This is a genomic window from Pedobacter antarcticus (assembly GCF_900112985.1).
In the GTDB taxonomy this organism is placed as follows: Bacteria; Bacteroidota; Bacteroidia; order Sphingobacteriales; family Sphingobacteriaceae; genus Pedobacter; species Pedobacter antarcticus.
In genome coordinates, this window is sequence record NZ_FONS01000004.1 from 1 (window position 1) to 230,686 (window position 230,686).

At 40.2% G+C, this 230,686-nt stretch carries 196 protein-coding genes, 1 tRNA gene and 1 pseudogene (1 of these 198 cut by a window edge); 131 read left to right on the top strand and 67 right to left on the bottom strand.

Annotated features, from left to right (window positions below):
- The 3 genes and pseudogenes from BM192_RS09780 to BM192_RS09790 form a co-directional block, all read right to left on the bottom strand.
- Positions 1-258 (bottom strand): annotated as a pseudogene (locus BM192_RS09780) (hypothetical protein); the annotation flags it as partial.
- 188 nt (positions 259-446) lie between these two features.
- Positions 447-1,223 (bottom strand): 3-keto-disaccharide hydrolase, encoded by a 777-nt coding sequence (locus BM192_RS09785; RefSeq protein ID WP_037442548.1) that lies wholly within the window; start codon positions 1,221-1,223, stop codon positions 447-449.
- A gap of 128 nt (positions 1,224-1,351) precedes the next feature.
- Entirely contained in the window at positions 1,352-1,921 is a 570-nt protein-coding gene (locus BM192_RS09790) for a helix-turn-helix domain-containing protein (protein WP_037442546.1), read from the bottom strand.
- Between the two features lie 475 nt (positions 1,922-2,396).
- On the opposite strand from BM192_RS09790, the gene BM192_RS09795 reads away from it, so the two are divergent.
- From BM192_RS09795 to BM192_RS09810, 4 genes are all read left to right on the top strand, one after another.
- Complete coding sequence (locus BM192_RS09795) at positions 2,397-5,426, top strand: SusC/RagA family TonB-linked outer membrane protein (protein ID WP_234797537.1); 3,030 nt, start codon at positions 2,397-2,399, stop codon at positions 5,424-5,426.
- A 15-nt stretch (positions 5,427-5,441) separates the two neighbouring features.
- Entirely contained in the window at positions 5,442-6,950 is a 1,509-nt protein-coding gene (locus BM192_RS09800) for a RagB/SusD family nutrient uptake outer membrane protein (RefSeq protein WP_037442544.1), read from the top strand.
- Positions 6,951-7,059: 109 nt separating this feature from the next.
- On the top strand, positions 7,060-7,860 hold the full coding sequence (locus tag BM192_RS09805; RefSeq protein ID WP_037442556.1) for a HipA family kinase: 801 nt from the start codon (positions 7,060-7,062) through the stop codon (positions 7,858-7,860).
- Positions 7,838-8,224: a DUF3037 domain-containing protein gene (locus BM192_RS09810; protein WP_037442542.1), complete on the top strand. Its 387-nt coding sequence runs from the start codon at positions 7,838-7,840 to the stop codon at positions 8,222-8,224. Before BM192_RS09805 ends, BM192_RS09810 begins: the two co-directional genes overlap by 23 nt.
- A gap of 48 nt (positions 8,225-8,272) precedes the next feature.
- Here the strand turns inward: BM192_RS09810 and BM192_RS09815 are convergent, their stop codons facing one another.
- Positions 8,273-10,783, bottom strand: a complete 2,511-nt coding sequence (locus BM192_RS09815; RefSeq protein WP_074963972.1) for a M1 family metallopeptidase — start codon at positions 10,781-10,783, stop codon at positions 8,273-8,275.
- Between the two features lie 240 nt (positions 10,784-11,023).
- On the opposite strand from BM192_RS09815, the gene sufB reads away from it, so the two are divergent.
- The 8 genes from sufB (at position 11,024) to BM192_RS09855 (ending at position 18,002) form a co-directional block, all read left to right on the top strand.
- Complete coding sequence (sufB, locus tag BM192_RS09820) at positions 11,024-12,469, top strand: Fe-S cluster assembly protein SufB (RefSeq protein ID WP_037442554.1); 1,446 nt, start codon at positions 11,024-11,026, stop codon at positions 12,467-12,469.
- Between the two features lie 20 nt (positions 12,470-12,489).
- Entirely contained in the window at positions 12,490-13,266 is a 777-nt protein-coding gene (gene sufC / locus BM192_RS09825) for a Fe-S cluster assembly ATPase SufC (RefSeq protein ID WP_425312216.1), read from the top strand.
- Between the two features lies 1 nt (position 13,267).
- Complete coding sequence (sufD, locus tag BM192_RS09830; RefSeq protein ID WP_051760052.1) at positions 13,268-14,602, top strand: Fe-S cluster assembly protein SufD; 1,335 nt, start codon at positions 13,268-13,270, stop codon at positions 14,600-14,602.
- Positions 14,595-15,821, top strand: a complete 1,227-nt coding sequence (locus BM192_RS09835; protein WP_037442538.1) for an aminotransferase class V-fold PLP-dependent enzyme — start codon at positions 14,595-14,597, stop codon at positions 15,819-15,821. The genes sufD and BM192_RS09835 overlap by 8 nt, the downstream gene beginning before the upstream one ends.
- Positions 15,822-15,859: 38 nt before the next feature.
- Positions 15,860-16,294, top strand: a complete 435-nt coding sequence (locus BM192_RS09840) for a SufE family protein (protein ID WP_037442536.1) — start codon at positions 15,860-15,862, stop codon at positions 16,292-16,294.
- Positions 16,291-16,602 carry a DUF59 domain-containing protein gene (locus BM192_RS09845; protein WP_037442533.1) on the top strand — a complete coding sequence of 104 codons (312 nt, stop codon included), beginning with the start codon at positions 16,291-16,293 and terminating at the stop codon, positions 16,600-16,602. The genes BM192_RS09840 and BM192_RS09845 overlap by 4 nt, the downstream gene beginning before the upstream one ends.
- A complete protein-coding gene (locus BM192_RS09850) occupies positions 16,602-17,228 on the top strand; it encodes a helix-turn-helix transcriptional regulator (RefSeq protein ID WP_037442531.1) in 627 nt (208 codons plus the stop codon). The genes BM192_RS09845 and BM192_RS09850 overlap by 1 nt, the downstream gene beginning before the upstream one ends.
- A gap of 90 nt (positions 17,229-17,318) precedes the next feature.
- Positions 17,319-18,002: a lipid-binding SYLF domain-containing protein gene (locus BM192_RS09855; RefSeq protein ID WP_037442529.1), complete on the top strand. Its 684-nt coding sequence runs from the start codon at positions 17,319-17,321 to the stop codon at positions 18,000-18,002.
- Positions 18,003-18,077: 75 nt separating this feature from the next.
- Here BM192_RS09855 and BM192_RS09860 read toward each other — a convergent pair whose 3' ends face one another.
- Together BM192_RS09860 and BM192_RS09865 are read right to left on the bottom strand one after the other, a co-directional pair.
- Positions 18,078-20,453, bottom strand: coding sequence for an ABC transporter permease (locus tag BM192_RS09860; protein ID WP_037442550.1), 2,376 nt, complete (start codon positions 20,451-20,453; stop codon positions 18,078-18,080).
- Positions 20,454-20,631: 178 nt separating this feature from the next.
- The gene (locus BM192_RS09865; RefSeq protein WP_037442527.1) at positions 20,632-21,531 is read right to left on the bottom strand and encodes an AraC family transcriptional regulator; all 900 of its coding nucleotides are present in this window, start codon (positions 21,529-21,531) and stop codon (positions 20,632-20,634) included.
- A 129-nt stretch (positions 21,532-21,660) separates the two neighbouring features.
- Between BM192_RS09865 and BM192_RS09870 the strand changes: the two genes are divergently transcribed.
- Genes BM192_RS09870 through BM192_RS09890 form a run of 5 tightly spaced genes read left to right on the top strand, consistent with a single transcriptional unit; the run spans position 21,661 to position 26,096 of the window.
- Complete coding sequence (locus BM192_RS09870; RefSeq protein WP_037442525.1) at positions 21,661-21,999, top strand: L-rhamnose mutarotase; 339 nt, start codon at positions 21,661-21,663, stop codon at positions 21,997-21,999.
- The gene (locus BM192_RS09875) at positions 21,996-23,645 is read left to right on the top strand and encodes a UxaA family hydrolase (RefSeq protein ID WP_037442523.1); all 1,650 of its coding nucleotides are present in this window, start codon (positions 21,996-21,998) and stop codon (positions 23,643-23,645) included. The genes BM192_RS09870 and BM192_RS09875 overlap by 4 nt, the downstream gene beginning before the upstream one ends.
- 9 nt (positions 23,646-23,654) lie before the next feature.
- Complete coding sequence (locus BM192_RS09880) at positions 23,655-24,419, top strand: SDR family NAD(P)-dependent oxidoreductase (RefSeq protein WP_037442521.1); 765 nt, start codon at positions 23,655-23,657, stop codon at positions 24,417-24,419.
- An 8-nt stretch (positions 24,420-24,427) separates the two neighbouring features.
- On the top strand, positions 24,428-25,297 hold the full coding sequence (locus BM192_RS09885; protein WP_037442519.1) for a fumarylacetoacetate hydrolase family protein: 870 nt from the start codon (positions 24,428-24,430) through the stop codon (positions 25,295-25,297).
- Between the two features lie 10 nt (positions 25,298-25,307).
- A complete protein-coding gene (locus BM192_RS09890; protein WP_037442517.1) occupies positions 25,308-26,096 on the top strand; it encodes an SDR family oxidoreductase in 789 nt (262 codons plus the stop codon).
- 7 nt (positions 26,097-26,103) lie between these two features.
- Here BM192_RS09890 and BM192_RS09895 read toward each other — a convergent pair whose 3' ends face one another.
- Positions 26,104-26,475: a VOC family protein gene (locus tag BM192_RS09895; protein ID WP_037442515.1), complete on the bottom strand. Its 372-nt coding sequence runs from the start codon at positions 26,473-26,475 to the stop codon at positions 26,104-26,106.
- A 288-nt stretch (positions 26,476-26,763) separates the two neighbouring features.
- Here BM192_RS09895 and BM192_RS09900 point away from each other — a divergent pair, with 288 nt between their 5' ends.
- Positions 26,764-27,957 (top strand): inositol-3-phosphate synthase, encoded by a 1,194-nt coding sequence (locus BM192_RS09900; RefSeq protein ID WP_074587940.1) that lies wholly within the window; start codon positions 26,764-26,766, stop codon positions 27,955-27,957.
- Between the two features lie 71 nt (positions 27,958-28,028).
- Here BM192_RS09900 and BM192_RS09905 read toward each other — a convergent pair whose 3' ends face one another.
- Entirely contained in the window at positions 28,029-29,258 is a 1,230-nt protein-coding gene (locus BM192_RS09905) for a peroxiredoxin family protein (RefSeq protein WP_074963973.1), read from the bottom strand.
- Positions 29,259-29,393: 135 nt separating this feature from the next.
- On the opposite strand from BM192_RS09905, the gene BM192_RS09910 reads away from it, so the two are divergent.
- From BM192_RS09910 to BM192_RS09935, 6 genes are all read left to right on the top strand, one after another.
- Entirely contained in the window at positions 29,394-30,590 is a 1,197-nt protein-coding gene (locus BM192_RS09910; RefSeq protein ID WP_051760354.1) for a hypothetical protein, read from the top strand.
- Between the two features lie 92 nt (positions 30,591-30,682).
- Positions 30,683-31,522, top strand: coding sequence for a cobalamin biosynthesis protein CobD/CbiB (locus BM192_RS09915; protein ID WP_037445218.1), 840 nt, complete (start codon positions 30,683-30,685; stop codon positions 31,520-31,522).
- A 70-nt stretch (positions 31,523-31,592) separates the two neighbouring features.
- A complete protein-coding gene (locus BM192_RS09920; RefSeq protein ID WP_051760353.1) occupies positions 31,593-32,765 on the top strand; it encodes an ABC transporter substrate-binding protein in 1,173 nt (390 codons plus the stop codon).
- A 6-nt stretch (positions 32,766-32,771) separates the two neighbouring features.
- Entirely contained in the window at positions 32,772-33,797 is a 1,026-nt protein-coding gene (locus BM192_RS09925) for an iron ABC transporter permease (protein ID WP_037445216.1), read from the top strand.
- Positions 33,797-34,810 carry an ABC transporter ATP-binding protein gene (locus BM192_RS09930; protein ID WP_037445214.1) on the top strand — a complete coding sequence of 338 codons (1,014 nt, stop codon included), beginning with the start codon at positions 33,797-33,799 and terminating at the stop codon, positions 34,808-34,810. Before BM192_RS09925 ends, BM192_RS09930 begins: the two co-directional genes overlap by 1 nt.
- A gap of 134 nt (positions 34,811-34,944) precedes the next feature.
- The gene (locus BM192_RS09935) at positions 34,945-35,730 is read left to right on the top strand and encodes a hypothetical protein (protein WP_074963974.1); all 786 of its coding nucleotides are present in this window, start codon (positions 34,945-34,947) and stop codon (positions 35,728-35,730) included.
- Here BM192_RS09935 and BM192_RS09940 read toward each other — a convergent pair.
- The gene (locus tag BM192_RS09940; protein ID WP_074587954.1) at positions 35,717-36,937 is read right to left on the bottom strand and encodes a dicarboxylate/amino acid:cation symporter; all 1,221 of its coding nucleotides are present in this window, start codon (positions 36,935-36,937) and stop codon (positions 35,717-35,719) included. The genes BM192_RS09935 and BM192_RS09940 overlap by 14 nt on opposite strands.
- A 104-nt stretch (positions 36,938-37,041) precedes the next feature.
- Between BM192_RS09940 and BM192_RS09945 the strand changes: the two genes are divergently transcribed.
- Together BM192_RS09945 and BM192_RS09950 are read left to right on the top strand one after the other, a co-directional pair.
- Positions 37,042-38,457, top strand: coding sequence for a glycoside hydrolase family 125 protein (locus tag BM192_RS09945; protein ID WP_037441600.1), 1,416 nt, complete (start codon positions 37,042-37,044; stop codon positions 38,455-38,457).
- An 86-nt stretch (positions 38,458-38,543) separates the two neighbouring features.
- Complete coding sequence (locus tag BM192_RS09950) at positions 38,544-38,753, top strand: hypothetical protein (RefSeq protein WP_037441598.1); 210 nt, start codon at positions 38,544-38,546, stop codon at positions 38,751-38,753.
- 50 nt (positions 38,754-38,803) lie between these two features.
- Here BM192_RS09950 and BM192_RS09955 read toward each other — a convergent pair whose 3' ends face one another.
- Positions 38,804-39,511 carry a DUF4397 domain-containing protein gene (locus BM192_RS09955; protein ID WP_037441596.1) on the bottom strand — a complete coding sequence of 236 codons (708 nt, stop codon included), beginning with the start codon at positions 39,509-39,511 and terminating at the stop codon, positions 38,804-38,806.
- Positions 39,512-39,739: 228 nt separating this feature from the next.
- Between BM192_RS09955 and BM192_RS09960 the strand changes: the two genes are divergently transcribed.
- The 11 genes from BM192_RS09960 to BM192_RS10015 all read left to right on the top strand — a co-directional run bounded on the left by BM192_RS09960 (position 39,740) and on the right by BM192_RS10015 (position 51,758).
- On the top strand, positions 39,740-40,303 hold the full coding sequence (locus BM192_RS09960) for an RNA polymerase sigma factor (RefSeq protein WP_037441591.1): 564 nt from the start codon (positions 39,740-39,742) through the stop codon (positions 40,301-40,303).
- 46 nt (positions 40,304-40,349) lie between these two features.
- Positions 40,350-41,627, top strand: a complete 1,278-nt coding sequence (locus tag BM192_RS09965; protein ID WP_139218426.1) for a hypothetical protein — start codon at positions 40,350-40,352, stop codon at positions 41,625-41,627.
- 133 nt (positions 41,628-41,760) lie between these two features.
- On the top strand, positions 41,761-42,366 hold the full coding sequence (locus BM192_RS09970) for a TetR/AcrR family transcriptional regulator (RefSeq protein WP_037441586.1): 606 nt from the start codon (positions 41,761-41,763) through the stop codon (positions 42,364-42,366).
- A 283-nt stretch (positions 42,367-42,649) separates the two neighbouring features.
- Positions 42,650-43,855, top strand: a complete 1,206-nt coding sequence (gene spt, locus BM192_RS09975; RefSeq protein WP_037441584.1) for a serine palmitoyltransferase — start codon at positions 42,650-42,652, stop codon at positions 43,853-43,855.
- Positions 43,856-43,923: 68 nt separating this feature from the next.
- On the top strand, positions 43,924-44,913 hold the full coding sequence (locus tag BM192_RS09980; protein ID WP_037441582.1) for an NAD-dependent epimerase/dehydratase family protein: 990 nt from the start codon (positions 43,924-43,926) through the stop codon (positions 44,911-44,913).
- A gap of 352 nt (positions 44,914-45,265) precedes the next feature.
- Positions 45,266-47,842: a DUF5686 and carboxypeptidase-like regulatory domain-containing protein gene (locus BM192_RS09990; protein ID WP_037441577.1), complete on the top strand. Its 2,577-nt coding sequence runs from the start codon at positions 45,266-45,268 to the stop codon at positions 47,840-47,842.
- Positions 47,843-47,860: 18 nt separating this feature from the next.
- Positions 47,861-48,436: a DUF4833 domain-containing protein gene (locus BM192_RS09995; RefSeq protein WP_088775986.1), complete on the top strand. Its 576-nt coding sequence runs from the start codon at positions 47,861-47,863 to the stop codon at positions 48,434-48,436.
- Between the two features lie 110 nt (positions 48,437-48,546).
- Entirely contained in the window at positions 48,547-49,167 is a 621-nt protein-coding gene (locus tag BM192_RS10000) for a sterol desaturase family protein (protein WP_037441575.1), read from the top strand.
- 86 nt (positions 49,168-49,253) lie between these two features.
- Complete coding sequence (gene xseA / locus BM192_RS10005; protein ID WP_037441573.1) at positions 49,254-50,627, top strand: exodeoxyribonuclease VII large subunit; 1,374 nt, start codon at positions 49,254-49,256, stop codon at positions 50,625-50,627.
- Complete coding sequence (gene xseB, locus BM192_RS10010; protein ID WP_037441570.1) at positions 50,605-50,811, top strand: exodeoxyribonuclease VII small subunit; 207 nt, start codon at positions 50,605-50,607, stop codon at positions 50,809-50,811. Before xseA ends, xseB begins: the two co-directional genes overlap by 23 nt.
- Positions 50,812-50,846: 35 nt before the next feature.
- A complete protein-coding gene (locus BM192_RS10015) occupies positions 50,847-51,758 on the top strand; it encodes a tetratricopeptide repeat protein (protein ID WP_037441568.1) in 912 nt (303 codons plus the stop codon).
- A 20-nt stretch (positions 51,759-51,778) separates the two neighbouring features.
- Here the strand turns inward: BM192_RS10015 and BM192_RS10020 are convergent, their stop codons facing one another.
- A complete protein-coding gene (locus tag BM192_RS10020; protein ID WP_037441603.1) occupies positions 51,779-52,138 on the bottom strand; it encodes a response regulator transcription factor in 360 nt (119 codons plus the stop codon).
- A 176-nt stretch (positions 52,139-52,314) separates the two neighbouring features.
- Between BM192_RS10020 and BM192_RS10025 the strand changes: the two genes are divergently transcribed.
- The 3 genes from BM192_RS10025 (at position 52,315) to BM192_RS10035 (ending at position 54,091) form a co-directional block, all read left to right on the top strand.
- Positions 52,315-52,494, top strand: a complete 180-nt coding sequence (locus BM192_RS10025; RefSeq protein WP_037441566.1) for a histone H1 — start codon at positions 52,315-52,317, stop codon at positions 52,492-52,494.
- Between the two features lie 94 nt (positions 52,495-52,588).
- Positions 52,589-53,581, top strand: coding sequence for an L-glyceraldehyde 3-phosphate reductase (gene mgrA, locus BM192_RS10030; protein WP_037441563.1), 993 nt, complete (start codon positions 52,589-52,591; stop codon positions 53,579-53,581).
- Positions 53,582-53,704: 123 nt separating this feature from the next.
- Positions 53,705-54,091, top strand: a complete 387-nt coding sequence (locus BM192_RS10035) for an acyl-CoA thioesterase (protein WP_037441561.1) — start codon at positions 53,705-53,707, stop codon at positions 54,089-54,091.
- Between the two features lie 56 nt (positions 54,092-54,147).
- Here BM192_RS10035 and BM192_RS10040 read toward each other — a convergent pair whose 3' ends face one another.
- Complete coding sequence (locus BM192_RS10040) at positions 54,148-55,344, bottom strand: C1 family peptidase (protein ID WP_037438970.1); 1,197 nt, start codon at positions 55,342-55,344, stop codon at positions 54,148-54,150.
- A 167-nt stretch (positions 55,345-55,511) separates the two neighbouring features.
- Here BM192_RS10040 and BM192_RS10045 point away from each other — a divergent pair, with 167 nt between their 5' ends.
- The 9 genes from BM192_RS10045 (at position 55,512) to BM192_RS10085 (ending at position 70,265) form a co-directional block, all read left to right on the top strand.
- Positions 55,512-56,555 (top strand): CobW family GTP-binding protein, encoded by a 1,044-nt coding sequence (locus tag BM192_RS10045; RefSeq protein ID WP_051759684.1) that lies wholly within the window; start codon positions 55,512-55,514, stop codon positions 56,553-56,555.
- A 35-nt stretch (positions 56,556-56,590) separates the two neighbouring features.
- Positions 56,591-59,158, top strand: a complete 2,568-nt coding sequence (locus BM192_RS10050) for a M1 family metallopeptidase (protein WP_037438968.1) — start codon at positions 56,591-56,593, stop codon at positions 59,156-59,158.
- Positions 59,159-59,170: 12 nt separating this feature from the next.
- Complete coding sequence (locus BM192_RS10055) at positions 59,171-60,082, top strand: UbiA prenyltransferase family protein (protein ID WP_037438966.1); 912 nt, start codon at positions 59,171-59,173, stop codon at positions 60,080-60,082.
- 8 nt (positions 60,083-60,090) lie between these two features.
- Positions 60,091-60,729 carry a class I SAM-dependent methyltransferase gene (locus BM192_RS10060; protein WP_051759682.1) on the top strand — a complete coding sequence of 213 codons (639 nt, stop codon included), beginning with the start codon at positions 60,091-60,093 and terminating at the stop codon, positions 60,727-60,729.
- A 117-nt stretch (positions 60,730-60,846) separates the two neighbouring features.
- Positions 60,847-62,253 carry a TolC family protein gene (locus tag BM192_RS10065; RefSeq protein ID WP_051759680.1) on the top strand — a complete coding sequence of 469 codons (1,407 nt, stop codon included), beginning with the start codon at positions 60,847-60,849 and terminating at the stop codon, positions 62,251-62,253.
- A 12-nt stretch (positions 62,254-62,265) separates the two neighbouring features.
- Complete coding sequence (locus BM192_RS10070; protein ID WP_037438964.1) at positions 62,266-65,442, top strand: efflux RND transporter permease subunit; 3,177 nt, start codon at positions 62,266-62,268, stop codon at positions 65,440-65,442.
- Between the two features lie 34 nt (positions 65,443-65,476).
- On the top strand, positions 65,477-66,538 hold the full coding sequence (locus BM192_RS10075; protein ID WP_234797538.1) for an efflux RND transporter periplasmic adaptor subunit: 1,062 nt from the start codon (positions 65,477-65,479) through the stop codon (positions 66,536-66,538).
- A gap of 50 nt (positions 66,539-66,588) precedes the next feature.
- A complete protein-coding gene (locus BM192_RS10080) occupies positions 66,589-67,542 on the top strand; it encodes a helix-turn-helix domain-containing protein (RefSeq protein ID WP_088775962.1) in 954 nt (317 codons plus the stop codon).
- A gap of 158 nt (positions 67,543-67,700) precedes the next feature.
- The gene (locus BM192_RS10085; protein ID WP_037438960.1) at positions 67,701-70,265 is read left to right on the top strand and encodes a DUF5686 and carboxypeptidase-like regulatory domain-containing protein; all 2,565 of its coding nucleotides are present in this window, start codon (positions 67,701-67,703) and stop codon (positions 70,263-70,265) included.
- Here the strand turns inward: BM192_RS10085 and BM192_RS10090 are convergent, their stop codons facing one another.
- Complete coding sequence (locus BM192_RS10090) at positions 70,266-71,492, bottom strand: BamA/TamA family outer membrane protein (protein ID WP_157282792.1); 1,227 nt, start codon at positions 71,490-71,492, stop codon at positions 70,266-70,268.
- A gap of 416 nt (positions 71,493-71,908) precedes the next feature.
- Between BM192_RS10090 and BM192_RS10095 the strand changes: the two genes are divergently transcribed.
- The 4 genes from BM192_RS10095 (at position 71,909) to BM192_RS10110 (ending at position 75,190) form a co-directional block, all read left to right on the top strand.
- Positions 71,909-72,592 (top strand): substrate-binding periplasmic protein, encoded by a 684-nt coding sequence (locus BM192_RS10095; protein WP_088775963.1) that lies wholly within the window; start codon positions 71,909-71,911, stop codon positions 72,590-72,592.
- Between the two features lie 208 nt (positions 72,593-72,800).
- Entirely contained in the window at positions 72,801-73,583 is a 783-nt protein-coding gene (locus BM192_RS10100; protein ID WP_037438959.1) for a DUF1269 domain-containing protein, read from the top strand.
- 94 nt (positions 73,584-73,677) lie between these two features.
- On the top strand, positions 73,678-74,934 hold the full coding sequence (locus BM192_RS10105) for a YeiH family protein (RefSeq protein WP_037438956.1): 1,257 nt from the start codon (positions 73,678-73,680) through the stop codon (positions 74,932-74,934).
- Positions 74,935-74,971: 37 nt separating this feature from the next.
- Entirely contained in the window at positions 74,972-75,190 is a 219-nt protein-coding gene (locus tag BM192_RS10110; RefSeq protein WP_037438954.1) for a DUF6965 family protein, read from the top strand.
- Positions 75,191-75,208: 18 nt separating this feature from the next.
- Here the strand turns inward: BM192_RS10110 and BM192_RS10115 are convergent, their stop codons facing one another.
- Positions 75,209-75,814: a Crp/Fnr family transcriptional regulator gene (locus BM192_RS10115; protein ID WP_037438952.1), complete on the bottom strand. Its 606-nt coding sequence runs from the start codon at positions 75,812-75,814 to the stop codon at positions 75,209-75,211.
- Between the two features lie 436 nt (positions 75,815-76,250).
- On the opposite strand from BM192_RS10115, the gene BM192_RS10120 reads away from it, so the two are divergent.
- From BM192_RS10120 to BM192_RS10145, 6 genes are all read left to right on the top strand, one after another.
- Positions 76,251-76,817, top strand: coding sequence for an RNA polymerase sigma factor (locus BM192_RS10120; protein WP_157282790.1), 567 nt, complete (start codon positions 76,251-76,253; stop codon positions 76,815-76,817).
- A gap of 136 nt (positions 76,818-76,953) precedes the next feature.
- On the top strand, positions 76,954-78,117 hold the full coding sequence (locus tag BM192_RS10125; protein ID WP_051759675.1) for a FecR family protein: 1,164 nt from the start codon (positions 76,954-76,956) through the stop codon (positions 78,115-78,117).
- Positions 78,118-78,194: 77 nt separating this feature from the next.
- Positions 78,195-78,386 (top strand): cold-shock protein, encoded by a 192-nt coding sequence (locus BM192_RS10130; RefSeq protein ID WP_037438973.1) that lies wholly within the window; start codon positions 78,195-78,197, stop codon positions 78,384-78,386.
- Between the two features lie 110 nt (positions 78,387-78,496).
- On the top strand, positions 78,497-78,892 hold the full coding sequence (locus BM192_RS10135) for a BlaI/MecI/CopY family transcriptional regulator (protein WP_074588013.1): 396 nt from the start codon (positions 78,497-78,499) through the stop codon (positions 78,890-78,892).
- A 20-nt stretch (positions 78,893-78,912) separates the two neighbouring features.
- The gene (locus tag BM192_RS10140; protein WP_037438948.1) at positions 78,913-80,469 is read left to right on the top strand and encodes a M56 family metallopeptidase; all 1,557 of its coding nucleotides are present in this window, start codon (positions 78,913-78,915) and stop codon (positions 80,467-80,469) included.
- A gap of 109 nt (positions 80,470-80,578) precedes the next feature.
- Complete coding sequence (locus BM192_RS10145) at positions 80,579-83,020, top strand: TonB-dependent receptor (protein WP_037438946.1); 2,442 nt, start codon at positions 80,579-80,581, stop codon at positions 83,018-83,020.
- A 249-nt stretch (positions 83,021-83,269) separates the two neighbouring features.
- Here BM192_RS10145 and bioA read toward each other — a convergent pair whose 3' ends face one another.
- Genes bioA through BM192_RS10170 form a run of 5 tightly spaced genes read right to left on the bottom strand, consistent with a single transcriptional unit; the run spans position 83,270 to position 87,973 of the window.
- Positions 83,270-84,541, bottom strand: a complete 1,272-nt coding sequence (bioA, locus tag BM192_RS10150; RefSeq protein WP_037438944.1) for an adenosylmethionine--8-amino-7-oxononanoate transaminase — start codon at positions 84,539-84,541, stop codon at positions 83,270-83,272.
- Positions 84,525-85,535, bottom strand: coding sequence for a biotin synthase BioB (bioB, locus tag BM192_RS10155; protein ID WP_037438942.1), 1,011 nt, complete (start codon positions 85,533-85,535; stop codon positions 84,525-84,527). Before bioB ends, bioA begins: the two co-directional genes overlap by 17 nt.
- Before the next feature lie 26 nt (positions 85,536-85,561).
- Positions 85,562-86,176 carry a dethiobiotin synthase gene (bioD, locus tag BM192_RS10160; RefSeq protein WP_037438940.1) on the bottom strand — a complete coding sequence of 205 codons (615 nt, stop codon included), beginning with the start codon at positions 86,174-86,176 and terminating at the stop codon, positions 85,562-85,564.
- A gap of 16 nt (positions 86,177-86,192) precedes the next feature.
- Positions 86,193-87,356, bottom strand: coding sequence for an aminotransferase class I/II-fold pyridoxal phosphate-dependent enzyme (locus BM192_RS10165; RefSeq protein WP_037438937.1), 1,164 nt, complete (start codon positions 87,354-87,356; stop codon positions 86,193-86,195).
- A gap of 5 nt (positions 87,357-87,361) precedes the next feature.
- Positions 87,362-87,973, bottom strand: a complete 612-nt coding sequence (locus BM192_RS10170) for a hypothetical protein (protein ID WP_037438935.1) — start codon at positions 87,971-87,973, stop codon at positions 87,362-87,364.
- A 65-nt stretch (positions 87,974-88,038) separates the two neighbouring features.
- Between BM192_RS10170 and BM192_RS10175 the strand changes: the two genes are divergently transcribed.
- The gene (locus tag BM192_RS10175; RefSeq protein WP_037438933.1) at positions 88,039-89,523 is read left to right on the top strand and encodes an aminotransferase-like domain-containing protein; all 1,485 of its coding nucleotides are present in this window, start codon (positions 88,039-88,041) and stop codon (positions 89,521-89,523) included.
- 79 nt (positions 89,524-89,602) lie between these two features.
- Here BM192_RS10175 and BM192_RS10180 read toward each other — a convergent pair whose 3' ends face one another.
- From BM192_RS10180 to BM192_RS10190, 3 genes are all read right to left on the bottom strand, one after another.
- Positions 89,603-91,975 (bottom strand): mechanosensitive ion channel domain-containing protein, encoded by a 2,373-nt coding sequence (locus BM192_RS10180; RefSeq protein ID WP_081857474.1) that lies wholly within the window; start codon positions 91,973-91,975, stop codon positions 89,603-89,605.
- Between the two features lie 37 nt (positions 91,976-92,012).
- Complete coding sequence (locus tag BM192_RS10185; protein ID WP_037438931.1) at positions 92,013-93,155, bottom strand: GNAT family N-acetyltransferase; 1,143 nt, start codon at positions 93,153-93,155, stop codon at positions 92,013-92,015.
- 134 nt (positions 93,156-93,289) lie between these two features.
- Positions 93,290-93,712, bottom strand: a complete 423-nt coding sequence (locus BM192_RS10190; protein ID WP_037438929.1) for a secondary thiamine-phosphate synthase enzyme YjbQ — start codon at positions 93,710-93,712, stop codon at positions 93,290-93,292.
- An 83-nt stretch (positions 93,713-93,795) separates the two neighbouring features.
- On the opposite strand from BM192_RS10190, the gene BM192_RS10195 reads away from it, so the two are divergent.
- The 3 genes from BM192_RS10195 to topB all read left to right on the top strand — a co-directional run bounded on the left by BM192_RS10195 (position 93,796) and on the right by topB (position 97,547).
- A complete protein-coding gene (locus BM192_RS10195) occupies positions 93,796-94,656 on the top strand; it encodes a bestrophin family protein (RefSeq protein ID WP_074588027.1) in 861 nt (286 codons plus the stop codon).
- Positions 94,656-95,561, top strand: a complete 906-nt coding sequence (locus BM192_RS10200; RefSeq protein WP_037443259.1) for a histone deacetylase family protein — start codon at positions 94,656-94,658, stop codon at positions 95,559-95,561. Before BM192_RS10195 ends, BM192_RS10200 begins: the two co-directional genes overlap by 1 nt.
- A gap of 126 nt (positions 95,562-95,687) precedes the next feature.
- Positions 95,688-97,547 carry a DNA topoisomerase III gene (gene topB / locus BM192_RS10205; RefSeq protein WP_037443261.1) on the top strand — a complete coding sequence of 620 codons (1,860 nt, stop codon included), beginning with the start codon at positions 95,688-95,690 and terminating at the stop codon, positions 97,545-97,547.
- Positions 97,548-97,568: 21 nt separating this feature from the next.
- Here the strand turns inward: topB and BM192_RS10210 are convergent, their stop codons facing one another.
- Complete coding sequence (locus tag BM192_RS10210; protein ID WP_037443271.1) at positions 97,569-98,408, bottom strand: aminotransferase class IV; 840 nt, start codon at positions 98,406-98,408, stop codon at positions 97,569-97,571.
- A gap of 17 nt (positions 98,409-98,425) precedes the next feature.
- Between BM192_RS10210 and BM192_RS10215 the strand changes: the two genes are divergently transcribed.
- The 7 genes from BM192_RS10215 (at position 98,426) to BM192_RS10245 (ending at position 104,767) form a co-directional block, all read left to right on the top strand.
- A complete protein-coding gene (locus BM192_RS10215; RefSeq protein ID WP_234797539.1) occupies positions 98,426-99,622 on the top strand; it encodes an MBL fold metallo-hydrolase in 1,197 nt (398 codons plus the stop codon).
- Between the two features lie 36 nt (positions 99,623-99,658).
- Positions 99,659-99,991: a hypothetical protein gene (locus BM192_RS10220; RefSeq protein ID WP_037443263.1), complete on the top strand. Its 333-nt coding sequence runs from the start codon at positions 99,659-99,661 to the stop codon at positions 99,989-99,991.
- Positions 99,982-100,818 carry a hypothetical protein gene (locus tag BM192_RS10225; protein WP_037443265.1) on the top strand — a complete coding sequence of 279 codons (837 nt, stop codon included), beginning with the start codon at positions 99,982-99,984 and terminating at the stop codon, positions 100,816-100,818. The genes BM192_RS10220 and BM192_RS10225 overlap by 10 nt, the downstream gene beginning before the upstream one ends.
- Positions 100,808-101,740 (top strand): tRNA (adenosine(37)-N6)-dimethylallyltransferase MiaA, encoded by a 933-nt coding sequence (gene miaA / locus BM192_RS10230; RefSeq protein ID WP_037443267.1) that lies wholly within the window; start codon positions 100,808-100,810, stop codon positions 101,738-101,740. Before BM192_RS10225 ends, miaA begins: the two co-directional genes overlap by 11 nt.
- Positions 101,741-101,955: 215 nt before the next feature.
- A complete protein-coding gene (locus BM192_RS10235) occupies positions 101,956-102,486 on the top strand; it encodes a hypothetical protein (protein ID WP_037443269.1) in 531 nt (176 codons plus the stop codon).
- Positions 102,487-102,818: 332 nt separating this feature from the next.
- A complete protein-coding gene (locus BM192_RS10240) occupies positions 102,819-103,361 on the top strand; it encodes a DUF3347 domain-containing protein (protein ID WP_051759787.1) in 543 nt (180 codons plus the stop codon).
- 119 nt (positions 103,362-103,480) lie between these two features.
- The gene (locus BM192_RS10245; protein WP_037439877.1) at positions 103,481-104,767 is read left to right on the top strand and encodes a citrate synthase; all 1,287 of its coding nucleotides are present in this window, start codon (positions 103,481-103,483) and stop codon (positions 104,765-104,767) included.
- 59 nt (positions 104,768-104,826) lie between these two features.
- Here BM192_RS10245 and BM192_RS10250 read toward each other — a convergent pair whose 3' ends face one another.
- The 6 genes from BM192_RS10250 to BM192_RS10275 all read right to left on the bottom strand — a co-directional run bounded on the left by BM192_RS10250 (position 104,827) and on the right by BM192_RS10275 (position 110,416).
- Positions 104,827-105,426, bottom strand: coding sequence for a 2OG-Fe(II) oxygenase (locus BM192_RS10250; protein ID WP_037439879.1), 600 nt, complete (start codon positions 105,424-105,426; stop codon positions 104,827-104,829).
- 69 nt (positions 105,427-105,495) lie between these two features.
- Positions 105,496-106,617 (bottom strand): DUF3667 domain-containing protein, encoded by a 1,122-nt coding sequence (locus BM192_RS10255; RefSeq protein ID WP_037439881.1) that lies wholly within the window; start codon positions 106,615-106,617, stop codon positions 105,496-105,498.
- 7 nt (positions 106,618-106,624) lie between these two features.
- On the bottom strand, positions 106,625-107,890 hold the full coding sequence (locus BM192_RS10260) for a NupC/NupG family nucleoside CNT transporter (protein WP_037439883.1): 1,266 nt from the start codon (positions 107,888-107,890) through the stop codon (positions 106,625-106,627).
- A gap of 61 nt (positions 107,891-107,951) precedes the next feature.
- Positions 107,952-108,569, bottom strand: a complete 618-nt coding sequence (locus tag BM192_RS10265) for a bifunctional nuclease family protein (RefSeq protein WP_037439885.1) — start codon at positions 108,567-108,569, stop codon at positions 107,952-107,954.
- A 46-nt stretch (positions 108,570-108,615) separates the two neighbouring features.
- Entirely contained in the window at positions 108,616-109,587 is a 972-nt protein-coding gene (locus BM192_RS10270) for an electron transfer flavoprotein subunit alpha/FixB family protein (RefSeq protein WP_037439887.1), read from the bottom strand.
- Positions 109,588-109,678: 91 nt separating this feature from the next.
- On the bottom strand, positions 109,679-110,416 hold the full coding sequence (locus BM192_RS10275) for an electron transfer flavoprotein subunit beta/FixA family protein (RefSeq protein WP_037439889.1): 738 nt from the start codon (positions 110,414-110,416) through the stop codon (positions 109,679-109,681).
- A gap of 122 nt (positions 110,417-110,538) precedes the next feature.
- On the opposite strand from BM192_RS10275, the gene BM192_RS10280 reads away from it, so the two are divergent.
- Together BM192_RS10280 and chrA are read left to right on the top strand one after the other, a co-directional pair.
- The gene (locus tag BM192_RS10280) at positions 110,539-110,874 is read left to right on the top strand and encodes a tetratricopeptide repeat protein (RefSeq protein ID WP_037439891.1); all 336 of its coding nucleotides are present in this window, start codon (positions 110,539-110,541) and stop codon (positions 110,872-110,874) included.
- Positions 110,875-110,879: 5 nt separating this feature from the next.
- Complete coding sequence (chrA, locus tag BM192_RS10285; RefSeq protein WP_037439893.1) at positions 110,880-112,082, top strand: chromate efflux transporter; 1,203 nt, start codon at positions 110,880-110,882, stop codon at positions 112,080-112,082.
- A 64-nt stretch (positions 112,083-112,146) separates the two neighbouring features.
- Here chrA and dnaB read toward each other — a convergent pair whose 3' ends face one another.
- A complete protein-coding gene (dnaB, locus tag BM192_RS10290; RefSeq protein WP_037439895.1) occupies positions 112,147-113,721 on the bottom strand; it encodes a replicative DNA helicase in 1,575 nt (524 codons plus the stop codon).
- Between the two features lie 235 nt (positions 113,722-113,956).
- On the opposite strand from dnaB, the gene rlmB reads away from it, so the two are divergent.
- Positions 113,957-114,727 carry a 23S rRNA (guanosine(2251)-2'-O)-methyltransferase RlmB gene (rlmB, locus tag BM192_RS10295; protein ID WP_037439933.1) on the top strand — a complete coding sequence of 257 codons (771 nt, stop codon included), beginning with the start codon at positions 113,957-113,959 and terminating at the stop codon, positions 114,725-114,727.
- On the opposite strand, the gene BM192_RS10300 is transcribed toward rlmB, so the two are convergent.
- Positions 114,724-115,815, bottom strand: coding sequence for a mannose-1-phosphate guanylyltransferase (locus BM192_RS10300; RefSeq protein ID WP_037439935.1), 1,092 nt, complete (start codon positions 115,813-115,815; stop codon positions 114,724-114,726). The two genes, rlmB and BM192_RS10300, sit on opposite strands and share 4 nt — an antisense overlap.
- Positions 115,816-115,833: 18 nt before the next feature.
- Positions 115,834-116,799, bottom strand: a complete 966-nt coding sequence (locus tag BM192_RS10305; protein ID WP_037439897.1) for a KpsF/GutQ family sugar-phosphate isomerase — start codon at positions 116,797-116,799, stop codon at positions 115,834-115,836.
- An 88-nt stretch (positions 116,800-116,887) separates the two neighbouring features.
- Here BM192_RS10305 and recQ point away from each other — a divergent pair, with 88 nt between their 5' ends.
- Complete coding sequence (gene recQ / locus BM192_RS10310; protein WP_074588040.1) at positions 116,888-119,077, top strand: DNA helicase RecQ; 2,190 nt, start codon at positions 116,888-116,890, stop codon at positions 119,075-119,077.
- Positions 119,078-119,082: 5 nt separating this feature from the next.
- Positions 119,083-119,901: a 3-deoxy-8-phosphooctulonate synthase gene (gene kdsA / locus BM192_RS10315; protein WP_037439899.1), complete on the top strand. Its 819-nt coding sequence runs from the start codon at positions 119,083-119,085 to the stop codon at positions 119,899-119,901.
- A 69-nt stretch (positions 119,902-119,970) separates the two neighbouring features.
- On the opposite strand, the gene BM192_RS10320 is transcribed toward kdsA, so the two are convergent.
- Positions 119,971-120,594, bottom strand: a complete 624-nt coding sequence (locus BM192_RS10320) for a 7-carboxy-7-deazaguanine synthase QueE (protein ID WP_037439901.1) — start codon at positions 120,592-120,594, stop codon at positions 119,971-119,973.
- 94 nt (positions 120,595-120,688) lie between these two features.
- Here BM192_RS10320 and BM192_RS10325 point away from each other — a divergent pair, with 94 nt between their 5' ends.
- Positions 120,689-121,033: a Rieske (2Fe-2S) protein gene (locus tag BM192_RS10325; RefSeq protein ID WP_037439903.1), complete on the top strand. Its 345-nt coding sequence runs from the start codon at positions 120,689-120,691 to the stop codon at positions 121,031-121,033.
- Between the two features lie 35 nt (positions 121,034-121,068).
- On the opposite strand, the gene BM192_RS10330 is transcribed toward BM192_RS10325, so the two are convergent.
- A complete protein-coding gene (locus BM192_RS10330) occupies positions 121,069-121,470 on the bottom strand; it encodes a (deoxy)nucleoside triphosphate pyrophosphohydrolase (protein ID WP_037439905.1) in 402 nt (133 codons plus the stop codon).
- Positions 121,471-121,694: 224 nt separating this feature from the next.
- Between BM192_RS10330 and BM192_RS10335 the strand changes: the two genes are divergently transcribed.
- From BM192_RS10335 to BM192_RS10350, 4 genes are all read left to right on the top strand, one after another.
- Positions 121,695-122,327 (top strand): hypothetical protein, encoded by a 633-nt coding sequence (locus BM192_RS10335; protein WP_051759789.1) that lies wholly within the window; start codon positions 121,695-121,697, stop codon positions 122,325-122,327.
- Positions 122,328-122,464: 137 nt separating this feature from the next.
- The gene (locus BM192_RS10340) at positions 122,465-125,623 is read left to right on the top strand and encodes a TonB-dependent receptor (RefSeq protein ID WP_037439907.1); all 3,159 of its coding nucleotides are present in this window, start codon (positions 122,465-122,467) and stop codon (positions 125,621-125,623) included.
- Positions 125,624-125,660: 37 nt separating this feature from the next.
- Complete coding sequence (locus BM192_RS10345; protein ID WP_037439909.1) at positions 125,661-127,004, top strand: alkaline phosphatase family protein; 1,344 nt, start codon at positions 125,661-125,663, stop codon at positions 127,002-127,004.
- A gap of 458 nt (positions 127,005-127,462) precedes the next feature.
- A complete protein-coding gene (locus BM192_RS10350; protein ID WP_081857491.1) occupies positions 127,463-128,611 on the top strand; it encodes an aldo/keto reductase in 1,149 nt (382 codons plus the stop codon).
- 75 nt (positions 128,612-128,686) lie between these two features.
- Here BM192_RS10350 and BM192_RS10355 read toward each other — a convergent pair whose 3' ends face one another.
- From BM192_RS10355 to BM192_RS10380, 6 genes are all read right to left on the bottom strand, one after another.
- Positions 128,687-129,568 (bottom strand): bifunctional 5,10-methylenetetrahydrofolate dehydrogenase/5,10-methenyltetrahydrofolate cyclohydrolase, encoded by an 882-nt coding sequence (locus BM192_RS10355; protein WP_037439912.1) that lies wholly within the window; start codon positions 129,566-129,568, stop codon positions 128,687-128,689.
- Positions 129,569-129,596: 28 nt separating this feature from the next.
- A complete protein-coding gene (gene lepA / locus BM192_RS10360) occupies positions 129,597-131,384 on the bottom strand; it encodes a translation elongation factor 4 (RefSeq protein ID WP_037439913.1) in 1,788 nt (595 codons plus the stop codon).
- A 30-nt stretch (positions 131,385-131,414) separates the two neighbouring features.
- On the bottom strand, positions 131,415-132,167 hold the full coding sequence (locus BM192_RS10365; RefSeq protein ID WP_037439916.1) for a copper homeostasis protein CutC: 753 nt from the start codon (positions 132,165-132,167) through the stop codon (positions 131,415-131,417).
- Between the two features lie 10 nt (positions 132,168-132,177).
- Entirely contained in the window at positions 132,178-133,212 is a 1,035-nt protein-coding gene (locus BM192_RS10370; RefSeq protein WP_074963976.1) for a glycosylasparaginase, read from the bottom strand.
- Between the two features lie 110 nt (positions 133,213-133,322).
- Positions 133,323-134,129, bottom strand: coding sequence for a nitrilase family protein (locus BM192_RS10375; RefSeq protein ID WP_037439918.1), 807 nt, complete (start codon positions 134,127-134,129; stop codon positions 133,323-133,325).
- A 37-nt stretch (positions 134,130-134,166) separates the two neighbouring features.
- A complete protein-coding gene (locus BM192_RS10380; RefSeq protein WP_037439920.1) occupies positions 134,167-135,312 on the bottom strand; it encodes a methionine aminotransferase in 1,146 nt (381 codons plus the stop codon).
- A gap of 71 nt (positions 135,313-135,383) precedes the next feature.
- On the opposite strand from BM192_RS10380, the gene BM192_RS10385 reads away from it, so the two are divergent.
- From BM192_RS10385 to BM192_RS10400, 4 genes are all read left to right on the top strand, one after another.
- Positions 135,384-136,154 (top strand): queuosine precursor transporter, encoded by a 771-nt coding sequence (locus tag BM192_RS10385; RefSeq protein WP_074963992.1) that lies wholly within the window; start codon positions 135,384-135,386, stop codon positions 136,152-136,154.
- 70 nt (positions 136,155-136,224) lie between these two features.
- Positions 136,225-136,467, top strand: coding sequence for a hypothetical protein (locus BM192_RS10390; protein WP_037439922.1), 243 nt, complete (start codon positions 136,225-136,227; stop codon positions 136,465-136,467).
- Positions 136,468-136,539: 72 nt separating this feature from the next.
- Positions 136,540-136,848 (top strand): RNA recognition motif domain-containing protein, encoded by a 309-nt coding sequence (locus BM192_RS10395; protein WP_037439924.1) that lies wholly within the window; start codon positions 136,540-136,542, stop codon positions 136,846-136,848.
- A 112-nt stretch (positions 136,849-136,960) separates the two neighbouring features.
- On the top strand, positions 136,961-137,656 hold the full coding sequence (locus tag BM192_RS10400) for a lysoplasmalogenase family protein (RefSeq protein ID WP_037439926.1): 696 nt from the start codon (positions 136,961-136,963) through the stop codon (positions 137,654-137,656).
- A 3-nt stretch (positions 137,657-137,659) separates the two neighbouring features.
- Here the strand turns inward: BM192_RS10400 and pbpC are convergent, their stop codons facing one another.
- The 4 genes from pbpC to topA form a co-directional block, all read right to left on the bottom strand.
- Positions 137,660-140,053 carry a penicillin-binding protein 1C gene (gene pbpC, locus BM192_RS10405; RefSeq protein ID WP_074963977.1) on the bottom strand — a complete coding sequence of 798 codons (2,394 nt, stop codon included), beginning with the start codon at positions 140,051-140,053 and terminating at the stop codon, positions 137,660-137,662.
- A gap of 1 nt (position 140,054) precedes the next feature.
- A complete protein-coding gene (locus BM192_RS10410) occupies positions 140,055-145,625 on the bottom strand; it encodes an alpha-2-macroglobulin family protein (protein WP_037441132.1) in 5,571 nt (1,856 codons plus the stop codon).
- 57 nt (positions 145,626-145,682) lie between these two features.
- Entirely contained in the window at positions 145,683-146,087 is a 405-nt protein-coding gene (locus tag BM192_RS10415) for a hypothetical protein (RefSeq protein ID WP_037441135.1), read from the bottom strand.
- Positions 146,088-146,166: 79 nt separating this feature from the next.
- Positions 146,167-148,755: a type I DNA topoisomerase gene (gene topA, locus BM192_RS10420; protein ID WP_037441137.1), complete on the bottom strand. Its 2,589-nt coding sequence runs from the start codon at positions 148,753-148,755 to the stop codon at positions 146,167-146,169.
- A gap of 228 nt (positions 148,756-148,983) precedes the next feature.
- Between topA and BM192_RS10425 the strand changes: the two genes are divergently transcribed.
- Complete coding sequence (locus BM192_RS10425; RefSeq protein ID WP_037441138.1) at positions 148,984-149,493, top strand: glutathione peroxidase; 510 nt, start codon at positions 148,984-148,986, stop codon at positions 149,491-149,493.
- Between the two features lie 84 nt (positions 149,494-149,577).
- On the opposite strand, the gene mnmA is transcribed toward BM192_RS10425, so the two are convergent.
- Positions 149,578-150,669, bottom strand: a complete 1,092-nt coding sequence (mnmA, locus tag BM192_RS10430) for a tRNA 2-thiouridine(34) synthase MnmA (RefSeq protein ID WP_037444468.1) — start codon at positions 150,667-150,669, stop codon at positions 149,578-149,580.
- Between the two features lie 249 nt (positions 150,670-150,918).
- Between mnmA and BM192_RS10435 the strand changes: the two genes are divergently transcribed.
- The 4 genes from BM192_RS10435 (at position 150,919) to BM192_RS10450 (ending at position 156,695) form a co-directional block, all read left to right on the top strand.
- On the top strand, positions 150,919-153,201 hold the full coding sequence (locus BM192_RS10435; RefSeq protein WP_037444466.1) for a GH92 family glycosyl hydrolase: 2,283 nt from the start codon (positions 150,919-150,921) through the stop codon (positions 153,199-153,201).
- Positions 153,202-153,389: 188 nt separating this feature from the next.
- Positions 153,390-153,462: transfer RNA gene (locus BM192_RS10440), tRNA-Lys, on the top strand.
- Positions 153,463-153,844: 382 nt separating this feature from the next.
- Positions 153,845-154,015 (top strand): dihydrofolate reductase family protein, encoded by a 171-nt coding sequence (locus BM192_RS10445; protein WP_081857570.1) that lies wholly within the window; start codon positions 153,845-153,847, stop codon positions 154,013-154,015.
- Between the two features lie 295 nt (positions 154,016-154,310).
- Positions 154,311-156,695, top strand: a complete 2,385-nt coding sequence (locus BM192_RS10450; RefSeq protein ID WP_081857569.1) for an ABC transporter permease — start codon at positions 154,311-154,313, stop codon at positions 156,693-156,695.
- A gap of 30 nt (positions 156,696-156,725) precedes the next feature.
- Here BM192_RS10450 and BM192_RS10455 read toward each other — a convergent pair whose 3' ends face one another.
- Together BM192_RS10455 and BM192_RS10460 are read right to left on the bottom strand one after the other, a co-directional pair.
- Positions 156,726-157,274, bottom strand: a complete 549-nt coding sequence (locus BM192_RS10455; RefSeq protein WP_051760245.1) for a hypothetical protein — start codon at positions 157,272-157,274, stop codon at positions 156,726-156,728.
- 64 nt (positions 157,275-157,338) lie between these two features.
- Positions 157,339-157,713 (bottom strand): winged helix-turn-helix transcriptional regulator, encoded by a 375-nt coding sequence (locus BM192_RS10460; RefSeq protein ID WP_037444461.1) that lies wholly within the window; start codon positions 157,711-157,713, stop codon positions 157,339-157,341.
- Positions 157,714-157,801: 88 nt separating this feature from the next.
- Here BM192_RS10460 and BM192_RS10465 point away from each other — a divergent pair, with 88 nt between their 5' ends.
- Both BM192_RS10465 and BM192_RS10470 read left to right on the top strand, forming a co-directional pair.
- Positions 157,802-159,211, top strand: a complete 1,410-nt coding sequence (locus BM192_RS10465; RefSeq protein ID WP_037444458.1) for an MFS transporter — start codon at positions 157,802-157,804, stop codon at positions 159,209-159,211.
- Between the two features lie 181 nt (positions 159,212-159,392).
- Positions 159,393-159,842 (top strand): low affinity iron permease family protein, encoded by a 450-nt coding sequence (locus BM192_RS10470; RefSeq protein ID WP_037444455.1) that lies wholly within the window; start codon positions 159,393-159,395, stop codon positions 159,840-159,842.
- Here the strand turns inward: BM192_RS10470 and BM192_RS10475 are convergent.
- Positions 159,839-162,925, bottom strand: a complete 3,087-nt coding sequence (locus tag BM192_RS10475; RefSeq protein WP_139218427.1) for an AsmA family protein — start codon at positions 162,923-162,925, stop codon at positions 159,839-159,841. The genes BM192_RS10470 and BM192_RS10475 overlap by 4 nt on opposite strands.
- A 360-nt stretch (positions 162,926-163,285) precedes the next feature.
- On the opposite strand from BM192_RS10475, the gene BM192_RS10480 reads away from it, so the two are divergent.
- From BM192_RS10480 to BM192_RS10510, 7 genes are all read left to right on the top strand, one after another.
- Positions 163,286-164,488, top strand: a complete 1,203-nt coding sequence (locus tag BM192_RS10480) for a GAF domain-containing sensor histidine kinase (protein ID WP_051760240.1) — start codon at positions 163,286-163,288, stop codon at positions 164,486-164,488.
- 75 nt (positions 164,489-164,563) lie between these two features.
- Complete coding sequence (locus BM192_RS10485) at positions 164,564-165,034, top strand: redoxin domain-containing protein (protein ID WP_037444452.1); 471 nt, start codon at positions 164,564-164,566, stop codon at positions 165,032-165,034.
- Positions 165,035-165,051: 17 nt separating this feature from the next.
- Positions 165,052-165,579, top strand: a complete 528-nt coding sequence (locus tag BM192_RS10490; RefSeq protein WP_037444449.1) for a DsbA family protein — start codon at positions 165,052-165,054, stop codon at positions 165,577-165,579.
- A gap of 83 nt (positions 165,580-165,662) precedes the next feature.
- Positions 165,663-166,412, top strand: a complete 750-nt coding sequence (locus BM192_RS10495; RefSeq protein ID WP_051760238.1) for a LytR/AlgR family response regulator transcription factor — start codon at positions 165,663-165,665, stop codon at positions 166,410-166,412.
- On the top strand, positions 166,412-168,367 hold the full coding sequence (locus BM192_RS10500) for a histidine kinase (RefSeq protein ID WP_037444447.1): 1,956 nt from the start codon (positions 166,412-166,414) through the stop codon (positions 168,365-168,367). Before BM192_RS10495 ends, BM192_RS10500 begins: the two co-directional genes overlap by 1 nt.
- A gap of 529 nt (positions 168,368-168,896) precedes the next feature.
- Positions 168,897-171,266 (top strand): ABC transporter permease, encoded by a 2,370-nt coding sequence (locus BM192_RS10505; RefSeq protein WP_037444444.1) that lies wholly within the window; start codon positions 168,897-168,899, stop codon positions 171,264-171,266.
- Between the two features lie 122 nt (positions 171,267-171,388).
- A complete protein-coding gene (locus tag BM192_RS10510; protein WP_037444441.1) occupies positions 171,389-174,553 on the top strand; it encodes a lantibiotic dehydratase in 3,165 nt (1,054 codons plus the stop codon).
- On the opposite strand, the gene BM192_RS10515 is transcribed toward BM192_RS10510, so the two are convergent.
- The 6 genes from BM192_RS10515 to BM192_RS10540 all read right to left on the bottom strand — a co-directional run bounded on the left by BM192_RS10515 (position 174,550) and on the right by BM192_RS10540 (position 179,223).
- A complete protein-coding gene (locus BM192_RS10515; RefSeq protein WP_037444438.1) occupies positions 174,550-175,272 on the bottom strand; it encodes a LytR/AlgR family response regulator transcription factor in 723 nt (240 codons plus the stop codon). The genes BM192_RS10510 and BM192_RS10515 overlap by 4 nt on opposite strands.
- Positions 175,269-176,321, bottom strand: coding sequence for a sensor histidine kinase (locus BM192_RS10520; RefSeq protein ID WP_037444435.1), 1,053 nt, complete (start codon positions 176,319-176,321; stop codon positions 175,269-175,271). The genes BM192_RS10515 and BM192_RS10520 overlap by 4 nt, the downstream gene beginning before the upstream one ends.
- Before the next feature lie 38 nt (positions 176,322-176,359).
- Positions 176,360-176,554, bottom strand: a complete 195-nt coding sequence (locus BM192_RS10525; protein ID WP_037444432.1) for a hypothetical protein — start codon at positions 176,552-176,554, stop codon at positions 176,360-176,362.
- A gap of 150 nt (positions 176,555-176,704) precedes the next feature.
- Complete coding sequence (locus tag BM192_RS10530; RefSeq protein WP_051760236.1) at positions 176,705-177,934, bottom strand: DUF4374 domain-containing protein; 1,230 nt, start codon at positions 177,932-177,934, stop codon at positions 176,705-176,707.
- A 24-nt stretch (positions 177,935-177,958) separates the two neighbouring features.
- Positions 177,959-178,612, bottom strand: coding sequence for a hypothetical protein (locus BM192_RS10535; RefSeq protein ID WP_037444429.1), 654 nt, complete (start codon positions 178,610-178,612; stop codon positions 177,959-177,961).
- A gap of 65 nt (positions 178,613-178,677) precedes the next feature.
- On the bottom strand, positions 178,678-179,223 hold the full coding sequence (locus tag BM192_RS10540; RefSeq protein ID WP_201771421.1) for a sigma-70 family RNA polymerase sigma factor: 546 nt from the start codon (positions 179,221-179,223) through the stop codon (positions 178,678-178,680).
- 204 nt (positions 179,224-179,427) lie between these two features.
- Here BM192_RS10540 and BM192_RS10545 point away from each other — a divergent pair, with 204 nt between their 5' ends.
- On the top strand, positions 179,428-181,068 hold the full coding sequence (locus BM192_RS10545) for a TldD/PmbA family protein (protein WP_037444542.1): 1,641 nt from the start codon (positions 179,428-179,430) through the stop codon (positions 181,066-181,068).
- Positions 181,069-181,071: 3 nt separating this feature from the next.
- On the top strand, positions 181,072-182,409 hold the full coding sequence (locus BM192_RS10550; protein ID WP_037444427.1) for a TldD/PmbA family protein: 1,338 nt from the start codon (positions 181,072-181,074) through the stop codon (positions 182,407-182,409).
- A gap of 133 nt (positions 182,410-182,542) precedes the next feature.
- Here the strand turns inward: BM192_RS10550 and BM192_RS10555 are convergent, their stop codons facing one another.
- Entirely contained in the window at positions 182,543-183,772 is a 1,230-nt protein-coding gene (locus tag BM192_RS10555) for an MFS transporter (RefSeq protein ID WP_037444424.1), read from the bottom strand.
- 36 nt (positions 183,773-183,808) lie between these two features.
- Entirely contained in the window at positions 183,809-184,465 is a 657-nt protein-coding gene (locus tag BM192_RS10560) for a FadR/GntR family transcriptional regulator (RefSeq protein WP_037444421.1), read from the bottom strand.
- A 144-nt stretch (positions 184,466-184,609) separates the two neighbouring features.
- On the opposite strand from BM192_RS10560, the gene BM192_RS10565 reads away from it, so the two are divergent.
- The gene (locus BM192_RS10565; protein ID WP_037444419.1) at positions 184,610-184,978 is read left to right on the top strand and encodes a DUF1304 domain-containing protein; all 369 of its coding nucleotides are present in this window, start codon (positions 184,610-184,612) and stop codon (positions 184,976-184,978) included.
- Positions 184,979-185,080: 102 nt separating this feature from the next.
- Here BM192_RS10565 and BM192_RS10570 read toward each other — a convergent pair whose 3' ends face one another.
- Genes BM192_RS10570 through BM192_RS10595 form a run of 6 tightly spaced genes read right to left on the bottom strand, consistent with a single transcriptional unit; the run spans position 185,081 to position 189,790 of the window.
- Positions 185,081-185,554, bottom strand: a complete 474-nt coding sequence (locus BM192_RS10570; RefSeq protein WP_037444416.1) for a sterol desaturase family protein — start codon at positions 185,552-185,554, stop codon at positions 185,081-185,083.
- Positions 185,547-186,077: an isopentenyl-diphosphate Delta-isomerase gene (gene idi / locus BM192_RS10575; protein WP_037444413.1), complete on the bottom strand. Its 531-nt coding sequence runs from the start codon at positions 186,075-186,077 to the stop codon at positions 185,547-185,549. Before idi ends, BM192_RS10570 begins: the two co-directional genes overlap by 8 nt.
- On the bottom strand, positions 186,070-186,576 hold the full coding sequence (locus BM192_RS10580) for a hypothetical protein (RefSeq protein WP_037444411.1): 507 nt from the start codon (positions 186,574-186,576) through the stop codon (positions 186,070-186,072). Before BM192_RS10580 ends, idi begins: the two co-directional genes overlap by 8 nt.
- Positions 186,573-187,409: a phytoene/squalene synthase family protein gene (locus tag BM192_RS10585; protein ID WP_037444409.1), complete on the bottom strand. Its 837-nt coding sequence runs from the start codon at positions 187,407-187,409 to the stop codon at positions 186,573-186,575. The genes BM192_RS10580 and BM192_RS10585 overlap by 4 nt, the downstream gene beginning before the upstream one ends.
- Entirely contained in the window at positions 187,393-188,901 is a 1,509-nt protein-coding gene (locus tag BM192_RS10590) for a phytoene desaturase family protein (RefSeq protein WP_037444407.1), read from the bottom strand. Before BM192_RS10590 ends, BM192_RS10585 begins: the two co-directional genes overlap by 17 nt.
- Positions 188,891-189,790, bottom strand: a complete 900-nt coding sequence (locus BM192_RS10595) for a MerR family transcriptional regulator (protein ID WP_037444405.1) — start codon at positions 189,788-189,790, stop codon at positions 188,891-188,893. The genes BM192_RS10590 and BM192_RS10595 overlap by 11 nt, the downstream gene beginning before the upstream one ends.
- A 284-nt stretch (positions 189,791-190,074) precedes the next feature.
- On the opposite strand from BM192_RS10595, the gene prpB reads away from it, so the two are divergent.
- From prpB to BM192_RS10645, 10 genes are all read left to right on the top strand, one after another.
- Positions 190,075-190,980, top strand: a complete 906-nt coding sequence (gene prpB / locus BM192_RS10600; protein ID WP_037444403.1) for a methylisocitrate lyase — start codon at positions 190,075-190,077, stop codon at positions 190,978-190,980.
- Positions 190,970-192,124 (top strand): bifunctional 2-methylcitrate synthase/citrate synthase, encoded by a 1,155-nt coding sequence (prpC, locus tag BM192_RS10605; RefSeq protein ID WP_037444399.1) that lies wholly within the window; start codon positions 190,970-190,972, stop codon positions 192,122-192,124. The genes prpB and prpC overlap by 11 nt, the downstream gene beginning before the upstream one ends.
- Before the next feature lie 4 nt (positions 192,125-192,128).
- Positions 192,129-193,580, top strand: coding sequence for a bifunctional 2-methylcitrate dehydratase/aconitate hydratase (locus tag BM192_RS10610; protein ID WP_037444541.1), 1,452 nt, complete (start codon positions 192,129-192,131; stop codon positions 193,578-193,580).
- Between the two features lie 242 nt (positions 193,581-193,822).
- Complete coding sequence (locus BM192_RS10615) at positions 193,823-195,343, top strand: succinate CoA transferase (RefSeq protein ID WP_037444397.1); 1,521 nt, start codon at positions 193,823-193,825, stop codon at positions 195,341-195,343.
- Between the two features lie 50 nt (positions 195,344-195,393).
- A complete protein-coding gene (locus tag BM192_RS10620) occupies positions 195,394-196,326 on the top strand; it encodes a hypothetical protein (protein ID WP_051760234.1) in 933 nt (310 codons plus the stop codon).
- A gap of 108 nt (positions 196,327-196,434) precedes the next feature.
- Positions 196,435-196,758: a hypothetical protein gene (locus BM192_RS10625; protein ID WP_139218428.1), complete on the top strand. Its 324-nt coding sequence runs from the start codon at positions 196,435-196,437 to the stop codon at positions 196,756-196,758.
- Between the two features lie 148 nt (positions 196,759-196,906).
- On the top strand, positions 196,907-199,294 hold the full coding sequence (locus BM192_RS10630; RefSeq protein ID WP_037444394.1) for a TonB-dependent receptor: 2,388 nt from the start codon (positions 196,907-196,909) through the stop codon (positions 199,292-199,294).
- 54 nt (positions 199,295-199,348) lie between these two features.
- Positions 199,349-200,107, top strand: coding sequence for a DUF4625 domain-containing protein (locus tag BM192_RS10635; protein WP_037444392.1), 759 nt, complete (start codon positions 199,349-199,351; stop codon positions 200,105-200,107).
- Positions 200,108-200,131: 24 nt separating this feature from the next.
- Complete coding sequence (locus BM192_RS10640; protein WP_037444390.1) at positions 200,132-201,055, top strand: DUF4625 domain-containing protein; 924 nt, start codon at positions 200,132-200,134, stop codon at positions 201,053-201,055.
- A gap of 44 nt (positions 201,056-201,099) precedes the next feature.
- Positions 201,100-201,576 (top strand): DUF4625 domain-containing protein, encoded by a 477-nt coding sequence (locus BM192_RS10645; protein ID WP_037444537.1) that lies wholly within the window; start codon positions 201,100-201,102, stop codon positions 201,574-201,576.
- Between the two features lie 60 nt (positions 201,577-201,636).
- On the opposite strand, the gene BM192_RS10650 is transcribed toward BM192_RS10645, so the two are convergent.
- Positions 201,637-202,329, bottom strand: a complete 693-nt coding sequence (locus BM192_RS10650) for a GNAT family N-acetyltransferase (protein ID WP_051760232.1) — start codon at positions 202,327-202,329, stop codon at positions 201,637-201,639.
- A 198-nt stretch (positions 202,330-202,527) separates the two neighbouring features.
- Between BM192_RS10650 and BM192_RS20640 the strand changes: the two genes are divergently transcribed.
- Together BM192_RS20640 and BM192_RS10665 are read left to right on the top strand one after the other, a co-directional pair.
- The gene (locus BM192_RS20640; protein WP_051760230.1) at positions 202,528-204,318 is read left to right on the top strand and encodes a sensor histidine kinase; all 1,791 of its coding nucleotides are present in this window, start codon (positions 202,528-202,530) and stop codon (positions 204,316-204,318) included.
- Between the two features lie 82 nt (positions 204,319-204,400).
- Positions 204,401-204,736, top strand: coding sequence for a hypothetical protein (locus tag BM192_RS10665; RefSeq protein ID WP_037444388.1), 336 nt, complete (start codon positions 204,401-204,403; stop codon positions 204,734-204,736).
- Positions 204,737-204,790: 54 nt separating this feature from the next.
- Here BM192_RS10665 and BM192_RS10670 read toward each other — a convergent pair whose 3' ends face one another.
- Positions 204,791-205,876, bottom strand: a complete 1,086-nt coding sequence (locus tag BM192_RS10670; protein ID WP_037444386.1) for a serine hydrolase domain-containing protein — start codon at positions 205,874-205,876, stop codon at positions 204,791-204,793.
- A 111-nt stretch (positions 205,877-205,987) separates the two neighbouring features.
- On the opposite strand from BM192_RS10670, the gene BM192_RS10675 reads away from it, so the two are divergent.
- The 16 genes from BM192_RS10675 (at position 205,988) to BM192_RS10750 (ending at position 225,050) form a co-directional block, all read left to right on the top strand.
- Positions 205,988-207,172, top strand: a complete 1,185-nt coding sequence (locus BM192_RS10675; protein ID WP_037444384.1) for an ankyrin repeat domain-containing protein — start codon at positions 205,988-205,990, stop codon at positions 207,170-207,172.
- 11 nt (positions 207,173-207,183) lie between these two features.
- Positions 207,184-208,488 (top strand): ankyrin repeat domain-containing protein, encoded by a 1,305-nt coding sequence (locus BM192_RS10680; RefSeq protein WP_234797540.1) that lies wholly within the window; start codon positions 207,184-207,186, stop codon positions 208,486-208,488.
- Between the two features lie 27 nt (positions 208,489-208,515).
- Positions 208,516-209,037 (top strand): STM3941 family protein, encoded by a 522-nt coding sequence (locus BM192_RS10685; protein ID WP_037444380.1) that lies wholly within the window; start codon positions 208,516-208,518, stop codon positions 209,035-209,037.
- A gap of 97 nt (positions 209,038-209,134) precedes the next feature.
- A complete protein-coding gene (locus BM192_RS10690; protein ID WP_139218429.1) occupies positions 209,135-209,716 on the top strand; it encodes an RNA polymerase sigma factor in 582 nt (193 codons plus the stop codon).
- A 100-nt stretch (positions 209,717-209,816) separates the two neighbouring features.
- Positions 209,817-210,815, top strand: coding sequence for a FecR family protein (locus tag BM192_RS10695; protein ID WP_074963980.1), 999 nt, complete (start codon positions 209,817-209,819; stop codon positions 210,813-210,815).
- Between the two features lie 140 nt (positions 210,816-210,955).
- A complete protein-coding gene (locus BM192_RS10700; RefSeq protein WP_081857568.1) occupies positions 210,956-214,405 on the top strand; it encodes a SusC/RagA family TonB-linked outer membrane protein in 3,450 nt (1,149 codons plus the stop codon).
- Positions 214,406-214,421: 16 nt separating this feature from the next.
- On the top strand, positions 214,422-215,879 hold the full coding sequence (locus tag BM192_RS10705; protein ID WP_051760229.1) for a SusD/RagB family nutrient-binding outer membrane lipoprotein: 1,458 nt from the start codon (positions 214,422-214,424) through the stop codon (positions 215,877-215,879).
- A gap of 45 nt (positions 215,880-215,924) precedes the next feature.
- Entirely contained in the window at positions 215,925-217,154 is a 1,230-nt protein-coding gene (locus BM192_RS10710) for an alkaline phosphatase family protein (RefSeq protein WP_037444375.1), read from the top strand.
- Positions 217,155-217,261: 107 nt separating this feature from the next.
- Positions 217,262-218,200, top strand: coding sequence for an NADP-dependent oxidoreductase (locus tag BM192_RS10715; RefSeq protein ID WP_201771420.1), 939 nt, complete (start codon positions 217,262-217,264; stop codon positions 218,198-218,200).
- A gap of 160 nt (positions 218,201-218,360) precedes the next feature.
- Positions 218,361-218,924 carry a Crp/Fnr family transcriptional regulator gene (locus BM192_RS10720; protein WP_037444374.1) on the top strand — a complete coding sequence of 188 codons (564 nt, stop codon included), beginning with the start codon at positions 218,361-218,363 and terminating at the stop codon, positions 218,922-218,924.
- Positions 218,925-219,050: 126 nt separating this feature from the next.
- Positions 219,051-219,440 carry a RidA family protein gene (locus BM192_RS10725; RefSeq protein WP_037444524.1) on the top strand — a complete coding sequence of 130 codons (390 nt, stop codon included), beginning with the start codon at positions 219,051-219,053 and terminating at the stop codon, positions 219,438-219,440.
- A 330-nt stretch (positions 219,441-219,770) separates the two neighbouring features.
- Complete coding sequence (locus BM192_RS10730) at positions 219,771-220,190, top strand: DUF417 family protein (protein ID WP_037444373.1); 420 nt, start codon at positions 219,771-219,773, stop codon at positions 220,188-220,190.
- An 88-nt stretch (positions 220,191-220,278) separates the two neighbouring features.
- Positions 220,279-220,641 carry a BlaI/MecI/CopY family transcriptional regulator gene (locus BM192_RS10735; protein ID WP_037444372.1) on the top strand — a complete coding sequence of 121 codons (363 nt, stop codon included), beginning with the start codon at positions 220,279-220,281 and terminating at the stop codon, positions 220,639-220,641.
- 2 nt (positions 220,642-220,643) lie between these two features.
- On the top strand, positions 220,644-222,107 hold the full coding sequence (locus tag BM192_RS10740) for an N-acetylmuramoyl-L-alanine amidase (RefSeq protein WP_037444371.1): 1,464 nt from the start codon (positions 220,644-220,646) through the stop codon (positions 222,105-222,107).
- 9 nt (positions 222,108-222,116) lie between these two features.
- Positions 222,117-224,501 (top strand): TonB-dependent receptor, encoded by a 2,385-nt coding sequence (locus BM192_RS10745; RefSeq protein ID WP_074963981.1) that lies wholly within the window; start codon positions 222,117-222,119, stop codon positions 224,499-224,501.
- Positions 224,502-224,603: 102 nt separating this feature from the next.
- Positions 224,604-225,050: a hypothetical protein gene (locus tag BM192_RS10750; RefSeq protein ID WP_143007835.1), complete on the top strand. Its 447-nt coding sequence runs from the start codon at positions 224,604-224,606 to the stop codon at positions 225,048-225,050.
- A 173-nt stretch (positions 225,051-225,223) separates the two neighbouring features.
- Here the strand turns inward: BM192_RS10750 and BM192_RS20745 are convergent, their stop codons facing one another.
- Positions 225,224-225,436: a hypothetical protein gene (locus BM192_RS20745; protein WP_037444367.1), complete on the bottom strand. Its 213-nt coding sequence runs from the start codon at positions 225,434-225,436 to the stop codon at positions 225,224-225,226.
- Positions 225,437-225,616: 180 nt separating this feature from the next.
- Positions 225,617-227,986, bottom strand: coding sequence for an outer membrane beta-barrel family protein (locus tag BM192_RS10755; RefSeq protein WP_037444365.1), 2,370 nt, complete (start codon positions 227,984-227,986; stop codon positions 225,617-225,619).
- A gap of 125 nt (positions 227,987-228,111) precedes the next feature.
- On the opposite strand from BM192_RS10755, the gene BM192_RS10760 reads away from it, so the two are divergent.
- Both BM192_RS10760 and BM192_RS10765 read left to right on the top strand, forming a co-directional pair.
- Complete coding sequence (locus BM192_RS10760) at positions 228,112-229,428, top strand: sensor histidine kinase (protein WP_051760228.1); 1,317 nt, start codon at positions 228,112-228,114, stop codon at positions 229,426-229,428.
- Positions 229,425-230,102, top strand: coding sequence for a response regulator transcription factor (locus BM192_RS10765; RefSeq protein ID WP_037444363.1), 678 nt, complete (start codon positions 229,425-229,427; stop codon positions 230,100-230,102). Before BM192_RS10760 ends, BM192_RS10765 begins: the two co-directional genes overlap by 4 nt.
- Before the next feature lie 59 nt (positions 230,103-230,161).
- Here BM192_RS10765 and BM192_RS10770 read toward each other — a convergent pair whose 3' ends face one another.
- On the bottom strand, positions 230,162-230,686 hold the 3' portion of the coding sequence (locus tag BM192_RS10770) for a LytR/AlgR family response regulator transcription factor (RefSeq protein ID WP_037444361.1). Its footprint extends 183 nt past the window's final position; the window shows 525 of its 708 coding nt (coding positions 184-708); its start codon lies beyond the right edge, outside the window — the gene reads right to left on this strand; it ends in the stop codon at positions 230,162-230,164.

The window sequence follows — 230,686 nt, forward strand, 5'->3', positions numbered from 1 at the left end:
TAACAGCTGCTTAGTTAAACTGTTCATATCTTGACCCTGATCCTGAAATTCTCGCTCAGCGCCGGAATCTGGATGGACCTCAAATTTCTTGTACCAACGTACAAAGTGATAGGCAGTTACTTTGCCTATTCGGTGCTTTTTCGCTACCTGGCTAATGCTCAAAATACCGCCCTGGTAATCCCGAGCTACTGCGATTTTTAAACTTTCATCATAGATGGCTACCCGACCACCTTTTGATCCTTTTCTTGGTGCTTCCATTCTTAATTTAATTTAAGAATTATCCTAAACTTTATCAACTACTTTTAGGAATGGACATATTTATTTAGGAACGAACAAGCCCGTATGTAAATGGGCTCCAACAAAAAATCCCTATCTGAATGAACAGATAGGGATTTTTTGTTGAGTTGAAGCTGTATCAGCCGGTTTAGAATAAGCTATCGAAGCTTTTAAAGCTCTCTTACCCAGATGTTACGGAAGCTTAATGGTTCGCTTTTATCTCCGTGAGATTGTAATTTGATTGGGGAGTTTCCATGAGCCTTACGGTAAGCAGCTTCTCCAATGTATTGTGTAGGACCTTTCAGAATGAAGTTATTCTGTACAAGCACACCATTCAGGAATACAGTAACAGCCGCCGGACTTTTTAAAGTGCTGTCAGTGTTGAATACCGGGGCAGTCCAGACGATATCATATACCTGCCATTCTCCCGGCTTACGCGACGGATTAACTAATGGGGTAGTTTGCTTATAAATACTGCCTGCCATACCATTGGTATAAGTAGGATTGTTATTATTATCCAGAACCTGAAGCTCGTAACCCAGGTCTCCCTTGCCTATAGAAGCTAGAAATATACCGCTGTTTCCTCTGCCTTGTCCTTCACCGGTAATGTTCGCCGGTACTTTCCACTCGAGGTGCAGCTGGTAATTTCCGAATGCTTTTTTTGTTTCAATATTTCCTGCTTTCTTATCTACAGTTAAAAGTCCGTTCGCTACCGTCCATTGTGCTGGTTTATTTCTATCTTCGGTAGTTACCCATTCACTCAGGTTCTTACCATCGAATAAAATGATCGCGTCAGATGGTGCTTCTGAAACCGTTTTACCTGGTTTAACTTCTTTAGGTACCGGTGTGTAAAATTCAGTGTCCTCATGTTTTGCCTGTGCAAAAACTGATGCAGTACTGATTCCTGCAAGAAGAACAGTTGTTAAAATGGTGCTGTTTAATTTCATTTGATGTTTATTTTTGGTCAAAGTTTATTTGCTGTTTATTTTACCGGATGTTCATGGTTAAAAAGCCGCGTACAAGGTAAAGAACATTTTCAGGTGATGCAATTTGTTTTAGATGATCTTTTCTTATTTCAGGCAAGGTCGACCGTCTTTTTTCTGAATTCGGAGGGTGTAGATGAGTACCTGGCTTTAAATACAGTGGAAAAGTAAGCAGGAGAGGAGAATCCGACCTGGTAGGTTATCTCTGTTATACTTGCCTGTGAATCTGTAAGTAATGCCGAAGCCCTTTTTAAGCGCTCTCTTAAAATATAGTCATTCACTGTACAGTCAATAAGTCCCTTGGTTTTTCTGTAAAGTTGTATCCTTGAAATACTCATCTGCTGCGCTATAAAATCTATATTCAACTGATCGTTGCCAAGATGTGTATTAATGACCAGGTTGAAGTTTGACAAAAATTGTTCAGATAGCGGATTAGAGGCTGGTTTTCTTTGCTGATCTGCCCGTTTATTATTGGTTAAAGATGCAAGTGCTGGTTTCGACTCTCTGTTTACACGTCTGGTAACCGTATATGCGGGGAGATTATGGATGTTGTATAATTCTGACTGAAGTTTTATTCTCCGCCGGTTTAATAAGATACAAATGTAAATCAGGATCATAATAATTACACCCATTACGATTTCATGCCAATGTATATCTTTCATAGTTTATGCTCTGATCTTTTGTTGTAAATCTGCTTTATGCAAGTTAAGAGAAAAATTGATTACCTGTTCGTGTCGGGATCGTTGCCGGGATCGTTTCCGGAGTTTTCCTGATTATAAAATTAAAAATTGGATAGAAAGATCTCTCCCCACATCTTACAGTCTGTGTTTTAGTATTAATTATGATATAATTCTGTAAGTCAAAATAGGTAAAATAATGCTTTATATAGTGGCTATAGCTTGTATTTGTTTAATAAACAGCATTTTGAATTAGATTCTTATCATAGTTAATATATTATGGAAATGATACAATTTCGATAGGTACTAATTGGAATTTGCTATATATTGGCAGAGCTAACCAATATAAAATGTATGAGATGTTCCCCCCCAAATCCAGATCCCCGGATCTGTGTCCAATTTTGTCATACGACAATTCTAAGAGTTACCGCATATTAAATTCACCTAACCAAATTAAATTATGAATGAGTTTTTACTTCTAAGAAGGAAGTCTGTCTTTTCGGGGCTGGCTGAATTCAAATTCAATAAAAAGTTCCTTCTCGGACTTTTTGCAATGATTCTGCTTCATTTTTCCGCTTATGCACAAACAGCGGTAAAAGGAACTGTGTCTGATACTGAAAATAACACGTTGATTGGTGTTACTGTATCGGTAGGTGGTACGAGTATCCGGGTAATGACCGACGCAGATGGAAAATATACAATTAATGTTCCTGCAACAGGAAAACAATTGGTTTTTACCTATGTAGGTTTGCAGTCACAAACTGTTGAAATTAATGGCAGATCGACGGTAAATGTGATCCTGACAAGTGGTACTGAACTTGAAGTTGTGAATGTTGTGGGTTATGGCTCTGTAAAAAAGAGTGATTTAACCGGAGCTGCTACCACAATCTCTGCCAAAGATTTCAACAAAGGGCCGCTTATAGCTCCCGATCAATTGATTCAGGGTAAAGTTGCCGGTGTTCAAATGATTAACAATAGTGGACAGCCAGGTGGTGCGTCAACTGTTAGAATCAGGGGAAATACAGCAATGACGGGTTCAGGACAGCCGCTTTACATCGTGGATGGTGTGGCTTTGGATGGCAGATCTGCCAGACCCAGCAACAGCGGTGGTGTGGGTGTTGCTCCAAGTGGCAATCCTTTAAACTTTATTAATCCGGCAGACATTGCTAGTATGGAAATCCTGAAAGATGCATCTGCGACCGCTATTTATGGTTCCAGAGCAGCTTATGGTGTGGTATTGATCACAACAAAAAGAGGATTAGCGGGAACTACAAAAATAGATGCAAGCGCTTCTGCAGGTGTAAGTACAATTGCAAACAGTATTGATGTGCTTAATGGCGATGAATATCGTGCTGCATTAAAAAAATATGACTTGACCAGCGGTGATCATGGTGGTAATGTAGACGCCATGGACGAAATTACCCGTACCGGTTATAATCAGAATTATTCAGTTGGAGTTAGCGGTGGTAGTGACGGGAATACTTTCCGGGCATCCTTTGGTTACCAGAACCAACAAGGTATTATCAAAAAAACAGACTTTAAGAAATATAGTGGTGCATTTAATGGAAACTTCAAGTTTCTGGAAAGCAAAAAACTTGGTTTAGATGTCAATTTGATTGCGAATCAATACACAGAAAATATTGCGCCTATTACCACAGATGCAGGCTTTACCGGTTCACTGGTGAGCCAGGCTCTGTCATGGAATCCAACGCTTTCTATGAGAAATGCAGATGGTTCTGTTTTTGTAGATCAGGGCTCAACAATTATTAATCCATTAGCGATGCTGGAAGCTTCGAGTGATAAATCGAAAGTTTCGACTATCCTGGGAAGTGTTTCACCTTATTATAAGATTACACCTTGGTTAGAGTACAGAATGTTAGCCAGTATTAATTATAGTACTGGTATCCGCAGAGCATCTACAAGAAGCTTTATTAATTTACAGGGTATTCAGGCAACTGATGATTTCCTTGGCGGATATGCAAGTTATTCGAACTCTGAGCTCATTACTCAGCAGTTTACCAATACTTTGAATTTCAATAAAGAAATTGCAAACAAACTGAATCTGAATGCAATAGTAGGTTACGAATACACCAATTATATCAATAAAGGTCAAAATATGACGGCTAAAGGTTTTGGAGACATTGACGTAGATTATACGGATGCTTTTCAGGCTACTGCCCCGGCGAACAGAACGATGAATTCTTTCAATGATCCGACAACACAGTTACAGTCTTATTTTGCAAGAGCGATTTTTAACTATGATAACAAATATCTGTTAACTGCGACCATCCGCGCAGATGGATCAACTAAATTTGGATCAGATAACCGTTATGGATATTTCCCTTCCTTTGCGGCTGCTTGGAACATTAAAAACGAAAGTTTTATGGCTGACGTTGCCTGGTTAAATCAATTGAAAATCAGAGCTGGTTACGGAAAAACAGGTAATCAGGAATTCCCTTCAGGTTCATCGCTTCAACGTTATAATATTAACTATTCCAATGGCCAGCAATCACTCGTAAGCGTAAATAATGAGAATCCAAAATTAAAGTGGCAGTCTGATGAACAAACTAATATTGGTATTGACTTTGGTTTATTTAATAATAAATTGACTGGATCCGTAGATTACTTCAATAAAACTACTACAGACCTATTATTTCCTCAGATTCCATTTGATCCTGCTAATGTTGGCGTTACTGTTACCTGGGTGAATTTACCTGGTCAAATTACGAACAAAGGCTTTGAATTTACTTTAAATGCAAACCTGATTGATCAGCCGGATTTTGGATTGACTCTAGGTGGTAATGCAACCTTCCTGAAAAACAAGGTAAATAACATTAAGGGAATTATTAAAACAGGTGCATTAAGTGGTGCAGGATTATCTGATGTTACGCTTGAAGTAATTCAGGCCGGATATCCTTTGTTTGCCATGGTAACACGTGAGTATAATGGTCTTGATGCGGATGGTTTTTCTAAATACACAGATGACGGTTATACTTTTTACTATTTAGGTAATCCAAATCCGTCTGCAATCGTTGGTTTTAATGCAAATGTGAGGTATAAAAAATTCAATTTTGCAGCTAATTTTAACGGATCATTTGGTGGGAAAATTTACAACAATACAGCCAACAGCGTATTACCGATCTCTAACCTTGGAACAGGTAAAAACGTAGCGTCGGACTTACTGAATTCTCCAATTAAAGAATCTCTGGCTAATCCTATTGCTGCTTCCTCACGTTATATCGAGAGCGGCAATTACCTGAAACTAGCTAACGCAACTATTGGCTATACTATAGGTGATCTGGGTAAATCTGTTAAAGCACTGAATATTTTTGTCAACGGTCAGAATCTGCTGGTCTTTACAAAATACAAAGGATTTGATCCAGAAGTCAATGTAGAGAAAGGCGTAAACGGAGTGCCTTCCGCTGGAATTGAATATGTTCCTTATCCAACTGCCAGAACATTCAACTTCGGCGTAAACTTTTCACTTTAATTTAATCCGGAAAACATGAAAAATAAATCAATTATAGCATTAATGGTATTGGCAATTTCTTTATCTGCCTGTACGAAACTCGACGAAAACCTGAATGGACAATTAGGCAATGAGGGAATAACATCCGGCAATGTGGCGGCTTTACTTAACGCAAGTTATTCTGCGATGCGTAGTCCCTATCAGGGTACATATGGCTGGTGGGCTTTACAGGAATTCCCTACAGACGAAGCTATCGCGCCTACAAGAGGTGGTGACTGGGATGATAATGGCGCATGGCGCGCTTTGCATTTGCATCGCTGGGCGGGTGATCACTCCAGAATAGCTAGTGTATTCAAAGACTTGAACGGTGTGAGTTATGTGGCAACCAATGTGCTTAATTTTAATCCAACGGCAAACCAGGGTGCTCAGGCAAGATTTCTTAGGGCTTTCGCTCAGTTTTCTATTTTAGATGGCTGGGGACAGGTGCCTTATCGTGAACCGGGAGAGGACGTGAGTCTGCCTTCGAAAGTTCGTAAAGCACCGGAGCAAATTGATTACCTGATCGCTGAATTAACTGCAATTTTACCCGATCTTCCCGATGGACCGATTTATAATGCAAATAAAGATGCAGCGAAGGTCTTGCTGATGAAATGTTATCTGAATAAAGGCGCATTTTTAAACCGTACCGCACCGACATTCGACAACGGCGATATGGCTAAAGTAATATCGCTTGCAGACGAGATTATTGCTGGCGGTAAATATGCACTTAGTAAGTATTACGATAATTTTGCACCCAAAAATGATCAGCTTTCTAAGGAGAATATTTTTACAGCCCAGAATCTGGGAGGTGTAGATGCCGGTGGTGTCAGGAATATGTGGATTCCAGGTTTGCACTATAATCAAAACCCTAAAGGAAATAATGGTTTTGCAACCCTATCGGACTTCTATGATAAATTTGAGGCTAAAGATTCACGTATAGGCGGAGATTACCCTGGAGTAACGAATGTTACAGGGTTAAAGGTGGGCTTTCTTATCGGACAGCAGTATAACCAGAATGGGGTAGCATTAAAGGACCGTAAAGGAAATAACCTGAGCTTTACCAGAGAAGTAAGTATTATTGAGAGAGATCAGAATCACCTGGAAGTTGCCGGGATCAGAGTGGTTAAATATCCTGTTGACTATGCGAATGAGTCTACCGGGCTGGCAGAAAATGACTGGGTATATTTCCGTTATTCAGATGTGCTCCTGATGAAAGCTGAGGCTTTACTGAGGACGCAGCAGGCTGCAGCCGGGCTTACACTGGTAAATACACTGAGAACCTATCGTGGTGCTACTCCGTTTACTTCACTTACACTTGATAATTTACTGGACGAACGCGGACGTGAATTTTATTGGGAGAGTATCAGAAGACAAGATTTAATCCGTTTCGCCAAATATCTTACCCCTTGGCAGGAGAAACCAGCGGACGATCCTAAGTATCTGGTATTCCCGATCCCTGACAATCAATTGTCTAATCCGAATTTCACGCAAAATCCGGGTTATTAAGTCATCTATATTAATTGGTTAGTAAAATAACCGGTTATACTAAAAAGGTTAATCCGATTCCGATCGTGGTTAACCTTTTTTTTTGCTCATCTTTGTTATTTTTATGGATATGACGAAAAGAATAACCAGTCAGCCCAGAACTGTTAAGGTGACCAGGTACGTGAGCCCTCTGCGGGAGGGTGGTTCTATGCCTGCAATTGCAGAGGCTGACGATGATTTTTTATATGTACTCAAGTTCAGAGGTGCAGGGCAAGGTGTGAAAGCATTAATTGCAGAATTAATTGGTGGCGAGATAGCCCGCTTGCTCGGATTTAAGATTCCTGAAATAGTCTTTGCTGAACTGGATGAAGCCTTCGGTAGAACAGAACCGGATGAGGAGATTCAGGATTTGTTAAAAGCTAGTACCGGCTTAAATCTCGGACTTCACTATCTTTCCGGTTCCATCACTTACGATCCGGTCGTGAATACTGTCGACAGTTTGCTGGCGTCACAGATTGTCTGGCTTGATCTGTTATTGGTGAATATGGACAGAACTGCCAGAAATACTAATATGTTGTACTGGCATAAAGAACTTTGGTTAATAGATCACGGGGCCGCCTTGTATTTTCACCATTCCTGGAACAACTGGGAAGAAATGGCTAAGAAACCATTTAAGCTAATCAGTGATCATGTGCTGTTGCCATTGGCTGCTGAACTGGATCAGGTAGACGAGGATTTTCAGGCTGTTCTGACGCCGGAAGCGATAGAAAATATAGTCGCATTAATTCCTGAAGAATGGCTTTGTTACGACACACCCTTTGAACATCCGGAAACACACCGGGATGCTTATGTGAGTTTCCTGAAAACGAGGTTGCTGAATTTTGAAAATATTATAAAAGATGCACAGCATGCAAGAGAAATACTTATTTGAGTATGCAGTGATCCGTGTTGTACCCAGGGTAGAGCGCGAAGAGTTTGTGAATGTCGGCGTCATTTTGTATTGTCCAAAGTTGAAATTTCTCGAAGCAGCTTTACTGCCCGACTTCAAACGTCTGGAGAAATTTGCGCCTGAAGCCGATCTGGACGAAATTATAGCACATCTTCATGCTTTAGAGCTGATTGCAAAAGGTGGTACTGCAGGTGGGCCGATCGGCGTTTTGGATGCTCCTTCACGTTTTAGATGGCTCACAGCCTTACGCAGCACACAGGTTCAGACCTCCCGTGTGCATCCCGGATTCTGTGCTGATCCGTCTGTTAAGATCTCAGCATTGCTTCAGGAGCAGGCCGGAGAATAAAAAAGGCCCTGCTAGCGCAGGGCCTTTTGTTTGAATTAAAATCTGGAATTAAGGCTTAGCCTCAAGCTCCTTTACCGACTTATCGATCAGATCGGCACTGGCCTGGTCATTCATTCCTGTTCTAACCGGCTTAAGTTGTTGCAGGATCTGAATAATCTTTGGTGCAACGCCATGCGCTTTGTATTTAATGCCGAAATCTTTAATTGCCCGTATTCCTTCACTTGCATACCCGGGAGATTTTACTGCTGCAATAATATTAATGAAATCGCTGAACATGTCAAATTTTGACTGTGGATCTGCACTCATAAAATTCTGATAAACAAATGGCCATTCCGAATCTCCTCCAGATACCCCGTAAATGGAAACGATCGCTTTGGTCAGCATGCCTTTGCTATCTTTCTCAAAACTTTTGGCCAGTTGAAGTGCCTGAGTTTTGTCCAGAATTGCAGTGCCTTCCAGACCGGCACCTATAATGGCGTAAGAAGTGCTTTTCAGTGCTTCCTGATAGATTTCTTTATATTTCTCTGGTTGTTCAGAAGTATAAAGTGAGCGGATGGCGGCCGCTCTAACCAGATTGTTGTCGTCTTTTTGAGCAGACTTCACCAGTTCGGGTAAGGCTAGTGCGTATAGTTTCGTCTGGCCTGGAGTAATAGCTTCAATAGCCTGGATACGTAGTTCGTAATATTTATCCTGCAAAGCAGCCATCAGAATTTTTTCTGCTGTAGGATCCTGTTGTTTCAAAGCAGCTTTCGCTGCTTCAATGGCCTCCAGACGATCTACATATAATCCGGCGTTCTGGTATTGGAACCAGAATTCCTGTAAGGTTTTATGATCTGTCTTTTTGGTCAGCAGAATTTTATCGCCATCTACGTTGACCAGGTCTGGTTTACGGTCAAGTTTCCAGCTTAGCGTATCGGTTTTATCATTCATCCAGATTTGTTTCCGGATCTTTTTCCCGCCGCTGTAAATGTCTACAGCCATAGGTATCCTGAATGTATCTCCATCCTGCGTTTGGCTAAGAATAACCTGCTGCGTTTGAGTCTGCTCGTCCCAATTGTATTTGATATCCAGCAGCGGGTGTCCTGCGCCGAAGTACCATTGATTGAAGAACCAATTCAGGTCTTTGCCGCTTACTTCTTCCAGTGCAAGACGAAGTTGATGAGCTTCACCATTTTTAAAGGCATTCGTTTTCAGGTAAAGGCCCAATCCTTTATAAAAGGCTTCTTTACCAAGGTAGTTCCTTAACATATTAAGTACTCTTCCACCTTTTTGGTACGATACCCCATCGAACATGTCCATGGAATTATGATAGTGAAAGCGGACAAGGTCCTTTTTCTCATTGCCCGGGTCGCTGAGGTAACCTTGCATAGCCTCGTAATTATGTGCATCTCCTGCGTCCTGTCCATATTTATGTTCTGCCCATAATGTTTCACTCAGGTCTGCAAATGATTCATTTACAGTTAAGTTGCTCCAGCTTTCTGCGGTAACGTAGTCACCAAACCACTGGTGGAAAAGTTCGTGAACGATAGTACTTCTGCCTTTATCGTAATAACGGTCTGCAAGCTCTCTTGCTGTGCCCTGCACATAATCTCCATGTAAGGTGGCTGTGGTGTTTTCCATAGCGCCACTTACATAATCTCTTACAACGATCTGTGCATATTTATTCCAGGGATAATCTACCCCCAGAATCTGAGAATAGAAGTCCATTACTTCCGGTGTAAACCCAAAGATATCTTTTGCATAAGGTGCGTACGCAGGTTCCAGATAGTAGTTTACTTCTTTATCTTTCCACTTATCCTTGTAGATTTTGAAATCTCCAACCGCCATCATGAATAAATAGGGCGAATGTGGCAATTCCATTTTCCAGGTATCGGTACGGGTTCCATCGGCGTTTTTTTTCTGTGAATCCAGTCTGCCGTTGGAAAGTGTAACGTATTTCGCAGGCACAGTCATACTGATTTCCTGAGTGGTTTTTTGATTAGTGTGATCTATAGTCGGGAACCAGGCCGACGAGCTTTCCAGCTCACCCTGAGTCCATATCTGTACCGGCTTTCCTTTTTCTGTGCTGTCCGGATTAATGAAATACAAACCCTTTGCATCTGTAATGGCTGCACCTGCTTCCAGCTCAAGCTCGTCTGGTTTTGCCGTATAAGCAATATACAGGGTGTACTTTTCTGATCTCTGGTAAGTTTTGTTCAGCCTTATATTCAGCGAAAGATTATCGTAAGTATATTTTAACGGGGTTTTCTTTCCATTGGTAAACAAGGAAACCTCTTTAATATCCATCCCTTTTGCGTCCAGTCTCAAACTGTCGGTGGCATAAAAATGTGGCTGCAGTGTAACCCATTCTTCCCCATACAGGTAACGTTTTTTATAGTCAAACTTAACATTGAGCTTAGTATGGACAAGATTGTTAATTTTATCCGGGGTTGCCCGGTATATTTTCAGCTGTGGATCAGCTAATTTTTCCTGGCCGAAAACAGGTAGTGTAATGGCCGTACTAATGAGCATCAGTGTACCTAATGCCGCATATTTATAATGATTCGGTTTTGATTTCATTTCGCAAATTTTGTATTGTAAAACTAAATGCACTGACGCGAAAGTACAAATTTGGTGTGAAATCGTATTTTTCAAGACATTTTTACACTATTGCGGTGAATCAGGGGGCGAAAAAGCCTGTTTTGTAAACTGACCGTAATAAACAAAGTATAAACTTAGTTTATTAGGGCTATACCGTATCTTTGTGATAGTTCTTTAGCGGTATGTCTATACCCTGATGAAATGTTTAAACAGAGAAAGATGGAAAAAGATGATATAATGCTGGATCAGTTAGCCAACAAAGAATATGAGTTTGGCTTTGTTACAGCTATTGATATGGATATTTCTGAAACCGGACTGAATGAAGATACTGTCAGGTTTATATCCGCGAAGAAAAATGAGCCGCAATGGATGCTGGATTGGAGAATGAAGGGGTATCAGGCATTTCTGCAACAGGAAATGCCCGAATGGCAGAATTTTAAAATGCCTGAAATGGATTTTCAGGCAATATCCTATTATGCTGCGCCAAAGCAACAGGCAAAATACGCTTCGCTGGATGAGGTCGATCCTGAATTGCTGCGTACGTTCGAAAAACTGGGTATACCCATGTCCGAACAGAAACAACTTGCAGGGGTAGCAGTTGATGTCGTATTTGACAGTGTTTCTGTAACTACAACTTATAAAAAACACCTGAATGAACTTGGAATTATATTCTGTTCTATCAGCGAGGCGGTAAGAGAACATCCGGAACTGGTACAGAAATACCTGGGTTCGGTAGTTCCGCATACTGATAATGTGTTCGCTTCACTGAATACAGCTGTGTTTTCTGACGGGTCTTTTGTATATATTCCCAAAGGCGTGCGTTGTCCTATGGAGCTTTCCACGTATTTCAGAATAAATGCTGAAAATACCGGGCAGTTCGAAAGAACCCTGATTATTGCAGACGAAGATAGTTATGTGAGTTATCTGGAAGGTTGTACTGCGCCGATGCGTGATGAGAATCAACTGCATGCGGCTGTCGTCGAACTAATTGCAATGAAAGGTGCGGAGATAAAATACTCCACCGTCCAAAACTGGTATCCGGGTGATAAAGAAGGTAAAGGCGGTATTTTTAACTTTGTGACCAAACGCGGTGCATGCCGTGGTGCACACAGTAAGATATCCTGGACTCAGGTCGAAACTGGATCTGCAATTACCTGGAAGTATCCGAGTATTCTTTTACAAGGAGATTATTCTGCCGGTGAATTCTACAGCGTTGCTGTAACTAATCATATGCAGATTGCCGATACAGGTACTAAAATGCATCATATCGGTGCACATACGAAGAGTAGAATTATTTCAAAAGGAATTTCTGCCGGAAAGGGTCAGAATAGTTATAGAGGTTTAGTTCAGATGGGTCCAAGGGCTGCTTATTCAAGGAACTTTACACAATGTGACTCCCTGTTGATCGGTGACCTTTGCGGAGCACATACTTTTCCTTATATCGAATCAAAAAACAATACTGCTACTATTGAGCACGAAGCGACCACCTCTAAAATTGGTGAAGATCAGGTGTTTTATTTGAATCAGCGTGGTATTGACTCTGAGCAGGCAATTGCTTTAATCGTGAACGGTTACGCCAAAGATGTATTGAATCAATTACCAATGGAATTTGCTGTGGAAGCACAAAAATTACTTTCTCTTACACTGGAAGGCAGCGTAGGATAAATCTAAAAAATTAAATATAAATGATGTTATCAATAAAAAACCTTCATGCAAATATTGAAGGAAAAGAAATATTAAAAGGAATTAACCTGGAAGTTAATGCTGGTGAAGTGCATGCGATCATGGGGCCGAACGGTTCCGGTAAAAGCTCGCTTGCCTCTGTATTGGCCGGACGTGAAAACTATGAGGTTACTGAAGGTGAAGTTTGGTTGGATGGTAAAAATCTGCTGGACATGAAACCTGAAGAACGTGCACGTGAAGGTGTTTTTCTTGCATTTCAGTACCCTGTGGAAATACCTGGCGTTTCTAATATCAATTTCTTGAAGACTGCATTGAGTGAAATTCGTACTCACCGTAATCTTCCTCAGCTTTCTGCAAAGGAATTCCTGAAGATGACCAGGGAGAAACAGGAATTGGTAGAATTTGAAGCTAAGTTAGCGAACCGTTCGCTGAACCAGGGCTTCTCTGGTGGAGAGAAAAAAAGAAATGAGGTTTTTCAACTTGCAATGCTGGAACCAAAATTGTCAATTCTGGACGAAACTGATTCAGGCCTGGACATTGATGCCCTTCGTATCGTTTCCAGTGGAATCAACAAATTGCGTTCGACAGAAAATGCCTTTGTTCTGATTACGCATTACCAACGTTTATTGGAATATATCGTGCCGGATTTTGTCCATGTATTATATAATGGCCAGATTGTAAAATCCGGTAATAAAGATCTTGCACTGGAACTGGAAGAAAAAGGATATGACTGGCTGAAAGAAGAGTTTCACGGTAACGCAGCTTTAAATGGACAATAAAATGAAAAAGTTATCTAAAAGTCCTTTGTACCAACAATTGGTGGATGCCTATAACCAGCGTAATTCCGATGGGAATGCTACGCAGGAGAGGGAACAGGCTTTTACTGCTTTTGTAGAAAAAGGTTTCCCTTCCAACAGGGACGAAGATTGGAAATTTACAAATTTAGCTCCTTTCCTTGCTGATGAATATAGTTTTGATTTACAGCAACCTGCGGCGGCGGTTTTAGAAAATGCAGTTCAACATGCCCGGATTCCAGGATTAGAGAGCTATGTACTTGTATTAGTTAACGGCAAAATAAACGGATCACTTTCTATATTGCCGGATGCTTCTTGTTTTAAACTTAAGCAGTTATCTGAAGTTTCAGATCTAAATTATTTTAATACTTATAAATCTGAACATGTTGGTGCGGGGAACCGTATGCTGGCATTAAATACAGCTCTTTTTAACGAAGGATACCTTTTAGAGGTTCCGGACAGCGTAATCTGGGATAAACCATTGCACATTATTCAGTTTTTTGCCGGAGAGCAGAATTTGTTTATCCAGAATCGCAATGTTCTGGTGATGGGCAGATTTGCAGGCCTTGAGGTGATTGAGTCTGTTATTTCGCTTCAGAACGGTCATAAGCTTTTTGTAAACAATGTAACACAGGTCAGGGTTGCCGAGCAAGCCAGTTTAATCCAGTACCAGATACAGCATAATCAGGCTGAGGACAGGTTAGTCAATTTTCTGGAAGTTGTGCAGGAAAAGATCAGCCGTTATGACCATTTTAGTTTTAATCTTCCGGGAGCAGAACTGATCAGAAATAACCTGGAAATTGTATTGAACGGATCAGCTACAGAAACTCATCTGATGGGGCTTTATCTGGTCGGCGATCACCAGTTAACGGATAACCATACTGCAATTCATCATTTATTCCCTAATTGCGACAGCAATGAGATTTATAAAGGTGTATTGCTGGGCAAGGGAAAAGCAGTATTTAACGGTAAAGTGTTTGTCGAAAGACCTGCGCAGAAAACTAATGCGTTTCAACAAAACAATAATCTGCTATTAAGCGATAAAGCACAGGTTTTTGCCAAACCTCAGCTGGAAATTTTCGCAGATGATGTGAAATGTAGTCACGGCTGTACAGTTGGGCAATTTGATCCTGAATCTTTATTCTATTTGCGTTCAAGGGGAATTGGTGAGGATTCTGCCCGTAAGTTACTGGTAGAAGCATTTATGTTTGATGTTACTCAAAGAATCACAAACGAGCCTGTAAAGGAATATGTACAAAGTTTAATCTACGAAAAGATGGAAAATTCTTTCGCAGATACCAATACTTCAGTTTATGGCTAGATTAGATACAGACCGGATTAGAAAGGACTTCCCTATATTAAGTACTACTATTTATGGTAAACCGCTGGTTTATCTGGATAATGCGGCAACTACACAAAAGCCGGTTCAGGTGCTGGATATGCTGGAACAATATTACCGGGAGTACAATAGTAATGTGCACCGTGGTGTACATCTGCTTAGTCAGCAGGCGACTGCTGCTTATGAGCAGGCGCGTAAAAAAGTAGCTGCTTTTATTGGTGCCGCGGAAAGTGATGAGGTGATCTTTACCAAGGGCACAACCGACGGTATTAATTTGGTCGCTTCTTCTTACGGCCGTAAATATCTGCAACCTGGTGATTCGGTGTTAATATCAGCTATGGAACACCATTCTAACATTGTGCCCTGGCAGATGATCTGCGAAGAACGCGGTGCAGTGCTTAAGGTAATTCCAATGGATAAGAATGGCGTTCTGAAATTAGATGAGCTGCCAGGTCTATTAGATGAGAAAGTAAAAATAGTTTCGCTGACTTACGTTTCTAATTCTTTAGGGACAGTAAATCCTGTGCACGAAGTGATTAGCCAGGCACATGCTAAGAATATACCTGTACTGCTTGATGCAGCTCAGGCTGTACAACATTTTCCGATAGATGTGCAGGAACTCGATGTCGATTTTCTGGTTTTCTCAGGACACAAGTTGTACGGGCCTACAGGGATTGGCGTATTATACGGGAAATCGGTATGGCTGAACGATTTGCCACCTTATCAGGGTGGGGGAGATATGATCAAAACCGTAACTTTTGCAAAAACAGTTTACAATGTGCTCCCTTATAAATTTGAAGCTGGTACACCAGATATATCCGGTGCAGTAGGTCTAGGAAAAGCAATTGATTATATCACTGAACTGGGACTGGATACGATCAGGGAACAGGAAGATATGTTAGTTCAATATGCGCTTACCGAGATGGCAGCTATACCGGGTATCCGTTTTATCGGTCAGGCGGAAAAGCGATCAAGTGTAGTTTCTTTTCTCATTAACGATATTCATCCGTATGATTTGGGAGAATTACTGGATAAACAGGGTATTGCTATTCGAACCGGACATCATTGTACAGAGCCGGTAATGGATTATTTCGGGATTCCGGGAACCTGCCGCGCATCTTTTGCGTTTTATAATACAACTGAAGAGATTGATTTGCTGGTTGCAGGAATCAAAAGAGCGGCTGCAATACTGCAGGGGTAAGCAGAGATATCTTTACTTTTTGCCTTAAACCAATATATATGACAATTAATGAAAAACAGGATGAGCTAATCGAAGATTTCGAACTTTTCTCAGACTGGATGGACAAATATGAAAATATCATCGAGATGGGTAAGGATCTTCCCTTGATTGATGAAAAATATAAAGTACCGGAGAATCTGATCAAAGGCTGTCAATCTAATGTGTGGTTACAGCCTGAATTCAGGGATGGCAGCGTATGGTTTACTGCAGACAGTGATGCTATTATTACCAAAGGACTGATTAGTATGATGGTGGGCGTCCTTTCCGGACACACGCCTGAAGAAATTGTTGCTGCTGACCTTTATTTCATTCCTGCGATTGGGTTGCAGAATCATCTCTCTCCAAACCGTTCAAATGGGCTACTGGCTATGCTCAAACAAATTAAATTATACGCACTGGCTTACCAGTCTGCCGCAAAACAAGGACACAAATGAGCGAATTATCATTAAGAGACCGTATTGAAGAAGCTTTAAGTACGGTATATGACCCGGAAATCCCGGTAAATATATTTGAACTTGGTCTGATTTATAAAATCCAGATGATGGACAATCAGGGAGTTCATATTTATATGACGCTTACTGCACCGGCTTGTCCGGCTGCCGGAGAAATTATGACTGAAGTGGAAACTAAAGTAAAAGCGATACCTGGAATAGGCGAGGTGGAAGTTAGACTAACATTTGATCCGCCCTGGGATAGAGATATGATGAGTGAAGAAGCAAAACTGGAATTAGGCTGGTTATAATGGAAAATCGTCTCCATTTCAGGGAACGGTGTCTCGGACTATTAAAGAATAATGGCCCGCAAACCTTGCTCGACCTGGCAGCGGCGTTAAAACTCACAGTTGAAGGCGCACGCTTTCAGATCCGCCGGCTTGAGGCAGAAGGTCTGGTCAGGTCAGAAGCACAGCCCTCGGGCAGGGGCAGGCCTCAGCAATTCTGGTCATTAACCCAGCTGGGAGAATCAAGATTTCCGGACACGCATGCTTCATTAACTGTCAGACTGATGGAGGTGATGAAAGAAACACTGGGAGAGCAGGCCGTAAGCCAGGTTATCAGTGTAGATGGCGATCACAGTACCCGTCGTTACCTGCAGGCGCTCGAGGGAATTACGGATCCGGTTACCCGGATCACAAGATTTGCCGCGATCAGGAGCACGGAAGGTTATATGGCGCAGTTTATTCAGGATGACCTGAGCTATATCTTTGTGGAGAATCATTGCCCCATAAACGTAGCAGCACATGCTAATCCGGCAATCTGCTGTGCTGAATTTAAAACATTAAAAGCAGTTGTGGGAGAAGAAATTCCTGTCAACCGCATCGAATATATTGTAGCTGGTAACAGACGCTGTGCCTACCGTGTGCATTTATAAAACCCATCAAATTATTGATCACTAATAATTTTCTGGCCTTTATATTGTTTATAATATAAATGGCCTGATGCCATCTAATTAAATTTTATCATGACACACAACAAACTGAAGAAATTCTCTGCTTACGTATTAGCAGGACTTTTATTAACAAGCGGGATAACTGCCGGTGCACAGGAAAAAGAACAAAAGAAAATGACAGACGCAGCGACTGTACTTTCTGATTTTGCCGGAATGAAAGAGTCTATTCCGTCTGAACTTATCGCGGTAACTGAAGGGATCATTGTAATTCCCAAAATGATCAATGCAGGATTTGTGGTTGGCGCAAAAAGAGGTAAAGGGGTGGCCATGGTTAAAAATGCCGATGGTACCTGGAGTAACCCTGTTTTTGTGACCATGACGGGCGGTAGTATAGGCGCGCAGATAGGAGTACAGTCTGTAGACCTTGTACTTGTATTTAAGCATAGAAAAAGTCTCACTGAAATTAAAAAGAGCAGCTTCACACTTGGTGGAGATTTATCTGTTGCAGCCGGACCGGTGGGAAGAAGCTCTTCAGCTAACACAGACTATAAACTGGAAGCAGAAGTTTATTCTTACTCAAGAAGTAAAGGTTTATTTGCTGGAATTACTTTAAATGGTGCTTCCCTGGATATTGATAGTCAGGCTAACCAGAAATATTATGGAAAAACCGAAAATGTAAAGGGTATTTTCGAAGCTAAACCAAGTAAAAAAGAGGAAGTTGTCCTGCTGAAAGAGAAACTGATAGCAATGCAGTAATTTCTTAAATGCAAGATCTGACAAAAGGACCGCAAGTTAATTGATTTGCGGTCCTTTTGTTTTAGGGGCTGAATTTTATTCGTCTCGAAGGCATTGTACCGGATTCTTAAAGCCTGCTTTGATAGCTTGTGTACATACTGTAATCCAGGAAATAAAGAGCGCGATAAAACCCGCTCCTGCAAAGTACCAAACTTGCAGATCTATTCTATAAGCAAAAGTATCCAGCCATTGCTTAGTGAGTACGTAACTTAATGGCAGCCCAATCAAAATGGCGATAAATACGGGCTTAATAAAGTCTTTTGATAAAGTGTATACAATTCTCCACTCACTTGCGCCTAATACTTTCCTGATTCCAATTTCTTTAAGTTTTCGCTGCGCCGTAAACGAAGCCAGGCCAAATAGACCAAGACAAGATATAATGATCGCCAGTGAAGCAAAATACCTCGACAATGAGGAAACTCTTTGCTCTGCAACATATTGTTCCTGAAAATCCTGATCTAAAAACTTGTAGTCAAAATTACTTCCGGCATTAAAATCCTTATAGACTTTTTGAAGGGCAGCTATTGTTTCTTTTTCTGTGCCGGCTTTTATTCTGACCATAATTCTGTTTGTATGTTTAGCATCAAACAAAAAGAACATGGGTTTCACTATTTCATGCATAGATTCAAAATGCACATTTCTGACTATACCTATAATTTGCAGGTCTTTCCCCCATAAATTAAAGACCTTACCTATCGGGTTTTTTAAGCCCATAATTTTTATACCAGCCTCATTAAAAATCACTTTAGTACTATCAGACCCAAAATTATCCGAGAAAGTACGGCCATCTATCATCTCCATCCCCATGGTTTCGATCAGGCCGCTATTTATGCCGGCATGTTGAAAGGCAAGTGCTTGCTTCGGATCGCGTCCTTCCCAGCTGAAGTCACCTTGCGTAGATTTTAAATCGCCGATAAATCTCTTATTCATACTGGAGGCATTAATTACGCCGGGAATCTTCTTTACTGCATTGATAAAAGTGCCGGCATTATTTTTTAATTTACCTTCGGGTTCGAGATATAAAACGTTGTCTCTTTTATAACCCGGATATCCGTGCTGAACAAATTCAATTTGTTTGTAGACAACTAAAACAGCAACGATGAGGATTACTGAAAGTGTAAACTGAAATATAACCAGTCCTTTACGGGTCCATAGTTCTCCGGCAGAATGCGTGATTTTTCCTTTTAAAGCTGCAGCGGGATTAAAACCTGATAGATATAATGCTGGATAACTTCCCGAAATTAATCCAGTTAAAGTGGTAATTCCAATCAATATCAGGGCTAGCTTCCATCCAAACTCTAATAATAAATGTTTACCTGTGATTTCATTAAACACCGGGAGTAAAAGTTCAACGCAAAGGAGGGAGAAGAATAAGGATAAATAGACCAAAAGTAGAGATTCTGCCATAAATTGCATAATTAAGGAGCCACGGCTTGCACCCATAACCTTTTTTATCCCGACTTCTTTCATCCTTATTGATGCCCTTGCTGTTGCTAAGTTCATGAAGTTTACACACGCAATTACCAGGATGAAAATAGCAATGAGAGAAAATAGCTTAACGTATTCTATTCTCCCTCCTGTCTGTTTACCATTTTCATATTTATCATATAAATAGCCGTCTGCATAGGGTCTGATAAATAGCTCACTACGGTTTTGTCCTTTCAACTTCATGAAGCCTTTGATTTTCGCATTAAAAACATCAACCGGCACATTGTTTTTCAGTAGGATAAAGGTATTAGGGCCACGGTTACTCCATTCCGAAAAAGGAGAAGATGGTCCCATAAGCAAACCAATCGAGACAATAAAATCGACCTGTTTTGAAGAGGTCGAAGGCATGACCTTAAATACACCTGAAACAAGCGCATGATTTTCTGTTTCCATATCAGCATTTTCCCAGACAATTTCTTTACCGAGAACATCTGTAGTGTTGAATAATTTCATTGCCATTTGCTCTGAAATAACAATTGAGTTTTTCTCTTTGAGAACTTCTCTGGCATTACCTGAAACTAGCGGATAGGAGAATATTTGAAAAAAGTTCTTCCCGGCAAATAGGCCATCTCCTTTAATACTGTTATTGGTTTCAGTTAGGAGTTTACTCTGTGCAATCCAATACTGGGGTGAGACAGCTACAGCGTCCTGTACTTCGGGCATCTCAGCTAGCAATGTTTCACCTAATATCCCTGCAGTTTGGTCAGTAGTGTTTACTCCTGATGTTATCTGCTCGTTTTCCATCACTTGGTAAAGCTGAGTACCATTAACGTGAAATTTGTCCATGTTAACTTCATCGGTTACCCATAAACTAATTAGCAAAGTACAGGTAAGCCCTGCTGTAAGGCCAATCAAGTTGATAAAGAATGAATTTTTATGTTTTTTGAAGTTCCTGTAAATCAGCAATAGGTAATGTTGAAGCATAATTTGGATTTTATTCTCGTTTTTCTTTAGCGATGTTAATGCCATAAACGAAACCGGGTCTTATGTGCCTGAAAAATACACTTTAACAAACCATTTGTACGGAAACGAACAAATGGTGTTCACATGCGTACGATTTTTGAAGGAACTTAAATCTGGTCCGGTAAAAAGTAACTAGCTATTATTCCGATACAATCTGTGCTAAAATAGCCGGATCGTTCAGATAAGCCCGCTGATAATGCAGTGGGCTTTTTCCTGTGATAGCTTTAAAATACTGGTGAAAACTCGCGAAATTGTAGAATCCGCTTTCAGAGCAGATCTGTTTAATGCTTATTTTGTTCTCGATAAGAAGCTTGCAGGCATAGCCCACCCGAATCTCATTAATAAATCTTGAATAGGTCTTGCTCGTCCTTGATTTAAAATATCTGCAGAAATAATTTACACTTACATGGGCAACTTCTGCTACCTCCTGCATCAGAATTTTTCTCTTAAAATTGGCAAGTGAAAATTCATAAATTGCATGAATACGATCATTTTCTGTCTGTTCATAAGCAGGATTAAACCCAATAGAAGACAAGGTGATGAGCTCGTTACTTCCACTCATATAATGAAGCGACTCCAGTAAACTGAGCAACCTGGTACTCCCTATTGAGTTGGGTAGCCTCGCGACAATATCTGCTATGGTTTTCTCAATTTTACCGGTGATTAGTAAACCTCTTTTGGCTCTCTCCAGTAAATTTTTGATGGATTTGTTTTCAGGTAAGTTCAGGAATGTATCGCCCCAGAAGTTTTCCCGGAAATGAATAACATATATCTGGGCTTTTGCCCCGCTGTTCTCGTCAAAATATATATCGTCAAATTTGCAGTAATGGGGAAGGTTTGAACCGATCATAACCAAGTCACCTGATCTGAATCGCCGGATGTGGTCTCCTATAAACTGTGTTCCGCTTCCCTGTTTGATAAAAAGCAGCTCAATCTCCGGGTGATAGTGCCACCTGTTGTTTATATAAGGGACATGATCTTCTCTCGCACTGAAAGAATGGATTGAATTCGTAGACAGTTTAAGTAGCTGAGGTTTCATCTTTTTGTTACAGAATGAGTGGTTCTAACCGTAAATATGCCAAAATCATTTATTCTTTTGTCTAAATAGACAATATTATCGTTGGTGTTTTTACTTTCTTTGAGTTAATCATTTTTAATAATCAAAGTAATGAATAGATTTTGTCTGGCATTGGATCTTATCGACGATCCTGATCTGATCAGCGCGTATGAACAAATGCACCGCCAGGTCTGGCCGGAAATAAAAGCTAGTATTCTTTCGTCGGGAATTCTGAGTATGGAGATATACCGGGTTACTAACCGGCTTGTGATGATTATAGAAGCTCATGCTGATTTTAGTTTTGAAAAAAAAGCAAAAATGGATGAGGGGAATTCCAAAGTACAGGAATGGGAAGAGCTAATGTGGAAGTACCAGCAGGCACTACCAATTGCACGACCCGGGGAAAAATGGATATTGATGGATAGAATCTTTGAACTGCATACTTTATGAAAAATCTGTATTTGCAAATCCATCCACTGGACAATGTATTGGTCGCCCTGCAGGATTTGCCGTCCGGAACCAAAGTTAATTTTGATGGAAATGACTTCGAATTGATTACTTCGGTTGCAGCAAAACACAAATTCAGCTTACAGGATCTTGCCACAGGGGAAGATATTCTAATGTACGGTGTGCTGGTTGCGAAGGCAACCCGGGAAATTGCTCTTGGAGAAGCACTCACATTAGAAAATGTGGTACATGCAGCGAGAGATTTTAGTCTGTCAAAAAGAAATACAGAATGGGATCGTCCGGACGTGAGTGCTTTTCAGGAGAGAACTTTTATGGGCTATCACAGGGAAGATGGTAGCGTCGGCACAGCAAATTACTGGTTGGTTATTCCGATGGTATTTTGTGAAAACCGGAATGTCAATGTACTGAAAGATGCTTTACAGGCTAAACTTGGTTTTCAGCAGCCTAAGGGTTATGAAAACGAAGTTGAAAATCTGATTGCGCTTTACAAAGCCGGCAAATCGGTGGAAGATATTATGAATGCAGATCTTGAGCAGTCTGCTTCAAAACCTGCAGTCCCTCTTTTTCCTCATATTGACGGGGTTAAGTTTTTAACCCATGATATGGGATGTGGAGGTACCAGGGAAGATGCAATTACTTTATGCGGTTTGCTGGCCGGCTATATTACGCATCCGAACGTTGCCGGAGCAACAGTATTAAGTCTGGGTTGCCAGCATGCCCAGACCTCTATGTTACAACAGGAGATAACTTTACGTGATCCAAATTTTAATAAACCAGTATTTATACTGGAACAGCAGGAATTAGGTACGGAAAAGCGGCTTTTGGAAGAAGCACTTAAACAGACATTTACGGGGTTGATGCAAACAAGTTCTCAAAAAAGAGAACCCGCACCGCTCAGTAAGCTGTGTATAGGATTAGAGTGCGGAGGGTCGGATGGATTCTCAGGCATTTCTGCAAATCCTGTATTAGGTAATCTTTCGGATAAACTAGTCACGATGGGAGGATCGGTAATCCTGGCTGAATTTCCTGAATTATGTGGTGTGGAGCAGGAACTGAGTGACCGTTGTGTAAACGAAGAGACAGCCAGCCATTTTATGAATCTGATGCAGACTTATAATGCCAGGGCTGTCGCTTCGGGTTCTGGGTTTTATGCAAACCCATCTCCCGGAAATATCAAAGATGGATTAATCACTGATGCCATTAAATCTGCAGGGGCTGCAAAAAAAGGAGGGACCTCCCCAGTTACCGCCGTACTTGATTATCCGGAAAAGGTGACAGAACCGGGCCTCAATTTACTTTGTACGCCTGGAAGTGATGTGGAAAGCACAACTGCAGAAGTGGCAGCAGGAGCAAACATCGTAATTTTTACCACTGGCCTGGGTACGCCTACAGGGAATCCGGTCTGTCCGGTTATTAAGGTGTCTACTAATACGGTTTTATACAAAAAAATGCCCGATATTATAGATCTGAATTGCGGGACAATTATTGAGGGAGATGAGAGTATTGCAGCGGCAGCTGACCGGATGCTTGAATACGTAATCAGAGTTGCCAGCGGAGAAATCCGGCCAAAAGCTGTGATACTGGGACAGGACGATTTTATTCCCTGGAAAAGAGGTGTTTCATTATAAAATTAAATTATGTTCAGCTTAAAAGATAAAAGAGCCGTAATTACTGGTGGCGGCAGTGGTATTGGAAAAGCGATCGCTCTGTTATTCGCAACACAGGGTGCAGTATTGCACATTATAGAACTGAACCAGATAGCCGCGGAAGAAACGGTAGATATGATCAGGGAAAATGGCGGGAAAGCTTATGCCTATGGCTGCGATGTAAGTAAACAACAGGAAGTGCTCAGGACGTTTCACCAAATCGGAGCTGTTGACATTCTGGTGAACAATGCGGGGATAGCGCATATCGGGAAAGCGGGTGATACTTCAGAAGCAGATTTTACCCGTATTTTTGAAGTGAATGTAAAAGGTGCCTATAATGCCATTTTTGCGGCGCTGCCTTATTTGAAAGTGAGTAAAAGTCCGGTGATTTTGAATTTGGCTTCTATAGCTGCCCTGGTGGGAATTGCTGATCGTTTTGCTTACTCGATGAGTAAAGGAGCAATACACGCAATGACTATGTCGGTTGCTAAAGATTACCTCGCAGAAGGGATCCGCTGTAACAGCATTTCACCAGCGAGAGTTCATACTCCATTTGTGGATGGGTTCATCGCTAAAAATTATGCGGGTCAGGAAAATGAAATTTTCCATAAACTATCCCAAAGTCAGCCAATTGGTCGTATGGGCAGCCCGGAAGAGGTGGCTTCGCTTGCATTATTTTTATGTGCGGAAGAGTCCGGCTTTATAACAGGAAATGATTACCCGGTCGACGGGGGATTTGTAAAACTCAATAACTAAATATAATAATGAAATTAATTAGATGGGGAAATGCCGGGAAAGAAAAAACCGGAGTAGTGATCGACGGAAAACACTATGATACTTCTGGATTAGGAACGGATTATAATGAAGCGTTTTTTGCTTCGGAAGGATTAAAAAGACTAGCTGCATATCTTGCAGAGCAGAAAGATAACCTGGTAGAGATACCTGTTGGTTCACGTTTGGGCCCCCCGTTAGCCAGACCTTCTAAAATTATCTGTATCGGACTAAATTACGCAGATCATGCTGCTGAGACTAACGCGCCACTTCCTTCTGAGCCTGTCATTTTCATGAAGTCAACCACAGCACTATCGGGGCCATATGATCCGGTTATTATTCCAAAAGGTTCGGTGAAAACAGATTGGGAAGTAGAACTAGCTATTGTAATTGGTAAAACAGCTTCTTATGTAACTGAAGGGGAAGCTCTTGAGTATGTTGCGGGCTACGCACTGCATAATGATGTCTCAGAAAGGGCATTCCAGCTGGAAAGAAATGGAACATGGGATAAAGGGAAAGGTTGTGATACTTTTGCGCCGGTAGGCCCTTATCTGTCTACGCCGGACGAACTTAATGATATCAATCAGCTTCGCCTGTGGTTATCTGTAAATGGAAAAATGATGCAGGACGGCAATACAGCTAACTTTATTTTTGACATTCCGCACGTGATTTCTTACGTAAGTCAGTTTATGACACTTTTACCGGGTGATATCATTTCTACTGGTACGCCGGCAGGAGTCGGGCTTGGATTTAACCCTCCTGTATACCTGAAACCGGGAGATGTTGTGGAACTGGGTATTGAAGGACTAGGTTCTTCCCGTCAGGAAGTGAAAGAGTGGGAAAGAACTCAATTTTATTACTAATAATTGATTCATGGATCTGGAACTCAGAGATAAAATAGTATTAGTTACCGGTGGCGCAAAAGGAATCGGAGAGGGTATAGTACGGCAACTTGCTGCGGAAGGTGCTGTGCCTGTAATAATAGGCAGAAATGAAAATGATAATCTGAAACTGATCAATGAACTGCATGCTAAAAAACTGCATGCTTTTCAATTTAAGGCTGAGCTAAGCAAACCTGAAGAAGTGGAACAGGTTGTGCAGGCGGTTGCCGCGAAATTTGGCAGAATAGATGGGCTTGTCAACAATGCAGGGGTAAATGACAGCGTAGGTCTTGAAAGTGGAAATTATACAGCTTTTATTGATAGCTTACATAAAAATCTTATCCATTATTACCTGATGGCTCATCACTGCCTTCCGTATTTGAAAAATTCGAAAGGGTCTATCGTAAATATTGGGTCTAAGGTCGCTGATACGGGTCAGGGCGGCACATCTGCTTATGCAGCTTCAAATGGAGGAAGGAACGCGCTGACAAGGGAATGGGCTGTCGAATTGTTACCTGCGGGTATACGGGTTAATGCGGTGATTGTCGCAGAGTGTTATACGCCTTTATATCAGCAATGGATAACTTCATTGCCCGATGCAGATACAAAGCTTGCTGCTACCTTGCGTAAAATACCGCTGGGTAACAGAATGACGGAATCTGCTGAAATAGCTAATGCGGTAGTTTTTCTGCTTTCAGAGCGTTCAAGTCATACCACTGGTCAGCTTATCTATGTCGACGGGGGATATGTACATCTGGACAGGGCGGTGACAGGTGTTTAAAATTCAATCAGGCGGTAGTGAGCCACCAGGTATTCCCAAAGGGATCTTCCAAGCCTCCGCTTCTTCCAAAATCCATTAGCTTAATATCCTGAATAATAACGGAGCCATGAAAAATGGCCCTGTTAAATGTATCTTCTACTTCGCCGACATAAATTAGAAAATTTCCCTTTGAAACGCCGCATGGATCTACTGCCTCGGCCAGCAGGATAATATTCAAACCAATTTTGATTTCAGCGAGTAGAATGGTTCTGTTATCCTCGGCCAGCTCCATCATTATAATTTCTGCATCGAATACCATCTTGGCAAATGACACAAATGCTGCGGCATTTTCAAGCATCAGATAGGGGATAATCGTTTGCTTATCCTTATAACTTTTCATGGATAGAAAACAGCAGGACAGGGTATTTGTTTGTTTTTGACGATTTTGGTCGAAAATCTAATTAATGCTTTACTGGTTTGCTATTAAATCAGTTTAGCGTAATAAAACTGACTAAAACCTTAAAGTTGTCAGAATGTAAAATTCTGACAACTTGATTTAATTCTCCCGAATATCTTGGGAACTATAGTGGATTTAATAAACTGATTTCTATTTTTGCGAAGGATTCGAATGGGGGTATTCTGCCCAAAGACCCCTGTTTGATAAATATCGAATAAACAAGTTCAAATAATGCAAAACCAAGGAAAGAAAATCAGAGTTGCAATCTTAGGCGTAGGTAACTGCGCAAGCTCGCTCGTACAGGGCGTGGAATATTATACAAATAATACAGATAAGACATCAGGTTTAATGGCTGATGATATTGGTGGATATAAAGCAGCTCATATCGAATTTGTATGCGGCTTTGATATTGACGAAAGAAAAATTGGTCTTCCTTTAAAGGAAGCAGTTTTTGCTAAGCCAAACTGTACAATAGTATTAAATGGAGATTTACAATCAGATGCTCCCATCTACAAATCTCCTGTGATTGACGGTGTATCTCCGCAAATGGCTGCTTATCCGGAAGCCAACAGATTTGTTATTAAAGATGAATTGAAAAACACAGACGTTCTTCTTGAAGGTATTACTTACGATGCAGCACAGGTTCAAAGCCTGAGAGCAGAAATTATTGCTCAGCTTCGTCAGCATGAAGTAGAAGTGTTAATTAATTACCTGCCGGTTGGATCGCAATTAGCGACTGAGTTTTATGCTGAAATCTGCATTGAGCTTGGAATTTCCCTGGTTAACTGTATTCCTGTATTTATTGCATCTGATCCGGTTTGGGAACAGAAATTTATCGATGCTGGTATACCAATTATTGGTGACGATATGCGTAGCCAGTTTGGTGCAAGTATTGTATCTCAAATGCTTCAGGAACTTGCTTTTGAAAGAGGACACCATGTTAAAGCACACATTCAGCGTAATGTGGGTGGAAATACAGACTTCCTGAATATGGAAGATAAGAATCGTCTTAAATCTAAAAAGATCTCTAAAGAGAATGTAATCCGTGCACAGAACGATATTAGAGGTATTTCTACTGAAGACAGCTTCCTGCATGCCGGTCCTTCTGAATATATTTCTTTTTACGGTGATAATAAGGTAGCCAACTTCCGTCTTGAGCTGGAAGGTTTTATGGGCGCTCCAGTAATCTTTGATGCACAACTTTCTGTTCAGGATTCTCCGAATTCTGCAGGTGTCGTTATTGATGCGATCAGGTATGTATATGTTGCCAGAGAATTAGGCTTAGTTGGTGCTTTAAGAGGCCCTTCTGCTTCGACTCAAAAAACTCCGCCGGAACAAATGATGTTCAGTGATGCCATTTTTGAGTGTCATGCTTTAGCAAAACGTGAGCTTACTGCTTCTACAACTAAACAGTTGAAAAAATAATTAAGCTTTACCCTATAAAAAAAATGCTGCTGTGAATATTCACAGCAGCATTTTTTTTATAGGAGTCTTTTTTACTCTTTTAGAAGTCTGGTAATCGTATGCTCAAATTCGTCTTTGTATCTGGTATAATACTCCCCGGTTCCCGGACCATAAAAGTCTGTATGAATTTCTACAACTTTGCCGGTTTTATCCAGAATCAGGCTGGTAGGAAATACTTTAATCCCGGTTAGTTGCGGTAGAGTTTTTTCCGTACGCAATGAGTCAGTTACAGTCGTAGGTGTAATTAAAATTGGATATTGCACATCAAATCTGTCCCTGAATTTTTGCAAACTAGCTTTTGACCTCTTTAAATCACCAGTATACTCATACGCCAGGCCGATTACTTCGATACCTCTGTTTTTATTTTGTTTATAATAATCACTCAGGAAAGCGGTCTCATCCATGCAGTTCGGACACCATGAGCCCAATAACTGAACAATGACAACTTTATTTTTAAACCTGCTGTCATTGATAGAGACCTGTTTCCCATCCAGATCTTTAAAGCTAAAGTTCAGATGTCCGCTTTCTCCATCTTTAAGACTGGTCTGGGCCGCTTCTAATTTTGCATTTTCATCTTTTACTGCAGTCCATTCCTCATAACCGGCCATACCACTATATAAGTGTCCGTTTGAAAGTTGGTCCTTATTCAGATCGGCATCCAGAACCATTGCGTGTACACCGTCAAAAGTCGATAGCTTTAATTTATTCCCCGTTACGATACCAGCAAGATAACGGTAGTCTCCTGAGGGCGTCAGAATAGAGCCCGATACTTTGTTACCCTGCTGGATAAATTGTCCGATAGCGGGCCTGGCCTTTCCACCCCTGATAAAAGAGACTTTCCATTTTCCCTGCACAGAAGAATTTGCAGCACCGTGTTCGGCTTTAAACCTTTCTGGATTTTTAGCAGTGGCAGTGAAAGGGAGGACAATATCTTTCTGTATACCTTTACGGACCCAGCTTCCGGAAAGACTATCTGTTCCGATTAGACGAACGCGAAACTCAGACTCAAAAAAAGGGAGATCAAGAAACAGGCTATCCTGTTTTCTGGTTATATTACTAATCAGCATTTTTTCTGGCTCATTAACAATGTAAAACACGTTTTTGCCTTTAACCTCGGCTGCCTCCAGATTGAAGACTATTGATTTTCCGTCCTCACGCTGTATGGACGCCCGCCAGTTTCCCTTTTTTGGTTGATTCTGTGCTGTTGCATAGAACGCTATTCCCATTAAAGAGCTGAGTAATATAATTTTCGGATACTTCATTTGTTTAGAATTATATGTCCAAGATAGGAGATATCTTAATATCTATCAATTTTATAGAGTAATTTGATGGTCATGAATTTTAATAAAAGAATATTTAACATCATACTGTATATTTATACTACCAAATAGCCGGCTATGAAAAAATTTATGCTGATAATAGCTGGGTTTATCCTGCTGAATTTTTCGGGTATAAGAGCACAGGGTATACAATTGAATGTTGCATTTTATGGGCTGCAATTTAAAGGAGGAGATTTTCCTTCCGGTAAAGTCAGGCTTAAAGATACACTCAGTGCTGCAACTCTTTTACCGGCATATCTAGCCGTCCGGCAACAGCATAGTCAAATCTTATTGGATTCTTTAAAAGCTTTCCGGCAGCGTTTCGAACTGAATGACTGGCTTTACTATCAGTTGGTCAGAAAAGTAGCGCAGGAGTTGTGTCCTAAAAATGAAGACTATAATATTTATACACTTTACAAATGGTATTTTCTAACGGCAGCCGGATTCGATGCCAGGCTTGCAATTACAGGTGAGAAGCTGATATTTTACATCTATAATGAGGAAAATATAGAGGATATTCCATTCTTTATGTTTGACAAGAAGAAATATATGTGTTTGAATATACATGATTTTGAGCCGTTTGATATCCATCTTCAGCCGCCTGTCCCCCTTGTATTGAAAGTTCCGGGTGCGGTTAACTCTTTTTCTTACCGGGTTACCCGTTTACCTGATTTTGAGCCGGAAGCTTATCAAGCTAAAAGCATTGATTTTATTTATAATCACAGGCCATATCATTTTAACATCGTTTTTAATCAGGAACTGAAGGCCGTTTTTAATAATTATCCGATTGTTGATTTTGCTTCTTATTTTAATATTCCGCTTAGCAAGGCAACTTATGAGTCCTTAATTCCATTATTAAAAAACAACATGAGCGGAATGGGAGCCGAGCAGGGAATCGATTATCTGATGCGTTTTACACGATACGCCTTTTTGTACGAAAATGATCAGGAGAATTTTGGACGGGAGCGCAGGCTTTCTCCGGAGGAAACGTTGTTCTCACCTTACAGCGACTGTGATGATCGTGCGGGATTGTTCTTTTACCTGGTAAAAGAAATATATAACCTGCCTATGATAGCATTGCTCTATCCGGGGCATATTAATATTGCCGTTGCACTGCCGGATCCAAAAGGAACGTTCATTAATTATAAAGGTAAGTCTTACACTGTATGTGAACCGACACCCCAATCTGTAGATCTTCCTCTGGGCGCATTTTCTCCAGCCTTGTCTGGCGCTTCTTATGAAGTAGTTTATGTTTATGACCCTGCCAAAAATTAAATAATTGTATTTGTTTATTATAAATAGGTTGTAAAATTGTTAATTTCTTATTTGTAAGTTTAAATTTAAACGGATCATTAAATTATAAAACAATGGAGGGCTTTATACGTGTTTTTTTACCGCTTCTTGCAGGTTACCTGCTCGATTTTGCAATCGGTGATTTACCGTCCGCCTATAGACCGGAATTGTTTTTTAAACGGGCCATAAATTCAGTTTTAAACTGGATGAACTGCGGGACAATGCGTTTGCTTAAAGGGGCAATGCTTGTGGTTATAAGCACAGGTGTTGTTTTTATAGTGACTACATTGATCTGGTCTTATTTGTTAGAATTTGCTGTCCCTGCATATTTGTTGCTAAGCACCCTGATGATCTACTGGTCGTTGGGGAGTAATAAATTAATTCAGAATGGTGATGCCGCTTTTAATAAAAATAAGGAGGGAAATGATTCTTCTGCTTATACCAGGTATGAGACGGTGATCAGCATGTCATCGGGATTAAGTAAAAGAGTGGTCTCGCCGGTTTTTTATTATTGCCTTGGAGGGATTCCCTTAATGTTGTCGTCCCAATTAATCCATTATCTTGATGACCGGATCGGTTATAAAACTACGGAATTTGAAGATTTTGGTAAAGCTGCAGCCTGGAGTGATGATGTCATTAATTTTATTCCATCCAGGATCACCGCTGTTCTCATACTTTTAATATCCAGAAATAGTGCCGCATGGAAATATATGATGAACAGAGGGCATTTGCACGCCAGCCCCAATACTGGTTATCCTTTGATGGCAATATCGGGTGTCATCGGAATTGATCTGTTATTACCAGTATCGGAGGTGAAACTGAGCAGAGTCCATTATGCGTATATAAGAAGCCTGCACTATGCAGTTATTTTGGTATTGGTGGTTGCTATAGGGATATATTATTTTAACTGGTAACAGGGGTTTAAGAATTTTCGCTTAGGTTTGTGGCCTAAGCTATGCTGTAGCAATAGCATTTTATAATTATATGATAAGATATAAATCTACCTTCCTTTTTTCGTGGTTTAGTTATTTATTAGTTGTTGTAGTTGTGCTGCATTCCTGCAGTTCGGATAAAAACAAGTCCTCGGAAACGCAAAAGCATGCTAGTATTGGCCAAGCCGAAATTAAATATGCAAAGGGATTTAGCATTACTTATTATGAAAATTTCAAGGTTCTGCGTATAAATTCCGGAGGAAATAAGGTTAAAGATACGGCTGTCTACGTACTGCTGGCGAAGGATAAAACAGTTCCGCAAGGTTACGAAACCGCGCAGATTATCCGTACACCGCTTAATAGCCTGGTCGGGTTGTCCTCTTCTCATATCGCATTGGCAGATTTTGCAGATGCTGTGCCAGCTATAACTGGTCTGGGAAGTTTGCAGTATGTTAGTAACCCGCAGGTTTTGAAGCGAATTTCGGAAGGTAAAATAAAAGAAACAGGAGACGAAACTACACTGAATACAGAATTGGTAATTAATATGAAGCCAGGGTTGGTAATGGTTACCGGTAACCCGGATGATCGTTTCAGCCGGTATAGTACTTTAACTTCAGCGGGAGTACCCGTCATGTTAAATTCAGACTGGCTCGAAACAACACCCCTTGGTAAAGCAGAATGGGTCAAGGTAATGGGTGCGTTGATGGACAGGGAGCAGGCTGTCAATGCAAAGTTTAATGCACTGGAGAAGAAATACAATATATTGGCTGAACTGGGTAGAAATGCAGTGCAAAAGCCGAAAATTATAACTGGATTACCGTATAAAGATACTTGGTATGTGCCTGCCGGCGAAAGTTTTATGGCAAGGTTTTTTGAAGACGCCGGCACGACCTATAGCTGGTCTTCCAGTAAAGGGACCGGCAGTCTGGCACTTAGTTTTGAAATGGTGGCACCTGTGGCACTTCAAGCTGACTTCTGGCTTAGTCCGGGTGCACTCAGCAGTAAGGATGAAATTAAAGCAGTAGACTCACGCTATCAGCAATTTAAATCATTCAGGCAAAATAAGATATATAATAATAACAAACGCTCAACGGTTTCAGGTACGAATGATTACTGGGAGTCGGGGACAGTTAACCCTCAGCTTGTGCTGGCAGACATGATCGCCATATTTCATCCGGAATTGCTGCCTCAACATGAATTGTATTATTTTAAACCGGTCAAATAAAATCAATTGTTTAACTACAGGCTATATATCCTTTTCTTACTCATTCTGATTGCTTTTCTGGTAGATATAGCTTTTGGTTCGATTCATATTCCTTTGCTACAGATTCTGGATGTAGTTTCCGGTAAGCAAATAGAGAATGATTCCTGGAGTTTTATAATTCAGCAAATCAGATTACCAAAGGCATTTACGGCTATAATAGCTGGTAGCGGTCTGGCAGTAAGCGGTCTTCAAATGCAGACTTTATTCCGGAACCCATTGGCTGGCCCTTCGGTATTAGGGATAACAGCGGGAGCGAGCCTTGGTGTAGCCATTGTTATGTTTTCTGCAGGCACAATCACAAGTTTATATACGATTAAGGAATTAGGTATCTCGGGCAGCTGGCTCATTATATTAGCATCGTCTGCGGGCGCTGCTCTGGTTATGTTTCTTGTTTTGCTCATATCAGGTGCAGTAAAGGATCATATTGTCATGCTTATTATCGGGGTGATGCTGGGTAATATTACACTTTCGCTGGTAAGTATCTGGCAGTACTATAGTGCTCCCGAATTGATAAAAGATTATCTGATGTGGACATTTGGTTCATTGGGTGGGGTAAACGGAGTCCAGCTGATGATCTTGACTGCTGTAGTGTTTTTCGGTCTAATCCTTACCTTCATAGCTTCAAAAAGTCTGGATGCACTGCTTCTTGGCGATCGCTACGCCATGTCGCTGGGCCTTTCAGTGAAGAGTGCAAGAATCCTCATTATTAGCAGCACCAGCTTACTTGCAGGAGGAATTACCGCATTCTGTGGCCCGATTGGGTTTGTCGGAATTGCCGTGCCCCATCTGGCACGGGCTATATTTCAGACTTCCAGTCATCGTGTGCTTATTCCTGCCTGTTGTCTTATCGGTGCCCTGCTAATGTTGATTTGTGATATCTTTTCGCAATTACCTGGAAGTCAGTCTGTGTTGCCTATAAATATAATTACAGCGCTTATCGGATCACCTGTGGTAATCTGGGTAATTGCCAGGCGCCAAAAAAGAAGAGATTGATGAAGGAATTAAAAACTGCTTTAATTGAAACTGAAGGTCTCATGATCGGATATCCTGCTTCGAAAGCCAGCAGGGTAGTAGCCGGACCTCTTGATTTAACTGTCTGCGGGGGACAGCTGATTTGTTTACTCGGGCCAAATGGAAGCGGCAAGTCTACTTTACTGCGTACTTTGACGGGGCTTCAGCCAGTTTCATCTGGGAAAATTTCGCTTGATGGCATACCATTAAAAACACTTAAAGCTCCGGCAATCGCAAGAAAACTAAGCCTGGTGCTAAGTGAAAAGGTGACAGGGAGTAATCTTGATGTGTATAATTTAATTGCTTTAGGCAGATACCCCTATAGTGGCTGGTTTGGTAAACTAAATGCAGAAGACCGGGCAATGATAATCAGGGCGGCTGAGCTTACCGATACTACCGGATTTTTAGACAGGCAGGTGGATAGTCTGAGCGATGGCGAATGTCAAAAGGTGATGCTGGCCCGGGCAATAGCGCAGGATACTCCGGTCGTTGTTCTGGACGAGCCGACTGCTCATCTGGATCTTCCCAGCAGGTTAAAACTAATGCAATTACTTTATAAGCTGACCCGTGAGACCGGGAAAGCAATAATAATATCAACGCATGAACTTGATCTCGCCTTACAGACATCGGACCTGATCTGGCTAATGGACGGGCGCGGAGGGCTTCATTCCGGCATACCAGAGCAACTTGTTCTTGATGGTGTATTTGAAAAGGCTTTCAATAGAGAAGAAATTCATTTTGACCCGTATACCGGCCACTTTACAATTCCTCGTGTATTAAAACAGCAGATTTCGCTAATTGGAGATGGGCTGCCTTTCATCTGGACAAGAAAAGCACTTGAACGGTGTGGTTATGGAGTAACTGATGGCCTCAATCCTGAATTTCATATTTTGATTGAGTCAGGAAATAATGGTATACGCTGGACTGTTACTGCATACGGGCATCCCGATCAGTGTTTTAATGATCTGCAGCAACTGGTGGATGCGTTGGTATAAAAGAAAGATTCAGAATGTCAGGTGATTGAATGGGAGGGGTGTTTAATTCATCTTAAAAATTTGTGCCTGTACATTTTTTGTTAAATTTGAATACGCAGCGAGGGATAGACCGGCAGGGCGATAATTTTAAGTTTATGGGATTATTTGATATTTTCAAACATACAGAGGGAGAACAGGATTCGGGTTTGTCTAAAGAAATTAATGATAACGCAGCAGCTGAAGCACAACAATATGAGTTCAGTTTGCAGAAAACGGAGTCTGTCTCTGCCTTGCTTCAAATTGCGCCCGAGGCGAGAGACCAGCAGTGGTTGACCCAGTTACTAACTGATCTTCCTCATGCGAGCTTTCGGAGCGGTAATCCACAGATCATTGCGGGTCCGGACGGCTTCCCCTATTTTCAGCTTTTCCTGCCTCAACCGGGAGAAACTTTTCAAAATTTTATTATAGATCTGATGGTTCCTGATTTTCTGCTGGAACGGGGTTATGGGATTGTTATTAATCCAGATGGCGGACATCCGGATTGGATTCTTTCTTATGGTGATCTGCTTAATTACAAGCTTAACGGAAGCTTTTTAAAGCAAGACAATTCTTTTAACCAAGAGAATGACGAAGAGCTTAGTGCTGGAGAAGAGGTACTGATCGGGCAGCCATCTGAAAATATTTTGCCAGCATTTACCCGGAAGCTTCTCAAGGATTTTTTTGAATTAAATGGAGTGGAAAATCCTAAGGTCTTGTTGATGATGCGCAAAAAAGGAGAGGAGATGCAGCAGGATCTCGCATTTAATATAACTCCGGACAAGTTTGATTCAGAAACAACTTTCAGAAATATGATGCAGACTGTTACCTGGTATCTTCCAAGGCATTATTCTGTGATCGGTTTACATGACGACGCATTGAACAGCGGATTTATGCCGCTTTAGACATCCAGTTTTTTCCTTCTGTAAATCTGCTGACCAACATAGCTGCAACTGTATCGCCAGTTGAATTCAGCAGCGTTGCCATTGGGTCTACCAGGGTACCGATAATCATTGCGGGAGGTAATGCCTCTGGTGGGAAACCATAGGCAGATATCAGCAAAAGTTCGCCGACATAACCTCCATTTGGTATGCCTCCCTCTACAATACTGATTAAAACCGTCATCCCCAGCGCGATTGCAATTGTTTCTGCATTGTCGAAACTTTTTCCGAACAAAGCGAATACAACAGCCATTTTAATAATGGAAGATATACTTGATCCGTCTTTGTGTAAAGTGGCGCCTAAAGGAATTGTCACCTTCGCTATATAATCCGGAATACCTATTTTGGAGGATGCTTCCAGGTTTGCAGGTATATTGGCTATGCTGCTGCAGGTGCCTATGGCAGTTGCTGAAGGAACAATGTTGTATTTCCAATATTTCCTGAATCCCTTTACTCCTCCTGCCACAAATGCATAAAGACTAAAAAACACGATAAAATAAACGGCACCAGTGCCGTAATACAGTCCCAGGGAATGGGCATAAGTCCCAAAGAGCTGCGGACCAAAAACACCTACCTGATAAGCAAAGTAGGCGCCAAGGCCAACTGGTGCGAGTTTCATAATCAAAATAAATATCTGTTTAAAAACCTCATTTCCGGAATTAAGAAAACCGCTGAATGCACTGCCGGATTCACCGGAACGCAGGGTGGCAAATCCGGTTAGAACAGAGAAAATAATCATGGCCAGCATACTCTTCCTTGATAATAATTCGAAGAATTCTGATGTGGTAAATAGTTGCGTAAGCTGCTCCCCGAAAGGTTTCTTTACAATGTCCTGTTCAAGTGGAATGGCAGAAATTGTTTCATGCACAGGGAATACTTTTACAGCAAAAATTGTCAAACAAGCGGAGATCAAAATTGTTGAAAGAAATACCAATGCCATTACAGCCATCATTTTACTCAGCTTCCCGGTTTCTTTAAGGTTGCCAATTGCTGATGCTATAGAAAAAAATACCAGTGGAATTACGGCCGTGAACAATAAATTGAGAAATATATCACCTACGGGTTTCAATATCTGTACTTTTTCTCCAAAAAACAGACCTGCCAGGCTTCCGGCAAAGATACCGGTCATAAGCCATATGATTCCTTTATAGTTCTGATAAAAACTGTTCATATAGCTAATATATACTTTAATGTTTAATTGTATATTTTAAATATAAAGAGGCGGGGCAAGGTAAATATTTTTAATTTCGCCTAATTGTATTTATACCTGTTAAGATGAAAAGACGATCCTTTGTGAAAAAAACCGGACTCCTTGCTGCTGCACTTTATTCTAATAAATTATTTGGCTCTACTATGGAGGAGGAATTTCCCGTCGTCAGAAAGATACAGGCACAGAGGCGTTTTGTTTCTAAGGCAGTTGATAATGTTGTCGCCGAATTTTCGTCTAAAGTCAAGAACAAGGAGTATGTATGGCTGTTCAATAACTGTTTCCCCAATACACTGGATACTGCAGTTACCCTGCATCCGGGACCTAAGCCTGAAACTTTTGTGAGTGCAATTGAGCCCGATGCAATGTGGCTCAGAGATAGTACCGGTCAGGTCTGGAACTATCTTTCTCTGCTGAGAAGGGATAAGCCTCTGAAAGATCTTGTGGCAGGAGTAATCAATCGTCAGGTAAAGTATGTGATGAAGGACCCATATGCAAGTTCGTTTTATGATGATCCTGCCAAAATCAGCGAATGGAAAGATGATCTGACAACTATGCTTCCTGGTATACATGAGCGGAAATGGGAATTAGATTCGTTATGTGCACCTATAAGGCTTGCTTACAGATATTGGCAGCAAACCAAAGATACCAGCCTGTTTGATACGGAATGGCAAGATGCTGTCAAGCTCATTCTTAAGACATTTAAGGAGCAGCAGCGCAAAGAGAATGATGGTCCTTATCATTTTCAACGCAACTCTGCCTGGGCAACGGACAGTCTCCCTATGCAGGGATTCGGTTATCCGGTAAAGCCGGTTGGATTGATATGTTCGGCATTCAGGCCAAGCGAGGATGCGACTACTTTCTCTTTTCATATTCCTTCTAATTTCTTCGCTCTGGTGAGTATGAGGCAGGCTGCAGAGCTTTTCCGCATGGTCAAAGCTGACGAGTCAGTAGCAAAGGAGATGGATGACCTGGCCCTGGAGATCAGAACGGCACTTCAGAAATATGCAATCATTGAGCATGAAGTATATGGAAAGGTGTTTGCCTACGAAATCAATGGGATGGGGAGTTTCAATCTGATGGATGATGCCAATTTACCTGGTCTGCTGGGGTTGCCTTACCTTGGTGCAATCTCGGTAACCGATCCCGTATATCAGAATACGCGTAAAATGGTGCTTTCGAAAGATAATCCGTTTTTTTACCAGGGAAAGGAAACGGAAGGACTCGGTGGCCCTCATATCGGTAAAGACATGATCTGGCCCATGAGTATAATTGTGCGGGCACTGACTTCTACCGATGAACAGGAAATTGGTAAATGCTTGCAGATCTTAAAAAAATCAAATGCCGGTACAGGATTTATGCATGAATCTTTTCAAAAAGATAATTTCAGCCAATTTACCAGAAATGCTTTTCCATGGGCGAATTCTTTATTTGGGGAGTTGCTCTGGAAAACTTATCAGGAAAGGCCTCATTTACTAGTTTAAAGCTCTTTTATCATAAATAATGTCATATAAATGAAATTATACCTAGTGTTAACATTAACTTAACATTAGGTTTCCATCTTTGTAATATGTTCTTACCGATACTCGCTGCCACTTTTTATTTATTTGCTATCATAGCTGCATTTAAAATGGATACGCCTTTAAAAGGTTTCTTATTTATTCTCGCCGTTGCCGGAGTAAGCGGGATTTTATATCTCTTTGTTCTATTTCCTGGTATTTCCGGACTTGCAGTTGCGCTAATGCTTGCTGCTTTTATTCTACGTCAAAAAAGAAAATAAAAAAACCACCCGGCTTTTGGCACGGATGGTTTCATTGTGTGGGCAATTTCTTACATGGCTTTGTTTGCCTTGATTTCTATTTTCTTATTGGTCTCCGTTGTGTTTAACAGACCTTTTGCCCAGAAAGTATAAAACCTTCCTGAAGTTAGCTTAACGTTTTCCAGTGTAGCTACATCTGCTCCCGTAGCTTTGTTTTTAAGTGTTAACTTGTGACTGGCTGCGACTCTGATGTTTTTAAATGGTGTTGCCATTTTATATGGGCGGGTGAAGTTAGTTGTATCGCCATCTACTACAAGGGTTAATTCGGGCGCGTCCGGCGAAAGATTAATGAATCGGAGTTTTGCAGAACCTTCAGCAGGTTTCGTATACTCATCTTCAGTAATTACATAACCCAGAGAGTCGAGGTTTTCGATCACATACAAGGAATAATAAAGTCCTGCATCCAATTTAATGTTCTTCTCATACCATACATCTGTTTTCCCGCCAACCTTCACCGTAGCTTTATTTGTTCCGGGGAAGACGCGCTGATAATCTATCTGAGATCCGAAATTAAATTCGGCATTATTTACCCGCTGATTACCCAGGTAAAAATCTATAGCATTTGCTTTTGGCGCTGCATTGATAATCGTAAGTGCTGCAATCTCCACAGGTTCCGGTGTGTCTAACTTACAGGAAGAAAGCGTAATGGTTAATCCCAGTACCGAGAGGGCGGCAAGCTTAAGTGTGTTCTTTGAAAAGGTAAATGGTTTTAAACTCATGTTGTCAAATTTTTTGGTTATTAAAATCTATTTGTTGGGTAAAACGCAGGCTGTCAGGCGAACGCTACAGTTTTTTAGGTATTTTTGTAAAATAAAATTAATACAGATTCTTGTAGCGTTTGAACGACGAGATGCGTTTTTAACTTTAATCCGCTTTGGGAGACCAATTACCAGAGAATTGAACGGAATACAATCAGACCCAATAAGAAATAGATAGGCTAAAACTGCGTGAGTAATAAGAATTCGGTGTTCCAGGAGATTATAGTGGGGCTTAGTACGCGTGACGAACGCATACAAGAACGCGTTTATGCCCAATTCTGGGGGTACCTGATGGGTATTTCTACACGATATTTTAAAGACAGGAACATAGCGCGGGAGGTTGTAAACGATAGCTTTATGAAAGCATTCCGAACGATGTATGACTTTCGTCATGATGCTGGACCTGAAGAATTTCAAAAAATGTTCCGCTCCTGGCTCGCTAAAATTACCGTGCGAACAGCGTTGGATAAATTGCGGGCAAATAAAACTATTCTGAATTATGTTGAAGAATATGAAGAGCAGTCGATTACCTATGTAGGAGTTGACCAGGAGCTTCATGTTCAGGATATTTTGAAACTACTTTATGAACTACCCGAAATACAGCGTGCTGTATTTAATCTTTATGAAATTGAGGGTTACAGTCATGATGAAATAGCAGTTATGCTTACAATTCCTGCAAGTTCCAGCCGGACGTACCTGTCCAGAGCAAAAAACAAGTTGCGTGAATTGTATAAAAACACATTAATAAACTGATAAGTATTTCCTGCGGTAAGCTGTAGGATCCAAAATGATATGGGCTATGAAAGAAGCTGACAAAGAACTGATCAAAGAAATAAGTAATCTTTTCGAAGATTACGAGGAGGAGTATGTACCGGGGGAATGGGAGAAATTTCAGGCAGTTCAAAAGCCTTCGAAATTTATTTTTCCGCTATGGATGAAAATTGCTGCTTTGCTGGCGGTAATAACTACAGCTGCAATTTTGTTCCGCCCTTCTTTCAATGCGGACAAAACTCAAAAATATAGTTCAGATAAAATAGAAAATAAATTAGCTCCAAAATCGGATCAGCCTAATCCGATGGGAAAGGTTAAAGAGAAATCGGAGGAATATGTGTTGCAGCATGCTCCTGAAAAAAAGATACGGGCTGAAAAGGACGAAATCTATAAATTTAAGACTACTGTCGCGGATACACCCGCTTCATCGTGGCGTAATGCAGTTGTTAAAATTGTGGAGAAGGACAGCATTAGAAGTGTTATTAAGCCTAAGCAGGAGCAAATTTATGTTCAGAATAAACCAATTGAAAAAAATCAGGAGGAGGTTCGACCTGCGCAAGTCGCTCCCGACGCCCCTCTGAAACAAAAAACTGACAGGACACTCGATTTCCTGATGTCCGAAAATCAAAAACAGGAACGTGTAGCTAAAAATAACAGGAAAACGTCCAAGTGGGATTTTGGTGTGGAAGTAATGCCGACTGCTACGAATTCCGCTTTGAATGTTGGCGCCGGGTTAACAACTGCTTATGAATTATCTGATCAGTTTTCCCTAAGCTCCGGTATTTCTTTGCTAAACCTGGAGTCCGGTACGGTTGTGAGACCGAACCCAAATGGGGCATTGAATTCTTTTGGTGGCAGCGGTGATTTTTCTGAACAGAAGCGGCTCGATGGTACAAGTGCAATTATAAAAGCTATCGACATTCCGCTGGCAGTGGTTTATAAACTAAATAAAAACTTTTACACTAGTGCCGGATTTTCTTACGTAAACGTAATTAGCGAACGGAGAAGTAATAATTTTGTCCAGAATTCATTAGTGCAGCGTTCCAACAAGGATCCTATGACAGGAGCGGAACATTTGACGGCGGTAATGTCAGTTGAGAAAATCACGGAACCAGAGCCGGTGACGCCATTAAAAGGGAACAGTTATATGGGAGGGTTCTTTAATTTTTCTATCGGAAGGCGGCAGCAGATTTTCCAAAAGTATGATATATTGGTTGAACCTTTTATCAAAGTTCCTGTAGGTCGTCTTTCCCGGGAAGATGTTCAATTGATGAACAGTGGAATCAAGTTACAGTTTGCCTTCTAAAATTAAAAGCTATCTGCTGAAAATTAGGTAAGTATCATTGAATTGTCTGAATTCATATTCTACACCTGTTTTATTTTTATTTATCATACTTTTGGACTGTTATCGATTTTCGGTCTAATCTATCTATTTATTTATGGAAAAAGATGAGCTTGTTATCAGAGAGATTTTGGCGGGAGCAAAGAGGTTATTTGGAAAACATGGATTAAAAAAAACTACCATGGAGGAAATAGCGTCCGCTGCCGGCAAGGGGAAGAGTACGCTCTATTATTATTTTCCGAGTAAGGTTGAGATTTTTGAGGCTGTTGTGGAGGACGAGATGAAAAATGTAGTCAGGCGCATTCGTGAAGCAGTTAATAACGCATTCACGGCGAAAGGCAAGCTAAAGGCATTCTTGCATTCTCAAATTACCTCTATTATTGGCTTTCACAGTTTCAGGGAAGTTCTTTTTGAGGAAATGATGGATAGTATGAGGATGTTGATCTGCATTAAATCCAGATATGAGCAAATACAGCTGGATATGATCAGAGAGATTCTACTTGGTGGTTGCCAGTCCGGGGAATTCAGAGATATAACACCAGAAAGAATGCAAAAAATGTCATTTGTAATGGTTACAGCATTCAGAGGGTTGCATTTTCCGTTGACGATTGAACTATCTGAGAGCCAGACACAGGAATATTTTGAAGAGATGATTGATATGTTGATAGAGGGGATCGGAAGTGAGGAGTTGAGGAAAGTCTGATTAGCTTTTAAGTCTGATTTAACTTTTTGGACTTGAAAAACTAAGCTGTAACAGAAATAACGATACTTTTGTTGTTATGGATATAAGAGCAAATATTATTTGACAATAATATTATAGACTAAAATACGGTTATGGTCCAAGAATAATTTACTTTTGTCTATCTTAAAGTTAACATATTTTTAATATATTAGATCATGTTTCATAACGCAATTTGTATTAACTAGCTGTATATGAATAAAATAAATTATGAATCTATCTGAAGTAAACACTATATAATTCAGGCATGCGTAAAAAATTGGGCGATAGAATTGCTGCATTTCAAGATGCAATCGCAATCAAGGAAAAAGGATTATATCCTTATTTCAGATCAATCGAGTCTGCACAAGACACCGAGGTGATCATTGAGGGTAAAAAAGTATTAATGTTTGGTTCTAATTCTTATCTGGGCCTTACTAATCACCCTAAAATTAAGGAAGCTTCCAAAATCGCCATTGATAAATATGGAACTGGCTGTGCAGGCTCCAGATTCCTTAACGGAACGTTGGATATCCATCTTGAACTGGAAAGAAGACTTGCTGCATTCGTTGGTAAAGAATCTGCTGTTTTATTCAGTACGGGATTTCAGGTTAACCTGGGAGTGATATCCTGTCTGCTGGAAAGAAACGATTATTTAATATTGGATGAATACGATCACGCATCTATTATAGACGGTAGCAGGCTTTCGTTCTCGCGCTCGATCAAATATGCACACAATGACATGGATGATCTGCGAAAGAAACTCAGTAGGTTACCTGAAGATTCGGCAAAGCTGATTGTAGCAGACGGGATTTTTAGTATGGAAGGAGATATCGTTAAACTTCCTGAAATCGTTCAGATCGCTGAAGAATTTGGTGCGAATATTATGATGGATGATGCACACAGTATTGGTGTTATCGGTTTTAATGGTTCGGGGGTGTCTTCACACTTCGGACTGACTGATAAGGTCGACCTGATTATGGGCACATTTAGTAAGTCACTGGCGTCATTAGGTGGGTTTATTGCTGCTAATGAAGAAACTATTGAATATATCAAGCACCGTGCAAGATCATTGATGTTTAGTGCAAGTATGCCTCCGGCTTCTGTAGCCAGCGTAATTGCAGCTCTGGATATCATCGAATCTGAGCCTGAACGTATTGATAAATTATGGGCAAACACAAATTATGCTAAAAAACTCCTATTGGACGCTGGTTTCGATATAGGACATCCTGAGAGCCCAATTATCCCGGTTTACATCCGTGATAATGATAAAACTTTCCAGATTACTAACATCCTTCAGAAAAATGGAATTTTTGTAAACCCTGTGGTATCACCGGCAGTTCCTTCTGATTCTTCTATGATCAGGTTCTCCCTGATGGCGACTCATAGTTTCGAACAGATTGAAGAAGCAGTCGATAAATTGTGTGCAGCATTTAAAGAGGTACAACTAACGCCTGCTAAAGTGAGTATTTAATTTAACGGTTCTTTAGAATTAAATCTCCTGTCCGGATTACGCCGGATGTTAATTTTTTATACAAATAAATGAAAAAGCGTGTTTTGATTACTGGTGGAAGTGGTTTCGTAGGTTACCACTTGATCGAGGCAGCCATTTCCTCCGGACTGGAGGTTTATGTTGCGGTAAGATCCAGTAGTTCTGTTGCACATTTAAGTATATTCGATATCAAATTTGTTTATCCGGATTTTAGCAGTACGGAAAGCCTTATTCCTCTGTTGGAACAAGGTCGTTATAATTATATTGTTCATGCATCTGGTATTACCAAAGCGAAATCTGCCGAAGAGTACAATAAGATAAATGCCGAGTATTCTAATAATCTTGCACTTGCTGCCGTTAAAGCAGATATTCCCCTGGAAAAATTTGTATTTGTCAGTAGCCTGGCTGCAATTGGTCCACTTGAAAATCTGGATGGTATAATACAAGACAATACTCCGGCAAGGCCGGTAACTTTATATGGTTCGAGTAAGATGCTGGCAGAACAGTATCTTGCCCGGATAACCAACCTTCCTTTAGTAATTATAAGGCCTACGGCTGTTTATGGACCTAGAGAGAAAGATATTTTTATATTGCTGAAAAGCATTTATAAGGGGATTGAGCCTCATATAGGCAAGTTCTCCCAAAAATTGAGTTTCATTTACGTGAAAGATCTGGCGAATGTAATTGTTGATTCTTTATCTTCTGCTGTAACAAATGCCGCGTACAATGTGTCTGATGGATATCAGTACGACCGCTACGCGCTCGCTGAAGGTGTTAAAAAAGCTATGCACAAGAAGACTTTTAAATTTCATATTCCGGTATTTTTTGTCTCATTTCTGGCAACTGTAATGGAGAAAATTTACAGTAACAGAGATGCTTCGCCGACATTAAATAAAGAAAAAATGAATGAGCTTACGGCTCTGAATTGGATATGTAGTATCGAACATGCCAGAAAAGACTTGTCCTTCAAACCTGCTTACAATCTAAATCAGGGTCTGGAAGAAACAGTTCGTTGGTATAAACAAAATAACTGGCTTTAAGCCAAAGAAGATGAAAATGTATTATTCCATATTTAAGCTACTATTTCCCGAATTAACCACTATGGTTTTTTTTAATAGGAACAGCTATGCATTTTCTGTAATAAACACTAAAAAAATCTATCCACTTTACGTCTTAAATCAATCCTGATATGCCTGCTGAAGCCCTGTTTAAGCTACCGGTATATCCGGACATAATTTTTGACTTTCATACCGTAATAGTCTGTAAGCATCTTACTATTGATGCCTATCTATCTGTTTTTCATGAGAATGTAAATTTTAGTAAAATAAGCAATTCTCGTTTTATTCCTATCAATAATTACTTACCGGTGTCAGGAGCCCCTTCTTTTTTAAAATGAAAAATTACCTCAAAAAAATCATATTTATTCTAGCATTTATTTTGCCTCTATTTAATCTGGCTGGTTTCGCCCAACAAACCGAGGTTAAACAGACTGTAATTACAGGGGTGATTACAGATGCTACAGATAAGGATCCAATTCCTTATGTTACAGTTTTGTTCAAGGGAACTGGTATCATCACCAAATCTGATGCAGACGGTAAATTTGTAATTTCTACGCGCGAAACACATACTGAACTTCAGTTTAGCTATGTCGGATATAAATCTTCATTTGTATCAGTTAAGCCAGGCGAGAGTCAGGTAATTAATGTGAAGATGCAGTCTGAATCCCAAAGTCTTTCTGAAGTTGTTATCAGCTCGAATAAACGACCCGCCTACAGAAATAAGAATAATCCGGCAGTTGAACTGATCAGGAAAGTAATTGAAAACAAGAGTAAAAATCAGGGAAAAGCATATGAGCATATTTCATATCAGCAGTATGAACAAATGTCTTTTTCTTTAAGTAATCTTTCTGAGAAGTTTAAAGGTAAAAAACTCTTCAGAAATTATCAGTTCCTTTTTGAAGAGCAGGATTCAACAAAAATCGGCGGTAAACTGACCCTCCCCATTTTCATGGAAGAGAAGTTATCACAAAATTATTTACAGAGAAATCCTGATAAAAAGAAGGTTGTTGTCCTGGGTGATAAGCATGTGAATTATGACAGCAAGTTTATTGATACGAAGGGTATGAGCAAATACTTCGAAAGGATGTATGCCGATATCAATATTTATGATAACAATATCTCTTTGGTCAGCAATCAGTTTTTAAGTCCGATAGCTGATGCATCTCCGACATTCTACAAGTTTTTTATTACAGATACGATCAAGACACATAGCCCACAGCTAATTGAGCTTTCTTTTATTCCAAGAAATAATACAGACCTTTTATTTGAGGGTAAGATCTATATTACCATGGATGGTAATTATGCAGTACAGGACGCGTTTCTAACAGTAAACAAAAATATCAACCTGAATTTCGTAAGGGCGCTGGAAGCAAAGCTTGATTTTGATAAGAATCCGGACGGACGTTACCATCTAGCAAAAACAAATCTGATTATTGATTTTGGTATCAGTCAGAATAAAGGGGGTGGTTTTACAGGGCAGAGGACGGTGATTCTTAAGGATTACCAAGTCAATGTTCCGCAACCTGATACGGTATACCAAGGGCCTGCCCATGTTATTGCTCCTAATGCAGAGAAACGTCCAGACCAGTTTTGGAATAACCAAAGAATGGCAGACCCTTCCCTGACTGCAAATATCAATATCTACAAAAACATTGATACGCTGCAGACTATTCCTTCTTTTAAAAGAACTATGGATCTGGTTACGCTATTATTTGCCGGATACAAAGATTTTGGGCCTTTTGAGATGGGACCAGTTAACACTTTTTATAGTTTTAATAACGTAGAGGGTTTCAGACTTCGTTTAGGGGGCAGAACTACTACTGCGCTCAGTAACCGGTATTTCTTTGAAACTTATGGTGCTTACGGTTTTAAGGATGAGAAATGGAAATATTTCTTAAGTGGTACTTACTCGCTGAACAATAAATCTATATATGCTTTTCCACAGAATTATATTCGCGGTAGCTTCCAGCGGGATACCAAAATACCTGGACAAGAGCTGCAGTTTGTACAGGAAGATAATTTCCTGCTTTCCTTTAAAAGAGGGGAGAACAATATGTTGTTGTATAATGACATTTACAAGGTGGATTATGTGCATGAATTTGAAAACCATTTTTCTTATGCTATTTCTGCGCGTAAGTGGACGCAGCGTCCGGGTGGTTCTTTAATATTCAATAATTTTGATGCAAATAACCTTCATTCTGTTGATCATATCAATACTTCGGAGATCACCGTAAACCTTCGTTACGCTCCTTTTGAGAAATTTTATCAAGGTAAATTATACCGCACTCCGATCATAGACAAATACCCTATTTTCAACTTGCGCTATACAGCAGGTCTGAAAGGTGTTTTGGGGGGTGAATACAATTATCATAACTTGATGGGAAGTATTGACAAGAGGTTTTACCTGTCTCAACTAGGGTATACAGATGTAACTGTTGAAGGTGGTTATTTATTTGGTAAAGTGCCCTTCCCATTGCTGACCATTCACCGGGCTAATCAGACTTATGCTTATCAACTTAATTCGTATAACCTGATGAACTTCCTAGAATTTGTGAGTGATAAATATGCAAGTGTTAATCTGGACCACAATTTTAACGGATTCTTCTTTAATAAAATACCTTTGATCAAAAGATTGAAGTTGCGTGAGGTAGCGTCCATAAAAGTTCTTTATGGTTCTTTACGTGATGAAAACAACCCGAATAAGAATCCTGACTTATTTCAGTTCCCGAAAAATAGTGATGGTGTGACAACCACGCAAAGTCTTGACAGAACACCTTATGTTGAGGGAAGTGTAGGTGTTGGAAATATATTTAAGATTCTTCGTGTGGATATGGTGAAAAGGTTTAATTACCTGAACAATCCTGAAGTCTCGGAATGGGGTATCCGAGCAAGAGTTAAATTTGATTTTTAATCGTTTATAATTACATTCATGATGCCTTCAGCATTAAAAAATAGTTTTTTTCAGTTCTTTATCGCGATCTTCTTAATTGGAGGTGGCTTCAATGCATCGGCGCAGGATACCGGCAACCCCTCTCCTCTGAATTTCCCTGTACCAAAGGGAATTGAGAATCAGTTGTTTTACCTGCAGCGTGATCCTAATATTAATACAATCATCTGTGAGCTTAATGTCGGCTCTGATGGAGATGTTATCAAGGATAAACCGGTTTCAGTTTACTGGATCAGGTATGATGAAAAAAAGGAAAAGAAAGATCTCAATATGATTCAACGTAAGTTTGCCTACGGAATCGATTCTAAAGAAATAGGTAAGGATAAATATGAGTTGCGATTTGTTTCACATAAAAAACTTCCAATGTATCTTCAACGCTCCGCTACCGATAAAAAATTTCATGTTTATGTGACAGTAAATCAGAAAAAAATTCAAGTAGAACGCATATTTTTGCGTATCGAAGGTGGTTCATTCTGGCTTCCTAATGTTAAATATGTAGAAATAAAGGGAATCGATACCACAGATAGTTTACCAACAATACAACGAATCAAAATATAATAAGCAGCATGCAAATGCTGGTCTGTTATTAGACCGGCAACATGCCCGGAACATAAATTAAGCACCAGTTTGTTGCTATGTTCTTATTAAACGCTTAAAATTCAATCACTATGAAAAAGAATTTTATATCCAACTCTTCCGAATCCATCAGGATGTTTAAAAGTAGCTTTTTAGAAAGCTTATCTAAAGTACATTATTACGTGCCGCTTATCGTTTATATACCTGTAATCAGCTATTTAATCTATTTATCTTTTATAGATGCAAAGATGGATTTTCTGTCTTTCGGACTTTGGTTACTGATAGGTTTGTTTGTCTGGACGATTTCAGAATATATATTACATCGTTTTGTTTTTCACTTTTATCCTAAGTCGGGTATTGGAAAAAGGATACATTTTATATTCCACGGCGTTCATCATGATTATCCGAATGACTCAAAACGACTAGTTATGCCACCTTCAGCAAGTATACCAATGGCACTGGGTCTATATTTTCTATTTCTTTATTTACTTCCAGCAGGAACTATTTATGCTTTCTTTACCGGTTTTTTAATAGGTTATCTGATTTACGACATGGTACATTATGCTCTGCATCATGCTAATTTTAAAAGCAGCTTCTGGAAAAAATTAAAGCAGCATCACATGTTGCACCATTATTCAGATTCGACGAAAGGATACGGAGTAAGTTCAGCTATTTGGGATAAAGTTCTCGGATCAGATTTTGAGAAAAAATAATTTTAGTATTCAGCGGCGGAAGGAATTAATTTTCATTCCGCCTTTCTTTTGTACGGAATGTCTAAATTCGCAGGAAACGAAGAATTTTGTCAAATCCATCTTCCATACGGCTTTCAGAACTTACAAGCAAGGTTCAACAGGTAATTAGCACGTCTTTTGGTGCAGTGAAATATTGGGTTATAGCCGATGTAACTAATTATACTTACAAAACTGAAAGAAATTTCCACTATTTCGATCTTGTCGAAAAAGATACTCGTTCAGCGGGTATCGTCGCAAGGTTTTCAGCGAGGGCCTGGGGAAATGCAGCCTTAAACATTACTAATTTCGAGCGTGCAACAGGACAGAACTTTAAAAATGATCTCCATGTACTGATTCAGGTAGAAGTTCTATTTAATTCGGTTTATGGTCTTCAGTTAAACGTAGTCGATATAGATACCAATTTTACACTGGGGCATCTTGAGCAACAGCGAAAGGCCACCTTAGAAAGGTTACTCCGGGAAAATCCAGCTTTTATTAGTTTGGCTGAAGGTATTTATCAGACTAGGAATTCAAAATTGACATTCGGTCCGGTAATTCAACGTATTGCGGTAATCAGTTCTGAAACTTCCGCAGGTTACCAGGATTTTAGACATACTTTAGAAAATAATGCATTCGGCTACAAAATAATAATTGACAATTATTTTGCTCTGGTACAGGGGGAGGCAAATGCAAAAGCGTTTCTTGCACGATTAATTACTGTATTTGAATCTGGGATTCCATATGATGCAGTTATATTGATTAGAGGCGGTGGTGCTCAGACCGATTTTCTTCTTTTTGATCAGTACGAGCTAAACCGGGCTATTGCCAAGTTTCCAATACCAGTGATTACAGGTATTGGTCATCAGAAAAATGAGACAATAGCAGATTTAATGGCCCATACTTCTACAAAGACTCCAACTAAGGCTGCTGAATTTATTATTGCACACAACCGGAATTTTGAAGAGACCCTAAAGGCTATACAACAGACTTTGATAATCAAAGCTGCCCAGCTTATGGCAATTCATAAAGACAAATTGAATACGTTGAACCAACAAACTATTCATGCTGCAAAAAAGATGCTTACCCTGGAAGCACATGGTCTGTTAAGTTTGTCGCAACGTTTTCTGTCCCAACCGCAGTTAATTCTTTCGGGTAAAAAGCGGGATCTGGAAAATTTCAGGGTTAATCTTGCAGGTTATAGTAAATTATACCTTCAGCATCAGCAGCGTGAAATTGAACACATTAGATCTTTAATGCGGCTGATGAGCCCAGAGAATATACTCAGTAAGGGATTTGCATTATTAAAAGTAAATGGTGAGATTATAAAAGATATGACCCACATTGAAACGGGAACAATAATTGAAGTTATTCTGGCTGATACAGAAATTGAGACAAAAGTACTGACTAAAAAATACAGGCATGGAAAAGAGTATGAATTATGAGCAAGCTTATGCTGAGTTAAGCCAGATTGCCAAGGAAATTGAAACTGAGGCTGTGTCAGTTGACGTCCTGGCTGAACGAGTTAAACGAGCTTCAGAATTGATTAATTTCTGTCAAAAGAAACTAAGAAACACCGAAACAGAGGTTAATAATATTATTAAACAGTTGGAGAATCAACACTTATAAGTTACATTGACGGGCACGCATTTAAATTTTAAACCATGTTAGTATACACACCAGAAGAAGAAGAAGTTTTTTTCGATCAGATTGACAAGGTTTATAGTCTTGCTGAAGATGGCTCAACAACAGAAGCAGAAGCCATATTGTTACAATTGGCGGCAGATGTGCCACTCCCCAGGGAAGATAACACCTTGGGCGCAATTCTATTGGAAAGTATCTATGCTTTTTATGAACAGAAAGGAGATACCGGAATGGCCTTGCCACATTATCTTGCTGAAACTGATTTCCTGCAAGAAAAAATGAAAACTGAAACCGTGAAGAATCCGGTACATTTTGTAACCACAGGAAGCATCCTGGTAGACTTAAACGAGCTTGATAGAGCAAGGGACTATTTTAAAATAGCTTTAAAGCTGGCGAAGAATAAGATATTCAATGACTTTAATCCTGATTTTCTGCACATGGCGTTAATTTCAGATGAAGAATTTGAAGAGTTTAAACTCACTTATACGTCGCAGGATGATTCAGATGGAGAAGCATTAACTGAAGACATTTTGCAAGAACTGGAAGTTCTGGTTGCGCAGGGTAACGATCTTTTAGAAGAGGGTGACTTTGACGGAGCAATCACCATTTTTCAAAAGGCAATTTCAATATTGCCAGAGCCGGCCGAAACATGGGAAGTATATCCATGGATAGCCGCACCACTGGCAGATGCTTATTTCGGTAAGGGTGAATATACGCTTGCATTGCCATATTTCCAGATAGCAAACGATCTTACTCAAGATGAAGAGCCAAATGCATTTCTGAAAATGCGTCTCGGACAAACATTTTTGGAAACGGGTAATACAGAAGATGCATCAATATATCTTATCAGTGCTTATGAAATGGGCGGTGAAGAAGTCTTTGACGGTGAGGATGAGAAATATTTGAAGCATTTAAAGCTCAAAAACACCTAAACTGTAAATCAAAACTCTGATCAGGATTGAAACTGATCGGCTAATACCGACAATAAGAAAGAGATATCGAATGGCTTGGTAACTACTTCGTCTGCACATATCTCTTTCACCACTGCAATCCGGGGATGAGTTGATAAAACGATTACCGGAATATGTCCGTGCGTGTCTGATTCTTTGATTTGCTTGCAGATAGACGTGCCTTCTTCAGAAGGATTAATAATGTCCAGTAGGATAGCGTCTGGTTTGAATTCGTTCACATATTTAAATACCTCATGATCTGAGCTGATCAGATGTGTGATATAACCTTCGTCTTTTAGTACGATATCTAAAAGTTCAAGGATATCTTTGTTTTTCTCTAATACCAGTATTTTCTTATTCATCAGGTCGATATGAATTTCGCGGGTTCTCCGGGAAATCGACCACAAAGATAAATAACCTTTTATTTAAATTTCATTGTATTTGGTTTATATTATTAGAATCAGCATTAGCGTAAAATATTTTAGCATTTAAAATATTCTCCCTGGAATTTTTATATTTGGTTATAAGAAGATAAAACATGGATAAATTTACTAAACTAAAAGAACTGGCTTCTGCTATTGAGACAGACGTGGAGAAATTTTACAACGCAGGAAACAGCGCCGCTGGCACACGTGTGCGTAAAGCAATGCAGGATCTTAAGGTCCTGGCTCAAGACATTAGAAGTGAAGTGACTGAGAAAAAAAATTCGGTAAAATAATAACGACCAATTCCTGACGAAAGGGGTTTATTGCTATATGAGGGATGCATTTGCATTATTATAAGCATTAAGTCCCTTTTTTAAATTTAGAATAATGAATTATCTGGCAAGCCCCTCAAGGTATACACAAATGCAATATAGACGCTGTGGAAACAGCGGTCTGAAATTACCGGCGATCTCCTTAGGTCTGTGGCACAATTTTGGCCATGTCGACCAACTTTCCAACTCCAGAGACATTCTGCATTTAGCTTTCGACAGCGGAATTACTCACTTTGATCTGGCCAATAATTATGGACCACCTCCCGGTTCTGCTGAAGAGAATTTTGGTAAGATTTTGAATCAGGATTTCAAGTCATACAGAGATGAAATGATTATTTCCAGCAAAGCAGGGTATACGATGTGGGATGGTCCATACGGAGATTGGGGATCAAAAAAGTATTTGGTATCCAGTCTCGATCAGAGCCTGAAGAGAATGAACCTCGATTATGTCGATATATTTTATCACCATAGACCGGACCCTGATACGCCGCTGGAAGAGACAATGGCTGCACTGGATCTGATTGTAAGACAGGGGAAGGCGCTATACGCAGGTATTTCTAATTACCCTGTTGAACAAGCAAAAAAAGCTTTTCAAATTTTAAAGGAAATGGGCACGCCATGTCTGATCCATCAACCTAAATATTCGATGTATGAGAGATGGATTGAAGATGGCCTTATCGATCTTTTAGGAGACGAAGGGGTCGGATGCATACCATTTTCTCCATTGGCTCAGGGATTACTAACTAATAAATATCTTCACGGAATTCCAGAAGACTCAAGAGCTGCAAAATCACATGGTGCTCTTCAGCAGGAACAGATTAGTCCGGAAACCGTTGTCCAACTACACGGATTGAATTCGCTGGCGCAGGAAAGAGGGCAGAGTCTGGCGCAGATGGCGTTATCATGGATATTAAAAGATCAAAGAATTACTTCGGTACTTGTCGGTGCAAGTAAGCCGTCACAATTAGCAGACAGTTTAAAATGCCTGAACAAACTGGACTTCTCAACGTCAGAACTACAGCAAATTGAAGACATCCTTGCCGGATAGAATATATTCCTGATGGTGATTTCTTTAAAACGGTAAAAGAATTAAGGTTATATGTTGAGGAACCTGTAAATTCGCAGCCACAAGCGCTTCCTGCGGGAACCGCTTGTTTTGAAATAGTATAACATGACGATAGAAGAAAAGATCCAGGCCTCGGAGACGAGGATTTTTAAAGCTGTATTCCCGAATACAACTAATCATTACGACACCTTATTTGGCGGGACTGCCATGCATATGATGGATGAAGTTGCGTTTATTACTGCGACTCGTTTCAGCCGTCAGCGGATGGTTACAGTGAGCAGTGACAGAATAGATTTTAAAAGACCGATTCCTGCAGGTACAATTGTTGAACTGATTGGAACTGTAAGCCATTTGGGTAATACTAGTATGAAAGTTAGGGTGGATATTTATGTGGAGCAGATGTATTCTGAAACCAGGGAAAAAGCGGTAAGTGGAGAGTTTTCCTTTGTTGCTATTGATGAACATAAGAAGCCAACCGCTATTATTAAATAACAAAAAGGGGTGATCAATTTAAATTGATCACCCCTTTTTGTTTATTATGCTCCTGATTATAAGCCCAGTTTTTTATTGATAGTAGATGGAATACCTGCTTTATTCAATAGAATAGCAGTGGTTTTGTATTTGACATAGTTTTTAGTTACATATAAATAACCTTTGTAGTCATTTGTAACGCCCCATGAATTTTTAACAATATAGTATTCTTTACCGTTCTGATCTTTAGCAAGTCCGACAATATGCATACCATGGTCATCTGTGGTTTGGTAGTTATCGAAAGCCTGTTGACGCAGTGTTTCAGTAATTTCCATTTCCGGTTTTGGTTCGCTAAACATAGCTTCTTTTTCAGAAGCATTCATTTCTTCGAAAGGTTTTGCCGGTACGTAAGCCACCCCATTTTTATAAGAGAAAGATTTTTCACTGACATCTGTAGCCCAGGCCACTGAATATCCGGTTTTTAACGCGTTATCGATGATGTCTGTAACTTCATTTAGTTTAACGTTATAGACCTGATCAAAAGACCAGTTGTCTGGAACCAACAATGTAAACTTACTATAATATGGATGTTCCATGAAAGAAGACAACTCTACATAATCGTCAGGATTGATACCTACAACTTGTTTAGCAAACGTCTGAGGAGTATAAGTTTTACCCTTGTAGTCGAATTTTTCCGGAACTGCACCGAGGTATGAGTCTAATACTGAAGTATACGCTTTTTCCCAGTTCGGAGTAAGCGTACCATTTGGATTCTTAACAACTGCTTCAAGGATTCCTGTAGTGATAGCACCCATTTCAGCAGTCTTGTTTAATTTGGTACCATAGTTCAATCCTGTATAATTTGTTTGAGGAACGGCACCATATTTTTTGTACATATTAATTACATCATGCAATGCGCCACCATCACCAAGTGTAACCGCACCATGCATACGTACATAGTTTTTACCTTTTTCAACGTAAGCATTTCTGGCGGTAAATAACTGTGATAAAGCTACTGGTTCCTTGCCCATTCTCAACATTTCAGATTCAATGAAAGAATTTGTTGAATAGCTCCAGCAGGTACCTGATGAACCTTGATTTTGTACAGGAGTATTTTCTAAATTAAGTACTTCCGTAAACTTGAAGCCAGAAGTACTGTTGGCGGATTGATTGTTTTTTAATGAATTCACCAGGTTGTCCTGGGCAAATCCAAACGATGTGCTGAATAACATACCAGAGGCTAAAACCCATGGTTTAATCGATAATTTTGTCATTTGTGTGTGTTGTTTTGAATTATCACTTTAGTTTCGCAACTTTATTGCGTTTAACCGAAAGAGGTGGGCAATGTACATTTTTTGTCCATAAATGAAAAAAAAACACGGGGAAAAAATTCTGCCGGATTGGTTTAAATAAACTATAATTCCATAATCACATCAATTATATGAAAGCGAAAGAAGTTACTTTACTTACCGGGTTTTTAGGTGCAGGTAAGACCACATTATTAAATGCGGTAATTGAACATTTTAAAGAAACGCGCTTTGCGATTATTGAAAATGAAATCGGGGAGGAGAGTATAGATGCAGGATTAATTGTTAAAGGCGAAGATGATATCATGGAGCTCAATAATGGCTGCCTTTGCTGTTCCCTGAATGATAACTTGTACGATTTGCTAAATAGTCTTTGGGATAGAAAAGATAGCTGGGATCACCTTATTATTGAAGCCACTGGTATTGCTGATCCGGCTAATATTGCTCATCCTTTTCTGACCATGGATCAGGTTAAAAGAGGCTATGATCTTAAAAGGGTGATTTGTATAGTTGATGCCGAACTTATTGAAGATCAACTTAAAGATCATGAAGAAGCTATTCGTCAAATAGCATTCAGTGATGTGATACTATTGAATAAAACCGGGCAGGTTAGTGATGCTTATTTAAATGAATTACAAGGTATACTGAAAACCATTAATCCATTTGCCGAAACACTGGTTGCTGCAGGCAGAGATTTTCAGATCCGGAAGATGTTTGCGAGAGAGCGATATGCCAATTTCTACAGCAATCCGAAACCGGTGTGGAGTCCGAAAGGGATGTTGAATTTAACCGGAGCCACTCTCCCTGCCGGAAAGACGCTCCTCGCAGTCTCGGGTCAGCATAACAAACATGAGCATAGCGATATTGAAACAATACTTGTTAAATATAAGGAAAGTATGGATGCTGAACAGCTGGAACATCGGATGATGGTTTTTTTGATTCTCCAGTCCGCTAATGTATACCGTATTAAGGGCGTGATTTATAGCAGAGATTTTCAAAGTCGTTTGATTTTACAGACTGTTGGTAAATCACTGTCGATCACGCTTGGTGATCTTTGGATGCCTGAGGAAATAAAAGAAAGTAAGATTGTTGTGATCGGAAAAAATCTAAAGATTTATGGGTTTGATAAGTTATTTAGAACATGCCTTCATACGGGTAGTGAGAATACTGCACATTGATTTCCAAATTCTGCTTAAAAGTGTAAATTGGCTGCATGTTTCGTCAAATTAAACCGCTCTTTCTTGCTGCCTTTATATTGCAGACCTGTATAATTCCCCAGACTGTCAGTGCTCAAGTGCCGGTTGCTGGCGTCAGCAGGTCGCTGGCTGTTTACAGAAAGTCTGTTCTATCTGCCGTAAAATATAAACTTGCTCTGGATATCCCAACAGAAAAGTCTGCTCCTATTCGGGCCAGGCAGGAAATAACATTTAATTCAGGTAAAATAGATCAGACGCTGCAGCTAGATTTCAAAGCTGATGCTAAAGTGATTAGTTTATTGGAAGTTAACGGTAAAAAAGTGCCTGTTAAACTGGTAAATGAACATCTACTCATCGGTCCGGATCTGATAAAGAATGGAGAAAATCATATTAAGGTGAATTTCATCGCCGGCAATGGCGCTCTGAACAGAAACGCAGATTACCTTTACACACTATTCGTTCCTGACCGTGCAAGAACGGCTTTTCCGTGCTTTGATCAGCCTGATATCAAGGCGACTTATTTACTTCAGCTTACAGTTCCATCCAGTTGGCATGCAATTGCTAATGCAACGCAGGAATACGTAAGGGAAGAAGACGGAAGGAAAATATATCAGTTCCGGGAGTCAGATCTATTAAGCACATATCTTTTTGCTTTTGCTGCAGGAAAATTCCATTTATATAAAGGCAACCTACAGGGGAAAAATGCAGATCTCTTGTATCGAGAGACTGACACAGCTAAATTAACACCAAGCCTGCCTGCTATTTATGCAATACATGAGCAGAGTCTCAAATTTTTTGAGGAATGGACTGGTATTCCGTATCCATTCCAAAAATTCGGTATGAGTGCAATTCCAGAATTTCAGTTCGGGGGTATGGAACATCCCGGGTCAATTCATTATAAAGAGTCTAGTTTATTTCTCGATCGTACAGCATCTAGAGATCAATTAAATACCAGAACGAATTTGATCGCACATGAAACTGCACATATGTGGTTTGGTGATCTGGTTACGATGGATTGGTTTTCAGATGTATGGATGAAAGAAGTATTTGCCAACTTTATGGCTGATAAGAGTACTGTAGAGCCTAATAATAAAGCGGAATCCGATCAGAAGTTTTTAATCAGCCATGTGCCGGCCGCTTATGCTGTTGATCGTACACCGGGTGCAAATCCAATCAGACAGGAACTGGATAACCTGAATGAAGCTGGCACGCTCTACGGTAATATAATTTATCATAAGGCCCCGGTTATGATGAAACAGCTGGAAAGTCTGATGGGAGAATCTGCATTTCAGTCAGGAGTGAGGGAGTATCTTAGGAGGTTTTCTAATAGTAATGCCTCTTGGCCGGATCTTATCCGGATTCTTGACAGCCATACTTCAGCTGATCTTATTAAATGGAATAGTGTCTGGGTGAATGATAATGGCAGACCGGTAGTTACATATAAGCTTGAACAGAAAGGAGGCTTGATATCCAGGTTTACCGTCAGTCAGCATGCAGAGCAAGGTAAGGAAAGGAATTGGCCGCAACAACTCAAAATAACCCTGTATTATCAGGACCATATTAAGGAACTTCCTGTAAATCTTATTGGAAAAGACGTAGTTATAACAGCGGCGGAAGGACTTCAAGCACCTTTATATATGATCTTTAATACAGGAGGAGAAGGTTATGGAAGAATGCCTGTTGACCCCGCACTCCCCGTTCATATTTATGATGTTAAAGATCCATTAAGCAGAGCGAGTGCTTATATCGGTCTTTATGAACAAATGCTAAGTGGAGAAAGTATACGTCCTGAAGAATTGCTCGAGCTCTATAAAAAGGGCTTACTTGTTGAAAATGACGAATTAAATCTAAAATTAATCTGTACGTATATAGGTCAGCTTTACTGGCAGTTCAGTAAAGCTGACTTGCGTATTGCAATTGCACCTTCCCTGGAAATGCAGATCTGGACTGCGCTTTCGCAAAACAAATTCACGAATCAGAGAAAACAACTTTTTAAATTATACCAGGATATATTTTTAAGCCGGGAAGCTAAAAGCCGGTTGTATCAGATTTGGAAAGAACAACTCGCACCAGAGGGGGTTATCCTAACGGAAGATGATTATACAAGCCTGGCGCTGGCCTTGGCAATCAGAGATGATGCATCTAAAGATATTTTGAGGCTCCAGAATCTGCGGATTACAAACACTGATAGAAAAGAGCGTTTTGAGATGATTATGCCAGCTGCATCTTCTGATTTGCAGGAGAGAGACCTTTTTTTTAATAGTTTAAAGCAAATTTCGGGCAGGGCTAAAGAATCTACCGTACTCACAGCTTTATACTACCTGCATCACCCTTTAAGACAGGAAAGTAGTGTGCATTATCTAAAGCAGAGCCTTGAGATGCTTGTAGAAATACAAAAAACAGGAGATATTTTCTTCCCTCAATCGTGGCTGCAGGCCAGTTTTGGAATGTATAGCTCAGTTGAGGCGGCGAATATTGTAGAAGAGTTTCTTAAGCTACATCCGGGTTATTCTCCAAAACTCAAAGCAAAGATTCTTCAGGCTACTGATAATTTGTTCAGGGCAAGAAAACTAGATAAACAATAGAGTTTATAAATTATGGGCCAGAAATTACTTCGACTTATATTTTTTGGTAATTATTTTGTTGGCCTGCTGGCTATAGCCCTTACTATAGAATCGACACTTCAGCTAGGTCTTCCATTTAATTCTGCCGCATATTACCTTCTGGTTTTTCTAGCCCCAATAATCTACTACACATACGCTTATATGGGGGTGTCAATTTCTGCTGATACATCAAACCCGAGAACCTTATGGTACGCTTCACATATCAAACAAGTACGTTTTACCCAGCAGATTCTTTTGCTGATCTGCAGTATTGTTGCATTATATCTCGGTATTCATAATATAAAAGGAATACTCGCATTACCGGTAGGATACTGGATCGGCGCCGGGCTGATTGGGTTGGTGGCTATTCTGTATTATGGTATGCTGCCATTGTTCTCTTTCAATCTTAATTTGCGCAATACCGGTTTATTGAAACCATTTGTCATCGGACTGGTCTGGGCGGCTACAGCAAATTTTTTTCCTTTGCTTATGCTTAAAATTGAAACTGGTACAGCTATCGGAGGAAGCTCACTCTGGTACTTTCTGTTTGTTAAGAACTGGATGTTTTGTACTGTGAATGCGATTATGTTTGATATGAAGGATTATGCAATTGATTATAATAACCAACTTAAAACGTTTGTAGTAAGAATTGGGTTGCAGAGAACGGTTAATCAGGTGCTTATTCCTCTGTTGCTGACCGGTGTTGTTTCTTTGGTAATTTTCGCAGGTTACAGGCATTTTCCGGTTGGAAGATTACTTTTTAATCTTTTGCCTTTTCTGCTGACCATAGTCGTTGCTTACTCCATGAATATGCGAAAGCAGATTTTCTATTATTTGATTGTAATTGATGGTTTGATTCTGATTAAAGCGATATGTGGTATTACCTCAATGCTCTTATTTAAATAAATACCGGAATGAATAACAACTACGATTTGATTGCGAAGATTTATGACCCCCTGAGCAGGCTCGTGTTTCGTAAATCACAGCTTAAAGCGCAAACCGATCAGCTTAAATATATCTCATCCGGTAATAATTTATTAATTGCGGGAGGTGGAACGGGTTGGATACTGGAGGAGATCAGTAAAATTTATCCCTCTGGCCTGCAAATTACTTATCTGGAAATATCTGCCGAAATGATCCGGATGGCGCGTGAAAGGGATACAGGTGAGAATCAGGTAACCTATATTCATGCCGGAGCAGCAGATTTTCAAGCAGGTCGTAAGTATGATGTGATACTCACTGGCTTTTTGTTCGATAATTTTCAGTCAGCGGAGGCAATGCAGGTATTTACCCAATTTGATAAAATGATAGTACCGGAAGGATATTGGCTTTATACGGACTTTCAATCTGATATTTCGAAGCAGACGTGGTGGCAGAAAATATTACTTAAAACAATGTATGTTTTTTTTAATTTGGTTTCCGGCGTGAAGGCCAAAAAAGTTCCGGATCTTTCCAGTGATTTTCAGTGTGCTGGTTATCAGATAGTAAACAGCAAGGTTTATTATAATGGCTTTATTCAGGCAGTATCGTTCCGGAAAACACCAAAAAGTTAATCAAACAATCAATTATTTGAATATCATAAGAATTGATTTGAAATTCATATTTTCAAAAGCAGGTTCATACGATACATTTGCCCTGCAACCATTTGTTAATGCGAAAGATCCTAATTTATGCGACCGAAAGCTATATTCTTCTCCATACTTTTCTCTACAACCCTATTATGTAGCCAATTTAATTATGTTCAGGCACAGACGCTGCAGTTAAAAGAAGCCATTGACATGGCTGTCAATAATTATGGAACTCTGAAAGCTAAAAAAAGTTATGCACTTGCTTCCAAAGAAACAGTAAGACAAAATAAGACAGAATATCTCCCTAACCTCAGTCTGGCTGCGCAACAGGACTATGGAACGATTAATGGCCAAAATGGGCCTCTATCTGTTTTAGGTGGGTTAAATGCAGCTTCATCGGGGCCGGCGCTGGATCGCCAGAACTGGAATGCCGCATTCGGAGCTTTATATCTGACTAATGTGAATTGGGACTTTTATACTTTCGGCAGAATACGGGAAAAGGTGAAAGCTGCCAGAGCGGTACAAAGAAGGGATGAAGATGATCTTAATCAGGAAATATTTCAACACGAGGTCAGGGTTTCTTCCGCTTATTTAAACCTGCTTGCTGCACAAAGACTTACACGTTCTCAGCGAAATAACCTCGAAAGAGCAATAATCTTTAAGGATAATGCAGTTTTAAGAGCTAAAAATGGATTAATTGCTGGTGTAGACACTTCGCTGGCGAAGGCTGAAGTATCGAATGCCAGGATTGCTTTGACAAAATCCATTGATCTGGAGCAACAACAGGCTAATCAGTTAGGAGTTTTGATTGGTAAAAATGCGACATCATTTATATTAGATACAGCCTCCGTTAATCATTTACCGAAATCCTTTATTGTGCAGGATACTACTGCCAACCTTACCGGTCATCCTGTACTCAGGTTTTATAAAGACAGGGTAGAAGTGAGCAACCAGCAGGTAAACTATCTGCGCAGATTAAGTTATCCGAGTATCTCGATGATAGGTGTGTTTCAGGGAAGGGGATCTGGGTTTTCCAGTAATTATGCACTTGACCAGTCCGACTTCACCAAAAAATATTCAGATGGCGTTAATCCAACCCGGGCAAACTATCTCATCGGAGTGGGCATAACCTGGAACCTGACCAGTATTCTTCGGAATTCGCCTCAAGTTAAAGCGCAGCGTTTCATCAGCAGGGGACTGCAGGATGAGTACGAACTTGCAGGGCAGCAGTTGCAGGCACAACTTTTATTAGCGGAGACTAAAATAAAAAATGCGATGGACAACTATCAGGAGGCGCCGGTGCAAGTTAAAGCAGCAAGTGATGCCTACTTGCAGAAAAGTACATTATATAAGAATGGATTAACCACACTTGTGGATCTTACCCAGGCTTTATATACACTAAACAGGGCGGAAACAGACCGGGATATTGCCTACACTAACGTCTGGCAGGCTTTGTTGCTCAAATCGGCAGCAAGCGGTGATTTTAATCTGTTTATCAATGAATTTTAAGCCCTTTACCCTATGAATCTTATCCGTTTCGCACTGCGCAAACCAATTTCAATCCTGGTATTTGTAGCAGGACTACTGTTCTTCGGGATCAGTGCAATGACCAGTATTAAGGTAGATATTTTACCTAAAATGAATTTACCGGTTATTTACATTGCCCATCCTTTCGGGGGTTATACGCCGAACCAGATGGAATCCTATTTTGGTAAAGCCTATGTAAATATTCTGCTTTTCGCCAACGGTATTAAAAGTATTGAGACCAAAAACACACAGGGTCTGATGCTCATGAAACTTACCTATTATGAAGGTACGAATATGGCGCAGGCTGCGTCTGAGTTAAGTGCATTATCGAACAGGGCACAGGCAATTTTTCCAGCCGGTTCACAGCCACCTTTTGTAATTCGTTTTGATGCGTCGTCGCTACCTGTTGGACAATTGGTCCTTAGCAGTAAAATAAGATCGAATAATGAGTTGCAGGATCTGGCTAACACCACCGTACGGGCATCCTTTACTCAAATACCCGGATTATTATCTCCCGCTCCGTTCGGAGGTAGTCCAAGAACTGTAGAGATTAATGTAAATCCGGGCTTAATGCAGTCCCATAACCTTACCGTAGAGCAAATAGTTGAAGCTATTAAGCTTAACAATCAAACTGCCCCTTCAGGAAACGTGAGAATTGGTGATAAAAACTATATTACACCAACCAATTATACCATTGAGAAAATCAAAGAATTCGAAGATATTCCATTGTTCAAAGGAGGAGTACAGAATCTTTATCTGAAGGATGTAGCCACCGTAAAAGATGGTGCGGATATTACCTCCGGATATGCTTTAATTAACGGTAAACGATCTGTTTATCTCAGTATTGCGAAGTCAGGAGATGCCTCTACATGGGATGTGGTTAAAAATCTTAAAGCGCACCTTCCACAGATACAAAACACCTTACCGGAGGATGTTCAGCTATCTTATGAATTTGATCAGTCTGTCTATGTAATCAATGCTGTGAAGAGTCTGATCAGCGAAGGGGCGATAGGAGCCATATTAACCGGCTTAATGGTATTACTGTTCCTTGGTGATAAAAGAGCGGCATTAATTGTTATTTTAACCATCCCGACTTCAATTATTGCCGGTGTATTATTCCTGAAATTATTTGGGCAGACGATTAATATCATGTCGCTATCCGGTCTGGCCCTTGCAATTGGTATTCTTGTCGATGAGTCTACTGTAACCATTGAGAATATTCACCAGCATTTCGATATGGGAAAACCGAAGGCGCAGGCAATCTGGGATGCCTGTAAGGAAATCGCTTTCCCTAAATTATTGATTCTGCTTTGTATTCTTGCTGTATTTGCTCCTGCATTTACTATGTCAGGTATACCAGGTGCACTGTTTTTACCTTTAGCATTAGCCATTGGTTTCTCTATGGTAATTTCTTTTTTGCTTTCCCAGACTTTTGTTCCGGTTATGGCGAACTGGTTGATGATAGCCAAACCACATGCACATGAGAATGCCAAGAAAACCAGGTTTGACCGCTTTAGGGATGCGTTTATGAGAATGCTGGAAACCCTATTCAAATATGCTAAACCAGCAGTTTTAATTTATCTGGTTGTCGCTATCGGCTCTGCAGCACTTCTGTTATCTTTTATTGGAAGAGACGTATTGCCAAAGGTAAATTCAAGCCAGTTTCAGCTTCGGATGCGTTTAGCTGACGGAACCAGGCTCGAGAGAACTGAAGAAAAAGCTAATTTGTTACTTAAAGAGTTAAAGAATATGGTCGGAGAAGAACATGTGGCAATTTCTTCGGTCTATATAGGTCAGCATCCTGCCCAGTTCTCAGTAAATCCGATTTATCTGTTTATGGGCGGACCGCATGAGGCAGTATTCCAGATTACATTGAAAGATATGCACGTTGACATGGACGAATTGAAAGACAAACTCCGTGTACAGATTCAGAAAGTGATTCCGGGCGTTAAATTATCATTTGAGCCGATCGAATTAACAGATAAAGTACTAAGTCAGGGTTCACCTACACCTGTCGAGGTGAGGATTACCGGCAAAAATAAGGCACTTAACAGGACGTATGCAGAAAAAATAAGCAACGCATTAAATCAAGTAAATTATATGCGCGATGTGCAGATTGCACAGCCGATTGACTATCCTTCACTGAACATTAAAATCGACCGTACACGTGCAGCACAGCTTGGTGTCGATTTAAATGATATTTCTAAATCATTAATTGCCACAACTTCGTCTTCCAGATATACAGATAAAAATACTTGGGTAGATGAAAAAATAGGGCTTTCATACAGTGTGCAGGTACAGGTACCCTTTAATCAGCTAAAGTCTAAATCGGATCTCGAAGCTATACCACTATTAAAAAATTCGAGTAGACCAGTGTTAGGGGATGTAGCTTCTATTGAGTCCGGGTTAACCTATGGCGAAAACGACAATCTTGGTTCGACACCGTTTTTGTCTGTTACTGCTAATCTGAATGACAAAGATCTTGGATCAGCTAATAAAGACGTCGCGAAAGCTATTTCAAGCCTTGGAGAGCTTCCACGGGGATTGCTTGTTGAACAGGTTGGTCTTGGAAAGGTTTTGGACGAAACCTTAAGCAGCCTCCAATCCGGTTTGTTGGTCGCGATCGCTGTGATCTTCCTGATGCTTTCGGCCAACTATCAGTCTTTCCGTGTACCTTTAGTAATCCTGGCAACTGTTCCTGCCGTTATACTGGGGGCGCTGCTTTTACTAACAGTTACCGGTTCTACATTGAATCTGCAGTCCTATATGGGAATTATCATGTCAGTAGGTGTGTCTATCGCTAATGCAGTGTTGCTTATTACCAATGCAGAAGAATTGCGCAGGCAACATGGAAATGCATTGGATGCTGCCAGAACTGCAGCAGGAGTGAGGTTAAGACCAATTATTATGACGAGCATTGCAATGATTGCTGGTATGTTACCAATGGCAATTGGCCATGGCGAAGGTGGTGACCAGGTTTCACCTTTGGGACGTGCAGTTATCGGAGGATTGATTGCTTCCACTTTTGCTGTTTTAATTATCCTTCCCCTGGTATTTGCGTGGGTTCAGGGAAAACAATCCACTACTTCATTGTCTCTGGATCCGGAGGATGAAGAGAGTTTACATTATAATCCAATTGCTATATCTAAGCGTGAATCAGAACATGAATAAATCAGCCTATAAAAACTTAAAATTATACAGCGGTATGCTGACACTGTTAATCTTCATTAGCAGTTGCGGTGAAACTAATTCCGAAAAGAAGACCCCAGCAGCCAAGGCTCCTGAAATTAAAACACTGGTATTAGAATCCCAACGTTTAGCGAGTGAGTTGAAGATGCCTGGAGAACTGATCGCCAATCAACAGGTGGACCTGTATGCCAAGGTGAGCAGTTTTGTGAAAAGCCTTAAAGCTGATGTAGGAACACAAGTAACCGCAGGGCAGCTGTTGGTGACGCTGGAAGCACCTGAGATGAGTTCACAGCTTGCGGCTGCGGAATCCAGATTGAAAGCCCAAGAAGCAGTTTATACGGCAAGTAATGCGAATTACAATCGCTTATTGGCGACTAGTCAGACCCCGGGTACTATTTCTACCAACGATCTCGAGCAGGCGCTGGCTAAGAAAAATGCAGACCTTGCACAACTCCATGCTGCGAAAGCTTCATTTAAAGAGATAGGCACAATTCAGAATTACCTCGAAATCAGGGCGCCATTTGCAGGAATTATATCTTCAAGAAATGTAAATGCCGGTGCCTATGTAGGGCCGTCCGGAAAAGGTTCTGAGTTTCCACTTTTCACCGTTCAGGAACAGAAGCATTTACGTTTGGTAGTTTCTATACCAGAGCAATACACCGGGTACCTGAAAACAGGGGATACCGTCACTTTTAAAGTCAAATCACAACCGGCCGCTTTATTTACTGCTACGGTAAAAAGAATGTCTGGTGCATTGGATCAGCGATTACGTTCAGAGCGCGTAGAAATGGATGTAGCCAATCTGGATAAAAAATTACTTCCTGGGATGGTTGCCGATGTGTCTATTCCGTTACCAGCAAATGCAAGTACATTTGTTGTTCCAAAATCTGCTATAGTTGATGGATCAGAAGGAATTTATGTGATTCGTTCAAAAAATAACCGTGCAGAGAAGGTAAACATTAAAAAAGGAAGAGAAACCGACGATAAAACTGAGATTTTTGGAGATCTTACCGCGGGTGACAAACTTGTTGCAGTGGCAGGGGAGGAAATCCACGACGGAGATCCAATCAAACCATAATTTTACAATCCAGGGAAGGGACATGCTTAAAATTTGCGCAAATTTATGGCGTGAAAAAAAGTATGTCTCTTTTGGAGTTTTATGAAATGCTTGCGCATAACAGACCAGATGTTGTTATCCCAAATGCGATCGATGACGTACACACCGGGCATTTTAATGTATTTAAGAGATTTGGCTTTTGCTCACTAAATCCATCTCCTTACAACCGGCGTGAATTTTATAAGATCTCTCTGGTAATTGGCAAGGGCGTACTATATTATCCGAATCAAAAAATAGAAGTTAACGGATCTGCACTTCTATTTACCAATACGACCATCCCGTACTCATGGGAAACCACATCGGAATTTCAATCTGGTTACTTTTGTCTCTTTACAGAAAGTTTCATGCGACAGCGCAATGAACCACTTAGAGAAGGTCTTTTATCTCGCATTCAGGAAAACCCCGTTTATCCGCTTAATTCAATTCAGGTAGCCGACATCAGTAGGGTATTTGAAAAAATGATAGCTGAAATGGATTCAGATTATGCTTACAAGTATGATCTGATGCGCAATTATGTTAATCTTCTCGTTCATGAAGCCATGAAGATGACGCGTTTAGATACACAAAGTAAGATAACGAATGCGTCTACAAGGATTGCTACTTTATTTTTTGAACTTCTTGAAAGGCAGTTTCCCATTCATTCCACAGATCATGTGCTGCAACTCAGGACAGCTAATGATTTTGCAGCTAAACTATCGATTCATGTGAATCACCTGAACCATGCAGTTAAAGAGGTAACTGGTAAAACTACGTCTGAACACATATCCGGGCGCATAGCCACAGAGGCAATTGCTTTGTTACAGCATACGGAATGGAATATTTCTGAAATCGGGTATTGCCTGGGATTTGAATACCCTGCTAATTTTAATCAGTTTTTTAAGCGGCAGACGATGGCTGTTCCACGTTCATTCAGAGATAAAAATGCACAACCACCGAGGCATTTAGATTTATGGAGCGGTAATTGATTAGATTTTACCGTGGCGGAATATATATCAGGTTAATCTTTTAACAGAATTTAACATGAAAATGGCCACTTAATTTGTATTATTGGTGCAATTAGCTTTCTGATTTATGCTTTTAAAGCTTATTTGAACAGGTTAAAAGACTTTAGGTGTGTGTTTCTATGATTACTAAAATTCAGAAAAGGTCTTTTTATCTGCTTTTTTTACTATTTACTTTTACTATATCCTCCGTAGCTGCGCAGTCAACTGTTGTAACCGGAGTAATTACAGACGCTGCAGATAAACGACCTGTACCTTCCGTTACTGTAATTTTCAAAGGGACAAAAATAGCGACCAAAACAGATGCGCAGGGTAAGTACCGGTTGAGTGCACAAATGGCTTCGACCCATATAGAAATAAATTATGTTGGTTATAAAACTCAGTCTGTTCCGGTAAAAGCAGGGCAGGAACAGCAAATCAATATCATACTTCAAGAAGATTCTCAGTCTTTAAATGAAGTAACCGTTAATTCCGCAAAAAAAGCTAAATACAGAAACAAAGACAACCCTGCTGTCGAACTTATTCGTCAGGTAATAGCGCATAAATCTCTGAACAGGTTGGAAAGTGATTCTACTGTCGAGTACCAGCAATATGACTGGATGCAGTTTTCTTTAAGTAATCTTTCTGAAAAGTTCAAAAACAAGAAAATCTTCAAAAACTATCAGTTCCTTTTCGACGAACAGGATTCCACAGCAGTAGGTGGTAAAAATATATTGCCTGTTTACCTGCGGGAGCGGCTTTCTCAATATTATTATCGCAAGAGTCCACAGAAAACTAAGATTATTACGCTCGCAGACAAGCATGTGAATTTTGACGATGGGCTGGTAGATAACAATGCTATCGGCAATTATTTTGAGCGGATGTATGCTGATGTAAATATTTATGACAATAACATAGTTTTTACCAACAGCCAGTTTTTAAGTCCGATCGCGGACGGAGCACCTGCGTACTATAAGTTTTTTATTACCGATACGCTAAAAAATCAACAACCACAGCTCATTGAGCTATCTTTTATCCCCAGACTGCCAAATGCGTTGCTGTTTGAAGGGAAGATTTATATCACCATGGATGGTAAATATGCGGTCCAGCAGGCTTTTTTGAAAACGGGTAAAGATGTGAACATAAATTTTGTTCGTGCCCTGGAAGTCAAGCTGAATTTTGAACCGGATTTCCGGGGAAAATTCCATTTGGTTAAAAGCCATTTACTAATGGACTTCGGGTTAGGCAATGAAAAAGGAAGAGGTTTTAAAGGAGAAAGATCAGTAACAATTAAAAATTACAAGACAAATATACCAAGGCCGGACAGCGTGTATTCCGGGGAGAGTCTGGTGATGGCAGCTGGTGCAGAAAACAGGGATGCTGCGTATTGGGCAGATAACAGACTCGATACTATCGGGAAAGATAAGCTGAAAATTTACGGCAATATTGATACTCTGGGGCAGATGAAATCATTTAAGCGGATGATGGATTTGGTGACTTTCTTTTTTATTGGATATAAAAATCTTGGACCTGTTGAAATAGGTCCCTTGTATTCATTCTATACCTTCAATAACCTTGAAGGTTTTCGGCTACGATTCGGGGGAAGAACCACTACGGACTTCAGTACCCGTTTTTACATGGATACCTATGCAGCTTATGGATTTAAGGACGAAAAGTGGAAATATTTCTTCAGTGGTGCTTATTCTTTCAATAACAAATCTATTTATAAATTTCCACAGAGTTTTGTTCGTGCGAGTTTTCGAAGGGATATGAGTATTCCGGGTGAGGAGGCTGTTAATGGTGTTCAGGAAGACAACCTCGCATCTTCGTTCAGGAGAGGTGTAAATGATAAGTTTTTATATAATGACTTTTACAAAGTAGAATATCAGCAGGAGTATCTGAACCATTTTTCATTTAACATTGGTTTCAGAAAATGGACACAGAGTCCGGCAGGAAATCTAGTTTTTGCAAGACAGACAGATCTCGGGCCACAGCAGCTGTCGCGGTTGACAAGTACAGAGTTTAACCTGAGGCTGCGTTATGCGCCATTCGAGAAATTTTACCAGGGAAAATTGTTCAGAGAGCGCATTATCGAAAAATATCCTGTTTTTGAACTGGACTATGCTGCGGGTGTAAAAGGATTATTTGGCGGTGAAAATGCTTATCACAATCTTACAGCGAGCATTGATAAACGTTTCTATCTGGGGCAGTTTGGCCGTTCCGATGTTAGGCTCGAAGGAAATTATCTATTTGGTCAGGTACCTTTTCCACTGCTTCGGATTCATAAAGCCAATCAATCGTATTCCTATCAGGTTTACGCCTATAATCTCATGAATTTCCTGGAATTTGTAAGTGATCATTATGTAAGTTTAAATGTCGATCATAATTTTAATGGGTTAATTTTAAACCGAATCCCATTGTTACGGAGATTGAAATTAAGAGAGTATGTTACATTTAAAGGATTGTATGGCGGTTTACGGAACGAAAATAATCCGCTCATGAATTCATCTTTATTACAATTTCCTGTAAATGAAGATGGTGTTGCAACCACATATCACCTGGGGAACCGTCCGTATATGGAAGCAAGTGCCGGATTGGGTAATATTTTTAAAGTTCTACGTTTTGATGTCGTTAGAAGATTTAACTATCTGGATCATCCTGATGTTGCCAAATGGGGCTTGAGAGCAAAAGTCCAGTTCGAATTCTAATTAAAAGACCTCATTCAGGCCAACAAAAACCCCTTTTGAGCCATTCTTCCCAATGCCATAATCAATGCAGAGATTGGAACGGCTTTGCTTATTGAAGAGGATGCGCAAACCAGCGCCTGCTCCGGGTTCCCAGTATTGAAATAGCTTCGTTTTTTGCTGATTGCTGGCAGTTTGTAAATTAAAAAATGCTACACCGCTAAATAGTTTATTAGCAGAGATTGGGAAGCGGTATTCCAATTCGTTATAAAAGAAAGACGGGCCTTTAAATCTGGCGATAGTATAACCTCGTCCAGTTCGCTGTTCTGTATCACTGCCAGTACCGGGTAATTCCATATAAGGCAACTGACCCCGGAGCAGATAAGAGCCCCAGATCCAGTATGCAAGTACGTGTTCAGGGTTTCGTTTTGACAGGCTCCAGTATTTTCTCAGCTCTGTTTTCAGTTGCATTGCAGACTTCTGACTTCCCATCCAGTGTGTATTCGTTCTAAGGATTACATCGATATATAAACCTTTATATGGCCTGTAAGGCTGATCTCTAGAATTATATTGCATGTTCAGGAGAAAACCACCTGCGATATTCTCGTCGGTATCAAAACCATTCTGTTGGCTATATAATTCATTGTAAACACCAGGCTGACCGGCGGCCGGACTTTCCTGCGTAATCTTTTTATAGTAGTTAAACGTAAGACCGGCACCCGCATAAAAGTTATCAAGGATACTTTTATAAACCATTTCACTAAGTTTTAAAAAGGTGTACCTGAGCGGAAGGGTTAATGGGTTTTTCTGGCCGGTTCCGATTCCATCGTCTTGTATAACCGTTTTGCCGAGGTTCCAGTTTCCTACAAGATTATACTGATTCCTTGCTGTATAAATATTATGACTTAATTGAATAAGGGCCAGCTCATTTGTTGAAAGCACACCGTAGGCATCAAATATGGAAAGTGATGTACTTTCGGGATTCCCCAGGTATTCACTGCCCGAAATGTCTGCACCAAATTCAAAACCGGTACTGGGTGTATAGCCGACGGAGGGTAGAATAGCGAAACTACCCTTATTGTTAACTATAGGTGCAGGTGTGTTTTTCTTTAAAATCAACTTTCTGAACACATCAACTACGTCTACTGCCACACTATCTTGAGCAACAGCATGCAGACTAAGTAGTAGCATAACACTCAGGAATATTGCCCTTCGTGATAGGATTATTTTAGGTAGAGTTTTGATCTTCATGCAAGTATTCGAAAATAAAAATACACTTATTACTCTTATCTCTACAAACCGGTACAAATAAAATTTGTTATGGTCATTATCTACCTGGATTAGATGCCGGTACATGAATTTTTTATAATTTCAATCTGTGCCAATTGTAAAATTAATGGGAGGTTCAGTTAGATGAAAATGGCGTATTTATATTATAAGTGGTTTGTTTGCAGTGGTATTGAACGGAATTTAACGCGTTTATGTATGATTAATATGTTTTGAGGCATTACAATGAAATATATAAATGCTTATTTACTTCAAAAGGACACGGAAATTGACTAAAATTGCGTCTATACCGGGACAAACCCTTAAATCTGTTAAAATTGTCCCGTCCAGGTATAGTTTTTTATAAGGTTCAGGCCTGTCCGGAAGAACAAATAGTGATTATGAAACAAATATTGAAGATTGGCGTAGATTCAGCAGCGCCTTTTCCATTGCACAGCGATTATAACTCTACGACATTTGAAGGGTTTGAAGTAGACATGCTGCAGGCAATAGGTAAAGTACTTAATCTGGAATTTCAATATGAAGTATCATTATGGTCTAATATTTTGGAGAAGCTTTATAAAGGCGAACTTGATATAATTTGTTCGGCGGTCACTATGACCAGTTCCAGGCAGATGATTCTGGAGTTTAGTACACCATATCTCGAATTTAAACTTTGTGCAGTTGTCAATAAAGGCGATACGCATGGCGATGACCAAACTTTTAAAGATAAAAGAATTGGTATCCGTATTGCTACAGAAGCAGAGAAATATGTGATGTCTAAATTTCCTTCCAATACAACAGTTCATGCGGAAACAAATAAGGAGTTGTACGAAAAGTTGCTGGATAGAAAAATAGATGTTTTAATTGATGATTCTCCAATTGCAGGAGGTTTTCTGGATAAATATGATAGTCTTGAAATTGGACATTTCATACCGAATTCAGATTCCAGATATGCCATAGCGATGAAAAAAGGGGATATTGAACTTAAAGAAAGAATCAACGAAACATTAGAGCTGCTGCATGAGAACGGGACTTACGATGCCATTTATGAAAAATGGTTCAGCCATATCCGGTTGTCCTGATAAACAATAAATATTAAGCTTTGCACAAGAAAAAGAAAGATAAAGACAAAAAGAGCGACAAATCTGACGCTAAGTCTAAGAAGAAAAAGAAAGAGTGCTGCGAAAAATATAAACTTGGAAAACGGTGTAAAAACTGTCCTCTGGGTTAGGTTGTGTCAAACAAAAACCCATTCCAATTGCTTTTCATGTAGTATTATAATTAAATAACATGGAAAAAATAATTCAAGTACTCTTCGATACAGAAGCATCCGCATTCAGTGGACTCAAAGCGATACAGAATTTATCTGCTAATCAGGATATTTCTCTGGGAGAATCGTATGTCCTGAGTAAAAATGAGGCCGGTCAGGTAAATATTCGTTCAGCAAAAGATGAGTCTGCGGGCTACAGCACAATTGGTGGTGGGATAGTAGGCGGTTTAATAGGTTTGCTTGCGGGCCCTCTGGGTTTGCTTGTAGGAATTGGTGCGGGTATGGTTGCAGGTTCCGCGGGTGACACTTTGCGTGCAGAGCAGGTTTCCGATTACCTGGACGACGTTTCAATTAACATCCCACCAGGAAAAGCACTATTGGTTGCTCATGTTTGGGAAGATTGGGAAATACCCGTTAATACTGTTTTAGAGCCATTTAAGGGTCATATACATCGGTTGGATATACAGGAAGATGTATTTGTACCGGCAGAAAAACAGCTTAATCAGCTAAGCGATCAAATTTCTAAAACCGAAGCTGCATATCTTGCTGCAGATGAATCGGGTAAGTCGGCCTTGAACCAGGAACTCCTTGATTTAAAGATCAAACGCGAAAAATACAAAGAACAGTTTCAAGGTACGTCAGGCCACCAGGAAGCTCAATATAATGAGTGGTTAAAGGCTGAAAGGAAGTCGGACGACGAAACAACCTATACTTCTGAAAGCTGGGAGGAGAAGCAGGGACGCTTAACTGCAAGAATCAATGCACAGCAGAATAAATTAAATGAGCTTCTGAAAAAAAGATAAAAAGCTGTAATCAATTATGATTTAACACAGTTCAGGGCATCTTCAAAAGGTTAAAAACGATATATTAGCTGACCAAATAATATTAAAGCCAAATATGTCAGTTAAATCCAAGCCATTTACTCTTCATGAGGACTGGGCAGTTGTAATTCTCGGTGCCCTGGTTATTGTTCTTTCTTTATTTTTTTATATAGTCCCTGTACCGGTGTTTAAATGGAGAAATACAACTGAATTGATGTCGGTTGTATTAACTGCAGGAAATCTTAAAATTGTTCTCATTCAATTTGTCTTTGTGTGCTTTATCGGCATCGCGGGGGCACGAATTACGGGGAAATCAGTACGAAATTTTGTTGCTGGTTTCCCTTTTGTGTATCTGCTCACTATAATCGCGCTGCTCATTGCAGGTAATTCGACAATGCGGTCGCTTAATCTTGAAGCAGTAATTTTTAGTTTGGTTATCGGGCTTGTCATCGGTAACTTTTTTAAGCTGCCGCAATGGTTCAGGGATATGTTGTCGACGGAGCTTTTTGTTAAGATAGGCTTGGTCCTGTTGGGGACAACGATTATATTTTCCGACATTCTTAAGGCAGGTTCTTTGGGGCTTATTCAGGCACTGATTGTCGTACTTTCAGTATGGTATTTTGCTTTCTGGTTATGCAGGAAGTTTAAAATAGATGATGATTTGACTATGATGATCTCTTCAGCAGTATCTATTTGCGGTGTTTCGGCAGCCATAGCCACATCAGGAGCAATAAAAGGTGATCCTAAAAAATTATCCTATGTAATATCTATGGTGCTCATTACGGCAATTCCGATGATGATCTTTATGCCATACATTGCGAATTATTTTAACTTTCCGCAGGAAGTTACCGGCGCATGGCTTGGCGGTAGTATTGATACTACCGGTGCTGTTGTTGCTTCAGGAAGTCTTGTAGGAGAAGAGGCACTTAAAATCAGCACGATTGTTAAATTTTCTCAAAATGTATTGCTGGGTATCGCTGCGTTTGCTATCAGTATTTACTGGTCTTACCGTAAAACCGACGGTGCTGATACAGTTGAAAAACCAACATTAAAAGTAATCTGGGACAGATTTCCGAAATTTGTACTCGCCTTCGTAGCGGCTTCCTTATTATTTTCTTTTGCAGTGTCGGCTGAAACTGCGGCCGGAGTTAAAGATAGTTTGAAAAATATGCAGAACGCCTGGTTTACGCTTGCCTTTACAAGTATCGGTTTGGAAACAAATTTTAAGGACCTGTTCAAAAATGAAAATAAAAAGCCTTTGTATGCCTTTCTGCTTGCTCAACTTTTTAATGTGATTATTACACTCATCATTGCCTTTATCTTATTTAATTAGCCTGCCGGCCATTGAAAAAATAGATTAAATTTGTGGCATGACTATAGAAGAATTAGAAGCATATTTTGATGGTATCGAATTGCCTGCTCAAATAGACCTTGAAGCAGGAGTTGTTATTGCTGATGTGCCGCTTTTTTTGGAATCGCATCTTAGCTATGTGAAGAATAGTGGGAGTTTAAAATCCGCTGACGTATTCGTGAAAAGGCTGCACCAGTTACATGATCGCTTAGAACAAATGAATCAACAGCGGATCTAATAAGATGCAAACGTCAGTTCAGACGTCGCCTTCCGGAATGTTTTTACTTCGTTGGCTTGTTTTTGCCCTGATCCTGTTTAAAGTTTTTCTTGATATTCCCAGAAATGCTGCAATATTATCTACAGGCACATTTCTGAGTACATGTGGTGAGTTTCTGGCTAATATGACATAATTTTCAAGTGCAGAATTAGCACTGAACTGGTATACCCGTTTTTCCTGGAAAATTTCATAATCAAGTATAATACGCTGAGTATAGTGATGTATTTCTGGGAAATCGGCAGAGAGAAGCTTTAGATCTTCGTATGTAATGTATTTTAGAATCGAAGGGTTAACTGCTTCGATATACTCCATAGTTGGTTTTTGAAGGAAAAAAGATTCCGCGGACAGAATCAATTCCTGTTCATTCCAGAACCTGTACGGTACTTTTCTGTCTTCCTTCCATTTATATCCCATCATATATCCTTTTTCAAGAAACCAGATACGGTCTGCCGGGTCTCCGGCCTGCTGCAGAAAATGGCGCTTTTTGATATGTTCAGTTTTGATTATTTCAATTAACCGTTGCCGTAAATCTGCATTAACAGGGTTCAGAAAGGTGAGGAAATTTATCAGCTCAAGATTATTCATAATAAAAGGATTAGGGATCCGATGGTGATTTATATTGTTAAATATTTAATTATCAGTAATATATGATAAAGTTTTTGTTAAAAATAACCGCATTTGATGCTATTTTTTTGATGAAAATCAAATTCAATCTAATAAGTTTCAAATTTCTTCTGGTAAAGCTCAATTTATATTAGCTGCCGAAAAACTATTTTTCTTTAGCATAGGACATCCGGTCAGAAACATACACTGTATATATAGAGGTGTAATAATTTCAATCATATGTCATCAGATTTTTCACATTTACTGTATTTGTTATCCGGATTTCTCAGGAGCACTCTTTCCCTGGCTTTTTACTTTGAAACAAATATACTTCAGCAATAAGATGCATATTAAACGTATTCTGTTACTATTATCGGGCGATGTTTGGTGTCAAATAGTTCAGGTTTAGTGTATGGTGATGAAAATTAGTTATCAGACCTGCACCGATGATGAACTTCTGCGATGTATCTCTGAAAGTGATAGCGAAGCCTTTAATGAAATTTATCAACGTTACTGGAAAAAGCTTTATAATGAAACCTATAAAAGGCTGCGTAATGCACAGCTTGTAGAAGAGATCGTACAGGATGTCTTTATAGACATGTGGACCAAACGCACTTATTACCAGGTTAAAAGCATCTATGCTTATCTCTTAATTTCTATGCGCTATAAGACATTTAAAGAGTATCGAAAAAGCAAAGGTGTTTCATTTTTCGAGATACCCCTGGATGATATTTATGCCTCCGGAGATCAGGCCGACTCCAGACTTAACGTAAATGAATTGCAAACCTGCATTGAATATTGGCTGTCTATGCAGCCGGAAAAAAGAGCAGTCATTTTTCGCATGCGCTATCTTGATTATTTAAGTACCCGGGAAATCAGCACAATTTTGGGTATTTCCCAGAAAACGGTTCAGAATCAGTTAATTACGGCCTTTACCAGCCTGAGAGAATTTATAACCAAATTGTTGATACTGGCTTTATTCTAAATCTATAAGGCGAATGTTATGCAATGTGCTTGCGGTAAGTAGTTCATGTTAATTTGCTTCAACATATAAAATAGCATAGGAGAGTGGTTTCTTTTCCGACACTGTTATAGTATAAGGTCGTTATCAAACAAATAAGATGGAATCGAATCTTTTGAAAAATGAATTTCAACAATTTGTCGACCTGTATCTGGAAGGAAACGCCGATGGCGATCAGAAAAGGTTAGTAGAAAGCTATTTTGAACTTTTTGCTCAACAGCCGGACGTACTTGATGAATTATCTGATCTGGAGATATCTGCAATAGATAAACGTTTACACGATATGATCAGCAATAATATTCAGCTACGCCGGTCTGTTCTCAACCGTAATCAAAGATATTTCTATGTGATTATGATAGTTTTTCTAATCGCAGGTGGTCTTTTTATCTACCATAATAAGGTAACTGGACTAAATGATGAGCCATTAATTCAGGCAGCAATAAAGCCGGGCAGCAACCGGGCTACTCTTACACTATCCGATGGAACAGGTCTGGTGCTGGACAGCAATTATAACGAACTTCCCGGTGACAAATTCTCAGGAATGGTTTTTAAAACCGAACGGGGGCTTTTAAGCTATAAAAATATAAGGGTTAATGATTTAAGGAAGAGCTCTTTAAATAGACTTGTATTGTCAACCCCCAGGGGCGGGCAGTACCGGGTAATCCTTCCTGACGGGACCAGGGTATGGCTTAATGCTGCTTCGAGTTTAATTTTTCCTGTGGTCTTTGATGAGAAGGAGCGAACAGTACATTTATCCGGGGAAGCTTATTTCGAAGTAGCTAAAAGAGTGTCCTTACCTTTTACAGTTTGCGCAAAAGGACTGCAGATCCGTGTGTTAGGCACTCACTTTAACCTTTCTGCTTATCCAGAGGAGCCTATATCCAGCACTACACTTCTCGAAGGCAGTGTTATTATTGTTCCTAAAGCCGGAACGACCTTAAAACGGCTGCTTCCCGGAGAACAGGCTGTTGTTGACGAAGCATCTGGTTCTGTTATAGTTACCAAAGCAGATACTGAGGGCGCAACTGCATGGAAAGATGGATATTTCTCATTTGATAACGAGTCTTTGGAGACTATTCTCCGGAAGTTAGAACGATGGTATGATGTGACTGTCTGTTATGATAATCAGGACCTGCGTAAGCTTCAGTATACCGGGATCCTATCCAGAAATAAAGATATAGCTCAGGTATTAAGAAAATTTGAGCTGACAAATACTGTTAAATTTAGAATAAAGGGGAGAATAATTACGGCTGCTTTAAACTAATGTGAGTACCAATTAATTAATAACTTCTGTAAATGAATAATAATCTGTATATTCGTGCCATATTTAATAATAATACAATGCAAGAAGGAGTAGTAAAATTTTTTAATGAGACTAAAGGTTTTGGATTTATCGTACCATCTAATGGTGACAGCGAAATCTTTGTTCATTCAACAGGCTTGTTAGCCAGCATCCGTGAAAACGATAAAGTTACTTACGATGTAGAAGAAGGCCGTAAAGGTCTTAATGCAATTAATGTTCAGTTAGTCTAAATTTTTAATTTATATAATTGAGTGAGCCTTCCCGATCATCGGGAAGGCTTTTTTTTGTTTCTTTTTTTCGTAGGTATTGTTTCGTACGAAAAGTTTCCTACCTTTAGAATATGAAACAGCAAAACTATACATCCTCATCCGATATAGAACCCACTAAATCGGAACTTGAAATTCTTCAGGTTCTCTGGAGTGCAGGCCCATCTACTGTTCGTCAGGTAAATGATCAGCTTAATAATTTACGTCAGGTTAATTATACCTCTACATTGAAATTAATGCAGATCATGGCTGAGAAGGGCATCCTTAAAAGAGATGAAAGTCAAATGAAGCATATTTATCATGTTGTTGAAGAAGAGAAAAAAACCAAAGAGAATTTGCTGGGGAAATTCGTCGACAATTTATATGATGGATCTTCAAGCAAATTAGTCATGCAGCTGCTAGGTAATCAGAAAACTTCTAAAGAGGAATTACAGGCTATTAAAGATATGCTGAATCAATTAGATCAATAAACCATTTTGAACCACAAACTATGGAACTTTTAATTAAAGCTATTGGATTTACACTGCTGCATTCTTTGTGGCAGGGACTGCTACTATCCTTGATCACTGCGTTGATCCTGGTTGGCGGTAAAAATTTGAGCTCTGCATCAAGATACCGGTTTTTAACCTGGTCGCTTGTGCTTTTCGCTTCCGCAACCCTATTTACTTTTGCATCCTATATGATTCAGGACCAAAGTATTGTAGGTCCGGTAATGAGCCATCAGGCAAATGTAGGAATTCCGGCTGTTGATACTCTTCAAGGTAAATATAGTCCGGCTGAATCGGGGGTTTATGAACTTTCTGCATTTGCAGCGAATGGTATAAATACTGCCGGTGATTTTTTCTCCAGAAATACAGATCTGATTGTATTGGTTTGGTTTTTAATGTTCTGCGCTAAAAGTCTTCAGCTACTGACAGGTTTGCATGGAATATATCGATTGAAAAATACCAACGTAAAACCTGTTTCCGAATTCTGGCAAAACAAAGCAGAAGAGCTGGCCGAAAAGCTTAATGTTCAAGCTGTTGTCAGATTAATGGAATCCGGACTGGCCCGTGTGCCAATGGTTATTGGTCATTTTAAACCGGTAATTCTAATTCCTATTGGCTTAATCAATGCCATGAGTACAGCAGATGTAGAAGCCATACTTGTACACGAATTAGCGCATATCCGCCGCAGAGATTTTATAGTTAACATATTGCAGAGTTTGCTGGAGATGATTTTTTTCTTTAATCCAGCTGTGATCTGGATTTCAGAACTGATCAGAGCCGAACGTGAAAACTGTTGCGATGACATCGCTGTTACCCAGCTTAGTAATAAAGCGGTCTATATCCGTGCATTGGTGAGCTGTCAGGAATACGAACACGGCGCCCCTGGGTTAAGCATGGCTTTAAAAAATGGACAGGGACAACTAATGCATCGTGTGAAAAGATTGCTTGGGCAATATCAATCACCTGTTACGAAGATGGAGAGAGTAATATTGTCATTATTGATGATCGTCGTAATATTAACTACGGCTGCCTTTAAAGTCCTGCCTGAAAGAGCTGCTGTAAAAACAAAGCTGGCTTCCAAAGAGGTGTCTGCTACCAAGGCTCAACCAGTTGCTAATCAAGACCATTCTGATGCTAACCGCGATCAGCAGGTTAGCAGTACTACAGAACACCAGGTAGTAACTACTACGACAACAGTGCGTCCGGATAACCCTGTTGATGTTGCGGCCGAAATACCGGTAGTAGCAGATGTCCCAGTACAGGAAACAGTTGCAATACCGGTTAAACCTGCTTTGCCAGTTGTTCCTGGGATGTCGCCTGCTGTGCTTGCTTTGCCTGCTCAGAAAAGTGACCGCGTTAATTCCGAGGCTTTAATTGCTGATTTAAAAAAGCATAATATGATTGAAGATGATCGTGATTTTAAAATCCAGCTTAATCAGGACGGCTTGTATATCGACGGTAAAAAGCAAAGTGCGGTCTGGCACAAAAGGGTTATGCGCAACTACGTCAACGAGCCTAATAAAAAGCTCAATTACACTACTACAGTGCGAATTAACTAATTATATCAATTTCTCATAATTTATTCCTGTCTCTCGTTTTTACCGGGAGCAGGGATCGCTTTGCCCTTGATTTGCAGCTGGCATCTGTGCTATCTTAAAATTCTTATAAATGAAAAAATATTTAATGATGCTATTTTTAGCATGGTATGGCACCGCTGTGTCTTTTGGGCAAGTAGCTGGATCGAAAATAAAGGGGACTCTTCTGGATCATCAGGGTGTTGGGATCGATGGTGCGACGATGTCGGTAAAAAAGCAATCAGATTCATCACTCGTGAAAATGGAGTTCAGTGAGGCTAATGGGAGTTTTATTTTTAGTGGGATAGCTCCCGGAATCTATTTACTGGATGTAAATCTGATGGGGCGAAGAGTTTATCAGTCTGTCTCTCTTGCTATTACCACCGGTTTGCCGGTGTTGGATCTGGGTTCAATTCGTATTCAGGAACAGCAACAGTCTTTAAAAGAAGTGTCTATTGTATCTAAAAAGGCACTGATTGAACATCAGATTGACCGGACCGTATTAAATGTCGATGCCTTGATTAGTAATGCCGGAACTACGGCAATGGATGTATTGGAAAAATCTCCGGGAGTAAGGGTCGATCAAAATGGGCAGATTAGTCTGAAGGGGCAGCAAGGGGTAACTATTTTTATTGATGATAAGCCAACATATCTGTCCGGGGCAGACCTGGAAGGTTATTTGAGGAGTCTGCCGGCAACAACTTTAGACAAGATAGAAATCATGAGTAATCCTCCGGCTAAATATGATGCTGCTGGAAAAGGAGGAGTTATTAATATAAAGACGAAAAAGCAAAAGCTCAAAGGATTTAATCTTGGGATTAATGCATCTGCAGGTCAGGGAATATATACAACAACAAATAATAGTATTGACTTTAATTACAAAAACAATAAGATTAATGTATTTGGTAATGCTGGCTACAGTTTTCGCAATGGGGCATCGGACCTTCATATCTATCGGAACTACAGAGATGAAGCTGGTAATCATACCGGATCATTCGATCAGCAGACTTTTCTACGCAGGAAAGGCTGGGGAATAAACGGACTTCTGGGGGCAGATTATAGTCCGTCAGAATTAACGAGCTGGGGCGTGGTATTTACAGGTTTCTTACGTAAACCGAATTCAAATAATCTCAGTGAGAACGTTATTAATGATGCTGCAGGTAAACTGGAATCTTTGGTTAAAGCGCGTAATGTCGAGAATGGAACTTCAGATAATTTCGGTGCGAATCTGAATTACCGCCATTTATTTAAAAAAGACGGACCCGATATTTCAGCTGATCTTGATTATTTGCGTTATGGATCTGGTAACAAACAAGATTATGTTAACGACATATATAACGCTGATAGACAGTTTGATCATGTAGAAGGGTTAAATGGTAACTTGAAAGGGAATATAAATATTTTAAGTGCAAAAGTAGACTATACACATCCGTTTAGCGGGAAATTGAAACTTGCCGGCGGTTTGAAAAATAGTTTTACAGAAACAGATAACGTAGCAGATTATAGTAATACGCTGGGAGGTCTTACTACCCCGGATTATGATAAATCCAATCAGTTTAAATACAAGGAAAGGATTAGTGCAGCTTATGTGAATCTGAATAAAGATTTTGACAGATGGAGCGTTCAGGCTGGTCTGCGTTTGGAAAATACAGATTCACGTGGAAGGCAGTTGGGAAATATAATGAAAAGTGACTCCTCCTTTAAAAGGAATTATACAGGCTTGTTCCCGACTCTTTTTATACGATATCAGTTGGACACTTCGGGCAATCAGCAGTTGAAATTCAATTATGGACGTCGTGTTGAAAGACCGTATTATCAGGATTTGAATCCGTTTATTTCACCGCTCGATAAATTCACCTATTATGTAGGTAATCCATATTTACTACCGTCTTTTTCGCAGAAAGTCGAGCTGACTTATGTTTGGAAGAAGTTTAGTACTTCGGTAAGTTACAGTAGTGCCAAGGATGAGTTTAATGAGACTATTGAGATTAAAGATGGGATTTACTACAGCAGGCCGGGAAATATTGGCAGTAGTAAAGTCTTAAGTTGGAATATTGACGCGGGTGTAGATCCCTTGAGCTGGCTTAATTTACAGTTTTATGGAGAGCTGACCAGAATTCATTCTAAAAGTGATTTTTATTCAGGCCTGCTGGATAATAAAGGGGTTTTCACTTATCTTCAGGGGATTGCGCAGTTTAAGCTACAACACGGTTGGAACGCACAGCTGGATGGGAATTACCAAAGTAAAGTAACCAATGCCCAGTTTGTAGTTGGAGAGCAGTGGAGAATGAATATGGGGCTTTCCAAAACCCTTTCGCCAAAAACTACACTTAAACTGAGTGTTAGTGATATATTCAGAACTCAGATCACCAGAGGTACAATCAATAACCTGAATCTGACAGATGCCGGATGGGTGAACAGAGGAGATAGCAGACGTGCAGTGCTTACTTTAAGCATGAGGTTAGGTCAGATGAAAGCTAACCGGCCTGATAAACGTTCAGGAGCAGATTCGGAAGCTGACCGTGTGAAGCAATAGCAGGTTTGATTCAGTTGCTGTTTACGTTTTATTTTCCATTGATTTTTTTTTGCTATTCTTCGGGGTTGGTATACCGTTGCGATACCCTTGGTATACCTTTCCTTTACCCAAAGGGTATACCAAGGGTATCGCAACGGTATACCAAGGGTAAAGGAAGGGTAAGGCAACCCCGAAGAAAAACAGAAGTAAAATAGGCGCTTACTGCGATAAGACTAAAGAAATGTCCGAACAAAGACTCCGTTAGACCGATTATCTTAATTTCAGGTCAAGTGCTTCCAGAATTGCCGCATAGATTTCTTCCAGATCGGCATTGCTAATACAATAGGGTGGAAGGATATAGATAATATTGCCTAAAGGACGAAGGATTATCCCTTTATCCAGAAAGAAATTATATAACCAGTCCCGCAGACCATTAAAATAAGAGGTCCCTTCTCCCGTTTCCCATTCAATGGCGAGGATAGTCCCTGTCTGCCGGACGGAGCGGACAAGAGGATGTAGTTCGATTGAAGTTGCAAATGTGCTATGCAGCGCAGCTATCCGCTGAATTGCTGCCTGGCAATCTGGTTCGGCTAATAAATCAAGGCTGGCCGCAGCTGCAGCGCAGGCTAGTGGGTTCGCTGTAAAAGAATGACCATGGAAAAGAGTCTTAAGATTATCCTCAGCTAAAAAAGCAGCGTAAATTTCTGAACTACAGGTTGTGATACCCAGAGGCATAGTTCCGCCGGTTAATCCTTTGGAAAAACAAAGGATGTCGGCCTGTTGCTGCAGGTGGTCTGCGGCGAAATTTCTGCCTGTGCGCCCGAATCCCGTAAAAACCTCATCCTGGATCATTAGTATTCCGTTCCTACGGCAAAGAGCCATGAGCTGGTCAAGGTGTTCGGCCTTGTGCATTAGCATTCCCGCAGACCCCTGTACCAGTGGCTCGAAAATAAAACATGCGAGGTCTGCAGCGTGGGTTTCGATGATTTTCTGCAGATCTTCCAGGTTATTGCTGTCTGGTGTATCAATATAGATTACTTCGAACATCTGGTTTTTGAACGGGGCTGTCCATGTACCCCGGGCACTCACTGACATGGCGCCGAAAGTGTCGCCATGATATGCGTTTTTAAAAGCAAGAATCTTACTGCGTGGTTGGTTCTGATTATACCAGAACTGGATACACATCTTAAGTGCTACCTCAATAGCAGTTGACCCGTTGTCGGTGTAAAAAACTTTCTGTTGAGAGGGTGGCAGTATATTCAGTAGCTTTTCGGCGAGTTGAATAGCGGGCTCATGTGTGAACCCTGCAAAAATGACCTGGTCTAGCTTACCGAGCTGTTTGATCACTTTTTCTGCAATATAAGGATGGGAGTGTCCATGTAGTATAACCCACCAGGATGAAATTGCATCTATATATTTTTTGCCATCCTGGTCAAAGAGGTACGATCCGGATGCATGATCTATAACTATATGTTTATTTCCCTTATAATGTTGTGTATAAGGGTGCCATATATATTTAGCGTCTCTATTTGTTAAGGTCATATACTGCCTCCTTTTCCAGATTGTTTATACGCTGCATTGGTTTTAATCCTAGTAAACTGAAGAGTTCTCTGTCCTGGGAAATGCCGGGATTTGGGGTTACCAATAGCTCTTCGCTTTCACTTGTAAAGATGGAATTTGCACCCGCCATGAAACACCAGGATTGTTCCTCTCCGCTCATTTCTGCTCTTCCTGCACTTAAGCGGACGATAGATGCGGGCATTAAAATCCTTGCAGTTGCAATCATGCGGATCATTTCCCAGGCGTCTGTTTTGGGCATGTTTTCAAGAGGTGTGCCTTTTACGCGGGCAAGGGCATTGACTGGTACAGATTCCGGATGAACCGGTAACGTGGAAAGTGTATGTAGCATACGAATCCGGTCTTCGTGTGTTTCACCCAGACCGATAATTCCACCGGAGCATACGCTGATTCCTGCCTTCCTTACATGATTTATGGTGTTTAACCTATCATCGTAAGTCCGCGTGCTGATAATCTCTTCGTATTTTTCTCTTGACGTATCCAGATTGTGATTGTAGGCATACAGGCCTGCTTGCTGAAGTTTTTGTGCCTGACTTTCTGTGAGCATACCAAGCGTGCAACAGACCTCCATGCCAAGCTCATTGACGCCGGTTACCATATCTAGTATGGTGTCGAAATCGCGGTTGTCTCTCACTTCCCGCCAGGCTGCAGCCATACAGAAACGTGAAGATCCGGCTTCTTTAGCGCGCGTGGCAATTTGAATGACCTCGTCTCTGCTCATGAGAGATTTCACTTTAATTCCCGTATGGTAGCGCGCTGCCTGACCACAATAGGAGCAGTCTTCCGGGCAGCCTCCGGTTTTTACAGAAAGTAAAGTGCATACCTGAACCTCCAGGGAATTGTGAAAATTGCGGTGGACGGTTGCGGCCTGATACACCAGTTCAAGCAAAGGTGTGTGGTATATTCCCTGGATTTCTTCGATGCTCCAGTCATGGCGGATGTTTAGAATTGACGACATATTGAGAATTAAATGTTTTGTATAGTCTAAAATTTGAGCAGTTTGGGTAGTCTGCTCAGTGAATTATGGTTTATCTCAGTTAATTCCTGCAGATCAGTCCAGGGACAGTTCGATGGCAGCTGGCTGATAATTACTTTTTTGCTGTATGGATTAAAATCTCCGTTGAAAATCACCTGCTTCAGATTGAGTCCGCGCAGTTTAATGACCTCAAGAGTAAGCAGGCTATGGTTAATACAGCCCAGATAATCCCTGATAACCAAAATCAGATCAGCTTTTAGGTGCCGGATTAATTCTGCCGTGAGTAAATTGTCAGATAAGGGTACCAGCAGGCCGCCGGCACCTTCTATCAGTAAAGGTCTGAGATGCCCGGGCAGGATAAAGTCCTGTAAGGTGATCCGCACATTTTCTGCAGCGGCAGCTTCATGAGGCGATGCAGCAAGCATAAAGCGGTGTCTTTCAGGATGAAATCTGGAATGATGGTGCCCTGTAAGCTCACGCACGATCTCTGTGTCGGTATAGTGCAGGTCGCCTGCCTGCACCGGTTTCCAATAGTCCATTTTGTTTTGATAACATATGACAGCAGAAACTACTGTTTTGCCTATTCCTGTACCTATACCGGTTACAAATAGCGGGTTATTCATGTTTGTTGTCTGATTTTTAAGATTGGTGCAATTGCTTAATCTGTTCACAAAGGCCATTAATTTCTGTTTCGGTGTTGAATGAATGAATGCAGATACGCAGTCTTTCGGTACCCGCTGGTACAGTCGGGCTGCGGATCGGGTAAACTGCATATCCTTTTTCGAAAAGCAATTTGCTCCAGCGAAGGCAATTCTCATTTCCCGGGATCGTAATTATTTGAATAGGGGACACTTTCAGATCAATCCGCTCTGTTGAATTCCCGGCCGGATAAATAGCTTGCAAATTAGCGCGTAGGAGAGTTGATTTTTGCTGAAGCTTATGTTGTTCTTCCGGAAGGGTTAATAATCGTTTATATCGCGTTAAAATGGATAGTATTAGCATAGGAGGCAGTGCTGTGCTGTAGATAAATGGCCTTGCGAAATTTACAAGATAGGTTTTGAGTAATTGGCTACCCAAAATTACTGCCCCATGCAGGCCTAAAGCCTTGCTGAAGGTGATGATTCTGGCGAATACCGGGGTGCCGGTCACTTCGCTGGTGGCCAGGCCAGTTCCGAATACTCCAAACGCGTGAGCTTCATCTACAATGAGTCTCGCCTGATATTTACTACATAGGGCCAGTATCGGGGGTAGGTTGGCGAAATCTCCATCCATAGAATAAAGGCTCTCTATTGCCACATAGCAACGGCCCTGACGGTCTTTGTTTTGGAGGAGTTTGTTTTCCAGATCCCTGCAATCGTTATGTCTGAACTTTAGCCGGTCTGCATAGCTTAGTCGCAGGCCGTCGATTACCGAAGCATGGATGTACTGATCGTAAATCACGAGGTCTCCTTTTTGTGGAAGGCAGGAGAACAGTGAGGTGTTTGCTGTATATCCTGAATTAAAAAGTAGTGCCGCTCCGGTTTTTTCCTGTGTTGCAAACAGGTCTTCCAATTCTTCGGCAGCAGCGGAATTTCCGCTGAGTAATCTTGACCCGCCGGCCCCTGACCAGCCTTGGTTTTTCGGTAGCAGCCTGGCTTCTGATTGAAGGTATTCTTTTGATGATTCTTCATTTTTCAGTCTGGAGTATCCTAAATAATCATTAGAGCTGAAGTCTGTTAAATCATTTGTTAATTGTAGTTTACGAATTCCATTTGTTGACTCTTTGTTGCCAATTTTAAACTGCATAAATTGTTCTGCATTCATAGTTTCTAAGCAATGGAATCTTTAATTAACGCATTTGTCCATCCAGTATGAAGCTGCTCTTCAATTGCGCAGATATACGCTGCATGTGACTCCCAGTCCACAGAAAATTCTTTCAGCTGTATGATCATTTCTTCGAGGTGGCCTTGCTCTTCTACAATTATTGACCTGACGCTAACCTTGCTGCCAGCCTGCTGCAGTGCAGCCTGATAGACCGGGTATAATTGGTCTGCCCGGACTTCTATAGCATAGGTGACGAGTAGGTAAGCTGCAAATTTTAATTCCGCACCATGCAGGTGCAGACGATCGCGCAGATATCTGCTGGTCTTCAGATCCAACAGCTGTAAATAGTGATTGCTTGCTATTGGTGCTATTAAGTAGTCCGGATGATAAGTAGGGTTTTCGCGGATTCCTAATCTGGTGATCTGCTTTTTTAGATAGTAGGCGTGGCGATGTTCTTCTGCCGCATGTTTTAATACCATCAATGTTGTGGTATGGGCATTTTCGCTCGCTGATATCTTTCTGGCACCTATATTCTCCAGAAGTGATAGTGTATTGAGTAGTTTGGCATGTAAAGAATCGTGCTGTATAATATGTTGTAGTAAGGCTGTTAATGTCATCTTATGCGGATTTGTGCCAAAAGTATTACCTTGCCCCAAACTTCATATGTACCAGTTTTATTTTTATGAGTAGTCCGGTTAATATTCCATTTCAAACTGTTATTAAAATTGACAGATCAATTGATCATCCTGTTTATTTGCAGATTGCCCGGCAGCTTATAAATGCCATACAGCGGGGGGTACTGCAGGCAGGTTCGCAGTTACCGGGTAGTCGATCACTTGCGCTGATCCTTCAGGTGCACAGAAAGACGATTATTGCGGCGTTTGATGAGCTGGATGCGCAGGGTTGGACAGAAATCAGACCGAATAAGGGGACTTTTGTCCGGAAAGAATTGCCTCAGGATCCTGACGTTAAGCCGTATAGTGCGGGTTTGTTAACCAGTTATCCAGAGAAAACAGGTTATCAGTTCCGAAAGAGTATGTTGTTAGACGCGCTTACTTTGAGCCCAAACACGGGACTGGAGTTTAATGATGGTCTGCCGGATATCAGATTGCTTCCGCTAGAGCGGTTGTCTAAGGTGTATGGGGGAATACTTCGCAGTAAGACCAATTATAGGCATTTCGGCTATTCACATGCCGAAGGAAACGTCTTTTACCGGGAAATGCTGGCTGACTATCTTAATAATACGAGAGGGCTGCATATTAAAAAAGAGAATATTCTGACCACCAGGGGTATACATATGAGTATTTACATGGCGTCAAGCATGTTAATTGACGCTGGTGATGTGGTCGTTGTAGGTGACCTGAGTTACTACCTGGCGAATATGTGTTTTCAGCAATGCGGCGCGAAATTGCAGGCTGTTCCTGTTGACAAGGACGGAATCTCGACAGAAGCGGTTCGCGAGTTGTGTAAGCGTCAAAAGATAAGGATGTTATATCTCACGCCGCATCATCATTACCCAACAACGGTAACCTTAAGTGCAGAGCGGCGTGTTGAGTTGCTCAATCTTGCTGCTCAATATGGATTTATAATTCTGGAGGATGATTATGATTATGATTTTCATTATAAGGGTAATCCAGTCTTGCCGCTGGCCAGCGCCGATACTAACGGAATGGTCGTTTATATAGGCTCATTCTGTAAATCACTGGCCCCCGGTTTCCGCTCGGGGTACCTGGTTGCTCCCGAAAACCTGATACTGGAAATGGCTAAGTTCAGAAGGTTGGTAGACCGCCAGGGCGACATGTTAATGGAACAGGCCATAGCTGAACTGCTCGAAGAAAAAGAAATTCAGCGTCACCTGAAGAAGGCGGTAAAAGTTTACCAGGATCGTCGTGATCTATTTACTTCTCTGCTAATAAAAGAGCTGGGAGGGGAGCTGACATTTGATGCCCCGCCGGGCGGATTGTCGGTCTGGACCAATTGGAATCCAGACCTTAATCTCATGCGGATTAGTAAAAATTGTACAAAAATGAACCTCCATTTGCCACAGGAACTTCTTTATCAAAATGAACATTCTACAGCTATGCGTCTTGGATTTGGAAACCTGAATGAGCAGGAAATCACATTGGCTGTACGCGTGCTTTCGAAGGCTGTTAATATGGAAGAATAATCTAGTTATCAATTGATAATATTTGTATCATATATATCTATTTGTCAGTGTATATACAACTGTTAATTGTATTTTTAAACTAACTTAATACTTCTATCCCTTTATCATCAAATTCGTCGAAAATCGAAGCCATAATACTGCTCTTTGTAGGCTCGGCCATTGAAATATCCATGCACCAGAAGTAGACACGAACCTGGCTGCTGCTTTTACTTTTGGGGCTAATAATAAGCTTGGGCTCTTTGTTCAGGAAAATGTTGTCACTGTTTTTAATTACCTCTAAAATTAATGTGCTTACCACCTCCCTGTCATATGGTTTACTAATCGTGAATTCCAGCATTGCCCGCATCTGATTATTGGTTAATGTCCAGTTGATAATGTTGTTTGAAAGTATCGATCCGTTAGGAATAATGATTTCGGCACCATCGTCGGTAAGTAATGTACTTGCCCTGATTCCTATTTCTTTTACCCGACCTTTTTTATCACCGAGTTCCACCATATCACCTATGCGTAGTGTCTTGTCGAATATCAGAATGATACCGGATACAAAGTTGCTGACTATGTTTTGTAAACCCAGTCCGATACCTACACCTAATGCGCCCAGAACCACCGTAATCTTATCTATAGGCAATCCTGATGCAGCTACGGCAACCAAGAAACCTCCGATCAATAAGATCAGTCTCATGATAATGAGTTTAGAACGTTCAGATTTGTTCTCTTCCAGGGAATCATCACCCATATCGCCAAAAAAGTAGGTGATATATTTCTGCAGGAAGTTTGCTGCCCAGATAATAACCAGGAACAGGACTATACCACCAAGCGTGAATGTTAAGCTCCCAATTGTTCTCTTTTCGTTGAGCAAGCCCAGAACAAAGTTGTAAAGTTCATTAAAGATATTCAGGTTGGTTAAAAAAAGTGTAGTCCAGATAATGAAGATTACGATTCCCAAAATGCCTCCTACTCTTCTTTCTACGCGCTGCCAGTCGAAGTAATCTGCATAGTTTCTTCTGATCCGGCTGGTTTTTACCTGCAGGATAAAGGCCTCTGTAAGCATACTGGCTAAAAGAATCAGTGAAATGGAATTTAGAACAGCGCTGATGGCTGTATTATAAAAGATTTGTGTGAGTGTAAACCTTCCGAATATATTGCAAAATATAGCCAGAATATTAAAAAGGATGTAGATAATTCCAACAGGTAGGAGTATACTGAATTTGCCTGCGGCTGGTCTTAGATTTTGGAAGGCTTTAATCCCGTAAATCGTAGACAGTATACTGAATATCAGTAGAATCCAGCGTTGGGATCTGGCTTGAAAACCTAAAAGGCGAAGCAGAATAGGTAAGAGCAGCAGAACAACGAATATAGCCCAGGTATAGAAGACCTTTTTTGGAACGCGTTTGTATAGTAAGGAAGCTAAAAGGATAGCCAGTAATACATAAACGCCTTCGATGTATAATGCAGGCGCGAGCAGATCAAATACGGGTGCCAGAGTGAGGATGAGAATGAACGTTATTTGATAGGGTTTGGGTCGTAGAAGATTGAAACCGTAAATGGTGGTTACGTCCATCTTATCTGCTTTCTTCAGAGTTTTGAAGTTGTAATACACCCAGAAGAAGAAGACTGCTCCGGTTAGGAATAATAACAAACGGGTATTTCTGGTATAAACAAAGTAATAGAAAGAAATTTTCTTTTCGCTCTCCAGAAAGTGCTTGAAGCCTATTTTCCGGTTCATTTTCTGATTTATGGTCTCCCACAGATAACGCCTCTCTTTTCCAAAAGCCTTTATACCTACCAGTTTGAGCTGGTTTTCTGTCAGAAATTTCAATTCTTTGATATTAATCAGATTGGTTGAAGTCCTGGCCATCAATGCATTTAAAATGCTGGTGTTGGTCTTAATGAGGCTATCCATTTCTGTTTTCTTGCCTGCGAGTTCTGTAAACTGACTTTTAAACACAACTTTTAAGGAGTCTGTGCTGAATAACCGCGTTAGTACTGTGTCCTTACCTAGTTCAAGGAGATGGGTTTTAACCTCGTTGAGTTCTTCATCGTATTCTTTGAGGTCTTCCAGGCAGGTTTGATTATGAGAATCCAGTTCTGAGAGTAAAGTCTGGTACATCTGTAAATTCTGCAGGTTTTGAGGTCTGTCTTTCTGATTAAGACGATCCCTTAAAAGCGATATTGCAGCTTCATCCTGCTCCAGGTGGGGCTTAATGGAGTTGAGCTTGTAAAAGCTTCCTGTAGTAACCCTAACCTGATTAATGGCTTCGTAAACTTTACCCAGGCTGGCCAGATAATCGCTTCGGTTAAGAACACTAGAATCAGCGAGATAAGAAACGTCATTTTTATCGGGTTTATCTTTGTGTTTCTGGGCCCGGGTGAGTTCTGGTATAAAAAAAAGGCAGGCCAATAGCGTTAAATATTGACTTGCCTTTTTTAAGTTGGTGCTTATAGCTTTCATTTACAAGATGTTTGTCCTTGCAAATATAGGCTATCGGTTATATCTTTTCAGTACTCCCTGCAGGAGCAATAGTTTTTTCGAAAATGCGGTATTTTTTGTAGGGATCTCCTTTGATTGCTTTAATAGCGTTATTCACTAAGTCGTTGTTTTCCAGTGTCCAGGATGCTTCTGCATACTTTAATCCTTTAGCTTTGTATGCCTTAATAATATTACCGTACAGACAGGCTTCAATTCCCATTTTCCGGTAACCTTCTACAACTCCAAGCAGTAAAATCCGCAGGCCTGAAACCCTTTTTTTATACCACAACAATTTAAGTAAACCGGTAGGAAACAGTCTCCCTCTTTTGATTTTGATAAGTATTTCATTAATGTCAGGAACCGCTGCACCAAAACCGACTATCTTCCCATTCTGCTCTGCAACCAGGCAGAAGTCCGGGTCGAGGATCATTTTTAAGTCTTTAGCCTGATAATCATATTCTTCATCATTCATAGGTACGAACCCCATGTTTTTATCCCATGCTTTATTATAAACTTCACGGAGCTTGTCAGCTTCTTCTTTGAAGTTTTTCATGTTGATCTTCCGGATCACAATCTCGCTTCTTTTTAAACGTTCCTGCAGTTTGTCCATGAGCTTTACAGACCTGTCATCATAGCTCTCACCGTCCCACTTCCAGGCGATAAGATCTACCTTTTTTACCAGTCCGTTATTTTCCAGAAGCGTAACATAATAAGCTGCATTATATGGCATCATCACTACCGGAGGGCTATCAAAACCGGAAACCAGTAATCCACAGGATTCATTGGTTGAAAAATTTACCGGTCCGATAATCGTATTCAAACCTTTATCAGTAAGCCATTTTTCGGCTTGTCCAATTAGCATATCTGCACTTTCCTGGTCATCGATACAATCAAAGAAACCAAAAAAACCATCCTGGTTATGATTCACTTCGTTGTGAATGGTATTGTGTATTGCGGCTATTCTGCCTATAATTCTGCCCTGGTCTAAAAGAAGGAAGCATTGCAGAGAAGAATGTTTATGGAAAGGATGTGTGGTTAATAAGTCTCTCTGGGCGATATGAAGTTCCGGTACGTAATTAGGATCATGTTTGTACAGATCGTGTGGAAAATCAATAAACGATGCTAATTCTTTTTTCGATTTTACCGGAATTATTGTCTTCATAAATCTAGCTTTTTTTAAGTCTGATCCGTTTTGTCAGGCGTTTTAAAACCTGCTGTTTCATTGACTCCTGACAATTCAGGCTCCAAATATATTCAAATGGATAATAGGTTGTATGTTTCAGATGAAATTGAGCGTTATATGCCCCAGGCTGTAATAACCAGGTTTCTTGATCCGGCACGATTACGATGCTCGCAGAGATAGATGCCCTGCCACATTCCGAGTGCAAATCTTCCATTTTGTATCGGAATCATAACTGACGCACCCATCAAGGATGCTTTAATGTGCGCGGGCATGTCATCCGGACCTTCATCATCATGGAGATACCCCGGATCATTTTCTGGTACGCTTTTGTTGAAATAATACTCGAAATCCTGTCTCACTGTGGGATCTGCATTTTCATTAATGGTCAGTGAAGCCGAAGTGTGTTGTATAAATACCTGACAGATTCCCGATTTTATATGTTGTATTTCCGGTAATATGGTTTCGATTTCCCTGGTTATCAAATGAAAACCTCTTCTTTTAGCACCAATTCTGATATTTTTCTGATAAATAACCATTGATTTTTTTGATTAAAAACAAATGTAAAAGATAAATATTGTAAGCTTTCAAAGGACCGTGTTTTTTTGGATATTTGAGGTCTATGATTAACTATAATCCGAAAGACTGGTTTAACTTTATCTTTCACGTTCACAAAGCAGATACAATCAGGAAACTCTGGCCGCTCATGCTTTCTGTAGCTGTATTTTCCGGGCTGGTTGCCTATCTGGAACTGTATTATTTCCGTGTTTACATCAATGATACTGTTAAGAACATTAGCATGATGCATAGTCTGCTGGGTTTTGTAATATCTATGCTGCTGGTGTTCAGGACTAATACTTCATATGACCGGTGGTGGGAGGGGCGCCGGCTGCTTGGTCAGCTAACCAATGTCAGTCGTAACCTGGCTATTAAATTAAAGGCTTTGCGCCTGGATAAAAAGGAGCTGGAATTTTTTAACTATGCGATTCCTAAATATGCTTTCGCTTTAAAGGAACATTTGCGTGAGAAACAGTATTTTGGAAAAAACAGTCTTCTTATCGAGGTAGATGGGGGCAAACATATTCCCAACCAGGTGGCAGCCAGTATTAATTCAAGAATTATTCAGCTGAATTTGGATGGTAAACTCACAGGAGAACAGTTGTTGATGTTAACGCCTGAAATCACTGCATTTACCGATATCTGCGGAGGTTGCGAAAGGATAAAAAACACACCCATACCGTTTTCTTACAGTGCATTTATAAAGAAATTCATTTTTATTTATGTCATCACACTTCCTTTCGGCTGGGTATTCAGTCTTGGATTTTTCGTGGTGCCGATTGTTCCGTTCATTTTATATGTACTGGCCTCCCTTGAACTGATTGCAGAAGAAATTGAAAGTCCTTTCGGGCTTGATGCAAATGATTTGCCTGCGGACGAGATTTGCGCTAATATTGAAAAACATGTCGGAGAAATTTTAAGCTAATGGTTAAAATTGCTTATCATCCCTGTTTTGCACATAGTTTACCCGAAGGTCATCGGTTTCCTATGCTAAAATACGAACTGATTCCATTGCAGCTGCTTCATGAAGGGATAGTTTCTAAGGATAATTTTTTTGAACCGGATCCGCTGGAAGAAGAGTTTGTATTACTGGCGCATCAGTCGGCTTACTGGGAACAATTGAAGCAATTGAGTTTGCCGCCAAAGGAGCAGCGCAGAATTGGTTTTGAACTTAATGAAGCATTGATGGAAAGAGAGCTGCGGATCGCAAGAGGTACGATTGAAGGGGCAGAGGCAGCGCTGAAGTCTGGAATTGCTTTTAATGTTGCCGGTGGTACCCATCATGCCGGCTCAGATTGGGGAGAAGGCTTCTGCCTGTTGAATGACCAGGCTATTGCTTCCTCTTATTTGCTGTTTAAGAAGCTTGCCAGGCGAATTTTGATCGTTGACCTTGATGTTCATCAGGGAAATGGAACTGCGCAGATTCTGGCGCAGGAAAAGCGTGTCTTTACTTTTTCAATGCACGGAGAGAAGAATTTCCCCTTTCGAAAAGAGGTCTCAGATCTGGATATTGGATTACAAGATGGTGTGAGGGATGATTTTTACCTTTCCACGCTCGCTAAAACTTTACCCGAACTGATCTCGGTGCATAAACCCGATTTCGTATTCTATCTTGCTGGCGTAGATGTGTTGGAAACTGATAAATTAGGCAAACTTTCGCTAAGCAATGCAGGTTGCCGGGAAAGGGACCGTCTGGTTTTCGAAGCCTGCGTTAAGTATGGTTTGCCGGTGCAGGTGAGTATGGGAGGTGGTTATTCGCCCCAGATCCGTGATATCGTAGACGCACACTGCCATACTTTCAAAACAGGTATTGCGCTTATAGGAGATTAAAAATAAGATTTTTCCGGCTGTTTTTTATCGGGCTATCGTGCTGCAGTCGTTTTAAATTAGATATAGATTAACCGAATCCAGATATTTTTGATGAAATTTATCGGTCCTAAAGAATACATATAACAGATGAAGATTGTAATTGCAGAGAAACCATCAGTTGCACGGGAATTGGCTAAAGTATTTGGCGCTACCGTAAAAAAAGATGGCTATATAGAAGGGAAGGGATATTCTTTTACCTGGGCATTCGGACACTTACTGCAACTGGCACCTCCGCAGGAATATGGTTACATTGGCTGGAGGAGACAACATCTGCCGATGCTGCCTCCGAAATTTAAACTGGCTATCCGAAAGATTAAAACGAAGGATGGGCTCGTGGAAGATCCGGGTGTACGGAAACAGCTGGATATTATTAAAAAACTATTTGATGAGGCTACAGAAATTATAGTAGCGACGGATGCCGGGAGAGAAGGAGAGCTTATTTTCCGGTATATATATTACTTCTTAAAATGTAAGAAACCGTTTAAAAGGCTATGGATATCTTCTCAGACTGACGAGGCTATTAAGGACGGGTTCAGAAATTTAAAGCCTGGTACGGATTACGACACGCTTTTTAATTCTGCACACTGCCGCTCCGAATCGGACTGGCTGGTGGGAATGAATGCTACACAGGCATTGAGTATCTCTGCAGGTGCGAGGTCGGTACTATCATTAGGACGTGTACAGACTCCTACATTAGCCATGATCTGTTCGCGCTATTTGGAAACGAAAAATTTTGTACCTCAGCTTTATTATCAACTGGGTATCCAGGTAGATAAGGACGGACAGTTATTTAAGGCAATTTCCATACAGAATTATAACGTTAAGGAAGAGGCACAGGTTCTCTTTGATAAAATTGAAGACATTCCGTCGGGTTTCACTAATGGAGCGCGCATCGTCGATGTAGAAGCCAAACCACGGAAAGAACCGCCTCCGTTGCTGCACGATTTGAGCAGTTTACAGCAAGAGGCTAACAAACGCAAGGGGTATACGGCAGACCAGACATTAAATATTCTGCAGAATCTTTACGAGAATAAACTGGTATCGTATCCGCGTACAGGTAGCAGGTATATCGGAGATGATGTTTTTGCCGGTGTACCCCAGTTAATTACTTCCCTGTGTACCCATCCTGATCTGGGTAAACAGGCAGAATTTCTATTGACTGTTCCATTGAACAAAAGGAGCGTAAATGCAAAGAAGGTTACCGATCACCATGCCATATTACCTACAGGTATTACTCCGCAACACCTGAGCTCGGATAAACAGGCTATTTACGATATGGTGATTGCGCGTATGCTGGAAGCTTTTCACCAGGAATGTATAAAGGAAGTTACTAAGATCACCATAGAATCGGGTTCCGTCTTTGTTGCTAACGGGACTGTAATCCGCTCTGCAGGCTGGCGTTCTGTCTTGAACGATAAAGAAGATGATAAAAAGGATGAGGACAATCCTTCATTACCAAAAGTTAAAAAAGGCGAAGCATTGCCCTTGCCGGTTAAAGCATTGCTGGAGAAGCAAACCAAACCTAAACCTTTTTACAACGAAGCTTCTTTATTAAAAGCATTGGAGACTTCAGGGAAAGAGATAGAAGATGAAGAATTGCGGTACGCAATGAAAGACAGTGGTCTGGGGACGCCAGCAACCCGTGCTTCAATTATTGAAACTCTAATTACCCGGGAATATATTCAGCGGGAAAAAAGAAACCTGATTCCAACACATAAGGGTCTCGCCGTATATGATGTAGTAAAAGATCAGATGATTGCTCAGGCTGAGCTTACCGGCTCATGGGAAAAAAGGCTGGAAGAAATCCGCTCCGGGGCATCGGTTTCAGACTTTAAAGCGGAGATATCTGAGTATACGCGTACAATCACTCAGGAATTACTTGCTGCGGGAACTGGTCTTGCTGCTAAACTTGTTCCTCCTGCGCCGGTGGCGGAAGCGGCAAAATAAAACTTACAGGCATAGCCGGATTTAAAGACCGGCCTGCTTTTTTACGATGGCAGTGATCTGGTCGAACAAATTTGTTGTGACTTCTCCTGGACGCCCTGTTCCAACAGCCTTTCCATCTATTTCTAATACAGGAAGGATATGCTTGGTCGTACTGGTAATAAATGCCTCGGATGCATTTGCCAGTTCTTCCAGGTTGAAGTCTCTTTCTACCACACGGAAGCCCTGCGCCGCAAGAGAAAGTATATTTTTACGGATTACTCCTGGTAATATCTGCGTTGCGGCGGTGATTATTTCCTGATCATGATTAACAATAAAGAAGTTTGCTCTCGGGCATTCTCTTACCCATCCTTGATTATGATACAACACATCATGTGCACCTGCCTGCCGGATTGTAGGCTGCAGCCAGATTGCCATTGCATAATCTAATGTTTTAATTCCTGAAAGCTGCCTCTGATAATCAAATGTCATCAATTTAATTCCTTGATCCTGTAGTACCAGCGGTGCTTGCAGCTCAGTTTGGCTAATCACCAGATTTGGCGGCGTGTTGAGCAGATAACCGTCACTTGAATAGCCTCCGGTTAAAGTAAGTCTGATTCCTGAATCGGGGATCTGGTTGTTTGCTGTCAACTCTTCCAGAATTTTTAGGATAGCTTTTCTATCCAGATCAATGTCCAGATGCATTTGGGCGGCTGAACTGAAGAATCTGTCCAGATGATCTTCAAGGAAAATGGCTTTTCCATTAACGGTCTTAAAAAAATCGAAGATCCCGTAACCGCGTTGGATAGACAGATCTGAAATCTGAAGACTGGCTGCTGTAAGGGGTACAAACCTGTCGTTTATGAAAACCTGCTTGTTTGACATAATATCTTTTTTATGCAATGATAAGAAAAATAAGCAGGCTGAAATCTCCTATTGACTATATTCGTTCTTTTATTGTAATCCCGTTTGAGATTGTACGCGCTATAAAGAATTTATTCATGATTATTGATTTTGTTGTTTTTCTGCTAATTTGCTTTCTGCTTTTTCTGATCTGGAGATTACCTGTTTTCGGAAGCCTGCCCAGGGGTAAAAGGCTGGAGCTGATTAAAAGTAAGTTTTATTACAAGGATGGCAGTCTGAAAAATCTTTCGGACACGCCAGTGAAGCCGGAAAACGTGAGCTATTTCCAGCTGCTTTCTGCTCTTTTAAAGAAAAACCCGCTACGCAGACCGCCTGCACCACTTCCGGTGTTAAAGCCGGATTTTACCAGTTCATCACAGACCAGGATTACCTGGTTCGGACATTCCAGTTATTTGCTGCAGATATCAGGCTTAAATGTGCTGGTAGACCCGGTATTTAGTCCGAGAACATCTCCTTTTAGTTTTATTGGCTCATTGAATTATGCGGGGACCGAACAGCTAAGGCTGGAAGACTTGCCGGACATTGATATTTTATTGATCACGCATGATCATTATGACCATCTCGATTATCAATCCGTCCTGAAATTAAGTGGGAAAACAAAATATTTTCTTACCTCGCTTGGTGTCGGGGCTCACCTGCAGCATTGGGGTATTCCGGAATCGAAGATTACAGAGATGGCCTGGTATGAAACAACAACTTTATCAGGGCTTCAATTCACAGCTTGCCCTGCAAGACACTTTACCGGCAGATTATTTAAGCGAAATCAAACGCTATGGTGTTCATTTGTTGTCCAATCTTCAGATAAACGGATATTTCTCGGTGGAGATTCGGGATATGATACCCATTTTAAGGAAATTGGAGAAAGGTTTGGATCTTTTGATCTCGCTATACTGGAATGCGGTCAGTATAACGTTTATTGGCCGTTTATTCACATGTTCCCGGAGCAAACCGTACAAGCTGCTATCGATCTGAATGCTAAAGCGCTTCTGCCGGTACACTGGTCGAAGTTCTCGCTGGCCTTGCACGATTGGAATGATCCGGTTATCCGGGCGGTTAAGGCTGCAGCGGATGTCCAGCTACCAATTGCAACTCCACATCTGGGTGAAACTATAACTATCGGTGACCCCTATCCGGTAAAACAGTGGTGGCTAAATTTATCGGTGGCTAAACAATAATTTTTTGCTGGTGTTATAAACAAAAACTCAAGCAGTATGAAAAAGACAGATGAAATTGAAATCTTCCAGACTGTAAGGGCTGACCTTCAGCCTTACGCAACTTTAGGATTTACTAACAGGCTTAACTCAGAAAGTGGTTATGATCTTTGGGCGGAACAGAAAAATGTGGTTAATGGACACGAAGTTCATGAATTGTTTTTTGCGGGTTTAGAGATTTCAGGTGATACGGTTATCCTGAGCTTATTTCCTGATGACTTTCCGCAACATGAGAAGATCAGTTTAGGGACACTTGATGAAGTTAAACTAAATCAGCTGGACGACAAGATTGCTCTGGCATTTAAAATATTTAAAGAAAACGAGTGGATATAGATCCTGCCTTCTGGCATAATGACTTCATAAAAAAGCTTGAGGAGAAAAGAGTAATAATCGGGCAGGTTTCTCCTGCTGACTCAATATTTAAGCTGAAATCCATAAATTGCAAGGAGACCGGAAATGTTATTTTTCTGAATCTTCTAAGCCTTGGGGTAAACTACAGTCCTGAGGCTTTAGTTAAATTGAAGAATGATTACGCTATACAAGGAGCAACTTTGATTCAGCTTTGGGAGGACGTATGGAACTTACGTTCAGTTCAGGTGATAAACCGGCTAATGTCTTTACTCGGTTTGAATTTGCAAAGGGTTCATGGACGGCAAACAACAGTTATATCCATCAGTCAGGTGGAGGCCGACCATTTTATGGAGCAATATCATTTGCAAGGGGGTGTTAAATCCAGATACCGGCTCGCCCTTATGGCCAAGGGAGACATCGTAGCAGTTGCAACTTTCTCTGCCAGGCGCCGGATGTCGCTTATTGCCGAAACATATTATTCAATTGAACTGATTCGTTTTGCTAGTGTTTCCGGCCTGGTTGTACAGGGAGGCCTGAGTAAACTGATAAAGCATTTGATTAATTTACTCAAACCAGATGATGTAATGACTTATGCTGACCTGGACTGGTCTGCGGGTGCTGCATATGAAAAACTGGGATTTACATTGGTTGACACACAACCAGCTTCGAAAATCTGGGTCTGTCGTTCTACGGGTAAAAGGTACTTTCAGCACCGCCTGCCATCTGACTTTGATTCCAACCCTACAGGTTATACGCCTGTTTTCAACACAGGTAATTTAAAATATATTTTATACTTAAATGGAAGATAATCCACTTCTTGTCGTCCTGGGACCTACCGCTTCGGGAAAGACCAGATTAGGGGTCAGTCTGGCGCGTTCGCTATCAACTGAATTAATCAGCGCAGATAGCCGCCAGGTTTTTAAAGATATGGATATTGGTACCGGCAAAGACCTCCATGAGTATGGGCAAGGTGAAAATGGCGTTCCTTATCATTTGATTGATATTCTTGAGGCGGGAGATAGTTATAATGTAAATGCTTTTAAGGAAGACTTCTATACTATTTACGGTGAGTTAAGAAAGCATCATAAGGTTCCATTATTATGTGGTGGAACGGGCATGTATATTCACACCATTTTACAGGACCAGCCTTATACAGCTATTCCTGTAAATACAGATCTGCGGGCTTCGCTTCCACAGCAAGATTCTGGTAAACTGCGGGATATACTGCTAACCTACCCGCCAGCTTTTACTGCGCATGCGGATCTTTCTTCTGCCAAACGAATGGTTCGAGCCATAGAGGTTGCTGATTATCTCCGGAGGAATGACCTTAAAATAATTAAAAGGCCCGTTTTGGATCCCTTGGTTATCGGTCTTGTACCAGATGTTGAGCTCCGCCGGTCCAGAATCAAAGAACGGCTGCAGGTACGTTTGCATTCTGGATTGATAGAAGAGGTAGATAGGTTGTTGAAAAAAGGTATTAGTCCGGAGAAGTTGACGTTTTACGGATTGGAATATAAGTTTGTAACTGCTTACCTGCAGAATGAGATGACCCGGTCGGATTTAGAGGAGAAGCTCTATTTTGCGATCAGACAATTTGCAAAAAGGCAAATGACTTTTTTCCGTAAGATGGAAAAAGATGGTGTTATAATTAACTGGATAGATGCCGGTCAAAGTCCGGAGCAGATCAAAAGACAGGCCCTGGCTATGGTCGCGAAAAAATGGAATTTATAATATACAGGATAAACGTGCGTTACGTGAAATATTAAATTTAATAAACAGGTATGTTCGTTCTTTATTATTAAAATAATATCTATTTACTGTTGTGGCATGCATTTTGTAATTATTGGGTATCTATCGTATGGATAGCGCATGTTTTAAAACGGTTGTTTTACCAATGTAAGTTTCCATCAGTAAAACAATAATACACCAGTTAAAAGAATACTCAAATGAAAAAATCTACTAAATTATTTGCGACTGCAGCGGCTGCAGTAACAATTTTACTTTCTACTCAGGCAAATGCTCAAAAATTAGGTATAGGAGCAAATGTTGGTGTGCCGACAAGCAAACATTATAATTTTGCTGCCGGCGCTGATGTTCGGTTACAATTTAATGCCACTAAACAATTATCAATTCCTGTAGCTACAGGTTATACTCATTTCTTTGCTAAAGACGCACCATATATCCTGGGTGGAGATGTACCTGATTACGCTTATATTCCTTTGAAAACAGGCTTAAAGTATTTCCTTGATCCATCTGGATCAGGTGTTTATGCAATGGGTGAGGTTGGAGCAGCATTTGGTGTTTCAAAAGACTCTAAAACTACATTTTTATATGCACCAACAATTGGTTATTCATGGAGCAGTGGCCTGGATCTTGGACTTAAATATGAAAATGCAGGAAAAGGCGATGCTTTACGTTATTTAGGTAACAACAGCGGGCAGATAGCTTTACGTCTTGCATACGGGTTCAAACTGTAATGTGCTGAAAAGGTCAATCGAAGTATATAAATTAAAAAACACGGTCAATTTCAGACCGTGTTTTTTAATTTATATATCTTTCTACTTATTTACACCGGAAAAACTATTCATCGGGTTTTGCCCGCATCTCAAATAATTGCAATATTTTAATTATAACAGCCATTTATCCTGTCGTTTTTTAAGTATTTGAAATTAAAATAGTATTTTGAGCAAAACACGAAATTGATAAATTAAACTTCAACTGTTCATCTTGAAAGTGATTTATTCATTTAAATTCTTTCAGGTAGGTAACAGTTTTGCAGAGCTTAAAAACGACAAATAAATATATAAGAATGATGAAAAGATATATTGGAGTTGCTGTGTTATCAGTATTTATGGCATGTAATTCCTCAGAGCATTCAAAAAATGCACAAGAGGATACTACTGTTGTTGCTGCCGATACCTTAGCAGTAAATAACGAGATCCAATTTAGTGAGCCCAGAATCGAAAATATTCTTAAAAACTATCTGATCTTGAAAAATACTCTGGTCAGTGGTAAAGAAACAGAAGCTCAGGGTGCCGCTAAAGAATTGTCCACAGCTTTAAATAGTTTCGAGGGCTGTGAGAATACTGCACTGATTGCAGATAAGATAGGTAACACTACCGACATCAAAATTCAGCGTAAAGAATTCACTGCTTTAAGCTCTGATATCATTGCATTGTTCGAACACGCAGACCTTAAATCCGGGTTCTTATATGTGCAGCATTGTCCAATGGCGAACAACGGCAATGGTGGAGACTGGATCTCTTCAGAGAAGAAAATCAGAAACCCTTATTATGGCGATAGTATGCTGGAATGCGGATCAGTTCTTAAAGAAATTAAACCCAAGAATTAAAAGCTCGATTCTTACTTTTTAATGACGTGCTGTTAATAATTATATAACAGTTTTGTCACCATTATTTAAGAGCTATTTTTATTTTAAATATTATTTTTGTTATTTATAAACTATAAGATATGTCAGATATTGCAGAAATTAAGATTGACGGAAAAGTGTACGAGTTTCCGGTTATTACGGGAACAGAAGGTGAGAAATCTATAGACATCTCTAAACTGAGGGAACTAACAGGACACATTACTCTTGACTTCGGCTACAAAAACACCGGTTCTACTAAAAGTGCAATTACCTTTTTAGATGGAGAAAAAGGAATATTAAAATACAGAGGATACGATATTGAAGAACTTGCGGAAAAATCTACTTTCCTTGAAGTTGCTTACTTACTAATTTACGGTGATCTGCCTACTATTTCGCAACTTGAGGGTTTTCAGGCTAATATCACCAAACACACCCTCATTCATGAGGACATGAAAAAGTTTTTGGATGGATATCCTTCCAAATCTCACCCGATGGCGCAGTTAGCATCTTTGGTATGCTCTCTTTCTACTTTTTATCCCGAATCTCTTCAAGCTAATTCTTCACCGGAAACAATGGATCAGACTATGATCAAATTACTGGCGAAATTTCCAACTATAGTCTCATTCATTTATAAAAAGTCTTTAGGTCATCCACTGATTTATCCTAAAAACAAATATGACTATGTTAGCAACTACCTGAATATGACTTTCGGTCAGCGTACTGAAGAAGTTGAGATTGATCCGGTTGTAGTTAAAGCAATGAACACTTTATTAATTCTTCATGCAGATCACGAGCAAAATTGCTCTGCATCTACGGTAAGAATGGTTGGTTCTTCTGACTGTAATTTATATGCGTCAGTATCGGCTGGTATTGCTGCTTTATGGGGGCCACTTCATGGTGGCGCAAACCAGGCAGTAATAGAAATGCTGGAGCGAATCAAAGAGGATGGGGGAGATACCGAAAAATGGATTAATAAAGCAAAAGATAAAAATGATCCTTTCCGTATGATGGGCTTCGGTCACAGAGTTTATAAAAACTTTGATCCACGTGCGAAAATTATCAAAAAAGCATGTGATGATATCCTGGAAAAATTAGGTATTAATGATCCTGTTCTGGAAATTGCAAAGAAACTGGAAGAGGCTGCATTAAGTGATCCATATTTTGTAGAGCGTAAATTGTACCCTAATGTTGATTTTTATTCGGGAATAATTTATAGAGCCCTGGGCTTCCCTACGGATATGTTTACTGTTCTTTTTGCATTGGGCCGTCTTCCGGGTTGGATTGCACAATGGAAAGAAATGCATGAAAACAGAGAGCCGATCGGTCGTCCGCGTCAGATTTATGTTGGGCATACCAACCGTGAATTTACTGCTCCTGAAAATAGATAATTAATTCAGTTAGCTGAATAGTTTACAGAAAAACCTCCATATTTAAAATGGAGGTTTTTTTATGCAGTTACTTTAAGCCAGCCAGTAATACTCATCCTGGACTTGTGACTTATTAATACCTCATGTGGTAATTCATTACTCTTAAAAAACACACCTTTTCTGTTATCAGGAGAGATCAGTTGCTGGTCTTTTTCGGGATGGTGAATACAGAGTTCTCCGCCGTCTTCCGGTATCCAATTCTCATTCAGATATATAATCATGCTGAATTTTCGACTTTGGTTGTTGCTGAACTGATCAAGATGGGTTCTGTAGAAACTGCCTTTTTCATATAGTGTATAATGAAATTCATAACCGGTTATACCGGTATAACACGTGCTGTTCAGGTAGAGGATGAATTTATCCATCAAAATAAAAAACTGCTGTTCGCTTATGTTCTCATGGCTTCTGTCAAGCCAGTGAATCTGGTCACTTCTAACTAATTTGTCTTTGGTTGAAATTTGTGCATTTCCTGTGCCTGCATCTTTAAGCAGATCGTCAGTTTTAAGTTGAAGGATATTATCTCTTAGTCCTTTAGCGAGTAATGTTGGGAAGAATTCTGTGGAAATCCCTACCTGATCAGTGATGAAACCGTCAATTAGCGTTTGAAATTCGTTTTGCAAACCTGCATTTTTACACTGTCTTCGGCAATCCGCCGTTCAGCGATCAAGGTAGTTATTTAATTCTGTCTACTATATTAAAAGATAGGTTATGGCAGATTCGATCATCATCTGCGTGAGACCAAATGCGATGAAATACATAATAACCAAAGTCATAGTTTTTCTGATAGTTACGGCTTTTGACCTGTTGTAAAATAATTTCAAGCCACTATAGAGATACCACATGGTAAATGCAAATAGCAGAAAACTGATGAACATACTCATAAAGGTGTCCAACCCGAAGATATATCTTTGAAGGACGCTCGTCACAATAGAAACAAGAAAGAATGCGGTCATACCATGAATGGTGAAAACGAGGTGATCAATATAGTAGACCTTGTTTTTTCTAAAGTTCCACATGATGAAAAGCGCAAGTAAGGGCATCAGCAGAAAAAACTGCTTAGGCTGATATTTTTTCACTTCCTCTTTAAGGCTCCAGTGTCCGTCAGACTTTTTTTCCAGAATTTTGACTTCTCTTTCTTTAGTCAGGTGTGTGAACCAGTTGTCACGGTCGGCAGCAGGTAGCTTGGACTGCCGGAGGTTATAAGCAGCAACAGTGCTGTCTTGCGTAACTATATGTGCCTTTTGGAATTTTTCTATTAACTTTTTTCTGGCATTGGTCGGATTCCTTTCCTGCTCCAATGTTATTTTCGTCAAAAATTTATGCTGCTCTGAAAACGTTAGTTTCCTGAAATCTGATAAGGATAATGCATCTGATAAATGCCGCATTGCATACCCGGATATCTTATTTGAATTATCCTGAGCAATGTCAAGCTCATTTTTAAGACTGTCCAGAGTTGCTGCGGTTTCAGTTTTTGATGTTTCGTAATCTTTATCATTATCACTAAGCGTATGCGGGACAATGATAAAATAAACGATTGATACAAAAATATAAAGGCTTACAGGGTGGATGTATCTCGCCCGTTTACCTGCGAGATAATCTAGTGTAACCTGCCCGGGCTGAGTAAGTAAAGGAACCAAAGTCTGAAAGAATTTGGAATCAAAATGAAAGTAGTGTCCGACACTGTGGCCTATGAAGCCCCAGAAAGGTTCTTTCAATTCTAGATTTGGCTGGCCACACTGGCTGCAGTAATGCGACTCAACGTCATGCCCGCAATTTAGGCAGTTCTTCTCTTTACGGTATTTTCCGGACATATATGTTTTACATAAGTATTCCTGCAATGCAAGCGGAAAGATAGGAGGCCAGGGTACCGCACATTAATGCTTTTAACCCCAATTTCGCTAAATCCCCACGGCGCTCAGGTGCCAATTCTCCAATTCCACCGATCTGCATACCCACACTGCTGAAATTTGCGAAACCGCAAATGGCAATGCTGATAATCAAAACTCCTTTTTCTGTTACTATAGGTACTGCATTTGTAGTCAGATTTTTGAAAGCCAGAAATTCATTTACAGTTAATTTTTGCCCTAACAGGGTAGCCGCATTATTTACATCTACACTGGGAATTCCCATAGACCAGGCAAATGGATAAAACAATTTACCAAAAATCCAGTCTAATGAAAGATTTAAGTTCGGACTAAATAAATGACCTATATTAACCAGCGTGTAATCTACTAATGCAATTAGCGCAATAAAGCCAATTAACATGGCTATTACATTCATAGCGATTTTAAAACCTTCACTTGCACCATTTGAAATCGCATCGATCAGGTTGGTATATTCACTTTTAACTTCGAGTTTTACATTACCCATAGTCTGGGATGCCTCAGTTTCTGGATAAACAATTTTGGAGATAATCAGGGCTCCGGGGGCGGCCATTAAACTTGCCATAATTAATTTTGGGGCCAGATTCATGCCAGCCTGTGCACCCATATTCGCATAAACGATTAGAATACCGCCAGCAATACATGCAAGGCTACCACTCATAGATGCTAGTAATTCGCTTTTCGTCATGCCTTTGAGGTATGGCTTAATCATCACTTGTGCCTCAACCTGGCCAACAAAAGCACTGGCAACATTACTTAATGCTTCTGCACCGCTAACGCGCATGACAAAGTTCATCCCTTTAGCGATGACCGCTACTATGCGTTGCATAATTCCGAAATGATAGAAAACCGCCACCAGTACGCAAACCAGAATAATAGTTGCGGTGACGTTAAATGCAAATACAAAACTCTCTGGTACGGCGTAAGCATGTGGCTGACCGTCAAAGCCAATCACTGCAACTCCACCATATACAAAGTCGACACCTTTTTTAGCAAATTGTTCGATTTTCTGCATTCCTTTACCAAGGAATTCGAAGAAGTGCTGCACTGGGGACACACGCAAAATTAGAACGGCAATCAGTACCTGCAAAGTTAAACCACTGGCTACAAGTCTGAAGTTTATCTTTTTTTTGTTATTGGAAAAAAGATACGCTAGGCCCAAGATAAATAAGATGCCTAGTATTCCGTGAAAACGCTCCATAAAAAATAATCAAATAAGAAAGTTGGGGGTGATATTGGTAAGTATAAAATTTATTGTAATACTATTGAGATGAATTTCTTTTGTTTATTTCATCCCTGATTCGTGCAGCTTTTTCATACGCCTCATCAGCAATAGCTTCCTGAAGTTTCTGATTTAATTCCTCTAAACTGAGATTACTGTAATTACTTGCAGGGGTTTTAGGATCTATGGATTCAATAGCTTGTTCTTTCCCAAGGCTATCCATGTTTTCAAGAAATACGAAGTCATTACCTTCAATTACTATTCCAGCAGATGAAAGGATAAATTCGTAAGTGTAGATTGTGGAGTTAAATCTGACTGCGAGCGCAATAGCATCAGATGTTCTGGCGTCAATCTCCTCGGTACGTTGTCCGTCCGTACAGATTAATTTTGCATAGAAAACACCGTCAACCAGATTATAGATCAGAATTTCTTTGATCTCTATATGATATGTATTTGCAAATGTTTTAAACAAATCATGAGTGAGTGGACGGCTCGGCGTCATTTTCTCAATTTCTATGGCGATTGCCTGTGCTTCAAAAGCACCGATAATGATCGGTAAACGTCTTCTGCCATTTACTTCTCCTAGTACAAGTGCATATGCTCCTGACTGGGTTTGGCTGTAAGATAAGCCAACAATGTCTAGTTTTACTTTTTTCATAATGATGAATATTTGGCGAAGTCAAAAACTCCGCCAAATATTTATACTAGGCTTGATGTTTTTTTAAAGCCTCAATAAGTTGAGGAACGACTTCGAAGGCATCTCCAACGATTCCATAATCAGCTACCTTGAAGAACGGAGCCTCCGGGTCTTTGTTAATTACAACAATAACTTTCGAAGAGCTTACTCCAGCCAGGTGTTGAATAGCACCGGAGATACCGATAGCAATATATAAATTAGGACTAATAGCAATACCAGTTTGTCCTACATGTTCTGAATGTGGTCTCCAGTCGGCGTCAGACACAGGTTTTGAGCAGGCAGTGGCAGCACCGAGTAAACCGGCAAGCTCTTCTACCATTCCCCAGTTTTCAGGGCCTTTTAAGCCTCTTCCGCCAGAAACAACGATCTCCGCATCAGGTAATGTTACTTTATCGGTCGCCCTCACGATTTCTTTGATAACAGCAACCAGATCTTTAGATTGCAGGGCAGGACTGAAGCTTTCAACTTCAACACTGACAGGTGCATCCTTAATGCCAAAAGCATTAGGGTTTAGTGCAATGACCTTAACTGCCGATGTAAGTTCAGTAACAGCAAATGCTTTTCCGGAGAAAGCTGTCTTTTTTACCTGGAAAATACCGCCATCAATCTTTGGTAATTCTACCGCACCGTCAACTAGGCCCGCCTTAAGTTTGACGGCAATACGTGGCGCAAGTCCTTTTCCAGAAAATGAGTTAGAAAGAACGATGATGTCTGCACTTTCTTTTTGTGCCGCTTCGGCTATCACTGCTGCGTATGCCTGATTTACGAAATTCTTTAACTCTCCGGCCTCAACGTTTAATACTTTTGAAGCGCCATACTGTCCCAGTTCTTCTAACTGACCCTGTTCAACCTGGCCAATAGAAACTGCAGTAAGGTTTGTTCCTGTCTGATCTGCAATGGCTTTAGCATAAGATACTGCTTCAAAAACAGATTTCTTAAACTTACCTTCGACTTGTTCTACATATACTAAAACTGACATAATTCTTTTCTTAAAATTTTCTAATCAGGATGGACCTATCAAAAGTTAAATAATGTCCGGATACCCGTTTTAAATAATAGTTTCTCTATTCTTAGATAACCTTTGCTTCTGTATGCAGCAGACTGATAAGGCTGGCTGCATCTTCTGCTGGAATCAATTTAACTGCGCCACGTGCAGGCGGAGTTTCAAACTGAACAATTTTAGCAACTTCATCTATAGGAGCTGCCTCAATAACAACCAATGGTTTACTTCTCGCGGACATGATACCGCGCATGTTAGGTATTTTTGGTTCGGCTACACCTTCGGCGCAGCTCGCAACAAATTTACCGGAAACATTCACAACTTCCTTACCGCCTTCAATTTCTCTTTCTAGGACTGCAGACGACCCGTCAAAATCCAGTTTTTTTATAATAGAGATAGATGGGATATCCAGGAATTCACCTACCATAGCAGCAACTTGTGCACCATTATAGTCGATAGATTCACGGCCGGTCAGGATCATATCAAAATCAGTGGTTTTAGCATATTCAGCAATTTGGAATGCTGTAAAATACGCATCTCTAGGTACTGCATTAATTCTTACGGCATCATCAGCACCTATGGCTAATGCCTTTCTAATGGTCGGGTCAGTTGAGCTGTCGCCAACATTCACCACTGTAACAGTGCCTTTTCCGCCTTCGCATAGTTCTATAGCTTTCGATAAAGCCAATTCATCATAAGGGTTCACAATATACTGAACACCGGCTGTATTGAATTGTGTATTATCGTTAGTAAAAGTTATTTTTGTGGTTGTGTCGGGCACATGACTGATACAAACTAATATTTTCATATGATAAGTTGTTTAAATTAATGAAGCTGAGATCAGCTATTATTGGTTCAAATTGGCTTGAAATGATAACAGTTTCATGAAATTTCTTTTTGCAAATCTAATTAAAAAAGCAGGGATTTAAAATGCAAAGTACCCGATTAACCAAGTTATTAGCGTTTTTAACAAACGAACCTCAAGATCCATTTATATTATATGCACTCGCTACAGAATATAACAGTTTAAAAGATACTGACAATGCTTTTCACTACTATCTGAAACTTGTTGCGGAACATCCTGATTACGTAGGAACATACTATCATCTGGGTAAATTATATCAGCAGGTAGGTCAGCAGGAGCGGGCGGTCGAAATTTATCAGGCGGGGATGAAAGCGGCAAGAGATAAAGGCGACCGGCACGCGTTTTCTGAGCTGCAGGGAGCGTATAATTCTGCGGCGGGTTTGGATTACGAAGATGATTAACCCCAATGAAAGCAAGTCGAAAACTACTTTTTATTAAAGATGTACTGCTCTTTACTTTTTCAGCTTTTGGAGGAGCACAGGCGCATATCTCTTTATTGCTTAAATATTTTGTAAAGCAAACACCTTTTGTAACTGAGGAAGAATTACTGGAACTAAATGCGCTGGCTCAAATACTGCCGGGTCCGGCATCTACACAGACGCTGGTAGGTATTGCTTATAAGGTTGGTGGGTTAAAACTGGCCTTACTGACCTTCTTAATCTGGATTATTCCCTCTGCTGCCGTGATGACGCTGGCGGGGATATATTTCGCCCAGTTTGACCAGAAGGAAAAGTTTATAATTATACTCAAATACATTCAGCCGATAGCATTGGGCATTGTCGCTTTTGGAGCTTATCATCTTTCCAGAAAGGTGCTTGTCAATCAGATCTCTGTGTTTTTAGCTATCGCCGCTGCTATAGTGACCCTTGTCTTGCGAAATGCATATGTCTTCCCCTTAGCTATATTAGTGGGTGGAATGATCTCTTCTGCGCTGGAGACCCATGGGGAAGAAAGCGCGATCAGAACTAAACTGCTTTCTAATATCAATCCAAAGAAGCTGGGTTACTTTCTTGGATTATTATTATTCCTGGCGTTATTGGGTGCTATAATAAACAGAACTTCGCCTTTTAGCCTACCGGTTAGGTTATTTGAGAATTTCTACAGGAACGGGATTCTTATATTCGGAGGGGGGCAGGTGCTGGTGCCGTTGATGTTTACAGAATTTGTGCAGATGAAGCACTACTTGACGTCTTCTGGATTTCTTTCGGGATTTGCATTGCAGCAGGTGCTACCCGGACCTACGTTTAGTTTTACAAGTTACCTAGGTACGCTGAGTATGAAGAATTTCGGATATGGAATTTACGGTCAGATTGCGGGTGGTTTTATAGGGGTATTTGGTATTAATCTGCCAGGTTTGATTCTGGTGCTTTTTATTGTTCCTTTCTGGGAAGATCTCAAAAAAATAACGAGAATCAAGCGTTCATTATCTGGCATAAATGCAGTTAGCGTTGGTTTTATTATTGCTGCATTTTTTCTGTTATTTCAGCCTATTGGGTTTGATATATTGTCAATCACTCTGGTGATCATAACTTTTCTGATTCTGAATTTCACCAGAATCAGTCCGCCCTTTATCATACTTGCCGGTGTCCTACTTGGTTATCTGATTTAACCGTTTAAAATTGAAAAGCCTGCTTGTTTTGTTACAAGCAGGCTTTTCATAATAGATTTAAACCTTAAAAAGGTGCATCTTCGTCATTAAAATCATCCATTCTTGAAGGTTTGATGATCACATTTCCCGAAGGTCTGTCAAAGTCTGCAGAAGGCATCATTCCAGCAGCAGGATCCATTGAGAATGAATTAGGAGGCATGAAATCTTCCTCTAGATCGGTAAATTTCACGTATTTACCAATGAATCTAAGCGGTACAATTCCCGTTTCACCATTCCTGTGTTTTGCTATAATTACTTCTCCGACGCCTGCCTGTGATCTTCCACTTTCATCTTCTGTAATACCGTAATATTCCGGACGGTATAGGAATAACACCATATCTGCATCCTGCTCAATGGAACCGGATTCCCTCAAATCGGATAGTAATGGCCTTTTACCATTTACACCTGGTCTGGACTCGACTGCACGACTTAACTGAGATAGCGCTAAAACAGGAATGTTCAACTCTTTTGCTACGGATTTCAATGCTCTCGAAATACTACCAATTTCCTGCTCTCTATTTCCACCACCACTCTGTCCTTCGCCTTTACCATGCATTAACTGTAAATAGTCAATGATGATCATTTGTATGTCGTATTGAGATTTGAGTCTTCTGCATTTAGCTCTGAATTCGAAAATGTTCAGTGCAGGTGTATCATCAATCAGCAGCGGAGCCTCGGTTAAGGTGCCAATTTTGCTGTGTAATTGCTGCCATTCCCATTCAGCGAGATTACCTTTCCGTATTTTTTCCTGTTCAATTTCAGTTTCACCTGAGATCAGACGATTAACCAACTGAACTGATGACATCTCTAAAGAGAAAACAACAACTGGTCTTTTGAAATCGACAGATGCATTTCTTGCACACGTTAATACAAAAGCGGTCTTACCCATGGCGGGACGTGCTGCGATGATAACTAAATCTGAAGGCTGCCACCCACCAGTAATTCTGTCTAAAGCTGTAAACCCGGAAGGTACGCCAGTTAAACCGTCAGATTTTGTCCGTAGTTCTTCTAACGTAGCAAGAGATTGTTTAATAATCTCGTCCATTTTCTGAGTGTCCCGTCGAAGATTATTCTGTGCAATATCAAATAGGCCTTTTTCTGCAGTATCCAGCAGATCGAAGATATCTGTTGTATCTTCATAGGCATTTTGTATAATTTCAGTAGAAATACGGATCAGCTCACGCTGAATATATTTCTGAGAAATGATTCTGGCATGGTATTCAATATTTGCAGCAGAAGCAACGCGATTGGTGAGATTGGTTATATAATAAGCGCCACCTACCATTTCTAGCGTGCCAAGTGTTCGCAGTTCAGAAGTCACTGTCAGAATATCGACAGGTTTAGATTTCTGAAACAGTAAAGCAATTGCTTCAAATATTTTTTTATGAGATTCCTGATAAAAAACTTCAGGCTTAAGAATATCAATTACGGTAGATAAGGCATCTTTCTCTAGCATCAGAGCCCCGAGAACCGCCTCTTCCAAATCAATCGCCTGTGGAGGTATTTTTCCCAGAGTATTCATGGGTGCGCCAAGCCTGTTTTTACGGGTAGAGCTATAGCTCTGCCTATCTTGGCCCTGTGTTCCGTTATCCGTATTCATAGATACAAAAATAGATAAAAATTGCAGGCCTTACGGAATTGTTTTTAAACATTATTTATCAGTTTATAATTTTTTTATCTGGAATTTGATACAGATTTTGGAATCGAAAATTTGATGTTTCAAACTGTTTTAATCCGCGTTGAGTTTCTGATTATAGGATGCTTGAACCGATAATTGATTAACCATGAGGGCAAATCTGATTATTTCAGCTATTTTTGTACGTAAAATAAGCTCAATGGAAAACTTTAAAAGGTCGTCAAGACCTAAAGAAAATAACGAATTTGTATTTGGTATCCGCGCAGTTATAGAGGCAATTAAAGCCGGTAAGGATATCGAAAGTATATATATGCAGCGGGGATTGACAGGGGAGATTATCCCAGAGCTTAAAGGCTTGTTAAAGAACACTGATATCCCGGTTCATAATGTTCCGGTTGAGAAACTGAACCGAATGACCCTTAAAAATCACCAGGGTGTAATAGCTGTGATTTCAGCTATTACCTTTCAAAAGATTGAGGATATTATTCCGTTAATTTATGAAAAGGGTGAAGTACCGCTAATTCTTATTCTTGATGGAATTACTGATGTCCGGAATATGGGGGCAATTGCCAGAACTGCGGCATGTACGGGTGTGCACGCTATAGTGGTACCAGCTAAAAATTCTGCTCAAATCAATGCCGATGCTATTAAGACATCCGCGGGAGCTTTATTTACAATCCCTGTTTGCCGTCATCAGAACTTACATAAAGTTGCGCTATATCTTCAAGAGTGCGGATTACAAATCGTCGCCTGTACGGAAAAAACTAACGATCTGATTTATGCGCCGGACTATACTGCGCCAACTGCAATTGTAATGGGTGCAGAAGATGAAGGAATATCTAATGAAATTATGCGCATGGCGAATCATTTAGCGAAGATCCCAATGTTCGGTGAGATTGGTTCGCTAAATGTATCTGTTTCGACTGGAGTTATACTTTATGAAGCTATCAGACAGCGTGTTAATGCTTAGATAAATTTCTGTCCAAATACAGACTTAACGTCTGCGACAATCTGTTTAACACTTTGCTCCTCTGTTCTAGGGCAGATTAATAATGTGTTATTCGCCTCCACAACAATATAATCATGTAAACCCTGCAGGATAACCAGTTTATCCTCAGGGACATTGACCATGCAATTGGAAGAGTTAAACATCATTACCTGTTCTGATGGGATAACGGCATTACCGACATAATCTTTCTCAGCCATATCGTAAATTGACGCCCATGTTCCAAGGTCGGACCAGCCAAAGTCTGCAGGTAATACATAAACATTGTCTGCCTTTTCCATGATTCCAAAATCTATTGAAATATTGGTGCACTGTAAATAAGCGTTTCCGATAAAGTTCTTTTCATCTGGCGTATTATACGCCGATGCGCCAAGGTGGAAAATCTCGTACATTTCCGGCAGATGTTTGCTGAATGCATTATTAATTGCTTTGGCAGACCAGATAAAAATACCGGCGTTCCAAAGAAAATCACCGCTTTGCACAAAAGATCTTGCTAGTTCTATATTCGGTTTTTCTGTGAATATTTTAACTTTATGAATTTCAGGATCCTTCTCCAGAGTCTGTTCGACGTACTGTATGTAGCCATATCCGGTGTCCGGGCGGCTTGGTTTTATACCCAGAGTGATCAGACATTCATTTTCCCTGGCTGCATCAAGTGATTGATTAATTGCAGCTATAAAAGCATCCAGATTTGAAATCGTATGATCAGAAGGAGCAACAACAATGGTTGCATTTGGATTAAGTTCTGCAATTTTCATAGAACCATAAGCCACACAAGGTGCGGTGTTACGCATAATCGGTTCTGCCAGAATCTGATTTGATTTTAATTCGGGTAGTTGTTCCTTAACTTTATCTATATAGATCTCATTAGTTACAACAAAAATATTTTCAGGCGGACAAATTTTAAGAAATCGTTCGTAAGTACTTTGGATAAGCGTTTTTCCTACTCCAAAAAAATCAATGAATTGCTTTGGATGTTCAATTCTACTTACAGGCCAGAAGCGGCTTCCGACTCCGCCAGCCATTATTAATGCGTAATTGTTTGAGTTCATATTGTGATTAGACATCGTTTAGAGTAATCCTTCATGCAGAAGGTCGTGCAAATGTAAGATACCAAAATAGCTATTGTTTTCGGTAACTAATAATTGAGTAATATTAGTTGAACGGATCAGTTCGAATGCTTGTACAGCCAGGGTGTTTTTATCCACTGTTTTTGGAGATGAATTCATGATATCTTTTGCAGTCAGATTCGTAAGATCAGTATACTTTTCTAACATTCTCCGAATGTCTCCATCTGTGATTATTCCGATGATCTGTTCATCTCGAACAACAACAGCTGCACCTAAACGGTTTTTACTAATTGTTATGATTACATCCTTTACTGCGGAATTAGGTGATACAGTGGGTTTTGCGTTTTTTGAAGAGAGATCACCAGCTTTTAAGAATAAACGTTTACCCAAAGATCCACCAGGATGATATTTTGCAAAATCATCTGCATTGAAGTCTCTGGCTATCAGTAGGCTAATTGCCAAAGCGTCACCCAAAGCAAGTTGAGCAGTCGTGCTTGTTGTAGGCGCAAGGTTATTAGGACAGGCCTCTTTTTCAATCGTCGTATTGAGAATGAAATCGGCTTGTAAAGCCAGTTCCGATTCTAATTGACCAACCATGCCAATCAGGAGATTGCCTGCGTGCTTCAGAAGGGGTATCAGGACCTTAATTTCGGGGGTATTTCCACTCTTGGAAATACAGATAACGATATCCTCCTGACGGATCATTCCAAGGTCTCCATGCACTGCATCAGACGCGTGCATAAAACTCGAAGGCGTACCCGTAGAATTGAAAGTAGCAACGATTTTTTGCGCGATGATTGCGCTTTTCCCAATTCCAGTTACGATTACTCGGCCTTCACAGGCTATAATTCTGGATACTATCGTGGTAAAATCTTCATTTATGTAGTCGATAAGTCCAAGGATTGCCTGGGCTTCCATCTGTAAAGTGTTGATCGCCGCACTGATAATTGATTTTTTACTTTTCAAAGAGAATTATTTAGTACAATAATGCATTAGTTGATGCAAAATTATGTTATTTTGAATCAAAAATAGCACTGAATATTTTATACACAAAATGGACGTGAAAAAGTCGTTGTTTGACAACCTGCAAACCTTTTTTGGTTTTGACAATTTTAAAGGCGATCAGGAATCAATTATTACCAATGTTCTTGAGCGCAAAAATACCTTTGTGATTATGCCGACAGGTGGTGGGAAATCCATATGTTATCAACTACCGGCATTAATGAGTGAAGGTACTGCGATCGTGATATCACCGCTAATTGCGCTGATGAAGAACCAGGTGGATCAGCTGAGAGCATTCGGAGGGAGTGATAGTATTGCTCACTTTTTGAATTCTTCCCTGAATAAGTCGGAAATTGCTCAAGTTAAAAGTGATTTACTGAATGGTCAGACGAAATTACTATATGTAGCGCCGGAATCTTTATCTAAAGCAGATAATATCGAATTCCTGAAGCTCATCAAAATATCTTTTGTTGCGGTAGATGAAGCCCATTGTATTTCGGAATGGGGACATGATTTTCGTCCGGAATACCGGAGAATACGCCAGGTGATCAGCGGCCTGGGACCAGATATCCCGATTATTGCATTAACTGCAACAGCTACACCCAAGGTACAGCAAGACATTATCAAGAATCTGCAGATGTCAGATGCCACTCTTTTCAAATCTTCTTTTAACAGACCAAACCTCTTTTACGAAGTACGTCCTAAAAGGGATGTAATTAAAGAAATTATCCGCTACATTAAATATAACACTGGTAAATCAGGAATTATATATTGCTTGAGCCGTAAAAAGGTTGAAGAAGTGGCTGAGGCACTGAATCTGAATGGAATAAAGGCATTACCTTATCATGCCGGACTGGAACCAAAGGTGAGAGCAGACACACAGGATAAATTTCTAATGGAAGATGCAGAAGTCATTGTTGCTACAATTGCATTTGGAATGGGGATTGATAAGCCAGATGTTCGGTTTGTAATGCACCACGACATCCCAAAAAGTATGGAGGGATATTATCAGGAAACTGGTCGCGCAGGCAGAGATGGAGGCGAGGGGATTTGTATTGCATTTTACGCACAAAAAGATGTGGACAAGCTTGCTAAATTCATGAAGGATAAACCTGTGGCAGAAAGAGAAATCGGAACGCAAATCCTTAAAGAAGTAATCGATTACGCTGAATCCGGTGTTTGTCGCAGGAAGCAGATTCTCCATTATTTTGGAGAAAACTTCAATGAGACCGGTTGTAACTGCATGTGCGATAATTGCAAAAAACCAAAAAAACTATTCGAGGCAGAAGAACAACTTAAAACTGTTCTTACGATGATCGGACAGATGGGGGAAAAGTTCGATGATGCTCATATTCTGAATGTTTTGATGGGGCAGGAGACTGCTCAAACGATAGCCTACGAACACAACAAACTGAAGGAATTTGGATGGGGAAAATCTGAAGGAGAAAATGTCTGGAAGTCTGTAATCAGACAGGCTGTTCTGAATAATTTTCTTTCGAAGGATATCGATAATTATGGTTTACTGAAGCTGACTAAATCAGGCAGAGAATTTATCGAATCTCCTTATAATATTAAATTTATCCTTAATGAACCTATTGAGAGTTCACCGGATGACGATGAGGATGATGTAAAACATGGAACAGGTACTTTAGACATACAACTTTTACAACTGCTGAAAGATCTTCGCAAGAAAATTGCAAAGCAGAAAAATGTACCTCCGTTTGTAGTATTTCAGGATCCTTCATTGGAAGAAATGTGTACGCACTATCCAATTGCCCCCGACGAATTGAAACAAATTTCCGGAGTGGGAAATGGAAAAGCAATGAAATTTGGTGCACCATTTCTGGAGTTAATTAAAAAATATGTGGCTGATAATGATATTGAACGTCCAATTGATTTAATTATCAAAACACAGGCGAATAAATCACAGCTGAAGGTTTCTATTATACAAAATGTGGACAGGCAGATTGGGCTTGAAGATATTGCCAGATCTAAAGGGATCACTTACGATGAAATCCTGAAGGAAATTGAAGCAATTGTGAATTCAGGAACTAAACTAAACCTGAATTATTTTGTTGATGAGATATTGGATGATGACCGTCAGGATGAAGTCTTTGATTATTTCCGTGCTGCGGAAAATGACTCTATAGACGCGGCCCTGAAAGATTTAGGGGAAACTGATTATACCCGCGAAGAAATACAATTAATGAGAATTAAGTTCATGTCAGAACTAGGAAACTAAAACTAATGATCAATTTCGATATACCACAGTTAAAACATACAGCATCTGATAATTTCTTTTTAATGGCAGGTCCATGTGCGATCGAAAGTGAAGAAATGGCACTCAGAATTGCAGAGAAAATCGTTCAGATAACAGATAAGCTGGAAATTCCATATATTTTTAAAGGCTCCTATCGTAAAGCTAATCGTTCCAAAGGCGATTCTTTTACAGGAATTGGAGATGAAAAAGCACTAAAGATTCTTGAAAAAGTAGGGAAGACTTTTGGTGTGCCCACTGTTACCGATATTCACGAAAGTCAAGAGGCCGCAATGGCTGCAGCTTATGTAGATGTGTTACAAATTCCCGCTTTTCTTTGCCGTCAGACTGATTTACTTATCGCTGCTGCCAAAACAGGAAAAGTTGTTAATGTGAAAAAAGGACAGTTCTTATCAGCAGGTTCAATGAAATTTGCGGTAGAGAAGATTGTTTCCGAAGGTAATAATAAGGTAATACTTACAGATAGAGGTAATACGTTCGGGTATCAGGATCTGATTGTCGATTATCGTGGTATTCCCGAGATGAAGTCTTTTGATGTTCCTGTAGTAATGGATGTTACTCATTCCTTACAGCAGCCTAATCAGAGTACCGGTGTAACGGGTGGAAAACCACAATTGATAGAAACTATTAGTAAGGCAGCTATTGCTGTAGGAGCAGATGGTTTATTTATTGAAACACATCCCGACCCGGCAAATGCTAAATCTGATGGTGCTAATATGTTGCAGATTGACTTATTGGAAGACTTACTGGTCAAATTGATCAGAATCCGGAAAGCAGTAAATTTTTAATAATGCACTGTATTTCAGCCCGGTCTGCCTCCAGACCGGGCTTTTTTTTGTACAACTTTGAAAGTTATATTATGGGATATTCAGGTACTTATGTGTCTGAAGCGAAATTTCCCATTTTGGATTTGCCATTACATATTCTACAATCAGTGGCGTTATTTCCTGTGCCTTTGACCATTCTGGTTGCAAATAAAGTTTGCAGCCAGGTGAAACAGTTTCAGCGTATTTCTCAGCCCATTCAAAGTCACTCTTATTAAATACAATAACTTTAAGTTCGTTTGCGAAAGGTGTAATATCTGGTCTTGGCGCTTTAAATTTCTTTGGAGAGAGGCATATCCAGTCCCAATGTCCTGAAAGTGGATAGGCTCCGGAGGTTTCAATAAACGTAAGAATGTTTTTCTCCTTGAGTTTGGCAGTTAGATAATCAAGATTATAGATCAAAGGTTCTCCGCCGGTAATGACTACTGCTTTTCCAGGGAAGGTTTCCGCTTTAGCGACAATATCATCTGAAGAGGTGAGCGGATGTAGTTCTGCGTCCCAGCTTTCTTTAACATCACACCAGTGACAGCCCACATCACAGCCTCCTAAACGAATAAAGTATGCAGCTTTACCTGTGTTATAACCTTCACCCTGAATTGTGTAGAATTCTTCCATTAATGGAAGTAATGTGCCGTCTGCGGGAATATTGTGTGCCATAAGAAAGATGCAAAGTTAATTAAAATATACACGGCAAACAGGAATTTTTCAAACGCTAAGCAGTTTGAATGTCAAAAAATGTACTTTAGCTAATATGAGAACCCTGCGTTGGCATAAACTTGAAATTGAAATTCCTCGTGATGAAGAATTTATAGTGCCCGTAGCAGTTGCGGGTAAAAAGCTATGTTTAATCCGTCATGAAGGAAAATTGTATTTAACCCAGAGAAGCTGCCCGCACGCCGGGGGGCAATTAAGCGGCGGTTGGTGTAAAAAAGGAATGCTTATCTGCCCCTTACACCGGTATGGTTATAACCTGGAGAACGGACGAGGTGCGGAGGGACAAGGAGACTATATTGATATTTATCCTTTGAGAATAGATAGTGATGGACTATATGCAGGGATAAAGGAAAATCTTTTTAAACGTTTTTTTGGCCGTTAAACACGACTTCCATTTCAATTAAGGTGACGCCGGCTTTAGAAAGGTTTTTCCACGATGAGCTGGTAAACGGCTGGCAAATCTGCTTCTGCCCAGTCTAATTCTGCGAGCAGGCCTGGATCCATCCAAGCAGATTGCTGATGGACATGAAGGGTATGCCGGTATGAGCTCACGCGGCATATAAAGCAGTTAAGTTCAATGAAGAAGTCTGGATATTGATGCTCTACCGTGCAAAAAAGAGAATCTATGCGGATATCCATTGATAATTCTTCTTTAATTTCTCTTATTAGTGCTTCTTCGCCGGTTTCACCGGACTCAACTTTACCACCAGGGAATTCAAATTTATCACTCAGATAATCAAATTCGTGTCTGCCACGTTGCACACATAGAATTTTACCCTGATATATAATAATGGCGGCTACGACTTGGAGATTTTTCAATTTTTGAAATGGTGTGATATTTTTCTAAAAATACAAAAGGCTGGTGAGAGTTCCAGAAAAAGAACCGTGGTATTCGGATGTAAGATTTGTTTATCCAGACTTTACATTCAATTTAAAAATTCTGTTGATCCCCTGTTTTTTAGATGAACCGGTGGTACAATTTGATTTGTATTTAATCTGTAAATAATATTGCCCTTGTACTTTCGCCCTTAAATAAATAAGCCATGAAAGACATTAAATTGTTCATATTCCTGTTAGCGTTGACCTTCATCACATTTTTCACCTTCGCAGAAGAGAAGTTGCCTGCAAAAAAAGGTGAAGTGCAGATTCTGATAGTAGGATTAAATGATAATATCAGGTCTAATTATTATTACGATGCGAGTATAGCCGAGGAAACCGGAATAAATGTGGATAGCGTCGTTAGGAAATTTAACACAATTATCGCAAAGAACATTGCGGAAGCGTTGCCGAAAAGTGCTTGTAAATTTATTACAGAGAATAGTCAGTCTACCTCTGAAAAACTGGCAGATAAAATCGAATTTCACGGGGAAGGGGAGAACTGCAATTCAAGTCTTTCGAAAATCCCTGTGGATACCTATAAAGAAGCACTAAACAAAGAAAATGCAAAATATCTGTTGGTTATTAATCAGCATTATCTGAAAAGGCAGGAACAGCCAATGCGAACAGTTTTTCATATTGTCAGCTATACGTTATATGATCAGGACCAGAAAGAAGTGCTGACCGGCAACCAATTTTTCACTTCGATGAAGCTGGAATCTGCAGAAAAGATCAAACAGATTAGCCGTAAGAGTACCGCGAAGATAGCCTCTTCGATTGCCCGTACGCTCGACTTATAATTAAGCCACTATTTACCGGAATGCCTAAGGCTTAAATGCCATTTTCCCTGCTTTTTTAAGGGACAGGGGAAACTATGTCTTGACCAGATTAAACTCAATTCCTATAAACACAAACCAAACACAAATTAAAAACAAAGATGACTAAATTAATTACCAGACTTTTGACCTGTTGTATGCTCCTTTTCTGCACCGGCACAGGTCTGTTTGCGCAGGGTAACCAGGCTATTATTATTGGAAAAGTGCTCGATGAAAACTCCAAACCGCTTATCGGCGCCAGTGTAAAAGTTAAAAATGAATCTACTGGTTTCTCCACCGGAACGATGACTAATGAAAAAGGGGATTTCATAATTAAGCAATTACCTCTTGGATCACCTTATTCTATTGCTGTAAATTACATCGGTTATGGCGAACAAAAGAAAACCGGTTATGCGTTAAACCTCGGTGATCAGTTAGAAATAAATTTCAAGATGGAAGGCAATGCTACTGAAATGAAGGCTGTAGAAGTTGTCGCAAATTCGTTAAAGAATACGGTTAAAACTTTGGGTTCTTCTACTCCGATAACTGCGAAAGATATCGCGAAGCTCCCGGTGAACGGTAGGAATTTTACTTCATTAATTGATCTTTCTCCCTTGAGTAATGGAAGCAGTTTAGGCGGTCAGTTGGCCTCTTCGACAAATTACACAATTGATGGTATGACTTCAAGAGGCACGATTGCAGGTGGATCTACCGGTAGTGCATATTCTATTTCAATGGAAGCTATACGTGAATTTAAAGTCGTAACAAATGAGTATGATGTGACGAATGGCAGAGCGGGTGGGGGTACAATCAGTACGGTTACAAAATCAGGTACGAACCAGCTGTCAGGAAGTGCTTTCACCTTTATGCGTAATGATCAGTTATCCAGCCCGTATGATTTAAGGGGTAATAAAAGAACCCAGGATTTTTCTACCTATCAATATGGGTTTTCACTGGGTGGCCCAATTGTTAAAGATCGTGCTCACTTTTTTGTAGCATGGGATCACCAGGCGGATTCAAGACCTTTGAATATTGCTAATATTCAATCGTCTGCAGACGAAGCTGCTTATAAAGTTACGCAGGCGACACTTGATAAATTTTCGGAGATCGGAAGATCAAAATACGGGTTAAGTAACAATCCTCAATTTGGTTCATTCGGTAAGAAAAAAGGTACTGACGCTCTATTTGCGAGGGTAGATTGGCAGTTGGATTCAAGAAACCTCTTGACTATCAGAGATAACTTTGTTCATGAAATGGATAATCAGTCTGAAGGAGATAACTCAGGTATAAATCTTTACGAAGTTTATATTAACCGTAAAAAGACAGATAACAGTTTAATGGCATCACTACGCTCAGTATTGAGTCCTAAGTTGACTAATGAATTGAAATTACAGCACTTTTTTGAGAACGTAGAAGTATTACCGAATTCAGAATTACCTTCCGCAAGTATACCGCGTGCAATTGTTGAGAATGTGGAATCTGTCGCAGGTGAAAATACCTATTTCAATTCAATTCAACTCGGCGGACAGCGGTTTGCGCCGGAGTGGTTCAAGAGTAACGTGGTACAGTTAGTCAACAACTTATATTATAACACAGAAAAAATCAATTTCACTTTCGGTGTCGACCTGATGTATAATACAATGCATTCCCGATATGGCAGTGAAATGAACGGACGTTTCTATTTTACCGGAATGGATAACTTTAACAACCTTACCCCTTACCGTTATGCCAGAGAGATCAATATTGTAGATGACCCTAGTACTCGCGTTAATTCACTCAGTTCGGGCTTATACGCACAGATGGAAACTAAACTTGCCCCGGGTCTGGATATGATGGCGGGTCTTCGTCTTGACAATACACAATATCTAAACAAAGCAAACTTTAATCAGTTAGTAAACGACAAATTAGGTATACGTACAGACAATAGTATCAATACATTACAATTCCAGCCAAGAGTTCAGTTTACATGGGATATCAATGAGCAGAAAAAAGATATCATCCGTTTTGGTGGTGGTCTTTTCGGATCGAATCTTAATCCTTATTCGATGATCAACAATATGTTGTTTGATGGTTCAAGAGTGGCATCTGTAGATATTCAGGGTGCATTGGTACCTACGCCTAATTTTCCTGGTTACAGGCAAGACCCCTCTACAGCTCCGGGAACAGAATTATTTGATATCAAAGGTGTAGAAAAACTAATTACAATAAACACTAACAGTCCGGATGCTAAAGTTCCGAAAATCTATAAAACGAACTTCTCTTATAACCATTTTTTTAGTGACCGTTTAAGGGTTGGTATCAGCGGTTATGCTTCTTGGGCGCGTAATAACTATATGTACATAGATCGTAACATGGTTGATAAACCTTATTTTACGATCGAGGCGGAAGCAAACAGGGGAGTCTATGTACCAGCATCCAGTATTAATACAAAGAATGGAGCGACGAACTGGATCAATGGCCGTAAAACTAATGAAGTTGGCCGTGTACTTGAGCTAGTGAGTGACGGTAAGAAGAATCAGTATGCAGTTGTAGTTGACGGTACCTACCGTTATTTTAAAGATGGCCAGGTATCGTTCTCTTACACCTGGAATGACTCAAAGGATAATACATCGTATAACGGTAACGTAGCTAATACAGCAACCTTAGATCAAATGGTATTAGACGATCCGCGTGATTTGAGTAAAATGAGCTACGCAAATAACCAGTTCCGTCATAAGGCTGTATTCTACGGTACAGCGCCAAGTGTATGGGGAGTAACTTTCGGTTTACGTTTCTCCGGGATTTCAGGAACAAGATATTCAATGGCTGTGAGCGGTAACGTGAATGGAGATTTTGTTTCCTCTAATGACCTTGCATATATTTATAATCCAGCTGATTCCAGAACACCGGAGTATTTGCGTGCAGGGATACAGTCAATTCTGGATAACCCCGATGCAAAGCAGAGTGTAAAAGATTATATCAATAACAATCTGGGTAAGGTTGCGGAACGTAACGGTGGCGTAAACGGTTTTTATGGCGTATTCGACATTCGTCTGGCGAAGCGTTTTAAAATTGAGAAAAGTCATGGACTTGAAGTTTCTGTAGATATCTTCAATTTCGCTAATTTACTGAAGAAAGACTGGGGCGTTGGAAGTGATTTGGGGAAACAGAACTTGTACTCTATTAAAAGCTTTGACGCTGCTAAAAAGGAATACGTATATAATGTGAATAAAGGAACAGGGGTGTCTAACTTAAATGGAAATCCTTATCAGATCCAATTAGGTTTAAGGTATGCATTCTAATTCTAAAAGCCTGCTCCACATTTAATTTCTGTATGTTATGAAAAAGATATTCGTTTTTGCACTGGCTTTACTAAGTTATCACACAATAAAAGCGCAAGATTCACATGTTATTCTAATTAGTGTCGACGGTCTGCGTCCGGAGTTCTATAAAGATGCTTCTTGGTCGATGGTGAATTTGAGGCAGGCTATGGAAAATGGCGCGTATGCAGATGGTGTTACAGGGGTTTTTCCCTCTGTAACCTATCCTTCGCATACAACAATGATCAGCGGGGTAAAGCCGATTAAACATGGCGTGTATTATAATACACCGGCAGAACCACTAGGAGTGACCGGGAAATGGAACTGGTCTTACGAGAATATTAAAGTACCTACAATATTCAGTTTGGCAAAAGCAAAAGGACTAAAGACTGCATCTATTTTCTGGCCGGTATCGGTTGGGGGGCCTGCAACTTATAATATTCCCGAATACTGGTATTTACCGGATACAAAAGGCGGTGTCAGAAACATGATCAAAGCATTGCGCGAAAATGCAAGTCCTCAGGGATTTTATGAAGAGCTTGAGCAAAATGCAGTTGGTAGACTCGACGAAGTTGATTTTGACGGAGACTATTTGAGTATTGATGAGAACCTAGCGAGAATGAGCAGTTATGTGATCAGGAAGTATAAACCATCGTTCCTGGCAGTACACCTTGTTGCAGTTGACCACTTTGAACATGAACAGGGCCGAGATGGTGATAAAGTCAGGGCAGCCGTTGCGGGTGCAGATAGCCGGATTAAAACTATTCTTGAAGCAATCGACAAAGCCGGGATTAAGGATAATACAACTGTGATTGTTACGGGTGATCATGGCTTCGTGGATATCCATACTTCAATTTCGCCAAATACATTGCTAACTACCGCAGGACTATATGACCCGGCGTACAAAGAGAACTGGAAAGCCTATTTTCATGCTTCGGGCGGCTCTTCATTTCTTCATCTAAAGAACAAAAATGACCAGAAAACGCTGGATCAGGTTAAGCAATTGTTGAGTAAACTTCCGGCAGCACAACGTCATATGTTCGAAATAAAGGATAGAGCTGCCTTGGATGAAGTTGGTGCCGATCCAAACGCTGTACTTGCGCTCGCACCAAATCAAGGTTTCACTTTCGGTAATGATGCCGTTGGCAACCTGCTTCGCCCTGCTTCCGGCGGTACTCACGGATTCTTTCCTGATTTTAAAGAGATTCAGACTGGTTTTGTAGTTTTCGGAAAAGGAATAAAGAAAGGTGTAGTGGTTCCTGAAATGGGGCTTACGGATATTGCGCCCCTAATTTCGAATTTACTCCAACTTGATTTACGTGATACAGAAGGGAGCCTTTTTCCAGGCCTGCTGATTAAATAGAAGTTTAGCGGTCTGAACAGATCGGTGTATTTTAACTGTAGAGGCCCCGCGTCCAGAACATGCGGGGCCTTTTTATGCGTTTTAACTGACCAGTGGATACAGCGTTTTATTATTATTTAATGCGCTTTATTGGGCGATCGTGTTGATCATTGAAACCTTCTCCATGTCATTATTTTTTATCTCTTCAGATATAGCATATCTGGGATTGTAGGCTTACTGTTACTATACGATCAGTAATAATGGTATACATTCCAGTAATTCATATAATTATCAATTGCAAGGTAGACCTGACCTTTGTATTAGTGCGGGATTAATGATAGTGTTATGAAATATAGAAAATTAAGTAATAGCAGACTGGAAGTTTCCGCATTGGGTATGGCACCGGTTAAATGAAAATATTGGTGCTGTAGCGCTTTGCTTAATTTAAATCGTAATCAATATTAAAACAATCGACAGACATGGAAGTAAGAGACAGCAACAGACAAAACATTTCCCCATCGTCAGACCGGCGGAACTTCCTGAAAAATGGAATAACTCTTGGAGCAATATTAATTGCAGGACCTACATTAGCAAGTGGGGCCCCGATTACTACGACTTCATTTAACTCTCCCTCCCCCGGAAAAAGAATATTGGGATCAGGAAAAAATAGTTTGGAAGTCTCTTCGCTGGGCCTGGGGTGTATGGGAATGAGTTACCACCGTAGTTTTATTCCCGATAAAAAGGTGATGATAGCTTTAATTCGTCGCGCAAAGGATCTTGGAGTTAGCTTTTTTGACACTGCAGAAGCGTATGGTCCTTTAGTTAACGAGGAGCTGGTTGGCGAAGCACTGCGGCCTTTCAGGAAGGAGATTGTTCTGGCTACCAAATTCGGATTTAAAGAAGGTAAGACAACATTAGGACTGGACAGCCGCCCGCAGAATATCAGAAAAGTCGTCGAGCAATCACTTAAAAGACTGAATACAGATTACATTGATCTGCTTTATCAGCACCGAGTTGATCCAAATATTCCTATTGAAGACGTCGCCGGAACTGTAAAAGACTTGATAAGCGAAGGCAAAGTAATGCATTTCGGGATGAGCGAAGCTAACAGCGAAACTATTCGAAAGGCACATGCTGTCCAACCAATAACAGCGCTACAAAGTGAATATTCTCTGGTAACCCGCCAACCTGAATATGATGTCATAAAAGTCTGTGAAGAACTTGGTATCGGCTTTGTTCCATATAGTCCGCTAAGCCGTGGCCTGATAACCGGATATATCAACGAGCGTACGACATATATAGCAAGTAATGATAATAGAGCATCACTGCCTAGATATCAACCTGAAGCTATTATAGCTAACTGGCCTTTAATAGATATTTTAAAAGAATTTGGTGATCAATGCGGGCTGACAGTAGCGCAGGTGGCACTAGCATGGTTATTGGCACAAAAACCATTTATTGTACCGATTCCCGGGACTACTAAGCTGGCGCATTTACAGGAAAATATGTGGGCTGCCGACTTCAAGTTCGACGCACAGGAATTGCAGGAAATTACTAATAAGTTGTCTAAAGTGAAAATTGTAGGTGACCGGTATATCGGTACTCAGGCGCAACAAACACACAAATAGCGTGTTTAGATTCCAATGTAAATAAGTATATAAAAGCCCCGTATACGGGGCTTTTATATATATTGAAAAAACTTTTTATTGATAGATTTCTTTTCTCGCCGAAGCCAAGGTGTTCTTTAATAGCCCGACTATAGTCATTAAGCCTACGCCACCCGGTACTGGTGTAATCCAGGAAGCTTTTGGAGCTACATTTTCAAAATCAACATCGCCAAATAATTTAAAACCTGACTTAGTCGTTTCAGAAGTTTCTCTGTTAATACCAACATCGATAATGATCGCACCAGGTTTAACCATATCGGCAGTAACAAAATTCTTCCTGCCAATTGCTGCGATAATGATATCACCCTGCAAAGCAATCTCTTTGAGATTGGTAGTTTTACTATGCGTCAGCGTAACCGTACAATTGCCTGGATTTGCGTTTCTGGCCATCAATATACTCATCGGGCTTCCAACTATATTGCTACGTCCTACAACTACGCAATGTTTTCCTGCAGTATCAATTCCATAAGCCTGTAACAATAATAGAATGCCGTAAGGAGTTGCGGGAATAAAGCATGGAAGATTACGCATCATGCGCCCAAGGTTAACCGGGTGAAAGCCATCTACATCTTTTCTATAATCGATAGCCGCGGTTACTTTTTCTGGGTCGATATGTGCTGGAAGTGGTAGTTGAACTATCAGACCGTCTATAGACTCATCCTGATTGATTTCTTCTACTTTCGCCAGCAATTCGGCTTCAGTAACTGTATTATCGAAATGAACGAGAGAAGATTTAAAACCCACTTTGGCACAATTCTTCATCTTACTGGCTACATATGTTTCACTGCCGCCATCGTTACCAACTAGAATTGCCATCAAATGCGGCTGTCTGCCGGTACTTTCAAGAAATTCAGCAGCTTCTACTGCTATTTCCTCTTTAATCTTTTCCGATGCGAATTTTCCGTCCAGTAACTGCATATCTAAGCTTTAATATATTTTTGAAAAATTAATCTAATTTAAGTACTGCCATAAATGCAGTTTGCGGGATTTCCACATTACCAACCTGACGCATACGTTTTTTACCTTTTTTCTGTTTTTCAAGTAATTTACGTTTACGGGAAATATCACCACCATAACATTTAGCCGTTACATCTTTACGTAAAGCTTTAACTGTCTCACGGGCAATGATTTTTGCACCAATGGAAGCTTGAATGATTATCTCAAACTGTTGGCGGGGAATCAGTTCTCTTAATTTCTCGCAAATTCTTTTACCGAAATCATAAGAATTACTACGGTGAATTAAGGAAGAAAGTGCATCTACAGGTTCAGCATTTAAAAGAATGTCCAGTCTGACTAAATCAGATTTACGGTAACCAATCTGGTGGTAGTCAAAAGATGCGTAACCTTTAGAGATAGTTTTTAACCTGTCATAGAAATCGAATACGATTTCTCCCATTGGAATTTCAAAAACCAGCTCCACGCGATCTGAAGTAAGATAACTCTGGTTCACAATAATACCTCTTTTCTGAATACAAAGCGACATCACAGGACCGACGAATTCAGATTTTGTTATGATGTTCGCTTTGATATAAGGCTCTTCTACATACTCAAGTTTACTTGGATCAGGCAGGTCAGAAGGGTTATTAACCACGATCAACTCATTTTTGGTGGTCATAGCCTGGTAAGATACGTTGGGTACAGTAGTAATTACTGTCATATCAAACTCGCGCTCAAGACGTTCCTGGATAATTTCCATGTGCAGCATTCCAAGGAATCCACAACGGAAACCAAAACCCAGAGCAGCTGAAGATTCCGGTTCAAATACGATCGAAGCATCGTTTAGCTGCAGTTTGTGCATCGCTTCCCTGAGTTCTTCGAATTCATCCGTATCTACTGGATAAATACCGGCAAATACCATTGGTTTAACCTCTTCAAAACCTTTGATAGGTTCTGAGCTTGGACGGTCTTTATGGGTAATCGTATCTCCGACTTTTACTTCACGAGCTTCTTTAATACCCGAAATTATATATCCCACGTCACCGGTTTTGATGACATCTTTTGGAGTTTGTTTTAACTTAAGTGTACCTACTTCTTCAGCAATATATTCTTTTGCAGTTGCCACAAATTTAACTTTATCGCCTTTACGGATTTCACCGTTTAATACTTTAAAATAAGCGACAATACCGCGGAACGAATTAAACTGCGAATCAAAGATTAGCGCCTGTAATTCTCCTTCAGGATTTCCTTTTGGTGCTGGAACCCTGGCTACAATTGCTTTCAAAATATCATGAACACCCTGACCTGTCTTACCGGATGCAGGTATGATATCTTCGCGTTTACAGCCAATCAATTCGATAATCTGGTCTTTAACCTCCTCCGGCATTGCGCCTGGCAAATCCATTTTGTTCAGGATTGGAATAATTTCCAGATCGTGTTCTAATGCAAGATAAAGATTTGAAATAGTTTGCGCCTGAATACCTTGAGAAGCATCTACGATCAATAATGCACCTTCGCAGGCAGCAATTGAACGGGAAACTTCATAAGAAAAATCGACGTGTCCCGGGGTGTCAATTAGGTTGAGGATATAAGGTTGTCCATCTTCCACATAGTCCATCTGGATAGCATGGCTTTTGATTGTTATGCCTCTTTCTCTCTCTAAATCCATGTCATCCAGTAACTGGGCCTGTGATTCCCGTTGGGTGATTGTATTAGTATATTCTAATAAACGGTCGGCCAAAGTGCTCTTACCGTGGTCAATATGTGCAATTATGCAGAAATTACGTATGTGCTTCATCAGTGCCGCAAATATAGAATATTAGCTTGATTATTTCGTATGGTTTGCCAGTTCGAGTAATTTTTCGACTAGCTGGGGGTCGGTCATAGACCCGCTGTATTCATCTGCAGGACCTCCCATTTGGAGTGCAGTATTTCTGAACTGCATCTGACTGACAGTATTTCCGCGAGCGGAGGCATGGAACTCTCTTGCACCTGTTTTTTCTATTATACCCCTGATGTTGTCTGAGTTGATACCAGCTCCAGGCATTATGGAAATGCGGCCTGCAGCCTGTGCATTCAATGTTTTAAGTCGATCCGAACCATCATCTGCCGAAGCCTTGCCTCCGGAAGTCAATACACGTATAAAACCTAGCTCTATTAAATCTTCCAGGGCCTGCTCCATGTTCCTTGTCATATCAAAAGCTCTGTGAAATGCCATTTTCATAGGACCCGCCAGTTCAATCAATTCTGCGCAACGTTTTTTATCGACATCTCCTTTTGCTGTTAATATTCCAGTTACAATCCCCGCACAGTTTAATGCTCTGCAGTTGATTATATCAGACTTCATAATTTCAAATTCCAGTTCTGAATAAAGAAAGTCACCACCTCTGGGACGGATAATAGGGTATACGTCTATGTCAAGATATTTTGCAGCGGCTGCAATTTCACCATAGGAGGGCGTTGTACCGCCTTCTGTGAGGCTTGCACAGAGTTCCACACGGATTGCGCCACCTTGTTGGGCCATCAGCGCAGAGTGTACGCCGTTTGCACAAACTTCCATTTGTACGTTCCTGTTTTCCATAAATGTCGGTTTAGTAATAACTTTTTCCTGGGATTAATATATCCTGTTTTTGCTGGTTGCATACCGCGAAGCTAAATCCCTTTTGGATAGCGTAGGCTCCATATTCCCCTTTCTTATTGAGAGCCAGAAACCCAACCTGTATTTCTTTAGCCGTCTGCGGTTTCTTTTTAATGATACGCATAACGGCTTCTTTACAGGCTTCTTCCGGCGGATAACCCTGACGCATTAGCTCTACCACCAGAAAGCTGCCTACATTCCGTATCACTTCTTCTCCGACACCAGTTGAAGTTGCCCCACCGATTTCGTTATCTACAAAAAGACCGGCTCCGATAATAGGGCTGTCACCGATACGACCATGTAATTTATAAGCCATCCCACTTGTAGTGCAAGCCCCCGATAAATTGCCTTTTGCATCCAGCGCAAGCATACCGATTGTATCGTGATTATATTGATTGCCTGGTAATCGTTGCGGTGCGGCCTTGCCGTAAGACTTATTTTCAATATTCATGACGGGGCTGTATTTTGCAGTAACGAGCCACTCTTTCCATGCTTTTTCTGCTTCCGGGGTTAATAGGTTGATTTTTTTAAAACCATTTTCCAATGCAAATTGCAAAGCTCCATCTCCCGCCAGCATTACGTGAGGTGTGTTTTCCATTACTTTTCTGGCTACAGAAATCGGGTGCATGATATGTTCCAGCGCTGCGACTGAACCGCAGTTTCCGAATTCATCCATAATACAGGCATCCAATGTGACTCTCCCGTCACGGTCAGGTAGGCCGCCATAACCTACAGTTTGGTTTTTTACGTCTGCTTCGGGTACCCACACACCTTGCTCCACTGCATCCAGCGCCCGTCCGCCAATTGAAAGTATTTTCCATGCAGCTTGGTTGGCCGCAATACCGAAATCCCAGGTGGAAATAACGACAGGAAGGTTAGCTACAAGAGTGGATTTGGTTGGTAAAAGAGCTGCCGCGGCACTGTTTTTTACGCTTAGCATGGCGGAGGTGAAAGCAGTATATTGTAAAAATTTTCTTCGGTTAAGCATAGGGTTTGTTTAGAAGAAGCAAAATGCAAATTTTTTATGATGCTGTATGCAGGAACAAAAAAAATCCGGATGTTAGCCGGATTCAATGCATTATTATGAAGTTACGATTCTTAACTTAAGCTGAAGTTGTCACCGTCTTTTAGAAACGGGAAACTTCTGCGTACTTTTATGAGTTCTTCGTAACTGATACCGAAAGTATAAAGATCTTCATCCTCAGGTTTGTAGTAAATAGTATTCCCATAGGCTTCGATACACATAGAGTGCCCGCTGTGATAGACTTCGTTGCCGTCGTGGCCAACTCTATTCACTGCTACCACGTAACTTTGATTCTCAATGGCTCTTGCAGGTATCAGTGTTTTCCAATGCGAAATACGTTTATCAGGCCAACTGGCAATGATGAGTAAAATATCATAAGCCTCTTCTTCTTTATTCCGGAGAAATACAGGGAACCTGAGGTCATAACAGATTGCTAATCTTATCTTCCAGCCCTTAAGTTCAACAGTAACTCGTTTTGTACCCGCAGTATAGGTTTTGTCTTCTTCTCCCATACCGAACAGGTGTTGTTTGTCATAATGCTCATGTGTGCCGTCAGGAAGCATCCAGATCATCCGGTTATAAAAGTTATTGTTTTCATGGATAATCAGGCTTCCGGTAATAACACAGTCGTATTTTTTAGCAGCTTCAGCCATCCAGCGCATTGTTTTACCGCCCATTTCTTCAGCCAGGGCAGATGCGTTCATGCTAAAACCTGTATTAAACATTTCTGGCAGAACTATCAGATCTGTCTTTTCTTTGACCCCCATAGAGAGGCGCAGGCCAATATTCTGCAGGTTTTTATCGATATTTTCCCAGAATAGATAAGCCTGAAATATGGTGATCTTTAAATTATTGATACTGAGATATTTTGGACTTTCCATAGGATGATCAAATAGGTGCTATTATATTGGAGCCAGTTTATAATTTCATTAGTCTTTCAACGGATTTTTCGAGCGTATCTTGTTTCTTTGCAAAACAAAAGCGCAGTACACGGTGATCAGTATTTCTGGTGTAAAAGGCCGATACGGGTATTGAAGCTACCCCGAAATCTGTGATCAGGCGTTTAGCCATCACCGTGTCGTCTTCTTCGCTGAAATGTTCATAACTTACACATTGGAAATAAGAACCTTTACAAGGTAGTAATTTAAACTTGGTTTCTGCGAGCAAGGAGCGGAACAAATCACGTTTCTGCTGAAAGAAGCTACTTAGATTCAGATATGTTTCTGGATTTTTTAAATAGTTGGCAATGCCAATCTGCATTGGGGTATTCACGCTAAAAACATTAAACTGATGGACTTTTCTGAATTCTTTCATGAGATACTCAGGAGCGAGGCAGTAGCCTGTTTTCCAGCCAGTAGCATGAAGTAACTTGCCGAAAGAGGCAATAATAATGGCCCGTTCGCGTAATTCAGGATATATCGCCAGCGATCTGTGCTGCTCCCCGTCATAGATCAGGTGCTCATAGACCTCATCGCTTAGAATTAGAACATCTGTGTTTTTAGTCAGTTTAATTAACGCCTGGATATCCGTTTCAGTCAGAATCTTACCGGTCGGATTATGTGGACTGTTCAGAATAATCATTTTGGTGCTGGCAGTAAATAGTTTTTTAACCATTTCCCAATCGATATCATATTCCGGGGGTGCCATTTCATAAGATTTGACTAGCCCACCCAGCATCCTGACGGTTGGCGCATAGCTATCATAGGCTGGTTCAAAAATTATAACCTCATCACCAGCGTTAATGCAGGCAGATAACGTACTGAAAATTGCTTCTGTTCCACCCGCTGTAATTGTCACTTCCTTATCGGCATGGTAATCTGAACCATATAATGTATTGACTTTTTCTGCTACCCATTCCCTTAGTGCGGGCGCCCCGGTCATTGGTGCATATTGATTATGTCCGTTTTGCATAGCCTGTGCAACAAAATTGATCAATTTTGGATCACATTCATAATCAGGAAATCCTTGCGAGAGGTTAATTGCCTGATGTTCTGTTGCTAACTGGGACATTACAGTGAATATACTATCAGATGTTCCCGGAAGTTTAGAGTATGTTGCTATCATGTTCCGGCGAAATTATAAAATATTTCAGTTTGGGAGAGAATAAGATTAATTTAATGATCTCAAAACATATAATGACTTTTAAATCGAAAGAGAGCAGATTGCTGCTGATTCTAGGATGTTTTTTTGTTGCCAACACGGTACTGGCAGAATTCATTGGCGTTAAGATCTTCAGTGTAGAGGGATCATTGGGAATCAGTCGATTCAATATTAATTTACTTGGTGTACCGAATTTATCATTTAATATGTCAGCAGGCGTGTTGACATGGCCGCTTATTTTCATCATGACAGATATTATTAATGAGTACTTCGGGCTCAAACAGGTCCGCTTTTTATCTGTTTTAACCGCGCTGCTTATTGCGTATGCTTTTTTGATAATCTGGGGTGCTATGCATCTTCAGTCTTCAGATTTTTGGGTTAATCAGAAAATAAATGGTCAAAATCTCAACATGAATAATGCTTTCTCCGGTATTTTCGGTCAGGGAATGTGGATTATTGCAGGTTCAATTACCGCATTTCTAGTGGGACAGTTTGCCGACGTACTGATCTTTCATCAGATTAAAAAAATTACCGGCGAGAAATATTTGTGGCTCAGGGCTACCGGGTCCACACTTGCATCGCAGCTGATAGATAGTTTTGTGGTAATCTTCATCGCATTTTATTTAAACCCTCAATATCACTGGAGCTGGCAGATGGTTGCAGCAATCGGATTAGTTAATTATGCTTATAAATTTCTAATTGCTATTTTGATGACTCCGCTACTTTACTTCGTCCATGGTATCATCGACCGTTATCTTGGACCGGAATTGTCTTCAAAAATGATCAAACTGGCTGGGAGAGGATAATTTTTGAAACATTGACGCCTGGAACTTGTTGTGCTGATAAGCAGGTATTTAGACTTAAAATCAATGTATAATGAAAACCCTCACCTTTTATTTTGACCACCCTGTGGCTGTCAAAGTCTTCCTTAGTTGTACCTCGAATAAAGAACACAGGTACGCGATACAGTTCATTCGTAGTGATGAAACCGGTTTATTAACTATTCCCGTTCACGATGTTCCAGATGGCACTTGGCTGTTAAACATGGAATGGAGTTTTGATGAGCGGGAGTATTGTATGGAAAAAACTATAAAAATGCCTGAAGGTACCGTTTTATGATGCATTTACTTACATTATGATTGCAAATAAACGGTATGGTTTTTGTACATTTGAGGAAATTTTTAGACATTAATGAAGATATTTATTACAGGCCTTCCTTTAGAAGTTGGGGAAGATGAATTAACAGCCGTATTTGGTGATTTCGGTCAAGTAAAATCACTTAGAATTATTAAAGATCGTGAAACAGGCCAAAGCCGTGGATTCGGTTTCGTTGAGATGCCGGTTGAGGAAGAAGCTAAAGAAGCGATTAAAAGAATGAACGGTGGTGATTACAATGGTAACCGTATCAAAGTTGCTGAAGCGCAGGAAAAACCAAATACAGGTGGAAACGCTGGTGGTGGTTTTAAACGTAACAACAACAACAGAGAAAGAAGCTACTAATTAGCTTTTTTTTTTATTGCATTGAATTAAAATTTAATATAGAGAACCAGGTGATCTCAATCATCCTGGTTCTTATTCAACGCAATTGTATTGATAGCAGGTTTCTATTTCAATGGACAAAAAAACCGTTTACAGTCTGGGGTATGCACTGATTTTTTCGCTTGCACTCCTTGCTGGAATTTCAGGCTGGAATAACCTGCTGGTATTGCTGCACCCTTTGGTGTATCTATATCTCATGTTATATCTGCAGCAATGCGCCGGTCTTAAAGGGCGTTTTCATAAACGTTTGCTCAAAGGACTTATCCTAAGTTTTCTCGCAGACATACTTTTCAGGTATGCCGGAACAAATACATCCCTTTATCTTGGGGCACTCTTTAGTTTCCTTATCGCTCATCTTTATTTTATCAGCGCGTTTTACCTCGATTTTAAATCAGCCCAAGAGCTTGATAAAAAAGGAGCAAAATGGGCTATTGGTTCCAGTGCCATAGTTTTCTCGCTCTTCTACCTGCAGATCCGATCTCATCTTGGAGCTTACAGACTTCCTGTCATCGTCTATATTTTTATTGTATCATTATTACTAATGATGGCATTATTCCGCAACCGGCGTGTAAATACACAGAGTTTCAGAATGGTTCTCGCCGGCGTAATTTTTTGTGTCCTTGCCGATGCAGGTCTACTTTATGGTCACTTCACTACAGGCATTTCAAATGCGTCTACCTGGATTTTTGCACTCTATATGATCGCATTGTATCTCATTATCAGTGGCGGAGTGAGTAGAGAACTCATTTATAAACAAACGGAAGTATAATTATTACTTACGTTTTTCCTGCGGTAGTACTGTGAAATTCTGAACAAGTCTTTCTCCATTTTCATCCACAAGTGTAAGCGTATGTTTCCCGGGTGACGGAGATGTGCTTAGCTGATGGTTAAATTGCGTTTCTCCCACAAACTCCTGATCAATATGCCAGAAGATCTTTGCTTCAGGGTTGCGATGGGTCGCAGTGAAGATTACCTTACCTCTTTCCCCGTTAAATTCCAGTGGTATATATACAACTGCACCAGATTTAGGGTAGATCATATCCATGACACTATTTTGTCCTGCATCCAGACATCCTGGCATCCAGGCTGGCAGGGAGCGATAGTCACTATGTTTGATTCTATAGTAATATTCCATCGCCGGAGGGAGAATGAACCACGATTTATGTTGCATTTCAGATGGGGTAACACATAAATCCGTAACTCTGTAATTACCGGAAGGATCCAGATGAATCATTTTGTGATAAGGGCAGGGAGATGTTTTTTCGCCCGACGGTGATGTCTCCTCTATCTTTATATCGGGGCAATAAGGGCCAGCTTTAAAACCACTTTGTCTGCATATCCTGATCTGACTTAATTGATGCGCAGGTTTAACAAACCATTTTCCCGCTGGCAGAAGTTTGAATATATCAAATAGAACGGGGGCAGCCACTTCTACACCTGTTAAACCAGGACGCCCTTCTCCATCTGCGTTACCTACCCAGACACAGATTACATAATCAGGGTTAAGTCCGACAGCCCAGCCATCCCGGAAACCGAAGCTCGTTCCAGTCTTCCATGCGACTCTGCGCGAGGATGAGAATTGTTCCCATAAGCCTTCTTCACCCGGACGCATCACTTCTTCCATGGCATTAAAAGTATTCCAGATGGCTCCATTATTCAATAAATTGCTTTGCAGGAGTTCGCTTTCGCGTGGTTTTATTAATGCTTGTTGTTGATTATATACAGGCTCCTGGTAGTCATAGGGATTATATTTGCCACTATAATCGTTATAATGGTTAAGCGATCTTGCCATCCCAAGATAAATGGTTGAAAGATCCCAGGCGGTCACTTCACTGCCTCCAAGAATTAAGGAAAGGCCGTAATGATCAGCGGGTTGAGATAATGTACTGAGACCGAGTTTTTTCAGCTGATCATAGAATCTGGGATATTTGTAAGTTTGGAGCATTCTAACCGCGGGAATATTCAAAGAGCGACTCAGTGCCTGATTGGCGGGAATGGCGCCATCATAACCTAAATCGTAGTTCTGTGGGTTATAGTTCCCGATTTGAGTGGGAATATCCGGTATCAATGTTTGTGGCAACAGGTAACCCTCGGTAAGCATGCTCGCATATAATATTGGTTTCAATGTGCTTCCCGGACTCCTGGGGGCACGGATCATATCCACATGACTTTCCATTTCGGCATTATCCGGCTGGTAGATATTACCTGCATAAGCTATTACTGTTCCCTTTTTGACATCAAGAACAAGTGCAGCGATATTATTAATATCGTTGGCACGGTATCGGTTCTGATATCTTTTTAGCATCCCATTAAGCCTGATCTGCAAATCTTCCTGAAGTGTCGAATGAAGTCTGGTCGAATAATTTCCTGCACGTGAGTTGGCTGTTCTAAACCTGTTCAGCAGATGCGGCGCCTCCTGAGGCAGAGGTCTGGGTTGGGCGGGGATAGGCTCGAGCTTGGCTAAATCGGCACTGGCCCGATCTAATTTACCAGCACTTACAAGTGCGTCAAGAAGGTTGTTCCTTTTGGTGATCAGTCTTGCCGAATTTTTACCCGGGTGAACAAGGCTGGGACTATTGGGCAATACCGCAAGTGTTGCCATTTCACCCCATGAAAGTGTTTGTGGGCTTCTGCCATAATATCTCCATGCAGCGGCTTCCAGCCCGACAACATTGCTTCCAAAAGGAGCATTTGAAGCGTATAGCTGTAGGATTTCCAGTTTACTATAACTGATTTCAAGCCGTACGGCAAGGATAATTTCGTAAATTTTTTGCCAAACAGTCCGTTCTTTTCTGCGGCTTAAACGAATGGTCTGCATACTGAGCGTACTTCCTCCGCTAACTATACTTTTTGCATTGAAATTCTGTTTCATCGCCCGGCTTAGTGCCAGCAAATCTACTCCCGGATGTTGAAAGAAACGCTTATCCTCAAAAACCAGAATACAATCAGTGAATTTTTCAGGAACAGTGTCCGCTTGTGGGAAACGCCATTGCCCGTCACTGGCAATGGCGGCGCTTAAAAGGGTACCATTTGAAGCCTCCAATACGTAGGAGGTCGGTGTACGGAATAGTCTTGCAGGCAGCAACAATAAAAATGTAGCTGTCAGTAATAAGACGAATAAGTCTGCAAGTAAAAAAGGAGTTAAATAGCGGTTCTTCCCTGACATTTTATGGCGTCACTTCTACCCACATTCCATTTTCTACAGCACTGATCTGGTTGTTGTACATCGCTTCGGCAGAAACGGCAGATAAATAATATCGGCCTAAATACGCGGCATTTAGCAGCACTTTATACGTCACCGTTTCATTCTCTCTAAGGTTAAAATACGTTAATACACGGTCATCTCTAATATCCTGGTAAGTATATGGAGAGGAGGCCAGTATACCTTCATTGTCATTCAGGCGGGTATTGATAATTTCCCATCCGGAAGGGAAAATCTGTGTAAGCGCCATTTGTTCATAAAGCCCCATTTTACCAGGATTTTTGATGACTACCTCAGCGTAGAAATCTAGTCCCTGAGCTAACTTTGCCGGGTTAAGAGGTTTACCGTTCAGCAATTTATAACTCACTTTCATATCCAGAATATTAGGGTCCTGAGTTTTCGCAGTGTATTGTCCCGGTGCCGGTTGTCCATCCAAAATCAAACGGGCAAAAAGTAAGGACTTGCCATTATTCGTGACCGATGCATTGGCCCCTTTAAAGCTTAATGGAATACTACTTAAGAAACCGCTGGAATTATAGCTGCCTTTTTTTCCATCGATGAGATAATTATATTGGATATTTCCACCTTTGTTAGCACCGCAGAATTTCGCTATAGCCAGTAAGCTATATGCAGTAGTTTGCGTACTATACCACTCATCCTGACCTAATTTGGCCGCAATTCCTTGTAATAACTGTGTAGCCCGGCCTTTCTGACCCATCAGGGTAAGTGTTTCCAAAATCATTGCCTCATCTCGAATAGCCGAGCCATACGTTCCACCCAGCTGCTGATAAGGCTGAATATCGATATTCAAACCTTTAATTAATGCATTTGCCGCAGAAGCTTGCCCGGCGAGCTGATAAGCTGCAGCCAATCTCCATTTAGCGGTTACAGATAAATATTCAAACGCTCTTAAACGGTTCATCGCAGCCATTTCTGGTTTTCTTGCCAGTGCAAGAACGTAGAGACGGTAGGACTGCGAAAGGTCACCACCATAGAAATTATTACTATTAGGAACCCATGCAGTAGCTTTGTTTTTTAGATAGCGCAGTACCTCGTCTAACATTCCTACAGGTAAAGTATAGCCTGCTTGTTGAGCCTCAACGAGGAAGTGAGCAGCATAATTAGTTCCCCATTCGTCAGCTGACGGCATTCCAGGCCAATAGGCCAGTCCGCCATCTGTTGTTTGATGACTGCGCAATTTGTTTATACCAGCGCGGATATTCTGATCTGTTTTGGTTTTTTCCTGTGTAGAAAGTGGGCTCAGCTTATCCAGATAGAGTTGAGGGAAAACTGCTGACGTCGTTTGTTCTACACATCCATGAGGATATTGGATCAAAAATGCCATGCGCTTTTTTAAATTAATCGCAGGAATTCCGGAAATTTCCAGACTTCCGGAATTTGTTCCGCTGATGCCAATTGGCGTATAAGGAGAAGTCCATGTTGCACCCGGCTCTATTGTAGTCGAAATTACCTGAGTTATATACGGGTTTGGATTTCTGATATCCATTTCCAGATCGTAAGAAGCTTTCTCAGTGCCGCTTTGAACGGTGATTTTTACTTTCGCAATTCCAGTTTGCTGGGGAACCGTAACTTCATAATAAGCCATCTGCTCACCAGGTTTTGCGAAACTAAGTGTTTTATCTTTAGTGCCGATTACGTTCAGGCGTTGTGTCTCCAGTTTTACATTAACCTGTTTTAGGTTGTTTTCTGTAGCAAAAACAGTTACTGGCAATGTAAATCTTTCACCCGGTCCGATTATCCTTGGAAGGGTTGCCAATACCATCAGTGGCTTTTTGACCTGTACCGATTTTTCGGCATTACCATAAGCACCGTCCTGTCCGGCAATAACCATGGCCCTCACTGCACCGATGTATTGCGGTAACTTGAACTGATGGGTTTGTGTTTCACCTTTGCCCAGCTTAAATGGTCCCATATATTTGACCACTGCATTAAAGCGATTTGCTTTTGCAGGATTAAGATTACGGTTAAGGTTGCCATCTCCACCAATGCTGAGGATTCTTTCCAGATTTCCACCCCATGCGCCAAGTACCTGATCAAAAAGATCCCATGTTTTAACTCCCAGACCTTCCCTGGCATAAAAAACTGCGTGGGGGTCAGGTGTTTTAAAACGAGTAAGGTCGAGCAGTCCTTCATCTACAAGTGCGATAGTATAGGTCATAGCTTTACCGCTTTTCTCTGATATTTTGATGCTGCTCTGTGTTTCCGGCCTGATTTTATCGGGCATGGTTATCACAGGATTTAATGTCGTTTGCTTGTCTTCAATAAATAATGGAATTGCACCGTACATTCGGATCGGTAAATCGTTAATGGTCTGTGCATGTGGCTGTAGCAAAGTAATATTAGCGAAAACATTGGGGGCCATTTCTTTGTCAGCCTTAAATTTAAATTGCGTCTGTCCGGCTTTTGTATCGGTCCAGAATGTCTTAAGTACTTTACTGCCGTTTTCGATTGAGATTAAGGCACGGCCATTCTTACCGGTAGGGATGGTCAGCACAATATCTTCACCTACGTTATATTTAGTTTTATTGGCGGTAAAAGATAACATAGATGCTTCGGTAGGATTGTTCCCTTGTTCGCGCTGTGCCCAACCTGGCCAGTCGATATAAACAGATTGTCCGGTCACATGCCCGCCGTTCAGATCTCTGACAAGTATCAGGTACCGGCCCCATTCAGGTTCATTCACGCGAAGTTTCCATTTTCCTTTACCGTTTTCAAGATTTATAGTCTCCTTACTAACTAGTTTGTTATATTCATTTTGCGTGAAATTGGCGAAAGAGTTTTGGTCATCTTGTTCCCACCACCAGCGCCACTGCACCTTATATAGTTCCAACTGTACCACTTTGTTTCCAGCTGTCATTTTACCATTACGGTCGACATTTACCAGGTCGAAAATATGGTCTTTGCCCGTAACAAGCATTCCGCTCAACTTTTCTCCCTGAGGTGCCTTAATACCATAATAATTTTGGAAAACATGATAAGGAATCGAAAAATTGTCGATGCTGAAGTTCCCGCCGGCTTCAAACACTTTGGTCGTAAAGTTGGCCTTTAACATACCAGGAGCTACATTATTCTCATTAAGATTGGTGTTGACCGAAACTTTTCCCTCGCCATTTAGCCTGCCCTCGAAAATAGTTTTTATTTCGGACGGGTAGCTCGCTGTGGGGTTATCAAACTGATAGCCTTCAAACCCTTTGAAAGTAGTTTTCATCGGATTTAGGTTCACGTCAACCTTGGCTTTCAAATCTTTACCGGGAGAACCGAATAGCCAGCTGGCCGTTAAAGTCGCAGGTGTCTGGTTACCAGTTCCGAGATAAGTCCTGTTGCCGATATTAAAGTCAATTTTGAGCCGGTTAGGCATTACTGTTTCAACTTTTAAGGTTTTTTGAAAAGTAGCGCCACCTGCCTTTACTTTTACATTCCAGTTTCCGGTTGGAGAGCCATTCTCAGTACTTGTTTTGAAATTATAAAAACCATTGATAGGAGAGGCACTTACCGACTTTTTATAAAGTTGCCCCTGTGGATTGTAAAGTTCAAATGTCACCGGGTAGGATGGGGGCAGTTTTTTCAATTTATCTTCCAGGATAAAAGAAAGGAACAAGGAATCTCCCGGGCGCCAAACCCCACGCTCTCCATAAATCAATCCTTTCAATCCGTTTTGCACCTGTTCTCCGCCGACATCAAACCGGCTTAAAGGGAGTGAATTTCCGTCATCAAGTTTCAGGTAAGCCCGTTCAGATCCATTTTTTGCAATTAAGAGAAATGGCTTTCTTTTTAATTCGAAAGTAGCCATACCTTCTCCATCTGTTTTTGTGCTCAGGATCACTTGACGCTGGTAATCCAGTAATTCAAGAGTTGTGCCACTCAATCCTTTAGTTGTCAACAAATCTGTTGCTACCACGAGCATAGAATTATCATTACCTCTTTTAGCTACCAAACCTATATTGGAAACCAAGAGATTTCTGGAGGCCCATTTATCGTTGGTATAGTAGGACGGTGTGCATGGATTATCTTTGTCATTCCAATTATAACCACCAGAATAATATCTGTCATAATTCGCCCAGAAATCATCATCTTCATCTATTTTCTGGCCATAATAACCGTAGTCCTGGTCTTCATCAGAAGCGTTTTCAGAATTGCCTGCATCGTTACAATTGAGCAGGTTATAAGATTGCCGGAAACTAAGGGTAATACGGTACATGGCCCCTGGTTCGGTTTTAATGATGTCATCCAGATCCAATACAAACCGGTTCTTTTTGTGAAGGTTCAGTGTTTTATCTTCGTCCAGTCTGATTTTTTTCTGCAATAGCGGTTTTCCTACACGCCTGAGTTCCCCCGCGTCTTTATAGTTGTTGGTCTGGAAAAACTGAGGGAGGTTATTTTCATATACCTTCACAATAGTTAGATCTACTGTTTTAAGGTTTGTCGCCTCGAAAGGCAAAACAAGTTTACCGGAATTCGGCAAGATTGTTCCACTACCTGCAATAACCACAGATGGCATTTTATTTTCAAACAACAGATTGGCAGATACAGCAGACTGCAATGTTTTTTCATTACTATTAACGACTCCTTTGTTGGCTGTCAGCGTATAGTTACCCAGGAGTGCTGCTGGAGAATAAACTTTAACCTGACTGCCATCAATCGTGTATTTGAGTTCGCCTGTATTGCTCAAGCTAATTAAACCATTTAAATCCTGTCCAATACCTACCGGTTCGGAGAACTGTACCAAAGCATAATCTTCCTGCTGCTGTACCGCACGAACATCCATCACTTTAAAAACGCCAAGGGCTGGGACGGGTAGTTCTATTTTACCTTTTTGATCAGCATTTATGGGCTTCCCAGACCATTTTATTTCAAATTTCTGCTCATTCCCGGTTTTTCTAATGCTGTCAATCTGGAAAGTCGATGTATTTGCAGCTGCGTTATGCTGCCATTTTATTTTTAATTTTTGTGGGAATTCCAGTTCGAGTGCGTGCTCAATCAGCTTTGGATCTTCCTGATCAGCAGTACTGATTTCGCCCTTTAGCTTCATGTAATTTAATGATGTATTATTCTGGGAAACCAGGCCTTCCTGGCTGATTGCCATCCCTGGCTGAATTACCCGGAAGCCGAAATCGAATTCTTCCAAACCTTTCTCGGTAGGTGTAATTTTGTCGAGTTTAAAACTAACCTTGTAATTTTCTCCTGACTCAAGTTCCTCATCCGGTCTGAACTCGATAGTTTGCGCATCGATCCAGAATGTTTTACCTTTTAGGGAAGGGGAGAAGCTGAAAAGTTTTCTTTCATCAGGTTTGCCAATTTCTCCAATTGTATTGACCTGTCCCGCCAGCTGAATTCTGATCGTACTTTTTTTAGATACAACACCAGAGGTGTATGCTTCAATATATTTAGCATAAGCCTGTTTATTTTCATTGGTTTTGTCTTTTCTGAAAATAAAAAAAGCAGCGACTCCGATAACGAGCGCTGCCACTATGCTTAAGATTATGATTTTATTCTTTTGCGGAATTGGCGTCTTCATAAGGTAAAATTAGAGGTATTGTCCTAAAATTACGCAAAAATGCAGAACCATTGAAAATTATTTAATCATTACCCCTGGCTTATTAACCAACGGAATTCTGATCAGATTTTCTTCGACAATACTTTCTGGCAGGAAGATGAATTTTTTGTCATAGATAGTACCATCAATGTAGTAGCTTAACCAGTACTCATTTGTTAGTCCAAATACTTCTGGATCAATTGCTTCTACCCCTTTGAAAGAATTTGCCGGCATGTCACCCAAAAAGTGTCTGAGTACAGAAGTCTTTACTTGTCTGCCATCTTTTTCACCGTAACCCTTCGAACTGATTAATACATTATCTATCTGAACATTTTTCATATTGACAAGATATACAGACCAGTTTTTTACTTCCGGAGTCTCACTCATCAAGACCACTGCCATGGCCATATCTTCAACTTTATTTTCCGGTAGATCCTTTTTCATTATTTTAATTGATTAAATAAACGAAATAAAAATGCGGATCAGCCCTTTTATCAGGATGATCCGCATAGATTAGAACTAATTATTTTTTAGCAGCTGCTTTTTTAGCGGGTGCTTTTTTCACCGTAGTTTTGGCTGTGGCAGTTTTTTTGACCGCTGCTTTCTTTTTTGTCTTAGGTTCAAAAGCATTTGGAACTTGTTCCACAATCAGTTTTTTCACTTCCTCTAATGTAAGAAGGGAAAGATCTTCTGGAGTGTATTTTTCGTTGGTGACTGGATTTCTTCCTAGTTTCAGCATGTCTTTACCAAAACGAATAAACGGACCCCATCTGCCATTTTCCAATGCAATTTTTTCTTCCGGCCATTGCTGAATATAACGATTTGCCTCTTTTTCTACTTTTTTAGCAATCAATTCGGCTATGTCACTGTCAGAAAGAAAGTCGAAATTATAAGCCTTTGGAACATTAATAAACAATTCATTCCATTTAATGAAAGGCCCGAATCTTCCGGTACCTTTGGTAACTGGAAGTCCCTGGTAATGTGCTACTGGTGCGTCAGCCGTGATTTTTTCATCGATGATTTCTTTCGCTCTTGCGTAATCAATCGTTAACGGATCTTCATTTTTAGGGACTGAAATAAACGCTTCGCCCCATTTAACGTAAGGTCCGAACCTACCTACGCCGACACTTACTTCCTTCTCCTGGTAGTCTTCCAGCTGAAATGGCAGTCGGAATTGTTCCAATGCATCTTCCAGAGTAACCGTCCCAACAGACTGGGATTTCATCAGGCTGGCATATTTAGGTTTTTCTTCATCGTCATTCTGGCCAATTTGAACCAGGGGGCCGAATTTACCTACTTTAGCATATACATTTTTTCCACTAACCGGATCTATACCCAGCAGACGCTCACCATTTGCACGGTCTGCAGTTTCGGTAGTTACTTCAACTTCCTTATGAAACGGCTTGTAGAATGCGTGGAGCATCGTAGTCCAGTTCTGCAGCCCCTGCGCAATCTCATCGAATTCTTTCTCCACTTTAGCAGTGAAATTGAAATCTACAATTCCCGTGAAGTGCTCTACAAGAAAGTCATTTACCACTTCTCCGATATCAGTTGGGAATAATTTAGCTTTTTCAGCACCTGTAATTTCGGTTTTAATCGATTTGCTTACTTTTCCCTCTTCCAATAAGATAGATCCGAATGAACGGCTTCTTCCATCACGATCTTCTTTGACAACGTATCCACGGTTTTGAATGGTAGAGATCGTAGGCGCATAAGTTGATGGTCTTCCGATGCCTAGCTCTTCTAGTTTTTTAACCAGGCTTGCCTCGGTATATCTTGCTGGCGGGCGGGAAAATCTTTCGATCGCCTGCATTACGGTCAGCTGTAAATCCTGACCTTTAGCTAAAGGAGGGAGGATGTTTTCGTTTTCCTGTTCATCATTTTCGTCATCATCGCTGGATTCCAGGTATACTTTAAGAAATCCGTCAAATTTCATGACTTCGCCTTCCGCAACCAGGTATTCCGGACGTGTGCTGATAGCGATATGAGCAGTTGTTTTTTCAAATTGAGCTTCGCTCATCTGGGAGGCAATAGCTCTTTTCCAGATCAGTTCATATAAGCGTTGTTCTGAACCGTCGCCAGTTACAGTATGCTGATCAAAATAAGTAGGGCGGATGGCTTCGTGAGCTTCCTGTGCACCTGCAGACTTTGTTTTGTAGGTTCTTGGCTGATGATATTTACTTCCGTAAGCCGAATTTATTTCATTGGCAGCAGCAGTCAAAGCTGTTTCCGATAAATTCACAGAGTCTGTTCTCATGTAAGTGATCTTACCACTTTCGTATAATCTTTGTGCAACCTGCATAGTCCTTGAAACCGAGAATCCAAGTTTTCTGGAAGCTTCCTGTTGCAAAGTAGAAGTAGTAAAAGGTGCTGCGGGGTTTCTTTTTGCCGGTTTTGTTTCCAGGCTGCTTATTTTGTAAGTAGCCTTTATATTATCTTGTAAGAATTTTTCTGCGTCATTTTCCTTTTCAAAGCGCTGTGGTAATTCCGCTTTAACAGTTTCCCTTGCAGTACCAGTGCTAAACTTCGCACTAATTTTAAAAGCTGCAGCCGCATTGAATTTATTGACTTCTCTCTCCCGGTCGACAATTAATCTGACAGCCACTGATTGTACCCTGCCTGCAGAGAGTGACGGTTTTACTTTTTTCCATAATACCGGTGACAATTCAAATCCTACCAGTCTATCCAGTACTCTTCTTGCTTGTTGTGCATTGACCAGATTATAATCAATTGTTCTCGGAGATTCAATAGCCTTAAGAATGGCTGGTTTGGTGATCTCATGAAAAACAATCCTTTTAGTTTTATTTTCTTTCAGACCGAGCGTTTCAAATAAGTGCCAGGAAATTGCTTCCCCTTCGCGGTCCTCATCGGAAGCAAGCCATACCATTTCGGCTTCTTTCGCTAGTTTTTTAAGTTCTGCTACCACCTGCTTTTTATCTGCAGGGACTTCGTAGGTCTGGGCAAAATTATTTTCAGTGTCAATACCCATATCTCCCTTTACCAGATCACGGATGTGCCCATAACTGGATTTAACGAGGAAATCTTTACCTAAATATCCCTCTATGGTTTTTGCTTTTGCAGGTGATTCAACTATTAATAAATTTTTGGCCATTCAGAACGTTTTTCTGCAAATAAAACTATAAATAAGGCGAAAATCAAAATTATACCTATAATAAATGTGAAAAGCGAGCATTCTTGAACACTTATTCTAGCTTAAAATGATGAAACTGAGCCTGTCTTTCAGGTAGGTGGCTAAATTTTCCGAAAGGAAGTTTACTTTAAGGTTATAATTCAGTACGATATTTGTGCATATATTCGAATATAAAATAAATGAATAGTCATGAATACACTACTGATCTTATTAAGCCTGTTGTTTACCCCGCCTGAGAGTATTTACAACTTCTCTTTTAAAACCATTGATGGAAAGGAAGTTAAGCTTTCAAAATTTAAGGGTAAGAAAATTCTTATTGTGAATACAGCTTCAAAATGCGGCTACACACCACAATACGAAGACCTGGAAAAGTTGCATAAGCAATATGGTAAGGACGTTGTCCTGATCGGTTTCCCTGCTGGAAATTTCGGCGGACAGGAACTCTCCACAAATGCGGAGATCCAGGATTTCTGTAAAAAGAATTTTGGAGTGACCTTCCTGTTAAGTGAAAAAGTAAGCGTAAAAGGGGAGGACATTAATCCATTGTTCAAATATCTGACCAGTGCAAAAAATCCTGATTTTACCGGTGATATTAACTGGAACTTCGAGAAATTCCTGATTAATGAAAAAGGAGAATTGGTACATCGTTTCCGTTCTAAAGTTACTCCGCTAAGCCCTGAGCTGACTAAGAACTTGTAAAATTCAGTTAGAGATCAAAAAAAAAGAGAAATCCAGCTATAGCTGGATTTCTCTTTTTTTTTGATCTCTTGTGTTATTTAAAGCTTAACAAAGGAAACCGCCGCCAAGCAGATCGTTACCTTCATAAAATACTGCAGACTGGCCAGGTGCTATAGCAGATACATTATGGTCGAAAACTACCCGCATACGGTCTTTTTCCTCGACAATAGTACTTAACATACCAGCATCTTTATATCTGATTTTAGTGATAACATTATCCATAGGCTCTTGGATATTTGCATACTTAATCAGATTTACATTTCTGACCATAGCTTCTCTTCTCTCCAATTCATCAGCCCGTCCCAATACCACAGTATTACTCTCAGGAAGGATCTGCGTTACAAACATAGGCTCGCCAAAAGCAATACCTAATCCTTTACGCTGTCCGATCGTGTAAAATGGATAACCTTTATGCTGTCCGACAACCATACCGTTACTGGTAATAAAATTACCACCTGCTACACGTTCTTCCAGGTCGCCAACTTTATGTTTCAGAAATGCCCTGTAATCATTATCGGGAACAAAGCAGATCTCATAGCTTTCGCTTTTCTTTGCCAGTTCTTCTTGTCCCATATCAAGAGCCATCTGTCTGATTTCCGATTTGGCAAAAGAACCTAAAGGGAACTGAGTCCGTGCCAGGTTTTCCTGAGAAACCCCCCAAAGCACATAGCTCTGATCTTTATTTTCATCTTTCCCTTTAGAAATGACATACCTGCTGTTGTCGTGTTGTCTGATATTTGCATAATGCCCGGTTGCAATAAATTCGCAATCCAGTTTATTAGCTCTCTTTAACAACGCTTCCCATTTGATATGCGTATTGCATAATACACATGGATTTGGCGTACGGCCAGCAAGATATTCATCAACAAAATTGTCGATAACAAAATCACCAAACTCATCTCTGATATCTAATATATAATGCGGGAAACCATAGTTAACCGCTAAAGTCCGTGCATCATTGATACTATCCAGACTGCAACATCCTGTTTCTTTGCTATTACTGCCGGAGCTTGCATAGTCCCAGGTCTTCATGGTCAGGCCAATTACTTCATAACCCTGTTCATGTAGCATTACTGCAGCTACCGAACTATCAACACCGCCACTCATGGCTACCAGAATTCTACCCCTTTTACTCATTGTAATTTAATATGATACAAAAATAACTGATTTTAATTAAACATTCTTTTTTGACCGGTCAGATACTTGTAAAAAGGAGCTGTTTTGGTCTAGTTAAACGATATAGCAGTAAGTTTAATACTGTTTTTAAAATTATATGATATATTAGCCAGCAGAAACATTCATTAATAATCTGGAGGGATTATAAAAGCTGGGTGTAGCTTCATTACCTTTAAATCACGAACGAAACCAAATCACTAATAAAACAAAATGAGAAAACAATTAATCGTTGGTTTGCTGTGTATCCCTTTTATAGCGGCTGCGCAGCAAGACTTGGCAAAGTATGTAAAGCCTATCATAGGTACGCAGAAAATGGGCCATACTTATCCCGGTGCTACCGTCCCTTTTGGCGCGGTGCAGCTGAGTCCTGAAACTGATACAATCTCGTACGAGCTTAACGGGAAGTATAACGGACCAGTATATAATTACACCGCAGGTTATAAATACGAGGACAAGACCATCGTTGGATTTAGCCACACACATTTTAGTGGTACAGGACATTCTGATCTGGGAGATTTCCTAATTATGCCTACACAAGGCAAACTACAGCTTAATCCGGGAACCGCAGATAATCCTAAAAACGGTTACCGTTCTGCATTTTCCCATGACCAGGAGATTTCAGAAGCAGGATATTATAAAGTAAAACTGGAAGACGACCAGATTTTGGCAGAGCTTACCGCCTCAGCAAGAGTTGGCATGCATCAATATACTTTCCCAAAATCAGACGATTCCCATATTATTTTAGATCTGATGGCCGGAATTTATAATTATGATGATAAAAATGTCTGGACGTATGTGCGCGTGGTAAATGATACCCTGGTTACCGGGTACCGTCAAACCAGCGGATGGGCAAGAACAAGGACTGTATATTTCGCAATGACATTCTCCAAGCCTTTTAAAAGCTACGGACAAAAGAACTATGATAAAAAACAGGCATACAGAGGGTTTTGGGGTAAATTTGACCAGACTAAAAACTTCCCTGAGCTTGCCGGGAAAAACCTGCGAATGTATTTTGACTTCGAAACTGCTGAACAGGAGAAAGTGAAGATCAAATTCGCATTATCGCCGGTTAGCCAGGAAAATGCGTTAGAAAACATGCGCGCAGAAGTGCCGGGATGGGACTTTAATAAAGTAAGAGAACAGGCCAGGGAAAGTTGGAATAAGGAGCTGAATAAGATCCAGGTTAATACTTCAGAAGAGGATAAAGTGAACTTCTACACTGCGATGTACCATGCATTCATTAACCCAACGTTGTATACAGATGTGAACGGTGAATACAAGGGGCTGGACCAGAATGTGCACAAAGCCGAAGGTTTTCAAAATTACACGACCTTCTCATTATGGGATACTTATAGAGCGTTACATCCATTCTTCAACATCATACAACCATCCAGAAACAACGATATGGTTAAATCCATGATGGCTCACTTTGATCAGAGTACGATCAAAATGCTTCCTGTCTGGTCACATTATGCGAATGATAACTGGTGTATGAGCGGATACCATAGTGTTTCAGTGGTCGCAGATGCCATTATCAAAGGGGTTTATACCGGTGATCCGGAAGCCGCTCTGGCAGCCTGTATTACAACTTCGAACCGCAGAGATTATGAGGGTATCGGAGAATATATTGACAAAGGCTTTATCCCTGCTGAGAAAAGTGGTACTTCGATTTCCAATACCTTGGAATATGCCTATGATGATTGGTGTATCGCACAATTAGCGAAAAAATTGAATAAACAGGATGTATATGAGACGTATATGAAACGTTCAGCAAACTGGAATAATAACTTTGATCCCTCTACTGGATTCATGCGTGCTAAAGATGCTTCAGGTAAATTTCTGCCGAAGTTTGACGTCATGAGCACACACGGGCAGGGTTTTATTGAAGGTAACTCCTGGAACTATAGTTTCTTTGTTCCGCATAATCCAGTAGCGTTGATAGAGAAAATGGGAGGGAAGCAAAAATTCGCAGCCAGACTGGATACTTTATTTACTATGCACCTGCCTGATGAGTTCTTTGCCGACACCGAGGACATTACACGTGAGGGTATCATTGGTGGTTATGTTCATGGTAACGAACCTGCCCATCACGTAGCTTATCTGTACAACTGGGCAGGTAAGCCGTGGAAAACACAGGAGCGTGTTAGAAAGATCCTTAAAATGCAGTATAAGGCTGCTCCTGACGGTTTAGGCGGTAACGATGATTGTGGCCAGATGAGTGCATGGTACATGTTCTCTTCTTTAGGTTTTTATCCGGTATCACCAGGGTCAGATACTTATTCGCTGGGTAGTCCTGCTGTAAAATCTGCCGTACTTAAACTAGAGAACGCAAAAACATTCACTGTTGATGCAATTAACCAAAGTGATAAGAATGTCTATGTTCAAAAGGTATTATTGAATGGTAAGCTGATTACAAACCAGGAGATTCGTCATACAGATATTGTAAATGGAGGAAAATTAACATTTTATATGAGCAGCAAACCCGCGAAATAAGGGTTTATAGCAGCAAATCAACAAATGGCCGCTCAGTTAGAGTGGCCGTTTTGTTGCCCGGCAGGATCGGTTTATAAACTAATCTGACTGTAAAACAGTGTTTTGTGCATTTAAGTCAGTTTTTTTTATTCCATAATTTGCAAAACAAATTATAATTTCTACTTTTGCATTCCCTCAAAACGGGTAATGATTCCGTAGCTCAGCTGGTAGAGCATTACACTTTTAATGTAGTGGTCCTGGGTTCGAATCCCAGCGGGATCACGAAAAGCCTCACAGAAATGTGAGGCTTTTTTGTTTTAATCCTACTAAGCGTACGATCTGTTTTACGGCCAGCATGGCTCTTAACAACGAAATTCAATTATTTTCTAAAGCTGTAGTTAGAGAGAAGTTTCGGATCAACACGAAAATTTATATTTTTATTGGCTATGCAGATCCAAAGTTATGAAGTCATTCCCAGACTCCGGCTCTACGTGAAGATGATATGCACGATGAACTGCGATGAAGAAACGGATACAAATCAGATACGGGTGCTGCCTGATGCTTGTGTGGAGTTATTTGTGAACTATACGAGTACACCGGTAGCGGTTATTGAAAATGAACTTTACAAACGCAGTAACATTAGACGGATACATAGAAGGGCCAAATGGCGAAAGAAAACCTTGTGGACGAATTGTGGTTGTCGGTACACCCCATACTCCTGGGTAGTGGCAAATCTCTTTTTCATAAGCAGAATAAATCAGTCAAATTAACACTCCAGAAAAGCAAAACATATAAAACAGGTTTGGTGTCGCTCTGGTATACAATCAATAAATAGTAGAATCTTATATGAAGATTTGAAAAAGATGTGGAGTTAGCTGGTAATACAATATCAGTAGAAATGTACAGGTGCTGGTTGGGGATCGTTCTTAAGGCAAATTCGCGTGTTGCTCAGCTAAGTAACTGTACGATTTCGCTCATAAACTGTTCATTTACGACCGTTTTGGGCTGAGTATTTTGACTCAAGTTGTTGTTTTATAGTAGTTTATGTACCTGATTTGCTTTTGGCATGTACTTGGTTTACAGCTAGCCATACCAAACCGCCGGGCAGCTGCCCGATTAGATCAATTCATATGAGTATGTTTAGACTGAACTTAAAAATAGCCTTGCGAAACATTCAGAAAAATGTCGGTATTACATCACTTAATGTGGGTGGTTTAGCCATTGCGCTGGCCGCTTTTATTTTGGTAATAATGTATTTTAATTATGAGACGAGTTTCGATAAATCAAATCCCAATTACAATAATATTTACGTAGTCGGAAGAATATACCCGGATTTCAAGACCAACTATACAGCTCCTCCTTTTGCTAAAGCGATCAAACATAATTTTCCAGAAGTAGAAATTGCAGGTATTACCAAGCTCGATCCTTCTTGGGAACTGGTGATTAAAAATGGTGATAAAACAGTTTTTGCTAAAAATTTCCTACAGGCTGATTATAATGCGGCTAAAATTTTGGATTTACAGCCTATCGGAGGATTAGAAAAGCCGACTGGTGACATCGAAAGGCTTGCTTATTTAAGTACTGAAAGTATGCAGATACTTTTTCCGGATAAAACAGATAATAGTCCGGAAATGGTCGGATTCGGACCGAGTACTTCAGGTATAACAGGGAAAATTAATGGTTCAATAACAAGTAACCGGCATTCAAATATAAATTTTGACGGTGTGTCAATCGCTAATGAGCTGGGAAAGTCTGAAAATTACGGACATAACAATTACACCACTTATATTCAGGTGAAACCCGGTACCGACATAGCAAATCTGGAGCAAAAAATAACCAATTTATATAGGGCCGAATTGTTGAAGGGTGAGACCGACCAATCGACCATAGATGAAATCAAGGTTATCTCTACATTTTTAGATCCCTTAGCAAATTTGCATTTAAAACCAAGAGCAGGTAATGATGCACCTTATAAGATACTAATTGCACTTTCGATACTTGGGGTATTGATTTTGGTTATTGCATGTATCAACTTCACGAATTTGAGTATCGCTCAGGCAACCAAACGCGCTAAAGAAGTGGGGGTTAAGAAAGTATTAGGTGCCTATCGTTTTCAAATTACGGTTCAATTTCTTACCGAAATATTCATGCAATGCTTGTTAGCGACTATTTTAGCGTTGATTTTGGCAGAGTTGATATTGCCTACATTTAATAATCTGTTCGAAATTAATTTATCCATCTGGCATGCTGATAATAGTCTGATTTGGCAACTTCCGGTAATATTATGCCTTATTACTATTATCGCGGGTATATATCCCTCGTTAGTGTTATCCGGCTTTAAACCGGCGATGGTGCTAAAAGGAAATTTCTCTACGAATAAACAGAGCTACTGGTTACGGAATAGCTTACTGGTATTCCAGTTCAGTATTGCCGTGATTTTTATTATCGGTTTGTTTATTATCCATTCGCAGTTAAAATATATGCGCAGTCAGGATCTTGGTTTTGAGGCGACTCAAGTGGTTTACGTCAAAAATATCATGATTTTTAATGACCCTGCTAAATTCAAGCCTGTCAGAGAAAAGATTTTGAAAATACCTGGAGTAGAATCGGCTACGGTATCTACCACTATTCCTGATGGTTCTGAAAGTGGATTAAACGGATATACTGCCGGCGGAAAACAAGCAAATATCGATTTTGTGGATGTAGATTTTGATTATTTCGAAACCTTAGGCATTAAATTAAAAGAGGGCCGTTTTTTTTCACAGAAGTTTAAAACCGATACAGCGAATTCGGCGATAATAAATGAAAGCGCTGTTGCGAAATACGGAATGAAAAATCCGGTGGGGCAGCTGATCAGAGGTTGTAATATGGATTATAAAATTGTCGGTGTGGTGAAAGACTTCAAGACACAAGGTTTCGAAAATGCAGTTCAACCTACAATCTATGGGATTAAAAACCCTTGTGGGAACTTGAAGGTTCATATCATGCTGAAGATCGAGGAAAGTAAAATGGCAGGAGCTCTGGCTGCATTGAAAGCCCAGTGGCCAGAAATAAATACGAAGGATGGCGAAGACTTTCGGTTTGAGTTTTTAGACGAACTTTATGGTAAGCTTTTTAAAAAACAAGAGCAGCTACAGTCTGTATTTTTTGCAGCGGCAATGCTTACTATTTTTATCGCCATTTTAGGTCTGTTCGCTTTTGCAAAATACATCACCAATGGTAGAACTAAGGAGATTGCTGTGCGTAAAATCCTTGGCGCAAGCGATATTCAGATTTTTAAGTTAATTAACAGCTCTTTTCTTGTAATGGTCACGATCGCTAATATTATTTCATGGCCAGTAGCTTATATACTTACGAAAAAATGGTTAGAAACCTTTGCTTACCGCGTTGATCTGTCGGCGCTTCCATTCCTGATGAGTGCATTGATTACAATTTTACTCACCGTAATTACGGTAAGTATTCAGGCCAAAAAAGCTGTTAAAGCAAATCCAGTTGATGGTCTGAAATATGAATAAAATATTTTTTGGTCTAAAAAGTAACAGATGTTACTTATCCGGGTGTTTAATCTGGAAAATCATCCGGGCATCTGAGGTCCAGATATAATCGTCTGAACAGCAATAACCTCTTAACCACTTTGCATTGTTAAAATTTCTCAGATATAATCCGCGTGGGAAATCTTCATTTTCAAAAAGAGGTTTGGAGAAAATAGTTAAAGCCCCATGAGGATTTTGATTTACAGTCTCAACGTTAGATTCGGCCTGCTCAAGGTAAGCAAGCCTGATATACGTACCAAATTCTACGGGACAAGCACATAAATCGAATTTAACGATCGCTGCATTTATCTCGCTGAAATTTCCGCCGCCGGTTAGTCCTAGATCAGCCAGTGCGCATTCAATAATTGTTATAGACGAACTTAGCCCCTCGGGATTAAACCTTTCCGAATTGATGATCTGATAAGCATATTCGTTAAGCTTTATATTAGAAGTACCAAGTTCATTCAGTAATGCCGGCTTAGCTAAGCCGGCATTTTTTATAAAGTGTGTTTTATTTTGTTCATCAGAAATTAGTTGACTGAAGTGCATTCCTTTTTTCATTTAGCACTTTTTATAATTGCACATATGCTTAATTGATGGTTGTATTTCATCTTTTTGCAAATTATTACAAATTGCTTTTGCAATACGTATTTCCCCAAGCTATAATGGTGTTGATTACCGGAACGAGTGTTTCGCCTAAAGGCGTAAGCTTATACTCCACTTTTGGGGGAGTTTCGGCATAAATTTTACGGGAAAGAATTCCGTCGCGTTCCAGCTCCCGCAGTTGCGCGGTCAATGTGGTCTGCGTAATATCTTTCATTTTTTTCTTTAACTCTCCAAACCTCGCTGGACACTCGGACATAATTGCATGAAGTATTAACAGCTTCCATTTTCCGCCAATAACTTTAAGCGTATTTGTCATTGGACAGTTATTTTCGACAATATCAGAAAAATCCTGATTTGTAAATTCCTGCTCGTCAGCATTAGTATTATTTTTCATACTTAGTACGGTTTATCAAACTACTTGCAGACACAGTTCCGCATTTGCAAATTTGTGATTGCAATCTAGTTAAAACCGTTCCAAATCTATGAAGAGTATACAAAAGAGCAAGTGGATATCGCTGCTGATCGTTTCTTCTGCAATGTTTCTTGCAGTAATTGATATCTTTATTGTCAACGTAGCAATTCCGGCAATTCAGAAAGGAATTAATGGTACTGAAGGTGACATCCAGCTCGTTATCGCTTTGTATCTGCTTGGGTATGCTGCCTTTTTAATTACTGCGGGAAAAATAGGTGACAGATACGGACGAAAGCGTGTTTTTGTTACAGCAATGTTCGTTTTCACCTTAAGCTCCCTTTTATGCGGCATCTCGCAGACAGCATTACAATTGAATACTGCGAGATTTTTACAAGGCGTCAGTGCCGCATTTATGATCCCTCAAAGTATCGCTTATATTCAATTTTATTTTCCGGAACAGCGGGAACGAATTAAAGCAATGGGTATTTTCGGTAGTATTGCCGGTGCAGCGTCAGTTATTGGTCAGTTTCTGGGAGGTGTTTTGCCAGATACAGACTGGATCATAGCAGGTTGGAGATTGATCTTTTTGATTAACCTTCCAATAGGACTGATTGCAGTTATGTTGGCCTGGAGGAAATTAGAAGATACACCCAGACAAATAACCGGTTCATTCGATTATATGGGAGTCACGCTGCTCACTTCAGCTTTAATCTGTCTGATTTACCCCTTAATCAGGGGCCGGGAATTGGGATGGCCGTTGTGGAGCCTTTTCGGTCTCGGGGCTTCCGTTATCCTGCTCATTGTATTTATTTTTAACCAACGTAAAGGAACTATTGCCGGAGTAGACAGGTTGATTAACATGCAGCTTTTTGCATTTACAGATTTTAACCTGAGTCTTTGTGCAGTGCTGTTTTATTTTCTGGTACAGGATACTTATTTTCTCATCAATGCCCTTCTGTTTCAAAATGGATTTGGGATGAGTTCCTCGGAGACTGGTGTTTTTTTTGTAGCGCAGGGAGCAGGGTATGTTTCAGCTTCTTTGTTTGCAATTAGGTTAATACCTGTTTACGGGAAAAAGGTATTACAGACCGGGGTGGTTATTATGCTGATTTCGCTTGTTTTTCACGTGTTGTTCTTCCGGTCGGCCGATATAAGCAGGTGGATAATCTACCCGGTTTTGTTTATTTATGGAACAGGCTGTGGGTCAGTACTTCCATCTTTGATGACAATGGCGCTCAGAGGGATTCCTGTTCATTTGTCTGGAGCTGCCGCAGGTACATTCTCCACATTTCAGCAGACAGCTATAGCGCTGGGAATCGGGTTGGTAGGAGGAGTGTTTTTCTATTGTCTGAACGGAGAGGTCAGTACGCAGGCGTATGTATATGCGTATGACATAACAACTGTTTTAAATGTGATATCACTCCTTCTGGTTAGTTTCTTTTTATATCTTTTACCAGGTGATGTCGCCACTCAGGATTAACTTCCCAAGCCTGAAATGATCTGTAGAGGAGCAGCTGGACCTTTATAGTCTTTTTGATGGAAAGAGGCGAGAATAGACTGAAAAATTGGAATTTTTTTAAAAAAAAACGTTTAAACAAATTTTGTGCGGACTTGTTAGGGATCGAAAATGACATCATTCATTATACTAACGAACACACGAAATGAAATCTAAAACATCCAGCGGGTTTGAAAAAATAGCAGATCGTATTACCTGCTTCACAGGTAGCTCCACGGCATTTGGTATTGCAGCTGCAGTAGTCATAATATGGGCGGTGAGCGGGCCCATATTTAAATATTCTGATACCTGGCAGCTCGTTATTAATACCGGAACCACAATTGTCACCTTTATGATGGTCTTTCTGATCCAGAAATCTCAAAACAAAGAAAGCAAAGCAATTCAGTTAAAATTAAATGAGCTTATCGCCGCCAGCCGACATGCAAGTAACAGGATGGTCGATATTGAAGATTTGACTGAATTAGAGCTGGATATGCTCCATAAATACTACGCTACCCTTTCAGATAAAGCAGAGGAGGATGACGATATCCACAAGTCGCACTCTATAGATAATGCCCGTATCAGGCAGGAAGAAAAAAACAAGAGATATAATTAATTATCATCATTTGTTTCTTCAAGTTTACCGTCTTTATTTCTTTTTAGCCTGATCACCGGATTTTCCTGTGTGCCGGTAATACTTAGTGGAATTCCAAATAAACCAAAAGGTGGCAGACCCAGTCTTCCACTAATATTTAAATGACCGTCCAGACTTATCTGACCTTCAAAACGTGGACGAAACCCGGCTATGCGCATTTTCGTACGCTCAATGGTCATAATATTGCGGTCTATGCGAGATTTGATCTGCACATCTTTAAGGTTTGGGTTTTTAAGACTATCCCTTTTTGTCTCTTTGCTCACTGCATTAATCATTTTAAATCCCATCAGACTTACCTTTTTTAAGGTAAGTACGCCTTCACCTTTAATCGATGGCAATACTGGGAACATATCTCCGTTCAGACGGCCTGATAACTGATAGTCCAGTCCGACAATACCTTTAACTGAAGAAGCCGAAGTGGCCATTTCCCGGAATAGTTTAATCTCCCGGTATGCTTTGGCAATATCAAAATCCTGTGCAGAAAGATGAAAATTGAAGTCGGCAGATTTAAGTGAAGTACTGCGATAAGTTGCATCCATTTTTACCATTACATCAATCAGATCGAATCCAGTATCCTTTAGTGTAAGTGCGCCGTTATTCAGTTCCATCGTCCCCGTTGCATTTTGTATTTTAAGGCCGCTGTACACGACCTGTCCGGCACTGGCTTTGAATTGTATATTCAGATTCTCCGGAATCAGAATCACACCATTTGATCCTGAGGATGGCTTTACCGGATTTTGATCTGCATAAACCATAAATTCATCTGCATTTATTTTTTTACTTTTCAGAGTGAAGATACCCTTCAGGCTAGATTTCTCATTTAATACATAACTCATGACATTCTCCAGGTATCCGTTAAGATTGAAATCTGAACTGCCATAAACGGCCTTAAATTCATCAAATTTCATCTGTTCATTGGTGAAAGAGAAATCTCCTCTTGAAATCCGGAATTCCTTTGGAAACAGATCAGACTGCAGATTTAATTGTTTAATCCGTATAGTTCCTGTATTGCTTAAGCGGGTAAATCTGCCGGCAGCTGCATCACTTTGCAAGCCTTTAAAGTGTACATTAGTAAAGATATTTCCTCTAACCTGATAGCCTTTTATAGCGAAGAACTGATATATTTTTCCCAGATCAATATTACCTTTTGAGCTGAGATCATAACGGATGTTTTCAAAGTCACTGACAGCTGCTTTTAACATAAAAGGCTGTCCTGCCATTAGGAAAGAAATGGGTTTGATAATTAGCTTACTATTACGGAACGTTCCATCTGTATTAGACAGTTGTGCATCGATCTGAATTGAAGTCAGCGCTTCAGGAAAATTCGTAGTTTTGATACTACCATTGTCCATTTTAAGTGTTGCCCTTGTTTTTGGAAATAGTTTTTTAGCGTGGTTATAAGGTCCCGTGCTGCTCAGGTCCAAGTTTAGCGTTCCCTGAAGTTCCAGATCTGTTAAGGGATAGACCTTAGCAATATCTGAAAGGTTCAGCAGCGCCTTTAAATTTATTTGTAAAGGAAGATCGGGGCGGGTTTTTATTTGAAAATCGCCTTTGATATAACTGCTCAGTGCTTCCAGAGTCAGGTCATTAACGCAAAGCATCGTGTTTTGATAAAGCCCATCTGTATTTTTCCCGGTAATATTAAAACTGATTTTCTCGATTGCCGCAGGAAGAGCAGTGAATTTCAGATAACCGTTACTAAACCTGGAGCTGAGTGAAAACTTTGGGACGGTGGACCATACAGTATCAACTTTTCTAATACCGCTCCGCACCACTTTTTTACTGAACTTTCCGTCGGCTTTAAGATTCATAACTAATCTGCCTTTCAGATCCAGTCCTTCGATATTAAAAGCTTTGGACCATTTTTCCAGATCGATGTCGGTACGGGTATCTGTTTTCAAAACAGGTTCTTTTAATCCATCCAGCTTAAAGACTGCAGCAACATAATCTTTACCCATATTAAAATAAAGGCTATCCATATCTATGAACAGACGGTCCATATTTAAATCCGGTAACCGTGTCTGCAAATTCAAGGACAGTTTGGTTACAGGGACAGGAACCTTTGGATTTTCTATGTATCCGTCACGTATTTTCAGGTTGAATGTCGCAGAAGGCATCTGCTGGGTTGCAGCGATATATTGTCCTGTAAGAGATGCCGAAATTTCTGCATAACCAGTAATTTTTGTACGGCTGAACTGTTCGGCCATAGCGGGAGGCAGGGCGGAAAATATATTAGCCAGATCTGTTTCTTTAGCCCTGGTTTTGAAATTCAAATCATAACCATCTTTCAGAAATGCGAATTTCCCGATAAAGCTTATAGGTAACGAGTTAATTATCAGATTGTTTTCGTTAAACTGGAGTTCCAGAGAATTCGTGTTGATTTTGGTGAGTAATTTAGCGTTAAGCTTCTTATGTAACAAATAAGGAACATGGTTGTAATAAATATCGATGTGATCAGCAGTAAGCTGGCTCTTCAGGTCAAAAATATCCTTGCTAAAATCACCTTTGCCCTGGTAATTTAGGTTTTGGGCCTTCAGTTCGAATGGAATCGACTCGTCTTTATAGCTAATCTCACTGTTCAGTAAATAAATAGCCTCTATTTTTAACGCTGTTCCTGATGAGGTAGAATCTGAAGCGGCAGTATTTCCGGTTGGTTTGTAGATGTTATAATTTGCATTCCCTTTTTCATCAACCATGACATTAACTTTTGCATGATCGGCATAGATCTCGTCAATCCGTATCTGTTTCGACCATAACGAAGGGATATTCAGGCCAAAAGATAATCTCTTGGCTAACAGTAATTCTTGCTGTCTGAAGGGTGCAGATCCTTTTAAGGATACGCCGTTCAGGTTAATTGTAAGTGAGGGAAACTGTGTGAAAAATGAAATATTACTATTCTCAAATTTGATCTCACCGTCAATCTGAGCGTTGATTATCCGGGTTACTTCCTGATCTATTTTTCCAGGAATGATTAAAGGTATACTAAGCAGAATTGCCAGGATTGAAAGAATGGTGATTACCATTACTTTTACTATTTTTTTCAAGAGCGCACCGGTTATAGATTGTAAAAATGCGAAGATAGCAGTTTTGATTTCAAGCCTGTGTGTTTTATCGCTATTAATTAATGGTTAAAATATCTTGCGTTGATGTTGTTTTGGTTAACTTAATGGTTTCTTCGTATTTTGTTCGGACTTCCTTCGTACTTCCTTCAATGTTCCTTCAATACTTACCGAACGAATATTGAAGGAACACTGAAGGTGATTTGAATTTTATTATACTAATACTATAATTATAATTAACTATTAGTATACTGTGAATGCCGGCCTTGCGGTGCCGGTCTGTTTGATTTAATTTTAAATTACCGTATATTCGTATAGTTCAATTATTTCAATATTAATTGGCTTATGAACAAAAAATTGGAGGAAAAGCTGGATAGTAAACAAAAAGATATCGACGCAATAAATCAGATTCCTGTAATCAATCAGATTTTGGAAGTCATTTGCGGAACTACTGGTATGGGCTTCGCAGCAATTGCCAGGGTTACACCGGACAGCTGGACGACTTGCGCGGTAAGGGATGAAATTCTATTCGGTCTTAAGCCAGGCGATGAATTGCAGATTGAAACGACCATCTGTAATGAAATTCAAATGTCAAGATTGCCGGTTGTCATTAATCATGTAGCTAATGATTTGCATTACGCAGATCACGCCACACCGAAAATGTATGGTTTTCAAAGCTATATTTCCATACCTATTATCACAAAAGATGGCAGTTTCTTCGGTACATTGTGCTCACTGGATCCTGAGCCTGCAATTCTCGATACGCCACAGGTTATGGGAATGTTTAAGTTATTCGCAGACCTGATTGCTTTTCACCTTCATGCATTACAGGAACTGACAATTACTGAAATAAGTCTGCAAGAAGCACAAAAAACTTCGGAGCTTCGCGATCAGTTTATAGCTATATTGGGACATGATCTCAGAAACCCGGTTGGTGCTATCAGAAACGGCGCCCAGCTACTGTTACGGTCCGAACTAAAAGAGCGCGACCTTAAACTGGTGAATGTAATTAAGGATAGTTCTTACCGCATTACCGGACTTATTGAGAATGTACTCGATTTCGCCAGAGGCAGGCTTGGTGACGGAATTACACTGGATGCCACACGTAACGAAAAGATCAGAGAAGATCTTGATGAAGTTATCCGTGAACTGAATATGATCTGGCCCGGCCGGAAGATTGAGACAATTTACGATCTGGACTATGCTGTTCACTGCGATGGCAAAAGAATCGCACAGCTATTTTCAAATCTGCTGGGAAATGCGCTCACTTATAGTACCGCTGAGTCTGTAGTTACTGTAAAAGCATTTTCCGACCCTCAGAAATTTCATCTTGAAGTAATCAATACCGGAAATCAAATTCCCGATAGTAAGCTTGAGCGACTTTTTGAACCTTTTTCGCGTATTGAAACGGGCAAGAGTAAAGACGGACTTGGACTTGGACTCTATATATCTAAAGAGATCGCCCATGCACATGGCGGGCACCTGCTTGTAGATTCCAACTCGGAATACACTTGTTTTAAGTTGATTATTCCCCAGCTTGCAGGCTGATTAATACACCGGCAAACTTTGCCCGTCCACGTTTGTTATTTTGTCAGATTTAACCATTTGATAGAATTCAATTTTATGTTAGGACAAAACGAAAAAGCACCAGACTTCAGTTTGCAGTCATCCGATTTCAATCCGGTTTCCCTCAGTGACTTCAAGGGTCGGAAAAATGTTGTGCTGTTATTTTACCCGGCAGACTGGAGTCCTGTTTGCGGTGATGAGATAGCCGTATTTAGCGCAATGAAATCCATTTTTGATAAAGAAGATACTATTTTACTCGGAATTTCAGTAGACAGTATGTTTTGTCATAAAGCGTATACAGATGCGCATCAGGTGAAATTCCCCCTGCTTGCCGATTTTCATCCAAATGGTGCTGTTGCACAATCTTATGGGGTTTTTGATGAACAGACCGGGTATTGTAAGAGAGCGTTGTTTCTGGTCGATAAACAGGGGTTAATTAACTGGTCCTACCTTTCTCCTGATGAAATTAACCCGGGCGCAGACGGAGTACTTGAGGCAATTGGAAAACTGAATAAATCTAATAGTTAATTTTTAAAACATAAATTATGTCAACACAATTAAAACCTGAGATCAGCGAGCAGGACCATACCAGGGGTAATAAAAAAGCTCAGCTTGAAATTGTAGAATATGGAGATTTTCAATGTCCTGCATGTGGTGATGCTGAACCTCTTTTAGAAGAGATGCTGGATCAGTTTAACTCTGTATTAAGTCTAACATTTAGGAACTTTCCGTTGAAAGACGCTCATAAATTTGCATATGGTGCTGCATTGGCTGCTGAAGCAGCAGGAAAACAGGGGAAATATTGGGAAATGCATGATTTGCTTTTTTCCAATCAGGACAGTCTGAACGAAACACATCTGATAGGGCTGGCAGAAAGGATAGGATTGGATACCGAGGTTTTTGAGCGCGATTTAAGGAGTAAAGACGCAGTGGATAAGATTGAGGCCGATTTTGAGAGTGGCGCCAGGAGCGGAGTCAATGGGACGCCAACATTTTTCGTGAATGGAACCCGCTTTGATGGTGGGGCTGCAGATCTGTATCAAATTATCAAGGATAATGCTACTATGAATTGATTGAAATGATTGTTTCGTATTTCTTTAAAACCTGCAATAATTAGTCTAATTTTCAGGCACGAATTTGTAGTATAGCTTAAGAGATGATACGTACCCTGATAATTGAAGATGAGACCGCCATTATTAAAGAAATAAAATGGTTCCTAAGCCAGGAAACTGATATTGAAGTGGTCGGCTGTGCGTCCAGATTACCTATAGCGCTGGATATGATTACCAGCCTCCGTCCCGATCTGGTACTGATGGATATTCAGTTACCCGATGGCAACGCTTTTGACATTCTTAATCAGCTTGAAGATATTGATTTTCAGTTAATATTCTTGACTGCATTTAACAATTTTGCGATTAAGGCTATCAAATACGGTGCGCTGGACTACCTCTTGAAACCAATGGACGAGGATGAACTTAAACTTGCACTGGAGAAGGTTAGGAGAAATATCGCGGCAAAGGATATTAGTCAGGATACTCAGGTTAAAATAGCTTTAAAGAGTCATTTACTTCCAGAAACGCCAGACAGCCATCTAGTCCTTCATACGATGGAATTTATTCAGATACTGCAGCTTAAAGAAATTATATACTGTAAAAGTGAAGGAAGCTATACAACGTTTTTTCTGACTAATGACAGAAAGTTAATGATTTCTAAACCCCTTAAATTTTATGATGAACTGTTGCCTGAGCAATTCTTTCTCAGACCCCATCAAAGCTTTTTAGTAAACTTCGCATTTATAGATAAATATCTTAAATCCGGATCGATTCTGTTGAAGAATCAGATGGAAATACCGGTTTCGATACGCCGAAAGGAATACGTTCTGCAAAGATTGATAAAGTTAAACTGATGAAATGTAATTTCAGTATTTTTGTTATCGTTTTATTGTCAGCCGGATTGTTGTGCTGTAAGCAAAAGAAGGCCGTTCCGGCAAAAGATGCAAATAGAATCGATGTACTCGCTAGGCTTAAAGCAGATGCTTTAAAATTTCAGGACGATAAACGCCCTATTGCCACACATTTAGCTTATTGGAGCGGTCTGCTCAAGCAACAGCCTTACTATCAGGATTCTGTAATGCAGTCTATGTTGCATTACTATATTGCCGGTGTATATTTTAGAATGGATGAGCAGGATTCGCTAGAACATCATATGCAGCAAGCCTGGTCGCTGATGGAAAATCAGCAGGGATTCGAATCCGAAAAAATTCTTTTATTTTCTGGGTTGGGGAATGTAGCTATGGTCAGGCATTTGATTCAGCAGGAAAATTATTACTACCAACGGGCGGCTCGTTTATTAATAGCAGTAAATGGAGGAACTTTAAAGCCCAGACAACAGGTGCAGATTCTATTCGCAGCGGCACAATCTGCACAAAAACTCCGGCAATATGACACCGCGGTTGAAATGAATAGAAGGGCATTAAAAATTCTCCCTGGTTTACCAGATGATTATTCTGCCTGGTTCAGAGCTTACAGTCAGATGGCTTCTTATTTTTACCAATCTGATGGCAATTCGGACTCATTATATCACTATATCCAAAAAATGGAGCAAGTTTACCATCATGCGCCGGATCACAATAAAGCAAGATTTCTGTATGATCGTAAAGCTTCCTATTTCGAGCATAAGGATATGATGGACTCTGCACTTTTATACAGTCAGTATAGAAGAAATATTGATCTTAAGGATGCAAAGACTAATGGCGACTTAAGTAAGGGCCGGCTTAGTGGGAATTTGTTCAATAGTTACGCAGATCTTTCTGCAATCCACCTTAAAGCACGTAATTTAGATAGCGCCGAATATTACCTCAAGCTTTGCGAGAAACTGATCAGCCGTTTTCCCGATGGTCTAGATGAGAATAATCTTATTTTATATAGTCAAAATAAGGCCGGTTACCTGCTCGCAACAAATAATTTAAAAGCAGCCTCTGGATTACAGCAGAAACTAGTCAGACAGTATCGCGAATTATACGAAAACGAGAATGCAAGAGCCCTTGCTGAAATGTCCGCACTTTATCAGCTACAGTCAAAAGACCAATCAATTTCGCGGTTAAATTTCAAAGTTGGGGAGACAAACACCAGCCTTCAACGGAATAGATTTTACCTGATCATCACTGGATTGACCGCATTACTGGGAATTACTTTTTTTATCCTCTTATATTTTATTCAACGGCAGCGGAAATTGAAAGCCGAAAATGAAAAAGCGATGCTCAACCAGCGCTTACTGCGAACGCAGATGGAACCCCATTTTATTTTCAATACACTGGCTGCTTTGCAAAGTCTGATTCGTTTTGACGAAAAAAGTAAAGCATTGAAATACCTGAGTCAGTTTAGTAAGTTATTAAGAAGTTCCCTCGAACTGTCCCGAGATGAGATGGCGCCGCTCGAGGAAGAAATAAGCACTTTGGAAAACTATCTCAGTCTACAGCAGATGAGGTTTGATTATGCTTTCACTTATTGTATCACACTTGCTGAAGATCTGGATTCATCTGCATTGTATGTACCGCCTATGTTAATTCAACCTTTTGTTGAAAATGCTATTATTCATGGCGTCAGTTCCAGAAAGCAGGGAGGAGAGATAACCGTCAGATTTTCACTTCAAGGTAAGATGCTGGAAGTTCAGGTTACAGATAATGGAGCTGGATTGTCTGTTAATCCTGAAGAAGGAAACTCGCCTCATCATTCCTTATCTACTCAGATCAGTCGGGAACGGCTGACACTGTTGTCCAGAGATAAAAATATGAATGGGGGAATTGATATTAGTCATACCGCGCAAGGTACGGCAGTGCTGATTAGAATACCTGTATTTTAAAATTGAATTGGCATATACTAAACCAATCTTGTGAATTTATGGTCAAAAATCCTCCTCATTATCTGATAGAATCTGCAAAACGGCAGGTTGACCCTTAGAATAACCCGGTTCATGTAAATTATTTTATTAGATGGGCTTACCTTAATATGTTTGTTTCAATATCAAGTTAAAGACTATTTATTTTGTCACGGCTGGTTTGCTTGTTCAAAGAGCTTTCGCAGGTTTAAAATAGAACCAACCTTTGATTTTTTGTAATCTGGTCAAAATGAGAGGGTATTTTAATTCTGCAATACGACATAATGATTTTACTTTGGTTTAATATTAATAAGGTGTGTTTGTGTTTGGAGGCTGTCTAATCAACAGCCTTCTCTTTTTTACGGATATTGGCTTTACCGGACCCAGCGTTCAGCCATGGACACCGATTGTTCAATAATGAACATAAGGTTATCAAAATGGCGTTATTTGTTTCAAAGGCAGTGTTTTTTTTAATGGCACGCCATTGGTAAAGGGCGGTATAAACTAGAATGTTATGCTTAGACACCAGCTCCTTTTAATTTACCGCACTTTTAAAAAATATAAAACTTCTTTCTTTATTAATCTTGCAGGATTATCCGCCGGGCTGGCTTGTGCGCTTCTTATTTATTTGTGGGTTAATGACGAAATACAAAAAGATAAGTTTCAGGATTCAAGTATTTACCAGGTTATGGTTAATGAGATTACATCACAGGGTATTCATACATCTGCCGATCAATCTGCACTAACAGCCGGAGGGCTTAAGTTAGCAATGCCTGAGGTGGAGGATGCTGTAACTGCTTCTCCTACGTACTGGTTAGCACAAACAAAAATCGTTTACGGACAGGCCGCAGGCGTTAAAGCAGCAGGTAAATTTGCCGATCCTAATTTCTTCAGCTTTTTCAATTATCCTGTTATTACAGGAAATACCGACCAGGTATTGAAAAATCCAAACGGAATCGTATTATCTGAAGATTTGGCCAGAAAAATATTCGGAAGCCTGGATATTATCGGAAAGGAAGTGATCTGGCGTAACCCTGAAATGAAAAATGAAACCAAGGTGCAGGTTTCGGGTGTTTTTAAAAATATCACAGCCGATGCTTCTGATCACTTCGATTTTGTCTTGCCTATAGAAGCCTTATTTACCTCTGCACCAATATATAAGGAATGGAATAACTACGGACCAAGTACATTCGTCTCCCTCAAGGAAGGGACAAATATCGATTCTTTTAATGCGAAAATTAAAGATTTCTTGGCATCGAAGGGAGTTAAGTTTAGAAAGATGTTTGTACGCAAGTTTAGTGATGCATATCTCTATGATAAATATGAAAATGGTAAACAGCATGGTGGCCGTATAGATGATGTACGTATTTTCTCTCTGCTTGCGGTATTTATTTTGTTTATCGCTTGTGTGAATTTTATGAATCTATCCACTGCCAGGGCTTCCAGAAGAATGAAAGAGCTGGGGGTTAAAAAAGTGATGGGGGCAAGCAGGTCTGCATTAATTTATCAATTCCTTGCAGAATCACTGCTATTGACGTTAATTTCTATGTTTGTTGCGCTAGTATTAGCAGAACTTTTTCTACCTCAGTTTAATCAGATTACGGATAAGTCATTGAGGCTTGTATTTGATCTGCCGCTGCTGTTGATCCTGGCAACTATCACACTATTCACCGGTCTGCTTGCTGGAAGTTATCCTGCTTTTTATTTATCTGGCTTTAATGCATCTACGGCGCTGAAAGGAAAATTGCAATTTTCGAGCAGTGCAATCTGGACGAGAAGGGGATTGGTTATTTTCCAGTTTACATTATCTGTCATTTTGATTGTTGTGGTTCTGGTTGTATATAAACAGATCGAATTTCTTCAGGATCATAAATTGGGATACCAAAAGGACAATGTTATTTATTTTGAAGCAGAGGGACACGTGAAAAATAATGTCGTTAATTTTTTAACACAGGTACGTAAGGTTCCCGGGGTGAGTCAGGCGTCTGGTATGGACAGAGATTTTTTGGGTGAATTTGGTTCTACAACTGGTGATTTTGATTGGGAAAATCGTGATCCTGGTGTAGTGATTAAATTTCAAAACGCAGGGATAAATGACAGACTAATTGAAACACTCGGCATGCAAATGGTTGCAGGCCGTAGTTTTTCCGCCCAATATGGTTCGCAGGAAAACAAAATATTGATAAATGAGGCCGGTATAAAAGCTATGGGATTAAAAAACCCTGTCGGTAAGATTTTTAGATTATGGGGCAAAGACTATGAAATTGCTGGTGTAGTCAAAAATTTTAACTTCGAATCTTTACAACTGGAAGTAAAGCCTGTGTTTTTTCGGTACGAAGCTACCGGATCAAATCGGATTTTTGTACGGTTAGAAGCCGGTCAGCAGCGTAAAACTATTCAAGCATTAAAGGACTTTTATCAAACGTATAATCCTGGCTATGTACTCGATTACAGATTTCTTGATCAGGATTTTCAAAATCAGTATGTCGCTGAAAACAGGATCTCGGTTTTGTCAAGGTATTTTGCAGGTCTTGCCCTGATTATCTCCTGTCTCGGATTATTTGGTTTGGCAGCTTTTACAGCCGAACGTAAAATGAAAGAAATCGGCGTTAGAAAAGTCTTGGGAGCCAACGAATGGAATATTGTATATCTACTTTCCGGTGAGTTTATGAGACCCGTACTTATAGCAGTAGTTACTGCAATTCCTGTAAGTTACCTGTTAACCAGGTATTGGTTAAATAGCTTTGCATATAGAATCGAACTGCAGTGGTGGTTTTTCGTTGCTGCGGGTCTGGCAGCCGTTGCTATTTCCTGGCTTACTGTTGGCATGCAGGCTGTAAAGTCGGCTCATTTAAGCCCGGTAAAATGTCTCAGGGATGAATAGCTAAAGTAGATTCCCATGGCAATAACCCGGTTTAAACTCTTATTCTCCGGGTTAATGTAATAACTTTCATGCTTAGCGTTTACTGTTCTACATTGGTCTTATGATTCATCAACCATAATGATATGAGTACCAGTATTCAATTCTATGATAAACTTATCGTACGTACACCAAGGCTACACTTGGCGTCGGTAGCTGGCGAACTTCAGACCTTGCTGGAAGATAATGTTTTTATGGACGCTGTATACATGGCCTCAGCATCATTACATCAAGAGTGTTTAAAATATAAAAGATTTAAAAATTTTACTGAAAAAGATACGAGAAGACTCCATATATCTTTATTGAAATATCAATATAGAATGGCGACCAGACCAACTCCTTTCGGCCTTTTTGCAGGGTGTCACGTTAGTAGTTTTGCAGAAGCTCATCACGGAATTATTCTGGATGAAGGCCATATCGATACACATTCCCGTCTTGATATGGAGTATATATGCACGTTGGTCAGACATCTGGTTAGCGTTCCGGAAATTCGCGCACAATTGGTTTATTTTAGTAATAATAGTATTTGTAAAATTGGAGATGATTGGAGGTATGTAGAATATACATTTAAAAATGACAAACGTCATTATCAGATCAGCGAAGTAGTTTATCAGGAGTTCCTTGCCGAATTATTCCAACGTGGAATAAACGGGATAACAATTTCCCGGATTCAGGATTTGCTAAAGGAAGGTGAACAAGGATATGGAGATCAGGAGATCGACGTTTTTATTGATGAACTTATCGATGCGCAGCTTTTGGTATCCGAACTGGAACCCACGACAATAGGGGAAGATCACCTGGAAAAAATAATCAAGGTGTTAGACCGGATTGTCTTACATGATGCAGGATCACTTTCGCTGCGTTTAAATTTACACGAGGTCTCCGAACTCCTTATACGGATCGATCAGCATGAAATTGAGAGAATGGATGGTCTTACCGAGATTGTCCGGTTAGTTAAGTTAATTGGAATCCCTTTTGAAGAGGCGAAATTATTTCATACCGATTTATACAGGAAACAGGTTTCAGGAGCGCTGAATTCTGCAGTTAAAAATCAACTTGCGAACGCAGTTACTTTCCTTAACAGACTAACTCCTGTAAAGGAAAATTCAAATCTTAAAAATTTCCGAGAGAAATTTTACAGCAGATATGAGGATAAAGAACTTCCCTTGCTTCAGGTTCTGGATACGGAGAATGGTATCGGATATGTAGATTCTTCCACTAATCAGGATGTTACGCCGCTAATAGACGATGTTGTGCTAACTTCTTCAGGTTCTTCGGTAAAACCTATGTATTGGAATGAAATGGAGCAGATGCTTCATGAAAAAATGCTAACAAAAAAGGGTAATGTTATTACTCTTACTGACAAGGATATAGGTGATTCTGCTGTTCAATGGAATAATCTTCCGACTTCTCTTCCTGTGGTATTCCGGATGCTGGAAGATAAGCAAATCTATGTTGAAAGTTGCGGAGGGTCGAGTGCAGTAAACCTGCTGGGCAGATTTACTGCTGGAAATAAGGAAATCAGTGATATCGTGTCAGATATAGTGACACAGGAACAAGCGCAGGAACCACATATCCTTTTTGCTGAAGTAGTTCACCTGCCGGAAAACAGGCTCGGGAATATTCTTTTCCACCCGCCTTTCCGGGCATATGAAATACCATATATTGCGTTGCCGAGCAAGTCCGATGCAAAGACGATCGCATTAAGTGACCTTTATATTTCCCTAAAAAATAACAGAATAGTTCTTCGTTCAGCCAAACTTAATAAAGAGATAATTCCAAGGCTCAGTAATGCGCATAATTTCGGAAAGAACCCGCTCCCGATATACCAGTTTCTTTGTGATCTGCAATGTCAGGGTAGAAGAGAAGGTTTACATTTCAGCTGGGGTAGTTTAAGAAAAATCTACACTAGTTTACCAAGGGTTAAATATGGGAATATCATTGTATCACTGGCACAGTGGAATTTTACACAGCTTCATGCCAAAGAACTCTTAAGTCTGGAAGGTGATGAGAAAAAGCATGCACTCCTGCATTTCAGGGAGCGGTGGTCGTTACCCAGAGAGGTCTTTATCGCCGAGGGTGATAATGAGTTGTATATAGACCTGGAAAATGCTTTACTGGTGAATGTATGGCTGGAGAGAATCAAAAAAACAGGTTTTACCTTATTAAAGGAATATATTACGCCAGATCGGAGCGTCACAAATACTAAACAGGAAAGATATGCCAATCAGTTTATTGCAATTTTACAGCAAAATACATCTACCTACGCAAACATACTTTCTCCTGCGCTAATTAACCCACTGGTCAAAAGATCATTTGCCACGGGCTCTGAATGGCTGTATTATAAAATCTATTGCGGTGTCAGATCTGCCGATAAGATTCTGATGCAGCTGATCAAACCTGTTTGTGAAGAACTCGAAGATGCAGGCATCCTGAATAAGTGGTTCTTTATCCGTTATAATGACCCGGATTTTCATCTGCGTGTACGTTTCAACGCTAAAAATATACAGGATATCGGACAGATCATTCAGATTTTTAATATCTGGTCTGAACCTTTACAGGAGAATGGACTAATCTGGAAGATCCAGAATGACACCTACAACAGGGAGCTGGAACGTTACGGCAGTAACAGTATAAGCCTAGTAGAAGATGTCTTTAATCTGGATAGTAAAGCGGTCGTCCATATGATTCAGGCAGTTCATTTTGAGGAAAGTGAAAATTTTCGCTGGATGTGGGCGATGAAGTCAATTGATGAGCTGTTTAACTCTTTTGGGTTGTCTCTTAGGGATAAGTTCCGCCTAACAGATAATTTTAGGGAGAGTTTCTCCAGAGAGTTCACAGTCGACCGGAATTTAAAAGGACAATTGGATCATAAATATCGGCAGCATCGTGGAAGGATGGAACGTTGGTTAACAAATGAGGGGTTGCTTCTGGAAGATCCAGATGAATTATCTGCAATCAGATGTTTGTTTGAGCGTACGAAAGAGATGATTCCTATTGCATTCTCCCTGAAAGCACTCGAAAGTAGATCGGCTATGGAGGTTTCTCTGGATGCGCTGATCGGTAGTCTTGTTCATATGGCTATAAATCGCGTAATAACTTCTAAACCCAGGTTACATGAACTGATCATTTATGATTTAATGAGCAGGCTATACCAATCCAGGCTGGCCAGACAGAAATACGGTTCTCTGGTGAAAAAAAAATCGGATTATTTTGCTGTACCCAAGGCAGGAGATAGTGGTAGGGGTTAAATTGTTCTGCTTTTCAGGAAGTTAAAAAATGACTCCCTGTAAGAATCCCCGATACTGATATCGATATCATGGTTTTGCAGCCTGAGCGTATAACCCTGTACTTTTGAAATTCTGGCCTTGGAGATAATATAAGATTTATGGACTCTCATAAATTTACTCTTTGGTAGAATAGCTTCCAGTTCTTTCAAACTTTGATTTGAAAGAGAAACTGCGCCATTATGGTACAAGCTTATATAATTTCCATCGCTGGCAACATATTCAATATCATCCATATTAATCTTGGAATATTTACCTTTCACACCCGCTTTGATAAAGAGATAATCAGCTTGCTGATCTTCTTCTTCAGATACTGGAGAGCTGAGCAGCTTTGACTCAGCTTTCTCGACTGCTGAAAGAAATCTAGCGAAATTAAATGGCTTTAGCAGATAATCAGTCGCTTCCAGATCAAAACCGGTAACTGCATATTCACTGAAGGCTGTGGTAAATATAACCTGTACCTGTTGTTTGATCTTGAGATTTCTTACAAAATCAATCCCTGAAATTTCCGGCATTTGTATATCGCAGAATAGCAAATCAACCTGGTTATTTTTAATATAATGGTGGGCCTCTATAGCATCTGTAGTTGCAAGAACTATCTGTAATACACCAGATTTCAAGCAAAAATGAGTAAGCAACTCTACTGATGGAAGTTCGTCGTCTAATATTACGCAGGTGATCATTTTGTCTTTTGAAGTTTTATAGTAAGTTGAGTGTAGTAAAATCCATCTGCTTCAACATTGGAAAAGGTGAACTGATCCGGAAAGCTCCTGTTTAAACGGAGCCTTATGTTTTCTATACCTACTCCGGAGTGCTCTTCGTGATTCTTTGCTGTCTTGATTTTATTTTTAGAGAAGAAACTGAACTGCTCATTTTCATGTTTAAGGGCTACGAAAGCAGGGTATTCCGCAGTGAGATGACCGTGTTTGAGTATGTTCTCTACTAAAGTAACTAATATTAGGGGAGGAAGATATATGTCTGTGAATGTGCCTTGAGTATCGAACTGGAAGATCTGATTATTACTTAATCTGAATTCATGGATTTCAATAATATTTCCAATATGCTTGATTTCTTCTGTTACAGGTGCATGCGATCCGTCTTTTAACCATTTTGGAAGATAGGCATAACGCATAATTTCCGAAAGTTTTTGGATTTTATCTGCAAGGTCTTCTGAGTAAACCATACTTTTTGCATAAAGCACATTTAAGGTATTAAACAAAAAATGAGGGTTGATCTGGGAACGCAGCAGGTTGGACTCAATGACCGTTTTCTCATTCGCCAGTTTTGTTGATGTTATTTTCTCTTTGACAAATTCCTTAACGAAAAAATAGCCGGCACCCATAGTGAAGTAATATATGAATTGAAAGAGCCAGAAGGAAAGGTATTTGGTGTAATTAATCGGGTTGTAATTGTTAAGGAATATGGGTTGTATAATACCCTGGTTTAGTAAAGCCAATGCGCTGCTGGTAAGAATCAGTACGATGAATATAAGAATATTGACGATTCTGGGCAGGTGTTTATACTTAAGGATCTCAAAAAAAAATACTGTAGCGTAGAAGTTAAAAACCAGTACTGTAAAGAAGAAGCTGACATAGGTTAAAACACTAACAAATGAAAAGGCATATCTGGGGTCCTGTACCGCATTTGATATGAACTGATAAAGGAAAAAGACTATCCAGAAAATATAATGAAATTTGGGTTTTAATATATATTCAGCTTCTACTTTTGACATAAAGATTAATATAGCCTGTAAAGATCAGCTAAATTATTTTATTGACAGAAAAAACTATCAAAGATAGTAGTGTCGCCGCTGTCGGCCATAAATTTGTGCTGGGCATTTTCAGCATTCTGGTCCATTAAACCATTGTTTCTTACATTTTTGTTTTGGATAGATGAAGGCTGGTTATTTAATTTAACAACTACCTTTCTTTGTAAGCTCAATTTTTGTGTCAAGATATTTTTCATCGTTTTTATTTTTGGTTCGATATCAAAATAAACAAGTATAAATGAGCTAGTTAATAAATTACATGAATGAGGGTATTCTCTATGTGAATATGATTATTGATCTCTAATACACCTGTTTGTGCAACAGGGGGTTACCGGAATTAACTGGATCTAGTCTTGAAGTTTATCGATTCTGAGGATAAAATCGGTTTGTCCGCTCATTTGAAGACCTCTCTTCAAGCTGCCGTCTTTGATATTATAAATCCAGACATAATTTCCTTCTTTCGGGGAGTTGACAGCAATATAAGCGATGTCATCCTGAACGATAACACATTGTTTTCTTGTTCCCTTATCCAGCGGCAGATCAAGTTTAGTTGTCGTCTTTTTTGCAAGATCAAGGATGTAGAATTCGAAGTGAGGAGTGCTGTAGTGATCATTCAGTCCCTTGAATAAATCCTTTCGTTCAGAACGTATGATTGCTTTTCCATTCCCGAGGTACCAGATACCATAAGCATGGTTTTTAATTGGCGAATCTGAAATATTAAAAAAGTAATCAGGATCCAATACGGTGTCTCCGGCTTTAATACGCATGATTGCTGTCGGCAGTTCTGTTCGGTTACCTAAGGCAATGCCCGGACAGGTCATCAGGTAATAATCCTTCTTTTCATCATAAAAAGAATAGGGCTGAATAGTATTCATCCCACCAGGGTAAGTAGATCTGGTATCTTTTGTAAGTTTCCTCAGTTTCATTTCCGGAAATGTGTAGACTGCCATGTAGGTGGTGTCGCTGGTGGTGTAGCTGGATGCGCTGGTTTGCCGGTGAAAAGTATAACCTATCAATACTTCTTTATCTTTAGGTTCAACTATACCGACAGAGATTGCACTGTAAATACTTCCTGGAACTTCTACCGGAATAAATCCGGCGGAGATAACCCGCATCTCTGCAGTATTCAAAAACATATAACGCACTTTGAGCGCCTGTTTATTGCTTAATCCGGTGAGCAAAAGTGTTTGATCGTCAATCCATTTGAAGTTTTCAATATAGAAGTCCTCCAATGGGATGCTGGCGATAGTTTTAAGTGTCTTTCCTTGTTTCTTATATTTCTCAAAAATGGGTTTTTTCCTGTTTAGATGGTAGTAGAATCCCTGATGTACAATGATATCCCGATCCATAACTGAACCGTATAGTTTAATACCATCGTCTTCTGGTTTGAGCGTACCCTTGTCGAGTGAATTTGTTTCCAGCATATAATCTACACCGTCTTTTCCAAGGATATAAAGACTATAATGCTTATCTGATGGTTGGTTTCCGTTGCCCGGCGGTTTACAGGAGCCGAACAGGCCTATAACTAGTAAGCAGAGTAGAGGAAAACGAAGCACTGACCATGCTAGGTATGGCATAAGGATTAAGGTAAAAGTTTAGCGTTAAATACGGAATTCATTGACAACTTGTTTTTGCAGTAATGGTGGCAGGTCCATTAGGTTTTGAGTACTAATAACGATAGTGTGATCGTTAGGGGATTTTCCAAGGAGCGCGATATAGGTCTGACCGCCTTTGAATTTAAGTTTCTTATTAATGCCTTTAATGTTAAGTTCTATATCCCTTTTTGCACAGATAATAATACTACCGGTAAAGTCTATCAGGCCGTTTCTGTAATTGATATTTGCATAGGTTCCAGGACTTATTGCAATACTGTATCCTGCGTCATCTATGTGCTTCACATTAAGCGTGTTATTGTTTACAGAGACACTGTTTCTTATACTGGTATAGGCTGGCAGAACGGTTTTCTTATTATGGAAAAAAAGAACAGATAATGCGACCAAAGCTATGGAGGCTGCAATCAATTTAGGCCATAACCTTATAGTTTTTGTTGCAGTGGACGAAGTATGATCAGGTATTGTTTTTCGGATTTCTTCCCATATATCACTTTGAAGGTTTTCGGGTAATGTACATTCCTTATTTTCAATTTCCTCTTCAAAAAAATCATCATTCAGCCATTGTTCCACAGCTGTACGTTCTTCTGCAGTACATTCGTCCAGATGGTATCGCTCGATGAGTTCTTTAGTGATTTTAATCATGGCTGGTTGTAATACAAAATTAGGGAAAATTTCCTGGTATTGGGGTGTTTTATCTATATAGAAAGTCAGGAGGAGTATTCAGCCAGCTCAAGACGAAGTGTTGATGTAGCTTTGGCTATATGATAGGCAACCGCACGTTCGGTAATTAACAGAGCCTGCGCAATTTCTTTATTAGCCATACCTTCTTCCATACTCATTTTATAAACACGTTTGCATTGGCAGGGAAGGGTATCTACGATATCATTTACTTTGCCTTTCAGGCTATTGAAGAGAATATGTTCTTCTGTGCAGTTGGTGGAGTTGTCGCAAGACGACATCTTAATGTTGATGTGTTTTTCCCGGCTGACTTTGTTTCTGATGTACTCAAATGCTTTAAGTTTGGCGGCTCTGATTAAATAATGCTCTGCATTTTCCATAATCAGTGTTTCTCTTCTTTCCCAAAGTGACTTGAAGATATCCTGTACAATTTCTCTTGCTGGTTCCGTTTCTCTCAGCTGATTATAAAGAATGGTATAAACTTTCTCCCAATAGAGCTGATAGACTACTTCAAAAGTAACCCGGTCTATCCGGATACTTTGCGCTTTAAATGGTATGGGAGTTCTATGTGCCAATTCGTTAAATATGGTGTCAAATATATGTTATTTAGAATGATTATAGGAAAAAGTTTTATGTAAAATGAGCTGCATAATAATTTCTTTCATTATTGTTACTTCTGCGAAAAACGTAGTGCATAAAATACGCTTATCTGTGTTTTATATAAAAAGAGTTAGTAATCAGTGAAATGTATTATATTTATTTTACCTAAATCAATTACTTTGAAACGAAGAAATTTTATCTATTTAACCGGGGTTGGCGCTGCTGCGGCGATGCTGCCTGCCATACCGGTATGGGGAAATGATATTTCCCCAGAGCAAGCACTCGAGTACATAGACCCGGCTGCCAAGAAAATATTGTCTGATGTTGCGCTTAACGCTGCAAAGTCAAAAGGTGCAACCTATACAGATGTACGCGTGGGGCGTTATTTGAATCAGTATGTGGTTACTAGAGAGGACAAGGTCGAGAACATTGTAAATACAGAGTCTTTTGGAATCGGTATCCGCGTAATTGCCAACGGCTGCTGGGGTTTTGCCTCAACAGATAAAATGGACAAGGACAGTATTGCAAAGGCGGCTGAGCTGGCTGTGGCTATTGCGAAGGAAAACTCCAGGCTTCAGGCAGAACCGGTACAGCTGGCCCCGCAACAGGGATATGGTGAAGTAAGTTGGAAGGCTCCGATTACAAAGAATGCTTTTGAAGTTCCAATCAAAGAAAAAGTAGATCTCCTGCTGTCTGTAAATGATGCTGCTATGAAGGGTGGAGCGGATTATATTAATTCCATCCTGTTTATGGTAAATGAGCAAAAGTATTTTGCTTCTACTGAAGGATCCTATATTGACCAGGATGTTCACCGCATCTGGCCTACTTTTTTCATCACCAAAATAAATAAGGAAACGGGTAAATTTGAAACCCGTAATGCTTTAAGTACTCCTATAGGTAAGGGATATGAGTATCTGGATGGCAGGCCCGAAGATAAAATACAAACGGCATCAGGAACGCTTTATAAAGGCACGTACGATATGTTGGAAGATGCCAAGCAGGCCGCTGTGCAGGCAGGAGAAAAATTAAAAGCCAAATCTGTCGATCCCGGAAAATACGACCTGGTATTAGACCCTTCTAATCTGTGGTTAACCATTCATGAATCATGTGGTCACCCAACAGAACTGGATAGGGTACTCGGTTATGAAGCTAATTATGCCGGTACCAGTTTTCTGACTCTCGATAAATGGAAGACAGGTAAATTCAACTATGGTAGTAAAGAGGTGAATATTACTGCCGATAAAACTGAAGTGGGTACTTTAGGAGCAGTAGGCTACGATGACGAAGGTGTTAAATGTGGTAAATGGGATGTGATCAAAGATGGTGTGCTGGTTAACTATCAGGCTATCAGAGATCAGGCACATATTCTTGGTCTGGAACATTCCCAGGGGTGTTGTTATGCAGACAACTGGAGCAGTGTACAGTTCCAGCGCATGGCTAACATTTCATTGCAGCCCGGTAAAAAACCACTGACAGTGGCCGATCAGATCAAAAACGTCGAAAAGGGAATCTATATCGTTGGAGATGGCTCATTTTCAATTGATCAGCAACGCTACAATTTCCAGTTTGGCGGACAGCTTTTCTATGAAATTAAAGCTGGTAAGATTACTGGCATGCTGAAAGACGTAGCTTATCAGGCCAATACACAGGAGTTCTGGAATTCATGTACTGCAATCTGTGATCAGCGTGATTATCGTCTTGGCGGCTCTTTCTTTGATGGCAAAGGTCAGCCTGGTCAGGTGAGTGCTGTTTCTCATGGCTCTGCTACCACTCGTTTTAACGGAATTAATGTAATTAACACTGCTAGAAAAATCGGATAATATATGCCTATATTAACTCAAGAACAGGCTAAGGCGCTGTTAACGAAAGTGCTCAGTTATTCAAAAGCTGACGAATGTGAAGTAAATATCGAGGGTTCTGATGGCGGGAATGTCCGCTACGCCCGTAATTCAGTTAATACAAGTGGAGGGGTTAGTAAAACCAGCCTGGTTGTTAGTTCTGCATTCGGGAAAAAACTGGGGGTCGCGACGATTAATGAATACGATGATGCTTCCTTAGAGAAAGTTGTCAGAAGAGCTGAAGAACTTGCCAGGCTCGCCCCTGAAAATCCTGAATATATGTCGGTTTTAGGTCCGCAGACTTATGGACCACCGTCTCCAACATTTTCACAGACCACTGCCAGTGTTGGCCCGAAAGAACGCGCAGATGCTGTAGAGAAAAGTTTGGCCGTGGCTAAAAAGAATCAGTTGACAGCTGCTGGTTTTCTGGAAAATAGTTCTGGGTACAGCGCCATGATGAATAGCAAAGGCTTATTTGCCTATAACACTTCCTCGGATGTGGCCTTTAATATCACCATGCGTACGGCAGACGGAAAGGGTTCTGGTTATGCTACAAGAGGTTATAACGACTTCGGTAAACTTAACACAGAGTTCGATACAGATGTCGCTGCTAAAAAAGCGTTGTCGTCAGTTACTGCCAAAGCAATAGAACCTGGAAAATATACCGTAATTCTCGAGCCAACTGCAGTAGCAGTAATGCTGGAAAATATGCTTTTTGATATGGACGCACGTCAGGCAGACGAAGGAAGAAGTTTTCTAAGTAAGCCCGGTGGTAAATCCAGACTTGGAGAAAGGTTAGTTGATGAGCGGGTAAATATCTACTCAGATCCCTGGAATCCAGAACTTCCTTCCAGTACATGGTCGGGGGACGGAAGGCCCCAGGAAAAAGTAAGCTGGATTGAAAAAGGTGTTGTTAAAAATCTGACAAGCTCCAGGTATTGGGCGCAGAAAACAGGTATTAAAGCTATTCCCAGACCTGATGGCGCAATTATGGAAGGTGGCACTAAATCACTTGCTGAATTGATCAAAGGTACAGAGAAAGGGATTCTTGTAACCCGTTTATGGTATATCCGCTCTGTTGATCCTCAAACTTTATTATTAACCGGTTTAACCCGGGATGGCACTTTTTACATTGAAAACGGAGAGATCAAATTCCCTGTAAAGAACTTCCGTTTTAATGAAAGTCCGATTATAATGTTGAATAACCTGGAGGAAATTGGAAAGGTCGAGCGTACTGTTAGTGCAGAATCAGAAGCTAACTACTTGCTTCCACCACTTAAAATCAGGGACTTTACTTTCACATCTCTTTCTGATGCTGTATAACAATTAATAGAATATAAACAGGCCGGAATTTGCCTCTTATATGGACCGGCCTGTTTTTCTTGCTATTAAATTATAGTAATCTTTATACGCATCAAATGTAATTTAAGAGCTTTGATGGGTATTTAGGTAGCATTTATACGACTTTCTTCTGTTCTATATTTGGCAAAAAGATGGTGATAATACCAATAAGCGGCAAAAATGCACAGATTTGGAATATATACTCAATGCTCGTTTTGTCTGCAAGCCAGCCCAGAACTGCAGAACCTAATCCACCCATCCCGAACGCAAATCCGAAGAATAAACCGGCGATCATTCCGACTTTACCCGGTACGAGGTCAGTTGCGTAAACTAAAATGGCAGAAAATGCAGAGGAAATAATCACACCGATTAACACCGCAAGTACTACCGTCCAAGCCAGATCTGCATGTGGTAGTAATAAGGTGAAGGGCGCTGCGCCGAGAATAGAAATCCAGATAATATATTTCCTTCCAAAACGGTCACCTAATGGTCCTCCAATGACAGTACCTGCCGCAACAGCGGCCAGAAATGCAAAAAGATACATTTGAGACTGCTCTACCGTTACATGAAACTTATCAATTAAATAAAAGGTAAAATAACTAGTCATACTCGCCATGTAGAAATACTTCGAGAAGATTAATACCAGCAGAATAACAATAGAATAGATTACCCTTTTTCTGCTGAATACGGGTTGCTCGTCATTAACAGCTTTCACCTGATTTTGTGTACGCAGCAGCATATGTTCGCCGTACCATTTACCAATTCTGCTCAGAATCACGATGGCGGCAACTGCGGCAACTGCGAACCAGATGATATAAAATTGCCCATAAGGCATGATGATCAATGCTGCAAGTAGGGGACCGATTGCACTTCCTGCATTACCTCCTAGTTGAAAGATGGATTGAGCGAGACCTTTTTTTCCGCCGGAAGCTAAATAAGCCACCCGGGAAGACTCAGGGTGAAAAACAGACGATCCCATGCCAATTAGGCTGACAGATATTAAAATGGTCAGGAAGCTTGTCGCCAGAGAAATACAGATCAGGCCAATGAGTGTAAAGCCCATCCCAATAGCTAAGGAGTTCGGCATTGGTTTTTTATCTGTGTAAAAGCCTATAAAGGGTTGGAGCAGAGATGCGGTAAGCTGGAATGTAAGTGTAATTAATCCAATCTGTGTGAAGGATAGATTAAAATTCGTTTTTATTAAAGGATATACGGCCGGAATGACCGACTGCATCATGTCATTTAGAAGGTGCGTAAAGCTGATGGTGAATAAGATAGAGTATACGGTTCCTGTGACTATCGTTTTTGCAGGTGTAGTCTCAGTCGGGATAATACTGGCTTTCATAAGAAGTTAATAGGCTGTATTGGTGAAAATTTGGGTTTACTGGGAAATATGTCCGATGATTTTTGCTGCTGTATTCCAGGCTTTTTTTGGATCGGCAGCAATAATATTCTTTAATAATTGTTCATGTAACTGCTGTGATTCGGCAAAAGCGGTGGTATCCGTATATATTTCGCGGAACCATTTTTTTAGATGAACAGATGTAGAACGGTAGAGATCACTTAGAATACTGTTTTTTGAAGCAACTGAAATAGCATTGTGAAAGTTTATATCTGCTTCGATACAGCTTTCCAATGTTCCCGCCAAAGCGGCATTTTTTCTATCCAGCAGGTATTTCTTAATTATCAGAATATCTTCTTCTGTGCGATTCAGTGCCGCTTTCTCGGCGATTTTCATTTCAATGATCTGGCGTACTTCATCCAGATCCCTTGAATTTGCCCGAAGCAGTATCTGATCCATGGGTTCATTATTATCAATCGTTTTTTGGATGAAGGTTCCAATTCCTTGCTGTACTTTAAGCATCCCGGAATTGGAAAGGATTTTAATTGCTTCACGGATGGTAGACCGCCCCACACCAAAATGCTTCATGAGCTCCGGTTCAATCGGAAGTTTCTCACCGGTCTGATATTGTCCGGAAGAAATCTGCTGCTTGATATTTTCAGCGACCTCGTCTGCCAGCGACATTTTTCGAATCATAAATTATAGCTTTTTTTTCATCATATCATCTGATGAATTCAAAAGTATAGATTTGTTCTGGAAATCAAAAAAATATATGCTGTGTATGCAAATATTTATAAGTATTAACTTGAAAACATGAAATGAATCTCTGATCTTTAATAGATGGGAACACTAGCTGTTATAATTATAAGTATCGTAATTGTGATACACCTTTATATTGTGTGGATGGAGATGTTTGCATGGGAAACACTTGGCAGAAAGGTATTTAAAGGTGCGCTACCAGATGAGTTATTTCGGCCGACAAAAGGTTTGGCAGCCAATCAAGGATTATACAATGGTTTTCTGGCGGCTGGTCTAATCTGGAGTTTTTTGATTACTGACCCTGTTTGGAGTGATCATGTCGCTGTTTTCTTTCTCGGCTGTATTGCTGTAGCAGGAATTTATGGTGCAATTTCGGCATCCCGAAAGATCTTGTTCGTACAGACTTTACCCGCGCTGACGGGGATGCTGGCTATCTTGTTGAAATCTTAAATAGATTACCGTTATGGAACAGCTCCATGTTTCATAAACGTATAAGAAAAATGGAGCTGGAATTTGGTGAGTTGTTTAAACCACTAAATTAAAATGTTCAACTTAAACTGTGGGGTTTTTATGTTGGCTAATGAAATATTTAAAGGGAACCCACAGCATACCGAAACATTCTCCATGTTCTTTGCCAGTATGTTTGTGATGCATTTTATGGGCACGGCGGATAGCTTTAAAATACCAGTGGTCAGAATTTCTGAAGATTTTTATACGTTGATGAATAAAAATATCATGTACAAAAAAATAAGCGGCACCGTACAAGGTAACACCCATACCGATCCAGAATGGAGTAGCATAACCATAAAATGTACCTATAGCGATGCAGGCAATAGCGGGTAGCGCAAAAATAAGGAAGAAGAAATCGTTTCTTTCCATTACAGAATCATGATCTTTATGATGATGGTCTTTGTGCAGTATCCATAATAAGCCATGCATGATATATTTATGCGTAAACCAGGCTACGCCCTCCATTAAAATGAAAGTGCCTGCTGTAATCAGCGAATAATAAATCCAGTTATCCATTATTAAAATTTTTATTGTATTGTGCCAATACCAGTTTGAAAACTATTTTTAACCATTCTGTATACTGTTCGGGTTGTAGGGTAAGATCTGTTTCCAGCTGTTCCATACTCATATATTTATAGGCAATAACCTCGTCAGTGTTTAGAACCGGAAGGTCATCGGTGCTGCCAAAGAAAACGTGGTCAAATTCATTTTCTATTAACCCGGGTTCAACTTCAGCTTTATAGGTGAAACTAAAAACATGTTCCAGTTTGCAGTTCATCCCCATTTCTTCGTTAAGTCTTCTATCAGCTGCTGCGGCATTATCCTCGCCATATCTTGGATGACTACAGCAGGTATTCGTCCATTTTCCTCCGGAATGATATTTATGCAATGCTCTTTGTTGTAAAAGAAGCTCACCCGAACTGTTAAAAATGAAAATAGAGAATGCCCGGTGGAGCCGGCCCAGAATATGTGCTTCAAGTTTGGCCATAGTTCCAATTGGCTGGTCATCGCTGTCAATAAGTATTACCTCTTCATTCATATTTTAGGCTCATTTTTTCTTGCTCCGAACAATGTCTGGAAGTCGTTAAATATGCGACAATGTTCTGTTTTAATTTGTTATCCCGGACTGTATTCAAATGGGTGAGCAGGAATTTTTTGTCCTGCTTCACCTGTTTATCATAACCCAGAAATTGGGGCAGATTCGTCTGAATAGTAAAACGTAAAAATCTCACTTCTATGTCTTTATCATCCTTTTTAACTGCTTCTTCCAATAATAGCTTTCCTCTTTTAAAACTTTTGTATTTACTGAAAGGATTAAATCCATATTTAGCCTGCATCATTTCTGCAGCCCCCTTATAGCCAATATAAATAGCTGCAGAATTTTTATCTGCACCCTTAAGTAAATTCAAAAGCTGATCAGCCGACTTTTTACTGCTTGCTGATTGTGCATATAAGTCTCTTAGCTGATTTATCTCCGGTTCAGCGAAAAGACTGAATCCTGACAAGAAAAGCGAAATTAAAAGACAGACTGTTTTCATATAATATTCATTTTAAAACGGATGATTGAGTCAAACATAAGCCCAAATTTATGAGTATTTGAGATTCTTATCCGTTTTGCCATGACTTTTTCTGCAGAAGCATTTTTTATCTTGTTGAAGAGTTCCTTGTAATACAGGTATGCCAGATAAACACCATTTCTGGACGTGCTGGGTAACTTTCGAATTCCGGCCAGGGCTTCGGTGAATTCTGCTTCAATTTCCTCTTCAATCCGCTTTTTCTCTAAGTTTGAAAATTCTGCCAGATTAACATGTGGAAAGTAAGTTCTGCTTAAATTATAGTAATCTGCATTGACGTCCCGTAAAAAGTTTACCTTCTGGAATGCAGAACCGAGCTTCATTGCAGATAGTTTTAAAGCTTCATATTGTTGGGTGTCACCACCTGTAAAAACCTGAAGACACATTAACCCGACGACTTGTGCTGAACCCAGGATATACTGGTCATACTTTTCGGGTGTGTACTCATGCTTTTCCAGATCCATCTCCATACTTTTCAAAAACAGATCGATTAACTGATGTTCGATTCCATATTTATTTACTACCTGTTGGAATGAATTGATAACAGGATTAAGACTTATGCCGTGTGCGATACCCTCAAAGCAATCTTGTCTGAATTTGGTCAATAGAAATGCTTTATCGTAAGCATGAAAGCTATCTACAATTTCATCTGCCAATCTTACAAAACCATAGATGGCATAGATTGGGTCACGTAGTTTCTTGTCCAGGAAATAAATGCCCAGGGAAAAACTCGTGCTGTAACGCTTTGTTGTCATTTTACTGCATTCCGCAGATAGTTTATCAAATATCTCTTTCATAGTCGGACTTTAGATACTTTATAAGTTGTTTGGCGGCGATATTACCAGAGATAATTGAAGGTGGTACACCCGGACCTGGTACAGTAAGCTGTCCGGCATAAAACAAACTCGGGATCTTTTTATTTTTAAGTGTCGGTTTAAGGTTGGCAGTTTGCATTAAAGTATTGGCAAGACCATAGGCATTACCTTTATAAGAATTGTAATCGGCAATGAAATCAGAAACACAATAACTTTTTTTATAATCTATATGTTTTCGGACAGGGGTATCTGTGTACCGTTCCAGACGGTCCATCATTAAATCAAAATAAATAGCTCTTGTCTCTTCGATGTCATCCAGGCCGGGAGCAAGGGGCATCAGCACAAAAAGGTTTTCATGACCTTCTGGTGCAATTCCGGAGTCGGTCTTGGAGGGGCAGCAAACGTAAAACAGAGGTTTTGTCGGCCATTTAGGGTCTTTATAAATTTCACGCGCATGAACTTTAAGATCCTCGTCAAAAAATAATGTGTGATGTTTTAATCTTTGAATACTGGTATTCAATCCGATGTAAAAAATAAGACATGATGGAGCAAAGACCTTTTTATCCCAATAATTCTCCGGATAATTTCTAAGCTTAGGCGCGAGTAATTTTTCTTCTGTATGATGGTAATCTGCAGTAGAGATAATTCCCTGATACTGCCTAAAACCCTGGCTTGAAGTTAATCCTCTAAGTGATTTCCCCTCGGTTTCTATTTGAGTAACAGTTTCATTGGTAAAAAAACGAGCGCCCCGCTCTTCGGCGACAGTTCTCATCGCATCAATGACTTTACCAAAGCCACCTTTTGGATACCATGTACCAAGTTTCAGCCCCGCATAATTCATCAGACTGTATAATGCCGGCGTATCTTCGGGCATGGCACCAAGAAACAGCACTGGAAATTCCATCAGTGCGATCAACCGGGGATCTTTAAAATATTTTTTTACATGCGTACTGAAAGATGTGAATACCTGCAGTTTAAATAAACCACGGATCAGTTCTGTATCTGCAAATTCAAGAATGGAAAAACCAGGTTTATAAACAAGTTTTCCAATTCCAACCTGGTATTTATATTCGGCCTCGGCCAGAAACTTTTTTAATTTTACAGCGCTGCCGGCTTCAATAGTTTCAAAAAGATCACAGAGTTGCTGAAAATCAGCAGGAATGTCCAGTACATCTTGTTCACCGAATACAAGTGTAAAACCAGGGTCCAGGAGCTCCAGTTCGTAAAAATCGGATGCTTTGTATCCAAAGTCATTAAAAAACTTCTCAAATACATCAGGCATCCAATACCAGCTCGGTCCCATGTCAAAGATGTAACCGTTATCTGTTTTTAACTGACGTGCACGGCCACCGACGCTTTCGTTTTTTTCGTAAACGTCGGGCTGATAGCCAGCTTTGGCCATATATGCTGCTGCACTTATTCCGGCGAAACCCGATCCAATGATAGCTACTGCTGGTTTTGTTTTAATTGACATCGGCTAAATGAGTTAAAGTATTCTCGAAATCTTCTATAGATTGAAACCAATTGACATTTTCTGCTAACTTGACCTGGTTTAACAGCTTTCCGTTGCCCGCCAGATGTATTCGGGAGTCGGCAAAACTCGTACTTAATTTATTCAGGTAGCTTTCTGCCTCCTGAGCGGATCTTGAACGAACCATAAATAGCAGCAGGTGCTCACATTGATTATGTGCCATCGCACTTTTAATGGATTCAAGCGGAACTTTTCCGCCCAGAAAGATAACCCGCTGTCCATGTCGTTTTAAAATATAATGGGCAAATAATAAACCGATATCATGGTCTTCATCTTCCGGCAAAAACAGTAGCCATGAAGAAGTTGATTTAAGCTTAACATTTACTTTACCTATTGCCGCGAAAATCTTCTGCCGGATCAGATGAGATAAAAAATGCTCCTGAGCAGGACAGATTTGATCACTCCGCCACATTAAACCGAGACGAACAAGCATTGGATAGATGACCTGTTTATAAGTACAGATCATACCATGCTCAACAATGCATTTGGAAATTAGTTTATCAAATTTTAACTCATTATAAACAAGACCGAACTTAAGTAACTGCGATATATAATATTCATAAGTTGAATCTGGAGAGATTGTATAGTCAATCTCCTTTTTTAGCAACTTTTCCAGTTCGGAATCTGAAAGAGCACAGACCTGTGAAATTTTCATTCCCGATTGGTTTAGCGAAACAATGTTTAGTAGCCTGCGCAAATGCCGGTCATTGTAAAGCCTTGTATTACCGGCGGTACGCATTGGTTCGAGCGCCTGATAACGCCTCTCCCAAATTCTGATGGTGTCTACGTGGATGCCGGATAACTGTTCAAGATCAGAAATAGAGTATGTCATTTATATTTTGTCCATATTTTTAGCGATGAAATATAGACAAATAAAATGAATATTTGTTCTGGGCGTTGTTTTTAGCGCATTAAATTCGACCTTACATAAAAGGAGATAACCGCTACAGCAGTCATCAGCCCTTGGTTTTCGAGGGAAATAAAATAAAATTATGTTTACTTGTACCCAATAAGTGTACATTTATCAGTGTCGTGTTATTTTATTTAAACGCTTTGGTCCGGAAGTTTTTAATCTTCCTAGGATAGAGGCATGTTTTGAATTGTAATTACTATAAAATGAACCAAAATATAAACTTGAACTCCGCCGGATTCCGCTTCCGGCAGGCGATGCAAAGGGAAAAACCCTTGCAAATAGTGGGGGCGATTAATGCAAATCACGCGCTTTTGGCCAGCCAGGCTGGATTTAATGCCATTTATTTATCTGGGGGCGGTGTTGCTGCCGGATCATTGGGTATTCCAGATTTGGGCATTACAACTCTGGAAGATATTTTAATTGATATTAACCGGATCACTAATGTGACAGATACTCCCTTACTGGTAGATGTTGACACTGGTTTTGGCCCTTCTGCGTTCAATGTGGCAAGAACTGTCAAATCTTTAATTAAAGCCGGTGCAGCTGCTCTCCATATCGAAGACCAGGTTGGTGCCAAACGTTGTGGTCACAGGCCTGGTAAGGAGGTGGTTAGCAAAAGCGAAATGTCAGACCGGATCAAGGCGGCTGCAGATGCAAGAACTGATCAACACTTTGTACTTGGGGCAAGAACAGATGCTTTTGCCAGCGAAGGGCTGGAGGCTACATTGGATCGGGCAGTGGCTTATGCGGAGGCTGGTGCAGATTTTATTTTTGCCGAAGCGGTACATAACCTTGTTGATTATCAGAAATTTGTCGATGCAACCGGTATTCCCGTACTGGCGAACATTACGGAGTTTGGTATGATTCCGATGTATACTGTCGCCCAACTTGAACAAGCTGGTGTCGGGCTGGTGCTTTATCCTTTATCGGCTTTCCGTGCTGCTAACCGTGCTGCCCAGAATGTATATACTCATATTCGTCAGGACGGAACACAAGCTGCGGTAATAGACACCATGCAAACCAGAGAGCAGCTTTATCAAAGCATTGGCTACTACGCCTATGAAGAAAAATTAGATCAATTATTTAAACAGAATAAAGATGTCAAATAACCAGGAACCAGGAACATTCAAGCCGAAGAAAAGTGTAGCGCTTTCCGGCGTCACGGCTGGTAATACAGCCTTATGCAGTGTCGGTAAAAGTGGTAATGATTTGCATTATCGAGGATACAATATTCTTGATCTCGCAGAAGGTGCGGAATTTGAAGAAGTTGCTTATTTGCTTATTTATGGCGCATTGCCCAATAAGGCGCAGTTATCAACTTATAAAACCAAGCTCCGGTCCTTAAGAGGCTTACCAATATCGGTTAAAAAGATTTTGGAACAAATTCCAGCTTCTGCTCACCCAATGGATGTTATGCGCTCCACCGTATCTGCGTTTGGAAGTATACAGCCCGAAAAAGACGATCATAATCTTGCTGGTTCCCGGGATATAGCCGACAAATTACTTGCATGTTTTAGCTCAGCATTATTGTATTGGTATCATTTTTCCCATAATGGTAAAAAGATAGAAGTAGAAACTGACGATGATAGTATCGGTGGTCATTTCCTTCATCTGTTGCACGGGAAAAAGCCTGATGCCTCCTGGGAGAAAGCCATGCAGATTTCGTTGAATCTTTATGCCGAACATGAATTTAATGCTTCGACGTTTACGGCTCGTGTTATTGCGGGAACGGGTTCGGATATTTATTCTGCAATAACCGGTGCAATTGGTGCTTTGCGAGGGCCTAAGCACGGTGGGGCAAATGAGGTTGCATATGATATTCAAAGCCGTTATGGATCCGAGGAAGAGGCCGAGAAAGATATATTAGAACGTCTGGCCAGAAAAGAAGTTATCATTGGTTTCGGGCACCCGGTTTATACGATTTCGGATCCCCGAAATGAAGTAATAAAAGGAGTTGCAAAAAGGTTATCTGAAGAAGCGGGTGACCTTTTGCTGTTTAACGTTGCAGAGCGGTTGGAAACGTTAATGTGGGATGAAAAGAAAATGTTTCCTAACCTTGACTGGTTCTCCGCAGTTTCCTATCACCTGATGGGTGTACCCACTTTATTATTCACCCCGCTATTCGTTGTATCCAGAGTTACAGGTTGGAGCGCACATATTATTGAACAGCGTCAGGATGGAAAAATTATCCGTCCAAGTGCAAATTATGTCGGTCCAGAAAATAGAAGTTTTACTCCAATTGAAAAAAGATAAGAATATGTCATCACACATTTCAAACGAAAGGCCGCAACCAGATCAGGTACTGACCGATATCGTAGACTATGTTTTAAATTATGAAATCACAAATGAACTTGCCTGGAAAACCGCGCATTATTGTTTGTTAGATACTTTAGGCTGCGGTTTTGAAGCACTAACTTACCCGGCTTGTACCAAATTATTAGGACCAGTAGTAAAAGGAACTGTAGTTCCGAATGGAGCGAAAGTTCCCGGTACCCAATTTCAGTTAGATCCGATTCAGGCGGCATTCAATATAGGAACAATAGTCCGCTGGCTTGATTTTAACGACACCTGGCTTGCTGCAGAATGGGGGCATCCTTCAGATAATCTGGGTGGAATATTGGCCACGGCAGATTGGTTATCCCGAACTGCGGTGGCACAGGGGAAGTCTGCAATAACTATGAAAGTTGTTCTTGATGCGATGGTTCGTGCCCATGAAATTCAAGGTGTACTGGCATTGGAAAATTCTTTCAATAAAGTTGGGCTGGATCATGTGCTGCTGGTAAAAGTCGCGTCTACTGCGGTAGTAGGCAGGCTGATTGGTTTAAATAGAGATGAGCTCATCAATGCCGTTAGTCTGGCTTTCGTCGACGGGCAATCGCTACGCACTTACAGGCATTCGCCCAATACGGGCAGCCGCAAATCATGGGCAGCAGGAGATGCAACTTCCAGAGCAGTAAAACTTGCTTTAATAGCACAGACCGGAGAAATGGGATATCCGTCGGTATTAACGGCGAAAACCTGGGGATTCTATGATGTTTCCTTTAAAGGAAATGAATTTAAATTTCAGCGTGGTTATGGTTCGTATGTTATGGAAAACGTACTGTTTAAAATCTCTTTTCCCGCAGAATTCCACTCACAAACTGGTGTAGAAGCTGCGATGACAATCTTTACACGTCTAGGAGTTCTGGGTAAGACTGCAGAAGATATTCAAAGTATCACCATAAGAACACACGAGGCAGCAATTCGTATCATCGACAAAAAGGGACCACTTGATAATCCAGCAGACAGGGATCATTGTATCCAGTATATGGTAGCAGTTCCGTTAATTTTTGGCAGGCTAACTGCCGGGGATTATGAAGACCATATTGCAGCCGATCCCAGGATAGATATATTAAGAGATAAAATTGAATGTGTAGAAGACCCTCAATTTACTAAAGACTACCATGATCCACAGAAACGTTCTATAGCAAATGCCCTCACTGTGACTTTTCAAGACGGTACAGTACTGGAGGAAGTCGTTGTTGAATATCCTATCGGACACCGTTTGCGCCGTGAAGAGGGAATGCCTGAACTGATTAAAAAATTCAGAATTAACCTGGCCAGAAGATTCCCGGAAAAACAGCAGCAGTCTATTCTGAGTCTTGCACTCGATTACGAAAGGCTGTTGGAAACACCGGTTAATGAATTTATCGACCTACTCGAGATTTAAGGCGTTAAATTTCTTATTCCATATATAAAAGAGGATGCCTGTAAAGGCATCTTTTTTTATATATAAAAATGCAGTCTAACTCCCGATTGTTTTTGTTTTCCTTTTCCAGGGGCGGCCATTTTTTTAGCTGAATAACTACGATGCGCTGGAGTGATTTTAATTTGTATCAATTAAATATTTGTTTGGCGTGATGCGATACGCACTTCCTGAATATAAGTCACTAGATTTGTTTTTTTTATGTTATGATCACGGAAAGAATATTGAAGAGTGAATTAGCCGCCAAGGTGATTACTCCTGCACAGGCTGCTGCTTTTTTTAAAGATAAGATGGTAGTTGCATCCAGTGGCTTCACTAAAGCCGGAGATAGTAAAGCTGTTTTAACCGCACTGGCAGAACGTGCAAAGTTGGATCCTTTAAAAGTTACATTGATTACAGGTGCATCCCTGGGGCATGGCACTGATGGTATTCTAGCAGATGCCCATGCGATTTCATTACGTCTGCCATTTCAGGTTGATACGATTATGAGAAGGGCCATTAATTCGGGTGAAGTGTTGTTTATTGATCAGCATTTGGGTGAGACAGCTAATTTGCTCAAAGCCAATAATTTCCCTAAAATAGATATTGCTATACTCGAAGCAATCTGTATTGAGCAGGACGGCAGTATAGTACCCACTACTTCGGTCGGGAATTCGGCGTCTTTTGCTGCACTTGCTGATAAAATAATTATAGAAATCAATACAGAGATCCCTTTTTCACTGAAAGGTGTCCACGATATTTTCTCCCCGGGTGACTATCCTGACCGCAGGGAAATACCAATTGTAAATGCTGCGAGCCGGATTGGCCAGGGAACTATTCCGCTGGATACCGACAAGATTATCGGGATTGTATTTACCAATATTAAAGATAGTCCCGCCGATATTGCTCCTCAGGATGAGGTGACAGCTGTCATTGCTAGACATATTGTTGATTTTTTTACAACGGAAGTGGAAAAGGGTAATCTCACCAATTCTTTACTTCCGCTGCAGGCAGGCATCGGTAAGGTGGCTAATGCTGTCCTTCGTGGATTTCTGGAAAGTGATTTTGAAGGATTGACGATGTATTCTGAGGTGCTGCAGGATAGTACATTCGACTTGCTGGATTCCGGGAAGATGACCTTCGCATCTGGCTCTTCAATAACGGTATCTTCGGATTATTACGAACATATCTTTAATGACTTTAGTATCTATAAAGACAAAATTGTTCTTCGTCCGCAGGATATCAGTAATGCAGCGGAAGTGATCCGCCGTCTGGGCGTAATTGCGATTAACACAGCACTGGAATGCGATATTTATGGTAATGTTAATTCTACGCATATCGCAGGAACAAATATGATGAATGGAATTGGCGGTTCCGGGGATTTTGCACGTAACTCCTATCTTAGCATATTTGTGACCCAATCAGTCGCGAAAAATGAAACGATTTCACGTATCGTTCCGATGGTTTCACATGTCGATCATACAGAACATGATGTCGATATTATAGTAACTGAACACGGATTGGCTGATTTGCGCGGCCTTGCGCCAAGGCAGAGGGCAGAGGTGATTATTGAGCATTGCGCTCATCCGGATTATAAAGCTGAACTGAAGTCTTATTTTGACAGAGCCTGCGCAAGGGGAGGACACACGCCCCATTTGCTCGAAGAAGCATTCAGTTGGTATACTTCATTAAGGCAGCACGGCACTATGAAGCCGGTTTCTGCAGAAAAAGTCGAGTTTAGGGCTTAATTTAGCATGTATTCCGTAGAATGTTTAATTAGCTAAAATGAATCATAAAGATGAAGTGTATTTTAAATATAGCCTCTTTCGCATTGCTGATTACTGCATGCAGTCCGGTAAAACAGAACGTACGAGATACAAAGCTATTAGGCTTTAAGTATAATTATTGTGCTCCAAATGTGCCATATCTTAAGCAGGGGGCGCTATCGAAAGATACAATCGACCTTAAACTTACTCAGACGAATATTTCACCACGCGACCAGCTGATTTGCAGGATTCTAGGTGTAAGTAAAGATATTGATGGTCTATGGAAGCTTAACCGCGCGGGTGGTAAGGATAATACTGCAGATAAAGTCTATCTCCGGCAAAAAATAAGTAATAAAATATTACTTGCTCAAACACAGTTGCAAGCCGTTGCAGCAGAACTGGATTGTGAAGGAGAGCGTGCTGATATGGCTGCAACCTACCTGGATGCGCTAAATAGTAAGAGAAATACGAAGCTCACTGTCGGATCTGTCATTCTCGGTGCTTTAACCACTGTTGCCACCGCCGTTATTTCCAATAATGGTGTACAAAATACCGTGGGAATAAGCGGAGGTCTTATTAGTGCAGGATTAGGTGCAATGACAATTAATCCGAAGGGGAGGGAGGTCGAGTTTGAGCATGCTCATAATTTACTGCGCAGTATCTGGACTGAGCCTGAAACTAATACAGATTATCCCGAGTTTGTGTGGGAGATGCTTCATGAAAAAAAATTTAGTAATCAGGGGAATGTAACTCTTTCGGAAAGTATCAAAAGGCGTTGGATTCAATTCCAGTTTGACGGCAAAATAGATCCGGAACAGGAGGCATTGCTCTTTGGATCCGGAGGTTTTTATGGTGCAGATGATCTGCATACTCGTGCATCAATGATCAATCAACTTCAGTCTTCGGTACGGTCCCTTAACCAGGAATTAACTGGCCTGATCGGTTTCGTTGCTAATATGGAATAAGTATATTTTCGGTTGATAGCGTTTTATTTAAAAATATATTTACATTTGCCACTCAGTTGCGACTATTGCTGCTGATGTGCCCCTATGGTAAAAAGAAGAAGAGAATTTATGAAGCAGTTAATTAGCAAGGCAGGTTGTCTTTTGCTGGTGGTGCTTTTTCTCTTTATATCTGCCGCGCAGATACTGCATACACATGGTTATAAGGTACAAACTGAGCACGCTACCGACAATAATAGTTTAGATCAATCCGGTGATTGTAAAGTGTGTGACTATTTTATTCACCACCATGGGAAGCAAATTTTTCTTAATTATCCTCCGCTTATAGCTATCCCTGTTCCGGAAATTGTCGTTATTTCTTCTGGTGTATTCGCCCGCATTTATAAGTTTACGCTTCAGGGGTTTACGAACAAGGGGCCGCCTGCATTCAATTAATTTCAATTGCATCGTCCTGATGCTTATTCATCGCCTTCTCAGGTGATGTGATTTACTATTTTATTTTTATATGGATCTGAAAAGATATCTGCTTTATAAGTATGTCTTTTCCTAGGATTCCTAATGGCTAAATAGCCTCTGAATTTTAATGAAGAAATTCCTTACTCTGTTTTTCTGTATGCTTTGGAGTGGGCTACTTTGCAGCCAGGACCTCCACCTGAGTGGAAAAGTGACCGCTGCGACAGGCCTTCCTATCAAAAATGTGAGCATTTCAATTATAGGTCAATCCCGTTATTCCGTTACCGATTCCGCTGGTATGTTTTCAATATATGGTTTAAAACCAGGAGTATACGAGGTGAATTTTATACATATCGGGTATCAGAAAAAGGTGCAGATAGCTGTGGTCGCCACTGTTGATGTCTTTTTGACCATTACGATGGAGCAACGGCAACATCAACTAAAGGAGGTTAGCGTACGAAATAAGCGGGGAAAAATAAGAGGTCAGACCGAATCTATGAATATTGAAGTGGTCGGCAGTGAATTTATTCAACGGAATTTGGGCGGAAGTTTAATGCAAACCCTAGACCGCCTTCCGGGAATTAATACAATCGGTATTGGATCCGGGCAATCCAAACCCCTTATCAGGGGGTTGGGTTTTAACCGTGTGGTAGTTGTAGATAAAGGTGTTAAGCACGAAGGCCAGCAGTGGGGAGCAGACCACGGGTTGGAAATCGATCAGTTCGCAGCAGGCGAAGTAGAATTGATCAAAGGAGCAGCTTCCTTTCTTTACGGTTCCGATGCGATTGGGGGTGTGATTGATATTAAACCCAGAGCTATTCCTGGAAAAAATACATTTGGCGGCGCAGTGGATTTGATTGGAAAAAGCAATAATAATCTTTACGGCACATCTGCAAATTTGTTTGCCCGTAAAAACCACTTTTTTTATGATGCCCGTGTTACTTATCAGAATTATGGAGACTACAGAGTGCCTGCGGATCAGGTTTTTGTGTATGACTACGCCGTAAATCTTAAAGACGGACGATTAAGAAATACTGCGGGCCGTGAAACTGCATTGCATTTTAATACCGGTTATATCAAGGATAGATTCAGGACTGTTTTTTATCTCAGTAATACTTATAGTAAAAGTGGATTCTTCGCAAATGCACATGGTCTGGAACCGAGAAGAGTAGACACCGAAATGCACGACCGTTCAAGCCGGGATATCCAGATGCCTGGGCAGGAGGTTAACCACTTGAAGTTAATAAACCGTACTGAGTATAGTGTTGCACAACATAGACTGCAAATGGAGCTTGGCTACCAACACAATTTTCGGCAGGAATTCAGTCAGTATGTAAATCATGGATACATGCCACCAGCTTATCCGGATACACTTAATATACCTGCAGATCTCGAGCGGGAATTTGATAAACACGTATACAGTGTAAATCTGCGGGATGAGTTTAAAGTAGGAAAGCATTTGCTAACTGCAGGGGTTAATGCAGAATATCAGCACAACCGGATCAATGGCTGGACTTTTCTTGTGCCTTCATTTAATCAGTTAACTGCGGGTGCTTTTATTTATGACAAATATGAGCTGAACGACCGTGTGCTTTTACATGCCGGAATGCGGTATGATTATGGAAGCGTCCGGCTCTTTGAATATCAGGACTGGTTTCCTTCTGAAGGTGCGACGGGCACAGCCGGCGGTAAACTGACCCGGGCAAATAATCTGAAACGCCGGTTTGGCAGCGTGGTCTGGTCAGCAGGCATAAACTATAACCCGGAACACTTTGTACTGAAAGCAAATCTGGGTAAAAGTTTCAGAATGCCCATTGCTAAAGAGTTGGGGGCAAACGGTGTCAACTATCATTATTTCAGTTATGAAAAAGGAGATGCAAACCTCTCGGCAGAACAATCTTATCAAGCGGACCTAAGCCTGGGCTGGGATGCTGAAAATTGGTCTGTACTGATCACTCCATTTTATAATTATTTCCCAAATTATATTTATCTGAATCCTACTGCTTACCATGATTATTTCTATGGTGCAGGTAACCAGGTCTTCCAGTATGCGCAAAGTAAAGTGATGCGTTATGGTGGCGAATTTAAACTCCGGGTGGATCTGCTAAAGGGGCTCAGTTCTGAATTTGTAGGTGAATATTTATATGCCAGGCAGCTTTCAGGTGATAAAAAAGGTTATGGCTTACCCTTCTCACCACCTGTATCTGGTATGATAAGCTTGTCCTGGTCACCCGTATTCGGAAGGAATTTGGACGATACCTATTTTGCGATCGATTACCGGATTGCAGGAAAGCAGGACCGGATTGTTCCACCCGAAAAGAAAACACCGGGCTATACAGTAATCAACCTTCAGGCAGGTACCAAAATAAACCTATTTCGTCAACCAGTAATGCATAGTCTGCAAGCGCAGAATTTACTGGATACCAAATATATGAATCATACAAGCTTCTATCGCCTGATAGAATTGCCCGAGGCAGGGAGAAATCTTATCCTGTCTTTAAAAATCCCATTTCATTGAAAATGAGAGCGAACTAATTTAAAATCAACACAAATATTTAAAAATCAAACAATTATGCAAAAAACAGATCAAAACACCTGGAATGCCAAGACAGGCAAAATGAAAATTAACAAGATGATGGTTATACTGCTCTTTTTCTCTGCAGCATTCACTGCTTGTAAAAAAGACGATAAACCGGAGATATCTGCGCCAGTTATCAACGCGCTGGAAATCGGTCATGACAATAATAAAACTGCTTATCCCGGCACCGATATTCATATCGAGGCCGAACTGATTGCTGCAGGAAAACTAGCAAGTGTAAAAGTAGAGATCTCTCCTAAATCAGGTAGCGGCTGGAAATTTAATCAGGAGTACGTAGATGGTTTTTCAGGTTTAAATAATGCAAGCTTCCACAAGCACATCGACGTGCCGGCAGATGCTGCTATCGGCCAGTATCTGGTGGTTTTCGCGGTAACCGATCAACAAGGATCAGTTACAAAAATAGAGAATACTCTGGAAGTAAAATTCGATCCTTTTCTACCCGCAGCGACCGGATTTGAGGTAGGTATTAACACTGCCGGTAATGATCTCCATATGGAAGCGACGCTTACTGCGGTTAATAAAATTGCTAAAGTCGTTGCTGAGGTACATGGGGCAGGATGGGAAAAAGAATTTGAATTTACAGATGCAGCAATGGTTGGACAGACTACCTATAAATTGCATAAACACCTGGATGTAACCGCAGCTCCAAAAGGCCATTATCATGTTCATCTGAAAATAATTGACCAGGCTGGAAAAGAAAATGAGTTTGAACAGCACTTTGACAAACCCTGATTACAAGATTAAATTAAATATCAAATGAAGAAGATATATACTGTTTTTATACTAATAGGTCTGGCATCCGGACTTTCAGTTGCTTGTAAAAAAGATAATCAATCTGCTCCCGAAGCAGGAAAGCCAACTGTTGATAATATCGAAATTGGAACCGGCAATAATAAAAATGCCTTGCGAGGTAGAGATTTTCACTTAAATGCTGATATAATTGCAGGAGACAAAATAAGTGATGTTCAAGTTAAAATTCTGCAGAAAAGTACAGAAAGTTATTCAGCTTCCTGGAAGTTTGAACTGAATTGGGGGGAATTTAAAGGCGTTAAGAATACGAACGTGCACAAACACTTTACCATTCCTGCTGAAGCGCCAGAAGGAAAATACGATTTCTTTTTTATTGTCTTGGACGAAAATGGCAGCAAGCTGGAAATCAGGGAAGATTTTGTTATAACTGATCCTGCTAATGTTCCGGTCGACCCTCAAATAGGGAGGGATATGATTTCCAGAAATGGACAGCTAATTTATTATATGGAAACCTGGGTTGAGAAGGAACTTATTTTTAAAAAAGGCGATGAGCTTAAAGCTCATGCTCAAGTCAACGGAATTAAAGGTGATGGAATATTATATTCTGTGTTGATTAAAAGAAGTGCAAATTATCACCCTGAGTCCATAGATAATCTTGATTTTAATAAGGCTATTGTTATTTCAAGAGTAGAACATCATGACTTGCCATCGGCTTCGAAAGTGACTACGCTTAAACAGGTTAATGGTGTTTGGGGATGGGAAGATATCACGATCGGTGCCATTGAAGATTTCAATGAGCCGAAACCTAATCCCGTCTCGGGTGAGAAAAGTTGGGCATCCGGTCAATATGATCTGGTTTTTCTGTACAAAAACACGACTTATAATCGCAGTACTTTTAAATCATTTCCAATCACTATAGACTATAAATAATCATGGTGTTGGAATTTAACACGATTCACTTATTAAAAAATACAATGAGAAGAATAAATTTTTTACTGTCTCCAGTTTTAATACTCTTTTTGCTTACGAATTGTAGTAAAGACAATAATAGTACAATTGACACTACCTATCCAGAAATCGATAACACCGCTTCAGATGCGTTTCCTAAACAATGTAGTGTAATAAAACGTGGGGAGACGTTTACTTTTCGTGCATTACTGACTGATAACTCACAGCTTGGTTCCGTAAGCGTAGATATTCACCATAATTTCGATCATCACACACATAGTACCGAGGTCGATGACTGCGGAATGGAACCAGTAAAGAAGGCAGTAAAGCCTTTTTTACTGATCAGGGATTTTCCAATTCCTGCGGGATCGAAAAGTTACCACTTAAACACTGAAATCACTGTTCCTGCAGATATCGATCCGGGGGATTATCATTTTATGATTCGTCTGACAGATAAAGCGGGTTGGCAGACTATAAAAGGACTAAGTGTAAAAATACAATAGTCTATTCTATTTTATTCAGCAGTGCATCCTGAAAAATGTGCTGCTGAATATTAAATAGGTTTAGTTTTTTCCGGTATATTTTAATTTAACCAATGGAAAATCAATCCTTTTGGTGAAATTCAGAAATTCGTAGATTTGTATGGCTCTTTTATTTGATTCTAATACATGCAGAAATGGGATATTACCCTTTTCGATCGTTATCTGACATAGCCCGCGTAATAATTGCTGCGCATAACCATTGCCTGTATGGGAGGGATGTGTACAAACAGCGCTGAGCTCTGTGAAACCATCCAATTTCATTCTTTCTCCGGCGACCGCTACAAGAATTCCTTCCTTTCTTATGCCGTAATAATTGCCCAAAAGTGTTGTTTTTCGTTTAAAAAAACCTGGTTGTACAAGATTCACCAATGCATGGAGCTCATCTGAATCTTGTTCCGAGAGCTGTGATATGGGATTTATCGCGGATTCTACTGGAGAAGGGTTGTAAACCATTTGTATACAAGCTAATCGCTGCAGGATTTCCCAATTTTCAGGAACGGATTCCAGTTCGTCCTTTAAGAATCTTTCTTCCCCTTCTTTCAAATAAGCTTCCAGTTCTGTTAATAGATTTTTATCGTTATACTGTATACCCATAAATGGAATAGTTTGTTCCTGGTAGCATTTTACCCCAGGCGTACCAACTGCAAACTCCTGATGAACTGAAGATAAAGCGTTCCAGATTGGATTGTCTAGTAAGAATAATTTAAGTTTCATTAGCCAGTGATCTTTATTGTAAATTTTTACGTAAAATTTTACATAAGTCAAATGTATGGATTTTGATGCTTAAAAAAAACCTAATATTTATTTTTTGCAGGATTTTTAGTTGCTACATAAACAAAAATTAATTTGTAAAGTTATTGTACATGAAAAAGCCAAAAGATTTTATATTAGCGCCCGCCTGCAGAAAAAATTATGTATAACGACCCGCCATTTTTAAGTAAAGAACAATTAATAACTGTACTAGATCAGACTAAAACAGCTACGGCTGTACATGTTGGAGAACTCGCTGTCATTCAAATGGCCAATGACGCGATGTTGAAAATCTGGGACAAAGACCGGTCAGTTATCGGGAAATCTCTTGAAGATGCATTGCCTGAATTGAAAGGACAGCCTTTTGCAGAAATGTTTAAACGTGTATGGCAAGAAGGTATTACTGTTGCCGGAACGGAGACTGCCGCCGACCTGATTACCGATGGACAGCTGTACACTTATTATTTTGATTTCGAATACCGTGCTATTAAAGACATAGACGGGAAAACTATCTGTATTTTACATACCGCAACCGATGTAACCGAACGTGTGAAACATCGTTTAACACTTCAAGAAGCTTACTCGAAGGAGCAGGCTTTGTTGAGAGAACAATCACTCAACGAAGAACTTGCTGCCTCGAATGAGGAACTGAATGCGGTCAATGAAGAGTTATCTAAAAATCAGGATGAGCTTAAAATATTAAATGAAACCCTTGAAGGTAGAGTAGAAGCACGTGTCAGGGATTTAAGAGAGAGCGAAAATAATTTCCGCTTGCTCTCCGAAGAACTTGCGGCGATGAACGAAGAAATGGCGGCCGCTAATGAAGAACTTCTGACTTCTAATGAAGAGTTATATGAGGCTCAGCAAAGATTGCAGGAAATTTACGACCGGCTTGAAGACAAGGAAATTGCCTTAAGGCTTGCCATTGAGGCTGCAAACTTCGGAACATGGCATATTCATTCTGTATCCAGGGAGTTTGTCACTTCCGCCAGGCTCAGGGAGCTTTTCGGATTCCATGCAGATCAGAACATAACAATTGAAGATGCGCTCAATCAAATTACAGATGAATACCGGCAATACGTATCAGATAAATTTGAGAATGCTCTAAGTGGGAATGGCGATTATGATGTTTCCTATCCTGTGGAAGGTTATCACGATAAAAAAATTCGATGGCTAAGGGCAGTAGGGAATTTAAAAGCAGATAAATCGGGTGAGTTTTCTGCTTTTACAGGTGTAGTGATGGATATCTCAGTACTTAAAAAGGATGAACAACGCAAAAACGATTTCATAGGTATGGTAAGTCATGAGCTGAAAACACCGCTTACCTCAATGAACGGATACCTACAATTATTGCAGCGTAAAACCAGCAAAATGCAAGATGATTTTATTAATTCTTCTTTAGACATGGCAGTCAGACAAGTCAAAAAAATGACAAGTATGATTAATGGTTTTTTAAATGTTTCCCGTCTTGAATCTGGTAAAATAGTTTTAAATCGACATCACTTTCTTTTAAGCGACCTGGTACAGAACGCAGTGGAAGAAGCCAGATTAATGGAGACCGGCCATACTATAAACTTTCATCCTTGCGAAAATATACCTGTATACGCTGACTTCGATAAGATAAGTAACGTTATTTCTAATCTTTTGAGTAACGCCGTAAAATACTCACCTGCTGATAAGAATATTAACTTACAGTGCGAAATAACCGATGGAATGGCGCAGGTGAGCGTTAAGGACAATGGTATTGGAATCAATGAGGTCGACTCCAGTAGAATTTTCGAGCGTTATTATAGAGTTGTGAGGGACAGTCATATTTCGGGTTTTGGTATCGGTCTTTATCTGAGTGCAGAAATTATTGCAAGACATCATGGTAATATCTGGTTAGAGAGTGATCCTGGTAAAGGTTCTACCTTTTATTTTAGTATTCCTTTAGCTAAACAACCCGGAAATTAAAGAGTAAATGAAACATTTTATTTTCCACGATGTTAGGGGATTAAATTCTATTAATTAAAAACCTGTTATTAGCTTATCAATTATGGAAAACAACGAAAATAGTGCCTTTCAAGATGCACTGGATCCGAGTGAATTGGATGCAGCTGCCAATTTTAGCGAACTTAACGAAGAAAATGACACCATTGACGGAGAAAATGAAAATGAAGAACTTTCTCCTGCAGATGAAGAGGAACTAGCGGAGGGCAACCCTGTTCCGGATCAGGATGAATATACGGGCTACGACTCCAGTGAAGATACAGGTAATACAGCAGCAGATCTGGATCTGAATTTAGACGATGACGACGATACAGCTATTGAACCAGAAGATCTCGACACGCTTAACGCACAGGATGAGGACGATCAGGATACTATGTCTTAAAATGCGGGCCGGCATGTGATTCTCTGTTTACCCGAATGGAAGAAACGGGCGATGTTATTGGTATGCCGGGATAATGTATTTTACTAAAATATCAAATGCCCGTTTTGCTTTCCATGAACCATAATTACTTTGTGTAAAAACGATAACCAAGCCTAAATCTTTAATAGTCATAATGTATTGTCCGCCATTACCAGAAGCAAAAACAATATTCGCTGTGAACCCATCGGTTTTTACTTGTTCATTATACCAGTAATAACCATAAAAAGCAGGTTGGGGAATCGCCGTTTTGTTTTTGCTTAATTTAATGAAAGATGTTTCAGGTATAGGAATATTTGCCGTTGTAGAGCTTTTCAGCCATTTTTCACTAACTATGCGTTTACCATTCCAGATACCCCTGTTAAGCAGGAGCTGACCTATTTTTTGCATATCCTGTGTACGGATAAAAAATGATCCTCCAGTCATACCATGTCCAGCGGGGTCGGTAGTCCACCTGTAGTTTGTAATGCCCATTGGTTCGAACAGATATAATTTAGCGAATTCCATTATAGACATACCAGATGCATTGCTGATAATACCACTAATGATCATTGGGTCAATTGATGTATATGACCATATTTTTCCAGGTTCATGTTTCATTGGCACACTTAGCGAAAATTTCAGCCAGTCTTTGGTAGGTTCCATTTCGGACTCACAATCCTTTTCGCCATTCCATTCGTCGCAATCTATTCCGGAACGCATTTCCAGTAGATTTTTAATAGTTATTCTCCGTTTTAACGGATCTGCGGCAAATGCTTTCTCTTCCGGAAAGAAGGTGTAAACAAATTGATTTACATTTTTTACTATACCTCTGTCAATAGCAATTCCTAAAAGTAGGCTAGCTACTGATTTGAAAGAGGATCTGGAGTCGTTTAATGAATCTGCAGTAAAACCATTGAAATAGTGTTCATAAACCGGTGCTCCATCTTTTGAGATCAGAATGCTATTTATGCCAGAATACTCATTCCGTAAAATAGCTGCTTCAGCTTCAGCCATAATGCTGGAAGTTTTAACCGGAAGTGTCTGAGCATCCAGTTTCAACGTGAGTGTAAAGACAGGTATGAATGTAAGGACAGATAAAATAACGAGCGCATTAAGTTTCATGAAGTTAAAGATACATTTCAATTTGAGAATGAACTGCATAGAAATAATAATGTTTCTGTAGAGGTAATCGGCGCAGTTTTTGAAGCATGAAAATTAATCTAGTTTTTATATATGCCCGAGAACCAATTGTTATTAGACGCATTCAGAAATAGTAATTTTGAAGAAGCCAGGGAATTATTGAAGGAGGAATCAAATGTCCCCGTTGATCTGCAGCCCTTTGAAAGGATCCAGTTGTTCGACAAATTAATCAGAAATAAAGCATTCGATATTATTTTGCTCTTTATCAGACATCAATTAATTGAGACTGATTTATACGAATACACTAGTTTTGACCACACATTATTAAAAAGCATCTTCTTAAATCTTCAGCAAGAAGAAGAAGATATCATCTTTTTTGACGAGTTTCTTTCGTTGTTGCAAAATCTCAATGAGCCGATAAATAATCAAACACTTTTAGGTTACGCTCTAGAGTCAGGTGTGCATCCCGTATTGATTAAAAGCTTAATTAGGGCCGGTTGTGATACAAACTGGGTAAATAATGCTGAAGAAACTTATCTTCACCAGATTGCATCGAATAACCGAATTACGCCAGAAATTGCTGTTATTCTCCTTGATTTGATGATCAATGAGGGTTTGGATGTGAACGCCATGGATATCGTTAAAAAAACGCCACTCATCCATGCAATTTCGAGAAATAAAGTTCAGTTAATAGATCTACTGCTGAAAAATGGCGCGGACACTAATAAGCCCGATAACGTAGGAGAAACTGCCATTTACCATGCTGTAGTTCATCAGCAGAATTTATCTTTATATCATATGCTATGCGCCTATGAAAAGCCGGATTTCGAGATTCTGAATAAAAATAAGGTGACGATATTATTTGAATTTCTGCGCAGATTAAACCGGCCTTCAGAAACTTTGCTGAACTTATTAACTGCCCTTATCAATGACGGTGCTGATCTATATGCACCTGCAATTTATTACGGGAGCGAGAAGACTCCGGCAGATATTGTTGCAGAACAGACTTTCGATGTTTTTAATACAGTTATCCAGCTGGAGGCACTGGATCTAACGCGGCTAGACCAGAATGGGAATTCCCTGTTGCACAAAGTCTGTGCTTTTGATGTCAATTTTGATCAGGAAATGGCCAAAGACACCTATCGAAAGGTCAAACTATTGATTCAAAAAGGTATTGATATCAATCTGACAAATAATCAAGACCAAACTGCGATGATGCTCGCTTCAACTGATAACCTGAAAGCTAAAACTGTAGAGCTACTTTTGACCAATAAATAATCATTATGTCCATGTCATTTATAATTGCCTGTGAATCGGGCAAAAGAAAGATCGCTGAAATCTTATTAAAGAATAACGAAGTAGATGTTACTTATACCGATGAAAAAGGAAGAACTGCACTGCATTATGCAGCGCATAGAGGATATCTGGATATTGTAAAGGCTTTAGTTGAAGCGGGGGCAGATCTGGATTATGAAGATCACAACGGAGAGACTCCGTTATTCTTTTCATGTCTGCAGAAGCAGAAGCAAACAGCAATGTTTCTGCTGGAAAAATGCTCGAGAACTGACATTAGGGATCACCAAGGAAATAGTCTTTTACATCTGGCAGCCAGGACGTCTCAGGCAGAGGTTCTTCAGGAATTATTAAAAACCGGTTCAAATGCAGATCAGGAAAATAATGAAGCAGAAACACCGTTGATGTTTGCCGCATATAGCCGGAATAAAGAGGTTCTTTTGCAGTTACTAAATATAGGAGTTAATGTGAATGCAGCAGATAAGCAGGGGAATACTTCTCTATTCTATGCTGTGAAGTCAGGCAGTAATGCAGCACTCTCATTGCTGTTGGAGAACGGAGCTGAGGTTAATCAGGCGAATCACGCTGGTGAAACACCATTGTTACTGGCCTGCCATCAAAATAACAATATGCTTGTTAAATTATTAGTTGAATTCGGCGCCGATATAACTGTTTCCTCAAATAATGGCTTGTCTCCAATCTGGTATGCCTGTAACCATAATCAAAAAGAAATTGTAAACCTTTTCATTCAACAAGGAATTGACATCAATTATAGCAAGCCACTGTCCGGAAATGATGACTCCATGAATTCATACCTGGATTGGGTACAGACAGCTAATAATCTGGCAAATGAGAGTAATTTCTCCTTGAATGAGAACTATCAGTATGGAGGGGAAAGCTTGCTGCACGTTGCTGTTAAAAAGGGGCACCTGAGTCTGGTTAAACTTCTTCTCGAAAACGGCGCGGCTGTTAATATTCAGGATGAAAGCGGGAATACCGCTTTGCATTATGGGGCTGCCAACGGGAAAAAAGATATTGTAAAAACCTTGCTGGAAAATGGTGCAGATATAGCAGCAGTTAACGTTAAAGAGCAGAAAGCGATTGATTATTCAAATATCAAAGGATTTAATGAAATCACGGCGTTATTACTTTCTTTTGGACCTAAGGATACGAATGTTGACACTGGTAGTTCAATAAATACTAAAAAACAAGATCTTCTGGATCTTAAAGACCTTTTAGATGCCGGAATCCTTACGCCGGCAGAATTCGAGATTGAAAAACAAAAAATACTTCAAGGATAAATAGCAATAAACAAACATTATATAAAAATGGAATTTTACAGAAACAGAAAAAAGTCAGTTAATCTTATACTCATATGTTCAGGAATACTTGTTCTCCTGATAGCTATCTTTTTATACAGTATCGGTTTGTTTAATGGTGAGGTGGTTGCTAAGGGAGTCGCCATCTCCTCTATATTTGGTTTAATACTGGCAGTTATAATAGTTAAAATGTTAATCTCTTTAAGAGATACCTCCCCGTTGGTAATCTTGAGTGAGCAAGGTATAATAGCTAAAGTTACTCCGGTTAGTAAAGCAGCCGGGTTGATTTTGTGGGCCGATATTATTGATATGAACTTGACTAAAGTTGGTGCAGACACATTGATCGCACTTACAGTCAATAAACCTGATCACTACGGACCTATAATCCGTAAGAAATTATCTGCCCTGGCAACTAGCGGGGCAGATGACGGACAGGGAAACCTGTTAGTTTTCCTGACGGCTTCAGCGCTGGATGTTGAAGCACCGGAATTACTATCCATAATCACGAAATATAAAGACGGACTGCGTTAGTCATTAAAATTTTAAATAATACTCTTGGAGGTGAAGAAGACGCCTGCTTGATTAGATATTTTACTTTTAACAGTGGCTTAATATCCGGGCTATAATTTTGGCCGCCAGAAGAGTTATGGATATTAACAGTACAGACAATATAATCTGGAGTCACATTATAAAGGGGGAAGAGAAAGCCTTCGAGATTCTTTTTATCAGGTATTATCCGGGATTAATCAGGTATGCGAAAAATCTTCTCCCATATCCAAGCGATGAAGCAGAAGATATCATCACCGATGCTTTCTTTAAAATATGGCAGCAGCGGGAAACTGTAAATATTCACACATCTGTCGTTTCGTATCTTTATGTGGTTGTGCGCAGCCGTATTTACGACTTCTACCGGGCAAAACGAATGCATGTTCCTATTGAGGATGCACTCGATTTTGCCGGACCAGAATATTTAGTTCCTGACCATCTTCTAGTCTATAAAGAATTATGTATGGAAATGGAATACCTCATCAGCCTGCTTCCCAAACGTACCAGATTAATTTATCAGATGAACAGAAATGATAATATCACCTATAAAGATATTGCTGTCATTTTAGATATCTCGGTCAACTCTGTGAAAACACATATGTATCGCGCAATCAGTTTCTTAAAAGAGTCTTATTATGCTTCGCCTAAAAATTCCGGGTGTTAAGCTATTGTTACCCATATTATCGTTGTGTGAATTCGTGAGATGCCTGTCATGAACTGGTTACTCTTAATCGTCCTATAGATGAAAAAAGAGAAATACCATTTTGGAAGAAATATATTTATTGATTACACGCCATCTGGCAGGGCAGACGAGCGAGGAAGAAGAAAAACATCTACGGGAATGGACCAGTTCTTCTTCGGTTAATGCAAGAACCTTTGAGGAAGTTAAACAGGTTTGGCTAGCTTCTTATCAAAGAGATGATACAGCAGCGATCCATGCTTTTCAGCGACTCGACAAAAAAATGCATGCTCACAAAAAGCAGAAGCCCGGTATTACTCCGTCCGGTAAGTTACCAATTTCTAAACCCAGGCGATTTGCCATAATTGCATCACTCGCCCTGACCTTTATAATTTCAGCATTACTTTATAAGGTTTATTATCCATCGGAACCGGTTGTGATTAAAGAATTCACGGTCTCCGGTCAGAAAAAAGAGATCTGGCTGGCTGATGGAACTAAAGTTTTTCTTGCTCCTCAAAGTGAGCTTTTTTATCCAAAAGATTTTACAGCAGAAAAGCGGGTGGTTGAACTGCAGGGCGAGGCGTATTTTGAGGTAAGTAAAGACCCGCACCGGCCATTTATTGTACGTACAGCAACACTGGACGTACAGGTATTGGGTACGCATTTCAACGTAAACAGCTATAAAAAGAATACCTCCACATCCGTATCGCTAATGGAAGGAAAAGTTAAAGTACTCATGGCGGGAGACGATGGAGATGAATATCTGCTGGAGCCGGGTCAGGAACTCTCATTGAATAAATTAAATCATCAGGTTTATCAGCATGAGTTCGATCAGGAATCTACAACCGGCTGGATGACAAATACATTATTAATTAAAAACGAGAAGTTGGGGCAGGTAGCTGAAAAGATAAACCAGCTTTATGGTGTTAAACTCATTTTCGCAGATCAGGCTACGGCCGACACCCGTTTGTACGCGAGATTCAAAAACGAATCCTTAATAAATGTACTGGAAACGATTAGTGCAACTGGAAATATTGCCTACCGTATAGAAAGAAACAAGGTCTATTTAACCCTTAAAAATTGAATTTACAAAACAGAATAATATCCTGATAGAAAGAGACATGCCAGGCATGGGCTTTTTAAAATTTAACCGGCATGGACTAGATGCCGGTTAATAACGCCATATAAATGTTCGAATATTTAAGATAACGAATTTGCTAATTTATGAAAATAAAGATATTTACACGCTATTTATTCTACCCCTTATTGTGCATTATTAGCACAATAACATTATTAATCACGACGGGCATAGGGCCGGTTTCTGGTGCCGAAAAAGATCAGGACCTCTCTAAAATACAGTGCTCGGTAACTGCCTCGAGACAATCCTTACAAAGCGTTTTTGACTTGATACAGAAACAAACGGCTTTTAGTATAGTATGTGTGAATCAAATGGGGTTTTTACAAAAAGAAATCACTCTTAATGCGCCTAAAAGCAACCTCGAAGATGTAATGCAGCAGCTTTCGGTAAAAGCTGGTTTTACTTATACAGCATTAAGCGATAAGATCATTGTTAAAACCATCGCACCGGCGGGCATTGCAAATAATGTTGCAAGAGTTATTAAGGGACGTGTTACAGATAAAACTAATGGAGCGCTTCCGGGTGTATCCATATTAGTAAAAGGAACAAATACAGGTACTTCCAGTAATCAGGAAGGTGATTTTTCCATTAAAGCGTCGACTGGTGATATTTTGACTGTTTCCTTCATAGGATATAAAACTGCAGGAATTCCGGTAACCGAAGCTGAAAATTATGCAATTATACTGGAAGAAGATGCGCAAGGCCTATCTGAAGTTGTGGTAACTGCATTGGGCGTAAAGAAGGAGAAGGCTAAACTCGGGTATGCTGTTCAGGAAGTTCAGGGTGAGAGCCTGGTAAAGGCGCGTGAACCCAATGTTATCAACTCCCTGACAGGTCGTGTTGCAGGTCTGAATATTCAGAATTCTACCGATCTTTTTCAGGACCCTAAAATCTCATTACGTGGACGTAGTCCGCTGGTGGTTATTGATGGTATTCCGGATCAATCCGCAGACGTGTGGAAAATTAACGCCGATGATATTGAAAGTATGACCGTACTTAAAGGTGCAAATGCTTCTGCTTTATATGGCTCTATCGGACAGAATGGTGCAATTATGATTACGACTAAACGTGGTAAAAGTAATGGATTGAGTATTGACGTTAATACCTCTACCGAATTTCAGCCGAGCTTTGTGCGGATCCCAAAAGTTCAAACGCAGTATGGAAATGGATTTAAGGGGCAGTATGCCTATGTGGATGGTTCTGGAGGCGGAACAGAAGGCGGCGGCTGGATCTGGGGGCCTAAACTCGATCAGTTGGATCCATCGACACGCAGTGGATATTTTGAGACCCCACAGTTTAACAGCCCGATTGATCCCCTTACTGGAAAGCTGGTTCCACTACCTTTTATATCCCGGGGGGAGAACAATGTATCAGATTTCTTTAGAACCGGAAGTATATCCAGTAATAATATAAGTGTTACCCAAACGTCTGACCGGGGCACATTCAGAGCATCTGCTTCTCATGTTTATCAACGAGGAGTCGTACCAAACACAGATTTAAAAAACACCTCTTTTAATCTTTCGGGGAACTATAAACTGACCGACGAGCTAACTATGGATGCCAGGATCAGTTATAACCGTCAATACACTAATAATTTTCCTGAAACAGGTTACGGGCCAACAAACTATTTATACAATCTGATTTTATGGACAGGTGCAGACGTGAGTGTTAAAGACTTACGAAATTACTGGACGCCAGGTAAAGACGGGATACAACAGCGTAATTATAATAATTCCTATTATAATAATCCGTATTTCCAGGCTTATGAATATTTACAGGGATATGCGAAAGACAACACATTTGGATCACTCAACCTGAATTATAAACTGAGTCCTTCTTTTAGTGTGCAGTTCAGAAACGGAATAAATACCTACGGACTAAACCGCACTTATAAAGAGCCTAAAAGTTATATTGGATATGGAGATAAATCCCGCGGACAGTACACAGTTGCTACTGGTAATTATTTTGATATTGCATCTGACCTCATTGTTGACTATAATCATACCTTCACTGATAAAATCAAGCTGCATGCGCAATTTGGCGGATCAAATTATTACAGAAATCATAAGTACGGAAGCACCAATACTGACGGTCTTGACGTTCCAGGGTTCTATAACTTATCTAATTCGACAAATCCGCTTCAGGGTACAAATTTCATAGAGGAGAGACGTACAAGTGGAATTTATGGTTTAGTAGATCTTGAATTTTTAAATGGAATCTATTTAACTGCCACCGGTAGGAATGACCATATTTCTACTTTACCTGTTGCAAACAATAGTTTCTTTTATCCGTCTGTGAGTTCATCTGTAGTGATTTCCCAGCTCACCAAGTTGCCAGATTGGCTTAGTTATCTGAAAGTTAGGGGAGCGTGGTCCAGAGTCTCCAGTGCGACACTGAATGATAACACAGGTGCGGCACTGAGTGATAAAACTTATACCTACAGTTATCTTCCTTCTTATAATAAGGGAGTGATCTGGAATAGTCAGCCGTCGCTCGCTTATGGCAGTGCACTATTAAATGGAAGCCTGAAACCGCAGACATCGGATAGCTGGGAAGCGGGTCTGGATGCGCGATTTTTTAATAACAGATTAAGTTTGGAAGCTACTTATTATCAGACTCGTGACTACAATAATATTGTATCTATTCCAATCTCAAATACAAGTGGTTTTAAAACAAGGTTGGACAACGGAAACGTATATCAGCGTAAAGGTGTCGAGCTTGTACTTTCCGGAACTGCCATACAAAGCAAGAACTTCAGCTGGGATATTACAGCAAACTTCAGTCAGTACCGCAGATATCTGAAAGAAATTTATGGCAATGCAGACCGCCTTAACAACCTGAAAGTAGGCGATCGTACAGACAAGATATTTACAACCGTTTATCAGGAAGATCCGAATGGCAATGTGATCTATGGTGCCAATGGCTTTCCACTGGAAGATACCTTTCAACGTTCAGTCGGAAATCAGGATCCTAACTGGACTTATGGAATGGAAAACTCCTTCCGCTACAAGAATTTTAGCTTTAAGTTCTTAGTAGACGGTCGTTTGGGAGGCAAGATCTATTCTACTACTAATCAGAAAATGTGGTGGGGCGGAACAAATCCAGGTACTGTAAACCAATATCGTGATGATGCCAATGCAGGTAATTCAACTTTTGTAGGTGAGGGTGTAATCTTGACTTCCGGTCAAGTAAATTATGACGGGAATGGCGTAATTATAAATGATACACGTACGTTCGCACCGAACACTAAAGCCGTAAATTATATTGATTATATGACCAATACAAGTAATGGTGCTTATAATAACTACAACTATTTCTCCCAGACTTTCCTGAAACTACGGGAAGTTACATTAACCTGGCAAGTACCCGCTAAATGGCTTGGTAAATCGGGAATAAAGGCATTAAATATCTCTGCCGTAGGACGTAATCTATTGCTATTCTCTAAAATGCCTAATGTAGATCCTGATCCGGGCGTTGACAATCTTCAAACTCCTTCTATGCGCACCATAGGATTTAATGCGAACCTAAGATTCTAATTGTAAAGACATACACATGAAAAAAAGAGTATTCATTTTACTTGCAGCAAGCATTGTTTTACTGCATACAGGATGTAAAAAACTAAGCGAATTTCAAATAGACCCCAATAAGTCGACCATTGCCACACCAGATTTATTACTTAATACGGTCGAACAAAAGGCTTTTCAGTCTACGAGTTTGAATGTTGCAGTTGCGACAAGACAGATGGGAATTACCGAGTCTGCATCCAATTATCAATATTATGGCTGGACCAGGAGCGATTACGGCGATTTTGACAATCTCTTGCAGGTGGTTAAAATGGAGCAGGCAGCGACCGCACAAAACAAACCAGAATATATGCCACTGGTGAAGTTTTTCAAAGCATGGTATTTTTTAAAACTAACCCAGACTTTCGGCGATATTCCTTATAGCGACGCTTTGAAAGGCGAAGATAATATCAGCTCACCAAAATATGACAAACAGGAAGATATTTACCTCAGCATATTGAACGACCTGAAAACTGCAAATGGCATGATTGACGGAAACACACCTTCTGTACAGCGTGATATTGTCTATAATGGTAATATGATGAATTGGAAGCGTGCAATCAATTCATTAGCGTTAAGGGTATTGATGAGCTTATCGATGAAGGAAAATGACAGTCGTTTTGAGATTAAAAAGCGGTTTGCTGAAATCGTAAATAACCCGTCCCAATATCCGGTTTTCACGGGTAATGCAGATAATGGCCAGTTAAAATTCTACGATCTTCAGGATAATCGTTATCCATATTTTAATGATAATAGTATCCAGACTGCCTATTATATGGATGAAAGTTTTGTCAATATATTAAAACAGCTTAAGGATCCGAGATTGTTCAGCTTTGCAGATAAGGCACCGAAGTTCGCAGCATTGCCAGCAACAGATTTTAGTGCTTATGCCGGCATACAAGGAAGTGCTCCAGTTAATGAAAATGCTTTGCGTCAGATAAAAGGAGAAGCATCCAGGATTAACCCCCGGTTTTATAGCAATCCGGTGAACGAAGCCAGTATCGCAATTGGATACCCTGAGCAGCAGTTTATTTTAGCAGAAGGTGTGACCAGGGGCTGGATCGGAGGAAGTGCAAATGATTATTATCAGAATGGAATTGCGGCTTCCATGAGTTTTTATAATATTGATCAGACGACTATCAAAAATTATTTGTCACAGAGCGAATTGCAGTTGGGCAATAATGCTGTTTCACAGATTATTACTCAAAAATATATTGCTTCGTTTATGAACAGCAGCTGGCAACCATTTTTCGAACAGAGACGTACTGGTTTTCCGGTTTTTGAGGTTTCCGGTTCAGGCGTGTTGAATAATAAACGCGTACCTAAACGCTGGATGTATCCGGAGTCGGACTTGCAGGTAAATCAGCAGCATGTGATTGATGCAATTAGCAGGCAGTTTCCGGAGGGAGATAATATAAACGGAGTAATGTGGCTCCTTAAGCCATAAGTTCTGAACTCAATTCTTATATTCATCAATACGATCAGATATTACATGAAAAAAATATTTATTTGCGGCCTTTTACTGCTGAGTGTCAGTGGTTATGCGCAATCTAAGCGAAAAGTAGTTTATGTTATTGCAGATGGCATTCCACCAGATGTCATAGAAAAATTGGAATTACCAAACTTCAAACGTATAATCAATGAAGGTACTTACCTCAGGATACATGTTGGAGGCGATAAGGGAAGTTATAATGAGACACCGACTATTTCTGCAGTAGGGTATAACAGCCTGCTTACCGGAACCTGGGTGAACAAACATAATGTGCCGGATAATGATATTAAGGAACCTAACTATAATTATCAAAATATATTCAGGTTATTTAAATCCCAATTTCCAGACAAAAAGACGGGGATATATTCTAGCTGGACAGATAACCGTACTAAGCTTTTAGGGCATCGACTGCCTTCGGCCGGTAATTTACAGGTCGATTATATTGCCGACGGTTATGAATTGGATACGTTGAATTTCAAGCATGATAAGCAGCGCGATTTTATGCACAGCATCGATGAAAAAGTCGTGGAACAAGCGGCATTGAGCATCAGAAAAGATGCACCTGATTTGTCCTGGGTATACCTGGAATATACAGATGATATGGGGCATATGTATGGTGATAGTCCTAAATATTATGCATCAGTTCAAATGCTGGATGTTCAGATGGGTAAAATATATGATGCCATCAACGAGCGTAAAAGGAAGTTTAAAGAAGACTGGCTGCTAATTATTACAACAGATCATGGGCGTAGCGAAAAAGATGGTAAAGGACATGGCGGGCAATCAGACAGGCAGCGTAATACCTGGTTGGTAACTAACAGTAATGACTTGAATAAATACGCACATACTTATGATCCAGGGATTGTAGATATTATGCCTACGATCGCCAGGTATTCGGGTGTACAAATCCCCAAAGATGTTTTGGAGGAAATTGATGGAACACCACTGATTGGCCCGGTGTCAGTAGCAGATATGAAAGTCAATTACATTCAGGGAGATATTGACCTCAGCTGGAAGGTGATTGAGAACTCCGGGAATGTTAAAATATGGGTTACTACTACCAATAACTTCAAGACAGGTGGAAAGGATACCTATCATATGGTCAAAGAAGTTCCGGTAAAGGATGGGCATGCATTAATTAATGTGAAAGAATATCCTTCTGAATTTTATAAAATTGTAATCGAAGCGCCCGCTAATACATTAAATAAGTGGCTTTTTGTAGAAAAATAGTCTGTCTTAGCTTGGTAAATATAAAAATAGAGTGCCTTGAAAGCACTCTATTTTTGTTGCAGTGCTGTGATTTCGAATGTTCAATTTTGACATATAAAAAATAAAATATGATGAAAGCAATCATTTTAAAAGAGTTTGGATCTGCCGATCAGCTGCAAATCCAAGAGTTGGAGATACCAGCAGTAAAGGAACAAGAAGTGTTGATCCGGGTAAAAGCAATAAGCATAAATCCAGTAGATATAAAAACCCGAGAAGGTAAAGGGGCTGCCGGAAAAATCGGAGAGGAGAGGCCGATTATTTTGGGTTGGGATATCTCCGGGATTGTAACGGAATCGCGGTCTGAGAGGTTCAAAGTTGGCGATGAGGTATTTGGAATGGTCAACTTCCCCGGGCACGGTAAAGCTTATGCGGAATATGTATCGGCACCTGCCGATCAACTGGTACTAAAACCTGTATCAATAAGCCATATCGATGCAGCTGCAGCTACGCTGGCGGCTTTGACAGCATGGCAGGCCCTGGTAACCAATGCGAAGGTTAAAGCTGGAGATCGTGTATTAATTCATGCTGCGGCTGGTGGGGTAGGAAATTACGCGGTACAGATTGCCAAGCACCTCGGCGCCTATGTAATTGGAACTTCTTCCGGTGCAAAAAAAGATTTTGTACTTAGTCTGGGTGCAGACGAGCATATAGATTACACAGCTGTTCCTTTTGAGCAGGCCACGAGAGATATTGATTTTGTGCTGGACACCATCGGCGGTGACAACATAGACCGGTCTTTGAAAGTGATTAAAAAGGGGGGCACGATAATCAGCATTCCTTCCGGATTCAGAGAAATGGTGGCCGAAAAAACAAAGGATTCAGGAATTAACGGATATTTCATAATGGTGCAATCGGATGGTCAGGATATGCAGCAGATTGCAAGGTTACTAGAAAATGGTCAGCTTAAATCTCATGTATCGCAGGTCTTTGATTTCGAAGATATGATAATTGCCCATAAAGCACTGGAAACCGGGAGGACGCAAGGGAAAATAGTTGTCAGGTTATAATAAGCCTGAAAAAGGAAAACGGGAATGATCTCCGACCATTCCCGTTTAATCTAAATTAACGCTCTCATATACTAAAGCGTTCAAAACAATAAATTATTGTGCCGTTCTAAAATTAATTCATGATTTTTCTAAATCATCACTACTTTTATAGAATTCAGGCATGCAAGACATATTACGTCAACATATAGAGAAAATAGTGTCATTGAGTGACGAGGAATTTGCTTTCGTACGTACTCATTTTACAGCCAAAAAATTTAAGAAGCACCAATTTCTTATACAGGAAGGTGAACCGGTGAAATACTTTTATTTTGTAGTTTCCGGGCTTTTAAAGCTTGTACACACCGATAATACGGGAAAGGAGCATATTGTTTCTTTTGCTATGGAAGATTGGTGGGAAAGTGATTTTTATGCGTTCTATACACAAACTGCAGCAACACTGTCGCTGGAATGTGTAGAAGATACAGAAGTACTCTGCCTGTTACTCAAAGACTATAAAAAGCTGTGTGACGATCTTCAGAAGATGGAACGTTTCTTCCTCGAGAAATCAAACTATGGTTTTATCGGGTCACAAAGACGTATTATATCGTGGTTAACGTCAAATTCTAAAGAGCGTTATGAACAGCTTCTTAAACAGTATCCCTCTCTTGTACAGCGAGTACCTAAAAGTCTGCTTGCCGCCTACCTCGGTGTTTCCCGCGAAACATTGAGCAGACTGTCTCCTTAATGCTGTGATATAACTCACTTTTTATTCGTGCGCTTTGTCAAGAGCCAGTTCCATGGGTTATCTGCAGATTTGAATATAAATTTTAAATAAGCGCCAGTGTTGGTGCGAATTCAAAGCCCTGATAAAATGGAAACAAGAAATATTAATCCCTGGAAATGGCAGGATACACGTAGTTACTCACAAGCTGTTGAAGTTAAAAATGTCGAAAGTACGCTGTATTGCTCAGGCCAGGCGGCTATAGATGCGAATGGAATATCAAGTAACGAAGATATGAAGTCCCAGCTCATTCTGGCATTGCAGAATCTGGAACAAGTGATTCAGGAAGCCGGTTATGAATGCAAAGGTATTGTCCGGTTGAATATCTACACGACCTCAACTGCCGAACTTTGGCCTCATTTTGATATTTTCCAGAACTGGATAGCGAAATACGGCATTAAACAAGCAACGACCCTATTAGAAGTAAAAAGTCTTTTCGAAACATTAAAAGTCGAATTTGAAGCTACAGTAGTAAAATAACTGAGATCAGAACAAGTGCTTTTAATCAAAGGTTAATTATGTCATGCTCGGGTTTCGCTAAGTTTCGATTCATACTTCCTTCACTGTTTATTCATAGTTCCTTCATACTTCCTTCAATCGAAATTGAAGGAAGTATGAACGGACATTGGATGCAGTCCGACCAGGATCCGCAATAATGACGAAATACACCTTCTCGTCTGACGATAAACAGAATAAATAGGAATACTACGAATTGCTCAATCATTATTGATAGGAGAAGCGCGCAGGAATAGTTCTTTAATTTTATTTGTAAGGCTTAAATTGTTTTTCCGACTAAGCCATAAAAACAATATGAAAATTCAAAAAATGGGATACGCTTTTGGTGTAATTGCGACATCGTTAGTATTATTATGGATTGGTATTCTGAAGTTTACTGCTGCGGAGGCTGCCGCTATCAAACCTCTTGTAGAGCATAGCTTTTTAATGAGCTGGATGTATAAAATTGCTTCGGTAAATATCGTATCAGTTCTAATAGGTCTGTTTGAAATAATCACAGGTCTGCTCTTATTGCTTTCTTTTCGGATTAAAATAGCCGGAAAAATAGGAGGGTATCTCGCGTTAATCATATTTCTGACAACAATTAGCTTTCTTGTTACCACACCTGGGATTTGGAAAAAGGTTGAGTTTGTACTTGTAACCGACTTTTTCATTCTAAAAGACCTGGCATTTCTAGCTATATCCTTACAGGTAATTGAGCGTCACTCAGATTAATATCTCTAAAAGTTAGTATACAACTGGAAAGTCAGTTGTATAACTAACTTTTAGTTGTGTAACTGAAATATAAGTTATACCTTCGGATATGGAAGAATTAACCAGAAGCGAAGAAAGGGTAATGCAGGTCCTTTGGAAACTGCAAAGCGCATTTGTCAAGGATATTATTGAAGCACTGGACGAAGAGCCGAAGCCACCATATAATACAATCTCCTCCACAGTAAGGTTGCTGGAGAAAAAAGGTTATGTATCCTACAAAGCGTATGGAAAAACTTATGAGTATTTTCCTGCGATAAGTAAGGCAGCGTATACAAAGACAACCTTCTCAAAAATGTTTGCTGGATATTTTGATAGTTCACCTGCAAGTTTACTCTCATTTATGGTTAAAGAGGAGCAGTTAAGCGAACAGGATGTTGAAAATCTCAAAGCTTTGATCAAGAAAAAATCCTGATCATGGAATTCATCTATTATCTGCTGAAAGTCAGTATATGTCTGGCGCTTTTTTTCGGAACTTACGTGCTGTTCTTAAAGAAACTAAGCTTTTTTAAAGGTAATCGCGCGTATCTGGTTGCCACATTGCTGCTCAGTTTTACGATTCCTTCCCTGAAATTTGAGCGAAGTCAGGAGATTATTGCTCCCCGGTTTTTTGGCGACTACGATACTGTAGAACATATATCAGGTAAATCACTTTCACCAATAGTGATCAGTGATGCGACTGGTTTCCTGTCACTTTCAGATTTGTTTTTTTACACATATCTTTTAGTTATGCTGATGTTTTTGTCAGTAAGCTTCTTTAAAATATATCAGTTAATCCGGTATGCCGATGCTGAGTTTACCCGTATCGACGGTTTAAAGGTCATTTATAAGAAAAGCGGCTTTGTTAACTGCTCCTTTTTTAATTACGTTTTTATAGATCGGGACAGTCTGACAAAAAATGAAATGCAGATACTGTTAGCACATGAACGGGTTCATGCGAAACAGCTGCATACGCTCGATAAATTAGTTTTATTGCTTTGTAAATCGTTGCTGTGGTTCAATCCAGTTATTTATTGGTATGAAAAGGCTTTAGAAGAGGTACATGAATTTGAAGCCGACCAGATCACAGCAACTGAGTTTTCTGCTGATACCTATGCAAACCTGCTTATCGGACTTGCTTCAAAGAAACCATCAAATCCAATTCTCCATAGTTTCAGCAGGCAGCCACTTAAAACCAGGATTGTAAGGCTGTTTACAAAGACATCATCCCCTAGATTGAGGTGGTCTTATTTAACCATTATTCCATTACTTGTTTGCCTAAGTTGGATATTTGCATTTAAAGCGCCTGATATCTCCCTGAAACAGGTTGCCGGGAACAGCAATTTTGTGTTGGTTTTGGACGCCGGGCATGGGGGTACAGATAAGGGAGCTGAGGGTGGTGGCATTTTGGAAAAAGACCTGGCATTGCTAATCTTGCAAAAGGTAAACAGCATTGCAAACGAAAGAAATGTTAAAGTTGTCACGACGAGAAATATAGACCAGTATCTATCTTTAAAGGATCGTGTTAAATCAAAAGGCGATCTATTGGTTTCATTTCATCTGGGTCAGGATATTGATCCTAAAATTAACGGAATCCAGCTGCTGGTTGGAAATGCCGGCGCAGATAGTGTGAAACGTAAAAGGTTAGATCAAATTAGTTATCAGTTATATAAAAACTTAAGTCAGCTCAAAGAAATTGCAGTAGACAACACACCAAAAGAAGTTGAAAGCCTGTATATTTTAAACAAAAGCAGCGCGCCGGCAATTATCCTTGAATTAGGTTATTTAAGCAATAAAAATGACAGGGATTATTTGACTAACCCCGTAAAACAGGAAGAGTTAGCAAACACAATCGTAAGTTCTATAATAGAATACAACACCATCCTAAATCGGGAAAAATAGCAAAATAACATGTTTAAATTCGCAAGCTTTCTTTTGTTTGCCGGTATGTTTTTACTGGTGAACAGATCCTCCGCGCAATATAAAATAATTGGTAATGTATCTGGAGAAGATGGCTCGGCGGCTGCCATATCGGTTACGATTACAAATAAGGATAACTTTTCGAAAATAACACGAACGGACATTCTGGGCAGGTTCATTTTTAATGATCTTAAAAAAGACAATTATCTGCTCTTATTTTCTTCGGTAGATTTTGGGGAAATACAACACAAGCTACTACTGGCGGCAGATACTGTAATTAGTGTAAAACTCGAAAAATCGGCAATTGAGCTGCAAAATGTAGAAATTCGGTCTACAAAAGCATTAATAGAGAAAAGGGTAGACAGGACAATTTTTAATGTAAATGGGAGTGTAGCCGCAATTGGAAGTGATGCACTAGAGCTAATGAGCAAAGTTCCCGGCATCCGGGTTGTAAATGACAGGGTTTCTTTAGTCGGCAAAGGAAGTATCAATATTATGATTAATGATAAACTCACGCCACTATCTGAAGATGATTTGGCTAACTATTTAAGATCTATTCCTTCAGATCATATCTCCCGAATTGAGGTTATCACCAATCCTTCTGCTAAATATGATGCTCAGGGGAATAATGGTTTGATTAATATCGTGTTAAAGAAATCTGTTGCAGAAGGATTTAAGGGGGCAGTAAATCTCGGTTTTACTCAGGCGACTCATCATACTGGCTCCGGTGGCGGAAATTTAAGCTTTAGAAAAGATAAAATCACCTTATTCACAAATTTCAATTTTCGTAAAGGCTCAACCGTTCCTTTTGAGCAAAGCAGTATTTTTTATCCCACGCAGACCTGGAACATAGTGAATAAAGACCGGAATTTTCGAATTGTACCCAGCGGACAATTAGGTCTGGATTATCAGATTTCAAAAAATACAATTGCCGGAATCTCTTATAATGCCGGACTGACAGATTTCCATTCTGAAGAAAATATAAAAACAACAGTATTTAATAAAGCAGGGGCGATAGATTCGCTATTGAATTCTGACGCCAATGCCAAGATCAAATCGAATTATAAGACGGCAAATTTTTATTTGAAACAGTTAATTGATACAATGGGTAAACAGCTTGTCATTAATGCAGACTGGTTTAAGTATAGAGATGATAATCAGCGATTTTTCGATAACACAACTTATAATCAGGATGGTGGGATAATTCCAGGATCATTTGCTCAATATCTTTCGTCAAGCGGGCAGAATATCGATCTATATACCTTAAAGGCTGATGTGGATTTACCATACAAGGCATTTACTCTTTCTTTAGGGGCAAAAGCGAGCTTTATAAAAAATAAAAGCGATGTATCCTTCTACAGGATGAAGAATGATATTTATGAAATTGATAATAGTCAGACCAACCTTTTTAATTACACTGAAAATACACAGGCACTTTATTTTAACCTGAATAAAACCATCAATAATTGGGATTTTCAGATGGGATTAAGAGCCGAGTATACGCAGATAGAAGGTGTGTCTGTAAATTCAACAACCGGCGATGATTATCTAAGGCTGTTTCCTACTTTATTTATAAGCTATCGGAAAAATGAAGAAAGTGAGTTTTCTTTGAACTATGGACGCCGTATTAACCGGCCAGCTTATAAAAAGCTGAACCCTTTCCGATGGTACAGTAATCAATATTCCTATGCAGAAGGTAATCCATTTCTACGACCTTCTTACAATAATAACATCGAATTGTCCCATACCTATTCCAAGGTTTTAACTACGACATTGTCGTTCAATAATACCAATGATGGGTATAGTAATGTGAATTTTACCGACGTAAATACTAATATTCAGATCTTGCGCCCCTTGAATTTAATTACCAGCTATCAGTATCAGTTGAGCAACTCTATTATTTTTAATCAACTGAAATGGTTAGAAAGCGTAAATCAGCTGGATGTATATTATGTTAGGTCTAATTCGTCTATTGCGCAGACTTTGCCGGGTTTAAATGGTTTTGGGGCTTATTTTTCTTCCTCCAACCAAGTTGTGTTTAATAAGGTCAGAACAATGATGGGGGAGTTGAACTTTTGGTATCAGTTCCCCGGAGTTAATGAACTGAATAAAATGAAAAGTCAATATCGTCTTGATATTGGATTTAAAAGACTGCTTTTAGATAACAAACTCCAGCTTGCATTGAATGTATCCGATATACTGAAAAGCGGAAAGGAAAGATATAGTAGTATAGTCAACGGCATAGGTCAGGAGTATAAAAACTATTATGATTCACAATATTTACGCTTAACAGTCAGGTATAATTTCGGAAACGAAAAAATTAAGCAACAAGATCATAAGCCTGGTAATGAAGAAGAAAGACGTCGGAGTAACTGATTTACAGCTGATCATTATTTATATTGCGACTTCTGGCGATTTAGTAATGGCAAGATGGCCCGATTAAAAGCCTTTGCTGTTAAAAAGGAGTAACTTTCAAAAGTGATTAGTATGAAAAATAAAATATTATTATTCGCGATAATTCTAATTTCGTCACTGACTTCTGAAAAGCTGGCAGGACAGACGAAAAAAGATGTCTATTATGTCGTAGATACCCTAAGTACTGCTCCTAATAATAAGATTGCTGAGTTGGGGACGGAAGGAAACCTTAAGTATATAAGTTTTTATTGCAAGTGTGTCCCCCCTTACAACAGAAATTTAACTTTCGTTTATGATCCAGGTAAACAAAACGTTCAGATTCTTAGAGAAATTAATCATCCGACTCTTTCATGGAAGGATTTACAAGAGTTAATCGTAAAGGCCGGGGCTGAGTTTAAGCATCAGTATAATCTGACGATACTAGAAGTACTACCCGACAAAACCTATAGATCAGCAAACGTTAGACTGGTACTATACCCCGAAACTACCGTGGATTTTGAGAAGCTTTAGCATTACCATAGCGTTTGAAAACTTCCACCTAAGAAGAAGTGATGTTGACACATTTCAGTTTAAAGTCTAATAAAAAAAAAGCACAAGTTATATTTAAAGATGAAGTGAACCCCAAAAGTTGGACAAAAACTTTTGGGGTTCACTTCAAAATGACTTGTGCTTTTCTTTAATTTTTAAAGGCCTGAACAAACCTGGTAATGAATATATGACATGTTAGCTATTTCTCTTGTAGAAAATCCACCAGCCCAAAACATTTCAGCTCCCATGTCAAATGCATATTGAAGACAATTTCTAGAAGGCGCAAGTCTTCCAGTAGATGCATTTAAACTTGTTGACATTAATAATACGATAGCTAATAATCCGAAGTACTTTTTAGTTGTTTTCATAAATTTAAATTTTAGTAAAAAAATACACTGTAATAGATAAATCAAATATATACCTAAAATAATTTCCCTTTTTGTTATAATGATTATTCGGGAATATTAAGTTATTATTTGCTGAGGTCAATCTATTATATGCTTACCATAGCTGCAGGTTAGACAAGAAATAGGTTAAACATAAGCAAGCTAAAGCCTGCTCTGTTCACTTGTTTTCCCCTTAAGGGCTTTACTCTTCAGCGCATTATTACCTAGGTTATATTTGAAGCTGAACCGGATGTTTTGAGTATCTCCGTAATAGGTAAATGAGTTACGTTGATCGGCGTAATTGGAACTTACCGTCATTTTCTCACCACGGTAAACATCGGATATCATTAAGCCAATTTCCGCTCTGTTGCTAAATAGTTTTTTACTGGCACTAAAATTTAGACTGCTCATAGAACTCACTTTGGCCGGGCCTTGTATGCCACCTGTGGTAAAGCTGAAGTTGACGTTAGCGCTAAATCCATCGCTTTTGCTAATTATATATTGCTGGTCTATATTGGCGTTTAATGAATTGGTCCGGTTGTACAGCATAGTCCCATCGCTTAACTTGAAGCTGCTTTCAACTCGGTTCGGTCCAGCCTGCAGGTCGATAGTGAACCAAGGCGCTAGTTGGAAGTTGGCGCTAAAATCGATACCATAATAGCGGTTTCCAGGGATGTTAGTAACCTTTTGGATCAGTAAATTATTTACATTATCCTGGAAAGGTAGTTGAATTGTGGGATTTTGTTCATAGCTGTAATAAGCTTCAGCCCTATAGTTACCTTTATAAGCATAACTTATGCTAAGCTTGTCGGTAATAGCCGGCTTGAGCTTAGCATCACCTACCAGGTAAGAATTTGGACTGAAATAAGTTTTTGAAGGATTTAGATAGCTGTATTGCGGACGACTAATCCGCCTGCCATAAGACAGGCCTAAAGTATGACTGTCATTAAGCTTGTTCTGCGCAAAGAAAGTCGGGAACAAATTGTAATAACTCTGTCTGTTCATCTCCTGCTGTTGGCTCGAATTTCCCAGTGTGGCGGTGTGTTCAGCGCGTAGTCCCGCCTTTAAGCTCCAGTTTTTGATTTCCTTATGGAGACCGATATAACCTGCCAGTACCGATTCATCATACCGGTAGGTATTGCTGAGCGCGGGATCGGCAGCAAAACTACCGGGCAGGTATTGCTGAAAATCCTGTTTATTATCAGCATTCACTTTGCTATATTTTAAACCGCTTTCCAATTCAAACAGCGGCATATTGTTACGGTAATCCAGCTGGGTGCTAAACAACCGGATCTGCTGATCATTGTTGTTTTTAAACCGGCCAAAGTAAGAATCCGCTACGTGGTAAATTGTACTGATATCTTGATCTGCCCTGTTAAGATCTTTCGTGAAATCTGCATTCAGATTCAATGATTCTTTAGCTGAGAAACGATGTTCATAGGAGATATTATAAGCCTTATTACTGCGTGGCGTGGTCCGTTCATTTCGTGTGTCGAAGCTATATTTATACTGTCCGTTTTCATAGATAGCCGTAGGTATCAGGTAAAGTGCATGATTCTTTTTTGCAATATATCCGTTTGTGCCGATTGTGATAGTATTAAGACTGTCCGGCGTATACTCCACATTAAACCGATAGGTATGCTCAGCATCTCGGAAATTCTTTCGCCTGAGTGTGTTATACCAGGTCTGCTGCTGGACAACATAATCAGTTATTTCACTGATCTCATTATAAAAGATTCCATTACCAAAAGTATAATTGGCAGCAGCAGCAAATTTCTGCCCTTTTATATACTGGTTTGTACCGAAATTACTTTTGGCATAAATTCCCTGGGTGTGGCTACTATTTATTGAGCCTTTGTAGCCGCTTTGCAGGTTGTTTTTTAGTTTAATATTGATAACTGCGCTACCAGATGCATCGTATTTTGCGGGTGGGTTAGTAATAATCTCTACAGACTTGACTTCGTTACCACCGGTACTTTCCAGAAATGCTTTCAATTCATCACCGGAGAGATAAACTTTTTTATCGTTAATGGTCACCAAAATAGATTTACTGCCGCGCAAGGAAAGCTCCCCGCCACCGGACTGGACCCCGGGCGCACGTTTGACGATCTCCCAGGCATTAGCGGATGATAGCACGGTATTCTCTACACTGAATTCCACCCGGTCTATTTTACGTATGATCTTAGGTTTAATGGTTGTGATTTGTACTTCGGCAAGCTGCGAAACCTCATCTTGTAAATTTATAATTGGTAGCTCCATATCTCTATCCACCTCAACTGATTGCTCAAAGGATACAAAACCGACTACATTGATCAATATTTTATAATCATCCTTGGCTAGTCCTGCGAATTTGAACGCTCCGTCCGGGGTCGCAACGGCCCGTTGGTTAAAGCTGCTATCTTTACTGCTCTTCAATGTTATATTAGCATAAGGAACAGCAATGTGTTTTTCGTCCCGGATATGACCTGACAAAGTAAGATTTTGTGTGAATCCTGCCAGAGGCAGTAATAATAGAGAAAATAAAATGCGCATAGTGTTTGATTAGATGCCTCAAACATCTATAAACCTGTACTTGCTTTTGGTTAATGCTTTGTTAACGGTAGGTTAATGGCTAATGAAAATTTAGGAATAACCTGGAAGTCCAATATCTTTAGAAAATGAAACGGAAAATAAAGTACTTGATCTGGGGTTGCAGCACAGCCATAATAGCGTTAACTGCTATCCAGACATATTTTATTTACAATACTTATATTCTTAAAGAGAAAGACGCAGAAACATTGGTTAGGGCAGAACTCACCCGGATGGAGAGCGAAATAAATATTGATTCGATCCGGAATGACTGGTTTACACAGGCCGAAATGCTTGTACGTACAAAAGGTGCTGAAGCTGCGGCCGCTTTTTTAAGTCGCGGTTCACCCGCAATTAGCAGGCAGGTTAGTGCTTATATCAGAAAGAATAAAATTTTAGAAAAATACAAAACCACTTATGAGGTAATTATTCATAAGGTTTCTCTTCAAGGTGATGGTTCCGTGCTAAATCTGAACAACAAACGTTGGTTTGCAAACGGAGTCGTTAACGGTGGCCACCAATTAATACTTCATGATCTGATTTCAAATAGTGATGCTGACGGAGCTTTGGTACGAAACTTTAATTCGCGGTCAACTTTCACTATTCATGGCGGCAGTAGTAGTATTCTCCGTGAAATGCTTGGCTTACTTATCTTTTCGGTGGTCCTGTTAACGGTAGTGATCCTGCTTTTTTATTTTTCCATCAGGAGCCTGATTACGCAGAAAAAGATAGCAGATCTGCAGACGGATTTCATCAACAATATCACCCATGAATTTAATACACCCTTAGCGACAATGGGTATTGCGCTGAGTACGGTCAGGTCTCAATTATTATTAATGGAAGATAACGGTATCAGCTCGAATGGATTAAATGTTCTTGACCGCCAGTATCACCGTTTAAAAAAATTGATAGATCAGGTTGTTACGCATACAGGCGTAACCGGACAGCTGGTACTTAACAAGGTAGAAATACCGTTATTGGATTTCCTGGAAAAACTGCTCGACGACTTCCAGTCAGCTCATTCCGGCATTGAGCTTATTCGCAAACTTAAAGAGGTTCCCAAAGAAATTCTGGCTGATCCTTTTTATCTCACCACAGCGATAACCAACCTATTGGGAAACGGAGTGAAATATGGTGGTACGCAACTTATAGTTGATGTGATGAAGCAGGAGGATCGCTGCCGGGTTATGATAACGGACAACGGAATCGGCATTGCACAGGCAGATATCAGCAATATTTTTCATAAGTTTTACCGCGTGGAAAAGGGTGATATACATACCACCAAGGGGCTTGGCCTTGGTTTGTTTTACACGCGCAGCATAGCAGGCGCTCACGGTGGAGAGCTCAGCGTTCAAAGCATCCCCGGGACAGGATCCACTTTTACATTGATTATTCCTCTCGCATGAAACATATTTTAATGACCGAAGATGACCTGGATTTTGGCGGTATTCTGAAGCAATACCTGGAACTGGCGGGTTTTAGGGTAACATGGAAGCTTCATGGTGAGCAGGCACTGGCACATCTGAAAACAGAAATTCCTGATATCTGCGTGCTGGACGTAATGATGCCAGTAATGGACGGTTTCACATTAGCGGAAAATATTATATTGATATACCCTGATATGCCCTTTGTTTTCTTAACCGCAAGGAGCCAAAAGGACGACCGCCTTAAAGGCCTTGGATTAGGTGCTGATGACTATATAGTTAAACCTTTTGAAGCCGAGGAGCTCGTTCTGCGGATCAAAAATATTCTGGCACGTAGTACGCAGGCGGGAATGCTTTTACCTGAAGTTCTGCTGCTTGGACAATATAAATTTGATCATCAAAGCCTTTTATTGATACACAATTCCGGTAATATTCGCCTGACTGAAAAAGAAGCCTTACTACTGCGTCATTTCTACTTGAATAAGAACCGGTTGATTAAGCGGGAAGAGATCCTGTTACAGCTATGGAAAAGCGACGATTATTTCTCGGGACGCAGCCTGGATGTGTTTGTAAGTAGACTGCGCAAATACCTCAGTGCAGATGACCAGATTTCACTGTCAACAGTAAGGGGGATAGGATTCGAATTTAAGTATTAATAGGGCCAAAACAGCAGAAAGCAGGATTGCTAAGCTTGTTAGATTTCAATTGTACCTTATTAAAGCTTTCGCATCATTTCGTTGAAAAATATATCATGATAGGATTTACCGATCGCGATCTCATGTTTTCTAATAACTACATCATGATGATCAAAAGAATCTATTTTAGATTTATTGATAATATATGAACGATTTATGCGTAAGAATTCCACTTTAGGAAGCCATTCATAGATGTTTTTAATGGTCATACGAGATATAATCCGTTGCTCTTCCAGTTGGAAAATAACATAATCCTTCAAACCTTCAATAAAGAGAATATCACTGAGATTAATTTTAAAAAATCGGCGATCAGATTTCACAAAGATGTAGTCTTCTGCGACTTTTTCTACACTTTTCTGCTCCTCGTCTATTAAAAGTGCATGGTAGGCAATGGCCTTCTCTACAGCTTTGCGAAAACGGGCATCATTTATAGGCTTAACTATATAATCTACAGCATCTAACTCGTAACTATCTACGGCGTATTCTGAATACGCAGTCGTAAAAATTACCAATGTGGTTTTCGGAATTATTCGTGCAAACTCTAT

Bases quoted from the DNA above. Each gene is read 5' to 3' on its own strand.
- BM192_RS09785 (WP_037442548.1), bottom strand. From the start codon at position 1,223: ATGAAATTAAACAGCACCATTTTAACAACTGTTCTTCTTGCAGGAATC.
- BM192_RS09790 (WP_037442546.1), bottom strand. From the start codon at position 1,921: ATGAAAGATATACATTGGCATGAAATCGTAATGGGTGTAATTATTATG.
- BM192_RS09795 (WP_234797537.1), top strand. From the start codon at position 2,397: ATGAATGAGTTTTTACTTCTAAGAAGGAAGTCTGTCTTTTCGGGGCTG.
- BM192_RS09800 (WP_037442544.1), top strand. From the start codon at position 5,442: ATGAAAAATAAATCAATTATAGCATTAATGGTATTGGCAATTTCTTTA.
- BM192_RS09805 (WP_037442556.1), top strand. From the start codon at position 7,060: ATGACGAAAAGAATAACCAGTCAGCCCAGAACTGTTAAGGTGACCAGG.
- BM192_RS09810 (WP_037442542.1), top strand. From the start codon at position 7,838: ATGCAAGAGAAATACTTATTTGAGTATGCAGTGATCCGTGTTGTACCC.
- BM192_RS09815 (WP_074963972.1), bottom strand. From the start codon at position 10,783: ATGAAATCAAAACCGAATCATTATAAATATGCGGCATTAGGTACACTG.
- sufB (WP_037442554.1), top strand. From the start codon at position 11,024: ATGGAAAAAGATGATATAATGCTGGATCAGTTAGCCAACAAAGAATAT.
- sufC (WP_425312216.1), top strand. From the start codon at position 12,490: ATGATGTTATCAATAAAAAACCTTCATGCAAATATTGAAGGAAAAGAA.
- sufD (WP_051760052.1), top strand. From the start codon at position 13,268: ATGAAAAAGTTATCTAAAAGTCCTTTGTACCAACAATTGGTGGATGCC.
- BM192_RS09835 (WP_037442538.1), top strand. From the start codon at position 14,595: ATGGCTAGATTAGATACAGACCGGATTAGAAAGGACTTCCCTATATTA.
- BM192_RS09840 (WP_037442536.1), top strand. From the start codon at position 15,860: ATGACAATTAATGAAAAACAGGATGAGCTAATCGAAGATTTCGAACTT.
- BM192_RS09845 (WP_037442533.1), top strand. From the start codon at position 16,291: ATGAGCGAATTATCATTAAGAGACCGTATTGAAGAAGCTTTAAGTACG.
- BM192_RS09850 (WP_037442531.1), top strand. From the start codon at position 16,602: ATGGAAAATCGTCTCCATTTCAGGGAACGGTGTCTCGGACTATTAAAG.
- BM192_RS09855 (WP_037442529.1), top strand. From the start codon at position 17,319: ATGACACACAACAAACTGAAGAAATTCTCTGCTTACGTATTAGCAGGA.
- BM192_RS09860 (WP_037442550.1), bottom strand. From the start codon at position 20,453: ATGCTTCAACATTACCTATTGCTGATTTACAGGAACTTCAAAAAACAT.
- BM192_RS09865 (WP_037442527.1), bottom strand. From the start codon at position 21,531: ATGAAACCTCAGCTACTTAAACTGTCTACGAATTCAATCCATTCTTTC.
- BM192_RS09870 (WP_037442525.1), top strand. From the start codon at position 21,661: ATGAATAGATTTTGTCTGGCATTGGATCTTATCGACGATCCTGATCTG.
- BM192_RS09875 (WP_037442523.1), top strand. From the start codon at position 21,996: ATGAAAAATCTGTATTTGCAAATCCATCCACTGGACAATGTATTGGTC.
- BM192_RS09880 (WP_037442521.1), top strand. From the start codon at position 23,655: ATGTTCAGCTTAAAAGATAAAAGAGCCGTAATTACTGGTGGCGGCAGT.
- BM192_RS09885 (WP_037442519.1), top strand. From the start codon at position 24,428: ATGAAATTAATTAGATGGGGAAATGCCGGGAAAGAAAAAACCGGAGTA.
- BM192_RS09890 (WP_037442517.1), top strand. From the start codon at position 25,308: ATGGATCTGGAACTCAGAGATAAAATAGTATTAGTTACCGGTGGCGCA.
- BM192_RS09895 (WP_037442515.1), bottom strand. From the start codon at position 26,475: ATGAAAAGTTATAAGGATAAGCAAACGATTATCCCCTATCTGATGCTT.
- BM192_RS09900 (WP_074587940.1), top strand. From the start codon at position 26,764: ATGCAAAACCAAGGAAAGAAAATCAGAGTTGCAATCTTAGGCGTAGGT.
- BM192_RS09905 (WP_074963973.1), bottom strand. From the start codon at position 29,258: ATGAAGTATCCGAAAATTATATTACTCAGCTCTTTAATGGGAATAGCG.
- BM192_RS09910 (WP_051760354.1), top strand. From the start codon at position 29,394: ATGAAAAAATTTATGCTGATAATAGCTGGGTTTATCCTGCTGAATTTT.
- BM192_RS09915 (WP_037445218.1), top strand. From the start codon at position 30,683: ATGGAGGGCTTTATACGTGTTTTTTTACCGCTTCTTGCAGGTTACCTG.
- BM192_RS09920 (WP_051760353.1), top strand. From the start codon at position 31,593: ATGATAAGATATAAATCTACCTTCCTTTTTTCGTGGTTTAGTTATTTA.
- BM192_RS09930 (WP_037445214.1), top strand. From the start codon at position 33,797: ATGAAGGAATTAAAAACTGCTTTAATTGAAACTGAAGGTCTCATGATC.
- BM192_RS09935 (WP_074963974.1), top strand. From the start codon at position 34,945: ATGGGATTATTTGATATTTTCAAACATACAGAGGGAGAACAGGATTCG.
- BM192_RS09940 (WP_074587954.1), bottom strand. From the start codon at position 36,937: ATGAACAGTTTTTATCAGAACTATAAAGGAATCATATGGCTTATGACC.
- BM192_RS09945 (WP_037441600.1), top strand. From the start codon at position 37,042: ATGAAAAGACGATCCTTTGTGAAAAAAACCGGACTCCTTGCTGCTGCA.
- BM192_RS09950 (WP_037441598.1), top strand. From the start codon at position 38,544: ATGTTCTTACCGATACTCGCTGCCACTTTTTATTTATTTGCTATCATA.
- BM192_RS09955 (WP_037441596.1), bottom strand. From the start codon at position 39,511: ATGAGTTTAAAACCATTTACCTTTTCAAAGAACACACTTAAGCTTGCC.
- BM192_RS09965 (WP_139218426.1), top strand. From the start codon at position 40,350: ATGAAAGAAGCTGACAAAGAACTGATCAAAGAAATAAGTAATCTTTTC.
- BM192_RS09970 (WP_037441586.1), top strand. From the start codon at position 41,761: ATGGAAAAAGATGAGCTTGTTATCAGAGAGATTTTGGCGGGAGCAAAG.
- spt (WP_037441584.1), top strand. From the start codon at position 42,650: ATGCGTAAAAAATTGGGCGATAGAATTGCTGCATTTCAAGATGCAATC.
- BM192_RS09980 (WP_037441582.1), top strand. From the start codon at position 43,924: ATGAAAAAGCGTGTTTTGATTACTGGTGGAAGTGGTTTCGTAGGTTAC.
- BM192_RS09990 (WP_037441577.1), top strand. From the start codon at position 45,266: ATGAAAAATTACCTCAAAAAAATCATATTTATTCTAGCATTTATTTTG.
- BM192_RS09995 (WP_088775986.1), top strand. From the start codon at position 47,861: ATGATGCCTTCAGCATTAAAAAATAGTTTTTTTCAGTTCTTTATCGCG.
- BM192_RS10000 (WP_037441575.1), top strand. From the start codon at position 48,547: ATGAAAAAGAATTTTATATCCAACTCTTCCGAATCCATCAGGATGTTT.
- xseB (WP_037441570.1), top strand. From the start codon at position 50,605: ATGGAAAAGAGTATGAATTATGAGCAAGCTTATGCTGAGTTAAGCCAG.
- BM192_RS10015 (WP_037441568.1), top strand. From the start codon at position 50,847: ATGTTAGTATACACACCAGAAGAAGAAGAAGTTTTTTTCGATCAGATT.
- BM192_RS10020 (WP_037441603.1), bottom strand. From the start codon at position 52,138: ATGAATAAGAAAATACTGGTATTAGAGAAAAACAAAGATATCCTTGAA.
- BM192_RS10025 (WP_037441566.1), top strand. From the start codon at position 52,315: ATGGATAAATTTACTAAACTAAAAGAACTGGCTTCTGCTATTGAGACA.
- mgrA (WP_037441563.1), top strand. From the start codon at position 52,589: ATGAATTATCTGGCAAGCCCCTCAAGGTATACACAAATGCAATATAGA.
- BM192_RS10035 (WP_037441561.1), top strand. From the start codon at position 53,705: ATGACGATAGAAGAAAAGATCCAGGCCTCGGAGACGAGGATTTTTAAA.
- BM192_RS10040 (WP_037438970.1), bottom strand. From the start codon at position 55,344: ATGACAAAATTATCGATTAAACCATGGGTTTTAGCCTCTGGTATGTTA.
- BM192_RS10045 (WP_051759684.1), top strand. From the start codon at position 55,512: ATGAAAGCGAAAGAAGTTACTTTACTTACCGGGTTTTTAGGTGCAGGT.
- BM192_RS10050 (WP_037438968.1), top strand. From the start codon at position 56,591: ATGTTTCGTCAAATTAAACCGCTCTTTCTTGCTGCCTTTATATTGCAG.
- BM192_RS10055 (WP_037438966.1), top strand. From the start codon at position 59,171: ATGGGCCAGAAATTACTTCGACTTATATTTTTTGGTAATTATTTTGTT.
- BM192_RS10060 (WP_051759682.1), top strand. From the start codon at position 60,091: ATGAATAACAACTACGATTTGATTGCGAAGATTTATGACCCCCTGAGC.
- BM192_RS10065 (WP_051759680.1), top strand. From the start codon at position 60,847: ATGCGACCGAAAGCTATATTCTTCTCCATACTTTTCTCTACAACCCTA.
- BM192_RS10070 (WP_037438964.1), top strand. From the start codon at position 62,266: ATGAATCTTATCCGTTTCGCACTGCGCAAACCAATTTCAATCCTGGTA.
- BM192_RS10075 (WP_234797538.1), top strand. From the start codon at position 65,477: ATGCTGACACTGTTAATCTTCATTAGCAGTTGCGGTGAAACTAATTCC.
- BM192_RS10085 (WP_037438960.1), top strand. From the start codon at position 67,701: ATGATTACTAAAATTCAGAAAAGGTCTTTTTATCTGCTTTTTTTACTA.
- BM192_RS10090 (WP_157282792.1), bottom strand. From the start codon at position 71,492: ATGAAGATCAAAACTCTACCTAAAATAATCCTATCACGAAGGGCAATA.
- BM192_RS10095 (WP_088775963.1), top strand. From the start codon at position 71,909: ATGAAACAAATATTGAAGATTGGCGTAGATTCAGCAGCGCCTTTTCCA.
- BM192_RS10100 (WP_037438959.1), top strand. From the start codon at position 72,801: ATGGAAAAAATAATTCAAGTACTCTTCGATACAGAAGCATCCGCATTC.
- BM192_RS10105 (WP_037438956.1), top strand. From the start codon at position 73,678: ATGTCAGTTAAATCCAAGCCATTTACTCTTCATGAGGACTGGGCAGTT.
- BM192_RS10110 (WP_037438954.1), top strand. From the start codon at position 74,972: ATGACTATAGAAGAATTAGAAGCATATTTTGATGGTATCGAATTGCCT.
- BM192_RS10115 (WP_037438952.1), bottom strand. From the start codon at position 75,814: ATGAATAATCTTGAGCTGATAAATTTCCTCACCTTTCTGAACCCTGTT.
- BM192_RS10120 (WP_157282790.1), top strand. From the start codon at position 76,251: ATGAAAATTAGTTATCAGACCTGCACCGATGATGAACTTCTGCGATGT.
- BM192_RS10125 (WP_051759675.1), top strand. From the start codon at position 76,954: ATGGAATCGAATCTTTTGAAAAATGAATTTCAACAATTTGTCGACCTG.
- BM192_RS10130 (WP_037438973.1), top strand. From the start codon at position 78,195: ATGCAAGAAGGAGTAGTAAAATTTTTTAATGAGACTAAAGGTTTTGGA.
- BM192_RS10135 (WP_074588013.1), top strand. From the start codon at position 78,497: ATGAAACAGCAAAACTATACATCCTCATCCGATATAGAACCCACTAAA.
- BM192_RS10140 (WP_037438948.1), top strand. From the start codon at position 78,913: ATGGAACTTTTAATTAAAGCTATTGGATTTACACTGCTGCATTCTTTG.
- BM192_RS10145 (WP_037438946.1), top strand. From the start codon at position 80,579: ATGAAAAAATATTTAATGATGCTATTTTTAGCATGGTATGGCACCGCT.
- bioA (WP_037438944.1), bottom strand. From the start codon at position 84,541: ATGACCTTAACAAATAGAGACGCTAAATATATATGGCACCCTTATACA.
- bioB (WP_037438942.1), bottom strand. From the start codon at position 85,535: ATGTCGTCAATTCTAAACATCCGCCATGACTGGAGCATCGAAGAAATC.
- bioD (WP_037438940.1), bottom strand. From the start codon at position 86,176: ATGAATAACCCGCTATTTGTAACCGGTATAGGTACAGGAATAGGCAAA.
- BM192_RS10165 (WP_037438937.1), bottom strand. From the start codon at position 87,356: ATGAATGCAGAACAATTTATGCAGTTTAAAATTGGCAACAAAGAGTCA.
- BM192_RS10170 (WP_037438935.1), bottom strand. From the start codon at position 87,973: ATGACATTAACAGCCTTACTACAACATATTATACAGCACGATTCTTTA.
- BM192_RS10175 (WP_037438933.1), top strand. From the start codon at position 88,039: ATGAGTAGTCCGGTTAATATTCCATTTCAAACTGTTATTAAAATTGAC.
- BM192_RS10180 (WP_081857474.1), bottom strand. From the start codon at position 91,975: ATGAAAGCTATAAGCACCAACTTAAAAAAGGCAAGTCAATATTTAACG.
- BM192_RS10185 (WP_037438931.1), bottom strand. From the start codon at position 93,155: ATGAAGACAATAATTCCGGTAAAATCGAAAAAAGAATTAGCATCGTTT.
- BM192_RS10190 (WP_037438929.1), bottom strand. From the start codon at position 93,712: ATGGTTATTTATCAGAAAAATATCAGAATTGGTGCTAAAAGAAGAGGT.
- BM192_RS10195 (WP_074588027.1), top strand. From the start codon at position 93,796: ATGATTAACTATAATCCGAAAGACTGGTTTAACTTTATCTTTCACGTT.
- BM192_RS10200 (WP_037443259.1), top strand. From the start codon at position 94,656: ATGGTTAAAATTGCTTATCATCCCTGTTTTGCACATAGTTTACCCGAA.
- topB (WP_037443261.1), top strand. From the start codon at position 95,688: ATGAAGATTGTAATTGCAGAGAAACCATCAGTTGCACGGGAATTGGCT.
- BM192_RS10210 (WP_037443271.1), bottom strand. From the start codon at position 98,408: ATGTCAAACAAGCAGGTTTTCATAAACGACAGGTTTGTACCCCTTACA.
- BM192_RS10215 (WP_234797539.1), top strand. From the start codon at position 98,426: ATGATAAGAAAAATAAGCAGGCTGAAATCTCCTATTGACTATATTCGT.
- BM192_RS10220 (WP_037443263.1), top strand. From the start codon at position 99,659: ATGAAAAAGACAGATGAAATTGAAATCTTCCAGACTGTAAGGGCTGAC.
- miaA (WP_037443267.1), top strand. From the start codon at position 100,808: ATGGAAGATAATCCACTTCTTGTCGTCCTGGGACCTACCGCTTCGGGA.
- BM192_RS10235 (WP_037443269.1), top strand. From the start codon at position 101,956: ATGAAAAAATCTACTAAATTATTTGCGACTGCAGCGGCTGCAGTAACA.
- BM192_RS10240 (WP_051759787.1), top strand. From the start codon at position 102,819: ATGATGAAAAGATATATTGGAGTTGCTGTGTTATCAGTATTTATGGCA.
- BM192_RS10245 (WP_037439877.1), top strand. From the start codon at position 103,481: ATGTCAGATATTGCAGAAATTAAGATTGACGGAAAAGTGTACGAGTTT.
- BM192_RS10255 (WP_037439881.1), bottom strand. From the start codon at position 106,617: ATGTCCGGAAAATACCGTAAAGAGAAGAACTGCCTAAATTGCGGGCAT.
- BM192_RS10260 (WP_037439883.1), bottom strand. From the start codon at position 107,890: ATGGAGCGTTTTCACGGAATACTAGGCATCTTATTTATCTTGGGCCTA.
- BM192_RS10265 (WP_037439885.1), bottom strand. From the start codon at position 108,569: ATGAAAAAAGTAAAACTAGACATTGTTGGCTTATCTTACAGCCAAACC.
- BM192_RS10270 (WP_037439887.1), bottom strand. From the start codon at position 109,587: ATGTCAGTTTTAGTATATGTAGAACAAGTCGAAGGTAAGTTTAAGAAA.
- BM192_RS10275 (WP_037439889.1), bottom strand. From the start codon at position 110,416: ATGAAAATATTAGTTTGTATCAGTCATGTGCCCGACACAACCACAAAA.
- BM192_RS10280 (WP_037439891.1), top strand. From the start codon at position 110,539: ATGCAAAGTACCCGATTAACCAAGTTATTAGCGTTTTTAACAAACGAA.
- chrA (WP_037439893.1), top strand. From the start codon at position 110,880: ATGAAAGCAAGTCGAAAACTACTTTTTATTAAAGATGTACTGCTCTTT.
- dnaB (WP_037439895.1), bottom strand. From the start codon at position 113,721: ATGAATACGGATAACGGAACACAGGGCCAAGATAGGCAGAGCTATAGC.
- rlmB (WP_037439933.1), top strand. From the start codon at position 113,957: ATGGAAAACTTTAAAAGGTCGTCAAGACCTAAAGAAAATAACGAATTT.
- BM192_RS10300 (WP_037439935.1), bottom strand. From the start codon at position 115,815: ATGAACTCAAACAATTACGCATTAATAATGGCTGGCGGAGTCGGAAGC.
- recQ (WP_074588040.1), top strand. From the start codon at position 116,888: ATGGACGTGAAAAAGTCGTTGTTTGACAACCTGCAAACCTTTTTTGGT.
- kdsA (WP_037439899.1), top strand. From the start codon at position 119,083: ATGATCAATTTCGATATACCACAGTTAAAACATACAGCATCTGATAAT.
- BM192_RS10320 (WP_037439901.1), bottom strand. From the start codon at position 120,594: ATGGCACACAATATTCCCGCAGACGGCACATTACTTCCATTAATGGAA.
- BM192_RS10325 (WP_037439903.1), top strand. From the start codon at position 120,689: ATGAGAACCCTGCGTTGGCATAAACTTGAAATTGAAATTCCTCGTGAT.
- BM192_RS10335 (WP_051759789.1), top strand. From the start codon at position 121,695: ATGAAAGACATTAAATTGTTCATATTCCTGTTAGCGTTGACCTTCATC.
- BM192_RS10340 (WP_037439907.1), top strand. From the start codon at position 122,465: ATGACTAAATTAATTACCAGACTTTTGACCTGTTGTATGCTCCTTTTC.
- BM192_RS10345 (WP_037439909.1), top strand. From the start codon at position 125,661: ATGAAAAAGATATTCGTTTTTGCACTGGCTTTACTAAGTTATCACACA.
- BM192_RS10350 (WP_081857491.1), top strand. From the start codon at position 127,463: ATGGAAGTAAGAGACAGCAACAGACAAAACATTTCCCCATCGTCAGAC.
- BM192_RS10355 (WP_037439912.1), bottom strand. From the start codon at position 129,568: ATGCAGTTACTGGACGGAAAATTCGCATCGGAAAAGATTAAAGAGGAA.
- lepA (WP_037439913.1), bottom strand. From the start codon at position 131,384: ATGAAGCACATACGTAATTTCTGCATAATTGCACATATTGACCACGGT.
- BM192_RS10365 (WP_037439916.1), bottom strand. From the start codon at position 132,167: ATGGAAAACAGGAACGTACAAATGGAAGTTTGTGCAAACGGCGTACAC.
- BM192_RS10370 (WP_074963976.1), bottom strand. From the start codon at position 133,212: ATGCTTAACCGAAGAAAATTTTTACAATATACTGCTTTCACCTCCGCC.
- BM192_RS10375 (WP_037439918.1), bottom strand. From the start codon at position 134,129: ATGGAAAGTCCAAAATATCTCAGTATCAATAATTTAAAGATCACCATA.
- BM192_RS10380 (WP_037439920.1), bottom strand. From the start codon at position 135,312: ATGATAGCAACATACTCTAAACTTCCGGGAACATCTGATAGTATATTC.
- BM192_RS10385 (WP_074963992.1), top strand. From the start codon at position 135,384: ATGACTTTTAAATCGAAAGAGAGCAGATTGCTGCTGATTCTAGGATGT.
- BM192_RS10390 (WP_037439922.1), top strand. From the start codon at position 136,225: ATGAAAACCCTCACCTTTTATTTTGACCACCCTGTGGCTGTCAAAGTC.
- BM192_RS10395 (WP_037439924.1), top strand. From the start codon at position 136,540: ATGAAGATATTTATTACAGGCCTTCCTTTAGAAGTTGGGGAAGATGAA.
- BM192_RS10400 (WP_037439926.1), top strand. From the start codon at position 136,961: ATGGACAAAAAAACCGTTTACAGTCTGGGGTATGCACTGATTTTTTCG.
- pbpC (WP_074963977.1), bottom strand. From the start codon at position 140,053: ATGTCAGGGAAGAACCGCTATTTAACTCCTTTTTTACTTGCAGACTTA.
- BM192_RS10410 (WP_037441132.1), bottom strand. From the start codon at position 145,625: ATGAAGACGCCAATTCCGCAAAAGAATAAAATCATAATCTTAAGCATA.
- BM192_RS10415 (WP_037441135.1), bottom strand. From the start codon at position 146,087: ATGAAAAAGGATCTACCGGAAAATAAAGTTGAAGATATGGCCATGGCA.
- topA (WP_037441137.1), bottom strand. From the start codon at position 148,755: ATGGCCAAAAATTTATTAATAGTTGAATCACCTGCAAAAGCAAAAACC.
- BM192_RS10425 (WP_037441138.1), top strand. From the start codon at position 148,984: ATGAATACACTACTGATCTTATTAAGCCTGTTGTTTACCCCGCCTGAG.
- mnmA (WP_037444468.1), bottom strand. From the start codon at position 150,669: ATGAGTAAAAGGGGTAGAATTCTGGTAGCCATGAGTGGCGGTGTTGAT.
- BM192_RS10435 (WP_037444466.1), top strand. From the start codon at position 150,919: ATGAGAAAACAATTAATCGTTGGTTTGCTGTGTATCCCTTTTATAGCG.
- BM192_RS10445 (WP_081857570.1), top strand. From the start codon at position 153,845: ATGGCGAAAGAAAACCTTGTGGACGAATTGTGGTTGTCGGTACACCCC.
- BM192_RS10450 (WP_081857569.1), top strand. From the start codon at position 154,311: ATGAGTATGTTTAGACTGAACTTAAAAATAGCCTTGCGAAACATTCAG.
- BM192_RS10455 (WP_051760245.1), bottom strand. From the start codon at position 157,274: ATGAAAAAAGGAATGCACTTCAGTCAACTAATTTCTGATGAACAAAAT.
- BM192_RS10460 (WP_037444461.1), bottom strand. From the start codon at position 157,713: ATGAAAAATAATACTAATGCTGACGAGCAGGAATTTACAAATCAGGAT.
- BM192_RS10465 (WP_037444458.1), top strand. From the start codon at position 157,802: ATGAAGAGTATACAAAAGAGCAAGTGGATATCGCTGCTGATCGTTTCT.
- BM192_RS10470 (WP_037444455.1), top strand. From the start codon at position 159,393: ATGAAATCTAAAACATCCAGCGGGTTTGAAAAAATAGCAGATCGTATT.
- BM192_RS10480 (WP_051760240.1), top strand. From the start codon at position 163,286: ATGAACAAAAAATTGGAGGAAAAGCTGGATAGTAAACAAAAAGATATC.
- BM192_RS10485 (WP_037444452.1), top strand. From the start codon at position 164,564: ATGTTAGGACAAAACGAAAAAGCACCAGACTTCAGTTTGCAGTCATCC.
- BM192_RS10490 (WP_037444449.1), top strand. From the start codon at position 165,052: ATGTCAACACAATTAAAACCTGAGATCAGCGAGCAGGACCATACCAGG.
- BM192_RS10495 (WP_051760238.1), top strand. From the start codon at position 165,663: ATGATACGTACCCTGATAATTGAAGATGAGACCGCCATTATTAAAGAA.
- BM192_RS10500 (WP_037444447.1), top strand. From the start codon at position 166,412: ATGAAATGTAATTTCAGTATTTTTGTTATCGTTTTATTGTCAGCCGGA.
- BM192_RS10505 (WP_037444444.1), top strand. From the start codon at position 168,897: ATGCTTAGACACCAGCTCCTTTTAATTTACCGCACTTTTAAAAAATAT.
- BM192_RS10510 (WP_037444441.1), top strand. From the start codon at position 171,389: ATGAGTACCAGTATTCAATTCTATGATAAACTTATCGTACGTACACCA.
- BM192_RS10515 (WP_037444438.1), bottom strand. From the start codon at position 175,272: ATGATCACCTGCGTAATATTAGACGACGAACTTCCATCAGTAGAGTTG.
- BM192_RS10520 (WP_037444435.1), bottom strand. From the start codon at position 176,321: ATGTCAAAAGTAGAAGCTGAATATATATTAAAACCCAAATTTCATTAT.
- BM192_RS10525 (WP_037444432.1), bottom strand. From the start codon at position 176,554: ATGAAAAATATCTTGACACAAAAATTGAGCTTACAAAGAAAGGTAGTT.
- BM192_RS10530 (WP_051760236.1), bottom strand. From the start codon at position 177,934: ATGCCATACCTAGCATGGTCAGTGCTTCGTTTTCCTCTACTCTGCTTA.
- BM192_RS10535 (WP_037444429.1), bottom strand. From the start codon at position 178,612: ATGATTAAAATCACTAAAGAACTCATCGAGCGATACCATCTGGACGAA.
- BM192_RS10550 (WP_037444427.1), top strand. From the start codon at position 181,072: ATGCCTATATTAACTCAAGAACAGGCTAAGGCGCTGTTAACGAAAGTG.
- BM192_RS10555 (WP_037444424.1), bottom strand. From the start codon at position 183,772: ATGAAAGCCAGTATTATCCCGACTGAGACTACACCTGCAAAAACGATA.
- BM192_RS10560 (WP_037444421.1), bottom strand. From the start codon at position 184,465: ATGATTCGAAAAATGTCGCTGGCAGACGAGGTCGCTGAAAATATCAAG.
- BM192_RS10565 (WP_037444419.1), top strand. From the start codon at position 184,610: ATGGGAACACTAGCTGTTATAATTATAAGTATCGTAATTGTGATACAC.
- BM192_RS10570 (WP_037444416.1), bottom strand. From the start codon at position 185,554: ATGGATAACTGGATTTATTATTCGCTGATTACAGCAGGCACTTTCATT.
- idi (WP_037444413.1), bottom strand. From the start codon at position 186,077: ATGAATGAAGAGGTAATACTTATTGACAGCGATGACCAGCCAATTGGA.
- BM192_RS10580 (WP_037444411.1), bottom strand. From the start codon at position 186,576: ATGAAAACAGTCTGTCTTTTAATTTCGCTTTTCTTGTCAGGATTCAGT.
- BM192_RS10585 (WP_037444409.1), bottom strand. From the start codon at position 187,409: ATGAAAGAGATATTTGATAAACTATCTGCGGAATGCAGTAAAATGACA.
- BM192_RS10590 (WP_037444407.1), bottom strand. From the start codon at position 188,901: ATGTCAATTAAAACAAAACCAGCAGTAGCTATCATTGGATCGGGTTTC.
- BM192_RS10595 (WP_037444405.1), bottom strand. From the start codon at position 189,790: ATGACATACTCTATTTCTGATCTTGAACAGTTATCCGGCATCCACGTA.
- prpB (WP_037444403.1), top strand. From the start codon at position 190,075: ATGAACCAAAATATAAACTTGAACTCCGCCGGATTCCGCTTCCGGCAG.
- prpC (WP_037444399.1), top strand. From the start codon at position 190,970: ATGTCAAATAACCAGGAACCAGGAACATTCAAGCCGAAGAAAAGTGTA.
- BM192_RS10610 (WP_037444541.1), top strand. From the start codon at position 192,129: ATGTCATCACACATTTCAAACGAAAGGCCGCAACCAGATCAGGTACTG.
- BM192_RS10615 (WP_037444397.1), top strand. From the start codon at position 193,823: ATGATCACGGAAAGAATATTGAAGAGTGAATTAGCCGCCAAGGTGATT.
- BM192_RS10620 (WP_051760234.1), top strand. From the start codon at position 195,394: ATGAAGTGTATTTTAAATATAGCCTCTTTCGCATTGCTGATTACTGCA.
- BM192_RS10625 (WP_139218428.1), top strand. From the start codon at position 196,435: ATGAAGCAGTTAATTAGCAAGGCAGGTTGTCTTTTGCTGGTGGTGCTT.
- BM192_RS10630 (WP_037444394.1), top strand. From the start codon at position 196,907: ATGAAGAAATTCCTTACTCTGTTTTTCTGTATGCTTTGGAGTGGGCTA.
- BM192_RS10635 (WP_037444392.1), top strand. From the start codon at position 199,349: ATGCAAAAAACAGATCAAAACACCTGGAATGCCAAGACAGGCAAAATG.
- BM192_RS10640 (WP_037444390.1), top strand. From the start codon at position 200,132: ATGAAGAAGATATATACTGTTTTTATACTAATAGGTCTGGCATCCGGA.
- BM192_RS10645 (WP_037444537.1), top strand. From the start codon at position 201,100: ATGAGAAGAATAAATTTTTTACTGTCTCCAGTTTTAATACTCTTTTTG.
- BM192_RS10650 (WP_051760232.1), bottom strand. From the start codon at position 202,329: ATGAAACTTAAATTATTCTTACTAGACAATCCAATCTGGAACGCTTTA.
- BM192_RS20640 (WP_051760230.1), top strand. From the start codon at position 202,528: ATGTATAACGACCCGCCATTTTTAAGTAAAGAACAATTAATAACTGTA.
- BM192_RS10665 (WP_037444388.1), top strand. From the start codon at position 204,401: ATGGAAAACAACGAAAATAGTGCCTTTCAAGATGCACTGGATCCGAGT.
- BM192_RS10670 (WP_037444386.1), bottom strand. From the start codon at position 205,876: ATGAAACTTAATGCGCTCGTTATTTTATCTGTCCTTACATTCATACCT.
- BM192_RS10675 (WP_037444384.1), top strand. From the start codon at position 205,988: ATGCCCGAGAACCAATTGTTATTAGACGCATTCAGAAATAGTAATTTT.
- BM192_RS10680 (WP_234797540.1), top strand. From the start codon at position 207,184: ATGTCATTTATAATTGCCTGTGAATCGGGCAAAAGAAAGATCGCTGAA.
- BM192_RS10685 (WP_037444380.1), top strand. From the start codon at position 208,516: ATGGAATTTTACAGAAACAGAAAAAAGTCAGTTAATCTTATACTCATA.
- BM192_RS10700 (WP_081857568.1), top strand. From the start codon at position 210,956: ATGAAAATAAAGATATTTACACGCTATTTATTCTACCCCTTATTGTGC.
- BM192_RS10705 (WP_051760229.1), top strand. From the start codon at position 214,422: ATGAAAAAAAGAGTATTCATTTTACTTGCAGCAAGCATTGTTTTACTG.
- BM192_RS10710 (WP_037444375.1), top strand. From the start codon at position 215,925: ATGAAAAAAATATTTATTTGCGGCCTTTTACTGCTGAGTGTCAGTGGT.
- BM192_RS10715 (WP_201771420.1), top strand. From the start codon at position 217,262: ATGATGAAAGCAATCATTTTAAAAGAGTTTGGATCTGCCGATCAGCTG.
- BM192_RS10720 (WP_037444374.1), top strand. From the start codon at position 218,361: ATGCAAGACATATTACGTCAACATATAGAGAAAATAGTGTCATTGAGT.
- BM192_RS10725 (WP_037444524.1), top strand. From the start codon at position 219,051: ATGGAAACAAGAAATATTAATCCCTGGAAATGGCAGGATACACGTAGT.
- BM192_RS10730 (WP_037444373.1), top strand. From the start codon at position 219,771: ATGAAAATTCAAAAAATGGGATACGCTTTTGGTGTAATTGCGACATCG.
- BM192_RS10735 (WP_037444372.1), top strand. From the start codon at position 220,279: ATGGAAGAATTAACCAGAAGCGAAGAAAGGGTAATGCAGGTCCTTTGG.
- BM192_RS10740 (WP_037444371.1), top strand. From the start codon at position 220,644: ATGGAATTCATCTATTATCTGCTGAAAGTCAGTATATGTCTGGCGCTT.
- BM192_RS10745 (WP_074963981.1), top strand. From the start codon at position 222,117: ATGTTTAAATTCGCAAGCTTTCTTTTGTTTGCCGGTATGTTTTTACTG.
- BM192_RS20745 (WP_037444367.1), bottom strand. From the start codon at position 225,436: ATGAAAACAACTAAAAAGTACTTCGGATTATTAGCTATCGTATTATTA.
- BM192_RS10755 (WP_037444365.1), bottom strand. From the start codon at position 227,986: ATGCGCATTTTATTTTCTCTATTATTACTGCCTCTGGCAGGATTCACA.
- BM192_RS10760 (WP_051760228.1), top strand. From the start codon at position 228,112: ATGAAACGGAAAATAAAGTACTTGATCTGGGGTTGCAGCACAGCCATA.
- BM192_RS10765 (WP_037444363.1), top strand. From the start codon at position 229,425: ATGAAACATATTTTAATGACCGAAGATGACCTGGATTTTGGCGGTATT.